Raw genomic sequence first — 222999 nt, forward strand, 5'->3', positions numbered from 1 at the left:
CCAGTGACGTTGGCCTTGGTGAAGAGGTCGCTCGCCGCCTTCTGCAACGCCTCGGGATAGGGAATGGGCGTCGGCGGCGGCACGGGCTGCGCCGATGCGGCGCCGGCCAGGGCGAGGGCGACGGACAGCGCCGCGCTACGCGCGAAGAGAGTTGAAAGCATGGATCGCCTGCCGGTCATCGCCTTCACTCCATCACCATAGGTCCGCTGCTTCGTCCTTCATTCGGATGAGACGCGACTCTCCCCGTCATTGCGAGCGTTAGCGCATCGGACCGAAAAGTGGAATCCGATTTTCGGAACAATCTGATGCAATAACAAAGGCTTAGATCGCCACTCTGCGTCCGATAGGACGCACGGCGATCTAGCGCAGCAATCCAGAAGGTCTCACTCACCCGGTCCCCCTGGGTTGCTTCGTCGCTGCGCTCCTCGCAATGACGGCCGCCCTGCCCGCTCAGCGGCACTGCTTGAGCTGCTCGCGGTTCGCCGCCGTGATCTCGCCGAGCTGGGCCCGCAGCAGGATCTCGGCGCAGAGGCCGGCACTCGGCTTGCTCTCCTGATTGACCAGGAGTTCGCTCGGCTTGCGCTCGGCGGCCGAGCGGTCTGTACGCTGCGGCGCGATCAGCGGCACGGGCGGCGCCTCCTGTACCGGCTGCGGCGCGATGATCAGCGTGCCGAGCCGCGCCGCCATGGCCTGCTCCTGCGCGCGGCGCTCTTCGCCGAGACGGGCCTTTTCCTTTTCGAGCGCCGCCAATTCGCTCTCGCGCTGAGACAACTGCTTGGCGAGGCGCTCGCGCTCGGCCTTGTCGTCCGCCGCGGTCTTGGGCACGGCGGGCGGCCTTGTCCCCGGCGCCTGCGGCCGGTCGACCGGCGTCGCCGGCGCTTCGCCGCTGTCGCGCTTCGCCAGATCGACCGCGGCCTGCTTGCGGTCCTTCTCGGCCTGTTCGAGCCGCTCCAGCAGCACGCGCTCGCGCTCGGCGAATTCGCGGCCGAGGCGCTCGCGCTCGCCGGATTCGAGCGAACGGCGCTCGATCAGGTCGAGCCGGGTGCGGGCATCGAGGACGAAGAAGCTCTGCGGGAAGCGCTGGACGAAGGCCTTCAACGCGGCGGAATCGTCGCTGGCGCGGATGCGGCGCCAGACATCGGCGTCGGTCTCCTCGCGGTTGAGGTAGAAGTCGCCGAGCAGGGAGAGCGAGAGCTCCGGCGTCTGGCGGCCGCCGGTGGTGTCGTAGACGATCTTCTGCACCCGGCGGAACAGGGTCGCGACTTCGAGGCCGGGCTGCTGGATCTCCTGCACCAGTGCGGCCGTGAAGGGGCTGTTGCGGCCGGCGCCATCGGCGGCAACGTCGTTCGCCTGCGTCGCATAGGCGATCACCATGCCCTGCGCCCGGGCCACGGGCGCCAGGCCGGAGCCGACCGAGAAACCGCGCGTCGCCTGCTTCTTGGCGAGCTGGCTGACGAAGGGATTGTTGCGGCAGGCGTCGAGCACCATGATCTTGACGCCCTTGGCGAAGTTCAGCGCCGTCACGACATCGGCGAGCCGCGTCGTCTCGTATTGCACGCTGACCTCGTCATCGACGCGCGCCTCGATCGGCACCAAGTAATTCTCGCCGTTGAACTGGAAGCCGTGGCCGGCGAAGAAGAACATCACCGCGTCGGCATCCTGCGCCAGACGGGCGAAGCGGGTCAGCACAGCGTCCATGCCGCGCTTGTCGAGATCGACGCCGTCGACCACCTCGAAGCCGACGCGGCGCAGCGACGCGGCCATGTCGCGGGCGTCGTTGACGGTATTGGGCAGGGCCGGCGCGTTCTTATAGGCCGAATTGCCGATCACGAGCGCGACGCGGCGTTCCTCCGCGAGCGCCGGGACGGCCAGCAGCTGCGTCAAGAGTCCGATCAAAGCGCAAAATCTTATGATCGCGGCCATCACACCATTCCTCACGCCAACCTAACAGAAGATATCAGGAAAAATCCAGAACAAACCGGCGTTTCGCCGCCGGCTTTCGGAAACTCTACTAAGCTGGTAACTGGCGTATTGCTTGCTCCCAAGACTATCGCCTGTTAACTTCCTCACAGTCCGGCGCGTGCGGGGGGAGTGCCCATGAAGCGGGTTCGATTAGGCCTGGTTCTGGGCGTCCTCACTTGCCTTGCGGGCTCGGCTCTCTCCAGCTTTGCGCAGGAGCGGCCGCGCCAGCGCAGCCCTTCCCCGGCCGACGCCAAGCTCTCCTTCGTCGGCCTGGCGAACAATGCCCGGGTGCCGAGCAAGCTCACCGTGCGCTTCGCGGTCTCCGGCATGGAGGTCGTCCCCGCCGGCACGGCCGGGCGCAACGCGGGCCACCACCACCTGCTGATCGACACCGAGCTGCCGGCGTTGAACCAGCCGATCCCGAGCGACTTCAACCACCTGCATTTCGGCAGCGGCCAGACCGAGACGGAAATCTCGCTGCCGCCGGGCCGGCACAGCCTGCAGCTCCTCTTCGCCGATCAGGACCACGTCCCGCACGACCCGCCGGTGATGTCGGAGAAGATCTTCGTCGAGGTCGTGGACGCACCCGAGGAGAAGGCGCGCTCGGCCGCAGCCCCCGGCGCGAAGGTGTTCTTCCTCGACCTGCAGGATGGCGCGACGATCCCGACGCGGGCGATCATCCGCTTCGGCGTAGAGGGCATCGCGCTCATCCCGGCCGGCACCAAGAACGAGAATGGCGGCCACCACCATCTGCTGGTCGACACCGAGCTGCCGCCGCTCGACCGCGAGATCCCCAGCGACTTCAACCACATCCATTTCGGCCGCGGCCAGACCGAGACCGAGCTCAACCTGCCGCCGGGCGAGCACACCCTGCAATTGCTGCTCGGCGACCACGAGCACGTGCCGCATGATCCGCCAGTGATGTCCCAGCGCATCAAGGTGCGGGTCGTGGCCGCGAGTTCGGACACCACGCGGGCCGTCATCGCCCCGCCCGCCGCAGACAAGCCGGCAGGACGGACGCCCGCGCCGAACGATGCCGCCGTCTATTTCGTCTACCCGCGCAACGGCGAGACGATCTACCCGAGCTCGACCATCCGCTTCGGCTTGCGCAACATGGGTGTGGCGCCGGCCGGCGTGGTGAAGCCCAACACCGGCCACCACCACCTGATCGTCGACGCGCCGACGCCGCCGCTCGACGTCGCCATCCCGGCCGACCTCAACCACATCCATCTCGGCGGCGGCCAGACCGAGCGGCGCATCACCTTGCCGCCGGGCAAGCACACGTTGCAGCTCATCCTCGCCGACGACCAGCACATCCCGCACGATCCGCCGGTGATGTCCGAGCGCATCGAGGTCATCGTCGCGACGCGCATCAAGAAGCCGGGCCGGCGCCGATGAGCCGCGTCGCTTTCAGCCGGAGCCGGACCATGCGAAAGCCCCTCGCCCTTGCCGCAACCTGGCTCGCCGCACTGCTGCTCGCCATGCCGGCCGTCGCGCAGGCGCCGCCGCGCAAGCCGTCGCCACGCGGCGCCCAGGTCTATTTCCACTATCCGCTCGACGGCCTGCGCGTGCCGGAGCGCTTCACGGTGCGGATGGGGCTGAAGGAGATGGGCGTCGCGCCGGCCGGCATCGAGCGGCCGCTGACCGGCCACCACCACCTGCTGATCGATGTCGATGCGCCGCCGAGCGACCAGCCGATCCCCTCCGACTACAACCACATCCATCTCGGCAACGGCCAGACCGAGGTCGTGGTCACCCTCCCGAAAGGCCCGCACACCCTGCAGCTCCTGCTCGGCGACTCCACCCACACACCGCATAATCCGCCGGTGATATCGAAGAAGATTACGGTGTATGTTCGCTAGGAGCGCGTTTGCGAATTCTCAAAGGGTTTTCGCTATTCTGGAGTCGGCTTTGGCTGCTCCGGTTCGCACTGCTTGGTGAGGATGATCGACTGCATGGCCTTGCATCGCTGCCTTTCGATCCTCGGCGCGGCGCTCGCGTATGCGCTCGCCTGGCTCGCGACGCCCGCCTACGCCCAGGGCAGCACGGCCGAGCCAGCCAAGATCGCGCTCGTCATCGGCAACTCCAACTATCGCCAGGCCGGGCTGGCCAACGCCGCCAGGGACGCGCAGGCCGTCGCGGAAGCTCTGCGCCAGGGCGGCTTCGACGTGGTGACGGCTGAGAATGCGGGCGGGGCCGAGATGGAGCAGGCGGCCGCCGACTTCGCCAGCAGGCTGAAGCGTGGCGCGCAAGTGGTGGTGTTCTATGCCGGCCATGCCGTGCAGTACCGCAACCGCAACTTCCTGCTTGCGGCCGAGACGCAGATCCGCACGACGCAGGACGTCTCGCGCGAGGCGCTCGACCTCGACAAGATCCTCGACCCGCTGATCGTGGCGCGCCCCGCGAGCGCCGTGGTCGTGCTCGATGCGAGCTTCGACAATCCCTGGCAGGACGGTATCACCAAGGGCGCCAAGGGCCTCACCGCCGTCGAGGACCTGGAGAACATCGCCATCGTCTTCGCCGCCCAGCCGGGGCGGAGCATCCCGGCCTCCGGCGCGCAGGCCAATGCGTTCTCCGACGAATGGCTGAAGGCGATCCGCACGCCCGGGCTCGACATGGCCGCAGCGCTGACCCGCACGCGCGACGCCGTCACGCGAGTAACGCGGCGCAGCCAGCAGGTCTGGATCTCGGCCGCGCCGCCGGCCGGGCTGATCGTCACGCCGCTCAGCCGGCCGGCCGTCGTCGCCTCGAATTCGCGCATGGTGATCTCGCCGGCGCCGCCGCAGAGCAGCGGCGACCAGACCGACGCGTTCGAGCTCTCGTTCTGGGAGACGATCCGCAACAGCGAGAACGCCGCCGAATACCGCGCCTATCTCGACGCCTATCCGAATGGCCGCTTCGCCGGGCTGGCGCGAGCGCGCGAGCAGCTCTACCGGCCGAAGCCGCCAGGCGGGCCGGCCCCCGCCGCACCAGCGCCGGTGCAGGCCCCCGCCCCGCCTCAGACGGCAACGCAGAACCAGGCGAAGACGCTGCGCGATTGCAGCTTCTGCCCCGAGCTCGCACTGATCCCGGCCGGCAGCTTCGAGATGGGCTCGAACGAGATGTTCGAGTTCGAGAAGCCGGTGCACCAGGTCGCAATCCGCGCGCCGTTCTATCTCGGCATGCGCGAGGTCACCTTCGAGGAATGGGATGCCTGCGTCGACCAGGGCGGCTGCAGCCAGCGCCCGAGCGACCGCAATCTCGGCCGCGGCAAGCGCCCGGTCACCGACATCCATTGGGACGACGCCAATGGCTATGCCGCCTGGCTCTCGGCCAAGACCGGGAAGAAGTACCGGCTGCCGACGGAGGCCGAATGGGAATACGCGGCGCGCGGCGGCGCGAACGCGACCTATCCCTGGGGCCGCAACCTCGACAAGGAGATGGCCAACTGCCTCGGCTGCAACGCCCAGCAGCGCCGCCAATCGGTCGAGGTCGGCCAGTTCCCGCCCAACGCCTACGGGCTCTACGACATGGCCGGCAACGCCGCCGAATGGGTCGCCGATTGCTGGAGCGAGAGCTACCGCACGACGCCGCGCGACGGCAGCGCCTATACGGCGCCGGGCTGCCGCGAGCGCGTGCTGCGCGGCGGCTCGTTCAACAACGACCCGCGCTACCTGCGCTCGGCCGCGCGCTTCAAATACGAGGCCGATGTCCGCTTCTACACCAACGGTTTTCGCGTGCTGCGCGAGCAGTGAGCCCGCGCCTCAATCCTTCGGCAGGTTGAGCCGCCCGCCGGACAAAGGTGCGGGCACGCCGGTCGTGCCGGGCAGGCTGAGCGGCAGGCCCTTGAGCGAGCGGATGGCGAGATAGCCAAAAGTCTGCGCCTCGATGACGTCGCCGGCCCAGCCGGCCGATTCGACTGTTTCGACGGGCACGCCGAGCCGCTCACGGAATCGTGTCATGAAATGCTGGTTGAGCCGGCCGCCGCCGGTGACGAGCCAGCGCTTCGGCTGTTTCGGCACATGGCGCAAGGCCGCGACCACGCTCTCGACCGTGAAGGCGGCGAGCGTCGCGGCGCCATCGGCATCCGACAATGCCTCGACCACCTTGGCTCGGCGGTGGAAATCGTTGCGGTCGAGCGATTTCGGTGCGGGGCGATCAAAGAACGGATTGGCCATGAAGGCCGAGACGAGCTCCTCATGGACGCGCCCGCTCGCCGCCAGCGCGCCGTCGGCATCGAAGGGCTTGCCCAGCCGGCGCAGCATGAAGTCGTCGAGGATGGCGCTGGCCGGGCCGGTGTCGAAGGCGATCACGGTTTCGCCGTCGATATAGGTGATGTTGCCGACGCCGCCGAGGTTGAGCACCATCAGCGGCTGCTCCAGCCCATGCGCCAGGGCGCGATGATAGAGCGGCGCCAGCGGCGCGCCCTCGCCGCCGGCGGCGATGTCGGCATGGCGGAAGCGGTCGATGGTCGGGATTCCCAAGGCCCTGGCGACGGCGGGCCCATCGATGAGCTGGCGGGTGAAGCGCAGGTCGGGCCGGTGATAGACCGTCTGGCCGTGCAGGCCGACCAGGTCGATCTCCTTGGGGTCGAGCCCCTGCTCGGCGATGAAGCGCCTGACGGCGTCGAGATGGGCGCCGGTCACCGCGACTTCGAGCTCGGCCAAGGGATCGTCGAGTGCGCGCTCGGGCTCGGCGATCAGGGCCTGGAGGTCGCTGCGGGTCTGGGCCGGATAGGGGTAGGAGGCGCCGGGGCCGAAGCGCAGCTCCTCGCGGCCGTCGCTCTCGACGACGGAGACGTCGATGCCGTCCATCGAGGTGCCGCTGATCACCCCGATTGCGGTCAGGACCGGCTTGGTCAGATCCGACATATTATTCTCCCCATTCCCCGTTTTGCTCCTGCGCCAGTTAGCCGCGTTCGGCAAGCTGCGGCGCTTTGCTGCACTGCCGCAATTTCGCCTGAGATGTATGTATATAATAAGCATGCTTATCAGATAGGAGCTCGCGTGAATCGCCCCTTGAAGCGGGAATTGGTCTTCCAGCTGGTCGACACGGCCCGGCTGCTGCGCACTCATATCGACCAGCAGGCCAGGCGCCATGGCACGACACGGGCGCAATGGAGCGTGCTGGCGCGGCTGCGCCGCGGCGACGGGCAGACGCAGGTCGGGCTCGCCGACGCGATGGAGATGCAGCCGATCTCGCTCGGCCGCCTGATCGACAAGCTGGAGGCGCAGGCCTTCGTCGAGCGCCGCCCCGACCCGAAGGATCGCCGGGCCTACCGCCTGCACATCACCCAAGCCGGCCGCAGCTTCGTGGACGGGCTCGACGCTTTGCGGCAGGATATAGCCGACGAAGTGGTCCCTGAGGAGCATGAGGCGGCGATTGCCGCGGCGCTCTCGGTGCTCACCGGCATCCGCGAGCGCGTTCACCTGGCAGCAACGGACCCGCGCGAGGATTTCGCCGGGCCCGCGCGTCCACCCGTCCTTCACGACGCCCTCCCAACCGCCTGAGATCCATCTATGCAGCGATCGAAGTTTCTTATGGTCTCGCTTCTCGCCGCCGCCGGCATCGCCTCCGGCTGGTGGTACCTGTCGCAGCACCAGGCCAAGGCGCCGGGTGCCGCGGGCGCGGCCAGCGAAGGCGCGGGCAGGCGCGGGCGAGGCGGAGGCGCAGACGGGCCGCCGGTCGCGGTGGTGACCGCGGTGGCCGAGAAGGGCGATTTCGCGGTGCGCAAGCGCGCGATCGGCTTCGTCGAGACCCCGGCCAGCGTCGTCGTGCGCTCGCGCATCGACAGCCAGATCATGGACCAGCACGTCACCGACGGCCAGTTCGTCAAGGCGGGCGACTTGCTCTTCACCCTCGACGACCGCGACACCAAGGCGCAGATCGCCAAGGACGAGGCGATGATCGCCCGCGACACGGCAACCCATCTGCGCACCGTGGCCGACCTGACCCGCTACAAGCAATTGCTGGCGAAGGATGCCGGCACGCAGCAGCAGGTCGACCAGGCGATCGCCGACGAGAAATCGGCGGCCGCGACCGTGCTCGGCGACCAGGCGACGCTCGAGGCCGACAAGATCAAGCTGGGCTACACCAAGATCACCGCGCCGATCGACGGGCGCATCGGCGCCATCCAGGTGACGCCGGGCAATCTCGTCGGCGCCAACAGCACGACCGTCACCGGGCTCGTCACCATCACCCAGATCAAGCCGATCCGTGTCACCTTCACCATGCCGGAGAGCGAGCTCGACAACCTGAAGGATTCGCTCGCCAAGGGCGAGGCGCCGAAGGTCAAGGCGCTGGTGCCGGGCGCGAAAAGCCCACCGCCGGTCGGCACCCTGAACTTCGTCGATTCCAGCGTCGACCAGGCCTCGGGCACGATCGCCGCCAAGGCCGCCTTCGCCAATGACGACCTCTCGCTCTGGCCCGGCCAGTATGTCGACATCGATCTCGAGGCCGGCACGCTGAAGGGCGTCACGATCGTGCCGACCGTCGCCGTGCAGGCCGGCCAGAAGGGCCCCTACGTCTATGTCGTCGGCGACGACAGCCGCGTCTCACTGAAGCAGGTCACGGTCGCGCTGACCGATGGCCAGCGCACCGCGATCAGCGCCGGCATCAATCCGGACGACCGGGTCGTCACCGACGGGCAGGTCAAGCTCAAGGAAGGCGTCAGGGTGACCGACACCAATGCGAGCGGCACCAAGCCTGGGCCGACCGCCTCGCCCGCCGCCGCGAACGAGACCCAGGCGACTGGAGACCGCTCATGAACGTCTCCGGCTTCTGCATCCGCCACCCGGTCGCGACCATCCTGATGTCGATGACCCTGATCCTGGGCGGCCTCTTCGCCTACAAGTTCCTGCCGGTCGCGGCGCTGCCGCGGGCGGAGTTCCCGGTGGTCAACGTCTCCGCGCAGCTGCCCGGCGCCTCGCCCGACACGATGGCGACCTCGGTGGCGACGCCGCTGATCAAGCAGTTCGCCACGATCGCCGGCATCGACTCGATCTCGACCACGAACTCGCAGGGCTCGACCTCGATCGCGATCCAGTTCGTGCTCACCCGCAACATCGACGCCGCCGCAGCCGACGTGCAGGCCGCCATCACCCGGGCGCAGAAGCAGCTCCCGGACGAGATGACCAACCCGCCGAGCTACCGCAAGGTCAACCCGGCCGACGCGCCGATCATCCTGCTCGCGCTCGCCAGCAACGTCGTGCCGCTGCCGCAGCTCGACGCCTTCGCCCAGCAGGTGATCTCGCCGGCGCTCTCGACCGTCGACGGCGTGGCGCAGGTGCAGATCTTCGGCAGCCAGAAATATGCCGTGCGCATCCAGATCGACCCGACCGCGCTGGCCGCGCGCGGCATCGGCGTCGACGAGCTCCAGGCCGCGATCACCGCCGCCAACGACAACGCCCCGGTCGGCACCGTCCAGAACACCGCGCAGCAGCTCACCATCCAGGCGCGCACCCAGCTCTTCGACGCCGCGCAGTTCGCCAAGGTCATCATCGCCACCCGCAACGGCAAGCCGGTCCGGCTCGGCGACGTCACCAAGGTGATCGACTCCGTCGAGAACAACCAGACCGCCAGCACCTATGACGGCACGCCGGCGATCGTGCTCGCCGTGCAGCGCCAGCCCGACGCCAACACGGTCGACGTGGTCGACCGGGTCAAGTCGATGCTGCCGAGCTTCCAGGAGCAATTGCCCGCCGCGGCGACGATCCAGCGCCTGAACGACCGCTCGACCTCGATCCGCGCCGCGGTCGAGGACGTCCAGTTCACGCTCGGGCTCACCATCATCCTCGTCGTCATGGTGATCTTCGTCTTCCTGCGCCGGCTCGCGGCGACGCTGATCCCGGCCGTCGCGGTGCCGATCTCGATCATGGCGACGCTCGGCGCGATGTACCTGTTCGGTTTCTCGATCGACAACATCTCGCTGCTCGGCCTGACGCTCTCGGTCGGCCTCGTCGTCGACGACGCCATCGTCATGCTGGAGAACATCGTCCGCCACATGGAGGAGGACGGGCTCTCGGCCTTCGACGCCGCCGTGAAGGGCTCGGGTGAGATCGGCTTCACCATCCTGTCGATCTCGATCTCGCTGGTCGCGGTGTTCATCCCGGTGCTGCTGATGGGCGGCGTGATCGGGCGCATCTTCAACGAGTTCGCCGTCGTCGTCGTGGTCGCGATCCTGGCTTCGGCCTTCGTCTCGCTGACGCTGACGCCGATGCTGTGCTCGCGCCTGCTGAGCTCGGCCGATGTCCACCATCACGGCAAGCCCGAGACCGGCATCAACGGCTGGCTCGAGCGCGGCTTCGACAAGCTGGTCGACTGGTACGATGCCGGGCTGAAGCTCTGCCTGCGCTTCCAGCCGGTCATCCTCCTCGTCTTCTTCGCGACGGTGGGCGGCACCATCTGGATGCTGAACACCACGCCGAAGGGCTTCTTTCCGCAGGAGGATATCGGCCAGCTCCAGGTCTCGACCGAGGCGCGCCAGGACATCTCCTTCCCGGCCATGCAGGTCCTGCAGAAGCAGGTCGCCGACACGTTCAGCAAGTCACCCTATGTCGCGCATGTCGCCTCGTCGACCGGCAACTCGAACGTCAGCGCCGGCGGCCTCAACGCCGGGCGGCTCTTCGTCGAGCTGAAGCCGCGCGACCAGCGGCCGGCGCTGCAGCCGATGCTCGCCGATCTGCGGCGCGAGCTCGCCCAGATCCCCGGCATCAACACCTACATGACGCCGGTGCAGAACCTGAACATCGGCGCGCGCTCCTCGAAGAGCCAGTACCAGCTCGTCGTCCAGGGCCTCGACCAGGGGCTGATGAACGACTGGGCGACCAGGCTCGCCGACGCGATGTCGCAAGACCGCGCGCATTTCGTCGACGTCACCACCGACCTGCAGAACAACGCGCTCGAAGCCACCCTGGTGATCGACCGCGACAAGGCCAACCAGCTCGGCATCTCCGCCGACGTGCTGCGCTCGACGCTCTATTCCGGCTTCGGCGCCAGGCAGGTCTCGACCATCTACAAGACCGGCGACAACTACGCCGTGATCGTCGAGTTCGACCCGAACCTCAACTGGTCGGCCGACAAGCTCGACAGCATGCGCGTCCGCTCCGGCAACGGCACGCTGATCCCGCTCAGCTCCGTCGCCCATGTCGAGCGCACCGCCGGCCAGCTCACCGTCAACCAGCTCGGCCAGCTCCCGGCCGTGACGATCTCCTACAACCTGCCGGCGGGCGTCGCGCTCGGCGACAGCGTCACGCGGATCAACGAACTGAAGCAGGAGATCAAGCTGCCGGCGACGCTCTCGACCACGCTGGCCGGCACCGCCAAGACCTTCCAGGATTCGCTCGCCAACCAGGGCCTGCTGATCCTGGGCGCGATCGTGACGATCTACATCGTGCTCGGCATCCTCTACGAGAGCTTCATCCACCCGCTGACCATCCTGACCGGCCTGCCGGCGGCGGCGATGGGCGCGCTCGGCGCGATCCGGCTGTTCGGGCTCGACCTCTCGGTGATCGCGATCATCGGCCTGCTCATGCTGATCGGCATCGTCAAGAAGAACGCGATCATGATGATCGACGTCGCGCTGGTATTGCAGCGCGACGGCAAGCCGCCGGAGGAGGCGATCCACGAGGCCTGCCTGATGCGGTTCAGGCCGATCCTGATGACGACGCTGGCGGCGATGATGGGCACCTTGCCGATCGCGATCGGCGCCGGCGCCAGCGCCGAGCTGCGCCAGCCGCTCGGCATCGCGGTGGTCGGCGGCCTGGTGATCTCCCAGGTGCTGACCCTGTTCATCACCCCGGTGCTCTACCTCTACATGGAGCGGCTGTCGCAGGCGCTGCTCGGGCTGGGCAAGCTGTTCAAGCGCAAGCCCCCGGCGGCGAATGACGACGACAAGGGCCACCAGCACGAACTGCCGCTGGCGGCGGAGTGATCCTCGACGTTCTCAATAAGAGCGCGGGAGCCCTCTCCTGTAAGGAGAGGGTTGGGTGAGGTGTAGGCCGTTGGACCAGAGAAGCGGCAAGGTTGCGGCGGGCAAGTCGAGGCCAGACGAGTTCTGGCCTACACCTCACCCTGCCCTCTCCTTACAGGAGAGGGTTCCCCGCGGTTCGTCCTCGAAGTGTCGCAACCAACTCAATCGCCCGGCTGTGCGCCGTCGTAGCCGCCGATGATCACGAGGTCGACCTGGCCGACCTGGGCCAGGTGCTTCACCGCCTCCTGATACTCAGGCGACTCGTAGCAGGCGCGCGCCGTCGCCTCGTCCTTGAACTCGATGACGACGTTGTGCTTGCGGCCCTCGCCGCGGGCGAGTTTGTACTCGCCGCCGCGGACCAGGAATTTGGCGCCGTACTTGGCGAAGGCGATGGCGTTCAGCGCACGGTACTTGGCATATTCGGCGTCGTTCTCGACATCGACGCGGGCGATCCAGTAGCCCTTCGCCATGGCTCAGACCCCTTCGACGATGATGATGTCGATCTCTCCCGCGCCCTCGCGCTCCTTGCGGGCGGCGGCGTATTCCTGCGAGAGGGCATAGGCCTTGGCCGCCTCGAAGCTCGCGAACTCGATGATGACGTTGCGGGCGCGGCCCTCGCCTTCCGCCACCGTCATCAGGCCGCCGCGCGCCAGCGGCGTGCCGCCATACTGCTTGATCGCTTCCGAGGCCTTGGCGGCATAGGCCGCCCACAGCGACGCGTTGGTGACCTTGGCGCGCGCCACGACATAACCCTTGGGCATTTTCGGCATCCGTTCTTGGGGACAGAAGCCGCGAGCTTAGAGTACGGCGCCGAAAAGGGGGACCCGGTTTTCGGGCGGCGCCATGCTCCGCTTTTTCATGACGCGGCGGCGATCTCGTCCATGATCGCGGCCGCCGCGGCGCGCGGGTCGGCGGCGCGAATGACGGGACGCCCGACGACGAGATGGTCGGCGCCGGCGCGGATCGCCTCGCCGGGCGTCAGCGTACGCTTCTGGTCGCCGGCGGCGCTGCCGGACGGCCGGATGCCCGGCGTGACGATGAGCATGTCCGGGCCGATGACGTCGCGGACGATCTCGGTCTCAGCGGCGGAGCAGACGATGCCGTCGATGCCGGTGGTGCGGGCCTGCTCGGCGCGCAGGCGCACGAGGTCGCGCACCGCAAGGCTGTAGCCGGCGTCGCGCAGGTCGGTGTCGTCATAGGAGGTCAGCGCGGTGACGGCGAGCAGCTTGAGCTTGGCGTCGCCCCGCCCTTCGACCGCGCCGCGCATGGTCTGCGGATAGGCGTGCACGGTGAGGAAGGTGACGCCGAGCTTGGTCAGCGATTCGACGCCCTCGGTGACGGTGTTGCCGATATCGTGGAGCTTGAGGTCAAGGAAGACCTGCTTGCCCTCGGTGACCAGCTGGCGGGCGAGGTCGAGCCCACCGGCGAAGGCGAGGCGATAGCCGATCTTGTAGAAGGTGGCGCCATCGCCAAGGTCCGAGACGATGCGGTAGGCGTCCCAGACCGTCGGCACGTCGAGGGCAACGATGAGGCGGTCGCGGATGTCGTTGATCTTCGCGTGGGTCATCGGCCGCCTCCTCTGCTCGCGAGCGTAGGGCCACGATTCTGAGGCGAGCGCAACTTTTCCCTTCTCCCCCTGCGGGAGAAGGTGGCTCCGCGAAGCGGAGACGGATGAGGGGTCGCGCCACGCTTCGAACTATCGGCGGATGGCATACACGCCCCTTGGAAAGGGCAGTGCGACCCCTCATCCGCCCCTTCGGGGCACCTTCTCCCGCAGGGGGAGAAGGAAAGGACCGCTACTCCGCGCCTTGCAGCACCTGCTGGAAGACCTGCGCCCAGACGTCCGGCGTCTGCGCACCGGAGACCGCGAGCTTGCCGTCGATGATGAAGAAGGGCACGCCGGTGACGCCGACCTTCTGGGCGTGGGCCTCGAGCCCGATGATGCTCTCGCGCAGCTCGTCATTGGTGAGCTCGTCGCGCGCGGCGGTCTCCTCGAAGCCGAGCTCGACCGCGATCGCGACCAGCGTCTCGATATCGCCGATATCGCGGCCATCCTGGAAATAGGCCTTGAACAGGGCAGCCGTCATCTCGCTGCCGCGCTGCACGGTCGAGGCGGCGGCGATCAGCATGTGGGCCATGCGCGTGTTGACGCTCCTCGTGACCTTGGACCAGTTGAAGGTGACGCCGCTTTCGAGCGCGGCTTCCGACAGGCGCGTCTCGATCTCCTTGCGCTTGCCGGGGCCGAACTTGGCGTTGAGATAGGTGGTGCGGTCCATGCCCTCTTCGGGCATCTCCGGATTCAGCTCGTAGGGCAGCCAGGTGATGGCGACGCGGTCGGTCAGGCCGTGAGTGGCCAGAGCCGCCTCCAGCCTCGCCTTGCCGATGAAGCACCAGGGGCAGACGACGTCCGAGACGATCGCGATGGGCATTTTCTCTTGCATGATCGCTCCTTCGCGATGCTTGCGTCCGAAACGCTCAGGCCGGCGGGTAAAGGTGCCGCGTGCCGAAACGGTCTTCGACGGTTTGCTCTCCAGGCGTCTCGCAGCTGGAGAGGAATGAGGGGCCGACCGGGATCTTGCCGGCGCCACCGGGGATGTCGAGGATATAGGTCGGCTGGCACAGGCCGGAAAGGTTTCCGCGCAAGCTTTTGACGAGGGCCTGCCCCTCCTCCAGCGAAAGCCGGAACTGCGCGGTGCCCGGCGCGAGGTCGGGATGATGAAGGTAATAGGGCTTGACCCGGTTCTCGACGAAAGCGCGCATCAGCGCTCCCAACGTCGCGACATCGGCATTGACGCCGCGCAGCAGCACGCTCTGGCTGAGCAGGACATGACCGGCATCAGCGAGGCGGGCGATTGCGGCGCAGGCCTCCGGCGTGAACTCGCGCGGATGGTTGGCGTGGATCGCGATGTAGCTCGCCTTGCCCTGGATGCGCAGCGCGCGGGCGTAGTCGGCCGTGACGCGGGCGGGATCGACCATCGGCACGCGGGTGTGCCAGCGCGTGACCTTGATGTGCGGGATCGCGGCGAGGCGCCTGGCGACCTCGCGGACGCGGCGGGCGGAGAGGATGAACGGGTCGCCGCCGGTCATGATCACCTCCCAGATCTCCGGCCGGGAGGCGAGGTAGGCGAGCGCGGCCTCAAACTTCTCGCCCGAGAGCGAGGCGCCGCCCGGCCCGACCATCTCTCGCCGGAAGCAGAAGCGGCAATAGACCGGGCAGGCATGCACCAGCTTCAGCAGCGCGCGGTCGGGGTAGCGATGCACGATGCCCTCGACCGGCGAATGGGCCTCGTCGCCAATCGGATCGGCCAGTTCCTCGGCCTGAGTCTCCAGTTCCGATGGATCGGGGATGAACTGGCGCGCGATCGGGTCGGCCGCGTCGGTCGGGTCGATCAGTGCGGCGAGCGCCGGCGTCACCGAGACGGCGTAGCGCGCGGCGACCGCTTCCAGCGCCTCGCGCTTTTCGGGCGCGACGAGCCCGCGCTCGACGAGCGCCGCGATGCTGCGCAGGGGTGTAACAGCGTTCATCGCTGCCTGTTGCCCGGTTCCGCGACCGGCGTCCAGAGCACGTCCTCGATCCGGCGCGCGCCGGTGCAGAGCATCACCAGCCGGTCGAAGCCGAGCGCGATGCCCGACGCCTGCGGCATTTGCCCGAGCGCGGCGAGGAAATCCTCGTCGATCGGGTAGCGCTCGCCATAGATGCGCGCCTTCTCGTCCATATCCGCCTCGAAGCGCCGGCGCTGCTCAGCCGCATCAGTCAATTCGCCGAAGGCATTGGCGAGCTCGACGCCGCAGGCATAGAGCTCGAAGCGCTCGGCCACGCGCGGATCGCCCGGCTTCGGCCGCGCCAGGGCCGCCTCCGAGATCGGGTATTCGCACAGGATGGTGGCGCGGCCGCGGCCGAGATGCGGCTCGATCTTTTCGGAGAGGATACGGCTGAAGATGTCCGACCAGGTGTCGTCGGCCGCGAGGCGGATGCCGACTCTTGTCGCCGCGGCCGCGAACGCAGCGCGGTCGGTCGCGCCATCCGCCGCCACAGTCGCCAGCAGGTCGATGCCGGCATGGCGCGCGAAGGCGTCGTGAAGGGTTAGGCGCTCGGGTTCGGCGAAGGGATCGACTGAGACGCCGCGCCATTGCAGCGTGGTCGCGCCAGCGGCCCGCGCGGCCTCAGCCAGCAAGGCGGTGCTATCCGCCATCAACACCTCATAGCCCTCCCCCGTCCGATACCATTCCAGCATCGTGAACTCGGGGTGGTGCAGCGCGGTGCGCTCGCGGTTGCGGAAGACGCGGGCGAAATCGAAGATACGCCGCTCACCGGCGGCCAGCAGCTTCTTGGCAGCGAATTCCGGCGAGGTGTGCAGGTAATAGTCATGGCCCGCGCCGGCATCGTCGATCAGCGTGGTACCGAAGCCGTGTAGATGGGTCTCGTTGCCGGGCGAGACCTGCAGGATCGCCGCCTCGACCTCGGTGAAGTCGCGCGCCTCGAACCAGCGCCTGAGCGCCGCCTTGATGCGCCCGCGTGCCAGCAAGGCGGGGCGGCGGTCGGCGTGGATGTCCGGCCGCCAGAAGGGTGATGCTTGCGTCATCAAAGGTGTCGTCAGCCCGTCCGCTTGAACAAGGCGTCGCGGAGAATATCGTTGATCCGCGTCTGCCAGCCGGCGCCGTCCTGCTTGACGCGCTCGATCACGTCCTGATCGAGTCTGATGCTGACGAGCTTCTTGGTCGGCGCCTTCTGCGCGCCGCGCTCGCCGCGATGGCGGCGCATGGCCTCCAAAAACTCCGGCGAGAGGAACTCGGACGCAGGCCGCATCTCGGCGAAATCCTTGGCCGTCAGTTCCCGGACCTCGCCTTCGGCATCGGTCAGCGGCTCACGGGGCTTTTTCGACATGTTGTCTGATCTCCCTGTCATTTGCTTTGCGAAAGCTGATGACGCGGATCCCGTCTGGCGTGGGGTGTATAACACAACACGTGCAGACGGAGTTCGACGAAGCCGGTCGCGATAAATCGTCTCTCCGGATAAGCGAAGCGCAGGTCTTCCTTGATAACCGCGGAATCGAAATCGAAATCGTAGGCGCGATCGAACGGCAGACCACGCTCCCGCTCATTGCGCTCGCTTTTCGCCGGATCGAAAGTGATCTCCACGATTTAATTGTATCTACACGACGACGAAGTCAAGCCGCCAGCGTACCGAATCCGTCGGACGGCTTCCGTTTCGAGCCCCGATGCGGTACTTGCGCGGCAACGAAATTCGCATAGCGCGCGCCAGGGCCGCGCCCCAGCAAGGAAGTCGTACCGTGGTCAAGGTCATCGCCAGCTCCGTCCGCAAGGGCAACGTCCTCGATCTCGACGGGCATCTCTGCTCCGTCATCTCGGCCGAAAGCTTCTTTCCCGGCAAGGGCACGCCGACGACGCAGATCGACATGCGCCGCATCTCCGACGGCGTGAAGATGACCCAGCGCTACAAGACGACCGAGCAGGTCGAGCGCGCCTATGTCGAGGACCGCGACTACACCTATCTCTACCAGGACGGCGAGCAGTACGTCTTCATGAACCCGGAGACCTTCGACCAGATCAACGTCGATGGCGACGTGGTCGGCGACATGTCGCCCTATCTCCAGGAAGGCATGAAGGTCACGCTCTCGGTGTTCGAGGAGAAGGCCGTCGCGATCGAGCTGCCGCAGCGCGTGACCTGCGAAGTCGCCGAGACCGAGCCGGTGACCAAGGGCCAGACCGCCTCCTCGTCCTACAAGCCGGCGATCCTGACCAACGGCGTGCGCACCGCCGTGCCGCCGCATATCGGCCCCGGCACCCGCATCGTGGTGATGACGGCCGACGGCGCCTATGTCGAGCGCGCGAAAGATTGATCTGATTTCGCACGCCTGAAGAGAAGGCGATGCTCTATAGCGATCCATAGCGGGCCCTTTCCGGGCCCGTTGTCGTTTCGATAGGACGTTCCGCCATGCCGCTTTCAGCTTACGCTGCCGCCTTCCCCGGCTTCATCCAGACGCTCACCGCACTCGACGCCATCCTCGACAAGGCCGTCGAGCAGGCCGAGGCCCGTAAGATCGCTCCCGAGGTGCTGCTGGGCTCGCGGCTGGCGCCGGACATGCTGCCCTTCAGCCGACAGATCCAGCTCGCCTGCGACTTCGTCAAGAACTCGGCGGCCCGCGTCAGCGGCGCGGAGAACCCGCGCAAGCCCGACGAGGAAAAGACCTTCGCCGAGTTGAAGGCCCGCATCGCCTGGACGCTCGCCTTCGCCGAGGGCATCGACAAGGCCGCGCTCGATGCCGGCCTGGCGAAGGACGTCACCTTCCCGCGCGGCAAGGGTGAGGCGGTGATGAAGGGCGAGGTCTACCTCACCCGCTTCGCGCTGCCGAACTTCTACTTCCACGCCGCGACCGCCTACGCGATCCTGCGCGAGAACGGCATCCAGGTCGGCAAGATGGATTTTCTGGGCGACGTGTTCGAAGCGTGATGCGGCAGCTCTTGTAATCCGCCGAGGTAACCCCATTTAGGGTTCACGACGATGTCGAGGGCGTTCCACTGTTCTCCATCTCGTTGAGACGGCCATGATTTCGAACGTGTGACGCCGGATGTACGCGCGCCCGTTTTGGACATGGCCGTTGGCTTTTCAGGGACCCGGTGATGCATCGCATCGCCGGGTTTTTCGTTGGAAAGCCGGGCCTGCCTTTTCCAGGTAGGGAAGCCCGCCGGAGAACCCCTCTCCTGTAAGGAGAGGGTTCCCCGCGCCTGCTGGACGCGGGTTCAATCCTGCAGGAACTGGTTGCTCCGACGCTCCTCGCCGAGCGTGCTGGCCGGGCCGTGGCCGGGCAGGAACTGCACCTCGTCGCCGAGCGGCAGCAGCTTCTCCTTGATGCCCGCGATCAGCGTGTCGTGGTCGCCATAGGGGAAGTCGGTCCGGCCGACAGAGCCGGCGAAGACGGTGTCGCCGGCCAGCAGGAACTGCGCCTCCTTGTTGAAGAAGGTGACATGGCCGGGCGTATGGCCAGGCACGTGCTGCACCGAGAAGTTCGACTGCCCAAGTTGCACCGTCTCGCCCTCGGTGAGCCAGCGCGTCGGCGTCACCGCGCGCATGCCGTGGATGTCGAAGCGCAGGCCTTGCGTCGGCAGGTCGTCGAGCAGGAACTTGTCGCCCTCGTGCGGGCCGACGATCGGCAGCGCCAGCACCTCCGAAAGCTCGGTCGCGGCGCCGGCATGGTCGAGATGGCCATGGGTCAGCCAAATCGCGACCGGCTTGACGCCGAGTTCCTTGAGCGCGCCCTGGATGCGGTCGGCATCGCCGCCGGGATCGACCACCGCCGCCTCCATGGTCAGCGTGCACCAGACGATCGAGCAGTTCTGCTGGAACGGCGTCACCGGCACGATGGCGACGTTGAGCGGGGCGGCAACCTGTTCGGACATCGTGCGAGCCTTTCAGAGCGTATTACCGGCGGCGTCTGGCCGCGACCTTGCCGTCATTGCGAGCGCAGCGAAGCAATCCAGGGGGGCGTAGAGCGAGACCCCTGGATTGCTTCGCTGCGCTCGCAATGACGGGGAGCGTGTCGTCCAATCTCAGCGAGCCTTGCAGCGATCGGCGAGCAGCACCCTATAATCGGCGAGCGACTCGTCCATCTGCGCGACGTTTTGCGCGCGCTCGGCGCCGCTCTGGCAGCTCGCGAAGACGGCCCGCGAGCTTTGCAGGAAGGCGACGTGGTCGCGCCAGGCCTTGCATTGTGTCGCCTGGTCGGCCGTGGCGACCTGCTGCATCTTGGTCTGGCGCAGGCGCATCGCCGCCTCGTTCTGGAAGAGGTCGCGCGAGCAGGTCGCGGGCCGTGCTTGCGCGAACGCTGCGCCGGCCGAGAGCAGGGTGAGAACGAGAGCGGCAGCGGGGCGCATCATCCGAGGTTCAGTTCCTTGAAGAAGTCGTTGCCCTTGTCGTCGATGACGATGAAGGCCGGGAAATCCTCGACCTCGATGCGCCAGACCGCCTCCATGCCGAGCTCCGGGTACTCCAGGACCTCGACCTTGCGGATGCAGTCCTGCGCCAGGCGCGCGGCCGGGCCGCCGATCGAGCCGAGATAGAAGCCGCCATGGCGGGCGCAGGCCTCGCGCACCGCCGCGGAGCGGTTGCCCTTGGCCAGCATCACCATCGAGCCACCGAAGGACTGGAACTGGTCGACGAAGGAATCCATCCGGCCGGCCGTGGTCGGGCCGAAGGAGCCCGAGGCCATGCCATCGGGCGTCTTGGCCGGGCCGGCATAATAGACCGGGTGGTTCTTGAGATAATCCGGCATGCCCTGGCCGTCCTCCAGCCGCTCGCGGATCTTGGCATGGGCCGAGTCGCGCGCGACGATGATCGTCCCGGTCAGCGAGAGCCGGGTCTTCACCGGATATTGGCTCAATGTGGCGAGAATCTCGCTCATCGGCCGGTTCAGGTCGACCTTGACCACATCGCCGCCGAGCGAGACGTCCTCGACCTCGGGCAGGTACTTGGCCGGGTTGGTCTCGAGCGCCTCGAGGTAGATGCCGTCCCTGGTGATCTTGCCCTTGGCCTGGCGGTCGGCCGAGCAGGAGACGCCAAGCCCGATCGGCAGCGAGGCGCCGTGGCGCGGCAGGCGGATGACGCGGACGTCATGGCAGAAATACTTGCCGCCGAATTGCGCGCCGACGCCGAGCGCCTGCGTCAGCTTGTGGACCTCCTCCTCCATCTCCAGGTCGCGGAAGGCGTGGCCGGAGGGGGACCCTTGAGTCGGCAGTTCGTCGAGGTACTTCGTCGATGCCAGCTTGACCGTCTTGAGGTTCTGCTCGGCCGAGGTGCCGCCGATGACGATGGCGAGGTGGTAGGGCGGGCAGGCCGCGGTGCCGAGCGTCAGGATCTTCTCCTTCAGGAACGCCATCATACGGTCCTTGGTCAGGAGCGAGGGCGTCGCCTGGAACAGGAAGGTCTTGTTGGCCGAGCCGCCGCCCTTGGCGACGAACAGGAACTTATACGCGGAATCGTTGGGACCTTGGCCCTCGGCGTAGATGTCGATCTGCGCCGGCAGGTTGGTCGCGGTGTTCTTCTCCTCGAACATCGAGAGGGCCGCGACCTGGGAATAGCGCAGGTTGCGCTTGAAATAGGCATCGGCGACGCCCTCGCCGAGCGCCGCCTCGTCGTCGCCATCGGTCCAGACCTTGCGGCCGCGCTTGCCCATGATGATCGCGGTGCCGGTGTCCTGGCACATGGGCAACACGCCGCCGGCGGCGATATTGGCGTTCTTGAGCAGGTCGTAGGCGACGAACTTGTCGTTCGAGGTCGCCTCGGGATCGTCGAGAATCTTGGAGAGCTGGGCGAGATGGCCGGGGCGCAGCAGGTGGTTGATGTCGATGAAGGCCTGCTCGCTGAGCCGGCGGATCGCCTCGCGCGTGACGGTCAGGATCTCGCGCCCGCCGATCGTCTCGACCGAGACGCCCTCGCTGCCGAGCTTTCGATAGGGCGTCTTGTCCTCGCCGAGGGGGAAGAGATCGACATGCTGATAGGCCATGGAACACGGCTCCGAGACTGGACTGGCCGGCGCCTGATCGCTGCAGCGCAGCGCCGGATTTCGCCCGGCGTCTTAGCGCCTCAGCGCGCGTGCTCCAAGTGCAGCCTTGGAATGCTTCCAGCCTCAGGCCGCCTTGGCGGCCGACTCGGCCAGGATCGCGTAGATCGCGGCGGGATCATAGGCGTGGCGCACCTGCTCGAGCACCGTCTGGTTGCGCAGCACGCGGGCGACGCGGGCGAGCGCCTTGAGATGGTCAGCGCCAGCGCCCTCAGGGGCGATCAGCACGAAGATGATGTCGACGGGCTGGCCGTCGAGCGCCTCGAAATCGATCGGCTTCTCCGCCCGGGCGAAGAGGCCGACCAGCCGTTCTATGCCCGGCATGCGGCCATGCGGGATGGCGATGCCGTCGCCGATGCCGGTCGAGCCCAGGCGCTCGCGCTGCAGCAGGGCCTCGAAGAGTTCGCGCTCGGGCAAACCGGTCAGCAGGGCGGCGTGCTGGGCCAGCTCCTGCAGCGCCTGCTTTTTGCCATTGGCCCGCAGCGGCGAGATCACCGCGGCGGGCGTGAGAAGGTCGGTGAGCGTCATGCGCCAGTCCATGCATGTCCCGTGCCGGAGCTATTGCCCCAGCCTCGGGTCAGGAGTGATAACCGGGGCTATCGCCGGCCGGGGCTCAAGACAGCGAGGCCGGCGGATCGATCCAGCCGATGTTGCCATCGCGGCGGCGGTATACGACGTTCATCCGGCCATTGCCAGCGTGACGGAAGATCACGACGGGGGCGCCGGTCATGTCCAGCTCCGCAACCGCGTCGCCGACGGTCATTTCATGCAGGGATTTGGTCGATTCCGCCACGATGACCGGGTGGTCGCCGGCATTTGCCAGCTCGTGCTCCTCGATATCGTCATCGGGCGCGGCGATCACATAGCTGGGGATTTCCATCACCGCCTCGCGCCCATTGGCTGTCCCCGAGCGGTCCTTCAGCCGGCGCTTGTAGCGGCGCAGCCGCTTCTCGATGCGCTCGGCCATCTTGTCGAGGCTGGCATAGGGATCATGCGCGATCGCCGAGGCTTCCAGCGTGATTCCGGAGGAGAGGTGGAGCACGCCGTCGGTGCGGAAGGCCGAGCCGTCCTTGTCGACGGTGACGTGGCCCTGATAGCCACCCTCGTAATATTTGCTGAGCGCCGCTGCGACGCGGGCTTCGGCTTGTCCCCGCAGGGCTTCGCCGACATCGAGATTCTTGCCGGAGATACGCAAGCTCATTGAGTGCTTCCCCATTATCGTAGCCATGACCTGTAGCCGGCCATCCTAGGGAGGTAAGGACGGGGACTCGGCCTTGTCAATGCGCGGCGCGGGATGCCGCAGGCGGATCAGGATTCGCCGAAGCTACTCCTGATGGGACGGAAGATTGCAGGTCGAAGCGACGAGCCCGCGCGCCAGCGCCCCCATCTTCCAGACGCCCGGCGAGGGCAATCTGTTCCGCCGAAAAGGCCTCCTCCTCGCGGAGGCACCGGGGGTAAAGCCTCAGCGCCCGCCGGCCGCCATCGCCACCTTCTCGCGGCGGCGCTCCATCGAGGAGGGAATGCGCAGCGATTCGCGGTACTTCGCGACGGTGCGCCGGGCGATGTCGATGCCGCCATCCTTGAGCTTGGAGACGATCGCGTCGTCCGAGAGCACCTCGGCCGGCTTCTCGTCGTCGATCATCTGCTTGATGCGGAAGCGCACAGCCTCGGCCGAATGCGCCTCGCCATAGCCGGTCGCGGCGATCGCTGCCGAGAAGAAGTACTTCATCTCGAAGACGCCGCGCGAGCAGGTCAGGTATTTGTTCGAGGTCACGCGCGAGACGGTCGATTCATGCATACCGATCGCATCAGCCACGGTCTTCAGGTTGAGCGGGCGCAGGTGCTCGACGCCATGGGCGAAGAAGCCGTCCTGCTGGCGCACGATCTCGCTGGCGACCTTCAGGATGGTGCGGGCGCGCTGCTCCAGGGAGCGGGTCAGCCAGTTCGCCGTCTGCAGGCATTCGGCGATGAAGGCCTTCTCCACGTCGTTGCGGGCCGCCCTGGAGACGCGGGCATGGTAGGTCTGGTTGATCAGCACGCGCGGCAAGGTGTCGGGGTTGAGGTCCACCAGCCAGGAGCCGTCCGGCGCTGCGCGGATGAAGACGTCCGGCACCACGGTCTCGGCCGTCGAGCCGCCGAAGGCGCGGCCGGGCTTGGGGTCGAGCCGCCGGATCTCGGCGACCATGTCGGCAATGTCCTCGTCGTCGACGCCGCAGATGCGCTTGAGGGCGGCGAAGTCGCGCTTGGCGACGAGGTGGAGGTTGGAGACCAGCGCCTGCATGGCCGGGTCGAAGCGGTTGCGGTCGCGCAGCTGGATCGACAGGCACTCGCAGACGTCGCGCGCCGCCACGCCCGAGGGGTCGAAGCCCTGGATGACGGCAAGCACACGCTCGACCCGGGCGGAGGTGATGCCGAGCCGCTCGGCGATCTCGCCCACCGGCTCGCCGAGATAGCCGGAATCGTCGACCGCATCGATGAGGTGCTGGCCGATGATGCGCTCGGCCAGATCGGTGATGGCAAGGTCGAGCTGGGCCCCGAGATGGTCATGCAGCGAGGCCTCGGCCGTCAGGCTCGATTCGAAGCCCTCGGGCCCCTCCTCGAAGGAGCCGCCCGAGCCGCCATAGGCGCCGCCGATGACCGGCAGGCTGTCGGCGCCATGGGTGTCGAGCCGCGCCACGGTCGGCTGCTCGCCCTGGAAGACGTTGTCGAGCGCGGTGCCGAGCCTGGTCTCCATGCCGTCCTGGCTGTTCAGGCTTTCGGCGCGGGCGAAGCTGTCGGCGTCGGCGGCGAGCGGGCCGTCGCCGCCATTGGCGTGGGGCGGAACATCGGCGGCGTCGTCGCGCTCCAGCAGCGGGTTCCGCTCCAGTTCGCCCTCGACGAAGTTCTGCAATTCGAGATGGGAGAGCTGAAGCAGCTTGATGGCCTGCAATAGCTGCGGCGTCATCACCAGGGACTGGCCCTGGCGCAGCTCCATGCGCGGCATCATCGCCATTACGCTAAAGACCCCACTCTGATCCCCACGATTTCGGCACGCTTCTTGCCTTAGCTGAGGAACGTAGCGTTAGCGATCTGACGCGTCAAAGCCCTTCCGACAAGTTTTAGCGAAGAAGTTAATGCGGTGCAGCATAATGTCGCGCCGCACCCTCGCTGACGCAACAAAACTGCGCCGCGACGCTCTTTCGAGCGTGCGAACAGAGGGAATTGTCGGGGAGCGGCGGGCTAGAGCCGGAAATCCTCACCGAGATAGACCCGGCGGACATCGGGATTGGCGATGATCTCGGCCGGCGAGCCCTCGGTCAGCACCCGTCCGGAGTGGATGATATAGGCGCGGTCGACGAGGCCGAGCGTCTCGCGGACATTGTGGTCGGTGATCAGCACGCCGATGCCGCGATCGGTCAATTGCCTGACGAGCGCCTGGATGTCGCCGACCGCGATCGGGTCGATGCCGGCGAAGGGCTCATCGAGCAGGATGAAGGAGGGGCGGCCTGCCAAAGCGCGCGCGATCTCGCAGCGCCGGCGCTCGCCGCCAGAGAGCGCGATCGAGGGCGCCTTGCGCAGGCGGGCGATGTTGAACTCCTCGAGCAGCGTGTCGAGCTGGCGCTCGCGGCTCTTGCGGTTGGGCTCGACCACTTCGAGCACCGAGCGGATGTTGTCCTCGACGCTCAGGCCGCGGAAGATCGAGGCCTCCTGCGGCAGGTAGCCGATGCCGAGCCGGGCGCGCTGGTACATCGGCAGGCCGGTGATGTCGTGGCCTTCGAGCGAGATCACGCCGAGATCGGCCGCGACCAGCCCGGTGATCATGTAGAAGATCGTGGTCTTGCCGGCGCCGTTGGGGCCGAGCAGGCCGACCGCCTCGCCCTGGCGCACGGAGAGGCTGGCCTCGCTGACGACGTTGCGGCCGCCATAGCTCTTGCGCAGGCCGCTGACGGCCAGGATGCCGGGGCCACCGACGCGGCTCGCCGGACCCGCGGCCTCGTCCTCACGCGCCCGCCCGCCGAACAACCGGCCGAAAAGCCCCCGCCTGGCGGTGGCCTGGATGGGCAGGGTCTCGGTTTCGGGCTGCGACGGGTAGGAAGCGGTCAAGGAGGAAGCTGCCGGCTGATGTGAGGGACGGGCCTGTCGGCCGGCTATCGCCGGCCTTCGATTGGATCGTTCAGTTGGTCGGCGCGCGGGCCGGGGCCGCCGGCGCGCCGGGCTTCGCCGCCTCGGTCGAGTTCGGCACGAAGAAGCCCTGCACACGCCCGCCGGCCTTCTTGTTCTCGACATTGGCGATGCCGGTCTGCGTATTGTAGACCAGCTTGTCGCCGCGGGTGATGTTGGGGCCGTCGTTCAACGCGACGTTGCCGGTCATGATGACCTGATTGTTGGCGCGGTCGAACACGGCGTTGTCGGAGGTCGCGGCCTGCGTCTTCGAGACGACCGTGACCGGGCCGGCGCACTCGATCTTCTTGATGCTGCTGTCGTTCGACTGGCCGGGGACAGCGGGAGCAGGAGCAGGCGTCGCTGCGGGCGCCGCGGCTGCAGGCCCGCCACGACCGCCGGGGCCGCCGCGACCCTCGTAGAACACGGTCATGATCGAGCAGCGCACGGTGGTGTCGCCCTGCACGGCGACGACATTGCCGGCGAAGACCGCCTTGTTGTCCTTGTCGAGCACGTCGAGCTTGTCGGCGTCGATCTTGATCGGCTCCTTGCTGTCGCCGCCGAGGCCGCCGAGCGCCGAGTTCGAGCCGCTGCTGCGGCTGCGCTGCTGAGGCGCGGCCTGGGCGGTGGCGGGGCGGGGCTGCTGCGCCTGCGCCGCCTCATAGGCGACCGCGGCAAGCGCGAACCCGGCGAGCAGCAAGGCTGCCGGCCTGCGGCCGGACAGGAGCGCGGTCTTGACGGAAAGGGGCTCGATGGCGGGGGTCATGTCACCGTCTCGTTCCAGTTTCGGGGGTCTTGCCAGGTTCAGGGGTCTTGCCAATTTCGGAGGCCTTGCCAATTTCGGAGGCCTTGGTCGATTCCGTTTGCTCTGCGGCGGCGGCTGGCGCAACCCCGGAGCGCAGCAATTCGGGCTGTGGCGTGCTGCCTTCGCGCTCCGGCCCGGCGAGCGCGCGGGCGGGAGCGTTCTCGATCACGACGTGGACGCGGCCCTCGAACGTGATCAGCTCGCCATTGTTCTTCACGTCGAGCGTATCGGCATCGACCGTCGTCTGGCCCATGTTGACCTTGACCGGCTCCCGCGAATTGACGGTGCCGGCCTTGAAGTTGATGTCCGCCGTGCGCATCCGCATGTCGTAGCCGGATTCGGTGTGCACCTTGACGTCGTCGATCAGCTTCAGCTTCTCGTTCTGCGAGTCGAACTGGCCGGTGCGGGCGTTGACCGTGACCCAGCCCTCCTGCTCCATCTGGATGCGGGCGGTCATGGTCTGCAGCTCGATCTGCGTCGGGTTGCGGATATCCTGCAGCGCCGACACGGCCGTGACCTCGTAGGGGCGATTATCCTTGCGATAGCCGGTGAGGCGCGGCGCCTCCATCTTGACCTTGCCGCCGACGATGCCGACCGAACCGATCGACAAGCCGCTGACGCCCTGCAGCGGGTGCAGGAACGGCGTCACGATCAGGCCGACGACGGCCACGACCGAGCCGACGGGAATGGCTTTCCGGAGAAAGCGCACGAGAAAGGTGTGCCGCCGCGCGGCCTTGAAAGCTGCACGGCTGCGGGTCGCACGCCTGGATTCAGGGGCGACCCAATCGCCCGATGTCATCGCCACAGTCATGCCCCGCGCAATGGCAGTCGCTAACGGCTTTTTCGTGTCGGAACCCAATGGTCATCCGCTTCCGGGGGGCCATAAGCCAGCCACCAGGCGCAATTTCACAAGGAATCCATGACCAACGGACGCTCTTACAGCCCCTCGCATCCGCAGGTAGAAGGACTGACGCAAGAATACTTAGAATTTGTCAAGTATGAGCGAAGATATCCGTCTCCGGCCAACCGGCAAGGTCGAGTTCGGCGCGGAACGGCAGGAACTCGAAGCAGGCCTTGGCCAGATGCGTGCGGTTCTCGCGCGCCAGCATCGCCTCCAGCTTCGCATGCAGCGCGTGGAGATGCAGCACGTCGGAGGCGGCGTAGCTCAACTGAGCATCGGAAAGCGTCTCGGCCGCCCAATCGGAGGATTGCTGCTGCTTCGAGAGCTCGACGCCGAGCAACTCGCGTACGAGATCCTTCAGCCCGTGCCGGTCGGTATAGGTGCGCACCAGCTTGGAGGCGATCTTGGTGCAATAGACCGGGCTGGTGACGACGCCGAAGGCATTGCGCAACACGGCTACGTCGAAACGGGCGAAATGAAACAGCTTCAGAACCGCAGGATCGGCGAGCAGGCGGATCAGGTTGGCCGGCGCGGGACCGTCGCGCAGGATCTGCACGACCTCGGCCGAGCCGTCGCCATTCGAGAGCTGCACGACGCAGAGCCGGTCGCGATGCGGGTTGAGGCCGAGCGTCTCGGTGTCGATCGCGACGATCGGAGCGGCCCGGAAATCGTCGGGCAGGTCGCCGCGATGCAGACGGATGGTCATGTCGAAAGCCTTTCTGGGCCGAGATCAAGCCGGCTCGTCCGCAGCTAGCGGGCGACCGGATGGGGTTCAAGCCTTTTCTGTCGCGAAAGGGGCGGAGCGTCGCTGCTGGCGTTAACCCTTTCTTCACCATAAGCTTCGATCGCGCCCGCCGGCATGCGACAAGAGCGGCGCAACCGGAACCGCCTTCGTGCCGCTGATCCACCTGCTGACAAGCTTCGAAGGCCGCATTGGCCGCATCGCCTTCTGGGGCGGCACCGCCCTCGTCGCGCTCGCCCTGCTCGGCGTCGAACGGGCCGCAGCGCATCTCGACCCGGACTACGCCACGCAGATCGTCACCTTCGCCGGCACCTTCGCGCTCTTCCCCTGGGCGGCCCTGGCAGCCAAGCGCGCGAGCGAGCGTGGCCGGCCGCCGCTCTACGGCGCGGTGCTCGTCGTCGCGATCGTGCTGCTCGGCCTCGCCTCGCGCTTCGCCGATGCCGGTGCGGGCCGGCTGCTCGACACGCTCTCGTTGACGCTCTGGCTGACGGCGCTGATCGATCTCGGCCTGCTGCCGGCCGGGGATGCGCGCAAGCCGGTTGCAGAGGCGGAGGCCGGTGCTAAACCGGCGCAATGACCCAGCCGACGCTCCCTCCCCTCGCCTTCGACCCGTTCGACCCCGTCGCCCTGACCCAGGCGCTGATCCGCTGCCCCTCGGTGACGCCGGCCGAGGGCGGCGCGCTCGCGCTGCTCGATGCAGTGCTCAGCACTGAGGGCTATGCCGTCCATCGCCCGGTCTTCTCCGAGCCCGGCATGCCGCCGATCGAGAACCTCTATGCCCGCATCGGCACGGACGGTCCGGTGCTGGTGATCGCCGGCCATACCGACGTGGTCCCACCCGGCGACGTGGCGCGCTGGACGCGCGATCCGTTCAGCGGCGAGATCGCGGACGGCGTCCTCTACGGCCGCGGCGCCTGCGACATGAAGGGCGGGCTCGCGGCGATGATCTCCGCCGCCCTGCGCTTCCGACGCGAAAACCCCGAGGCGCCCGGCTCGATCGCCTTCCTCGTCACCGGCGACGAGGAGGGGCCGGCGGTCAACGGCACCGTCAAGCTGCTGCACTGGGCGCATGAGCGCGGCGAGCGCTTCGACCATTGCCTGCTCGGCGAGCCGACCAACCCCGCGGCGATGAGCGACATGATCAAGATCGGCCGGCGCGGCTCGCTCACCGGCAAGCTCACCGTCAACGGCAAGCAAGGCCATGTCGGCTATCCGCATCTCGCCGACAACCCGATCCGCGGCATGGTCAGGCTGCTGGCCGCACTTGATGCCACGCCGCTCGATGCCGGCACCGAGCATTTCGACGCCAGCAATCTCGAAGTAACCACGCTCGACGTCGGCAACCCCGCGACCAACGTCATCCCGGCGCAGGCGCAGGCCGTGTTCAACATCCGCTTCAACGACATCTGGACGCCGGAGACACTCGCCGCCGAGATCGAGCGCCGCCTGCACGAGGCCGCCGGCAACACGGTGCGCTACGAGATCAGCTTCCAGCCGACCAACGCCGTCGCCTTCCTGACCAGGCCCGGCCCGTTCGTGACCATGGTGAGCGACGCGGTCGAGGCCGTGACGCGCAAGCGCCCGGCGCTCTCGACCACCGGCGGCACCTCGGATGCCCGCTTCATCAAGAGCTACTGCCCCGTGGTCGAATACGGCGTGGTCGGCCAGACCATGCACCAGGTCGACGAGTGCGTGGCGGTGGCCGACCTGCTGGCGCTGGAGCAGATCACGCACCGGCTGATGGCGGACTATTTTGCCGCAGTGCAGCATGCTTGACCGCAAGGGAACATCGGGCGCCTAATCCGGTTAGACGAAAGTCTAATACGGATCTTCAGCCATGTGGCTCGCCGCCGATGACGTGACGCGTTCCCTGCGCGGCTCCTGGCGTCTGATGACGCGAGGGGCGGAGGCGCTCAAGGAACTCGACCTTACTCCGCAAGGGTTTTGGCGCTCCTTCGCCGCGCTGATCCTGACGCTGCCGGCGATGGTGACGCTGCTGGCGGCAGAGCGTGTCGTCGACGGGCTGCCCAATGCCGGAAACCTGTTCGACTCTCCGCACCTCGTCGCCAGCGTGATCGGTGCGGAAGCGCTGGCCATCCTGCTCGTGCCGGCCATGCTGATCGGGCTTGCCCCGAAGCTCGTGCAGACCCCGCGCTTCACCAGCTTCGTCATCGCCTGGAACTGGGCCGGCATCGTCTCGGTCAGCCTGATGGCGGTCCCGGCGACGATCTTCGCGATCGGCTGGGCGCCGCCGACGCTTGCGGCAGTCCAGACGCTCGCCTTCGCCGCCGTCGTGCTGCGCCTGCGCTACTGCGTCGCCCAGGCCGCGTTCGGCCCCCGCGGCGGCGGCGGGATGATCGTGCTGGCAAGCGTGATCGCGGATTACTCGATCGTGCGGCTGTTCGGGTTGGTCGGGTTTTGATCCAGACTCAATAGTCGACGCCGGCGAGGTAAAGCCCGCAGGGCGGCGCCAAGGCGGCGCATTGCGAGCGGTCGCGCGCCGCCAGAACCTTGCCGAGCTTGTTCTCGGGCCAGCGGCCCATGCCGACCATCTTCAGACAGCCGACGATCGAACGGATCTGATGATGCAGGAAGGAGCGGGCATGGGCGTAGACGACGATCTCAGGCCCCTCGCGCCGGACATCGAGCCGGTCGAGCGTGCGCATCGGGCTGTTGGCCTGGCATTCGGCAGCGCGAAACGTCGTGAAGTCGTGGTGGCCGAGCAGCGCCTTGGCGGCGCGGTCCATCGCCTCGTGGTCGAGCTTCACCGAGACATGCCAGACGCGGTTGAAGTCGAGCGCGGGCTGCGCCCGCCGGTCGAGGATGCGGTAGACGTAATAGCGCCTGACAGCCGAGATGCGGGCGTCGAAGGTCTCAGGCACCGGCTCGGCGCTCAGCACCGCGACCGGCAAGCGCTTCAGGCGGGCGTTGCTGGCGTCGCGCACGACGTCGCTGCGCCAGTCCTTGTCGAGATCGACATGGGCGACCTGATGCGTCGCGTGCACGCCGGCATCGGTACGCCCCGCGCAGTGCAGCCGGACGGCATGGCCGCAAAAGGCCTCGACCGCCTCCTCGACGCTCTGCTGCACCGACGGCCCGTTGAGCTGGCGCTGCCAGCCCGAGAAGGGCGTGCCGTCATATTCGATGACGAGCTTGTAGCGGGGCATCAGAACCGATGGCCCGGCTCTAGCCTGGCACCGCGCAGAAATTCTGGCCCGCTCATCGGCCCCCGGCCGGCGCGCTGGACCTGGAGCAGCTTCACCGCGCCCTCGGCGCAGGCGATCGTGCCCTCGCCATCGAGCAGGGTCCCGGGCTCGGCCGCGCCGCCGGCCAGCGCCGTGCGCAAGATCTTGAGCCGCTCCGGCCCCTTGCCGAGATCGACCTCGGCGAAGGCGCCCGGGAAGGGCGAAAGGCCGCGCACGAGGTCGTGGACCTGCTGCGCCGGCCTGGCCCAGTTCAGCTTGGCCTCGGCATTGGTGATCTTGGCGGCATAGGTGACGCCCTCCTCCGGCTGCGGCGTGAAGCGCAGGCCGCCGCGGCCGAGCGCCGCGAGCGCGCGCACCATCAGGTCGGAGCCGAGCGAGGCGAGGCGATCGTGCAGCTCGCCGGCGGTCATGTCGCAGTCGATGGCAAGCTTCTCGACCATGCCGACCGGGCCGGTATCGAGCCCGGCCTCCATCTTCATCACGCAGATGCCGCTCTCGGCATCTCCCGCCATGATGGCGCGCTGGATCGGCGCGGCGCCGCGCCAGCGCGGCAGCAGCGAGGCGTGCAGGTTGAGGCAGCCGAGCTCGGGCAGGTCGAGGATGGACTGGGGCAGGATCATGCCATAGGCGACGACGACCGCGACATCGGCGTCGTGGGAGGCGATGGTCTCGGCCGCCTCCTCGCTCCTGAGCGTCTTCGGCGTGAAGACGGGAATGCCGAAGCGCTCGGCGGCGCGCTGCACCGGCGAGGGCTTCAGGTCGAGACCGCGGCCGGCCTGGGCCGGGGCGCGGGTGTAGCAGCTGACGACCTCATGACCCTGGCCGACGATCTCGGTCAGGGTGGGCACGGCGAAATCCGGCGTGCCCATGAAGATGACGCGCAAACTCATGCGTTAGGAGCTTCTCGTTCCGTCGTCATTCAGGCCACATTCTCGCGCCGCGCCGCCTTGGCGAAGCGCTTGGTGACGCGCTCGCGCTTCAGGCGCGAGAGGTGGTCGATGAAGAGCACGCCGTTGAGATGGTCGATCTCGTGCTGGATGCAGGTGGCGAGCAGGCCGTCGGCCTCGATCTCCTGCTGCTTGCCGTCGAGGTCGAGATAGCGGACCTTGACCCGCGCGGGACGGTCGACCTCCTCGTAATACTCGGGGATCGAGAGGCAGCCTTCCTCATGCGTGTTCATCTCCTCCGAGGACCAGGTGATCTCGGGATTGACGAAGACGATCGGCGTCTTCTCCTCCTCGTCGGTCTTGGCGAGGTCGATCGTCACGACGCGCTTGGGCACGCCGATCTGGATCGCGGCCAGGCCGATGCCGGGTGCGTCGTACATGGTCTCCAGCATGTCGGCGGCGAGCGCCTTGATCTCGGGCGTCACCGCCTCGACCGGAGCAGATACCTGACGCAGGACGGCATCAGGCAGGATTACTAATGGGCGGATCGCCATGACAGGGCTCGAACAGGGTTTTTCGTGCTGATTTGGCGGACATAAGCGCTTGTGCGCAAACGGTCAAACTGTTCCGCTTTCGTTCGGCATTTCGGTGCGAATCGTATAGGGTCGCGGCATGAAAGAGATCGCCTTCGTCCTGCTCGAGCGGCCCGTGACCTGGGCCGAGGCCGCGCTCGGCTTCGCCGGCATCAGCCTGTTCCTGCTCGCCCTCCTCACGATCTCGCTCTGGCGCGGCTCGCGCAAGCGCGAGATCGAGGCTGGCATTGCCGCCGAACGCTCGCGCGAGATGGACGACAAGGTCGCCGAGATGAACCGCCTGCAGTCCGAGCTGACCGGCCGGATGCAGAGCATGGCCGAGATTCTCTCGACGAGGCAGGGCGACCTCGCCCGCCTCGTCGCCGACCGCATGGACGGCCTGCGCCAGCAGGTCGGCAGCGGGCTCGAACAGAACGTCAAGCAGACCAGCGAGAGCCTCGGCAAGCTGCAGGAGCGGCTCGCCGTCATCGACGCCGCCCAGAAGAACCTCACCGACCTGACCTCCGAGGTGGTGACGCTCAAGGACGTGCTCTCCAACAAGCAGGCGCGCGGCGCCTATGGCCAGGGCCGGATGGAGGCGATCATCCGCGACGGGCTGCCCGCCGCCTTCTTCTCGTTCCAGCCGCAGCTCACCAACGGCAAGCGGCCGGACTGCCTCGTCACCTTACCGGGCGACGGGCGTGGGCTCGTCATCGACGCCAAATTCCCGCTGGAGAGCTTCACCATGCTGCGCGAGGCGCGCGGCGAGGAACAGAAGAAGCAGGCCTCGGCCCGGGTGCGCGGCGATGTCGGCCAGCACGTCAAGGACATCTCGGAGCGCTACTTCCTGCCGGGCGAGACGCAGGACATGGCCCTGCTCTTCGTGCCCTCGGAATCGATCTATGCCGACCTGCACGAGCATTTCGACGACGTGATCCAGAAGGCGCATCGCGCCCGGGTCATGGTGGTCTCGCCCTCGCTGCTGGCGCTGGCGATCCAGCTGATGCAGTCGCTGGTGCGCGACGCCCGCATGCGCGAGGAGGCGCAGGTGATCCAGAGCGAGGTCGGCAAGCTGCTCGACGACGTGCGCCGCCTCGGCGACCGCGTCGACAAGCTCGACACGCATTTCCGCCAGGCGCAGGACGATGTCGCTGGGATCAAAACCTCGGCCGGCAAAGTGACGAGCCGCGCCGAGAAGATCGGCGCGCTGGAGTTCGACGACGCCAAGGGCGAGCCGGCGCTGCCATTCGTGAAGGGGCTGCCGCTGAAGGCTGCGGCGGAGTGAGGCGCCCCTCCTGGCGAATAGTACTCAATCCTACTCTGCGCTATGATGGGAGCAGGATGGAGCCACGGCATGAGAACGACGCAGCAATTCAGCATCACCCTGCCCAATGAGATGGCGGAGATCGTCGAGGACAAGGTGAAATCGGGCGTCTACTCATCGGTGAGCGAGGTCATGCGCGACGGCATAAGAGCCTTGATCGAGCGGGACGCCGCGCTCGAACGGTGGCTGCGAGAGGAAGTCGTGGCCGGTCATGCCGAGTACCTTGCCGCCCCCTCGAAGGGCGTTCCGGCGGAGGAAGTCCTCGACCACATCAAGGCGCGCCGCATCTCACGCTCCGCCTGACGACGCCCGATGCAGGTCATCTTCACGCCCAGAGCCCTGCAGCACATCGAAAACCTGCACGCCTACCTGACCGATCAGGCAAGCGAACTGACCGCCGACCGCTATGTCGGCCGCATCGTTGCCTACTGCCAGCGGTTGGACGTCTTCCCGCTCAGAGGCACGCGGCGCGACGACATCATCCCGGGCCTGCGCATCATCGGCTTCGAACACCGCGTCAACATCGCCTTCATCGCGACGGCCGAAACCGTCCTCATCGAGGGCGTGTTCTATGGCGGGCAGGACTACGAGGCCTCGTTCCGCGAGCCCGAGTAGGGCCTCGTCTCTTCGCCTCAGCCCTGCGGCTGGCGCAGCAGCCGCTCGGCATAGGCGATAATCCGGTCCTGCCCATCGGTCGGGCCGCCATGCAGCGCCGCGATCTTGCGCAGCATGATGAAGAGCTCGTTGAGCTCGGCCTTCGACAGGTTCTTGCGCAGCAGGTCCTTGAGGTCGTCGACCGCGGTCTGGGCCAGGGGCACCGCGTCGACCGCATGCCGGGCGACGACGAGCCGGGCTTCGAGATCCCTGCCGAATTCGAGCACGCCGCGCATCTCGGCCTTGATCGCCTCGATCTGCTCGACGGTCGGCTCGCCGCGATCCTTGGCGACGAGCAACATGAGGGCGACCGCGCCCTCGCGGCTCTCGGTCATCGCCTTGAGCGGGGCCCGCTCGAGCTGGTCGCGGGCGGCGAGGCGGCGCTTGGCGTTGCGCTGGTCGTTCAGCCAGTGGTCGACCGTCTCCATGCCCTTGCCATAGATGAACCAGTACATGATACCGGACATCACCGCGCCGACGATGGCAACGAGGACAGGCATGGCAATTCTCCGCCCTGCCCCGACTCAGGGAATGTCGGGCCAATACCGGCCATCCCTAAAGCGATCTCCGGCTTCGAAGAAGGCGTAACGCTCCGGTTTTACAGTTCCATGATGGCTTGAAACGTAGGTTTCCGTGCTCAAAGCACCAGCGTCCGCTCGAAATCGGCCGCTCGGCTTCATCATGCGAGTAATTCGTATTATATGAATAACTCGAATTATGAGGAGAGGCGCGATGCGCGTTTCGACGGCCGATTTCATCAAGCACTACGGAGCCCTGGCAGACCGCGCCCTTGCCGAGCCGATCACTATCACGAAGAACGGCCGGGACCGGCTGGTCGTGATGTCGGCCGACGAATACAGCCGGCTCAAGCGACGCGAGCGGAAGGCCCTATTGGCGGAAGAGCTCAGCGACGAGGAGCTCAAGCTGATCGCCGAGTCGGAGCCGCCTGCCGGACTTGAGCATCTCGACAGCGAACTGGAGGGCTGGAAGCGGTGACATGGCCGGAGCCGACGCCCGGTCTCGTGATCCGCTATTCCTATCTTTGGCAGCGCGAGGCCCAGGCCGGGCAGGAAGAAGGTCTAAAGGACCGACCCTGCGCCATCGTCCTCGCGATCGAAAATACACCCGGCGAGATGCGGGTCTATGTCCTGCCCGTTACACATTCTCCGCCCGTGGCGGCGGAAGATGCCATCGAACTTCCGATGCAGACGAGGGCCCGCCTCGGCCTCGACGGCGAACGCTCCTGGATCGTCATCAGCGAGGCCAATGTCTTCGTCTGGCCGGGCCCCGACCTGCGCTTCCTGCCGGGACAGGGCCCGGCCAGCGCCGCCTATGGCGCGCTTCCGCCGGGACTGTTCCGGATCATCCGAGACCGCTTCGTCGCGCGAGCCCGGCAGCGGAAGGCCAGGCTCGTTCCACGCAGCGAGTGATCACGCCACCTTCAACGCCGCAGAGAGCTCCGGCTTGACGTTCAGGGTCTGGAACACGACGCAATAGCGCTCGGTCAGCTTGAGAAGCGTGTCGAGCTTCTCCTGCGGGGCGTCGGTCTCGACGTCGAAGGAGAGGCGGATCGCCTTGAAGCCGACGGGCGCGTCCTTGGCGACGCCGAGCGTGCCGCGGAAGTCGAGATCGCCCTCGGCGCGCACCGTGCCCTTCTTCAGATCGATCTCGAGCGCCGTCGCGACCGCCTTCAGCGTCACGCCGGCGCAGGCGACCAGCGCCTCCAGCAGCATGTCGCCGGAGCAAAGCTCGGCGCCGGTGCCGCCCGTCGCCGGGTGCAGGCCGGCGAGCGCGATGGCGCGGCCGGTCTCGACCTTGCAGGCGATGTGCTGGTCGTCGAGCTCGCCATGAGCCTTCAGCGTGATGACGGCGGCATCGGGCGCCTCGCGGTACTTGTCCTTGAGCGGAGCCTGGAGGGCGCGGAGAGCGGTGACGTCCATGTCTGTTACCTCGGCAGGAGATGTGGCGATGTCTGCCGGTGACTTAAGCGCCTACGCTGCGGCAGACCAGCCCTACCGGCGCATGGCTGGGCGCAAGACTACCACCACATCCCCGCCGTCTCGGCTGCCTTGCTCTGCTGCGGCTCCTCGTCCCGCAGCGAGCGATCGAGCGAGCGCAGGACCTCGCGCTTGGCGGCCTCGAAGGTGGGCGAGAGCCGGTCGCGCGGGCGGGCGAGCGGGTTGTCGAGCTCGTCGAAGATGCGGCCGGGGCGCGGCTGCATCACGATGATGCGGTCGGCCAGCGTCACCGCCTCCTCGACGTCATGGGTGACCATGACGACGGTCGGCCGGCTCTCCTCCCAGAGCGACAGCAGATGGCCGTGCAGGCTCGCGCGCGTCGTCGCGTCGAGCGCCGAGAAGGGCTCGTCCATCAGCAGCAGCTTCGGCCTGGTGATCAACGCGCGGGCGATGGCGACGCGCTGCTGCTGGCCGCCGGAGAGCTCGCGCGGCCAGCGCTTCTCGTAGCCGGCGAGACCGACGCGCACGAGAGCATTGGTCACCAGCCCCTCGCGCTCGAAGGCGCTGAGATGCGACAGGCCGAAGGCGACGTTCTCGGCGACGCTGAGCCAGGGGAAGAGCCGCGGCTCCTGGAAGATCACGCCGACATCGGCGCGCGGCTCCAGGATGACGTCGCCGTTGAGCGCGATCTTGCCGGCGCTGGGCTGGTCGAGCCCGGCGACGAGCCGCAGCAGCGTGGTCTTGCCGCAACCGGAGCCGCCGACCAGCGCCAGGATCTCGCCAGGCGCGACCTTGGTGGTGATGGCCGAGAGGGCGTGCGTGCCGTCGGCATAGGTTTTGGAGAGGCTGTCGAAGCTCAGCATCGACGTTCGGCTTTCAGAGCTTGTCGCGACCGAGATCCTGCCAGGCGAGGAAAGGCCGCGTGATGGCGATGAGCAGGCCGTCAGCCAGCTTGCCGAGCACGGCAAAGGCGATGATGGCCGCGATGATGGTGTCGGGACGGCCGAGCTGCTGGCCGTCCACCAAGAGATAGCCGAGGCCCTCGCTCGCCCCCATGATCTCGGCCGCGACCACGAACATGAAGCCGAGGCCGAGGCCCGAGCGCAGCGCGACGATCCAGGCCGGCAGGATCGCCGGGAGCAGCACCCGCCGGACCATGGCGAAGCGGCTGAGCCTGAAGACGCGGCCGACCTCGATGATCTTGCGGTCGATCGACAGGATCGCGGCGGCGACGCCGAGATAGACCGGGAAGAAGACGCCGACTGCGATCAGCGCGACCTTCGAGGCCTCGAAGATGCCGAACCAGAGGATGAAGAGCGGAACCCAGGCGATCGAGGGGATCGAGCGCAGGGCCTGCAAGGTCGGATCGAGCAGGCCGCGCGCCACGGGCAGAGCCCCCGTCAACGCACCCAGCACCGTGCCGACCGCAGCCCCGAGACCGAACCCCGCCGCGACCCGCCAAAGCGTGGCGGTGGCATGGGTCAGGAGGTCGCCCGAGACGGCCAGCCGCCACAGCGTCTTGCCGACCACGCTGGGCGGCGGCATCAGACGGCCATTGGCGAGACCGGCGCCGACCAGGAACTCCCAGAGCGCGGCGAGCGCGATCGGCAGCAGCAGCCCGGCAATGCCCAGACCCCGAGGCGTCCGGCTGGCGGCCGGCCGCTCCTTGGCCTCGGAACTCGTCTCGATCTCAAGCGCGCTCATCAGGCTCCGGTCAGATCCTCAGCAGCATGATCTTGTCCGAAAACCGGTAACCGCCTTTCGGGATCATGCTGGATCCTCAGTGCCCGGCAGCGGGGAAACGCTTGTCGAGCAGGTTGTCGACCACCGCCTTGACGTCGGTATCCGCCGGCAGGACGCCCGCGTCCTTGAGGGCGAGGCCGGCGGCGATAATCGTGTCGGCCTGCGGCTGGCCGATGGTCGAGTAGCTCAGATCGGTGCGGGTGAGCTGGCGCTCGATCACCGGCTCGGAGAGCTTGGTGTACTCGACCAGGATCTTCTTCAGCTCGGCCGGGTTGGCGAGCGCATAGGCGCGCGCCTCCTCATAGGCGGCGATCACCTTGCGCACGAGCTGCGGGTTCTCGTTGGCGAAGGCCTCGCGGACGTTGAGGATGCCCCAGGTGTTGTCCTGCGCCTTGCGGTAGAACAGCTTGGCGCCGCTCTCGACCTCGGCCGCGGCCATCAGGGGGTCGAGCCCGGCCCAGGCGTCGACATCGCCGCGCTCCAGCGCGAGGCGGCCATCGGCATGCTGGAGCAGGACGAGCTTGACGTCCTTCTCGGTCAGCTTGGCGTCGGCGAGCGCCCTGACGAGGAAGATATGCGGGTCGGTGCCGCGGGTGACGGCGATGCGCTTGCCCTTGAGGTCGGAGACCTTGGTGATCTCGCTCTTGGCGCCGGTGACGAGCGCGGTCCATTCCGGCCGCGAGAAGACGTAGATCGACTTGATCGGGTTGCCGTTGACCTTGCCGATCAGGGCGGCTGCGCCGGCGGCCGAGCCGAAGTCGATCGAGCCGGCATTGAGGAATTCGAGCGCCTTGTTCGAGCCGGCGGAGAGCACCCAGCGCACCGTGATGCCGTCAGCGGCAAGAGCCTTCTCGAGGAAGCCCTTCTCCTTCAGCACGAGGCCGACCGGATTATAGGTGGCGTAGTCGATGCGGATTTCCTTGGGCGCCTGGGCGGCGGCTCCGAAGGCAAGCGTCGTCGCCGCAAGGCCGGCGAGGACGAGGCGGCGGCTGAGAGAGGAGATGGCGGACATGGTCGATCCCTTTTCGAACGTGACGCGAAGGGATCGGTGGAGACGTCCCACCCTTACCCCCGCTTTAGCTGCACTTGTTTCGCGCCCGCAAGCTGCTGGCTCAAATCGGCGCGTATCCGTCTTTTAGGTCCACGCGTTCTGTATGTCAAACAATCCACGGCGGCGTGTTGAATGCGTTATTTCACATATATTCTACGTGAAAATCACGATTTCTGCGAATCCAATCAGCGTGCTAGGAGCGGCATGGGCAGAGTTCGCGCTGCCCGGGATCGAGAGTGCCGCCACCGTGTCCGCCATCGCTGATCAGCCCTATCTCGCGCTTGCCGAAGTTCTGGAGAGTCCGCCCCGCGCCGTCGCCCGGCTGGCGAAGGGAATGGGCAAGGCCTCGAACGGCGAGCTGCGGCAGGAACTGGTCGCCGGCCTGCGCCGCACGCTCGACGAGGGCCATGCCTCGGCCAAGGAAATCCTGACGCTGACGCGCAACGGCATCGCCTGCGCCAGGCAGCTCTCCGCTGCGATGGACGGCGTCGTCACCTGCCTGCACGTCGCGGCGAGCCAGCATTTCTACCCGGCGGTGAACCCATCGCAATCCGAGCGGATCGCGGTCGTCGCCGTCGGCGGCTATGGCCGCGGCACCTTGGCGCCGGGCTCCGACGTCGACCTGCTCTTCCTGTTCCCGCACAAGCAGACGGCCTGGGGCGAGAGCGTGGTCGAGGCGATGCTCTACCCGCTCTGGGACCTGAAGCTGAAGGTCGGCCATTCCGTCCGCTCGGTCGACGACTGCATCCGCGAGGCGCGGGCCGACATGACCATCCGCACCGCCTTGCTGGAGGCGCGGTTCCTGAGCGGCGACCGGCCGCTCTTCGAGGAGATGAAGCGGCGCTTCGGCGCCGAGGTGGTCGAGGGCACCGCGCAGGTCTTCACCGAGGCCAAGCTCGCCGAGCGCGAGACCCGCGTCACGCGGGCCGGCTCCTCGCGCTATCTGGTCGAGCCCAACGTGAAAGATGGCAAGGGCGGGCTGCGCGACCTCAACACGCTGTTCTGGATCGCCAAATACGCCTACCGCGTCGAGGATCCCGAGGACCTCGTCGCGGCCGGATTGTTCGACCGCAAGGAAATGCAGATGTTCCAGCGCTCGGAGGAGTTCCTCTGGCGCGTGCGCTGCTGGATGCACTTCATCACCGGGCGGGCCGAGGAGCGGCTCTCCTTCGACCTGCAGCGGCAGGTCACGGCGGCGATCGGCTATGCCGGCCGCAGTGGCCAGGCGCCGGTCGAGCGCTTCATGAAGGCCTATTTCCTCGTCGCCAAGGATGTTGGCGACCTCACCGCGATCGTCTGCGCGGCGCTGGAGGCGCGCCAGCAGAAGCCGCGCGCGACGCTGACCCGGCTGATCGGCAGCTTCACCAAGCGCAAGCGCGTGCGCGCGCTCGGCCATCCCGACTTCACGCTGCAAAGCCAGCGCCTCGCGGTGCTCGACGACGACGCCTTCGAGCGCGATCCGGTCAACCTGCTCCGGCTCTACGAGATCGCCAGCCGCGACGACCTCGCGATCCATCCCGACACGAGCCGGCTGGTGACGCAGTCGCTCAGGCTGGTCTCGACGCAGCTCCGCAACGATCCGGAAGCCAACAAGATCTTCCTCGAGATCCTGACGGCGCGGCGCTCGCCGGAGCCGGTGCTGCGGCGGATGAACGAATCCGGGCTGCTCGGCCGCTTCATCCCGGATTTCGGCCGCATCGTCGCGATGATGCAGTTCAACATGTACCACCACTATACGGTGGACGAGCACCTGATCCGCTCGATCGGCGTGCTCGCCGAGATCGACGCCGGCCAGCTCGAAACCGAGCACCCGCTCGCCAACTCGATCATCTCGACGATCAGCAACCGGCGCGCGCTCTATGTCGCGCTCTTCCTGCACGACATCGCCAAGGGGCGGCCGGAGGACCACTCGACCGCCGGCGCCAAGATCGCCCGCAAGCTCGGGCCGCGGCTCGGCCTCACCGACGCGCAGACCGAGACCGCCGCCTGGCTGGTCGAGCACCACCTCGACATGTCCACGGTGGCGCAGAGCCGCGACCTCGGCGACCCAAAGACGATCGAGAGCTTCGCCGCGACCGTGCAGACGCTGGAGCGGCTGAAGCTGCTGCTGATCCTGACCATCGCCGACATCAAGGCGGTCGGCCCGGGCGTCTGGAACGGCTGGAAGGGCCAGTTGCTGCGCACGCTCTACTACGAGACCGAGATCGTGCTCGCCGGCGGCCATTCGGCGATCGAGCGCCGGGCCCGGGTCGAGCGCAAGCAGGACGCGCTGAAGGAGCGGCTGGGCGACTGGGGCGAGGCCGAGCGCGACGCCTATCTCGCCAGGCACTATCCCGCCTACTGGATCAAGGTCGATCCGCCGCGGCAGGAGAAGCATGCGCGCTTCCTGCGCCAGGCCGAGAGCGAGGGCCGGACGACCGCGACCATGGTCGAGACCGACCAGTTCCGCGGCATCACAGAGCTCACCATCCTGGCGCCGGACCATCCGCGCCTGCTCGCCATCGTCACCGGCGCCTGCGCGGCGGCCGGCGGCAACATCGCCGACGCACAGATCTTCACCACCACGGACGGTCTCGTGCTCGACACGATCTCGATCTCGCGCGCCTTCGAGCGCGACGACGACGAGTTGCGCCGGGCCGAGCGGATCGCAGCCGCAATCGAGCGCGCGCTCAAGGGCGAGATCAAGATCGCCGACCTGGTGGCGCAGCGCCGCGCCCCGCCGCCGCGCGGCCAGACCTTCCAGGTCGCGCCCGAGGTCATCATCGACAACGTGCTCTCGGCCCGCCACACGGTGCTGGAGGTCACGGGGCTCGATCGGCCCGGCCTGCTCTACGACCTCACCACGGCGATCGGGAAGCTCAACCTCAACATCGCCTCGGCCCATATCGCGACCTTCGGCGAGAAAGCGGTCGACGTGTTCTACGTCACCGACCTGACCAATGCGAAGATAACCAGCACCGCGCGGCAGCTCTCGATCCGCAAGGCGCTGCTCGACGTCTTCACCTTCGACCACGAAAAGGCCCAGGCCTCGAAGGCGCGCACGCCGGCCCGCGCTTGATTTCACCGGCCATAAGCCCGATATCGGCCAGGAACGCGGCCGGAACGTAAGCGCCGGCCAGCCCTTTGAAAATATTGGATGAGGCAATGACGCAGAACCCTGCGACGGACGAACCGAACCCGGATGTCGACGCCGAGGCGACGAACGAGATGGCCCCGCGCGAGGCGGTCGAGGCGCTGATCGCCAATATCGAGAGCGAGCGCGACGACTTCAAGGACAAGCTGCTGCGCACGCTCGCCGACATGGAGAACCTGCGCCGGCGCACCGAGCGCGAGGTCGCCGATGCCAAGGCCTATGCGGTGACGAGCTTCGCGCGCGACATGCTCGGCTCGGCCGACAACCTGCGCCGGGCGCTGGAGAGCGTGCCGGACGCCGCGCGCGGCGAGGGCGAGGCGGCCCTGAAGGCGCTGATCGAGGGCGTCGAGCTGACCGAGCGCGACCTGCTCAAGACGCTGGAGCGCCATGGCGTGCGCCGCATCGACCCGCAGGGCGAGAAGTTCGATCCGAACCTGCATCAGGCGATGTTCGAGGCCCCCGATCCGGCTGTTGCCAAGGGCATGGTCTCGAAGGTCGTGCAGTCCGGCTACAAGATCGGCGAGCGCGTGCTGCGGCCGGCGCTGGTCGGCGTCTCCGCCGGCGCGCCGAAGGCCCCGGAAGCTCCCGCGAACGGCGCGTCCGAAGGCAAATAGGCCGTGCTCGAAGCCGCCGGCATCGCCGTCTTTGCTCTGACTGGCGCGCTGGTGGCGGCCCGCAAGGGCATGGACCCGTTCGGCTTCATCCTGCTCGCCACGGTCACCGGCGTCGGCGGCGGCACCTTGCGCGACCTGCTGCTCGGCCGCGGCGTGTTCTGGGTGCTCGCCCCTTGGGATGTCATGCTCTGCTCGGCGGTGGCGCTGCTGGCCTGGGCCATCGCCTATTGCCGGCCGGGCATGATCGAAGGCTGGGGCGGAGCCAAGCTGCTGATCTGGGCCGACGCCGCCGGCATGGCGCTCTTCGCCGTCATCGGCACGCAAAAGGCGCTGGCAGCCGGCGTGCCCATCCTCTCGGCCATCGCCTTCGGCGCTGTGACCGCCAGTTTCGGCGGCATCCTGCGCGACATCCTCGCCGGCGACCGGCCGATGGTGCTGTGGAGCCGGGATTTCTACGTCACGGCCGCAACGGCCGGGGCAGGCGTCACGGCGCTGCTCTCGCATTTCGACGTCAACGCCACGCTCGTGATGATCGCCGGGATCGCGGCCGGATTCGGCCTGCGCGCGGGCTCCATCCTGTGGGGCTGGTCGTTTCCGAGCCTGCCCGGCGGGGTGGACAAGGGCTGATCAGGCGTGCCCCTTCCCTTCTCCCCCTGCGGGAGAAGGTGGCAGCGCGAAGCGCTGACGGATGAGGGGTCGCGCGACGTTTCCCATGTTGCGGGTGGCAGACCCCGTCATCGGAAAGCGCAGCGCGACCCCTCATCCGCCCCTTCGGGGCACCTTCTCCCGCAGGGGGAGAAGGGGGCTCAGGCTGGCTTCGTCACCCGCCTCAACGTCAAATTGATCCGCCCGCCCTGCGGCAGCAGGCTCGACGAGCCCGCGAGGATGCGGTCGATGCCGTGATAGGCGAGGCGCGCCTCGCCGCCGAAGAGCAGGGCGTCGCCCGAAGCGAGCTTCAGCGATTGCGTCTTGCCGCCGCGCACGGTGCCGCCGATGCGGAAGAGCGCGGCGTCGCCGAGCGAGAGCGAGAGCACCGGCGCGTCGAAATCCTGCTCGTCGCGGTCCTGATGCAGGCTCATCTTGGCGCTCGCCTCGTAGAAGTTCACCAGGCAGGCCTGCGGCTCATGCGGGTAGCCGGCCAATTCGCGCCAGGCGTCGAGCAGCGCGGCCGGCATCGGCGGCCAGGGCGCGCCGGTCTCGGGGTGGAGCGGCTGGTAGCGATAGCCTGTTTCGTCCGAGACCCACCCGAGCGAACCGCAATTGGTCATCCTGACCGAGAAGGGCTTGCCGGTCTTCGGCATGCGCGGCTGGAAGAACGGCGCCTGCCGCGCGACCTCGCGCAGATCGGCCACGAGCGCGCCTTGCGCCTCAGCCGAGAGATAGCCCGGCCAATGGATAACGCCCGGTGCGACGGCGAGGCGCGTCATCGCCTCCCTCAGAGATTGTCGAGGCCGAGCACGTCGGTCATCGCGTAGAGGCCGGGCTTGCGGCCGCGGCCCCAGAGCGCCGCCTTGACCGCGCCCTGCGCGAACAGGCTGCGGTCCTCCGCGACATGCGAAAGCTCCAGCCGCTCGCCGGCGCCAGCGAAGATGACCTTGTGATCGCCGACGACGGTGCCGCCGCGCAGCGCCGCGAACCCGATCGCGCCGGGAGGACGGGCGCCGACCTGGCCGTCGCGCGAGGCGACGCGGTGCTCAGCCAGCGGGACCGCCCTGCCCTCAGCCGCCGCCTCACCGAGCAGCACGGCAGTGCCGGAGGGCGCATCGACCTTCATGCGGTGATGCATCTCGACGATCTCGATGTCCCAGTCGGTGCCGAGCGTGGCGGCAACCTTGCGGACGAGGCCGGCCAGCAGGTTGACGCCAAGGCTCATATTGCCGGAGCGGATGATCGCGGCATGGCGCGAGGCTGCCTCCAGCCTGGCGAGATGGCTCGGTTCCATGCCGGTGGTGCCGACGACATGGACGATGCGGGCCTGCGCGGCGAGGCCGGCGAAGGCGACGGTGGCATCCGGCGCGGTGAAATCGAGCACGCCCTCGGCCTCGACGAAGGCGGCCAGCGCATCGTCGCTGACGAGAACGCCATTGGCCGGCAGCCCGGCAAGCACGCCGGCATCCTGCCCGAGCGCCTCAGAGCCCGGCCGTTCGATCGCGGCAGACAGCGTGCAGCCCTCGGTCGCGGCGATAGCCTTGATCAGCATCCGCCCCATGCGCCCGGCGGCGCCGACGACAACGAGACGCATGTCGGTCATGGGATGGTCACTCCGGGCAAGGCAAGGATCGGACAGCGGCTATAGAGCATCGCGCCGGCCAACAAAACCACCCGTTAGCTGGGAGCACGCCCGATCAATGCACAGCGCGGGGAACCCTCTCCTGTAAGGAGAGGGCAGGGTGAGGTGTCGGCCAGAACACCAGTAAGGCTGAAACGGGGTCGCGGTTAGCTCACGGCTAAAGCATCAAAGGGCCAGCACCTCACCCCTGCCCCTCTCCTTACAGGCAGGGGGGTTCCCCGCGCCTCACTGTCTCCCTGAAAGCGCAACGAAAAACGGCCGGGTTGCCCCGGCCGTCGTTCATTCGCAATGCTCGTTGCCTCAGGCGGCCGGCTGGATCGCCGAGAGCTTCCAGTCGCCGCCGCGCGGGCGCACGAAGGTCCAGAGCTCGGTCGCCTCCTGGGCGATGCTGGCATGGCCCTCGACGATGCGGCCCGTAGTGCGCTCGGTCAGCGTGTTGATCAGGCTGAAGCGCATCGCGACGGTGGCGTATTCGCTCTCGCCCTCGCGCCAGGCCTCGGCCAGGTCGCCCTGGAGCAGCTTGACGTCGGAGACGCGGTCGATCAGGCCCTTCTTGGCGTTCTCGGCGAGATCATCGGCGAAGAAGCCGGCCATCTCGGGGGTCAGCCGCTCGCGCAGGGCCTGCTGGTCCTCCTTGGAGTAGGCGTCGTTGACCTCGGTGAGCAGGCGCTCGAAATGGCCGAAATCCTCGCTGGCGAGCGTGAGCTCGATCGGCTTGGGAGCGGGAGCCGCGCCACCGCCGAAACCGCCGAACATGCTCCGCGCGACCGGCTGCGGCTGCTCGGGCTGATAGGCCTCGCGCGCCATCGGGCCATTGGCCGTGGCGAGCTGCGGCTCGGAACGGCGGCGGAAGAAGCGCACGGCCAGGAAGATCGCGCCGGCGATCAGGCCGATCTGCAGCAGGAAGCCGAGCATGCCGGCGAACGAGGCCAGGCCGCTGAAGAAGCCGGCGCCCGAAAGCATGCCGAACAGGCCGGCGCCAAGCAGGCCGGCGCCGAGGCCCATCATCAGGTTGCGGGCCATGGACGGGCGGGCGGCCTGAGCCGCGGCGGCAGCGCCGGCGGCCGGAGCAGCCTGCGCCGGCGACGGCGTCGCGCTGCGCTGGAAGGTCTGGGCGCCGTTCGGCGCGGTATTGGTCGGAGCCGGAGCCGATTCAGAGCGGGCGCCGCGGCTGCCAGAGCTCCTGCCGCCGCCCGGACGTGCTTCTGCGAGCATCGGGACGAGCACAAGCGCACCAGCGATCAGGGCAATGACACGGCCACGACGGGCAAGCGAAATCAGTGACATGGTTCCTCCCGGAGCCCCCCTTGGGCTCTCTTCCGGGCAATATGGCCTCTACGCTGCGACAGAGCAAGGTCTATAGACTTAAGTAGAAGTTACAGTATAACAAAATGAACGACTGGACGATTCCTTTAGCCGTGCTACGCTCTCGCTTCGCCGTCGGCCAAATCGGCGAAGGGAGTGACCTATGATAAGGATCGCACCAAGGCCGCACCACGAGAGTCCACGCATCCTGCGCAGCCTGACTCTCGCAATATCGCTTTCCCTTACGTCACTTAGCGCAGGCCTTGCCCAGGATCGGCCTGTTGCGCTCGACCCTCCGCGGCTGGCGCAGGCACCGGAGCCGCTCTGCTTCTGCTGGACCGATGGCCTCAAGATCGCCGAAGGTGCGAGCGCCTGCATCAGGACGACGGTGGGGCGGCGGCTCGCCAAATGCGACCGGGTCACCAACGTGATGTCCTGGCAGGTGACCGAGAACCCTTGCCCGGAGAGCTGACGGCTCCTCAAGCATCCCTCAGCCCTCATCCTGAGGAGCGCGAAGCGCGTCTCCTCAGGATGAGGGCTGAAGTCCGACCGATCCTTGCGGCATATGCACCAACGACAAACGCCGCCGGACCCTGCCCGGCGGCGTTCTCATTAGAAATGCTCCTGCGGTCTTTTTTCGACTCGAGACTGACGTCTGTCAGAACGCTCCCAACACGATGGCAATCATGAACACGAAGGCCGCGCCCATCACCAACCGGTCGAGACTTAGCGTGAGGCTCATCGCATCCTCCTTTGTCATTGACCTGTCGCCGACGCTAGCAGAATTGGCGATGGCCGCAAGAGGGCATCCATGTGGCAGTGCAGCGGCGGAGCGATGAGTATCGCTAATTCTTGGTTAAACCATTGAGTTGATTTGGGGATAACGACAGTCAAACCTCTGCGGCGGCAAGCTTCTCCAGGCTCTTCGCTACCGCAATAACCTCGTCATCGGCGCCGAAGCGGCCGATGACCTGAAAGCTCACTGGCAGGCCCCGCGGCCCCTTGGTCAGGGGGATGGTGAGGCAGGGCGTGCCGAGCAAGGTCCAGAGCCGGTTGAACTTCGAATCCCCGGTCGAGGCGAGCGTCGCGGGCGCCTCGCCGGGCGCGGCGTAGCTGATGACGACGTCGATCTCGGTGAAGACATCATGGCAGGCAGCGCGGCCGCGGCGCGAGAGCCGCCGCGCCTCGTCATATTGCCTCGGCGTCACGTTGCGGGCGCTGTCGAGATAGGCGCGGAGCTTCGGCGGCAACGCCGCGCGGCGCTCGGCATATTCCCAGGCGAGCGCCTGCGTCGCCTCGAAATCCTGCAGCGGGCCATGGGCGTGGAAGGCCTCGGCGAGAGCCGGCGGGCTCGCCAGCTCGACGAGCTTCGCCCCCGCCCCGGCCGCCAGAGCGGTGATGCGCCGGAGCGCCTCGTCGGAAGCCGCATCAGCCGCCCCCGCGAAATCCTGCCGGGCCACGCCGATGCGCAGGCCCTTGAGCCCGGCTTCGGGCGCGTCGAGCTCCGCCCGGCCGGTCAGCGCCGCCAGCGCGAAGCCGAGATCGTCGGCGCTCGCAGCCATCAGCCCGGCCGTGTCGAGCGACCAGGAGAAGGTCTTGATGCCGACGGTCGGCAGCAGGCCGTAGGACGGCTTGATCGCGGCGACGCCGCAATAGGCGGCCGGGCGGATGACCGAGCCGCCGGTCTGGGTGCCGATCGCGAGCGGGACCATGCCGGCCGCGACCGCCGCCGCCGAGCCCGACGACGAGCCGCCGGGACTCGCATTCAGATCGTGCGGATTGCGCGTCGGCGCCGGATCGAGGAAGGCGAAGGCGGTGGTGTGCGTCTTGCCGGCGATTGTCGCACCCGCCGCCTTCAGTGCCGTGACGATGGGCGCATCGGCGCGCGGCTGCCAGCCATCGTAGATCGAGGAGCCCATGCCGGTCGGCAGATCGGCGGTGTCGACGATGTCCTTGACGCCGCAGGCGATGCCGGCGAGCGGGCCGGTCCCGGGTTCGAGCTGCGCCGGGCGGCTGGCGAAGGCGCGGATGTCGCCCTCGCGAGCGGAGATCAGCGCCTCACAGCGCTTCAGCTCGGCTGCGGCAGCGTCCTGGCCCGCGGCAGCAAGGCGGGCGATCTCACGCGCTCTCAGCATCGAGGTCTCCGATCCGCCAAGCGCTGCCGCCGGCCTTCCAATGGCTTCCGGCCTATCTCGCACGAGCAAACCGAGCTGGCCAAGCCAGATTAACGAATGGGGCGGCCGCATCGAAAAGCGTTGGTTTTACAATGGGTCGGCTGCCGCACGACTTAACGTCAGAAGCATCCCGTTAGCGCCGGATTAACCGCGTCGGCAAAGTTAATCCCGCTGTGGCGGCCGAGTCTCACCCGGTCAATAAACCGTTCATCTGCCCGTTCGCATTTGAATGGTCATGCGACGCTCACACCTCGTCCTCATCGCACTCGGCATCATCGGCGCCGGCCTCGCCGGCTGCGGCAAGTTCCAGAAGCCGCAGCGCGCGGCCTGGCGCGACCAGGCCGAAGCCGCCTGCATGGCTTCGCGCCAGGTGCAGATCTCCTCCTATGTCAGCCTGCGCGGCAAGCCGATCGACGGGCCCGGCACTTGCGGCATGACGCAGCCGCTGCGCGTCTCGGCCTTCTCCGGCGGCGGCATCCACCTCACCAGCAACGCCACCCTCGGCTGCCCGGTCGTCGCCACCACCGACAAGTGGCTGGCCGAGGTGGTGCAGCCGGCGGCGATGAACGTGCTCGGCGCCCAGGTCATCGAGCTGCGCGCCGGCTCCTATTCCTGCCGCGCCATGAACAACGGCACCGCGACGACCCGCACCTCCGAGCATGCCTTCGGCAACGCCCTCGACGTCTTCTCCTTCCGGCTGAACGACGGGCGCGTCGTCACGGTCAAGGACGGCTGGCGCGGCTCGCCGGAGGAGCAGAATTTTCTGCGCGAGGTCTTCGTCGGCGCCTGCCAGCACTTCTCGACGGTACTCGGGCCGGGCGCCGACCCGATGCACTACGACCACATCCATATCGACCTCGCCCGGCACTCGAAGGACCGGCACATCTGCAAGCCGATCATCAAATACGAGCCGAACTACAACCTGCAGCCGCCGGACATCGCGCGGCCCGACCGCATGGCGCTGCAACAGCAGCCTCCGGCGACGCGCCAGACCCTGCCGCCGCCGATGGTGGCCGACGCTTCGGGCGGGCTGCTGCGCCAGCCGAGCCCGGGCCTGCGCCCGCCGGGCTCGGTCAATGGCGGCTATCCGGTCGCGCACCAGAGCGTCCCGGGCGGGCTCGAGGGCCAGCGGCGCTATATCGAAGAGGCGCCGCAGCGGCCGCAGCAGATGACGCCGCGCTACCAGCCGGAGGCCTTGCCGAGCGAGGCGCGCGGGCCGCTGATGCTGCCGGGCTCGGTACCGCCGACCGAGGACCTCGTCGTCGGTGACGTCGAGGGCAACGGCATCATCGACGTGCCAGGACAGGAGCAGGGCGAGGAGATCACGCCGCAGAACGATCCGTTCGCGGTCGGGCGGCCGCAGCGGCGGTAGGGGCGGGCTGGGGATATGAGTCCCATCTTGTGAGCAGGATATTTCCGGTTATATTACTGGAAATATCCGGAGGCTAGCGTGGGCAATTCTCAGAAGCGCGCCATTCAGAATTATCGTTCCCGGCTCAGCGAGCGCGGCCTGGCGCGTTTCGAGGTGCTCGGGCTCGATGCCGACCGCGATTTGATCCGCAGCCTCGCCCGCCGTCTCGCGGAGGAAGGACCGGAAGCCACGCGGCTGCGAGCCAGCGTCAATCAGACGATGGCCGCCGAGCCACCAAAGAAGGGAGGCATTCTTGCAGCCCTTCGGCGCTCCCCCCTTGTTGGGGCCGATCTCGATCTGACTCGTTCTTTTGAGAAAGGGCGCAAGGTTGAGATTTGATGCGCTACCTCCTCGACACCAACATCATCAGTAACGTTACGAAGCCACTGCCCTCGGAGCCTCTGCTCAGCTGGATGGCCGAACAGGCCGATCAAGATCTTTTCATTGCTTCCCTCACGGTCGCGGAGATTCACCGCGGCATCTTCGAGAAGCCGGCGGGGAAGCGGCGCGATCAGCTTGAGAATTGGTTCGTTGGCCTCGAGGGACCGCAGGCACTGTTCGCAGGCCGCGTGCTACCCTTCGATGAGCAAGCGGGCCTCATTTGGGCGCGCCTCATGGCGGACGGAAAGATAAAAGGCCGGCCGCGTAGCGCACTCGACACCATTATCGCCGCCGTGGCGCTTGCCAATGAATGCGTGGTGGTTACCGACAATGAGCGCGATTTCGAGGGAATCGATATCTTCAATCCGCTCAGGAGCTGAGTAAGGAGACCTCGCTCGCAGCGGTCTCACCGCGCGTTCAGCACCTGCCGGCACTCCGGCGGCAGGGCCTCCAGCGACATCGGCGGCTTGGGTTTCGGCTTCGGGCCCGGCTTGGGCTTGGGCGGGTTGAAGATCGCCTCGTGCTGGCGCTGGATCCAGCCCGAGAGCTCCTCGCCGCAGCCATCGCCGAAATTCGGCGGCTCCTGGCCGGCGCAGCTGGCCATGCCGACAGGGCAGCTCAGCCGGATGTGGAAATGGTAGTTATGGCCCCAGATCGGCCGGACCTTCTTGAGCCAGTCGCGCTCCGAGCCCGACTCACGGCAGAGCGCCACCTTGAGCGCGGGATTGACGAAGATGCGCTCGACGCGGGGTTCGGCCGCCACGGCCCGGATCAACCTGGTATGGGCCGGCGTCCAGTTCTTCGGGTCGACGTCGCGCCAGTCGGAGCGGGCCATGTTGACCGCGGGCATATTCTCGCGCTCGTCGCGGCCGATCCTGTCGCGCGGCATCGGCGTCAGCCAGACATCGGCGTCGAGCCCGATCTGGTGCGAGGCGTGGCCGGTCAACATCGGGCCGCCGCGCGCCTGCGACATGTCGCCGACGAGCAGGCCGGGCCAGCCATTGATCTTCGGGACGTTGCGCGCCAGCCGCTCGAGGAAGGCGATCAGCTCGGGATGGCCCCAGTTGCGGTTGCGGTTGAGCCGCATCACCTGCCAAGCGTCGCCATCAACAGGCAGCGCCGCACCGCCGGCAAGGCAGCCGCGGGCATAGGAGCCGATCGATTCCGGCGGCATGTGCGCCGGTGTGGTCTTCTGGCCGAAGAGCGCGCGGGCTGCCTCGGGATAGGCGGCAAGGTTGGTGGCGCGACGCTTCGCCTCCTCCGACGCCGTATCCTGGGCGCGGGCGAGGCAGGGCGCGAACGCGGCCGCCAGCAGCGTGGCGGCAAGGACGAATCGGCGGTGCGAGCGAGGCATGACACAGGATCGCCATGGCCTGCGAGCCGGGTCAAGCGTGCTCGCGGCCGAGCCGGTCGGCAACACGCCAGCCGAACTCGAGGCGCTCCGGCAAGGCGAGCGCTTCACCATTCCCGCTTATGGCTTCGCTGCTTGAGGTGTGACCTTAAAGGAACAAACCCGATACCCGGGACGTTCTCCCCTTGCACCCGGTCGCCAGCGACAGCGCGGTGCGAATGGGAAAAGGGGCGTCTCATGTCCACCCTCGTGATCGTCTTGCTCGTGCTGCTGCTGATGGGCGGCGGTGGATATTATGGCCATCGCAGCTATGGCCCGACCGGCCTCGGCAGCGTCATCGGACTCGTGCTCGTCGTCGTGCTGGTGCTCTGGCTGCTCGGCGCCATCGGAGGCGTGCCGGTGAGGGTCTAGGCTCTCACCCTCTCTGGCTGTTCTCCCAGACCGCGGTCGCGGCGGCGAGGTCCTCGATGGAGACGCCGACCGACTTGAACAGCGTGATGCCGCCATCCTCGGCCGGGCCGGCAATCGTGCCGCGGCAGAGGTCGGTCAGCGTGCCCGCGACCTTGTCGGCGCTGTAGCTGCCTTCCTTGATCGCGACGGCGACGTCGCCGCCCTCGTCGATCGCCTTGGCGCTGTCGACCACGACGCGGGCGCGGTGCAGCGCGTCGGCATCGGTCTCGCGCATCTCCATGGTGAAGGCGCCGATCAGGTCGAGATGGGCGGTGCGCTTCAGCCAATGGCCGTGGATCAGCGGCTCCCTGGCGTTGGTGGCGCAGGAGATGATGTCGGCCGTGCGCGCCTCGCCCTCGAGATCGGTGGTGGCGCGCACCTCGATGCCCTCAAGCGCGAGCGCGTCGGCGACTTCGACCGCGGCCTCCGGCCGGCGCGCCCAGATCGCGATATCGGTCAGCGGACGGACGCTGCGATGCGCCTTGATCAGGAAGGGCGCCAGCGCACCGGCCCCGACCATCAGCATCTTCGAGGCGTCTTCATCAGCCATGTAGCGTGCGGCCAGCGCCGAGGCCGCCGCCGTGCGCCAGACGGTCAAGCGGTTGCCATCGAAGACCGCGAGCGGCCGGCCGGTGTCGCCATCCATCAGCAGATAGGCGCCCATGACGCCCGGCAGGTTGCGCTTGCCGTTCTCGAAGAAGACCGAGACGACCTTGGTGCCGATATAGCCCTTCTCGGCCGAGGGTGCGCTCCAGGCCGGCATGACCAGCAGCACGCCTTTCCCGGTGGGGCGCTCGACGGTGTAGTGGTTGCGCGGCGGCATGACGCCGTCGCTGCGGAAGGCCTCGGCCAGCGTGTCGATCAGGGCGGGGAAGCTGAGAGCCGCATCGATCTCGGCGGCGTCGAACAGCCGCATCAGCCGTTTCCGCGGGTCAAGGCCGGCAGGGCGGAATCGGGCACGGCGGCGCGCAGCGACTGCGCCTCGTTGCGCAGCGCATCAGCCTCGCGGCGGCTGCGGCGGGCGGCCTTGCGGTGCTTGCCCTGTGCGATCCAGGACGCAAGCCCGCCGATCAGCACGCCAGCGGCAATGGATATCAAGACCACCGCGAAGAGCGGCAACTCGAAAACGAATTGCGGCGCGTCGCGGCTGATCGGATCGAGCGAGATGGGCACGGACGCCCGGTTCGCCACCGAAAACAGCACGATCGCCAGGGCGATCGGCACGAGGATCAGCGCCTTGAAGAAGGTTTTCATCACTCTTCCCGAGTCCCTGCGGGCTGCAGCTCTTTATCGCCGCATCGGCTTTCCCGAAAACCGCATTCCACTTTTCGGGCCGATGCTCTGCCGCCGACAGGACTATCAGTGCTTGCCGTTGAGCCGCAAGCGAAGCTCCTTGCCGGTCTTGAAGACCGGAACGAACTTCTCCTCGACCTCGACCGCATCGCCGGTGCGCGGGTTGCGGCCGACGCGCGCGGCGCGGGCCTTGCGGGAGAATGCGCCGAAGCCGCGCAGCTCGACCCGGTCCCCGCGCGCCAGCGCCTTGACGACCTCGTCGAGGATCGCCGTGACGATGTTCTCAATATCGCGCTGGTAAAGATGAGTGTTACGCTCGGCGATGCGTTGAACGAGTTCGGATTTTATCATTTGTCCAGTATAACCGCTTGTATCAACATCACTTTTCGCCGACAGGCTGCCAGAGCGCCAGAGGCGCGTCAAGCCGCAAACCGATGGGCTGGTCGGCGGCGCGGGCAATGAGTGTCGCAAGGGCATCGAGCCCCGCCGCGCGGGCCATCGCCTCGCTGGCACTCCAGAGACCATAGGACGAGGATTCGCTGCGGCGGCGCCAGTCGCGCACCGGCAGATCCTTGGTGATTTTCTTCTCGCGCTCGAGCCAGGCGATCGCCTCCGGCTCGCTGCCGATCTCGTCGATCAGCTTGAGGGTGAGCGCGCGGTTGCCGGAATGGACGCGGCCATCGGAAACCACCGCAACCTCAGCGTCTTGCAGCTTGCGGCGCTCGCGCACCAGGCGCTTGAACCAGTCGTAATTGTCGTTGACGACCTCCTGCAGGGCGGCGCGGGCCTCCGGCGAGGTCGGCTCGAAGCCGTTGGGCGCCGCCTTGAGCGGGCTCGACTTGATCTCCTCGAGCTTGACGCCGGCCGTGTCGAGCAGGCGCGCGACATTGGGGATCTGGAAGAGCACGCCGATCGAGCCGACCAGCGAGGTCTGGCGCGCGACGATGCGGTCTGCGCCCATCGCGGCGATGAAGCCGCCGGAGGCGGCGAGCCCGTCGACGACGGTGACCATCGGCTTCTTGACGGCGAGCTTGCGCAGCGCGTCGTAGAGCGCCTCCGAGCCGGTCACGGTGCCCCCGGGGCTGTCGATCCTGACCAGCACCGCCTCGGCCTTGCTGTCCTCCAGCGACTTGATCAGGTCGAGCGTGCGCCTGTCGCCGGAGATGAAGCCGGAGATGGTGATGCGGGCGATATGGGCCGAGGAGAGCGAACCGGGCGTGCGGCCGCTCCAGGCGAGTCCGCCGATCACGGCGACGGCGATGACGGCGAGCACGGCCAGAAGCCGCCAGACCGTCAACTTGCGCCTCAGGCTGCGGCGATCGGCGAGCAGATCGGCATCGGATGACATGGTTTCGGGCTCCAGTGGACTGGGACGCTTCCGCGGTGCCGTGATGTAGCCCCGCCATTCCGGCCGGGCAAGGCGACAACTGCGCTCAGGCTGGCATGGCCGCGCGCTGCCGGTCCAGTGCCAGGAGCGCAAGCCCGCTCGCGACCGAACGGAAAGCGTCGCCGATATGGACGCGCTCGGCGCCGAAGCGGCGGTCGAACAGCGCCCTGACAGCCGGGACATGCGAGGTGCCGCCGGTCATGAACACGGCCTCGACTGCGCCGCCGGCAATGCCGGCCTCCGCCAAGGCGCGGTCGAGCGCGGCCTCGATCGCCCCGACATCCTCGGCGATCCAGCTTTCGAACTCGCTGCGCTTGATCGGGGTCTCGATCACCACGTCCATCTGGCGGAAGCTGAGCCTGGTCTCGTCGGCGCCCGAGAGCGCGATCTTGGCGGCCGAGACGGCGCGGTAGAGCTCGTAGCCGAGATCGTATTCGATCACGGTCAGCAGGTCCTCGAGCTTGCCGGGCTCGACCGCGTCGCGGATCAATGCCTTGAGCTCGGCCATGGTCTCGCGGCTCTTCATCAGCGAGAGCCGGTGCCATTGCGCGAAGGCGGCATGGTAATGCGCCGGGATCGGCAGCAGCTTCTCGAAGGAGCGGTACTGCGTGCCCTTGCCCAGCCGCGGCGAGACGGCGTGCTCGATGATGCGGTAGTCGAACGTGTCGCCGGCGACGCCGACGCCGGCATGCGAGAGCGGGATCGCCTCGAGCCGGCCGGTACCGCCGGGCTCGAAGCGCATCACCGAGAAGTCGCTGGTGCCGCCGCCGAAATCCGCGACCAGCATGGTCTGCGGCGTCTTCAGGTCGCGGGCATACCAATAGGCGGCGCCGAGCGGCTCGTAGGCGAAATCGACCTTGGCCATGCCGGCCTTGGCATAGGAGGAGGCCAGCCGGCCGACGGCCAGCTCCTCGTCCGGCCGCTCGCCGGCGAAGACGACCGGGCGGCCCGAGACCAGCGGCATCGCGCTGAGGCCATCGAGATCGGCGGTGAGGTCGCTCAGGAAGGTGCCGATCAGGTCGTCGAGCCGGTAGAGCTTGCCGAACAGGCGGGTCTCCTGGAAGGCGCGGCTGGAGAGGTGCGTCTTCAGCGATTGCAGGAAGCGGTGCTCGGTCGTCATGCCCAGCGCCATGTCGAGCGCGTCGGGCCCGCTGACATGGACGACCCTCGTCTCGGGCGGCCTGCCCTCGCGCCAGAACATCAGGGCGGAGCGGTAGGCGTCGACCGCGCCCTGCCTGGTCGGGAAGCTGCGCGTCGTCACCGAGCCGTCAGCCCGCGCCAACGCCACCACGCTGTTGGTGGTGCCGAAATCGATGCCGATCGCCGCGGTAGACATGGTCGCTTCCTTATCAAGGTGACGGCAGCCCTGGCCCAAACCTCCGCCGTCATCCCGGACAAGCCGCGTTTGCGGCGCAGATCCGGGATCCATCCTAGAGCGCCGAGCTCTACGATGGATCCCGGCGCTCCGCTTCGCTGCGGCCGGGATGACGGCGGAGGCTCGGGCCAGGGGCTCGAACCGAAACAAAAGCCCGCGCGGATTTCTCCGCGCGGGCCGATGGGATTGGCAGGCCGCGACACGCGGCCTGAAGATCACTTCTTGTCGGTGTTGGCCTTCTTGAGGGCCGCGCCGAGGATGTCGCCGAGCGAGGCGCCGGAGTCGGACGAACCGAACTGGGCGATCGCCTCCTTCTCTTCGGCCATTTCCAGCGCCTTGATCGACACCTGGATCTTGCGAGCCTTCTTGTCGAACAGGATGACGCGGGCATCGACCTTCTCGCCGGCCGCGAAGCGCTCGGGGCGCTGCTCGGAGCGTTCGCGCGCGATCTCGGCGCGCTTGATGAAGGTGGTCATGTCGGTGCCGGCGATCTTGACGTCGAGACCGGCTTCCTTGACCTCGATCACCTCACAGGTGACGACCTGGCCCTTCTTGAACTCGCCGGCATCCACGAAGGGATCGCCGCCGAGCTGCTTCAGGCCGAGCGAGATGCGCTCCTTCTCGACGTCCACATCGAGGACGACAGCCTGGAGCATGTCGCCCTTCTTGTATTCCTCGATGACCTGCTCGCCCGGACGGTTCCAGTCGAGATCCGAAAGATGGATCATGCCGTCGATATCGCCTTCGAGACCCAGGAAGAGACCGAACTCGGTCTTGTTCTTGACCTCGCCCTCGACCGTCGAACCGGACGGATGGTTCTCGGCGAAGACCTCCCACGGGTTGCGCAGGGTCTGCTTGAGGCCGAGCGAGATGCGGCGCTTGACCTGATCGACCTCGAGGATCGCGACGTCGACTTCCTGCGAGGTCGAGACGATCTTGCCGGGGTGGACGTTCTTCTTGGTCCAGGACATCTCGGAGACGTGGATGAGGCCTTCGATGCCCGGCTCCACTTCGACGAACGCGCCGTAGTCCGTGATGTTGGTGACGCGGCCCTTGAGGCGCGCACCGACGGGGTAGCGGGCGGCGATGCCATCCCACGGATCGGCCAGCAGCTGCTTGATGCCAAGCGAGATGCGGTGCGTCTCCTGGTTGATCTTGATGATCTTGACCTTGACCGTCTGGCCGATGGTCACGACCTCGGACGGATGGTTGACGCGGCGCCAGGCCATGTCGGTCACGTGCAGCAGGCCGTCAATGCCGCCGAGGTCGACGAACGCGCCGTACTCGGTGATGTTCTTGACGACGCCGTCGATGACCTGACCCTCTTCGAGGCTGGCGACCAGCTCGGAGCGGGCCTCGGCGCGGGTCTCTTCGAGAACCGTGCGGCGCGAGACGACGATGTTGCCGCGGCGGCGATCCATCTTGAGGATCTCGAACGGCTGCGGCTGGCCCATCAGCGGGCCGACGTCGCGGATCGGGCGGATGTCGACCTGCGAGCGCGGCAGGAAGGCCACGGCGCCGTCGAGATCGACGGTGTAGCCGCCCTTGACGGTGTTGAAGATCACGCCGGTGACCTTCTCGCGGGCCTCGAAGGCCTTCTCGAGCTTGACCCAGCTCTCTTCGCGGCGAGCCTTATCGCGCGAGATGACGGCTTCGCCGAGGGCGTTCTCGATCCGGTCGAGGTAGACTTCGACCTCGTCGCCGACCTTGAGGTCCTGGTCGCGGCCGGGGCCGGTGAATTCCTTGAGGGCAACGCGGCCTTCGGTCTTCAGGCCGACATCGATGATCGCCATGTCTTTTTCGATGGCGACGACGATGCCCTTGATAACGGAACCTTCGAGCGCATCATTGCTGGCGAAGGATTCCTCGAGCAGGGCGGCGAAATCCTCGCGACCCGCGTGATAGCTTTCAACTGCTGACATATGAGCTCCTGACGCCGGTCGCGTATCCCGCTGGACCGGCAAGCGCCGCTTGGGTTGGTGCTGCGATCCGGACCGTCTCCGACGGCGCCTCATCGAGGCTTGCCCCGTGCGGATGCCAGTGCATCCGGCGGGGACGGGCGGCGCTGAGCCGCCGGACATGATCCGCATCCGCAAGGCTCGCTGCCAACGCAAAACGGGAGCAGGCCATGAAGACCGCCCCCGGCTGTGATCGATCACGGCCCTTCGGACAGGGCCGATGTAGTCGATCAGGCCGGTCAGGGCAAGTGGCGTCCGCCCTCCCCGTCATTGCGAGCGCAACGAAGCAACCCAGGGGTCTCGCTCACCCGGTCCCCCTGGGTTGCTTCGCTGCGCTCGCAATGACGGCAGGCGTCACCTTTGACTTCCACGCAGCACCGGCAAATTATTCCTGATCTTTGATCAGGAGTGGACATGGCATTCGATGGGCGCCTGCTGGCCGGCGTCAGCGTTCTCGCCGCCGTCGTCGAGGGCGGCAGCTTCGTGCGGGCGGCCGAGGCGCTCGGCATGTCCGATTCCGGCGTCAGCCGCGCCATCGCCCGGCTGGAGAAGCGAGTCGGCATCCGGCTGATCGACCGCACGACACGCTCGATGACCCTGACCGACGAGGGCCGGCGCTTCCACGAGCGGGTGGCGCCGATGCTCGGCGGCATCGAGGAGGCGGCGATCGAGGCTTCCGGCTCGGCCGGCGCGGTGCGCGGGCGGCTGCGCGTCGACCTCGACCCGTTCTTCGCCCGGCTGCTGCTCGCCGACCGGCTCGGCGCCTTCCTCGAGGAGCATCCCGAGCTTTCGCTCGAACTCGTCACCCGCGCGCATGTCGGCGACCTGATCGCGGACGGGATCGACCTCGCCATGCGCTTCGGCGAGCCCTCGCCGTCATCGGCCGTGGCGCGCAAGCTGCTGGAAACCCGCATCCTGACCGTGGCTTCGCCCGGCTATCTCGCACGCCATGGCCGGCCCACCCACCCGAGCGAACTCGCCCGTCACGCCTGCATCCACTACCGCGACCCGGTGACCGGGCGGCCCTTCGACTGGGAGTTCCACCGCGACGGCGAAGTCTTGAGCGTCGAGGCGCCGGGCCGGCTTCTGCTCAGCGACGTCGGCACCATGCACGCGGCCTGCGTGGCAGGTGCGGGCGTGGCGCAGGTGATGGCGCTCGGCAGCCAGCACCTGCTCGACGAGGGCCGGCTGGTCGAACTCTTCCCGGACTGGCCAGGCGAGGTCTTCCCGCTCTATGCGCTGTATCCCTCCAGGCATCAGCCGGCGGCGAAGGTGCGCGCCTTCATCGAATTCGCCCTGGCGGAGACCCGGCGCGGTTGAAGCGCCCACGCTTGCATGGCGGCAGAGCGGCGCTTGCGCCTGGAGCCGGTGTCGGGATCGGGCAAAACCGACTAGAAGCGAGGCATGGTCCGCTCCGGCGGCGCCCGTCTTCAACGCGAGGAAGCCTGAATGTCCGATCTTTCCGCCTTTCCGATCACCAAGCGCTGGCCGGCCCAGCACCCCGACCGCATCCAGCTCTACTCGCTGCCGACGCCGAACGGCGTGAAGGTCTCGATCGCGCTGGAAGAGCTCGGCCTGCCCTACGAGCCGCATACGATCGACATCGGCAAGAACGAGACCTGGGGGCCGGAATTCCTGTCGCTGAACCCGAACGGCAAGATCCCGGCGATCATCGACCCCAACGGCCCCGGCGGAAAGCCCATCGGCCTGTTCGAGTCGGGCGCGATCCTGCTCTACCTCGCCGAGAAGACCGGCAAGCTGCTGCCGGCCGATGCCGCCAGGCGCTACGAGACCATCGCGTGGGTGTTCTTCCAGATGGCGGCGGTCGGCCCGATGTTCGGCCAGCTCGGCTTCTTCCACCGCTTCGCCGGGCGCGAATACGAGGACAAGCGCCCGCGCGACCGCTACGCCGCAGAGAGCAAGCGCCTGCTCGGCGTGCTGGAGACCCGGCTCGACGGCCGGCAATGGATCATGGGCGACGAGTACACCATCGCCGACATCGCCCTGCTCGGCTGGGTCCGCAACATCAACGGCTTCTACCAGGCCGGCGAGCTCGTCGACTATGCCAGCCTGAAGAACGTCCCGGCCTGGGTCGAGCGTGGCCTGGCGCGGCCGGCCGTGCAGCGCGGGCTGGAGATTCCGAAGCGGCCGTGAGCGCGGCCTAGCAACCACAGCTTCCCAAAGGGGCGCGGGAGCCCTCTCCTGTAAGGAGAGGGTTTGGGTGAGGTGTCGGCCGTTTGACACTGCAGCTGTGAGCTGACCGCGGCCGTTGTTCAGCCTCACTGGTGTTCTGGCCTACACCTCACCCTGCCCTCTCCTTACAGGAGAGGGTTCCCCGCGCGTCCTTCTCTGTCCGACTCCGCAAACCCGCTTCCCCGCCAGCGCGCTTCGTGCAACCTTGCGGCCGGGTTTCGTCGGGGGGAAGGAGCCAATGATGGGCTGGATCGTTTTCGGGCTGCTCGCAGTCGCCGCCGTCTATCTGATCATGACCTATAACGGCCTGGTCTCGATGCGGCAGCGCACCAACCAGGCCTTCGCCGATATCGACGTGCAGCTGAAGCAGCGCCACGACCTGATCCCCAACCTGGTGGAGACGGTGAAGGGCTATGCCACCCACGAGCGCGAGACCTTCGACGCCGTGATCAAGGCCCGCAACGACGCGCAGGCCGCCCATGGCCCGCAGGCGCAGGCCCAGGCCGAGCAGCAATTGTCGGGCGCCGTCGGCCGGCTGCTCGCGCTGGCCGAGGCCTATCCGGACCTGAAGGCCAGCGCCAATTTCCAGCAGCTGCAGGAGCAGCTCAGCAATGTCGAGGACAAGCTCGCGGCTGCCAGGCGCTTCTTCAACAATGCCGTCGGCGAGTTCAACGCGGCGATCCAGGCCTTTCCGGCCGTGTTCTTCGCCCCGCAGATGGGCTTCACCGCGCGCGAGTTCTTCGATGTCGGCGAGCAGGCCCGGGCGCAGCTCGACGTCGCGCCGAGCGTGAAGTTCTGACGCCCGCCTAACGCCAGTTGGGGAGCGGTCGCGATGGTCGGCCAGGCCTTCGGGCTCTATACCCACCAGCGCAACAACCGGATCAGGTCGGGCTTCCTGATCGCCGGCCTGTTCCTGCTGGTCTACATCACCAGCTACGGCCTGATCCTGATGGGCTACGGCTATGGCGGCGTCATGCGCGGGCGCAGCGTCTCGGGCGAGACTTGGCGGCTGTTCTGGTCCTGGTTCCCGTTCATCACCATCGCGGCCGGCGCCTGGGTCTTCATCGGCTTCAAGATCAATGTCGGGCTGATCAGCTCGGTGACCGGCGCGCAGGGCGTGACGCGCGAGGCCAACCCCAAGCTCTACCGGATGCTGGAGAACCTCTGCATCTCGCGCGGCCTGCCGATGCCCAAGCTCGCCATCATCGAGAACGAGGCGCTCAACGCCTTCGCCAGCGGCGTCAACGAGAAGCAGTTCACGGTGACCGTGACCACCGGCCTGCTCGGCGCGCTGAACGATGCCGAGGTCGAGGCCGTCCTCGCCCATGAGCTGACCCATATCCGCAATGGCGACGTCCGGCTGATGGTCATCGCGGTGGTCATCGCCGGCGTGATCTCCTTCGTCGGCGAGATGATCTTCCGCAATTTCGGCCGCGTGCGCATCTCCTCCGACAACGACAAGAAAGGCAGCGGCGTAGCGATCCTGATCGGCATCGTCGTGATCGCCATCGCCTGGCTGCTGGCCGTGCTGATCCGCCTGTCGCTGTCGCGCTCGCGCGAGTACCTCGCCGATGCCGGAGCAGTCGAGCTGACCAAGAACCCGGACGCGATGATCTCGGCGCTGCTCAAGATCGCCGGCCGCGCCGATATCGAGGGCGTGCCCTCCGGCGTGATGGACATGTGCTTCGAGAACGATCCCGACGATTTCGCCGACCTGTTCTCGACCCATCCCTCGATCACCAAGCGGGTGCAGGCGCTGGTGGAGACGGCCGGCGGGCGGATGCCGGCGATGCCGCCGCACCCGCCGAAGATGTCGGAGCGGCAGGCCCTGCCGACGATGGTCGAGGAATCCTCGACGCGCGGGCCATGGGCGCGGCCGGGCGGGTCGGCTTCGCCGTAGAGATCGCTCCAGCCCCATCGCAGCGAGAGAAACCAGACGTGACAGCCTTGCCCGACGCCCGGATCGAACTCATGCGGCCGTTCATTCCAGCTCGTGATTTCGGATTGAGCCAGGATTTCTACAGGGCGCTCGGCTTCGAGGTCGCTGTCGTTGCGCCACGGATCGCCACGGTGACGGCTTCGGACGGCAAGACGGGGTTTCTGCTGCAGGATTTCTATCAAAAGGATCTTGCCGAGAACCTGATGATGCAGATCATCGTGCCGAGCATCGACGTGTGGTGGGCGCATATCCAGTCGCAGTCATTGCCCGAGCACTTCGGCGTCAAGGAGCCCAAGCCTCCGGTTGTCGAGCCCTGGGGCCTGCGCGTGGCCTATGTGTGGGACCCATCCGGCATACTTTGGCATGTCGCGGCGAGGAACTGAGCGCTCCACCCGCATCATTCGATCACAAAGCGGAATTCGTCGCTCGCAGCCGATCGACGACTTCTCCCAGCACATACCAGACGAAATTCGGCGTAGTTTCGACCATGTATCGAAACTGCTTTGAATCGACCAAGGCAATCTCGGATACTTCGATGGCTTTGGCCGTGGCGGAGCGCGGCTTCTTGTCGATGAGCGAAACAATACCGAAAGCTCGCCCCTCGCTAACCTGCTCGATCAGCTTTCCGTGACTGCTGACTTCAACTTCACCGGTCAAAACGATATAGGCATAGGCAGGTTGGTCTCCCTCCCGAAAGACTATATCTCCGGCAGCATAGTTGATCACAGTTCCCAGACCGCGAGCGAGCTGACGAAAATCGATAAACTGAGCGGCAGGCCTAGGCGTTTGAGAAAGGTCGTTCATTGGACACCTCACGCAATCTAGGAACCGTCATCATATCGTAATAATCGGGCTACTCCAATTAAAAACGGGTCTGGGAGAACCCATTGCCGGGTCTCCCGTCGACACGCCACGCCGTCCGGATATCTGCGGCATGCCGGACGCATTTGTATGCGTGACTTTTCGGAAGGATCGAGAAGGGTCGGAAGCCGTCACTCGCGTTTACGAAGGTTCTCAGCCATTGCTGGCTCAGCGCCCGTCCGCCGCCCAGCCGAGCGCCTCTTCCAGCCGATCATCCCCCCAGAACAGCTCGCCGTCGCCGGTGACGAAGGTCGGGGCGCCGAAGATGCCGAGCGATTTGGCGAGTTCGGTCTCGGCCTTGAGCCGGCCCTTGACCTCTTCGCTGCGCGCGGCGGGAAGCGCCTGGCCGGGATCGGCGCCGGCCTGCCGCAACGCCGCGACCAGCACCGCCTCCTCGGCGATGTTGCGGCCCTCGCTGAAGGCCGCGGTGAACAGCGCCCTGGAGAAGGCCGGCGTCCAGCCGGCCTCGCGCCCGGCCAGCGCGACGCGGGCGGCGACGAGCGAGTTCTGCGGAAACGGGTTCGGCCGCATCAGCCTGATGCCGTTGCGCGTGGTCTGGCGCTCGAGATCGCGCCACATGTAGCGGCCCTTGTTCGGGAACAGGTTGAAGGGCGAGGTCGTCCAGCCCTGGCCGGCGAAGATCGGTCCGAGCAGGAAGGGGCGCCAGCGCAGGGTCACCCCGGCCTCGTCAGCCAGTGCTTCCGCCCGCAACGCACTCAGGAAGGAATAAGGGGAGGCGAACTCGTACCAGAAGTCGAGGACGGGACGATTCGGCATTCAGCCTCCAGGTCAGTCGTCGGATTTAAGTCGCAGACCCAGCTTCGCCCTGTCGCAACGTGACCGCAAGCGCTATGCGGCTTCGCTCCCCAGGACCTGTGCCCGCGACACGATCCATCACAGGGAGACGTCAGATCGATCAGAAGGTTCCGATTGCGTCGCCCCAAGGCCTGCGATAGTGCGCCATTGAGCCGAAAACACGGCACGCGAATTGATTATCCCCTCGGCATATCCATGCCGCCGCAGCAGGAAGACCATCGATGGCCGACAAGCACGTGAAGAAGGTCGTGCTCGCCTATTCGGGCGGGCTGGACACCTCGATCATCCTGAAGTGGCTGCAGACGACCTATCAATGCGAGGTCGTGACCTTCACTGCCGATCTCGGCCAGGGCGAGGAACTGGAGCCGGCCCGCCAGAAGGCGCTGCTGCTCGGCATCAAGCCCGAGAACATCCATATCGAGGACTTGCGCGAGGAGTTCGTGCGCGACTACGTCTTCCCGATGTTCCGCGCCAACGCCGCCTATGAGGGCGTCTACCTGCTGGGCACCTCGATCGCCCGGCCGCTGATCGGCAAGAAGCTGATCGAGATCGCCGAGAAGGTCGGCGCCGACGCCGTCTCGCACGGTGCCACCGGCAAGGGCAACGACCAGGTCCGCTTCGAGCTCACGGCCTATGCGCTGAAGCCCGACGTCGTGGTGATCGCGCCCTGGCGCGAATGGGACCTGCGCTCGCGCGAGCAGCTGCTCGCCTTCGCCGAGCAGCACCAGATCCCGATCGCCAAGGACAAGCGCGGCGAAGCGCCGTTCTCGGTCGACGCCAACCTGCTGCACGCCTCCTCGGAAGGAAAAGTGCTGGAGGACCCGGCGCAGGAAGTGCCGGATTACGTCTATTCGCGCACGATCTCGCCCGAGGACGCGCCGGACAAGCCGACCTACATCACCATCGACTTCGCCAAAGGCGACGCGGTCGCGATCGACGGCGCCTCGCTCTCGCCCGCCAACCTGCTGGCCAAGCTCAACCAGCTCGGCCGCGACAACGGCATCGGCCGGCTCGACCTGGTCGAGAACCGCTATGTCGGCATGAAGTCGCGCGGCATGTACGAGACGCCCGGCGGCACGATCCTGCACGTGGCGCATCGCGCCATCGAGTCGATCACGCTCGACCGCGGCGCGGCCCATCTCAAGGACCAGATCATGCCGCAATATGCCGAGCTGATCTATAACGGCTTCTGGTTCTCGCCGGAGCGCGAGATGCTGCAGGCGCTGATCGACAAGAGCCAGGAATTCGTCGCCGGCCAGGTCCGCCTGAAGCTCTACAAGGGCGGCGCCTACGTCGTCGGCCGCTCCAGTCCCTACTCGCTCTACGATCAGGACCTGGTGACCTTCGAGGAAGGCGCCGTCGCCTACGACCACCGCGACGCGGCCGGGTTCATCCGCCTGAACGCGCTGCGCCTGCGCACGCTCGGCCAGCGCAAGAAGAAGCTGGGGCTGTAAAAAAGCGCTGATGAAGCGTGTCATCCCGTGCGCGCTGCGGCATGCAATGCCGCCGCGCAGACACGGGACCGCATGACGAGTGAGGCTCCCTTACCCGGCTGCCTCACTCCCCCACCCGGACAAATCATTCCATTCGGGATTGTCGCGCTCGATCAGCGCGACCTTCCAGGCCCGCCGCCATTTCTTGAGCACCTTCTCGCGCTCGATCGCCTGGGTGGGATCGTCGAACCATTCGACGTAGACCAGCCGCTCGATATTGTACTTGGCGGTGTGCCTCTTGATCTCATGGCTCTTGTGCTCGGCGACGCGCCTGTCGAGGTCATTGGTGAAGCCGATATAGAGCGGTCCGTCCTTGCGCGTGGCGAGGATGTAAATGGCGTAGATGCGTGCGGACATCGGCGCTCCCCTGCACAAGGCGTCGGGAGCTTTATCCTGAGGACGGTCCCCGTGTCTGCGCAGCGGCACTTCGCGCCGCAGCGCGCACGGGATGACACCAAGCTGAACCGAAGCGCGTATCAAGCGTTGAGCTTCCACCCCACAGAGGCTCAACGATGTCCTTCAGAACCGCCCTCGCCGTCTCGCTCGCCCTGCTCGCCGCGCCGGCTTTCGCCCAAACGCCGGTAGCGCCGAGCGAAAAACCGGCTTCCCCTGAGGTAGCCTCCTGCAAGTCGACGGCGCTGACCACGATCGCGGCCAAGGAGCCGGAGATCAAGGACATCTTTATCGACGAGGACGGGCTGACGATCGCGATCTCCGAGACCAAGGTCGAGGATACGCCGATCACGCGCATCATCATGGGCGAGGCCTATCTGCGCACCGACCGCTCGGACAAGCCGCGGCGCTTCCTCTGCCTGCTCGGCGAGAAGGGCAAGGTGCTGCTGACCTTCTTCACGCAGCGCTGACGGCGCTGAGCAGAGCCTCAGCTCTCGTCGACGACGCGGGTCGCCGGCCGGTCCTTGCCGTCGGCGAGCTCCTCGTGCCACGCGCCATCCTTGTCCTGATAGACGATGCCGTCGGTCGTGCCCGACAGGGTCTGCCGCGCCGCGGCGGAGGTCGCCGCCTTCAGCGCGGCCGCATGCGAGGGGAAGGTCTCCGAGATGGCGTCGCCGACCTTGTAGGCCCAGCCACCATCATGCTCGACGACTTCGTACCTGACCGTGACCATCGCGTGTCTCCTGTTGTCAGGACAGAACCGCGGGGGCCGGTTCCTGTTCCTATTCGCCGTTGCCGCTATCGGCCGCGCGCAGGCCTTCGAGCACCGGCATCGAGGTGATGTGATAGCCGGCGTCGATATGATGGATGTCGCCGGTGACGCCGCCGGAGAGGTCCGAGAGATAATACAGCGCCGAACCGCCGATCTCCTCAAGCGTCACCGATTTGCGCAGCGGCGAGTTGGCGCGCTGCCAGGAGTACATGGCGCGGGCGTCGGAGATGCCGGCGCCGGCGAGCGTGCGTACCGGCCCGGGCGAGAGCGCGTTGACGCGGATGCCCTTCGGCCCGTAATCGGCGGCGAGATAGCGCATGCTGGCTTCGAGCGCCGCCTTGGCCACGCCCATCACGTTGTAGTTCGGCATCACGCGGGTCGAGCCGCTATAGGTCAGCGTGATCATGCTGCCGCCCTTGGGCATGCGCGCCGCGGCGCGCTTGGCAACCTCGGTGAAGGAGAAGCAGGAGATCACCATGGTGCGCGAGAAATTCTCGCGCGTGGTGTCGGCATAGAGGCCCTTCAGCTCGTTCTTGTCGGAGAAGCCAATGGCATGGATGAGGAAGTCGAGCGTGTTGCGCTCGGGATCGCCGCCCCAGGCCTCGTCGATCGCCGCGAAGGCGGCATCGACCGTGGCGATGTCCTCGACATCGCAAGGCAGGACGAGCTTGGAGCCGATGCTCTCGGCCAGCGGCTTGACGCGTTTGCCGAGCGCATCGCCTTGATAGGTGAAGGCCATCTCGGCGCCGTGCTCGTGCAAGGTGCGCGCGATGCCCCAGGCGATGGAGTTCTGGTTGGCGACGCCCATCACGAGGCCGCGCTTGTTTTGCATCAGGGGGGGCATGGGCCTGTCTCGGAAACGGATTCAGGAGCTTAGGAGGAGGGACTCGGGTTCGGCAACGCTGCTTGCAATGCTATCCCGGCAATAATTCTGCTGCCGCAACGTCGCTAGAGATGCTTCTTCACCGCCGCGGCGGTCGCCTTGGAGGTCGCCAGCGGCACGATCTCGAAGCGGGCGAGATCGCCCCAGGCCAGCACCCATTCCTGCAGCAAGGTGACGTCGTCGCATTCCATGATCTGGAAGCAGCGGGCGAAATCGGCAGAGATCCAGCTGTCGACATAGCGCAGGCCGTCCGGCGCCATGCGGCCGCGCTCGTGGAAGCGGGCGTAGATCTCCTTCACCCGCGCCTGGTCGAAATGCTCGATCACCATGAAGAGCATGGAGGAGAGGCCTTCCGAGAATTCGCCAGCGTTAAGTCGGCTGGCGTGGTTGCCGAGAACCGGAGCGGAGTGGACTTTTGGTCCGTCAGCACCGGAAGCGCAGGCAGCCGCGTAAGACGGCCGCGCCAGTAGAATTATCGGAAGCCTCTCAGGCTTCCAGGCGCTTCATCACGATCGTGGCGTTGGTGCCGCCGAAGCCGAAGGAGTTCGAAAGCACGCAGCCCAGCCCGGCATTGTCGATGCGCTTGCGCACGATCGGCATGTCGGCGAAGGCCGGGTCGAGCTCCTCGATATGGGCGCTCTCGCAGACGAAGTCGTTGTTGAGCATCAGCAGCGAGTAGATCGCCTCCTGCACGCCGGTCGCGCCGAGCGAGTGGCCGGTCAGCGACTTCGTGGCGGAGATCGGCGGGCTCTTCTCGCCGGCGCCGAAGACCTCGCGGATCGCCTCGATCTCCTTGGCGTCGCCGACCGGGGTCGAGGTGCCGTGCGGGTTGATGTAGTCGACCTTGGCCTTCACGGTCTCCAGCGCCATGCGCATGCAGCGCACCGCGCCCTCGCCCGAAGGGGCGACCATGTCGTAGCCGTCCGAGGTCGCGCCATAGCCGACGATCTCGCCATAGATGCGGGCGCCGCGGGCCTTGGCGTGCTCCAGCTCCTCCAGCACGACGACGCCGGCGCCGCCGGCGATGACGAAGCCGTCGCGCTTGACGTCATAGGCGCGCGAGGCGCGCGCGGGGGTCTCGTTGAAGTCGGAGGACATCGCGCCCATCGCGTCGAACAGGACCGACAGCGTCCAATCCAGCTCCTCGCAGCCGCCGGCGAAGATGACGTCCTGCTTGCCCCACTGGATCAGCTCATAGGCGTTGCCGATGCAATGGTTCGAAGTCGCGCAGGCCGAGGAGATCGAATAGTTCACGCCCTTGATCTTGAACCAGGTCGCGAGCGTGGCCGAGGCGGTCGAGGACATGCCCTTGGGCACGGCGAAGGGGCCGACCTTCTTGGAGGAGCCACTCTCGCGCGCCTTGTCGTAGGCGTCGATCAGGGCGCGGGTCGAGGGGCCGCCGGAGCCCATGACGATGCCGGTGCGCTCATGGCTGATCTCGCCGGCCTCGAGCCCGGCATCCGCGATGGCCTGCTCCATCGCGACCTGGTTCCAGGCCGAGCCGCCGCCATGGAAGCGCATGGCGCGGCGGTCGAGCACGGTGGCCGGATCCAGGCTCGGCACGCCGCCGACGCGGCTGCGGAAGCCATGCTCGGCGAATTCCGGCACGAAGGAGATGCCGGACTTGGCCTCATGCAGCGAGGCCAGAACTTCCTGCGTATTGTTGCCGATGGACGAGACGATGCCCATCCCGGTGACCACTACGCGCCTCATACCGTTCACTCCGCTCCGCCGGGTTGCTTGCGCGCCCGATCCTCATCACTCTGCGCCCCGCAGATGGACCGGGAATGACGCAGACGCAAGGGCACGGCGGCTTTTCACAACAATGAACCACGCCCGCCCGCAACTCAAACCTTGGCAAAGGCCCGCCTGACGACGCTCTCATTCGCCCCGGCCGAGCGGATCATCAGGAAGCGGCCGGAAGCCTCCCGCCTGATCGTCCAGCGGCCCTCGATCTCGGTCGCGTCCGCGCTCAGCGCCCCGTCATAGACGACGCTGTGGGACCAGCCGCCGGTGCCGTCATAGGTCTTCGTGAAGCGGACCGACGCTTCGTCGCGCGTGCCCTCCAGCATGGCGAAGAGCGTCAGCGGCGCGCCGCTGAGCCCGACCTCCGATTCGTGGGTCGACCCGGTCAGCCATGCGCCCGATTCGATCAGCGTCGCCATGAAGTAGATCGGCTCGCGCGCCGCCTGATAGGTGTAGAGGCCATGCCAGACGCCGGTCAGGTTGGACGAACGGGCCATCGCCTCTCCAGATTTGCGACCGGAACAAGCCTATTGCGGCACGAAGAGGCCGACGCGCATGTCCGATACGGTATAAATCCGCTTGCCGTCGGCCTCGAGCCAGCCATCGGCGATGCCGAGCACGAGCTTGGACTTGAAGACGCGCTTGAACTCGACGCCGTAGACCACGTGCTTGACTGATGGCAGCACCTGGTCGGCGAACTTGACCTCGCCGACGCCGAGCGCCCGGCCACGGCCGGGCAGGCCGAGCCAGCCGAGGAAGAAGCCGGTGAGCTGCCAGAGCGCGTCCAGGCCCAGGCAGCCCGGCATCACCGGATCGCCCTTGAAATGGCAATCGAAGAACCAGAGGTCGGGCCGGACGTCGAGCTCGGCGCGGACGAAGCCCTTGCCGTGCGGGCCGCCGGCCTCGGCGATCTCGCTGATCCGATCGAACATCAGCATCGGCGGCAGCGGCAATTGCGCATTGCCCGGCCCGAAAAGCTCCCCGCGACCGCATGCGAGGATCTCCTCGTAGCTGAATGACGACTGCCGCTCCATACCGCCTCGCTCCATATCGGCCGCTCGCGCTGCTCTCACGCGGCAGCCAAGGCGGTCATATCCGGGACCGTGCGTAACACGGCGCTGCGCCGAAACGAAAGAGCGCAGCCGCGCCATTCGGCGAAGCCGGGGAAATCCTGTGGGCGGCGCCCGCCCCTTCTCCCGCGGATGCAGGGCGGAGAATTGCGCGCGAGGTTCAGAAGCCCTTAAGCCGCGATCCCGCAGGCTGGAGACGTTACAAGGTAGGAGCCCGCCGATGCTTGCGAGCGCCGGGCCAAAGCCTTACATCTCACCTATGACGACGCGCCGCCGATGCGGCGTCGAGCCCTCGATGGAAAGGCTGATCCTGAGCATGACCGACCTGATCTCCCCCGAACAGGGCTACGGATCGAGCGGACGCCAGGGTTGCCCGTTCCATGACGTGCGCCAGCGGCTGCGCCGCGTCGGCCTGCGCCCGACGCGCCAGCGCGTCTCGCTCGGCTGGCTGCTCTTCGCCAAGGGCGACCGCCACGTCAGCGCCGAGATGCTCTATGAAGAGGCGATGAAAGCCCGCGTGCCGGTCTCGCTCGCGACCGTCTACAACACGCTGCACCAGTTCACCGAAGCCGGCCTGCTGCGCGAGCTCGCGATCGACGGCGCCAAGACCTATTTCGACACCGATAACAGCGAGCACCACCATTTCATCGTCGATGGCGAGAACACGGTGATCGACATCCCCGCCTCCGCCGTGGATGTCGCCGAGTTGCCGAAGCCGCCCGAGGGCTACGAGATCGCCCGCGTCGACGTCGTCGTGCGCCTGCGCAAGATCGGCGCCTGAGCCACCCCAGCCGTCATTGCGAGCGCAGCGAAGCAATCCAGGGGGTCTCGCGCGCCCAGTCCCCCTGGATTGCTTCGCTACGCTCGCAATGACGATGTGGCGGGCATCTCTATTCCACCTTCTCGTTCGGATAGACCCCCCAAAGCCGCTCTTGCTTGATGTAGCCGTCCATCTTGGCGATGGTGATGCGGCACCAGGCGTTGGCGCAGGAGGCGACGCTGGCGATGACGCCGGGCTGCAGCCGGGCGACCACCGAGGCGCTCTCATTGGCGCTCTGATAGAGCGGAAAATTCTCGTCCTTGACCTTGGACCAGGGCGCGACCAGCGCGGTGCGCCGGCCCGAGAGCAGGCTGTGCAGCACCCAGCCCTCCGAGCCATCGGCGTCGCGCACGCGGCGCCAGGTCTCGAACTCGGCGGTGATCTCGACCGGCAGGCCGGCGCGCTGGAAGACCCAGCGCGTGCGGTGCTCCTTGGAGGGACCCTCGCGCAGGTTCACGCGGTCGGACTTCAGGCTGACATAGCGCGGGATCGGCAGGCCGGTCACCGTGCCCGTCGTCATGTCCTGGGCCGAGGCGGCGGAATAGGAACTGGAGGCCGCCAGGATCGCCGTCGCAAGCAGAACACCACGCATCGCAAGGCCACCCATTCGCTCGATCCTTGTTTCCGTCCGCCGCGCCAAGGCTTGAAGCAGTTGGCGAAGGGTCATGTTGTCATCCGCCGCGTCGCCACTTAGACAACAAGCCAGCGCGCGATCACGCCGCCATCCATTCCTGAAGCGCCTCGGTTAATGAGGGGTTGAGGCGAAATGGCGGCATTGTCGCAGAAGCTGCGGGAGAGGAGCCGCCCATGTCGAAGAAGAAGCCGCTGGTCGTGGTCACGCGCAAGCTGCCGGCCGTGGTCGAAACGCGCATGCGCGAGCTGTTCGACGCCCAGCTCAACATCGACGACACGCCGATGAGCCAGGCCGCGCTGGTCGAGGCGGTGAAGACCGCCGACGTGCTGGTGCCGACGGTGACGGACAAGATCGACGCCGGCATCATCGCCCAGGCCGGCGACCAGCTCCGGCTCATCGCCAATTTCGGCAATGGCGTCGACAATATCGACGTCGCCAGCGCGGTGCAGCGCGGCATCACCGTGACCAACACGCCGGGCGTGCTGACCAACGACACGGCCGACATGACGATCGCGCTGATCCTCGCCGTGGCCCGCCGCATCTCGGAGGGCGCCCGCGTCATCACCGACGACGAGTGGAGCGGCTGGTCGCCGACCTGGATGCTGGGACGCCGCATCACCGGCAAGCGCCTCGGCATCGTCGGCATGGGCCGCATCGGCCAGGCCGTGGCGCGCCGCGCCGCCGCCTTCGGCCTGTCGATCCACTACCATAACCGCCGCCGCGTCGAGGCCCGCACCGAGGAGGCGCTCAACGCCACCTATTGGGATTCGCTCGACCAGATGCTGGCGCGCATGGACATCGTCTCGATCAACTGCCCGCACACGCCGGCGACCTACCACCTGCTCTCGGCGCGCCGGCTCAAGCTGATGAAGCCCGACGCCATCCTGGTGAACACGGCCCGCGGCGAGATCGTCGACGAGACGGCGCTGTCGCGCATGCTGGAGGCCGGCGAGCTCGCCGGCGCCGGGCTCGACGTGTTCGAGCACGAGCCGGCGGTGAACCCGCGCCTGCTCAAGCTCGCCCGCAGCCACAAGGTCGTGGTTCTCCCGCATATGGGCTCGGCCACGCATGAGGGCCGCGCCGACATGGGCGAGAAGGTCATCGTCAACATCAAGACCTTCATGGACGGGCACAAGCCGCCGGACCGCGTCCTGCCCAGCATGTTGTAAACGAAGGAGAACCTCAGCCCTCATCCTGAGGAGCCGCGCAGCGGCGTCTCGAAGGATGAGGGCTGAGAGTACAACGGCGGCATTCGCGCGAGCATTCGGCTCACGCCATCTCAGCCGCCCGAACGTCCACCGGCGGCAGCCGACATTCCGACAGCGTGTCGAGTTCGTCGAGATCGGCCGCGTGCTTGCGGCCCCAGTCGCAGAGCGAGCGGATGACCGGCTCCAGACTCAAGCCCAAAGCCGTCGTGGAATAGTCGACGCGCGGCGGCACCTGCCTGAAGATCTCGCGATGGACGAGCCCGTGCTCCTCCATCTCGCGCAATTGCTGGATCAGCACCTTCTGGCTGATGCGCGGCAGCAGGGTCTTCAGCTCCGAGAGGCGCTTCGGCCCGTCGAAGAGCTGGTAGAGGATGATCGCCTTCCAGCGCCCGGAGATCACCTTGAGCGCGCGCTCGACCGGCTGCATCGGCAGGCGCTTCATCGGATCGGCCATGGTTACCTTCTGGTCAGTATGGAACAAATCGGTGTGTAGAGAGCGATCGGGATCATAGCCCAGAACACGCGGCACGATCACTCCCCTGCCGCGAGGTCCCATGAAAGCCATCCAGATCAGCCGCTTCGGTGGTCCCGAGGTGCTCGAGCCCATCGACATTCCCAAGCCTGCTCCCGGCCCCGGCGAGGTGCTGATCCGGGTCGGAGCGGTCGGCGTCAATTTCTTCGAGACGCTGCAGCGGCAGGATCGCTACGGATCGACGCCGAGCTTGCCGATGATCCCCGGCGTCGAGGTCGCCGGCACGGTCGAGGCGCTTGGCACTGGCGCGAGTGGCGTCGGGATCGGCGCGCGCGTCGCGGCACCCCTGTTCGCGGCCGGCATCTTTTCCGGCGGCTATGCCGAGCATGTCGCGGCCGATGCGGGCTGGACCGTTCCCCTGCCCGCCTCCGTCTCCTTCGCCACGGCGACGGCGCTGATGGTGCAGGGCCTGACCGCGCTCCACCTCACCCGGCAGGCGCCGCCTGCGGGCAAGACAGTGCTGGTCAACGCCGCCGCCGGCGGCGTCGGCAGCCTGCTCGTGCAATTGGCTCGGCGCGCCGGGGCCAGGCGCGTGATCGCGGCGGCAAGTTCGCCGGAGAAACTCGCCGCGGCGCGGGAACTGGGCGCCGATGCTGGCATCGACTATTCGCGCCCCGATTGGACGGCGGAGGTCCAGGCAGCGGCGGGCGGCGCGGGCGTCGAGGTCATCTACGAATCAATCGGCGGAGCCATCACCACGACGAGCTTCGGGTTGCTCGCGCCACTCGGCCGCATCGTTCTCTTCGGCGCTTTGAACCTTGAGGATTTCGGGTTCGGCGTACCGGAGCTGGCATCCCTGGTCGCCGGCAACCAGTCGCTCGCAGGCTTCTCGCTGCTGCCGCTGCTGAGCCAGGCAAACGTCAAAGCCGATCTCGCCGCGCTATTCTCTCTGGCCGAGCGCGGTGAACTCACCGTCCTGCCCGGCAGCAGCTTCCCGCTGGAGCAGGCCGCCGCCGCGCATCACGCGCTGGAAAGCCGGCGCTCGACCGGCAAGCTCGTGCTGGTGCCTTAACGCTCAACCGCCGGCGCGGGCGGTGTCGAACTGGCCGGTCTTGCGGAAGCGCCAGAGATAGGACGGCACGACCGCCTCGATCGACACAGGCGAAATGCCGATGCCCTCGAAGCCGCGGCCCTCCGCCTTGGCCGCGGCGGAGACGACGTTGTCGCTCTCGAGCATCGCGACCTGGTCGCGGGTCAGGCGCAGCTCCGCCGGCAGCAGGCCGAGCGTCAGCGCGTTGACGATCTCCAGCACGCGGGCCTGGAGCCGCGCCAGCGGGAAAGGCAGCTTGGCGAGGACGCGGCTGCGGTCGGTGATCTCGCAGACATAGCTGACGAGCTCATGCAGCGTCTTCACCTCGGGGCCGCCGAGTTCATAGATGCGGCCGCCCTGAATGCTGCCTTCCACCGCGCGCGCCACCACTTCGGCGACATCGCCGACGAAGGCGGGCTGGAACCTGGTCTCGGCCCCGACCAGCGGCAGCACCGGCAGCATGCGGGCGAGCGAAGCGAAGCGGTTGAAGAAGGTGTCCTCGGGGCCGAACATGATCGAGGGGCGCAGGACGACCGCGCAGGGCACGAGGTCGAGCGCCGCCGTCTCGCCCTCGGCCTTGCTGCGGCCATAGGCCGAGGCCGATTCGCGGTCGGCGCCGATCGCCGAGATCTGCACGAGCTTTGTGACGCCATGGGCGGCGCAAGCCTGGGCGACGGCGCGGGCGCCGTTGGCCTGCACGCTGGCGAAGCTCTGGCGGCCGCTCTCCTGCAGGATGCCGGCGAGGTTGACCACCGCGTCGGCGCCCTTGACCGCGGCCATGACCGAATCGGGATAGCGCAGGTTGGCCTGGACGCCATGGATCTGGCCGACGACGCCGAGCGGCTGGAGGAAGCCGGCGAGATCGGGCCGGCGCACCGCGACGCGAACGCGATAGCCGCGCTTGACCAGGGCGCGCACGACATGGCGGCCAAGGAAGCCGGAACCGCCGAAGACCGTGATCAGCTGCGAGGACGGGGATTGGGTGGCCATGATGCTCAAAGCTCCGCCTTGGGTCGTGCCGCTGTCCTAGAATGCGATCGTTCTAAATGGAAGCGGAACCGCTCTGATTTGGCCGCGGAATCGCATTCCCGCTTGTCGCAGGCCGCAGCGCGGCCATGCTGGAATGGCGGCCATCCACAAATCGATGACGTTCCTCTGACAACGCCGTTGACAGCCCCCTCCGGCCCCCGTACATGGACCGCCGTTGCCCAGGTGGCGGAATTGGTAGACGCACCAGCTTCAGGTGCTGGCGCCTGCAAGGGCGTGGAGGTTCGAGTCCTCTCCTGGGCACCACCGTTTTTTAGCGCATTGAAAGCGCTGCATTTTCAGGCGGAATCCCGCACCTGACCCATCAGGTGCGGGATTTTTCGTTTCGAACCGGTTTGGAAGCGGCCCGTCCGGGTGGCACTGCCGCATTCCCTCGCAGGCAAGCGATGGCGCCGAACCGAGCGCCTCGTTCCGCTCATTCGCTGTGCTCTGGCGCGAGCCGGACACCTCTGGTGCCAGCGACCAGCTGACTCGCCTGCGAAAGCCAGACCCGGAGAACAATGGCCGAGGCAACGTCCCAGCGCTTGTCGGCAATCGTGGATTTCTTCGCTGGATCATGTATTTGACGATGCCGAGCCTGGCGGCCCACCAGCGGCGCAAGATGACCTATGGGCAGCCTCTACGCGCCTCAAGCCCGCTCATTGACTTTGACGGCCGAGCATGGGCAGTGGCAACCTTTCGATCGCCCTCTTTAGGGACAAGACAAAGCGGAGCTTATTCGCAGCATGACAACCAAACGAGCGCTCATCACCGGCGTCACCGGCCAAGACGGCGCCTATCTCTCCCAACTTCTGCTCGCGAAGGGCTACGAGGTGCATGGACTGCTGCGCCGCAGCGCCTCGGCCGACGTGGTCAACAGCCGCCTGACCTGGCTCGGCATCGCCGACAAGGTGATCCTGCACGATGGCAACCTGACCGACCTTTCCGGCCTGATCCGGACGCTCACCGAGGTGCGCCCCGCCGAAATCTACAATCTGGCGGCGCAGTCCTTCGTCAAGTCGTCCTGGCAGCAGCCGCTGCTGACCGGGACCGTCACGGGCCTGGGCGCCGGCAACGTGCTGGAGGCGACCCGCATCGCCGCTCCCGAGGCGCGGTTCTACCAGGCGTCGTCCTCGGAGATGTACGGGCTCATCCAGGAGCCGGTCCAGTCGGAGAAGACCCCGTTCTACCCGCGCTCGCCCTATGCCGTGGCCAAGCTCTACGCGCACTGGATGACGGTGAACTACCGCGAGAGCTTCGGCCTGCACGCCTCTAGTGGCATCCTGTTCAATCACGAATCGCCGCTGCGCGGCATCGAGTTCGTGACGCGCAAGATCACCGATGGCGTCGCCCGCATCAAGCTCGGCCTGCAAAAGGAGATCGCGCTGGGCAACATGGACGCCAAGCGCGACTGGGGCCATGCCCGCGACTACGTCAAGGCGATGTGGCTGATGCTGCAGCAGGACAAGCCCGACGATTACGTCGTCGCCACCGGGCGCACCGTCTCGGTGCGCGATTTCTGCACGTTGGCCTTCGGCCATGTCGGGCTGAAGATGGAAGACCATGTCGTGATCGACCCGCGCTACATGCGCCCGGCCGAGGTCGAGGTCCTGCTCGGCAATCCGGCCAAGGCGCAAAAGGCGCTGGGCTGGGTGGCCGAGACCACGCTCGAGCAGCTCGTCGCCGAAATGGTCGAGGCCGACCTCGCGCGGCTGAAGCAACACACGCATCTCTGACATCGCGCCATAGATGACGATGCGGATCCTGATAACCGGTGCGAGTGGGTTCGTCGGCTCGCATCTGCCGCAAGCGCTGGCACGCGCCTGCGGCCCGGATATCCAGATCATCGCCACGTCGAAGACGGCGGGACACCACCCCGCCTATGGCGCCGTCGATGCGCTCGACGTGCTGGACAAAGCCTCGGTCGCACAGGCGATCGCACGCCATGACCCGACGCATGTGGTCCATCTCGCCGGCATCGCCGCGCCATCGGCCGCGAATGCAAACCCTCGCCTCGCCTGGGACGCGCATCTCGGAAGCGCGCTCAACCTCGCCGAGGCCATCCGGGCGCATGCGCCCGGATGCTGGCTGCTGCATGTCGGCACCGGGATGGTCTACGGCGACAGCGCCAAATCGGGGCAGGCGCTCGACGAAGAGACCTTGCTGGCGCCGGTCGACGATTATGCGGCGAGCAAGGCGGCCGCCGACCTGGCGCTCGGCGCCATGGCGCATCGCGGCCTCAACTGCGCGCGGTTTCGCCCGTTCAACCATTGCGGGCCGGGACAGGCCGACGCGTTCGCCATTCCAGCCTTCGCCATGCAGATCGCGCGAATAGAGGCTGGGCTTGCCCCGCCGCTCCTTCACGTCGGGAACCTCGATGCCGAGCGCGATTTCCTCGACGTGCGGGACGTCACCGACGCCTATGCCCTGGCGATCCGGCAGACGGCTACGCTCGCGCCCGGCACGATCTTCAACATCGCGTCGGGCGTGCCCAGGCGCATCGGCGACGTGCTCGAAAGCCTCCTGGCGCTCAGCACCGTCAAGATTGGCGTCGTCCGGGATCCCGCGCGGATGCGCCCCAGCGATCTCCCGCGCATCGTCGGCAATGCCGACCGGGCGCGCGAAACGCTGGGATGGTCGCCGTTCCGCCGCTTCGAAAGCACGATTTCGGAGGTGCTGGACGAGTGGCGCGCGCAGGTCGCCCGTTCCTGACCGCGGCAGAGTCGGTTATGGTCCCCGCTGTGCGGCGGCAGCAGCATGTCATCACCGCGGCGAGCCGGGCTGAGCTCGCGGATCGGCATACGCTCCCGCCGCGCATTGCCGTGGTCGATCCTCGGCCCGCCGGCAGAGATCGTGATCGTCGCATTCAAACGCGAAAGCCCGGGTCACGCTGCCGACGTCATGCCAGACCCGCTCGATACGGTAACGTCGAACAACCCAGCGGGCAGCTACGTTGAACGCCCAAGAGACTGTCCATAAGACGGATCCAACAGCTTCGATGGAAAATCCGCGTGAAAATACCGTGCCGATGACCTCCCATGCGCCCGCGCCGCGCCTGGCGTTGGACATGTACGTTCTCGCGCAAGGCGTGAAGACGGGCGTCTATCGGGTGTGCGACGAATTGTTTCCCCGCCTCGCGGCGTCGCCGCGGCTGGACGCGCGGCTCTTCTACAGGGATGGCGACGAAGCGAAGGCCGCGCCCTATGTCGCCGAGAAGGGCCTCACGGCAGCGCGCCACGACGCGGATGACGCCTCGCCTTCCGACGATGCCGACATTCTCCTGTCGCCCTTCGGCGTCGCCCCGTCGAACTGGCTGCTGGATGAGAAACTGCTGCACGCTCATATCATCTACGACCTGATCGCGATCAACCGCCCGGATTTCTTCAGCGCCGAGGCGGCGGCCGAAGTCCGGCGCATCATCGACAGCCTCGACGCGCACACCGTCATATTCGTCATTTCGGAAACCACGAAGACGGACCTGCTGGCGCATCGACCGGACCTGAGCCCGCAGCAGATAACCGTGATCCCATTGGCTGCGGGCCCCGCGTTCCAACCTTGCGCCGACGCGGCCCGGAAGGCCGCGGTTCGCAGCAGGTACGGCATCCCCGCCGACGTACCCTACGTCCTGAGCCTGGCGACGCTGGAGATCCGCAAGAACCTCGACCAGGTCGTCAAGGCGTTCGTTCTCTATCTCGAGCAGAACCCGACGAGCCAGATGCACCTCGTGCTCTCCGGCATGTCCGGGTGGAAGCTGGAACAGCTCGAAAGCGCCCTGGCAGCGGCTCACGATTGGCGGCACCGAGTCGTTCTGACCGGCTTCGTCGAGGACCCCGACCTTTCGGCGCTCTACAGCGATGCGCTGTGCTTCATCTACCTGTCGCGCTATGAGGGATTCGGCCTGCCTCCCCTGGAAGCGATGGCCTGCGGAACGCCCGTGATCTGCGCCGACAACTCCTCCCTTCCGGAAGTCGTGGGGGAGGCCGCCCTTTTGCTGGACCCGGACGACCTCCCGGGAGCGGCCGCGGCCCTGCGCAAGATCGAAGCATCGGAGGCGTTTCGGCGTCAGCTCGCCGAGGCCGGGCTTGAGCGGGCCGGGTTGTTCAACTGGGAACGCTGCGCCGAGATCGTGACCGATACGCTCTGCGACGCCTACATGCGCCATGCCGCGCGGCCGGCCAATCGCCCCAAGCGGCCGCTGGCTCCGGGCAGCCTGATCGGCCGCGCGAGGCGAGCGGATGGGAGCCTCGAAGCCAACCTCGTCGCATACCTGGACGGAAGCCACGGGCCGCGCTTTTCCGGGGAGGCGCCGCTACCATCGACGCGCCGACCGGAGGCAGGCTGGCCGCATTGGCAGGACCGCCTGCAAAAGCAGCCGGGCGAGGAACTGACCGAGGGTGGACTGCGCACACGCGGCATCCTCAAGACGGGCAGCGAGGAGCAGCCGCTCGTCACCTATGTCACCGTCGTGAGGAACAACACGGCCACCCTCGCCCGCACGATCGAAAGCGTGCAGCGGCAGACCTATCCCTATGTCGAGCACGTCGTGCTGGACGGCGCCTCGACCGACGGAACGCTCGATCTGATCCGCACCTATGCGGACAAGCTCGACTATTTCGCCTCAGAGCCTGATGGCGGTCTCTACGACGCGGTGAACAAGGCCATTCCACTCGCGCGGGGCCAGCTGATCTGCGTGCTGAATTCCGACGATTGGCTCGAGCCGCGCGCGGCGGAAATAGCCGTCGACCGCATGAGGCAGGCCAAAGGCGCCGCCCTTCTCCTGACGGCCGCCAGGGTGGAAACGGAGCATGGCGACATGCAATGGGATCCCGCCTTCGTGCATCCCGGCTGCTACTTCAAATGCGCCAATGATTGCCATAACGGCATTTACGCAACTCCTGAAGCCTACGAGGCGTCCGGCTGCTACGATACATCGTACAAGATCGCGGCGGACTTCAAATGGATCATGGCCTGCCTCGATGCGGGAGTGGAATTTGTCTATACGAAGGAAATAACCATCAACTACTCACTGGGCGGAGTCTCGGGCGACGCCAGGGGCCATGGCATCGAAAGCATGCGCGTCGCTGCCGAACGGTTTCCAACACTGACCCCAGCGGATGTTTCCGGCCTCCACGTCTCTTTCTTTGTACTTGGGAAACAACCCGATTTGCCGGAGCCTCCAGCCGATCTCACGGAATTCCTGAAGGACCTCTTTGCGCGCCACGCATCCCAGCCGGACCTCCTGCAGGCGATCGCCTGGGCGTCAGTTGAAAAGCTCGAACTTCGCATGCCGCCGGAGGCGAATGTGACGCCCGTCAAGTGGTATGACATGACCGTAAAGGATCTGCTGAGCGACACCCTCCGCAAGTATCCAGCGGCCCATAACGCGGCCAGGCGCCTGTATTCATCCATCCGCGCGAGGCACTGAGTGGCAACCGTCGCCTACGTCGATCATTCGTTCCACCGAACCACGAAATCCACCGGCTTCCTGCCGGAGATTTTGCGCAGGCACGGGCATGTCGTCGACGAGTTCTGGGACGAGGCCTGGCAGGGCGGCGCGCCTGTCGCATGGGAGGCCGTTCGCTCCTACGACGTGGTGATCATGTTCCAGTCGTATTGCCCGCCGCCGGGCATGAACTTCCGACGCGCGCATCCCAACGTCATCTACATCCCCATGCTCGATCAGTTCGGCCTGTGGCAGGGACCGCTTCTCAACCTGTCCGCGTTCTGGGAGCCGTTTCAGGGCTCCAAGGTCCTGAATTTCTCAAACGCAGTGCATGCGATGACGACCGGCTTCGGCATCGCCAGCCATTTCGCGCGCTACTATCAACCTGCCGCCGATTATCCGCCGCCGCCCGGCCAGGGGCTGCATGGGTTCTTCTGGCTCCGCAGGGAGCGGGAGTTGCCGTGGCGGGTCATTCGCCGCCTCATCGCGAAAACCAGGTTCGACAGCCTTCACGTTCACCTGGCGACAGATCCGGGGACGCCGCCGGCCACCCCTCCCTCTGCGGAGGAGCTGGCGCGGCACAACATCACCACATCGACCTGGTTCGACGACAAGGCGGAACTCAACGCGATCATCGCGCGGGCGAACATCTACTTCGCGCCGCGGCTCGAGGAAGGCATCGGCCAATCTTTCCTGGAGGCGATGGCGCGGGGACAATGCGTCGTAGCGCCCAATCACGGGACGATGAACGAGTACATCCTGCCGGGCGTGAACGGCCTGCTCTATGACAGCGGGAATCCGGCTGCGCTCGACTTCTCCAACATCGCCGAGCTCGGACGCCAGGCGAGACAGGGAGCGCTGTTCGGCCGAGCCTTGTGGGAGCAGGCGGAGCAGGCGCTCGTGGACTTCATCCTCACCCCGAGCGCGACGCTCTACCAGGACCGCTATCAGCACCCCGCGCTGAGCGCCCCGGAGGCAGACGGGCGCGCAGAGACGTCGACGGCACCATCCTCGGCGCCGGGCAACTCGCTGGCATGGGCGCTTCGGCGGGCCGCCGGCCGGTATGCGGTCCTTCGTCCGGCCCTATTTTTCTGGCGACGTGCACGCAATCTGATATCCAAACCGGCAAAACTCTCTGAGCTGCGCAAGCATGCCGCGCGGAAGGACTAAAATGAAGAAAGTCTTCGTTGCCGGGCATAGCGGCCTCGTCGGATCCGCTACCGTCGCCGCACTTGCAGGCCTGAAAGAATACGATCTTATAACGCGCGCGCATAGCGATCTTGATCTTTCCGACCGGACTGCGACGCGTGATTTCTTTATGACTTATCGCCCGGACCACGTCGTCATGTGCGCCGCAAAAGTCGGCGGCATCTTGGCAAATTCAAATTTTCCGGTCGAATTCCTTCATAATAACCTTGCGATCCAGTTGAGCGTCTTCGATGCAGCCCATGCATCGGGCGTCGACAGAATGATCTTTCTTGGCTCCTCGTGCATCTACCCGCGCGACTGCGCCCAGCCGATAAGCGAGGACTACCTCCTTACCGGGCCGCTCGAGGAAACGAACCGCCCTTACGCGCTGGCGAAGATCGCCGGCGTCGAGGCGTGCTGGTCCTTCAACAGGCAGCATCAAAGGCGCTACCTCGCGCTGATGCCGACCAACCTCTATGGGCCCGGAGACAACTACCACCCCGATCATTCGCACGTGCTGCCCGCCTTGATCCGCCGTTTCCATGAGGCGAAGGTCAAGGGCGCGCCCTCCGTGACGGTTTGGGGGTCCGGCAGGCCGCGCCGGGAGTTCATGTTCTCGTCGGATGTGGGGGATGCCATCGCCTTCCTCCTCGGCCTCCCGGACGGTGACTTCGACGCCCTGACGAGCCCGGACAAGGCGCCGCTGCTGAATGTCGGCGTCGGGCACGACATCACGATCCGCGAGTTGGCGGAGCGGGTTAAGGAGACGGTCGGCTATGCCGGCGAATTGGTGCTCGATCCGAGCAAGCCCGACGGAACGCCGCGAAAGCTGATGGACGTCACGCGTTTCCACAAGCTCGGCTGGAGAGCCAAAACGCCTCTCGATATCGGGTTGCGGGCCTCCTATCAGGATTTCCTCAGCAAGTACGCTACGGCCTCGCGCCTCGCGCCATAGATGTCTTGTGGCGCCAGCCCTGCCGGCTGTGTATCTCTGGCGGATCAGCAGGGCAGACCGGGCGTCGCGCCCCAATCAAGGTTCAAATAGCTTTCCGTGCGAAATCCCGTTCTCCGGTTTATTCACCAACATGTCTGGCGTCGGCTCCCCGTGGCGGCGCGCCGGTTCGCATTCGCCCGCATCTCCGCGTGGCAGGCCCCGTCCATTACGCCGCGCGCCAAGGCGAAGCAGCCGATCGTCATCGTCGGCATGCTGCGGCAGGCCTCCGGGCTGGGGGATGCGGCGCGCAAATCCCATGACGCCCTGAAGGCGGCGGGCCTGAAGGTCTACGGCATCGACATCACCAGCCTGCTCCTGCACGAGGCCAACTATTCCGGCTTCGACTTCGAGGATGGCAGCGAACTCCTCGGCGAGGGAACCGTCATCCTCCATGTCAGCGGGCCGGTCGTTCCGCGCGTGATCGCGGTTCTCGGCAAGCGCTTCGTTCGCAACAAGCGGATCCTGGCGCATTGGTTCTGGGAATTGCCGGCTCTCCCGGAGGATTGGCGCCCCGCGCTCCCCTTCCTGCACGGCGTATGCGCCAGCACCCGCTTCGTCGCCGACGCGGTCCGGCCGATGGTCGGGGACAGGCCGGTCCATCTGGTGTCCTATCCGCTGGAGCCGCACGCGGTTCACCACGCGAAAGACGCTGGCGGCGGACCGTTCACCGTTCTCGTCGCCTTCAACATCGCCTCGAATTTTGCGCGCAAGAACCCCTGCGCCTCGATCGCGGCCTTCCGCCAGGCCTTCGGCGACGATCCTGGGGCGCTGCTCATCGTCAAGTACCTCAACGGCGCGGCCTGGCCCGAAGGCGTTCGCCAGATGCAGCTTGCCGCCGCTGGCGCGTCCAACATCGTGATGAACAGCGACGTGCTCGACGATGCCGGCGTCGACGCACTCTACCAGCGGGCCGACGTCGTGATGTCGCTCCACCGCGCCGAGGGGCTCGGCCTCACGATCGCCGAAGCGATGATGCGGGAGATTCCGGTCATTGCCACCAACTGGTCCGGGAACACCGATTTCTTCACCTCGGATGCGGGAATCCCGATCGGCTTCAAGCTGATCCCGATCGAAGACCCGCAAAGGAACTATGGCGGCGCCGGCATCCGCTGGAAGAACCCGGCAGACGCGGCCTGGGCCGATCCCGCTGTCGAGGAGGCAGCGGCCGCACTGCGGGCCTTGCGCGCCGATGCAGGGCTGCGTCGGCGGCTGGGCGCAGCCGGCATCGAGAAGGCGCGCAACTTCTTCGATCCGGCGCGCCACGTCGAACGGATCAAGGCGATCCTCGATCGGAACTAGCCTCCGCCCTCGAACCAGCGTCCCTTCGCCGTTCCAAAGGGGGCCGGCGGGCGGGGACTTGGCGATGAGGCGACAACGCGCTACGACCGAATGGCGCCATCGGCATCAAGCCACCGATATCGCTGAACAGCGGCCACCGGCAACATGCCCCGCGGTGACCCGCTTCAAACAAGAAACGGCGAGCAAGTCGGTCCAACACCTTCGGGGCCAAGCCAGATGGGCGCACACAAGAGCAAGCTGGAATTGCGCGATGACCCTTCCGGGCAGTCGGAAGCGCGGATTCTGCTGCTCTACCTCGGACGGCGCGGCGCGATGTCCCGCTTCACGCTCGAAGCGATGCAGGCCGCGGCCGGCGTACCGGGCCTGCGGGCCAGCGTCTGCATCTCCAGGCAGAACGAGAACTTCGACCTCTATTCCGCATTCGGCGCCGAACTCGTCGGCATCGACACGTTCCGCAACCATAGCGGGGCGCTGCTCTCGGCCTGGCGCATCCCGCTCATCGGCCGGCGTCTTGCCGCCGAGATCAAGGCGCGCCGCATCTCTGCGGTCATCGACCTGATGCCGCATGTCTGGTCTGCCGCCCTGGCGCGCTATGTCCACAAGGCCGGGGCGAAGTACCTGGCCGTCGCGCATGACGCGGAAGCGCACCCGGGGGATTCGACAAGCCTCGTCAAGGGCGTGACCGACCTGGCGCTGGGCCAGGCCGACACCGTCATCACGCTCAGCACGTCGGTCGCGACCCATCTCAAGACCTTGCGCAAGCTCGATCAGCGCCGGCTCGTCACGTTGTTCCACCCCATCCTGTCCTACCATAATGCACGCAAGCGCGGCGCGAGAGGGGCGGGCCAGCCGCTGCGCCTGCTCTTTCTCGGCCGCATCATGCCCTATAAGGGCCTGCCGCTCTTCCTCGACATGGTGGAAACCCTGCGCGCGAAGGGGTACGCCGTCGAGGCGGGCGTATTCGGCGAGGGGGAGATCGGGCCCAGGGGCCGGCACGTGACGGCGCTCGGCGTCGAGGTCGTGAACCGCTGGCTGACCGACGAGGAAATCGGCTCGGCGCTCGAACGATACGATCTGATGATCGTATCGCATGTCGAGGCGAGCCAATCCGGCGTCATCGCGGCTGCTTTCGGCGCCGGCCTACCGGTGGTTACGACCCCGGTCGGCGGTTTGCCCGAGCAGGTCACGCACGGGGTCGACGGCCTCGTTGCCACGGAAACCTCGGCGCAGGCATTGGCTGCGGCCGTAGAGCGAATTATCCTTGAACCCGGGCTCTATGACGCTCTATGCGCCGGGGTCAGGCAGCAGCTCGACGAACGTTCCATGCGACGTTTCGTCGACGAATGCGTGAGGTTGGTACGTGACTGATTTGATTGTCCCGGTCGTTCTCTGCGGCGGCGCCGGTTCCCGGCTGTGGCCCGCCTCGCGCGAGACCTATCCGAAGCAGCTTTTCGCCTTCGGCGGCGGGCGGTCGCTCCTGCAGGAAACGCTCGCCCGCGTCACCGGGGACGGCTTTGCGCCGCCGGTCATCGTCACCGGCAACGACTACCGCTTCCTGGTGGCCGAGCAGGTGCGCGCGCTCGGCTCGAAGGGCGAGATCATCCTGGAGCCGATGCGCCGCGACAGCTGCGCGGCGATCGCCGCGGCAGCAGCCTATGTCGCCGCGCAGAACCCGAACGCGCTGATGCTGGTCCTGGCCGCCGACCATGCGATCCCGGACGTCGCCAAGTTCATGACCGACGTGCAGGCGGGCCAGGTCGCCGCTGCGGCCGGCAGGATCGTCACCTTCGGCGTCAAGCCGACCGGCCCTGCGACCGGCTACGGTTATATTCGCCCCGGCCCGGCGCTCGACGGCGTCGCGCGCGCCCATGCGATCGCGGCCTTCGTCGAGAAGCCGGATGCCGCGACGGCGGAGCGCTACGTGGCCGAGGGCTATCTCTGGAACTCCGGCAACTTCCTGTTCTCGGCGCGGGTGTTCCTCGATGAGCTCGCCGGGCTGGAGCCTGAGCTTCACGCCAACGTCACCGCCTCGGTCGGCAGCGCCAAGCGCGATCTCGACTTTCTGCGCCTCGACCCGGAGGCCTTCGCCAAGGCGCGCGCGACCTCGGTCGACTACGCGGTGATGGAGAAGACCACGCTCGCGGCCGTCATCCCGTCCGACTTCGCCTGGTCGGATATCGGCTCCTGGGCGGCGGTCTGGGAATTGGCGGACAAGGATGGCGACGGCAACGCCGCGCAGGGCGACGCCGTGTTCGAGGGCTCGCGCGATTCCTATATCTACTCGCCGCACCTGCTGACGGCGGTCGTCGGCCTCGACGACGTCGTCGTCGTCACCACGCGCGATTCCGTGCTCGTCGTGAACAAGTCGAAATCGGAGGACGTGAAGAAGCTCGTCGCCCGGCTGACCGCGGCGGGGCGCAAGGAAACCATCGAGCACCTGCGCAACTACCGGCCCTGGGGCGATTACGAGCAGATCGACCGCGGCACGCGCTACCAGGTCAAGCGCATCACGGTGCAGCCGGGTGGCAAGCTCTCGCTGCAGAGCCATTTCCACCGGGCCGAGCACTGGGTCGTGGTATCAGGTACGGCGCGCATCACCGTCGATGAGAAGGTGCACCTGATCGGCGAGAACCAGTCGGTCTACATTCCGCTCGGCGCCGTGCACCGGATGGAGAATCCCGGGCAGATTCCGCTCGAGCTGATCGAGGTCCAGTCGGGCTCCTATCTCGGCGAGGACGACATCGTCCGCTACGAGGACGTCTACAACCGGACCTGAGCCCTGAGCGGCCGGCCATCTCGCCATCGAAATGGGCTTCGAGCGCTGATCGAAACGAAAACAGCGGCCGGAACACCGGCCGCTGCTTGTCTCGTCATGGCCCTGGCGATCAGGGCTTGAAGGTGAAGCCAGGCCCGATCGCGACATCGGCCGGGATCGGCGGCAGGTCGCTGAACAGGGCGGGATTGTCGGCCATCACCTTGAGCATGTGCTTCGGCTCGAAGTGCTTGTTGACGTCGAACGTGTCCTTGATGAAGCCGAGGCGGTTGAGCCGGTCCTCCGCCGCCCAGAGCGCCCGGTAGTTATTGGCCGAGAGGCGGCGGTCGGCCTGCTGGATGTTGAACTCCATCGAGGCTTCGGCGACGTCCTGCTTCAGGCCCGGAATCCAGCGCGTCGCCACCTGGGCGGCCCGCTTCGGATCCTTGCGCATCCACTGGTCGCCCTCGGACAGCGCGGCGAGGAACTTTTCGATGATCGGGCCGTTGGCCGCCACCCAGGGGCGCAGGCCGACATTGTAGCCGACATAGGAGATGACGCCGCCGCCGCGGATGACCTCGATCGCGCCGGGAACGTCCTTCAGCGCCACGACCGGCCAGGGGTCCCAGCCGACGAAGGCGTCGATGCCCTTGGCGAGCAGCGCCACCGTCATGTCCGGCGGCGGGGTGTTGACCAGCGTCACGTCGGCCGGCGTCAGCCCGCCCTTCTCGATCAGAGCGAGGATGTAGAGGTGGTTGATCGTGCCGAAGGAGGCGGCGATCTTCTTGCCCTTCAGGGCGGCGAGGTCGCCCTTGGCGATGCCGGCATCCGAGCGCGCGATCAGCGCCATGGTGGCGTCCGAGCCGCGGGTCGTGGCGTTGCCGGAGTAGTTGGCGAGCGCGACGAGGTCCATGCCGCGCAGCACGGCGCCGATCATGGGAACGCCGACCTGCACGATGTTGCTCTCGCCGGCCTGGAGCGCGTTCAGCGCGTCGACGCCGGTCGCGTACGGGCGGGCAATGTCGACGTCGAGGCCCCATTTCTCGAAGAAGCCGCGCTCGAGCGCGATCGGCAGGCCGATCTGGTCGATGCCGGTGACCATGCCGGCCTTCATCTTCACGAGCGTCTGCGCCCGGGCGATGTGAGGCGCCGCAAGCACCGCGCCTGCTGCGAGTACCGTTCTGCGTGTGATCATTCCTAGCCTCCCTGCTGCAAAGGTTCGATCCGCTGGACCCAATAATACCGGGCGATTGCCCCAAGCTGGCCCTTGTCGATGTTGCGCAACTCGACGCTGTTGCCGTCCGTGCCGGAGACGCGGCCGTAGCGCTGGAAAACCAGGATGTGGAAGCGCTCGGGCGTGAAGGGCAGCGTGATCAGCGCGTTGACGCGCTGGCGATCCGGAAAGCCCTCGGCGATCTTTCCGGGCGCGGCAATGAACAGGAAGGCCTGCCAGGCGAGCCAGGCGATGAGGCAGACCAGCAGGATCAGGCCCCGCCGGTTGCCCAGCGCGGCGCGCAGCACGTTCATGCCGACCTCACCAGCGCCAGGACCTTGTTCGAGAGGTCCTTGAACTCCTCGTCCTCGACCAGCTTGTCCCAGACGCGCGGGCGCGCCAGCGGCACCGGGACATCGGCCAGGACATGGCCCTTGGAGAGCACGACGACGCGGTTGGCCAGGAACACGGCCTCGGGCACGTCATGGGTGATGAAGAGCACGGTCGGCCGGCGCTCTTCCCAGATCCGGGTCAGCTCTTCCTGCAGGGTCATGCGCGTCTGCGCGTCGACGCTGGCGAAGGGCTCGTCCATCAGAAGCACGTCGGGCTTGTTGGCGAGCGCGCGGACGACGCCGACGCGCTGCTGCATGCCGCCCGACAGCTCGTTCGGATAGCGGTCGGCCGCGTGCGAGAGGCCCGCCATGGCGAGGTATTCGCGGGCGATCTCGTCGCGCTCGGCCTTGGGCACGCCGCGCATCTTCGGGCCGAAGCCGACATTCTCCAGCACCGTCTTCCAAGGGAAGAGCGCGAAGGACTGGAAGACGACGCCGCGATCCGGGCCGGGGCCCTTGACCGGCTGGCCGCCGACCAGGATCTCGCCGCCGGAATGCGGGATGAAGCCGGCGACCATGTTCAGGATGGTCGACTTGCCGCAGCCCGACGGGCCGACGACGGAGACGAACTCGCCGGCGGGAACGTCGAGCGTGATGTCGTGCAGCGCCGTGTAGTGGCTGCCGGCATAGGGGTCGAAATAGGTCTTCGACAGCGATTTCAGGCTGAGATTCTTCACTGTGTCACCAGTCCCCAGCGCCGGCCGGTGGCGCGCTCGATCGGCGCGAGCACCCAGGCATCGACGATGTACCAGAGGATGCCGAGCACGATCATGCCCAGCACGATTTCAGTCACGGAGCCGGCCCGGCGCGCATCGAACATCATGAAGCCGATGCCGCTGGTGCCGACGATCATCTCGGCCGCGATCAGGGCGCGCCAGCCATAGCCGAGCCCGTTGCGCAGGCCGGTGATGATGTTGGGCAGCGCGCCGGGAATGACGACCTCGAACAGGATGCGCCATGGCGGGGCGCCGAGGCTCTGCGCGGCGCGGTAGAGGTCGGTCTTGACCGAGCGCACGCCGAGCACCGTGTTGAAGATCACCGGGAAGACCACGGTGTAGACGATGACGAAGGCCATCGTGGTCAGGCCGAAGCCGAACCAGATGATCAGGATCGGCAGCCAGGCGATGTCGCCGATGGCCTGGAAGAACAGCACGATCGGCCAGAGCGCGGCATAGGCGCGCTTGCTGAGGCCGATCAGCAGGCCGAGCGGGATGCCGATCGCCATGCCCACAGCCGCGCCGGCCGCGAGGCGCGCGACGCTGTCGCCGAGATATTCCGGCAGGATGCCCTTGTACATCAGCATCTGGAAATTGCGGACGACGTCCATCGGCGAAGGGAAGAAGGCCGGCGGAAACGGCCCCCAGCTCGCGACGGCCTGCCAGAGCAGGACGACCGGCACGAACGGCGCCAGCGTCTGCAGCACCGGAAACTGCTTGGTGGCGCGGGCCCAGAAGGCCCAGAGCGGGAGAAGAGCGTTCATCAGCGCACCAGGCCCCAGCGTTCGACGGTGGCGCGTTCGAGCGGGGCGAGCACGAGCCGGTCGATCAGCAGCCAGAGCACGCCGATGACGATCATGCCGAAGACGATGACCTCGGTCTGGTAGAAGTCGCGGGCGACGAAGAGCATGTAGCCGAGGCCTACGTTGGTGGCGATCATCTCGGCCGCGATCAGCCCGCGCCAGGCGAAGCCGAGGCCGGTACGGATGCCAGTGACGATGTTGGGCAGCGCGCCCGGCAGCAGCACCTCGGTGAACAGCGCCCAGGGCCCGGCCCCGAGCGAGGCGGCGGCGTTGCGCAGCGACAGCGGGATCGTCGAGACGCCGAGCAGCGTGTTGTAGACGACGATGAAGAAGACGCCGTTGAAGATGACGAAGATGATGGCGCCGAAGCCATAGCCGAACCAGAGCGTCGCCAGCGGGATCCAGGCGATGCCGGCGAGCACCGAGAAGAAGCGCAGCAGCGGGGTCAGGAAGTCCGAGACGCCCTTGCTGATGCCCATCAGGATGCCGAGCGGCACGGCGACGAGGACGGCGAGCACGGTGCCGAGGATGACGCGGCCCATGCTGGCGCCGACATGGACGATCAGGGTGCCGTTGAGGATGCTGTCGAGGCCGGCGCGGAAGACGGCCGGGACGCTCGGGAAGATCTGCGGGTTGACCTGGAAAACGGGAACGACGATCGCCCAGACGACGACCAGAAACGCCAGCGGAGCGATGAACTTCATCGTCTCGAGAATGCGACTGCTACGCCCCATCGAACTCCCCACTCGGATCCGCCCGGCATGGGCGAACCTCTCCGCCGGCAAACGCGGCGGCCTCCTCGAACGCGTCTCTTGAAGGCTGACCCGAGCGAGCGGGTCCGCGGACGTCGCGTTACGGCGCCGCAACGACTATCGCCCGGAGCCCGTTACGGCAAGGGAAGATGTATACAAGATGCGTCGGTTACGCGGGTTTGTGATATTTTTCCGTTAATCGCTGCCGTGGAGGGATTTGCCGCAGCGCAGGCGGCCCGGCGGGCTCCGAGATATCCAGTATGCAGGGGCGCCCGCGCGCGAATCACGTTGCGTCAGCCACGTCGCCGAGGCGGCCCTCCAGCCCCACGCAAGCCTCAGCCCTCGCCTCCTTTCGGGAGCGAGGGCCGGATCGTCCGCGGCGCCGCGATGAAGGGCGCTCAGGGCTTCATGTAGTCGTGGATCTTGCGGCCGAAGGGCAAGGTCAGGTCGGCGATGAAGTGGTGCGCGCCGATGACCTTGCGCACCGGCAGGTCGGCTACGGGCGCGTTGACATGCGGCACCAGATGGAGCCGGCCGGGGCCGATCCAGGAGCCCTTCACCGTGATGTCGGTCAGGTTGAGCGCGACGAGCTGGCAGATCTCCGGCTCGCCATCGACGCCCGGGATGATCTTCAGGTTGACCTGGGTCTTGGTCAGGATCGCGGTGGTCTTGACGCCGTTGCCGGCCAGGCTCTCGTGCTTGTAGCCCATCGTGCCCATGGCGACCTGCTGGCCGGCATATTCAAGCGTGCCGGTCAGGGTGTCCTTGACCAGTTCGAGCTTGGGATGGGCGTATTTCTTCGGAAAGCCCCAGATTTCGCGGCCGGCCGAGATCGGCGGCTCGATGTCCAGGTACATCTGCGAGACGAAGCTGACCTCCTCGTCGCCGAACTTGCAGGGGATGACGATGCCGGTCTCGGTGTAGTTCCCGAAGCCAGAGGAATCCGGCATCTTGATCCATTCGTAGTGGACGATCGGCTGGTCGAGCGGCATCAGCGGCTCGGGCAGGTGGTGGCGGATCAGCTCCGGATCGGTCTCGTAGCTGATGATCATGTATTCGCGGTTGACGAAGCGGTACGGGCCGGCCGGGTAGCTCGGGCCGGCAAGCGGCATCGAGGGCAGGTCGAGGATCTGCTGGCGGTTCATGGTCGGATCCTCAGTGCGCGGTCCAGCCACCGTCGATCGGCAGGATGACGCCGGTGATCGACTTGGCCGAGTCGGAGGCGAGGAAGACGGCGAGATCGGCCACTTCCTCGCTGGTGACGAATTGCTTGGTCGGCTGGGCCTCGAGCAGCACGTCGTTGATGACCTGCTCGCGGGTCAGGCCGCGCGCCGCCATCGTGTCCGGGATCTGCTTCTCGACCAGGGGGGTCCAGACATAGCCGGGGCAGATCGCGTTGACGGTGACGCCGAAGGTGGCGGCCTCGAGCGCGACCGTCTTGGTCAGGCCGGCGATGCCATGCTTGGCGGCGACATAGGCCGACTTGAACGGCGAGGCGACCAGCGCGTGGGCCGAGGCCGTGTTGATGATGCGGCCCCATTTGCGCTGCTTCATGCCTGGCAGCGCGGCGCGGGTGGCATGGAAGGCGGCCGAGAGGTTGATCGCGATGATCGCGTCCCACTTCTCGATCGGGAACTCCTCGATCGGCGAGACGAACTGGATGCCGGCATTGTTGACGAGAACGTCGACGGAGCCGAACTCGGCCTCGGCCTCGGCGATCATCACCGCGATGGCGCCGCCATGGGCCATGTCGGCGGCGGAGTAGCGGGCCTGCACGCCGAATTCGGCCTCGATGCCGGCGCGCTCCTTCTCGATGTCATCGGGCGCGCCGAAGCCGTTGATGACGATGTTGGCGCCCTGCGCCGCATAGGCGCGGGCGATGGCGAGCCCTATGCCCGAAGTCGAGCCCGTGACGACGGCCGTCTTGCCCTTCAGCATGCTGCTCTCCTTCATGTGGCGCGGCGCCACTTGTGTGCGCCGCAAAAACCATGCCTTCTGGCGTGGAAGAGCAAGCTGACGCAGCGATGAAGCTTGTCTGACGTTAAGATGACAGTCGCAGCGCCTACTACTTGCGTCACACGGGTGTCACCTCGCAGTCCTCAGCAATGTTCTTTGTTGCAGCGCGTCAACTCAGGGATACTTGCGTCATGAATGCTCCCTCCACCGCCTCCCTGTCCGGCAGCCGCTATCTCGGCTGGCGCCCCGACCGCTGCGACCGCGTCGCCCTGGTGCTGCAAGGCGGCGGCGCGCTCGGCGCCTACCAGGCCGGGGTGTATCAGGCGCTGCACGAGGCCGACATCGAGCCGGACTGGGTCTCGGGCGTCTCGATCGGCGCGATCAACTCCGCCATCATCGCCGGCAACCCGCGCGAGCGCCGGCTGGAGCGGCTGCAGGCGTTCTGGGACCGCATCACCGACCGCAAGGTCTGGTGGTTCACGCCGGAGGGCGACATCTTCCGCCAGGCGCGCAACGCGACCAGCGCGATGGCGACGATGATGCTCGGCCAGCCCGGCTTCTTCGAGCCGCGCCGCACCAATCCCTGGGTCGCCTTCGCCGGCTCCAACGACGCGACCAGCTTCTACGACACCGCGGCGCTGCGCGACACCTTGCTGGAGCTGTGCGACTTCGACCTGATCAACACCAAGGCGGTGCATTTCTCAGTCGGCGCGGTCAACGCGATCTCGGGCAACTTCGTCTACTTCGACAACATGCACGAGACCATCCTGCCCGAGCACGTCATGGCGTCGGGCGCCCTGCCGCCGGCCTTCCCGACCGTGCAGATCGGCACCGACCATTACTGGGATGGCGGCATCGTCTCCAACACGCCGCTGCAGCATCTGCTGGCGCAGGAGGACACGCTGAACTCGCTGATCTTCCAGGTCGACCTGTTCTCGGCGCGCGGGCCGCTGCCGCGCACGCTCCAGGACGTGATGGGCCGGCACAAGGACATCATGTACTCCTCGCGCACCCGCCTCACCACCGACCTGTTCCAGCTGCTGCAGAACTGGAAGAAGAAGACGCACCAGGCCCTGACCAAGATCCCCGACGGCGACCTGACCGAGGACGAGCGCAAGCTGCGCGACGATCTCGCGCGCATGCCGGAGCACACCATCCTCCAGCTGATCTACCAGCAGAAATCCTACGAGGGCCACGCCAAGGACTACGAGTTCTCGCGGACGTCGATGACCGAGCACTGGCATTCCGGCTACGAGGACACCAGGCAGACGCTGACCCGCAAGGACTGGCTGACGATCCCGCCGGACGGCGCCGGCATCGTCGCCCACGACGTGCACCGCGACTTCGAGCGCCGCTGAGGGCTGGCGAGCGCGCGCCTCCCCTTCTCCCCCTTGCGGGAGAAGGTGGCGCGCAGCGCCGGATGAGGGGTCGCGCTGCGCTTTCCGATGACAGAGAATGCCACACGCGATGTTGCAGTCGTCGCGCGACCCCTCATCCGTCTCGGCTTCGCCGAGCCACCTTCTCCCGCAGGGGGAGAAGGAAGAACGCGGCTCAGTTCGTGAGCTTGCTCTCAGCCTCGGAGCCCCGCGACAGCCGCTCGCGCAAACCCGCGATCACGCCAGACCAGTCGCCCGGCCGGGCCTGCGCCAGGACATCCACGCTCGGATACCAGAGCGAGCGCCCGGCCCGCGCCGCCCAGTACCAGGGATAGCCGGTCGGCACCGCGACCAGTCCGGCGCGCCCGAGCGCACCGGCAAGGTGCAGCGCCAGCACGTCCGGCCCGACGACGATGTCGAGATTGGCGATCGCGGCGATCATCTGGCCGAAATCGTCCATGTGGCGGCCCGCGTCGATCGCCTCCGGCCAAGCGGCGAGGTCGTGGCGCGACTGGCCGGTCATCAGGCTGATCGCCGTGCCCGAAGCCGGCATGGCGGCGCGTAGCTGCGCCATCGAAAGGCCGGCGGCCTGGCCCTCCCAGATCACGCCGATCCAGGGGCGCGGATACTCCTCGAACGCCTGGCGCCAGCGCCGGTCGAGCGCCGGATCCGGCTGCATGTAGGGAACGCCCGCCCCGATAGTGGCCGCGTCGAGGTCGAAGCAGCGCATCAGCGCCGGCAGCGCGATGGCGAGTTCGTCGGGCGCGGGCGCAGCGCGCGCGATCGGCGCGGAGAGATGGCCGGCCAGCGGCAGGAAGCGCTCGTCGGCGATCAGTTCGACAGGCCGTCCTTCTCGCGCCAGCCGCGGCAGGAAGCGGGCGAAGAGGACGAATTCGGACGCCATCAGCATCGGCGGCACGAAGACGCGCGGCGAAACCGGCTGCTCGGCTACGGCGCGCGGCGGAAACCTGCCGAGCGCCAGCGCGATCTCGGATTCGAGGCGGAGCGCATTCGCATTGCCCGGATCGACCTTCAAGGCATGTGTAAGGAAGGGCAGCGCCTGCTCGGCGCGTCCGGCGAAGCGCAGCGTCGCCGCCAGCACGAGCAGGCTCTCGGCCGAGCCCGGATTGGCCTTCACCACGCGGCTCATCTCGGCGATGCCAGCATCGGTCTCGCCGGTCAGGATCAGGATGCGGGCCAGGGTCTCGCGAATGCCGAGATGGTTCGGCGCGAAGGCGAGCAGCTTGCGGCAGGTCGCCGCCGCCTGCCGATAGTCGCCGATGCCCGCCTGGCAGCGCGCCAGGTGTTCGAGCACGTCGACATCGAGCGGCGCCACCAGGCGCGCGCGCTCGGCCAGGCTGAGCGCCTCCTCGAAGCCGCCGCGCTCGAAGCAGCAGAGCGAGAGCGCGCGCAGGCTGGCGGCATCGCCGGGCTTGAGCACTAGTGCCCGGCGCAGCAGGCGCTCGGCCTCCTCCCCGTCGCTATTGGCCAGCGCGAGCAGGCCGAGCAGGCCGATCGCATCGGCCGCATCGGGCGTCCGCGCGAGGATGCGGGCCGCCGCTTCGCCGGCGCCAGCGAAGTCCTTGCTCAGGAAGCGGGCGGTGGCCAGCGCTTGCAGCGGGGCGTCGAGCTCGGGAGCCAGCGCAGCCGCGCGCTCGAAGCAGAGGATCGCGTCGTCGAGCCTGCCGGCCATCTGGTGGGCGATGCCGAGATTGTTGACGAGGCCGAAATGGTCGGGGAAGGCGGTGGCCGCCGCCGCCAGAACCGCATGGGCGCGCTGGAGGTCCTTGCGGGCGAGCGCGGCGCCGCCGAGCGCGTTCAGCCCGTCGGCATGGTTCGGATGCCGCTGCAGCAGGTCCGTCAGCAGCGCCTCGGCCTCGTCGAAGCGCCCGGCGGCGACGAAGCCCTGGGCCGTGGCGACCTGGTCGGCGACGGTGACCGCCGGGAAGGATGGAGACGGGTTCAAGTGCGATCCTGCCGCTGTTCGATGACTCATGCGAGCCCTCAGAGACCATTTGAGACTTCGCTGGCGTGTGTCGGCTGGCGTGGCTGTCGAGAACCGGAGCGGAGCGGACTAATGTCCGCAAGCACCGCAGGCGCAGACAGCCACGTCAGACGGCCGCGCCAGTCAAATTCGCAAATGGTCTCTCAGCCCATGGTGATGCGCTTGCCGTCCATGCGCAGATCGTCGGCGACTGCGATGACCTTGCTCTGCGCCGTCTCGCTGGCGACGCCGGTGATCTTGACCGAGCGGGTCTCGGCCCGCAGCGTGTCGATCTGGTCGACGATGGCGATGCGGTTGAGCGACTTCTCGGTCAGGATGTCGGCGCTGGTCTCGTGCGATTTGGCCGAAATGCGCCAGCGCTCGGCGATGGTCGTCACGGCCTTGCTCAGCCAGGTCGTCTTCTCGGCGATGAGGTTCAGCGCCTTGGCCTGGAGGTCGAGCCGCTCGCCCTTCAGCGCCAGGCGTTGACGGGCCGTCAGCGAGAGCGTTTCGCCTTCGATGGCGAGGTTGCCATGGCCGGGCAAGGCCAGCGTCGCATAGTTCGGCCCGGTGCGCTCGAGCACGCTGAGGACGAAGGCGCCGGCCGGGCCATCGACCACGAGCACGCGGTCGTCCTCGATCGGCCGGACGAGGCAGCCGACCGCGACCTGCGCCGGAAGCGCCCGGCCGTCGATCTCGACCGTCAGGCCGGCATGGTCCTCGTCGCAACGCTGGACACGGCCGACCGCCAGGGAGCAAGGCTGCTGCGCGCCGGCGGCAAGCGCCGCCAGGGTTGCCAGAGCCGCCGGCTCGCTTTCGCCCGCGCGCATCATCCGTAGATGTTGATCGTCTTGGTGGTGAAGTAGGCCGAGCCGAACTCGGTCGCGAGGGTCGTGACGGTCGACTGCATCGTCTTCTTCTGCGCCGCCATCTCGCCGCCCTTGATCGCCGCCATCTCGACCTTGAGGTCGAACTCGCAGACCGTGAGGTTGACGCCGACCTTCTTCAGGTCGCCCACCGGCGCCATCTTGATGTCGGTCGCCGTCAGGATCTTGGTGTCGTTGGTCGCCATCTTGGTGTCGGGGCCCATGACGATCTTCACCGAGGTGCCGATCACCCCCTTCAGATCGCCGCCGACGATGATGTCCATCTTCTCGCCGACGAAGATGTTCAGCACGCCGCCGAGCGAGATGTTCAGGTCCTTGGACACGGTCAGGGAGAAGCGCGTCGACAGCCTGAAGGACGCCTCGGCGCTCATGATGATCGAGATCATCCCGGCGAGCTTCACCGAGGTCTCCAGGCCGAAGAAGAAGTTGTTCTTCAGGCCCATGAAGAAGTCGTTGGCGATGCCGTGGAAGCGCTTCGTCGTGATGCCGTAGGTCACCTCGTCGAGGTCGCCATAAGCGGTCTGCTTGATGTAGCCGCCAGCGGTCAGCTCGATATTGGCCGGCGCGTCCTTGGTGCCGCCCTTGATGAAGACGCCGTTGGCCGCCGAAAGGTCGTATTTGCCGGCCTTGACGTTGTAGGCCGCGTCCGCCGTCGTGACCTCGACATTGTTGCCCTTGCCGTATTTCTGCAGCGCCGCGCCGAGGACGTTCATCTGCAGGTCGCTGTCGGTGTAGATCAGCGCGCCGTTGTTGCTGGATAGGATCGGGGCGCTCGGCGTGGTGGTGTAGACTTTCGTCGACTGGCTGGTCGCGTTGAAGTCCTTGGCCGGGTCGCCCTTCTCATTCTTGATCGCATCACCGGCCTGGTCGATGGCCGACTTGTTGGTCTCCGACACGGTGCTCGTCGTCGTCTTCAGCCCTGTGAGCAGGCTGTCCTCTTCGGCCGCGCCGACGATGTAGCTGCCGAGCCGGAGATAGGACGATTCGCTGAATGCCGCCGTCGAGGTCTTGGGCTGCACCACCCGGAAATAGGGCAAGCCGATTGATATGATCTCATCTTCCGTCGCGGACATCGGGGCGCTCCAGTCGGCAATTAAAAGCCGGTTAACGTAAGGCCATGACCTTGATCTGCGACGGGGCAATGGTCATCCCCACCGTATTCGGGCTGAGGCCGTTCTGCTTGGCCGGCATTGCCAGCTTGGCGACCGGCGGCCCGCCGATCAGCACGTTCGTCGAACCCATCGCCGCCGTCGCCGGGCCCATCACCATGCCCGACGCGACGCCCATCGCGACGCCGGGATTGTCGCCGTTCGAGAGCGGCGTGACGGTCATGACGTTATGGGTCGGCATGCACATCGCCAGGACCTTGACCTGATTGGGGATCGCGGTCGGCGTCAGCGCGATGTTAGGAAACGGCGTCGGGATCGGCCCGGCCGGCGTCGGCACCAGGCAGACGTCAGGAAAGGCGAAGTTCATGCCCGGCATCGGGCCATTACCATTCCAGAACATGACTCACCTACGTAACTCGAAAGGTTTGACCACGCGCGGATCGTAGAGTTCGCCGACCGCGCGCGCCATGTCGGTTTCGAGCGCGCTGCCGCTTTGTCCCACGAAAATCGCGCCCTCGGTCGTGGCGCAGTGGAAGTCCGTGCGCAGGAAGCGCGCGCCGCTGAAGTCGCTGCTGGTCACGTCGGCATGATGGAACAGGGCGTAGTCGAGCCTGGCGCGGCGAAACGAGACGGCGCGCGCGTCGGCGCTGCTGAAGACGCTCATGTCGAGCTGGGCGCCGTCGAAATTGGCGCCGGCCAGCACCGCCTCCTGGAAGACGGCATTGCTCAAACTCGCCTGCGACAGGTTGGCGCCGCGCAGATCCGCCTTCACGAAGATCGCGCTGGGCGCGACCACGCGGGAGAGATCGGCCCCCACCAGGCTCGCCTCCAGCAGCAGCGCCCCGCTGAGATCGACGCCGGAGAGATTGGCCTGGTTGAGGATCGCCTTGGACAGGTTCGCGCGCGCCAGCGTCAGCGAGCGCAGATCGCGCCCGGTCAGGTCGCAATCGGTCAGGAGGATCGTGTCGCAGGCGAGCCCGTCGAGCAGGGCGCGGCGCAGATCGGCCTTGATGATGGCCGTGTTGCGCAGGCTCGCCTGCGTGAGGTCGATCTGATCGAGGCCGCATTCCATCAGGCCGCAGGTCTCGAACCCCGCCTGCGCGAAGACCGCCTGGGCCAGGCCGCAGCGCATCAGCGTCGACCTGGCGAGCTGAGCGCCGCTGAAATTGGCGCGGTCCAGCGCGCAGGCCATGAGGACGACCGTCTCGAACTGCGCCTCGCGCCACAGCGTCTCGCCGGCGATGCAGTTCATGAAGGTGCTGCCGGCGACCTGCGCGCCGTCGAAGCTGGCGCCGGTGAAGTCGCAGTCCACGAAGTTCATGTCGCGGATCTGCGCGCCCGCGAAGGAGCTGCCGCGGAACGAGGTCTTCAGCACCGTGCCCTTGGCGAGCGTCGCGCCGGAGAGGTCCTGGCCGTCCAGGACGCCGTCGCGATAGGGCCAGTCATGGCTCAGATGCTCGAACAGGCTTTCAACCATCGCTCGCCACCGCAAGAAGGGTCCGGCCGAGATTGGCGCGGCTGAAATCCGCGCCCAGCAGCGCGGCATCGGCGAGGTCGGCCCCGAACAGGTTGGCCGCGCGCAGCGATGCGCCCCTGAGGTCGGCGCGGTTCAGCTGCGCCTCGAGCAGGTTGGCGGCGAAGAAGTCGATGCCGGTCAGGTCGTTGCGCGAGAGCAGCGCCCGCTTCAGCGAGCCCTCGCGGAAGTTGGCGCGGGCGAGGACCGTCTCGACGAAGCAGGCGCCGTCGAGACGGCCCTTGCCGAAGTCGCTGTCGCTCAGGTCGGCTTTCTGGAAGGCGAGCTTCTCGGTTCGGACCCGGGCGAAGCTGGCCTGGCGCAGGTCGGCCTCGCCGGCGAAGAGCACGCTCGTGAGGGTGGCATCGCTGAAATCGGCCCCGGCCGCCCGGGCCATGACGAAGCCGACCTCGAAGAGCTGCGCTCCGGCCATCACGATGCGGGGGCAGTCGACATCCATGAAATGCACGCGCTCGAGCGCCGCGCCCTGCCAGTTCGTCCCGGAGAGATCGGTCCGCATGAAGACGCTGTCACTGAGGCGCGCGCCCCGGAACGAAGCGGCGGTGAAGGGCACCGTCATCAGCGTCAGGTTGCGCAGTTCGGCCTGGTCGAACACGGCCTGCGCGAATTGCGCGCCGAACAGGCTGGCCTCGATGATGCGGCTGCCCTCGAAGCGCGCGCCGCGGGCGTCGACCTGGCAGAGATTGGCCTCGCTCAGGTCGCAGCCGCTGAGATCGGCCTGGACTAGCGAGGCGCCGCACAAGGTGGCGCGGGCAAGGTTCGCCCCGGTGAGGCGCGCGCCGTCGAGCCGGGCGTTCTCCAGCAGGGCGCCGGAGAGGTCGGCGCCGGAGAGGTCGATGCCTGAGAGGTCGGCCCCGGCGAGGTCGCGGCCGGCCAGCACGATGCCGGCGCGGTACTGCTCGGCAACGAGCGCGCCGAAGGCCTGGGCGACCGCGGGCGTCAGCGGCGTGTCGGGCTTCAGCGGCTGGGGCGAAAGCCGCCGCATCTCCAGCACCGGTCCCGCCATCTGGGCCTCGGCCTGGTCGAGCCCCGCCTCGACCTCCGCCCTGCCCTGCGCGACCTGCGCGGCCGCGTCGTCGAGCGCGGCCCGGGTGGTGGCGGGCCTGGGAGCGGAAGAAGCAGGGACCGCGGCCAGGATCGCCAGCGGCGAACCGCCTTCGCCGGCGAGGTTCGGCAGCGCGGCGCCAAGCTTGGCGTCGACCTCGTCCATGGCAGCGCGGAGCTGCTCGGCGGCCTCGACCGGCGCGTAGGGCGTCGTCTCAAGGATGCGCAGGGCCTCTTCGAGAGAGGATTCACTGGCGGTTTCGGCCTGCGGCGGAATGGCCGTGTCCGGCAGGTCGGGCAAGTCGGGCAGCGCCAGCCTGTCGCCGCTCAGCTCGCGGCGGACGTGCTCCAGCGGCCGCCCCTCCGGCAGGCCGAGGAAGCGGGCGCGCGCCAGCGCCAGTTGCGCTGCCTCATCGACCTCCGGATCGGCCGCGTCCAGCATGGCCTTGCGCCAGTTCCCGAGGCTGTCGAGCTTCGCCTCCATCTCGGGCGCGCTCGCCTCGGCCACGGCCGGGAGCTCGCCCGGCCCGGGCAGCTTGGCGATCTCGGCATCGATCTGCCCGGCAACCTCCGGCATGTCGAGCATGGCCAGCAACTGGTCGATCGCGCCGGGCTCGGCCTGGCCCGAGGCGATCTCCTGCATCGCCGCCAGCGCCGGATGCTGCTGCCGGGCGACTTCGTCGAGCTTGGCCTCGGCCTTGGCCTGGAGCGCTTCGAGCGCATCGAGCATCTCGGCGAAATCGACCTCGCCCCCCGCGATCTCCTCGGGCAAGGGCATCGGCACGTCGTCGTCCTCGAACTCGGGGATCTCGATCGCCGGCCAGAGCTCCTTCGGCACCCCGGAGCGCGCCAGCTCCTGCCGCGCCATCCATTCGGCGTCGTCGCGGCGCTTGCTGCGGCGCTCCTGCGCCAGCGCCCGCCGCTTGGCGTTGCGGGCGTCCAGGACGTCCTGCGGCAGGGCAGGCGCGAGCTGATGCTCGGCGAAGGCGTATTTATAGGCGGTCTCGGGATTGGTGCGCAGCGCCCGGACCTGGAGGTAATGGCTGAGCGGGCGCGGCTCATCCGTCATCCGCTCATAGGCCAGCATGACATCGGCGACATCGGCCGCCTCGATATCCTCGACCGGCGTCGCGCTGCGATAGACCATGACGCCGCGGCGGGCGCCGGCGAAGAGCCAGAGCGTGTCGATCCGCATCGGCAATTCGACCATCGGCTTCTGCGGATCGGTCCAGCCGATGAAGCAGCGCACGCGGAAGCCGGGCAGATGACGCTGCACCTCCGGCGCGTCGGCGGCGAAATTGCGCAGGCCGTAGCCCTCGTCGCCGGCGAGATAGCCCGGCAGGCGCTGGTCCGGCGGCGCGAACAGGAAGAGCCGCGGATCGGCGTCATCGGCGAGTGCCGGCGCCAGGTTCTTGATCCAGTGGTCGTCATAGGTGCCGGCATATTGCAGGCGTTCCCTGGCATCGACCGCCACCGGGCCGAAGCGCGGCGGCGCGGGCGCATCGCCGATCGAGCGGACGGCGAGTTCCGGCACCTCGATATTGGGCAGCGCGACCGTCTCGCGCGCCATCAGGCGCTCCTGCGCCCGGAAGCCGGTGCCTGTGGGGTTGGCGGCATGGCCCTCGCCGCCGAAGCAGCGGGCGGGCGTCAGCGGCATCTGCACGAAGGGCACCGGCTCGGTCGGCAGCGCCGTCGCGCCAGCCATCCGCCAGACGCGGTCGCCGGTGACGAGCAGCTGCTTCTGGAGATTGCCGATCGCCCAGGCGAGGCCCATGCGCTGCACCGGCGCGCCGCCCGGGGCGGCAGCGTGGCCGGCGACCAGCACCTCCGCCGTCGGCTTGGGCATGCCGAGATCGAAGACCGCGCCCGGCGGCAGCTCCTTCGCCGCCATCATCCACATCGCCTGGTCGCCCTGGAGCCGGTCGGGATCGGGGTCGGCGAGGTCGAACAGGCCGAAGGCCGAGACGATGAAGCTCGCGCCGACGGCTCGACGCTCCGTCTTGGTCAACAAGCCGAGACTGCGCGGTTTGATGATCAGGGCCATGAGCGAGGCGAAACCCGGAGCGGCAACGGAAATCGAGAGATTTCGACCGTCTCGTCCGCGCATGACATGGACGTGACGAAAGGGCAGCTTGACCGCGAATTCGGACGATCACCGGGCCGCGGCAGCGCCCGCCCGAAGGGCCTATTCGCCGAGCTTGGCCATCGCCGCGTCGCGGTCCTCGCAGACGGTGAGGATCTGCAGGAAGCCGCTGATGGCGAAGACCTCGTGGACCGAAGGCGTCAGGCCGATGAGTACGAGCTTGCCGCCGACCTCCTTCAGCCGCTTCGCCACCACGAGCACGACGCGCAGGCCGGCGCTCGAGACGTAGGGCACCTCGGAGAAGTCCAGCACGAGCCGGTTGGCGCCCCGCTTGATCTCGTCGGTGATCTGCAGCTCGACGGCGCCCGCGTTGACGCTGTCGAGCCGGCCCTTCAGGGCCAGCACCAGCACTTCCTCAACCCAATCCGACTCGATCATGAGCGGACGATCTCCATCTTGAGTGCGCGGGACGCCGCCGCCTTGGTCGCGAGAACCGGCATGTCAGGCATCCACGGCGGTGGCGAGCTGGGGCGGGAACAGCAAGGTCAAGGTGATGACGTTGCGGTCGTCGTCGCGGGTATAGCTCACCTCGTCGATGAGCGTGCGGACAAAATGGATGCCGAGCCCGCCGACCGCGCGCTCCTCCAGCGCGGAGGTGGTGTCGGCGACGTCGACCTCGAACGGGTCGAAGGCGATGGCGCGGTCGATGAGCTTGACCACGACGCGGTCGTCATGGCGGCGCATCTCGATGTCGATCTCGCCATCCTTCCGCTCGGCATAGCCGTAGGCGATGGTGTTGGTGATCAGCTCATCAAGCGCCAGATTGAGGCGGAAGACCATGGGCGGCGGCAATTGCAGGGAATCGGCGAGATACTCGATCGCATCCGCCAGCTTGCGGATTTCGTGAGTGTCGCTGCGCAGCACGACATGAATTCCGCGAGCCAACATGCCGGCGCCCCGAGCCCAAAACTCTTATTCGAATAACGAGACTAGAGTCCTATTGCGAAGGTTCGATTACGATGACGTAACAACCCACAGCCTCTGACGCAGCGGCCCGGGCGCGTGCGCCCTGCGCGCATCCCGCCATGACTGCCGGGAGGGGCCGGAATTCGCTGGGGATAGCCAGGCTTGAGTCGATCTTGCCGGAAAGTTTTTTCGTTCTGTCATGATCGGTCCTCTAAGGTGCGCGGCCAGAGCATGGTGCCAAGCAATCGAACCGGCTTTCGGGCGAGATCGTGCACTTAACTCCTGGTCGAGAGAACGGCGTGAGCGACGACACGAGTGAATTCCAGAGGCGGCTGCGCGAGCTTTGCGGCGAGCTGGCGCGCGGGGACTACGACAATATCGACAGCCTGTTCGCGATGACGATCGACGAGGGCGCCCCCGTCGTGGTGCAGGAGCTGGCCGAGGCCTTCGCCAGCATGGCGGTGCAGATCGAGGCGCGCGAATACCGGCTCGGCGAGATGCTGGCCGAGCTCAAGGAGGCCAACCGCCGGCTCGAAGAGGCCAACCGCTCGGTCACGACCGAGAACGTCACCCTGCGCAGCCAGGTCCAGCGCCTGACCATCGAGATCGACCAGACCCGCAAGGAGCGCGAGGTCTCGGAGATCGTCGAGACCGACTATTTCCGCGGCCTGCAGGAACGGGCCCAGGCGATGCGCCAGCGCCAGCGTCCGACCCCGACAAGCGAGGCCGCCGATTCATGACCGTGATCGTTTCGACCCATTCCTACCGGGGCGGCACCGGCAAATCGAACACCACCGCCAACATCGCGGCGAACCTGGCGCATAAGGGCCGGCGCGTCGCCATCGTCGACACCGACATCCAGTCGCCTGGCATCCACGTGCTGTTCAACGTCGATCCCGACCAGCTGCGCTACACGCTGAACGACTTCCTCTGGGGCCGCTGCAAGGTCGAGGAGGCCGCGCATGACGTCACCGACCGGCTCGTCAGCAATGCCGGAATCCACCCGGCTTCGGTCGGCGGCTCGGTGATGCTGGTGCCCTCCAGCATCCGGCCGGGCGAGATCGCCCGGGTGATCAAGGAGGGCTACGACGTCAACCTGCTCAATGATGGCTTCCAGGAGCTGTCGCGGCGCCTCCAGCTCGACTACCTGCTGATCGACACCCATCCCGGCGTCAACGAGGAGACGCTGCTCTCGATCGCGATCTCCGACACGCTGCTGCTGATCCTGCGGCCCGACCATCAGGACTACCAGGGCACGGCTGTGACGCTCGACCTGGCCCGGCGGCTCGGCGTGCCGCAATTGCTGCTGATCGTGAACAAGGTGCTGCCCTCGCTCGACTTCCGGCAATTGTCGGATCGCATCGCCAGCACCTATCGGGTGCCGGTGGCGGCGGTGCTGCCGCTGACCGAGGAGATGGTGCGGCTCGGCAGCGGCGGGCTCTACTCGCTGCTGGCGCCGGAGACGGCCTATGCCGAGGGCATCGCCGCGATCGGCGCGCTGGTGGACCTGCCCTTCGAGATGCCGGCGCAGAGCGTCGGCTGAGCCTCCTACTCTTCAGAAGAGGGCTCCCCGCGCCTATCCGGCGAAGAAGGCGCGCTGAAAAGCGCTCGCATCGGCCGGCCGCGGCCCCGCATCGAAGCTCAACGCCGCAGCGATCGCACCCCAGGCCTGCTCCGACACCCCGCCTGGCCTGACGGGCACAAGCCCCTTCTCCCGCGCCTCCAACGACGGCGCCATCTCGAACGGGTGCCGGCCGCTCAGCAGCAGGTAGGCGACGCAACCCAGCGCATAGACGTCGTCGCGGGCATTGCGTGGGGCGCCCTCCAGCATGCCCGGGCTGGCATAGGGCAAGGTCATGCCGCCGAGCGCCGCCGGATCGAAGCCGGAATCGCGCGTCGCGCTGGCGATGCCGAAATCCAGCAGCTTCACCTCGCGGTTCGCGGCGACAAAAATATTAGCTGGCTTCAAATCCGCATGAATGACGCCGCGCGCATGGGCATGGCCGAGGCCGGCGCAGAGCTCGTGCAGGACGGCCTGCGCCTGCGCCGGCGGCAAGCCGACGCCACCGGCCTGCGCCAGCAGATTGTCGAGCGGCTCGCCTTCGAGCAGTTCCATGACGATGAAGAGATGGCTGCCGTCGCGCTCGAAATCATGCACCGTGACAATGTTGGGATGCGACAATTCCTGCGCCTTGCGCGCCTCGGCCTCGAGCGTGCGCAGCGCCTCGGGATGATGGCGGAAATCGCCGGAGAGCAGCTTGATCGCGACATAGGGCTGGCGGTGCATCGCCTCGAGCCGGCGCCGGTCGACGGCGCGGTAGACCACGCCCATGCCGCCGCGGCCGATCTCGCTGTCGAGGATGAAGCGGTCCTTCAGCATCGCGCCGGTGCCGATGGCGCGGCTCTCCTGGCGCGGGTCGAGCTCGAAGCGCCGGGCGCGGCCGGCCTCGGCATTGCTGGCGTCGCGGCGGAAGCGCAGGCTGCGGAAATCGGCGAGGCTGGCGTCGAGCGCCGCATCCTGGCGCGGCGCCGTCTCGCCGCCACGGCCGCGCAGGCCGGTAAAGCCGCCGATCAGCGCGTTGACGACGACCTCGTCGACCTTGTCGCGCATCGTCTCGGCCTTGGGCAGCGCCATCTCCGGCGCCGGCTGCGCCCCGGCCGGACGGGCGAGCGGCACGGTCGGCTGGTCGAGATAGGCCTGCGGCGCGGCGGCGGCGCCCGCTTGCAGCTCGGCGATGAGATGCGCCTTGAGATCGGCCGGCAGGCGACCGAGATCGACCCAATATTGCAGCCGCTCGGGGATGGCGCCATGCGGATCGCCCTGCGCCCGCAGGCTCTTCAGGGCGATGACGAGCTTGTCGAAGGGCAGACGGCCGGCGAAGAACGATTGCAGGCAGCGATCGAGCTCCGCGACGCTATCCATGTGGTCCCGCCTCACTGCGATCGAACGTTCCCAGAGACCGTTTGAGAATTCGCTGGCGTGAGCTGGCCGGCGTGGCTGTCGAGAACCGGAGCGGAGCGTACGTTTGTACGTGAGCACCGGGAGCGCAGACAGCCGCGTCGGACGGCCTCGCCAGTAGAATTTGCAAGCGGTCTCTCATATCAGCTTGGCGGCCTGATCGCATAGCGCTGGAGCTTCTCGACCAGGCTGCGCCGCGAAATCTGCAGCAATTCGGCGGCGCGGCTCTGGTTCCAGCCGGTCTCGCGCAGCCGGTTCTCGATCACGATCGCCTCGTAATGGCGCACGGCGGCGCGCAGGCTGGCGTGGTTCGCGGCCGTCGTCGACGACGGCACGACGATGTCGGGCGCCTGCGTCGCCGATAGATTTGCCGGCAAATGTTTTAGGTCGATCCGCTCGTCGCCGTCGACCAGCAGCGCGGCGCGCTCGGCGATGTTCTTGAGCTCGCGGACATTGCCGGGATAGCGCCAGCGGCAGAGCGCATCGAGCGCGCGCGGCGTCAGCGCGAACGAGGAGCGGCCATGCGTCTTGGCGATGCGGGTCAGGAAGAAATCGATCAGCTTGGGGATGTCGGAGGGGCGCTGGCGCAGCGGCGGGATCTGCACCGGGAAGACGCTGAGGCGGTAGTAGAGGTCCTCGCGGAAGCTGCCCTGGGCGATCTTCTGCGGCAGATCGGCATTGGTCGCCGCGACGATGCGGACATCGACCTTCTCGAGCTTGGTGTCGCCGAGGCGGCGGACCGAGCCCTCTTCGAGCAGGCGCAGGATCTTGGCCTGGAGCGCGAGCGGCATGTCGCCGATCTCGTCGAGGAAGAGCGTGCCGCCATCGGCCTCGTGCACCAGCCCCTTCTTGTCGGCGACGGCGCCGGAGAAGGCGCCCTTGCGATGGCCGAAGAGCTCGCTTTCGAGCAAGGTCTCGGGCAAGGCCGCGCAGTTCTGGGCGATGAAGGGGCGGCCGCGGCGCTTGCCGAAGCGGTGGATCGCCTGGGCGAAGACCTCCTTGCCGGTGCCAGTCTCGCCCAGCAGCAAGACTGCGACCGGGGCGGAGGCGGCGCGGCGCGCGAGGTCGAGCGCCGCCTGGAAGACCGGGCTCTCGCCGACGACCTGGTCGTCGCTGACCGTCGCCATCACCTTGAGCCTGGTATTCTCCTGGGCGAGGTCGGCGTTCTTGCGGTCGAGCTGGCGGATGAGCTGGCGGTTCTCCTCGAACAGCCGGGCATTGGCCATGGCGACTGCGGCATGCGCCGCAAACGAGGCGACGATGCGCTCGAACGCCTTGGGCAGCGCGCCGATCTCGCCATCCGGCGTCAGCCGGATGTTGATCAGCTGGAGGACGCCGAGCGTGACGCCCTCGACGTTCCAGAGCGGGGCGACGACGAAGGAGCGGGTGCGATAGCCCGTCCTGGCGTCATGGGCGTAGAGCGCCGAAACATCGAAATTGGTGTAGTCGTAGAGGTCGGCGAGATTGACGATCTGCCCGGTCACGGCGCTGAAGACGTTGGCGTCGCGCATGTTGAAGGCGTTGCCCTCGGAATAGACCGAGACCGTGTCCGGAAAGGCCGCGGCCTCCGGCGCGCACTCGTTCTGGCCGATCAGCCCGTGCAGGTGCCGGCCGGTGCGATCCAGCACCAGGACGCGGCCGCCCTCGGCGCGCGTCAGCCGGCGCGCCGACGAGACCACCGCGCCAAGCAGCGCCTCAAGCCGCCGCTCGGTCGCAAGCGTGGTGGTCAGTTCGATCAGTTCTTCAGCGACCGCGAGCGGGTCCTGCATGGTCGGCCCCGATATCCGGCGCTAAACCTTATTCGGCCGCCTCCGCCACCGGCTCCGGCACGTCCCCGCCGAAGCTGTAGGTGAAATTACCCTCGGCATCGATGTCGACGAAGAGCGAGTCGGGCGCGGCCTCGTCGCCCATCCGGCTGATGATCTCGGTCGCGATCTCCGGCAGCAGCGTGCGGTTGACGATGTGGTCGATATTGCGCGCGCCGGTGTCGACGTCGGTGCAGCGCGCCGTGATCGCCTCCACCACCACGTCGGAATAGGCGAAGCTCATCTTCTGGCTCTCGCGCAGGCGCTTGCCGACCTTGTTGAGCTTGAGCCGGACGATCTCGCCCATCACGTCGGGCATCAGCGGGTAGAACGGCACGATCTGCATGCGGGCCAGCAGCGCCGGCTTGAAATGCCGGTTCAGCGTCGGGCGGATCGCCTCGGTCAGCTCGGCGGTCGAGGGCTTCTCCTCCTGCGTCCCCAGCGCCGTGATGATGTCGGTGGCGAGGTTCGAAGTCAGGATGATGACCGTGTTCTTGAAGTCGATGACGCGGCCCTCGCCATCGGCGAGCGTGCCCTTGTCGAAGACCTGGTAGAACAGGTTGAGCACCTCCGGATCGGCCTTCTCGCACTCGTCGAGCAGCACGACCGAATAGGGCCGCTGGCGCACGGCCTCGGTGAGCAGGCCGCCCTCGCCATAGCCGACATAGCCGGCCGGCGCGCCGACGAGCTTGGAGACGGTGTGCTTCTCCTGGAACTCCGACATGTTGATGGTGATCAGGAAGCGCTCGCCGCCAAAAAGGAGATCGGCGAGCTGCGTCGCGAGCTCGGTCTTGCCGACGCCCGACGTGCCGACGAAGAGGAAGACGCCCATGGGCTGGCCGGGATTGTTGACGCCGGCCTTGGCGGCGCGCATGCCCTCGTCCAACGCGGCGACGGCGTGGTCCTGGCCCTTGATGCGCTGGCGCAGGTTCGTGGCCATGCCGAGGATGGCGGCGGCCTCGTCCTTGACCATGCTGCCGACCGGAATGCCGGTCCAGTCCGAGATGACCTGGCCGACGGCGTCGGCTGTGACCTCGTAATGGATCATCGCCGTCTTGCCGCGGGTCTTCTCCAGCTCGGCGACGGCCTCCTGCAGCTCCAGCTCGGCGGCGCTGCGAGCGGCATCGGCGTCCGAAGCCTCGTCCTCGGCGCCATCCTCATCATCGTCTTCGTCGTCATTGGCAGCTTCGGCTTCGGCCTTGGCCATGCCCTCCGGCCCGATGCCGAGCTCACGGCGCAAGCTCACAATGCGGTCGACCAGCGCCTTCTCGCGCTCCCATTGCGCGGTTGCCTCGACCTTCTCAGCCTCGATCCTGACGATCTCGGCCTCGATCTCGGCAATGCGCGGGTTGTCGCGGCCGAGCGTGGTGCGGTCGCGCTCCAGCGCGGCAAGCTCGCGCTGCAAGGTCGCGATCCGGCGCTCCTGGTCGTCGATCGTGGCCGGCTTGGTCGAGAGCGAGAGCTTGACGCGGGCGCAGGCGGTGTCGAGCACGTCGACCGCCTTGTCGGGCAGCTGGCGGCCGGAAATGTAGCGGGCCGAGAGCTGGGCGGCGGCGGCGACGGCATCGTCGCGCACGTAGACTCCGTGGCTCTTCTCATAGGCGGCGCGCAGGCCGCGCACGATGGTGATCGCCTCCGCCGGCGAGGGCTCGTCCAGCTTGACGAGCTGGAAGCGGCGGGCGAGCGCCGGGTCCTTCTCGAAGTACTTCTTGTATTCCGCCCAGGTCGTTGCGGCGACGGTCTTGAGCTCGCCACGGGCGAGTGCGGGCTTCAGCAGGTTGGCGGCATCGCCGCCGCCGGCCGAGGCGCCGGCGCCGACCAGCATGTGGGCCTCGTCGATGAAGAGGATGATCGGCTTCGGCGAGGCCTTGACCTCGTCGATGATGCCTTTGAGCCGGTTCTCGAACTCGCCCTTCACGCCGGCGCCGGCCTGGAGCATGCCGAGGTCGAGGCTGACCAGCTCGACGTTCTTGAGGAAGTCGGGAACGTCGCCCTCGGCGATCTTGAGCGCCAGGCCCTCGACCACGGCAGTCTTGCCGACGCCGGGATCGCCGACGCAGATCGGGTTGTTCTTGCGGCGGCGACCGAGGATGTCGATCATCTGGCGGATTTCGCGGTCGCGGCCGAAGACCGGGTCGATCTTGCCGGCGCGGGCCTGCTCGGTGAAGTTCACGGTGAAGCGCGCGAGCGCGCCGTCGGCCGGCATGACATCGCCGCCCTTGGCCGCAGTGCCGGCCTCGCCCGGCTTGGCTCCAGTCGGCTCTTCGGCCGAGGAGGCGACGATGTCGCGGAATTTCGATTTGAGCTCGCTGAGCGGGATGGCGCGCAGCTCCTCGAACCAGTCGGCCATCGCATAGCGGCTCGGGCTGGAGAGCAGCGCGGCGAGGACGGCGCCGGAGCGGATCTGCTGCTGGCCGAGCTCGACCGAGGCGACGAGCCAAGCGTCCGTGAGTAATTCGATCAGGCCGGGCGCGAAGACGGGGCGGCCGGCATTGCCGGTCTTGAAGGCTTCGGTCGCGCGGGTCAGGCCGCGCTTCAGGCCGGAGGCGTCTAGCCCGTGATGGCGCAGGATGACGCCGAGGTCGCGCTGCTCGTCATCGGCCAGGACCAGCAGCAGGTGCTCGACCGCGACCTCGTAGTGGCTGCGCCCGACGCTGAGCCCGGCAGCCGTTTCCAGCGCGCGCTTCACATAGGGGTTGAGGCGCCCGAGAAGCTGCTTGAGATCGACCTGAACCATGAAAACGCCCCCGCTGTCGCAATGCCGGCGACCGATCGACTCAATACTGATCAAGCCGGCAACCGACCTGCCCGCAACCTCACAAGGACTGAATGACCCTGCGATGACACCAGCGGCTTCCCGTAGGGAAATCGCGGAAAAAAGTGTCGGCCGAAAAGAGGTCGCCGCCCCGCAAGCGGGGCGGCGACCGGTATCGAACGATCAGGCCGACTGCCAGGAATCGGTGCCTTCGGTCGAAGCCTTGGTGTGCTTCCAGGTCACCTTCTCATAGGTGAACGACCAGTCTTCCATCGGGCGCATGTGATCGTTGCCCTGGGCGACGGTCAGCGGCAGATAGGACTTGCCCTCGCAGAGCTTGGCGTTTTCCCACTTGTACTCGAAGAACTCTTCCGGCTCGCCGAGGCCGCTGGTGTCCGGACGGAAGAACTTGCAGACGATCTCGGTCAGCGTCTCGCCGGTGGCGAGAGCCTGCCAGAGCAGCGGCGAGGAGCGGTCGAACACCTTGGTGAAGGTGACCGGCTGATGGATGCGGGCGCCGGTGGTGGTGCCGGACTTCGGGTCGCGCGGGTTGATCACGCCGCTGGTGAAGGCGAGGATGGTGATCTCGTTGCCGTGCTTGTCGTACTTGGCGCCGGCGCCGGCGCTCTTGATGGTGCTCGCCTCGGACGAGATGTCGGCCTGCTTCTGGCCCTTGATGGTCATGTAGGCGTCGAGTGCCATGGTCTTAACTCCTGATAGGTCAGCCGGCGCTCGCCGGTGCCACTATCACCGCAAGCGCCGTACCAAAGGTCATCGACGAACCAAACCATTGAAATCGCTTCATTATCACCGAAGATGTCAGGCCTGTGACTGCGCAGATTCCTGCGCGATACCGCGCTCTTGCGCAGGCCCGTTCTCAGCGTCGGAAGAGCTCGGCTGACGTAGGGGACTGGAGAAGGTTAACCGCCTGCCCGGCATTGTCCGGAACTGTGGCGCGAAGGCGTCGCCGCGCCTGGTTTTGGCGGATTCCGATCATTGTCCAGGAAGCGGTCTGAAGCCTGCGTTCCGGACTGAGAACGAATATGTCGAGCAGTTGGAGCACGCTGCGATTTGCCGGAATCAAGCGCCTTCATCCCGGACGGAGCGAAGCGCAGCTCCGGCATGACGCGGAGAGGTTTCCGCATTACCGCACGATTATCCTAGCGCGCGCCGATGCGGCCGAGGCTTTCCAGCCGGCAATCGCAGGAGAGGATGGCGCGGGTCTTCAGGTCGACGATGACTTCGGAGGCGACGCGATAGCCGTGGTCGTCGACTGCGACCTCGCCGGAGACGCGCATGTTGGCGCAGGCCCGCAGCCCGAAGCGGGCCTGCTCGCCGGGCGCGACGGTGAGCGCAATGCGGACGGAGCGGCCGTCCTTCAGCATGGCCTCGCGCCAGGCGGCACCGGGCACGGCCTGGAGGTTGACGCCGACCGGCGCGATCGGGAATATCTGGCTGCGAATGGCCTCGAGCACCAGCTCGGTCAGCGGGTCGATCTCCTGCGTCGGAGCTTGCCAGATCGTCGTCATGTCGCAGCTTTCCCGCCGTGCTTCAGGGGACGAGTAGGAACACCCTCATCCCCTCATCCTGAGGAGCCGCGAAGCGGCGTCTCGAAGGATGGTTCAGGAGGCTCCGGAACCATCTGGAGCATCCTTCGAGACGCGCTCTGCGAGCGCTCCTCAGGATGAGGGCTCAACCACCCCTACGCCTTACGAAGACGGGCCGTCGTTCATCTCGAACAGCGTGCCCGAGGGCGAGCGGAAGCGGTTCAGCGTCTGGTTGCGGCTGGCGACGACGTTCGGCGTCAGCGGGTTCGGCACGGCGCCGACGATGATGGGACGGTCGATGTCGCCGTTGACGCAGCAGAGCACGACCTCGGTGCCCTTCAGCAGCGGGAAGTGCATGCCGGTATCGGAGGGGCCGGCATAGGGCTCGGCCTTGCGGATGTACTCGCTCGCCTTGCCGTCGCTGCTGTCGCCCTCGTCATAGCGCAGCTTGATCTTGTAGCGGCCGTGATCGTCGACCTCGGCGCGCGAGCCGTCGGTCTCGCCATCGACATGGGCGGTGAACAGGCCGGCCGCGAGCGGGCGCGGCGTCTTGCGCTCCGGGCGGAAGGGCGTGGCGAAGGGGATCGCCTCGAAATGGTTGACATAGGGCTGGCCGGCGACGGCCTCGGCCGTGCCGAAGCCGGACGGGGCGGGCGTCGCGACCGCATGCTCGACGGCGATGATCAGGTAGCGGTTGTCGAGCGAGGGGTGGCCGTCGAGATCGAAGAACAGGCCGGGGCGAAGCTGCGGCGCGTTGCTGGTGCCGCGGAAGACCTGGCGTCGGCAGGCGATCTCCTCGGCGCGCACCTGCGCGAGATAGTCGCCCTCGTCCGGCTCGAGGAAATATTGGCCGTATTCGACCACGGTGCCGGTCTTGCCCTTCTCGACCTCGTAGCTGGAGCGCAGCGGCAGCGTCGGCTTGTCGGGGTTGTACTCGCGCAGGATCACCGACTTGGTGACCGGCTTGGCCGAGAAGCGGAACGAGGTCACCGCGGCCTGGGTCGTGACCAGCGCGCTGTGGCCGTTGCGATAGGGCAGCCGGCCGGTCTCCGCCTCGGCGAAGGCGACGTTGGAATCGCCGAAGACCACGGTCTCGCCGCTGTCGCCCTGCTTGAAGAAGTAGAAGATGCCGTTGGCCTCGCACCAGCGCGACAGGAAGGCGAGGTCGGTCTCGTTGTACTGGACGATGAACTCGCGCTCGCGGTAGGTCGCGTCGAGATTGAGCTCGGCCTCGACCTTCTGCGAGTGGCTGGCATTGGTCAGCGTGCCGTCGACCTCGCCCTTGATGATGTCCTTGACCGTGACCTTGCTGTTGGTGCCGTAGACCTGGTTCTGGCGGCTGAGGTCGAGCAGCTTGAGGCGCGGCGCGATCTCGACCGCGTAGAGGAAGCCCTGGTCGCCCAGCGCGTCATCGGCCGAGAACTCGGTCACGACGCCGTTGACGACGAGTTCGCCGGCCTCGCTCGTCACGGTGACCTTCGCGACCTCGCCGACCACGTCGTCGACCTTGATCTCGTCCTTCGAGCGGAAGGTGACGCGGTGGCTGAACGGGTGCGAGATCTCCTCGCGGCCCTTCAACGACTCGACATGGATGCCGTCCTTGATGCTGCCCGACGCCAGCTCGAGGGCGATCGTCAAATCATGGGAAGTGTCAGCCATGGTGGCGCAGCCTCGGGAAGCAGGTTGATGCGAGCATGAAACACGCCGCCCGGCGCCTGTCCCGGGCGCGCAGGCGGAGAGAGGGGACGTAGCGTAAGCTAGGCGGCGCGGTTGACAGGTTTACGACGCTGGCGGAGGCGGCTCTGGTTCCGCGGCGGTTTCTTTCGCGGCCGGCGCGGCGCGGCGCATCTGCGGCCGCAGCGCCTGCCAATAATCCGCCAGCGCCGGCCGCGCGAGCCGGCCGGAGAAGGCGGCGATGGTCGCGATCCGGTCGTCCCGCATCAGCGCCAGCGCCTCGCGCAGCACGACCCAGCGCGCCGCCGCGAGCTTGTGCGGGCGGGCGGCCGAGAGCCCCTCCTTCAGCGCCTGCTCGGCCGTCCGGCCGCCGAACGGGTGGGCGCCCGACAGGATCAGGTGGGCGATGATGGCGAAGGAGAAGACGTCGTCGCGCGCGTCGGGCAGCTCGCCGGCGAGCATCTCCAGCGAGGCATAGGCCGGGGTGACCGCGCGCATCCGGTCGACATAATGCGAGGTCGCGTCCTCGTCGGGGTCGAGTTCGTGGTCGCGCCGGGCCATGCCCTGGGCGGTGCCGAAATCGATCAGCTTCACCATGCCCTCGCGGGTGATGAAGACGTTGCCCGGCTTGACGTCGCCATGGATCATGCCCTGCGCATGCGCTGCCGCGAGCCCCTCCCCGACGCCGCGGATGACGCGCATGGCGAGCGCGGGCTCGAGCGGCCTGCCGTCGCGCTCCTCCATCACCTTGGCCAGCGTCTTGCCGCGCAGCAGCTCCATGACGAGGAAGTGCAGCGAGCCGTCCTCGTCGGAATCGTAGACGCGGACGATGTTCGGATGCTGCAGTTCGAGCAGCCGCCTGCCCTCGCGGTGCAGCAGCGCGATCGCGTCGGGTCGATAGCCCTCGTCGACGTCGATGACCTTGAGCGCCACATCGGTATCGGCAGCGCGCGCCCTGACGCGGACGAGGTCGATGGCGCGGTAGACCGTGCTCATGCCGCCGCGGCCGATGACGTCGATGATCTTGAAGCGTCCGCGCACCTTGGTGCCGAGCGGAACGGGGAGCGCTCGCTCGACGGTCCGATGCGGTATCTTGCCCCGAACGCTCTTCATGGCCTTGCTACGGGGCCCGGCAGCGGGCGACGATGGCGGTGGTGTCGTCGCGGCCGCCGCTGACGACGGCCCGCGCCACCAACCGCTCTGCCAGCCCCGGCAGCGGCTCGGCCATGAAGCTGGCGATCTCCTCCTCGCTCAGCGCCTTGGTCAGGCCGTCGCTGCAGACCAGCAAGGTATCGCCCGGCGCGACCTCGGTGACGGCGCGCTCGATCTCGACATGCCGGGTCGAGCCGACGGCGCGGGTCAGCACGCTGAGATTGCCCTCGGTGACGTCGCTATCCTCGGCCAGCGTATGGTCGCGGGTCAGGCGGCGCAGGACGCCCTTGCTGTAGTGATAGATGCGGGAATCGCCGACCCAGAGCGAGACGGCGAGATCGTCGCCGACCAGCAGCGCCACCACGGTCGAGCCGATGATGTCGCGGCTCGGCAGCGTGTCGGCCTTCTCGCGCAGGGCGGTGTTGACCGCCTCGATCGCCTCCTCGGCCAGCGCGACGCGGACAGTGAGCTCGACGCCCGGCTCCAGCACGGTCTGGAGGATCTCGACGATGGAGCGACTGGCGAGGCCGCCATCGGTATGGCCGCCCATGCCGTCGGCGACGACGAAGAGCCCGGCCTCCGGCCAGGACGCGAAGGCGTCCTGGTTCTCGTCGTGCTTCGGCCCCTGCATCGTGGCGGAGGAGGAATCCCAGATCAGCGGCGTGGCGGCGCTCATCGGCCAGCCTCGACGGCAACCGCATTCCAGCCATGGCGCGGCCAGTCGCCATCGAGGAAGCCGGCGAAGCCGATGGGCGGCGGCAGGCCTTCGCAGCGAAGCGCGACCGGCACGTGCCCGCTCCAGCGATCATGCCACCAGCCGCTCTCGGCCTCGCCCGCAGCCGAGCCGGCGAGCGCGGTCAGCGGCGCGTCGTCCCCCGCCGGCGCGACCACAACAGAGGCTCCCGCGGCCGCCGGGCTCCCGGTGAAGGGCAGCGGGGGACGCATCACGATCAATGCGGCCTCAGCGCGCAGCGCCGTCTGCTCCAGAACGAGATCGAGCGATTGATCGGCGTCGATCAGCGAGAGCGCCGTCTCTTCAAGGATGGTGCAAAGCGGCCCGAGCGATACCGCGCCCTCGACCGCCGCCAACCCGGCCGGCAGCTCCAGCGCCAGCGTCAGCGGGAAGAAGCGCCTGACGCGGTCGACCGAGGAGACGAGCACGCCGGCCCAGCCCGACGGCCCGAGGATGCCGGGCTCGATGACGAAGCGCCAGGCCGGGCTCAGCAGATAGGCGTCGGCCCAACTCGGGCCGAGCGCCTCGCGGCTCGCCGCCATGGCCCGCGACAGCCAGTCGTCCCAGGGCCGGACGAAGCGCGCGGGCAGGCCGCGCTGGATGAAATCGCCCTCCCAGGGCAGCTTCCCGAACAGGCCGGCGACGGGCCGCGCATTCATAGCGAATCGGGGCAGCGGAAGGCGCGCAGCACCCCCAGGCTGAACGGGTTGTTGATGCTGGAGGCGCGCAGTTGATAGGAGACGCGCGTGCCGCCCTCGCCATTGACGGTGATGCTGAACTGGTCGGCGCCGCCGCGCGCCGCGATGTTGGAGGCGTCAACCAGTCGGAACAGCGCCCAGGCGCCGGTCTTCTCGATCCTGGTGTCCTTGCCGTTGAGGTCGGTCAGGGTCACCGAGACCGAGCTCGCCTCGCTGCGCGTCGGCCATTCCAGGTCGTAGGCGCGCGTCGCCTCATGGCGATAGACCAGATCGCGGCCGTCGATCGACATCGTCGCGCGCAGCAGCCGCGGATCGAGGAAGGAGGGCCGCAGGCTGAACTTCACCGAAGGCGCCGCGCCGGTGCCGGAGAAGAAGGCGGTGCGGATGGCGCGGGCCCGGGCGAATTGCTGCAGGGCCTCCGTCCGCAGCGGCAGGGCGGCGCCGTCGACGACGGCTGGCGCAAAACCGGTGCGCTGGTCGACGACGAAGGGCGAGAGGTACTTTTGGAAGAAATCGTCCATCAGCCCGCCGGGCCGGAAGAAATCGCCGAAATCGCGCAGCGAGACCTCGTCCCGGCCATCCCCGAACATCGGATAGCGCTGGTCGAGCGCGCCCTGGCAGACCGGCAGCACGTCGCGCCGCCAGGATTCGTTGACGTAGCCGAGCCCGCCGCCAAGCACCGAGGCCCAGCTCGCATTGGCGACGTCGCGCATGACGCCGCGCACCGGATCGGGCCTGAGCGCCGAATCGGCGCGCAGTTGCGCCAGCGGGTCCGGTCCCGAGCTCTTGCGGCTGACCACGAGCTGATAGGCGGCCTGGCGCGGATCAGGCGCATTGGCGACGTTGCTGAGCGCGCCGTAGACGCCGCTGAACAGCTCGCGCACGCGGGCCATTTGCGGCTGGGCGCCACCGGGCGGCGCGACCAGCTCGACCAGCGGCTTGAACGGCGCACCGATGGCGATGCCCGGCCAGGGCGCATCGCCGAGCGCGGCGGCGACGCCGGCATTGGCGGCGCCGCTCGCCGCCTGCGCGATCAGCCCGCCGCCGAGCGCGGCCGGGATCGGCGAGGCCGCCGTCGCGGCAGCCGCCGCCTGATCGCCCGGCAAAGGCAGGTCGGTATTGGTCTTGACCACGCCGACGAGGCGCTCGAGCGGCGAGTTGCCGCCGGCCAGCGCCTGCACGGCGGTGAGGCCGCGCTGCATGTCGCCGAACGGCACCAGCGAGACGTTGGCGAGCGCCGCCTGCCAGGAGCGGGTGTAGTCGGCGACGTAGCGCTCCATCACCTCCTTGGCGATGGTCTGGACGACGCCGTCGCTGGCCTTGTCGCCGCCGGTGACCCAGTCGACGCCGAGCTCCTCGCGGATCAGGACGGGCAGGCGCGGCAGCAGGAACTCGTAGAAGCCCTCGCGGGTAAAGGCCGCGGGGATGACCGAGACCGCGTCGCTCGAGCGCGTCGAGGCGATCTGGAGGCTGCCGGGGCCGATGACCGAGGCGAGGTTGACCGGGCGCAGTCGCTGGTTCTGCGCGGCCTCGCGCAGCAGGCGGGCATAGACCTGCTCGGTGCGCGGCGTCCGGGTCAGGCGCGAACGGACATAGTCGACCAGCCGGGCATCGAGGATCATCGGCCGCGGCAGCAGGCCCATCAGATGCTCGATATGGCCGTTCATCTCAGCGAGCTTGCTGCGGTCGATCGGGAAGGCGAGCTGCGCCTCCTCCCGCAAGGTCTTCAGCACCGCGGCGCGGTCGTAGCGCGAGGAATCGCCGAGCATGAGGTAGCTGCGCAAGAGGTCGCGGATTGCCTCGGCGTCGCCGCCGACCTGGATCAGGCCGTTGAGGCGCTCGCTGACGCGGCTGCCGACGCCCGGCAGCAGCCGGTCGGTCAGGAGCTTGTCGCGCAGATCGTCGGCGAGCGGCGCCAGCGTCGGCGTCGCGGCGAGGCCGAGCCCGTCGAGCCAGGCGAAGAAATCGGCATGGCCGGTGGCGTCGCGCACGGTCTCGACCGCATTCAGCGCCGGCAGGATGGTGGCGAGCGTCGGGCGCTGGCCCATCTCGGCGATGCGCGACTGCGCCATCGTCGCGGCCTGGGCGGTGGCGCCGATGCGGGCCTCGCTGCGGCTCGCCGCCCCCCACCAGAGCGCGCAGAAACCGAGGAAGAGCGCGGCCGCGACCGCATAGCCAGCGCTCTGGGCGACAACCAGCCGGCGCTCGAGCTTGCGGTCGACGCCGACCAGCCCCTGCTCCTCGAAGACGACGTCGGTCAGCAGGCGGTTGACGAAGAAGGCCTTGCCCTGCCCCGAGAAGGGCGCGCGCTGGCTGCCTGAGAGGCCGAAGCTGCGGCCGAAGGCGGCGAGCACGCGGTCGATCGGCGTGCCTTCCTGCGTGCCGGAGGTGAAGTAGACGCCGCGCAGCTTGGAATGCGCCTCGAAGCGACTCGGCTTGAAGACCTCGTGGACGAAGCTGCCGATGTCGCGGCGAAGGCTGGCGAATTCCTTGGGGAAGACGAAGATGCGGCCGCGCCGGGCCAGGCCGCGCTCGGAATGGGCCCGCTCCGGCATCAGCGCTTCCAGCCGCTCGCACAGGCCGCGGAAGCCCTGGTCGAAGGTCTCGGCGAGCTTGGTGTTGAGGTTCTGGTCGTGCGGCAGGGTCATGCCCCAGACCTGGGCGCGCTGTGGCTCGCCGAGCCCGTCGAAGAACTCGGTGAAGCCGGCGATCAGGTCGCATTTGGTGATCAGCAGGTAGGTCGGCAGCTCCATGCCGAAGGTCTGCGTCAGCTCCTGCAGGCGCGAGCGCAGGGCGGCGATGTGGCGTTTCCGCTCGGCCTCGCTCTGGAGCAGGATGTCGGAGAGGCTGATCGCGATGATGATGCCGTTCAGCGGGCGGCGGCGGCGATGCGCCTTGAGCAGGTCGAGGAAGCCGCGCCAGGCGGCGCGGTCGACGGCGCTGCCATTGTCCTGCGTGGTGTAGCGCCCGGCCGTGTCGATCATCACCGCCTGCTCGGTGAACCACCAGTCGCAATGGCGGGTGCCGCCGAGGCCGGCGACCGGATCGGAGCCGAACTTGCGCGCCAGCGGGAAGTCGAGCCCGGAATTCTTCAGGATGGTGGTCTTGCCGGCGCCGGGCGGGCCGATGATGACGTACCAGGGCAGCTCGAAGAGGTAGCCATTGCCCTTCTTGCCCTCGAAGACCGTGTCGCGCAGCGTGGTCAGCGCCTCCTCGAAGCGCTCGCGGATGATCGCGACCTCCTCGACGCCGCCGCTATCGGCCATCGAGGCCAGGCCCTCGGTGTCGAGCAGCGACTTGATCATGCGGGCATTGGCGCGCCGCGCCAGGAAGAGCCGGATCAGGGCATAGGCCAAGAGGCCGGCGAGCAGCACGACGATGGTGGTGACGCGGTTCTCGACCGGTGCCAGCGGCTGCATGTCGCCGAAGACGAGGAAGGGGCCGGCGAACCAGATCACGGCGCAAAGCGCGGCGAGGCCGAGCAGCGTGACGATGCCGCGCCAGCTCAGGAAGCCCATCAGGAAGGAGCGGATCATGGCGCCGTGCCCCCGAGCGGGCCGATCGAGGCGTTCAGGCCGCGCAGCTGCTCGACCACGGGCGAGAGGTTGGCCGTCAGCTTGTAGCGCTGGTAGCCGTAGATGCAGACCAGCAGCACGCCGGTGACGGCGAAGACGACCCAGAGCGGCAGGAAGGTGCGCAGAGTCCGCTGGCCGCTGAAGCCACGCCATTCGGCCGAGAGCTCGGAGGGCGGCGGCGGCGAGTGCTGCGCCACCAGCGAACCGACCTCGTCGCGCAGGTCGGCGAGGCGCTCGCGGCCGCCGTCGAGGACGCGGAACATGCCCTCGAAGCCGAGCACGAGCACCATGTCGATCAGCTTGAGCAGGACGAGGTTCTTCTTCGCGTCGCCCTTGATCCTGTCGAGGATGGCGAAGACCTTCTCGCCGCCCCAGGTCTCGTTGTGGAAGCGGTTGAGCAACGAGCTCGTGCTCCAAGTGCTGGCGCTGCCCCAGGGCGTGGTCATCACCGTCTCGTCGATCAGCGAGCAGAGGATGTAGCGCGCCGCAGTGACGTCCCCGGCCGAGGCGCCGAACTTGACCGCGAGCTCCTCGAATTTCTGGATCTGGTTGACGACCTCGTTGCGCAACGTCGTGACGTCGGCGAACTCGACCGCGTCGCGCAGCTGCGCCACCAGCACGAGCAGCGGCCCGGCGGCGGCGATGATCGCGTCGGCGGGGCCGGTCGGCTCGCTGGCGAGCTGCATGCTGACGCTGCGGCCCGGCCCGCTCGCCGCCGGCTCGCGCGGCTGGAGCGCGGCGACGTCGGTGCCGCCGAAGCCGGGCATGGTCGGCGCGCGCATGGCGGCGCCGGGCATCGGCCCAGCCCCGCGCGGCGGCGGCGGCATGATCGGGGTGGTCGGGATGTCGAGCACGGAGGGCGAGGGCGCGCGCGGCTGCAGCAGCCCCGTCGGCTTGTGGCCGACGACGGTGGGAGCGTCCAGGCTCGGGTCCGGCACCTGCTTCACGAACGCTTCCCGCGGATCGCCCAGAATTCGAGATGCAGGTCGGGATAGTCGCCGCTGACATGGAAGGCGACGGCGGCGGAGCGGGTCAGGTTGCGCCAGAGCTCGACGCTCTGGTCGAGCTCGAAATAGACGCCGCTTTGCAGGAAGGGCAGCTCGCGCGGCACCACCGGCAGCGCCCGCAGCGGGATGCCGGGCAATTGCAGGTTGACGAGGTCGCGGATCTGCTCGACCGAGCCGATCTTCATCGAGATCGGCAGCTGGCTGCGCAGGCTCTCGGTCGGCACGCTGGCGACCGCGATCAGGACGAAGCGGCAATCCTGGAACAGCGTGCGGTCGGAGATGGTCGAGAGCCGGATGCCATAGCCGCGATCCTGCAGCGGCAGCGCGACGGCGTTGCGCTCGACCAGGGTGGCGAGCAGCTGCCTGAGCTGGTCCAGCACCGGCGCGAAGGCGGCGTCGAGGTCGGGATGGCGATAGGCCGGAAAGTCGGCGCTACGCCGACGCTTCTGGGTGAAGGTCGAGAGATGGCCGGCGAGCGCCAGCGCGGCGCGGTAGACCGTCTCGGGATGCAGGCCGGGCGTCGCGGCGAAATGGTCGAAGACCGCTTCCTGGCCGTTGACGATCGAGAGGATGATCAGGTCGACGAGGCCGCCGCTCTCGGCCGTCGCCTGCGCCGGATCGGCCTGGCCGGCGAGCGCCTCGGCGCGGCTGCGCAGCAGCGAGCGGATCTCGTTGACGATGCGGATCAGCCGCTGCGAGACGTGGAAGTCGAGGCAGGGCGGGATGTAGTTCTCGTCGAGGATGATCGCGCCGGCCGCATCGAGCTCCTTGATGCGGGCGATCGGCATGGTGACGAGGTCGTCCTCGGATTCGCCCTCGATCAGGAGGCGCGGCACCAGCCTGGCGACGCGCAGCGAGACCGCGCCCTTGCCCGGCGCCGTGGTGTCGCGCATCGGCTGCTCGACCGCCTCGTAGCGGCGCTGGCGGCCGTCGCCGCCGATCTCGGCGCCGTCGAGGCCGCGCACGGAGACCGCGACCTTGATCAACGCGTTCTTGGTGTTGGGCGGGATGGCGCGGGCCTCGAAGCCGGCATGGGAGGCGTTGCCCAGCACGGTGCCGTCGGGCATGACGCCGCTGATGCCGGCGATGCCGAAGCGGCCGAGCGGCAGCAGCTCGCTGGACAGCGAGAGCGAGCGCAGGCCCCAGCCGAAGGCGTCGAGCCCGGCCGTGCGACCCTCGACGACGTGCTCGATCCAGCGGTCATATTGCTGGAAATGCTGCGGCCGGATCAGCATGCCTTCCGACCAGAGCGGTTTGCTCATCAGCGTCATCAGCGGGAATCCTCGCGCCTGTTCATGGTCGTCGCCCGTATCAATGCTGTGCCCCGCCTGCCCTGCCGCAATGTCAGAACAGGCCGGGCATCGAACGCGTGGCGCCAGCGAGTTCGATCTTCACCGCGAGTGCTGTCACTGATATTACAAAGCTGTTGTTTCGGTCCTGGACGATGTCCACGACCGAGCGCCAGGTCGCCGCCTCGATCTGCCGGAAGCCGGCGATGACGCCGATATGCTTGGCGTCACTTGGGGAATCGCGGGTGAAGGTGCTCTTGTCGCCCGGCTTCACCTCGAACTCGCGCTTGGCCACGAGATCGGCGCCGAGCTTGGTCGTGTCGCCGTCGAGCAGCTCGAAGAAGCTCGCCTGCTCGAAGGCCGATTTGGTCTTGAGCTCGTAGACCCTGATCACGATCGGCGAGGGCTCGTTGTTCTCGTTGAGGTTGATCTCCTGATCAGCCTGGATGGTGAACTCGAGCGCATTCGTCTTGACGCTGGCCGCGCCGCCGCCGCAGCCGCCGAGTGCGGCGAGGCCGGGCAGGACCAGCAGGTTTCGGCAGAAGAGCCGCCGCGTCGGCAGCGACAGGCGGCCAGGGCCTTGAATCATCGTCCGGTCTCCGCCGCGGCGCCTTTTGTCTGCTCGGCGTAGGCGCGGGCGAATTCCTCAGCCAGCATCTCGCGCGTGGTCCGGTCGAGATCGCTGGCGAGGCCACCATGGGCCTCGACATAGCGGTCCCAGAGCTTGCCCTTGTCGGGCCTGCGGCCGAGCAGGCCGGGCTCCGTGCCGCTCTCGATCGCGGCCGGGGCCATGCGTGCCAGCAGCTTGCGCAGCGCGCTCTGCATCGCGACCACGGTCGCGACCTCATGCGCCTGGATGTCGGAGAAGCCCTGCTTCACCGCCCGGTCGAGCGGCAGGTAGCCGGGCTTGCCTTCGGCGATGACGCGGCGCAGCGCATCGTCGCCGCTGCGGAAGAACTTGAACGGGTTGTTCTCCAGCGCCGCCAGCCGGGTCTGGTCGATGCGGAACTCGTCCTTCAGCGATTTGCGCGCCGAAAGGATGGCGACGAGGCCCGACGCCGTCTCGCGCATGGCGCGGCCGAGCTCGGCCAGCATGTCCTGCCGCGAGGCAGCGGGGATGGCGTCGGCATCAAGCCCGAGCGCCTGCCAGAAGATGGCGGCGTCCGAGGCCGCATCGACATTCATGCCGCCGGGCATCGCGACCGCCCCGATGGCCGGGCGCGGCGCGGCCTGAGGAGCGGGCTCGGCCCCACGCGGGGCGGCCTCGCCATTCGGGCGGGACAGGTCGATCGAGGCCGCGCGCGCGATGGCGCGGTGGCGCAGCATCGCGAGCGGGTCCATCGGCGCGGCCGGCCCTGTCTCGGGAGGCGCGGCGGGAGCTGGTACCGGCGGCAGCACTGGGCCTGGCTGCGGCGGCAGGTTCGGCAGTGCGAAGCCGTCGAGGGCGGGCGGGACCGCAGGCGGCGTGGTGGGAAGCGCGGCAGCCAGGCCGAAATCGGCCGGGATGCCCTGCATGGGCATCGGCGCCGCCGGCGGGGGCAGCGGTGAGTTGAAGCTCGTCACGGCAGCGGGCGGCGGCACGGGCAGAGCCATTGGCGGCAGCGCTGCCGGAGCCGCGCCGCCCGGCGCCATCAGATCGCTGAAATCGAAATCGTCGGGGATGACCGGGGCCGGGCGCGCCTGGGCCAGCACGGCAGCCGGAGCGAGCGGCGGCAGGGCGAGCGGCAGCGCGGCCGGAGGCGGGGCGAATTGCGGCTGCGGCAGGACGGTGCGGGCCGGGCCGAGCAGATCGTCCATCGAGAGGCCGAGCCTGTCAGCCGGGCGCGGCGCGAAGCCGCCCGGCACGGTGCCCGCCGGCGTCGGCAGCGGCGAGAACACCGGCGGCATCGGCGCACCGGCCGGGAACGGCGCGGGCGGCGGCGCGTAGAGCGGCGAGGCCGCCGGCTGGGCCGGCTCCTTCAGCAGCGCGACCGAGATGATGTAGTCGGAGATGTAGAGCGTGTCGCCATTGCTGAGCGGGGCCGACTGGCCGCGGCCGATCGGCGCGTCGACGCTGTTGAGGTAGACGCCGTTGGTGCTGGTGTCGGTGACGACGAAGCCGTGGCCGTTATGCGAGACCGCCGCGTGCCGCGAAGACAGCGTGTTGCTGGCGTCGGGCAGGCTCCACTCGCAGCCGGCATTGCGGCCGATGATGCCGCCGGCCATGTCGAAAGCGTGGGTGGAGCGCTCGCCGAGGTTACTGCGCTGCGCGCTGAGCACGGTCAGCAACAGTCTCATTCCGCCCCCCGCCAAGCTATCGTCGCGCATCGAGCTATCGTCGCGCATGCGGGTTCGTTCGCGTTGCCGCGCTGGAATCCGCATCCCAGCGGTTCTTGCGTCAGCTGGAAGACAGTGATGTGACGATAGGGCAGGTTATACGACAAATTCGATATCCTGCGTCGGGTCCGGATCGAGCCAGCCGGACCAGCCGAGCCGGGATTCGCCGAGCTTCGCCGGGGCCGCCTCGCCCTTGGCCAGGACATAGGCGTGGTCCCAGGCATAGGGCTCGCGGATCGAGAGCCGGATCAGGTCCTGCAAGGTGCGGAAGGCGTCGCCATCCGGCAGCAGGTCGTTGCACTGCGCCGCGGTGAGCGGTCCCAGCCTGATGCGGAACTTGCCCATGACGTCGCGCATGCTCTCGCCGCAGATCGTGCCGATGCCGAGCTCGCCATTGGGCCCGCCGAGCTCGAAGCGATCCTCCGGCGGGATGACGATCTCGCGCGGCACGAACTCCTCGATGGTGCAGGCAATGCCGAAATAATGCCGGACCACGCCGGCGACGATCGGCGCCGAATGGCTGTAGAGCGCCAGGATGCCGGCATAGGGCAGCAGCAGCGTGCGCGCCGGCAGCTCGTCGTCGGCCTCGGTGCCGTGCATGCCGAACAGGGCCGCGACCGCGCCCGAGATCGGGTCGGTGGCGCCGCTGACATAGCGATGATGATGGCGATAGTGCTTCCAGACGCGGAAGAGCAGCGCCAGCAGGCGGTGGTTGAAGAAGTCGGAGAAGTCGCGCAGCGCCCCGCCATCCTCGGCGAAGATGATGCGCTCGGTGAAGGCGGGCGGCAGCGGCGAGGACGGGCCGTGCAGGCCGAGCAGGTTGGCGACGACCTGCACCGCCTCGCCCGGCCTTTGCGGCAGCGTGACGGAGGCGAGTTCCTCCGCCGGGAAGCCCAGCGTCGGATTGGCGCGAAAGCGCACCCTCTCCTGGCCGGGCGCGGCGGTGCCGCCGATGCCGCCGGCTTGCGGAAACATCTCCTCCAGTCGCACGCAGAGCTCGAAGAACTGGATCGCCGCCGCGTCGAGCGGTTCGATCCCGCTCAGATCGCGCTCGTCGTCCCCGTCCTCAGCGGCCATAGGTAGTCGACCTTGCTTTCCGAGCCCCTGATCGCGAAGCGATGCAGGCTGTTGATGCTGGCATAGACCGAGAAGAAGCGCTCGAGCACGGAGCCGAGCAGGAAGAGCTCCGCCTCGCCGCCGATCTTGCTCTCGGCGGCGCTCAGCACGATGCGGCGCACCCTGACCGGCATGCCGCGCATCAACCCGTCCTCGACGCTGGATTCGAAGCTCTCCAGCCCCTCCAGCAGCAATTCGAGCCGGCGGCGGGCCTGCGCGTCGTGCACCGCGCGAAAATCGTAGCTGGCGATGATGGTTCTGAGCGCGCCGACATCGACGAGTGAGCCGAAATTGCGCGAGAGGTTGGAGACGAGGCGCCAGAGCAGGTTCTCGCCGATCGGCGGCGGCGCCTGCGGCGTCACCGACATGATGTTGGCGAAGGTCACCGTGGCCGGCGTCTCCGAGGTCGGCTGGTCGATGGCGCCGATGGCGAGCCGCTCGGCGAGCGCGCCGTTGGTGCAGGTCAGCGCCACCGAGACGATCTCGGCCGGCGGATTGACCGACTTGTCGGCGCGCGAGACGAAGGAGAGGTAATGGTCGACGCCGCGCCCGACCGTCGCCGGCCGCAGGCGCTCGCGGTAGAACAGCTTCTGGTCGGCAAGGCCCGGCGCGTCGTGGCGGAAGGCCTCGAAGGGCTCGTATTCGATGCGCTCGGCCCGGCCCTGGACATAGCCGACGACCTTGTCGACGCTGTAGATCGCGGCCCCCTGCTGGCCGCCCGGCGCGACGCGGTACTCGCTGCGCGAGCGGTCGATGCGGAGCGGATGCGCGTCATGGCCGAAGAGGTTGACCACGGGCGTGCAGTTCAGCCGGATATGCCCGTCGCCGATGCGGATCTGGTCCGGGAACGGCCGCGAGAACTCGAAGCTCAACGTCACCTGCCGCCCGGTGAACTGGGCCAGCCCGGCCAGGTTCTCGATGTCGACGAAGAGGAACTTGGCCGGGAAGGCGAGGTATTCCTGGATGTGGCGGAAGCCGATGAAGGCGTTCGCCGGATAGGGCAGCACGCCCTCGTCATCCTCGAAGCCGACGGCGCGCACCGAGTTCGCCGGCAGGGTCAGGCTCTCGCCGCCATCCGTGACCGCCGTGATGCTGCGGGCCGAGCGCTGCAGCCAGAGCAGCAGCGAGCGGCCGATCTGCGGCTCGCGCTCGGTGTTGAAGAACAGGCGGATGCGCCCGCCCGCGAGCGCGTGCAAGGTGCCGCGCCCGACCGCCTGCAAGGTCAGCGAGAGCCGCGCCGTGGTCGGCCGGTTCTCGGTCTCGACCTTGGCGATGGCGAAGGGCAGGACGTCGACGGGATAGCAGGTCCGGAAGCGGCAGGAGACGCCGTCGATCGGGCGCGAGGCCAGGGTCGTGCCGGAGGCGACGCGGACGGCCTGGGCGGCGCTCGCGGCGGCGTCGAAGGCGACCACGCTCATCGGCGGCAGCGGCCTGAGGTAATGCGGCCAGAGCAGCCGGATCAGGCCGTGGACCAGCTCCGGCATCTCGTCTTCGAGCTTCTGGCGCAGGCGCGCGACGAGGAAGGCGAAGCCCTCCAGCAGCCGCTCGACATCGGGGTCGTTGGCCTCGCGCGACAGGAAGCCGGCGAGCTTGGGATTGGCCTGGGAGAATTCCTGGCCAAGCTCGCGCAGATAGGAGAGTTCGTCTTCGTAATAGGCGTTGAGCGACATCGTTCGGGGCGCCTTCAGGTCCGCAGCCGCATTTGCCGGTCGCTGCCGAGCACGGTGTCGAACTTCATCGCCTCGCCCTCGTCGCCGACCTTGAGCACGGCGCTGACGCCGAAGGCGAAATCGCCGGGACGGTCGCTCTCGGGCAGCACCCGGACCTGGACCTGCGAGAGGCGCGGCTCGAAGGTCTCGAGCTGGTACCTCACGGCACGCGCGATCGCCGGAACGGTCTCGGAGGCTTCCTTCGAGATGTCGTTGAGGTCGGGCATGCCGAAATCGATGCGGATCTCGCAGCAGCCCTGCCTGGCATTCAGGATGCGCCGCACGCTGGCGAAGACGCTGTCGGCCAGCTCCCAGCGGTCGACCGCGCCGGGCTGGGCGGCCTGCCCCTCCACGGCGGTCTCAAGGCGTTCGAACAGGCTCTTGGAAAACATGATCTCGCCCAAGGCAGGAGAAGGCCCGCCGGGACGGCGGGCCTAAGGTGCGAGCGGGGCCAAGGCGCGCTTTCAGGCGCGCCCCGGCGCGGGGCTCACTGCTTGTCGAGCTTGCCCTTGAGCGAGAGCGTGAAGTCGGCGCCCATGTACTTGAAGTGCGGCACGACCGACATGCCGACCCGGTACCAGCCCGGCTCGCCTTCGACGTCCTCGACCATGATCTCGGCCTTGCGCAGCGGCCGGCGGGAGCGCACGTCCGCGGACGGGTTCTCCTGGTCGGCGACGTATTGGCTGATCCACTTGCTGAGCTCGTCCTGGAGCTCCTCGCGGCTCTTCCACGACCCGATGTTCTCGCGCTGCAGCACCTTGATGTAATGGGCCAGGCGGTTGATCATCATCATGTAGGGTAGCTGCGTGCCGAGCTTGTAGTTCAGCTCCGCCTGCTTGCCCTCGGCGGTGTTGCCGAAGTTCTTCGGCTTCTGCACCGAGTTCGCCGAGAAGAAGGCGGCGTTGTCGCTGCCCTTGCGCATGGTCAGGGCGATGAAGCCCTGCTCGGCCAGCTCGTATTCGCGCCGGTCGGTGACGAGCACCTCGGTCGGCACCTTCGACTGGACTTGGCCCATCGATTCATAGGTGTGGACCGGCAGGTTCTCGACCGCGCCGCCCGATTGCGGGCCGATGATGTTCGGGCACCAGCGGTACTGCGCGAAGGAGTCGGTCAGGCGCGTCGCGAAGGTGTAGGCGGCGTTGCCCCAGAGATAGCGGTCGGTGTCGCCGGCCGTGGTCTCCTGGTAGTTGAAGGACTTCACCGGGGTGGTCTCCGGCCCGTAGGGCAGGCGCAGCAGGAAGCGCGGCACGGTCAGGCCGAGATAGCGCGCGTCCTCCGTCTCGCGGAAGGCGTTCCACTTGGCGTATTTCGGACCCTCGAAGATCGACTCGAGGTCCTTGAGGTTGGCGACGTCCTCGTATTTCTCGACGCCGAACATCTGCGGGCCGGCCGAGGCGATGACCGGCGCATGCGAGATCGCGCCGACGCTCGACATGAACTGCATCAGCTTGACGTCCTGGTTGCCCGCGGACATCTCGTAGTTGGCGATGACCGCGCCGTAGGGCTTGCCGCCGAACTGGCCGAACTCGGCCGAGTAGATGTGCTTGTACAGGCCGGACTTGACGACCTCCGGGCTGTCCTCGAAATCGGCCAGCAATTCGTCCTTGGAGACGTTGAGCATCTCCAGGCGGATGTTCTGGCGGAAATCGGTGCGGTCGACGACGAACTTCAGGCCGCGCCAGGCCGATTCCAGCTTCTGGAACGATTCCTCGTGCAGGATCGCGTCGAGCTGCGCCGACATCTTCTGGTCGATGGTGGCGATCATCTGGTCGATGACCGCGTTGTTGATCTTCTCGTCCTTGCGCGCCGGCTGCATCAGCTCGGCGATGAAGGCTGCGACGCCGCGGCGGGCGACGTCATAGCCCTCGTCGCTCGGCTGCAGCTTGGTCTCGCCGAGGATCTGGTCGAGGATCGAGTCCTCGGTCTGGACGAGCGTCGCGCCCTCAGACTGGAGTTGCGGATTGTTCATGGCGATGTCCTGTCGATCAGCAAATCAGGGCGTCTTGTCCGGCGCCGGGCCGGTCAGTTCCTTGAGCAGGCGCTCGCGGGCGCCCTCGTCCTCGAGCACGCTCTGGATCGCCTTGCGGAAGGCGGGAACGTTGCCGAGCGGGCCCTTCATGGCGACCAGCGCCTCGCGCAGCTCGAGCAGCTTGCGCAGTTCCGGCACCTGGCGGGCGACCTGCTCCGGCTCGAAATCCTTCAGCTTGCCGAAGGAGAGGCTGGCCTTGACCTCCGGCGCGTCGGTGCCCTCTTCGAGCTTGTTCTCGACGGCGAGGTCGAGCTTGAGCTCGTGGCCCTTGAGGACGTCGTCGAAATTGTCCTTGTTGACGTCGACCAGCGCGCGCTCCTCGACCGTGCGGTCGTCGGGACGGCCGGTGAAGTCGCCGACCATCATCAGCTTGAGCGGCAGCTCGACCTCTTCCTTGGCGTTGCCCGTGCCGGGCTTGAACTTGATGTTGATGCGCTCTTTCGGAGCCACCGATACTTCCTTCGACATCACACTCTCCCCAGCTTCAATGGTGAATCAGTCAGCGGAACAGTCTTGCGGCCGTCGCGAGATCGAGCCGGACGAGGCGGAGCCGCGTCTCTTCCAGAGCGGTCCTGCGGCGATCCTCGAGGATCAGCCGCGGGGCGTCGGAATGGGTCAGCGCCCGGAAGCGCAGTTCGGCGACCTGGACCGCGAGCGCGGGCTCCCAGGCTTCGAGGTCATGGGCCTTCAGCATCGCCTCGAGATGGTCGAGCAGCGGCAGGGCCGCGCCGATCAGCCCGACGTCGAGGCAGAAGCGCGCCTGGGCGATCTGGCGCACGAGCCGGGTGCGGCCGCCGATCTCGCCGCGCGTCAGCTCGGCCAGCAGTTCGAGCGCGTCGGGCGCCTTGCCTTCTGCGACGAGCGAGCGCGCCGCACTGACGGCGCGGTCGACGCCGTCGCTGGGGCCGGCGGAGCCGCTGCCGCCGCCGCCCGCGCCGCTCTGCTCGATCCAGCTGCGCGTCGCCGAGTCGGCGAAGGGCCGGCCATCGTTGAAGGAAAGGTCGAGCAGCTCCGGGAGGCGCGTCAGCAGCAGCGACATGGCGCCGGCAACAGTCGCGCGCGCCGCCGCATGCTCGGGACCGAGCGAAGCGAGGATCTCCGCGGTCAGGCGGTGGCCTTCGAGCCAGAACGGCGCGGTCCAGACCAGCTCGTTCAGCGCGCGCAGCGCCTCGGCATTCTGGCCGGCGCCGCGCAGGGCCGTGACCGCGGCAAGCTCCTCCACCGGCGGCATGGCGCCGGTCTTGCCGCCCTCGTTCGGCGGCAGCTGCCGGATGCGCCACCAGGAGCCGATGCGCGACAGGAGATAGGCGCCGGGATCGGCGATGCTGCGCGCGATCAGCGCGGCGGAAAGCCCGCGCAGCGTGTCGGGCAGCTGATCGATCGAGGCAAGGTCGAGACTGGCGGGGACTGCCGCCGGCGCGGGCTGGGCCGGCGCGGCGGCGGGTGCCGGGGTGGGCACGGCCTCAGCCGGCGCGGGCGACGACGGAGCGGCAGCAGGCTGCGACGCCTGCTCCTCGCGCGCCTTGGCCTCCGCTTCGGCCCGGGCCTGCTTCTGCGCGATCTCTTCGAGGCCGCGGCGGGCCGCGTCGCGATGGGGCCGCAGCGCGCGCAGGAGATCGCCGTAGCCGACCTGCTCCTTGCGCAGCTTCGCGCTGGTCAGCGTGTCGATTTCGCCGAGCTGGTCGTAGGCGTAGAGCACGGCCGGCCAATCGCCCTCCGCGACCTCGCCCTCCAGCAGCGGCGCGACGCGGCCGACCAGCCATTCGAGCGCACCGACGCGGGCGCGCTCGCGTGCCACCGGCGGCTGCATGCCGTCCCAGTGCTCGGCGACGATGCCCTTGATGATGCCGAGGCCGACGGCGAGCCCGCGATAGCGCTCCTCGCGCGCCAGCGCATAGGCGAGCCAGACGCCGACCAGCAGGTCCTTGCCGCGCGTGCCGAGGATGGCGCTGGCGTGCTCGATGACCTGGCGCCAGTTCACGGCGGCGGGGCCATCGGTCTCCATCCGGCGCAGCTGGGCTTCGAGCTCCTCGAACTCAGGACCACCGCGCGAATCAGCCCCGGCAGGCGCGTCCTCGGACACGGCCGCCGCGCCGATCAGGATGCGTTGATCGAACGGAGTTTCGGTTTCTGACATCGACGCCCACAGCGGCCGCAAGACGCGCAAGCTCGGCCGCGCCGGACAGTGATGACCTCGGTTCTTGAAGCTTCGATGACTGTTGGATGACTTTACGACACCCTCCCCTCATTTGAGGCAGGGCGGTAAACAGAGCTTTATGAAACAGGTCAGGCCGGCTCGGCGAGCTCAGCGTTTTCCCGGGCGCCATTGAACGTCGCCAGTTCGCCCGGCGGGCCTTTGTAGCGCACCACGAGATAGGTCATGTCGTCGTGCTGGGGCGCATCGCCGACGAAGTCGCTGACCGCGTCGGTGACGCTGGAGACGACGATGTCGAGCGACTGGCGATGGCTCTCGGAGAGCGAGGCGAGCAGGCGGTCGACGGTGAACTCGTGGCCGTCCCCGTCCATCGCCTCGGAGATGCCGTCGGTATAGAGGAAGAGCGTGTCGCCGGCCGAGAGCGTGACCGCGCCCTCCTGGTAGACCAGCCCGGCCATGATGCCCATCGCCATGCCGCCGGTCTGCGGCAGCTGGGTGACTTCGCCATCCTCGCGGACCACGACCGGCGGGTTATGGCCGCCATTGGCGTAGTTCAGCACGCCGGTGCGCAGGTTGAGGATGCCGTAGAAGACGGTGACGAACATCTCCAGCGGGTTCTGCTCGCACAGGATGCTGTTGGTCTCGGCCAGGCACTCGCCGGCCGAGCGGCGCTCGCGGGCACTCGCCTGCAGCACGGTGCGCGAGATCGCCATGAAGAAGGCGGCCGGCACGCCCTTGCCCGAGACGTCGGCGATGACGAGGCCGATCTCGTCCTCGCCGATGATGAAGAAGTCGTAGAAATCGCCGCCGAGCTCGCGGGCCGGGCGCATGATGGCGCGGCCGGAATAGCTCGGGTGCTTCGGCATGCGCTGCGGCAGCATCGCGCCCTGCAGGGAGCGGGCGATGTCGAGCTCGGTCTCCATGCGGTGCTGCGACTTCTCCAGCAGGATGTTCTTGGCGGCGAGGTCGTGGGTGCGGGCCTCGACCTCGGCCTCGAGCTCCTCCTCCCGGCGCTGCACGTCGACCGCCATCTTCTGGAAGACGCGGGCGAGCGAGCCGAGCTCGTTGCGCTGGGCGGCGACATTCTCGATCGAATCCGGCTTGAACTTGCGGCGCTCGACATCGCGCGCCGCGAAAGTGAGTGAGGCGATCGGCACCGCGATCTGACGGGCGACGAGGAAGGCGAGGTAGATCAGGAAGGGCATCACCGCCGCGACCGCCACCGCGACCCAGATCGTGATCCGCTGGGTGCGCTCCAGCGCGGCGAGATCGTCGGCCGCCAGCCGGTCGACGAAGGCGGTCAGCGTTCCCAGCGCATCGCGCATCGCCTGCTCGTTGCTGGCGCCGTGAACGCTGAGCAGGGTCGCGGCGCTGGCCTTGTCGCCATGGAGCCAGGCCCTGAAAATATCCTGCGAGACCTGGCGCGAACGGTCGAGGCTGTCGATGAAGGAGGTCACGACCTCGCGCACGCCCTCGTTGGTGATCGAGCGGAAGGCGTCGATCGAGGTGTCGGCGAGCTTCTGGTCGATGGCGTCGAAGGCGGCGGCGGCCTTGGCCACGGTCTCCTGGCTCGAATCCGAGGAGATGCTGCGCACCAGCGAGCGGCTCTGCTCGAACAGCACGACCAGCGTCGAGACGTTCTTGTTGACCAGCAGCGCGTTGTCGAAGATCGAATGGCTGGCGCGCGACATCGAGGCGACGCCATAGACGGCCACGGACGCGACCAGCGCCGCGATGAAGATCCCGAGCGCGACCAGGCCGTAGAGTTTGCGCTTGACCGTCATTTTCACCGATGATCCTCGCGGCGCCCGTCCAGCCGTGCACAGGACCGCACCAATATGACAGTTGCACGCATGGTCAGGCGCGCTCCGCTGGGTAAGCTGAAGTTTTGGCTGATGCCGCGGCCTACTCGACCGTGACCGAGAGGCGCATGGTCGGGTGGATGGCGCAGCGCACGTCGACCTGGCCGGCGCTCGAGAAGGTGACGTTGGTGCGCGTGCCCGGGCGCTGCGCCTTCAGGTCGAAGGCGTTGCCGGGGCTCTCGGAGAAGACGTTGTGCGTGCCGGTGTCGTCGTTGAGGAAGACGATCTCGTCGCCGACCTTCAGCGTCAGCGTGCGCGGGTTGAACTGCTGGCCCTTCTGCGTGACGGTGACCTCCTTCGCCCAGGCGGGCGAGAGGCCGGCGAGCAGGGCCGCGACGAAAGCTCCGGTTCTGATCATGGCTGTTGCGCCTCCTCCGTGGGTGCCGTGCTGGCTGTTCTGGCATCGCCCGGGCCGGGCGAAAGCGTGCGCATGAAGGCGACGAGGTCGGCCTTCTCCTGTGCGCTCAGGCCGAGCGGGAACATGTCGGGCGACAGGCTGGGACGGCGCAGGCCGCCGCGATCGTAATGCTCGATCACGGCCTCCAGGCTGCGCACCGAGCCGTCATGCATGTAGGGCGGGCGATCGGCGACGCCGCGCAGGGTCGGCGTCTTGAAGGCGAAGGCGAGGCTCTCGATCTGCGGCTTGATCTTGCCGCGGCCGCGGTCGCTCGTCGCCGGCAGGCCGATGTCGCGAAAGCCCTCGTCGGTGAAGCGCCAGCCGGAATGGCAGGCGAAGCAGTTGGCCTTGCCGTTGAAGAGCTGGAAGCCGCGCAGCTCGGCCGGGCTCAGCGCCTTGTCGTCGCCGCCGACCCAGCGGTCGAAGCGGGTGGCGGGCGAACGCAGCGTGCGCATGAAGGCGGAGAGCGCGTGCGAGACCGTCTCGGGCGTGATGCCGAATTCCGGATAGGCCTTCTGGAAGTCGGCGACGAAGTCGGGCAGGCCCTGCAGGCGCGCCACCATGTCGTCGAGCGGCAGGCCCATGATGTCGGGCGAGGCGATCGGCCCGTTGACCATGCTTTCGAGCGAATCCTGGCGGCCGTCCCAGAGGAAGCTGCTCTGCCAGGCCATGTCGTAGAGCGTCTGCGAGCGCCGCGTCATCGCCACGCCGTTATCCGCCACCGGCCGGGCGCGCAGGTCCGACCAGGCGGCGCGCGGCTCATGGCAGCTCAGGCAGGAAATGCTGCGCTGGCGCGACAATTCGCGGGAGCGGAACAGCTTGTCACCGAGGCTGACGATTTCAAGCGAAGCGGCCGCCTCGGCCGGCAGGCTGGCCGGGCGGCGATAGGCGGCGCGCAAGGCGGCGGTGCCGGGGCGGTGGGCGAGCGCACGCGCCCGCTGCTGCTGCGCCTCCGGCGAGAGCGCCAGGCTCGCCTGCGCCAGCTCGGGCTCGCCTGCATCGACCATCTCGTCCAGGGTCGAGCAGCCGGCAGCGAGCGAGACCAGCAGCGCGCCCAGCAGCATGGCGACGCGCGGGCGCCGACGCGCCCTGCCCTGTCTCATGCCCTGTTCCTTGCCCGGAGCCTGGATCACCATCCCCTGCCCGCCCCTAGCCCAGGCTGCCATAGATGAGGCCGTGCAGGCCGTAATACATCGTGAAGAACAGCAGCAGGTAGCCGAGATAGGTCACGACAGCTTCCGAGCCGCCGATCATGAAGGACGGGATGTGGTTCTGCAGCACGCGATTGATGATCGTGTTGCCGTTGATGATCGTGACGGCCAGCGTGGCGATGATCATGCTGTGACCGACTGCGTCGATCTTGCCGAAATCGATGACCGCGGCCAGGAAGATCACCAGAAGCGTGAAAGCGACCAGCCTTTGACTGGTGCGGCCGTATAAAAGCAGGAAGGAGGCGACGAATTCTACGAAGCCGGCTAATATAAGATAGATGCGATGGTCGATGCCGAGGGTGATGCGCTCATGTTGCGCGAGCAACGGCATGGTCCACGCCCCAAAGGCCCATTTCTCGACGGAGGCCCAGAGCAGCGTCTGGGCCATGGCGACGTAAAGGATCGACAGCGCATAAGGCCGCAGCCGCTCGATCTTCAGCGAACGGATGATGAGATAGGCCGCTATTCCAAGAAAGAGCGGATAATCCATCAGGTGGAACAGGCCATAATCTGCGATGGCGATCCCGTAAAGGACGAAAATACCTAAGCCGGCTATCCAAACCGTCCGCCAGGACAGGGTCGTCAGCGCGAATAACAGCTGGAACCATGAGATCGCCTCGCTGCTCGTCTTCAGCTCCGGCGTCAGGATGATGCCGCCGATCGTCCAGAGGCACAGGAAGAACGCGCCAAGGCTGATCCGCAGGATGTCGCCCGAGAGCGGCTTCGCCGCCGCGAAGAGGTTCTCGACGATATCGGCCGGAATGACCGCCTCGATCGTCCGGTCGCAGAGATAGACCATCAGGATCAACAGGGCCGAGAGCGCGGCGATGATCACGAAGGAACCGGAGAAGACCTCCGGCAGCGCCGTCGGAGCGGCGGCGACGTTATAGGCCGCGAACCATTTGACATGGGCCTCGGCGCGCCCGCCGAGGCAGACGGCGAGCGGGACGGCCAGGAGCAGAGGCAGGACAGGCAGGGCCGCGAAATCGACGCGGCCACTCGACTTGGCAGGCAGCATCAGCTTCGACCTGCCCTATCCGGGGTTTCCGGCGCCGCGCCGGGAGAACAGGTCGCGGGGAAGACCCAATCCGGCCCGCTGCGCCGCAGCCGCTCCTGCTCCGGCCACCAGGCCGCGATGTAGGAGAGCACGGTCACGATCTCGTCATCGCCGAGCACGCCGCGGAAGGCGGGCATGCTGATGCGGCCGCCGGGCGCGCGCGCGCCGGCCGCGACCCGCTGGAACAGGTCGAGGTCGCTATGGTTGAAGGCGTGGCCGGTCTCGTTCAGCGCCGGAGGGAGGCTGGCATCGGCTTGCCAGCCGGGCGCGCCGGCGAGGAAGGCTCCGTGGCAGGAGGCGCAATGCTGGCGATAGAGGGCAAAGCCCGCCTCCAGCCGCTCATGCGAGAGCGGTTCGATGAAGCTGGCGCGCTCGACGCGACCGCGCTGCGCCAGCACGAGCCCACCGGCCGCGATCAGACAGACCAGCGCTGCGAAGGCCAGAATTCCGCCCAGCAGCAATGGCTGCTCGACCCGTACTTGCCGGGATTCGACCGAACCTCCCACTCTGGGCTCCAACACACCGGCGCTGTGCGGAGTTTCGGGTGAGTGGCGACGTGTTTCGACGTGCTTCGGCCCGGATGCGTCACCAGCAGCACATGACGCATGGAAAGCTGGCTTAGCAGCGGTTTTTAACTGTTATGTTGCAATGCCGCCGGACGCAGGTCTTCATCCTGCGACATATCGTTCCGTTACGACAGGTTTCTGACCGGGCACGCCTATGCCATAGGCGGCAGGTAGCGTGGGACGACGACCGAATCGGCGCCGGCTTCGAGACCCGCCGATCGACTTGGAACCTCAGCCCTCACCCTTCGAAACGCGATCCTACGGATCGCTCCTCGGAGCCTGATCGATAAAGAAAGCGATGATTTCAACGTTGTGAGAATTGAGCGCTCCGGCGCCGTCATCCCGGGCAAGCGCAGCGCAGTCCCGGTATCCATCGTAGAGCGCCGAGCCCTACGATGGATCCCGGAGCTCCGCTTCGCTCCGTCCGGGATGACGGCGCGTTGGGACCAGAGGAGAACCCCTTGAAATCGCGCAAGACGTTTCAAGCCCGCCTCTCAGGATGAGGGCTCTGGTTTCCAAGCTCTCTCTCAGAGCTTCTTGCCGTCCTTGTCGAACTGCTTGAGATAGGCCGTCAGGTCCTTGATCTCCTGCTCGTTCTTGATGCCGGCGAAGATCATCTTGGTGCCGGGGACCTTGGCGCGCGGGTCCTTGATGTAGTCGGCGAAGGTGGCATCGTCCCAGGTGATGTCGGCGTTCTTGTTGGCCGCGGAATAGCTGTAGCCCTCGACCGAGCCGGTGTGCCGGCCGAACAGCCCGTTCAGGATCGGGCCGACCGTGTTCTTGGCGGTCTCGCCGAGCTGGTGGCAGGCGCGGCACTTGTTGAAGGAGCGCTCGCCGGCGGCGACGTCCTGGGCGCTGGCGGAGGTCCCGAGCAGCATGGCGGCGGTCAGGAGCGTGGCGCCGGCAAGAGCGGCTTTGGCAAGAGCGGCTTGGGCAAGAATGGCTTTCATCATCTGTCCTTCGGTCGACGGGTAGAGCCGCACGAAACGTGCGGGAATCGGATAGGTTCGAAACGCTCTAAGCGGAGAATAAGGCCATCACGTAAACATGTCCGCGCAGATGGCGGCGTACCAGGCGAGGTTCTCGGCCTGGGTCTGGCGGCGGATCTCGTCGCTCTCGCCCGGCTGCGAGATGAAGGTGTCGGTCGCGGCGATGCGCCCCTCCTTCGGCTCGTAGCGGCCGCCGACCTTGATGGCGTCGTCGGTGTCGACCAGGCTCCAGCAGGTGTTGACGTAGCGCGCCGGGAAGGTGCGGCCATTGGCCAGTTCGCCGCGCACGATCATCGCCGCGACCTTGGCCTGGCTATTGGCCGAGAAGGCCGATTTCGGCATGTCGCCGGCATTGCAGGCATCGCCGAGCACGAAGATGCTGGCGTCCGCCGTCGACTTCATCGTCGCCGGATCGATGGCGCAATAGCCGCCGGCCGGAGCCAGCCCCGCATCGCGCGCGATCGCGCCCGCCATCTGGGCCGGGATGACGTTGACGAAGGCGCAGTTCTCGTAGCTCTCGAAGCCGGTGACGACCGTGCCGGTCCTGGGATCGACCGACTTGATGCCGTCATGGACCTTGGGTCCGAGCCATTCGATCATCGCGCCATAGCGCCTCTCCCAGTCGGGCTGGAAGACGCCCTGCTTGGAGAAGCTCTCCTTCGGATCGAGGATGATGATCTTGGCCTGCTTGCGGCCGGTCTGCGTCAGCACATGCGCGAACATCGAGGCGCGCTCATAGGGGCCGGGCGGGCAGCGATAGGGGTTGGGCGGGGCGATCATCACGATCACGCCGCCATCGGGCACCGCGTCGAGCTTCTGCTTGATGAGCTGCGTCTGGCGGCCGGGCTTCCAGCCATGCGGCATCAGCTCTTCGGCGTCCTTCGACCAGCCGGGCACCGAATCGTATTTCAGGTCGATGCCGGGCGAAAGCACGAGCCGGTCGTAAGCCAGGCGCTGGCCATCGGCGAGCACGACCTCGCGCTTGTCGCGGTCGATCTGCGTGGCGCGGGCGCGGACGAGCGCGATGCCGTAGGCCGAGGCCAGCGCATCATAGCGATGGACGATCTCGTCATAGCTCTTGAAGCCGCCGATATAGAGGTTGGAGTGGAAGCAGGTCTGGTAGGTCTCGTTCTCCTCGACCAGCGTCACCGTGATCGCGTCGTTGCCCTCCTTGGCGATGTACTTCGCCGCCGTGGCCCCGCCCGGGCCACCGCCGACCACGACGACGCGCGGCTTGGCCTGGCCGAGCACGGCGGGGGCGGCGAGCGTGCTCGCGGCCAATAGGGCGCCGGAGCCGGCGGCCAGATCACGACGCGTGAGTTTCATCGGCACATCCTCCGCATGTCGGGTTCAGGGCTTCGGCTTGAGCGCGCCGAAATAGGCGGCGAGCGCGGCCATGTCGTCGTGGCTGAGGCGCGCGACGATGGCCTGCATCACCTGGTTGTCGCGCTCCTTGCGGCCATAGGATTCGAGCACGGCGACGAATTGCGGCTCCGGCCAGCCGATGATCGCGGGGATGCCGCCAGTGGAGCGGCCGGAGAGCTGGTGGCAGGAGGTGCATTCGGAGGCGAGGTATTCGCCCAGCGCCTTGTCTGCCGCAGCCCGGGCCGGCGCCGCAATGGCGAACAGCGCCGCACAGAGGGCCAGGCCCGCCGCCGCCCGCAAATATCGCTCCTGCCTGCCGCTTCTGCTCAAGCCTGGCTCCCGTCGGCGCGGCCCATCGGCGGCGCCCGGGCAGGAGCTAACCTTCTTTTTGGACAAACTCGTAGGTCCGGGCTTTCACGATCCTGTCAGGCTGTCGCGAGCGAAGCGGCGAATCGCCTCTTCAACCAGCGCCCGCGACGGCGTATGAGAGCGCCATGACCTCAGCGCCGCCGCCAGATCAGGGACGTTTCGGCCTGCGCCGGGCCCTGATGCTCGTCCTGCAGGGCGTGCTTTCAGTCCTGATCCTGATCGACGAGGTCGTCCGCCCGCTCTATCGCCCGATCGCGGGCTGGGTCTCGCAGCGACGCTTGGTCGCGCAGGCGGAGGCCTTCATCGCGCGCCAGCCGCGCCTCGCCATCCTGGCGCTGCTGGCGATCCCCTTCGCCATCGCCGAGCCGCTGAAGCTGGTCGGCCTCGTCCTGATCGCGCGCGAGCAGGTCGGATTGGGCGCCACCGTGCTGGTCCTCGCCCATCTCGCCAGCTTCCTGATCGTCGAGCGCATCTACCATGCCGGCCGCGAGAAGCTGCTGACCTATCGCTGGCTCAACTGGATCATGACGCTGCTCGACGGCCTGCGCTCGCAGATGCTGGCCTGGCTCAAGGCGAGCCCGGTCTACGCGGTGGCGATGCAGACGCGCGACGCGATCCGGCGCTGGTGGGGCGCGCGCAGCGCCTGAACGACGATCAACCTGGAGCAAGCCGCGTGAAGCACGACCCCGCCACAACCGACATCGTGATCTACCACAACCCCGATTGCGGCACCTCGCGCAACACGCTGGCGCTGATCCGCAATGCCGGAGTCGAGCCGCATGTCGTCGAGTACCTCAAGACGCCGCCGAACCGGGCGCTGCTGACCCGGCTGCTCCAGCGCATGAACCTGAAGCTGCGCGCCATCCTGCGCGAGAAGGGCACGCCCTTCACTGAGCTCGGCCTCGGCGATCCCGCCATCGGCGACGAGGCGATCTGGGACGCCATCGCCGCACACCCGATCCTGATCAACCGGCCGATCGTGGTGACGCCGTGGGGCGTCGCGCTGTGCCGGCCCTCGGAAGCGGTGCTCGACATCCTGCCGCTGCCGCAGCTTGGACCGCTGAACAAGGAAGACGGCGAGCCGCTGATCGATGCGCAGGGCCGGCGCGTTGCCATAGCCTGACATGGCCCGCCCCCTCCCCACCCGCCTGCTGGCGGAAGCGCTCGGCACCGGCATCCTGGTCGCCACGGTCGTCGGCTCCGGCATCATGGCGACCAGGCTGTCGCAGGACGTCGCGATCCAGCTGCTCGGCAACACGATCCCGACCGGGGCGATCCTGGTCGTGCTGATCACGATCCTTGGGCCGGTCTCGGGCGCGCATCTCAATCCGGCGGTGAGCCTCGTCTTCGCTGTCAGGCGCGAACTGCCCTGGCGGGAGCTCGGGCCCTATGCGCTGGCGCAATGCCTCGGCGGCCTCGCCGGCACCGCCATCGCACACCTGATGTTCGGGCTGGCGCCGCTGATGATCGGCACGACGGCGCGGACCGGCGCCCCGCTCTGGCTGGCGGAGGCGGTCGCGACCTTCACGCTGGTCATCGCCATTCTCGGCTCGCTCAAGGCGCGGCCGGAGAGCGTGCCCGTCATCGTCGGGCTGACCATCACCGCGACCTACTGGTTCACGGCCTCGACCTCCTTCGCCAACCCGGCGGTGACGCTGGCGCGCGGCTTCACCACGAGCTTCGCCGGCATCGCGCTGGAGCATGTGCCGATGTTCGTGCTGGCGCAGATCGCGGGGGCGCTGGTCGGGTTGGCGGTCGCAGGCGCCTTGTCGTTCAATCGCAGCTAGATCGCCGTGCGTCCTATCGGACGCAATGTGGCGATCTAGGCTTTTGTTATTGCATCGGATCTTTCCGAAAACCGGATTCCACTTTTCGGTCCGATGCTCTAGGCAGCTTGCCGCGCCGGTCAAACAGTCCGGTGCTGATGCGCGGTGGCGATGGCGGACAGGTCCGCCGCCGGATCGACGACGATCTGTTTCTGCTTGCGCTCGGAATAGCGCTCGACCAGCGCCGCCGCATGCGGCCGCAGCAGGATGGTGAAGCGGACCAGTTCCTCCATCACGTCGACGATGCGGTCATAGTAGGATGACGGCCTCATCCGCCCGGCCTCGTCGAACTCCTTGTAGGCCATGGCGATGCTCGACTGGTTGGGGATGGTGACCATGCGCATCCAACGCCCGAGCAGGCGCAGCGTATTGACCGCGTTGAAGGATTGCGAGCCGCCTGAGACCTGCATCACCGCGAGCGTACGCCCCTGCGTCGGGCGGATGCCGCCCATCTCGAGCGGCAGATGGTCGATCTGCGCCTTCATCAGGCCGGTGATCTGGCCATGGCGCTCGGGGCTGCACCAGACCTGCCCCTCAGACCAGATCGAGAGCTCGCGCAATTCCCTGACGGCCGGATGGTCGTCGCCCTTGACCTGGTCGGGCAGCGGCAGGTCGGAGGGGTCGAAGATGCGCGCCTCGGCGCCGAACAGCGTGAGCAGCCGCGCCGCCTCCTCGGTGGCGAACCGCGAGAAGGAGCGCTCGCGCAGGGAGCCGTAGAGCAGCAGGATGCGCGGGGGATGGCCGGGTGGATCGGGCAGGTTCCCAGCCGGGCGCAACATGAGGTGCTCCGGCTTCAACGCCGGAAAAGTCGCTGGATCGGGCAGGTCGCGCAGCCGCATGACGGAACTCGCTTGATGATGACGGAGCCGGCGCCGGCTCAGCGGACCTTGCGCGCCAGCAGGAACAGGGCGGAGGCGGCCAGCGCCGAGAGCGCGACCATGAGTGCGTTGCCCGGCATCAGCCCGGCGCGCTCGATCAGCATGGCGAAGGCGAGCGGGGCGGCTGCCTTGATGACGAGCCCCGGCGCCGAGAGCTTGCCGAGCATGGCGCCGTAGCCGACCGGGCCGAAGAGCTGGAGCGGCACGGTGCCGCGCACGATCGAGCCCAGCCCCATGCTGATGCCATAGGCGATGGCGAAGAGACCGGCGAGCGTCGCCGTCGTGCTGCCGAGCATCAGCAGGAGGAAGCCGAGCGGCATCAGCAGGGCCGAGAGCCAGGCGGTGGTGACCGGCGAGACGTTCTTGCCGAACAGCATCTCGACCAGCCGCCCGGCGACCTGCGACGGGCCGACCATGGCGCCGATCGTGACCGCGACCGCCGCGCTCAGGCCGAGCCCCTGCAACATCGTCAGCAGGTGGATCGACATCGCCGAGACGACGAAGCCCTGCAGCGAGAAGGCGAAGGCGAGCAGGATGAAGGCGCTGCGGCGCGCCTCGCCTTCGAGATAGGTGGCGGCCAGGACTGGGGCGGCGCCGTCCGGCTTCGGCATCTCGGGCGCGCGGTTGACCCGGCCCGGCAGCAGGACAAGATGCAAGGGCACGCAGAGCACGAGTTGCAGCACCCCGTAGGCGCGATAGATGCCGCGCCAATCCAGCCAGGCGAGCAGCGTCGTGGTCAGCGGCCAGAACAGGGTCGAAGCGAAGCCGCCGATCAGGGTGAGCTGGCTGATGGCGCGCCGCGCGCCGGCTCCACGCGCCTGGGTCAGGGCAGCGAAGGCGGCGTCGTAGAACACCATGGTCGAGACGATCTCGACCGCGATCATCGCGACGAAGTAGCTCACCGGGCCGCGCGCCTCGGCCAGGGCCAGCAATGACAGCCCGGCCAGCGCGGAGCCGAGCGTCATCACCAGCCGCGTGCCGTAGCGGTCGATCATCCGGCCGGTGAAGGGGGCAACCGCGCCGCCGATCAGGAGCCCCGCCGCGAAGCCGCCATAGGTCCATTCCGGCGCCCAGCCGAAGCTCGCGGTCAGGCGGGGAGCCAGCACGGCGAAGGCATAGTAGAGTGTGCCGTAGCCGATGACCTGGGTGATGCCGAGGGCGAGGATGAGGGACCACCCGCGTCCGCCTGCGGGCGCGGGAAAAGACACGTCGGGCATCAGGCTTGGAGAACCTCTCTCGCTGCGGGGCCGTTCGCGGCGCAGGCGCCATCCATGCAGCATTCCGCCACGAGGAAGTCGACGAGTTCGCCCATCATCCCGAAATTCGCCCTGCAGATCAGCGTGGTGCCATCGCGCTCCTGGCTCACCAGCCCGACAATGATCAGCGTCTTCAGGTGATGCGACAGGGTCGAGGCAGCGATGCCGAGGCGCTGCTGGCATCGGCCGACCGGGAGACCGGGGTGCCCGGCCCGCACCAGCAGGCGGTAGAGCGCGAGCCGGGTCGGGTTGCCCAGGGCTTCGAGCTTCGCGGCGGCGTCATCGGTTTGCATGCGCTCAGGATTCCTGGCCTGTCGCCGCCAGTCAATCGATATTTCCGGAATATTGGAAATATTAATCGACCACGCCGGCGCCGGATCGCCTGTCCGGGTTCGGCCGCCAAGCTCATACCGGGGTCACACCGCATGCATCTCTTGCAGGGAAACAATAGCGTCACGTCATCGCGAGAGCGATGTTTCGCTTTGACAACCGCCCCTCGACTCGCCAGTAACGCGAAGATGGGATTTGATCAGTTTAGATTTTTTCTAAAGAAAGACTAATCTGTTCGAATGCTTGGCAAATCCAGATCTCATCTGACTACGCGGGACAGAGAGCTCACCGGAATGACTGACAGGGACAATGCTCATCGCGACCGTGCTTCGGTCAGAGCCGAAGCGAGCCGCCTCGCCTTGCGGCTGCTGGTGCCGGCCATCGCGCTGATCCTCTCGTCGGCCTCGGTCATCGCCCAGCCGGCGCCGCAGCCGAGCGCGCAACCTGCCCCGGCGCTGACCGCACCGCCGGCGCCCAGCGCTCCCGTTTCGCCGCCCGCCGCTGCCGCGCCCGCACCCGATGTCGGCCTCGCCGCCGCAGCGCCGGGGCCAGTTCCAGCCGCCGGCCCCGCGCCCGCCATCACCACCGGCCTGCCGCATGACCTGTCGCCCTGGGGCATGTTCATGGCGGCCGACATCGTCGTGAAGGCGGTGATGCTCGGCCTCGCCTTCGCCTCGCTGGTGACCTGGACGATCTGGCTCGCCAAGGCGATCGAGCTGATGTCGGCGAAGTCGCGGGCCACGCAATCGGCGCGCTGGCTCGAAAAATCCGAGAGCCTGGAGGCCGCGGCGGAGCTGATCACGGTCCACCGCACCAGGCGCGGCCCGGTCGCGGACCTGGTCGAAGCCGCCCGGCGCGAGACCGCGCGCTCGGCCGACCTCTCGGAGGACGGCATCAAGGAGCGCGTCGCGATCGCCCTGTCGCGCATCGAGGCGCGGGCCGGCCGCAGCATGGCGCGCGGCACCGGCCTGCTCGCCACGATCGGCTCGACCGCGCCCTTCGTCGGCCTGTTCGGCACGGTCTGGGGCATCATGAACTCGTTCATCGGCATCTCGCAGTCGAAGACCACGAACCTCGCCGTCGTCGCGCCCGGCATCGCCGAGGCGCTGCTGGCGACCGCGATCGGGCTCATTGCCGCCATCCCGGCCGTGATCATCTACAACGTCTTCGCCCGCGCCATCACCGGCTATCGCGCCGTGCTCTCGGATGCCTCCGGCGAGGTGCTGCGCCATCTCTCGCGCGACCTGGAGCGGGCCCATCGCACCGCCACGCAACGTCCCGCGCAGCCGGTCGCCATGCCGCGGCTGATGCCGGCGGAGTGAGCCATGGCCGTCTCGCTCAAGGACCCGCAGGATGGCGATCTCAGCGAAGTCGCCGACATCAACGTCACCCCCTTCATCGACGTCATCCTGGTGCTGCTGATTATCTTCATGGTCGCGGCGCCGCTCTCGACGGTGGATGTCGCAGTCGACCTGCCGGTCTCGAACGCGCGGCCGCAGCCGCGACCCGACAAGCCGGTGTTCCTGACCGTGAAGGGCGACCTCTCGCTCGCGCTCGGCAATGACGGCGTGCCGCGCGAGGCGCTGCAGGCGGTGCTCGACCGGCAGACCGCCAACGACCGCGAGCAGCGCGTCTTCCTGCGCGCCGACGGCGCTGTGGCCTATCGCGACCTGATGGAGGTGATGAACCTCCTGCGCAATGCCGGCTACCTCAAGATCGCGCTGGTCGGCATCGAGGATACCGGCCAGGGCAATGCTGCTCCCGCCCCTGCCGCCGGGGCGCGGCCATGAGCTTTGGACCCCTCGACGCGGAACCGGCGCCCCGGCGCCTCTGGCCGGCGCTGCTGCGCTGGGCCATGGCCGCGCTGGTCGTGATCTCTGCCCATGGCAGCCTGGCCTGGTTTGCGCTGAGCTGGCGCCCGAACGAGGCTGCCGCCGGAGCGCCCGAGCCCGCCGTGATGATCGAGCTCGCCGCCGTCTCGGTCGCGCCCGAATCGGCGCCGAGCGAGCTGCCGCCGGCGCCGCAGCCGACCGAGACCGAGCCGGAGCCGACTCCCCCGGAGCCCGAGCCCGAACCGGTCAAGGAGCCGGAACCGCCGCCGCCCGAGCCTGTGCCGGAACCCGAGCCCGAGCCGGTGAAGTTGCCAGAGCCCGAGATCAAGCTGCCGGAACTGCCGCAGCTGCCAGAGCCCGCCGCCGTGCTGGCGCCGCCCCCGCCGCCCAAGATCGAGAAGCCGAAGGTGGTCGAGCGTAAGCCGGTGCCGCCCAAGCCGAAGCCCAAGCTGGTCGAGCGCCGCAAGCCGGTCGAGCGGCAGAAGCCGAAGATGGAGCAGGCCGCCGCGCCGCCGCCTTCGGCGGCCGCGGCCGCAGCACCGTCCTCCGCCATCGCCTCGCTCGGACGGGCCGAGGCGACGCCCGACGAAATGGCGGCCTGGCGCGGCAGGGTCAGCGCCCATATCAGCCGCTTCGCCAGGCAGGTTCAGCGGCGGGTCCCATCCGTGGTCATCGTCCCCATCGCCTTCAGCGTCGACCGCGGCGGCCAGATGCTCGTCGCGCGCCTGGCCAGGAGTTCCGGGGATGCGGAGCTCGATGCGGCGGCGCTGGCGATCCTTCAGCGCGCGAACCCCGTCCCGGCGCCGCCGGCCGGCCGCGGCACGATCGCCCTGACGATCCCCGTGCGCTTCACACCCTGAGCAACCTAGGCCCGGCTTCGGCCAACGCGTCGTTGCGGGCGCAGCGCCGCCGTTAAGCCACACCAGCCGGTAGAATGCCGGGCCATGCGCGCAAGGGCATTTCGCGCGGGCGTCGCCCTGCCTATAGAAGGCTGAAACGCCGTTCGTGCCGGCCGCGCCGGACGAGACGAGACATCGGACCCATGCTTCGCCGCTTCTTCGCCTATTACGCGCCGCATCGCGGGCTGTTCGCGCTGGATTTCTCCTGCGCGGTGCTGTCGGGCCTGCTCGAGCTCGCCTTCCCGATCGCGGTCAAGCTGTTCATCGACCAGCTGCTGCCCAGCCAGAACTGGGGGCTGATCCTCGCCTGCGCCGCCGGGCTGGTCGTGATCTACCTGACCAATGGCGGGCTGATGGCGATCGTGACCTATTGGGGCCACATGCTCGGCATCAACATCGAGACCGAGATGCGCCGCAAGGCCTTCGACCACCTGCAGAAGCTCTCCTTCAGCTATTTCGACAACCAGAAGACCGGCCATCTCGTCGCCCGGCTGACCAAGGACCTGGAGGAGATCGGCGAGGTCGCGCATCACGGGCCGGAAGACCTCTTCATCGCGATCATGACCCTGCTCGGCGCCTTCGCGCTGATGTTCACGGTCAGCGTCGAGCTCGCCCTGATCACCGCCGCGATCGTGCCGCTGACCGGCTGGCTGACCAGCCGCTATGGCGGCCGCATGACGCAGAACTGGCAGCAGCTCTTCGGCCGCGTCGGCAGCTTCAATGCCAGGATCGAGGAGAATGTCGGCGGCATCCGCGTCGTGCAGGCCTTCGCCAACGAGGAGCACGAGCGCCGGCTCTTCGCCGACGACAACCAGAACTACCGCCGGACCAAGCTCGACGCCTACCGGATCATGGCCGCCACGACCTCGCTGAGCTATCTCAGCATGCGCCTGACCCAGATGGTGGTGATGGTCGCCGGCAGCTATTTCGTCATCGCGGGCTCCCTGAGCCAGGGCGGTTTCGTCGGCTTCCTGCTGCTGATCACCGTGTTCTTCCGGCCGATCGAGAAGATCAACTCGGTGATCGAGACCTATCCGAAGGGCATTGCCGGCTTCCGCCGCTATACCGAGTTCCTCGACACCGAGCCGGATATCGCCGACCGGCCGGGCGCGCAGTCCGTGCCGCGGCTGCGGGGCGAGATCGCCTATGAGAAGGTCGCCTTCTCCTACCAGACCGGCCGGCCGGTGCTGGCCGGCATCGACCTGACGATCAAGCCGGGCGAGACCATCGCCTTCGTCGGCCCGTCAGGCGCCGGCAAGACCACGATCTGCTCGCTGCTGCCGCGCTTCTACGAGGTGACGGGCGGGCGCATCACCATCGACGGCATCGACATCCGCGAGATGACGCTGGCGTCGCTGCGCGGGCAGATCGGCATCGTGCAGCAGGACGTCTTCCTCTTCGCGGGCACGATGCGCGAGAACATCGCCTATGGCCGGCTGGAGGCTGATGAAGACGAGATCGTTGAGGCGGCCCGGCGCGCCCGGCTCGACGAGGTCATCGCGGCGCTGCCCGACGGGCTCGACACGATCATCGGCGAGCGCGGCGTCAAGCTCTCCGGCGGCCAGAAGCAGCGCCTCGCCATCGCCCGCATCTTCCTGAAGAACCCGCCGATCCTGATCCTCGACGAGGCGACCTCGGCGCTGGACACGCAGACCGAGCGCGCCATCCAGCAATCGCTCTCGGAGCTGTCGCAGGGCCGCACCACGCTGATGATCGCGCACCGCCTCGCAACGATCCGCGACGCCGACCGCATCGTCGTGGTCGACACCACCGGCATCGCCGAGCAGGGCAGCCATGCCGAGCTGGTCAAGGCGGACGGAATCTATCGGCGGCTGCACGAGGCGTAGGACGGGGCGAGCTTCCCTTCTCCCCGATGGGAGAAGGTGCCCCGGCAGAGGCGGATGAGGGCCTGCCGTCAATCCAGTTACCGCCGTCATGCTCGGCCTTGTGCCGAGCATCCACGCCTTGCAACGGCAACGCTGCCGCAACGTGGCAAAGACGTGGATGGTCGGGATGATCCTCGGGTCAAGCCCGAGGACGACCATGACGGGAAGGGTACAGCAGCAGCGTCTGGCGTCCGGCCCTCACCCTGCCCCCTCACTGATCTCGGGCTTGCCCAAGATCAGAACTCCGAGTGTCGAAGTCGGGTAGACCCGACTTCGAAGCGGGAGAGGGTTCCCCGCGGATCCTTCGGGATGATCTGAGGCTTGGCGTTCAGAAGGCGATGTCGATCCGGCCCCTGAGCGCCTGATCGCGCGCCTTGTCGCTGATCGCGGCGCTGTAGCTGACGCCCAGCGTCGCCGCGTTCGAGACCTTCCAGGCCAGCCCCGCCTCGGCCAGCAGCGCGTTGCGCGCGATCGGCGTGGCGTAGCTGCGGAACGGCAGGCCGCCGCTGACGAAGGCGAGATCGGCCGCCGGCGTCGTATCGCCGAAAGCGTAGCGCCAGCCGAGCATGCCGCGCGCCACCAGCGGCAGCGCCCCGAGCTGCATCTCGGCGCGCAGGCCGAGCGTGGTGAAGCCGAGGCTCTGGTCGCGGGCGAGCACCGTAAGCGCCGCCGCCCCACCCTGCTCGGCCTCGCGCTCGGTGCGAATGGTGACCGCCGCGATCTGCGCGAAGGGCTCGAGCGCCACCGGGCCAAGCGTCATGCCATAGCCGATCTCGGCGAAGGCCTGCGCGGTCGCGCTGCGGCCGTCGAGGCGCAGGTAGTCCGCGAAGCCGGGGAAGCCGACGCTGCGCTTCACGTCGACATCGTTCCAGGCATAGGCGGCGCCGGCCCGGAGCGCGATCGCGCCGAAGCGCGCCCCACCGTAGAGCGCGCCATGGACGCTCGACACGTCGCCATCCGAGCGACGCGCATCGAGGTCGAAATCGGTCTTGGTATAGCCGCCGGCAACGCCGAGGCGCCATTGCCCCTGCTCCAGCTCGGCGCCGAGCAGCATGCCGCCACCGCGCCGGCTCATCGAGGCAGCGTTGCCGTCGCGGTCGGTCGAGCCCTGCGCGCCAATGGCCTCGCCCCAAATCGTGAAGCGCCGCGTCTCGAAGGCCGGCGCCGGCATGGCCGTGACCGCGGCGTGCCCAGGCAGGTCGGCCGTGAAGGAGCCCTGGACGCTGCCGCCGGACGCTGCCGCGCCGAATGGTGCGCGCGCCCGGTTGAGGATGGTCTCGCGCACCAGATGGCTGTCCTCGATCGCGACCGAGACGGCCTGCGCATGCGCCTCGCCGGAGAGCAGATCGAAGCCGGCGCGGGCCTGTTCGGCGGTGGTGCCGAGCAAGGCGTCGTAGAGCCGGTTGCCGGTCCCGAGCGATTGCGCGGCATTGGCCGCGCCGGCCTGGTTGCGGGTGGCGGCGACGAAGGCGCGCGGCCCCGGCTGCGGCCCGAAATCGGTGTCGTTGCGCGTCATGGTCAGCACGACGGCGTTGGGATCGTAGCTCAGCAACGGCGTCAGGAAGGCGAGGTCGGAGGTGACGCTGGCGAACTGACCGCTGACCCCGCCCTGCGCGGTCAGGATGCTGTAGCGCGTCGAGTCCGCGTAGGCCCCGGTTGCCGCCAGGACCTGGACCTGGCCGCCGCTCAGCGTGGCGGCGCCGGTCGCCGCGATCCGGTCGCTCGCGCCGGTCCCGTCGAGCTCGACCCGATAGACCGTGCCGGCTCCGAAGCCGACATTGCCGGCGACGTTCAGCGTGCCGATCGAGTTGCCGGGAGCGACCGTGCCGCTCTGGACATTGATGCCGCCGACCGTGCCGCTGCCGCCGAGCGTGCCGCCGCTCAGCGTCACCACCGAATTGGCGAGCGAGCCGTTCACAGCGAGAAGGCCGGCCGAGACGGTGGTCGGGCCGCTCAGCGTGCTGGTGCCGGTGAGGTTCAGGCTGCCAGCCCCCTGCTTGACCAGCGTGCCCGTGCCCGAGATCGCGCCCGAGAAGGTCCCGGCCGCAGCCTGATCGAAGACCAGCGCCGCATTGTTGAGGATGGCGCCCTGGAGGCTCGTGCTGTTGCCGACCAGCGTGCCGGCGCTGATCGTGGTGCCGCCGGAGTAGCTGTTCCCGCCGGTCAGGGTCAGCGAGCCGGCTCCCGCCTTCGAGAGGCCGCCGGTGCCGGTGATGGACTGGGTCAGCGTGAAGTTGTTGGCCGAGTTGGCGACGTCGAGAGTGCCGCCGGCTGCGCCGAGGGCGATCGCCCGATTGGCCCGGTTGTAGCCGATCCCGTCGATGCGCAGCGTGCCGCCGTCGAAGGCCAGGGCGCCCGAGGCGGCGCCGAGATTGGCATCTGATGCGACCCGGAGGACGCCGCCATTGAGGACGGTCGCCCCGGCATAGAGGTTCGTTCCGGTCAGCGTCAGCGTGCCCGCGCCCTGCTTGGCCAACGAGCCGGTGCCGGAGATGACGCCGGCGAAGGTGCCGTCCGTCGCTTGATCGAAGGCAAGAGCAGCGTTGTTCTCGATCGGCCCCTGCAGGCTGGCCGTGTTGCCAATCAAGGTGCCATCAGCGATCACCGTGCCGCCCGAATAGGTGTTGGCGCCGGTCAGGGTCAGCGCGCCGGCGCCCTGCTTGGTCAGCGAGCCGGTGCCGGAGATCACGCCGACGAATGTCCCGGCCCCGGCCTGGTCGAAGGCCAGCGCGGCGTTGTTCACGATCGGCCCCTGGAGGCTCGCCGTGTTGCCAATCAAGGTGCCATCAGCGATCACCGTGCCGCCCGAATAGGTGTTGGCGTCGGTCAGGGTCAGCGCGCCGGCGCCCTGCTTGGTCAGCGAGCCGGTACCGGAGATCACGCCGACGAATGTCCCGGCCCCGGCCTGGTCGAAGGCCAGCGCGGCGTTGTTCACGATCGGCCCCTGGAGGCTCGCCGCATTGCCGACCAAGGTGCCGCCGGAAATCCTCGTGCCGCCAGAATAGGTATTTGCGCCAGTCAGCGTCAGCGTGCCCGTGCCCTGCTTGGTCAGCGAGCCGGTGCCGCCGATCACGCCCGAGAAGCTCGTCGAGGCGTTGTTACCGCCGACGCTCAGGCTGGCGGCGCCGAGATCGACCGAACCGGCGCCGGCGAGCGAGGCGAGGGTCTGGTCCAGGCCCGCCAGGTCGAGCCGCGCGCCGGCCGCGATATCGAAGGCGGAGCTGGACGAGAAGACGTTGGCCGCGCCGGCGCGCAGGATGCCGCCGGTGACGCTGGTCGCGCCGGAATAGCTCTGAGGCCCCGTCATCACCAGCGTGCCCGCGCCGGCCTTGCTCAACCCGCCGGCTCCCGAGAGCGACTGGGTCAGCGTGAAGGTATTGCCGGCATCGGCGATGTCGAAGCCGCCGCCGGCCGCGCCGAAGCTGAACGGGCGGGCGCCGAGGGAGGTGAGGCCCGTGCCGGTGACGCGCAGCACGCCGCCGTTCATGGCGAGCGTGCTCGACGGATCGCCGAGATTGGCGTCGGAGGCGACGCTGAGGATGCCGCCGTTGAGGAAGGTCGTGCCAGTATAGCTGTTGGCGCCGCTGAGGACGAGCGTGCCGGCGCCCTGCTTGGTCAGCGTTCCCACGCCGCTGATATCGGCGGCCAGCGTCGCGCTGTCGGTGAAGTCGGCGACGATGCCGCCGTCATTGGTGATCGTCGGCGTGACGATCGAGCCGGCAAGCCCGCCGGTGCCGAGGTTGAGCGTGCCGAGCGTGCCGATCTCGATGCCAGCCGCGGCGTTCACCGTGCCGCCATCGGCGACGGTGAGCACGCCCGCATAGTCGCCGCAGCCGCAGCCGGGGTAGCCGACCAGAAGGCCGTTATCCGCGTTCAATATGGACCCTGCCCCGGTCACCGTGACGCTCGCGGTAAGGCCGAGCGCGGGATCGGGATCGGCGCCGATCGAGGTGAACGCTGTCGAGTTGACGACGCCTCCGGCGGAGATCACGACAGCGCCGCTGCCGCCGAAGGAAAAGCCGCCGACGAACAGGCCGTTATCGACAGTCCAGGTCGAGCCTGCCCCGGTCACGGTCACGGTCGGCGCGGGGCCGGCCCCCTCGAGCGCCGCTCCCGACTTGCTGTGGATCGCGCCGCCCGCGCTGATCGTCACGGTGCTCGGATCGAACGCGCCGATCGCGGTGAAGCCCTCCACGATCAGGGCCGAATTCGCTCCGGAGACCTCCACCGCGGACTCGACGATCAGGAATCCGGCCGGGTCCACCATGTTCAGCGTGCCGCCGTTGACGACGCGCAGCGTCCCGCCCTGCACGACGATGCCGCCGCTTCCGCCCGACGGATCGCCGACGCTGAGCGAGCCGCCGTCGACCTCCAGCGTCGGGCTCGAACAGCCGCAGAGGATGAGCAGGCCCCCGATGCTGCTCGTGCCCGTCAGGGTGAGCTTCCCCGGCCCATCCATGGACAGGGAGCCCTCGCCCGAGATCTCGCCGGAGAAAACGGTCGCGACGGGGTTGGCGCCGACGGTCAAGGTGGCGTCGATGCCGATCACGACCTTGCCGGTCCCCGACAGCGACCCAATCCAGGGATTGATCGGCCCGTCTTCGATTTGCAGGGTTCCGCTGGCGTTCACCGTCACGTCGGTCGCCTGCGGCAAGGCGCCGTCCGCCTGGATCAGCAAGGTTCCGGCCTCGACGATGGTGGCGCCCGAATAGTTGTTGGCACCGCTCAGCGCGAGCGTGCCGACGCCGGTCTTGACGATACCGAACGAGCCGCCGGAACTTTCCAGGATGTCGCCGGCATAGCGGGCGGCGAGGCCGGGGCCCACATTGATGGTGAAGTCGGACTCCAGGACGGCGGTGTTGCCGATGCTGAGGTTAGGCGCAATCTCGAGCGTGCCGCTCTTGACCAGCAGCAGGCCGGTTCCGAGCGCGCTGCTCTTCCCGGCGCGAACAGTGCCGCCGTCGAGCGTGAAATCGCCGGTGAAGGTGTTGGCCGCGTTGAGCGCGAGCAGGCCGCTGCCCCGCTTGGTGAGGCCGCCATCGCCGCTGATCGTGCCGGCATAGGTCAGGCCGGATGGCGAGACCGCGGCGTCGACCGAGATCGTCGCCGTCGTCCCGCGCAGGTAGATCGCCTGCCCCGCGGCCGAGCCGGCGCTGCCCAAAAAGGCCCCACCACCCGCACCGCCCGCCACGGCATGCGCGAAATCGCTTGAGCTCACTCCCGTGTCACGCAGCGTCAGCGAGCCGCCCTGATCGACGAAGATCGCGCCACCGAAGCCGGCCCCGCCACCGCCGCCGCCCGCGTAGGAAAAGGCTCCGGCATCGCCTCCGTTTCCACCTCCGGTGCCGCCGGCGCCGCGAACGCCGTTCGGCGCACCACCGCCCGCACCGCCGCCACCAGCGCCAAAGCCGCCACTGCCTCCGTTTCCGGCGGCGCCACTGTTACCGCCGCCGCCGCCGCCGCCAGCGCCGAAGCCGCCGGAACCACCCGCGCCGCCATTGGCCAGGCCGCCTGAGGCACCTGAAGCACCATTCAAGCCACCGCCGGCACCGCCGACATTGAGAGTCGTGGACACCGTGGCCCCGCCACTTCCGCCAACCGCGCGGTTATCCGCAAAGCTCACGCCCGCGACGTCGACGCTCGCGCCGGCTGCAACGAACAGCCCGCCGCCCGCGCCGAGGCCGCCGCCGCCGCCACCACCGCCGTTGATGCCGGCGTCCTGCCCAATCGCACCATTGGCGCCCCGCGCCAGGCCGTTGGCGAGCGTGAGGTTCTCGAAGGAAGCCGTGCCGCCATTGACCGTGAAGATCTGGAAGGCGTTGTTGCCGTTGATGGTGAAGGCGCTGCCGTCAGCGCTCTTGACGGTGATGGGGGCGCCCGAGGCGTTGTTGATCGCCGCCAGCGCCGAGGTCAGCGTGATGTCGTTCTGGATGGTGATCGTGTAGGCGCTCGCCGAGGCATTGGCCGCCGCGATCTGCGCGTTCAGCGAGGCGGTGTCCGTGGCGAAGCCGTCGGCCAAGGCGGCGGCCGGCGCGAGCGCGATCATCAGGGCGAGCAGGCTCGCGCGCATCGACAGCAGCGGGCGGCGCCCGCGCTGACCGGCCGAAAGGCGCGGCGCCTCGTTCAGTCGCCCGACTGCCAACGTCCCGCTATGATGCATACCTGCCCCCAAACGCCCCTGCGGACCGGCGCTCGACGGGGCAGGCAGATCACGAGCGCCAGACCCAATGACGAATCAACACGCCACGCCGGCTCGTTATCCCAGCCCAAAGCGAATGATGTCGTAAGGTCAGGCGCGCGCCAATTGATGGCCGTTCGCAATCCGCCGAAAGGCTGGCAACGTGACCTTTCGGCAACTTGCGGCAGGTGGGCGCGATTTACTCAGACGATCTGGTTGCGCAGCACTACCTCGCCGCGCGAGAGGCGGCTGAGATTGTCGAGGAGGATGTCGACCACGTTGGTCTCGTAAGCGCGGGTCTCGCCGGCGCTGTGCGGGGTGGCGATCACGTTGGGCAGCGTCCAGAAGGGCGATTCCGGCGGCAGCGGCTCGTCGTGGAAGCAGTCGAGCCCTGCTCCCGCGAGATGGCCCGAGGCCAGAGCCGCCAGCAGCGCCTGTTCGTCGACGACGCGGCCGCGGGCGACGTTGATCAGGAAGGAGCCGGGACGCATGGCGGCGAGCGCGTCCTTGCCGATCAGCCCTTCCGTCTCGGGCGTCAGCGGGCAGGTCAGCGCCACCAGGTCGGCCTCGGCCAGGACCTCGTGCAAATGGTCGGGCGTGACGACGACGTCGACATTCGGCTCGCGCCGCGGCTGGCGGCGCACGCCAATGACGCGCAGGCCGAAGGCCGAGGCGAGCGCGGCGAGCCTGAGCCCGATGCGGCCGAGGCCGACGATGACCAAGGTCTTGCCGCCGAGCTCGTCCTCGCGCCTGCCGCGCTCGCCGATCATCGGCCGCCAGAATTTTGCGACCTGATTGTCGCGGGCGAGGTGGATCTGTCTGTTAAGGCCGAGGATCAGCGCCATGGCGTGCTCGGCGACGGCGCGCTCGTTGCCGCCCTGGGCGCTGGCGAGGCGGATGCCGGCCTCGGCGAAGGCCGGCTTGTCGAACTGGTCGGTGCCGGCGCTGATCGACTGGACGAAGCGTAGCTTCGGGCAGGTCGCGATCAGCTCGTTGCGCCAGAGCCCGGAGACGACGATGACATCGGCCTCGGGCGCGCGGGCCTTAAGCTCGTCGAGCGTGCGGACCTCGAAGCTCGCGGCGGCCCGGCCGCGCGTCGCGAATTCGGCGCCGAGCTGATAGGCGGCATGGGCGAAGCCGATCGTCAGATCGCGCTCGTTAGGCCAAGACTTCATTCCGTCGTCCCCTGATTGTCGTTGATCGCGAGCTTATCGGCGGAAATCCGTCCCGTCTCCGCGTCCGATGCATGCAGCCTCTACGCGACGCCGCCCGGCACAGGCACGAATGAGGCCAGGGCAGCGGCAAGCCGTTGCCACGCCGATTCATCGCCCGGCAGGCCGAAGCGCAGCCAACTCGCATCGTTCTGGAAGCGGCGGACATAGAGGCCATTGCAGCCGAGATGGGCGAAGAGCGCGGGGGCAGCGGGGGTGGCGAGCAGGCGGTAGAGCGCGGTGCCGCCGACGATCCGGCCGTGAGGCACGAGCAGCGCGTCGAGGCGGGCGGCGTCGCGGGTGCGGGCCTGTGCCGTCTCCGCCAGCCAACCGGAATCAGCGAGCGCGAGCGCGCCGACATGCAGCGCCGGCCCCGCCACCGCCCAAGGTCCGAGCGCGGCGCGCAGGGCCTCCGTCAGGCGGAGCTCGCCGATCGCGAAGCCGAGCCTGAGACCCGCGAGCCCATAAGTCTTGCCGAAGGAGCGCAGCACCAGCGTCGCCGGCGGCAGCTCCGGGATCAGGCTGGCCTGCGGCGTGAAGTCGATGAAGGCCTCGTCGATGACGAGCAGGCCGCCTTTTGCGGCAAGCTCATGCGCCAGCGTGGCGAGGCGGACGCGCTCGATCAGCAGGCCATCGGGGTTGTTCGGGTTGACCAGCACGACAGTTTTGGCGTCGCCGATCTCTTCGAGGCCCGCGATCTCTCGCACCGGAGCGCCGGCCTTGCGCCAGGCCAGGGCGTGCTCCGCATAGGTCGGGCCAAGCACGGCCACCGGCCCCTCTGCAAGGCGCGGCAGCAATTCGATCAGGATCTGCGTGCCCGGCGCCGCGACGAGGCCCGCCGCATCCGGCACGCGATAGGCCTTTCGCGCCGCCGCCAGCAGCGCCGCCTCGTCGGCCTTGCCCGGCAGGCGCTGCCAGAGGCTTAACGGCAGCGCGGGAACCGGGTACGGGATGGGGTTGATCCCGGTCGAGAGATCGATCCAGGGCTCGGGCGCCTCCGGAAACAGCGCTTTCGCCGTCGCCAGATCGCCGCCATGCCAGACCTCACCCTCAACCAAGTTCTTTCCTCCAGCCAAGACCGTTTTCCACCCGCATGAGCCCGTCCGAAACCCTGCCGCTCCTGTTAGCCGCGCTCGTGATCGAGGCGGCCTGCGGCTATCCGCAGGGCTTGTACGCATGGATCGGCCATCCCGTCACCTGGATCGGCGCGCTGATTTCGCGGTTGGATCGGGGGCTGAACCGGGAGGGCGACAGCCTCGCGCGGCGCAAGGCGGCGGGCGTTCTGGCGCTGATCCTGCTGTTGGCGATCACGCTGGCCATCTCGCTCGCACTGACCACTCTGTGCCGGATGCTGGGGCCGTTCGGTCTGCTGCCGCTGGCGCTGGTCGCCTCCAGCCTGCTGGCGCAGCGCAGCCTGCACGAGCATGTCGCCCGTGTCGCCGAGGGGCTGGAGAGCAGTGGGCTCGCGGAGGGGCGCAAGGCGGTCTCGATGATCGTCGGCCGCAATCCCGAGAGCCTCGACGAGGCCGGCGTCGCGCGCGCCGCAATCGAGAGCCTGGCCGAGAATTTTTCGGATGGCATCGTCGCGCCGGCCTTCTGGCTGGGCATCGGCGGGCTGCCGGGCGGGGCGCTCTACAAGGCGGTCAACACCGCGGATTCGATGATAGGCCACAAGACCCCGCGCCACCTCGCCTTCGGCTGGGCGGCGGCGCGGCTCGACGACCTCGTCAACCTGCCGGCCTCGCGGCTGACGGCACTGCTGCTGGTCGCGGCCGCCGCGCTCGACCGGGATGCGAACCCCGCCGATGCCTGGCGCGCGGTGAGGCGCGACGCCAGCTATCACCGCTCGCCCAATGCCGGCTGGCCGGAGGCGGCGATGGCGGGAGCGCTGGGGCTGCGGCTGGCAGGGCCGCGCATCTACGGCGAGACCCGCGTCGAGGACGGCTGGATGGGCGATGGGCGGGCGGAGGCCGGCGCGGCCGATATCAGAAGGGCGCTACGGCTTTATCGGCGGGCGTGTGGGCTGTTGTGGGGATTGGCCGGGCTGGGCGCGGGGACAGCCATTGTGATCGCCTTGTAGCAGGGTCGAACGATCACCTTACGCCGCGCCATCTAAGACGTTATATTGCTCGCTGAACGGGAAGTGAGCCTATTATGGGAACGCATGTCACAATCGATGAGGATGTCGTGCGCGCAGCCGAGAAATTGGCGCGTGAGCAGCACCGCTCGGTCGGCGAGGTGATTTCCGAGCTGGCGAGACGTTCCCTGCCCGCCGCACAGCAGATCGAGTACCGCAACGGCATCCCATTGCTGCCGCGGCGCCCCGGTGGCACCCCGATAACGCTGGAACTCGTCAACGCGCTTCGCGACGAGGACCCGTGACGTTCCTGCTCGACGTCAGCGTAGTCATCGCATTGATCGATCCAGAGCACGTCCACCACGACGTTGCGCATGATTGGTTTGGGCGCGTCGGCGCCACGGCCTGGGCCACCTGCCCAATCGTCGAGAACGGCGTCATCCGCATTCTCGGCCATTCGAGCTATCCGCTGGAAAGCGTCAGCGGCTCTCCCGCGCGAATAGCCACCATCCTCAGTGATCTGCGCAATGTCCCGGGACACGTCTTCTGGCCAGACGATGTCAGCCTGCTCGACTCTGACCTGATCGATCTGAACGCTCTGCTCAGCTCGCGGCACGTGACCGACAGCTATCTCCTCGCGCTCGCCGTCAAGCACGGTGGCCAACTCGCGACATTAGATCGCCGACTGGCCACAGGAGCCGTCAAATCGGGAGCGCAGGCGCTGCACGTCATCGCCCGCGACTGAACCATCAAAACTCGATCCCCTCCTGCGCCTTCACCCCCGCTGCGAAATGATGCTTCACCAGCGTCATCTCGGTCACCAGATCAGCAGCCTCGATCAGCTCCGGCTTGGCGTTGCGGCCGGTGACGACGATGTGCAGGTCGGGCCGGCGGCCAGCCAGCGTCTCCACCACCTCGGCCAGCGGCAGGTAGTCGTAGCGCAGGGCGATGTTGAGCTCGTCGAGCACCAGCAGGCGGATCTCCGGGTCGGCCATCAGCTCCCTCGCCTTGGCGAAGGCCCGCTCGGCGGCGGCGATGTCGCGGGCCTTGTCCTGCGTCTCCCAGGTAAACCCCTCGCCCATGCTGTACCAGGCGACCTGATCGCCGAAGGCTTCCAGCGCCTTGCGCTCTCCGGTCGACCAGGCGCCCTTGATGAACTGGACCACGCCGATGCGCCAGCCATGGCCGAGCGCGCGCAGGATCAGACCGAAGGCGGCGGTCGACTTGCCCTTGCCGGGGCCGGTGTTGACGATGAGCAGGCCCTTCTCGCGCGTCTTTCCGGCGATCTCGGCATCCTGCACCGCCTTGCGCTTCACCATCTTGGCCTTGTGGCGGGCGGCCTCCTCGGCGTCGATCGTCATCACAGACCTCACTTCACTTGCATCGGCAGGCCGGCGACCATGAAGACCACGCGGTCGGCCTTCGCCGCAAGGCTCTGGTGCAGCCGCCCGGCCTCGTCGCGGAAGCGCCGCGCCAGCGCGTTCTCCGGCACGATGCCGAGCCCGACCTCGTTGGAGACCAGCACGATCGGGCCAGAGGCCACGGCGCAGGCCGCGATCAGATCCGCGCTCGCGGCGGCGACATCGCGCTCGGCCAGGATCAGGTTGGTCAGCCAGAGCGTCAGGCAATCGACCAGGACCGCCCGGCCAGCCGGAACCTGCCGAATCGCATCAGGCAAGGCCAGCGGGGCATCGATGGTCGTCCAGCTTTCCGAGCGGCGGGCGCGATGCTCGGCGATGCGCTCCCGCATCTCGTCGTCATAGGCCTGCGCGGTGGCGATATAGCTCCAAGGCGGCGGCAGTGCCTCGACCAGCGCCTCGGCATGCCTGCTCTTGCCGGAGCGCGCGCCGCCGAGAACGAGGGTGAGCGGAGGAAGGATCGTCGCCACAGCCGGAGCCTCTGTCGGAAAAACCGTCATTGCGAGCGCAGCGAAGCAATCCAGAGGGACTGCGCGAGACGCTGGATTGCTTCGCTGCGCTCGCAATGACGATCGGTGCATTGCACAGCCTCGTCCACATGGCTAATGATCGTAACCGACGGTGCCTCGGCAACGAGGTGAAAAGGGAACGCGGTGCGATACCGCGGCTGCCCCCGCAACTGTAAGCGGCGAGTTTCGCGCCATCGGCCACTGGGGCAACCCGGGAAGGCGGCACGGAATTTGGACCCGCGAGCCAGGAGACCTGCCGTCCTAGTCGCTGCAATCCAATCGGCCGCCGGTGGGGTGGCCAAGGAGACCAAGATGAACACGAACACGGCTTCGATCTCGAGCCAGGCCAGCGTCTCCGAACGGGCGAAGGCTGCTGTCGCCGCCCTCGTGCTCGGCTCGGTGCTGGTCTTCACGGTCGGCTTCGCGCATTCGACCAGCATCCACAACGCCGCTCACGACACGCGCCACACCCTCGCCTTTCCCTGCCACTGAGGGAAGAGCATCATGGTCAATCGCGTTCTCACGGTCAGCCTGCTGGCCGGGCTTCTGGCTGGGCTGCTGATCGCCGCGCTCCAGCACGTCACCACCACCCCGCTGATCCTCAAGGCAGAGACCTACGAGACCGCCATGCGCGCTTTCGAAGCGCAGCAGGCCGCCTTCTCGGGCGAGGCCAAGCTCATCCTTGCCCATAGCGGCCACGAGGGCGCCGAGCATGCCGAGTGGAAGCCGGAGGACGGGCTGCAGCGCACCGCCTTCACCACGCTCGTCACCATCGCGACCTCGATCGGCTTCGCCGCCCTGCTGCTCGGCGGCATGATCGCGGCGGGCGACGCCATCGACGAGCGCCGCGCCCTGATCTGGGCCGCCTGCGGCTTCCTCGCCTTCGGCCTCGTGCCTGCCGCCGGTTTGGCGCCAGAGCTGCCCGGCAGCGCCGCCGCCGAGCTGGTGCACCGGCAGATCTGGTGGATCGCGACCGCGCTCGCCACGGCCGGCGGGCTCTTCGTCTTCCTGCGCATGGAGGCGCCCTGGCTGCGCGCGCTCGCCGTGCTGGTGATGCTCGCCCCGCACGTCATCGGTGCGCCGCATCCGGCCGCGCCCGAGAGCAAGGTCCCGGCCGAGATCGCGGCGCATTTCACCGCGCTCTCGCTCGGCATCCAGGCCGCGCTCTGGCTGGTCACCGGTTTCGCCGTCGGCGTGATCTGGCCCTGGGTCAGCCGTCGCGCCACTGCGGCGCCCGCCACGGCCTGAGGGCCGCGCGATCCTCTGGGATCGCGCCAGAAGGAGCCGGACATGTCGGAGGGCGACCTCACGATCTTCGTCTGCGTTGCCTGCCAGCGCTCCCGGGCCGACCTGCCCGAGGGCTTTGACCGGCCGGGCCTGGCGCTCGCCGAGGCCTTGCGCGAGCGCATCGCCTTGGCGGGGAGCACCATCCCGGTCGAGCCGGTCGATTGCCTCGCCGTCTGCGACCGGCCCTGCACCGTCGCCTTCGCGGCCGGCGGCAAATGGACCTACCTGATCGGCGACCTCGACACAGACACTCACACCGACGAGATCGTCAGCGCCGCCACGCATTACGCCGCGAGCGCCAACGGCATCGTCGCCTGGAAAGACAGGCCCGCCTCCTTCCGCAAGGGCGTGGTCGCGCGCGTGCCGCCTCTGCCGGCACCGCCACAGCAAGGATAAGCCATGAACGCTCCTACCCCGTCGCTCGGCCAGCCCACTTCACTCGGCAAGGTGCCCTGCACGATCATCACCGGCTTCCTCGGCGCCGGAAAGACCACGCTCGTCCGCCACCTGCTCGAAAATGCCGGCGGCAAGCGCCTCGCCGTGCTGGTCAACGAGTTCGGCGATCTCGGCTTCGACGGCTCCTTCATCGCCGGCTGCGGCATCTCCGGCTGCACCGCCGAGGACATCGTCGAGCTGCCGAACGGCTGCATCTGCTGCACCGTCGCCGACGATTTCGTGCCGGCGCTGGAGAAGCTGCTGAACCGCCCGAACCCGCCCGAGCACATCCTGATCGAGACCTCCGGCCTCGCGTTGCCGAAGCCGCTGGTCTCGGCCTTCAACTGGCCGGCGATCCGCTCGCGCGTCACGGTCGACGGCGTCATCGCCGTGGTCGACGGGCCGGCGGTGGCGGAAGGGCAGTTTGCCGACGATCCGGAGGCCCTCGCCACGCAGCGCGCGCAGGACGCCTCGGTCGATCACGACAACCCGCTGGAGGAGGTGTTTGAGGACCAGATCCTCTGCGCCGACCTGATCCTGCTCAACAAGAGCGACCTCGTCGATGCCGCCGGCCGCGAGCGGGTCAAGGCCGAGATCGCCGCCCACCTGCCCAAGGCGATCAAGATCGTCGAGACCTCCCACGGCAAGGTCGAGCCGGCGCTGATCATCGGCCTCGGCGCCGCCGCCGAGGGCGACCTCGCTGGGCGCCCCTCGCATCACGGCGAGGGCGAGGACCATGACCACGACGATTTCGACAGCGTCTCGCTGCCGCTGCCTGATGTCGCGACGCCGGAGGAGCTGACCGCCCGCGTCGCCAAGGCGGCCGAGGCCGAGGGCGTGCTGCGGCTGAAGGGTTTTGCCGGCATTCCCGGCAAGCCGATGCGGCTCGTCGTGCAGGGCGTCGGCCGGCGCGTCGGCCATCATTATGACCGGGCCTGGGGCGCGGACGAGGCGCGCGACGGGCGGCTCGTGGTCATCGGCCTAAAGGGCTTCGACCGTGCTGCCGTGGAGGCCGCGCTCGCGGGCTGACCATCGATGCACCTCCTCCCCTCCAGCGAGATCAGGCTCGACGACGGCGAAGACGCCGTCGATCTCGCCCTGCCGCCGGGGGATGTGCTGGTGCTGTCGTTCTCGGACAGCGACCTCTCGGCGCTGGCGGCTGCGGTTCGGTGCGAGGTGACTCCATCCCCGTCATGGTCGGGCTTGTCCCGACCATCCACGTCTTTGCCGGGCTCGTCCGTCATCGACGTTCAAGACGTGGATGCTCGGGACAAGCCCGAGCATGACGGCGGAGGGCGTGGCGGGCTGAACCTCCGCCTCGCCTCGCTGCGGCGGCTGAAGCATCCGCTCTCGATCGATTTGCTGATCGAGAAGACGGCGGCGCGAAGCGGCTTCGTGCTGGTGCGCTGCCTCGGCGGGCTCGATTATTGGCGTTATGGCATCGAGCAGTTGGCGCAAGCCTGCCGACGCGAGGACGTGGCGCTGGCGGTGTTGCCGGGAGATGACCGGCCGGATGCGCGGCTGGCGGAATATGGGACGGTCGCGCCGGAATTCGCCGAGGCGCTGCTGGGCTATTTCCTGGCGGGCGGCGGCGCTGAGAACATGCGGCGACTGCTGAGCCTGATCGCCGCCTATGGGAACGGTCGCGCGACCCCTCATCCGCCTGCCGGCACCTTCTCCCGCAAGGGGAGAAGGGAGCAATGGCCGCCGGGGTATCCTTCTCCCCTTGCGGGAGAAGGTGGCCCGGCGCAGCCGGGACGGATGAGGGGTCGCGCCGACCTTTCCGTAGAGAGAGACGAGCCTCCCGTCATCCTGCCAGCGCTCTTCGCGCTCGATGCCAACGGCACTCCGAGCGCGTGGCCGGAAGCGCTCGCACACCTCCCCGCCGCCCACCTGCTCGTCCCGATCCTGGTCTACCGCTCCGCCGTCTCGGCCGGCGACACGGCCATGGGCGAAGCGATCGCGGAGGCCTTGCGCGCACGCGGCCAAGCCCCGCTCATCCTCGCGCTGACCAGCCTGAAAGACCCCGCCGTCACCGCCGAGCTCACCGCTCTGATTGCGCAACGCAAACCAGCGGCCATCGTCACCACCACCGCCTTCTCCGCCCGCGACGGCGCCGGTTTCGTCCTCGACGCCGCCGATTGCCCGATCCTGCAGGCCGTGCCGGTCGGCAGTCCGCGCGAAGCCTGGGCGGCATCGCCGCGCGGGCTCTCCGGCGTCGACATCGCCATGCAGGTGGCGCTGCCGGAATTCGACGGGCGGCTGGGGGCGATCCCGGTCGCGTTCAAGGCGGAGGAGGTCGATCCGGCGACCGGGTTGACGATCCGCCGGCTGGTGCCGGATGCGGACGGGGTCGCGGCACTGGCCGATCTTGCGACGAGCTGGATCGCGCTGGCTCGCAAGCCTGTCGGCGAACGCAGGCTCGCGTTGGTGATGTCGGACTATCCGGCGCGCGGGGGACGGGCCGGCTTTGCGGTCGGGCTCGATACGCCGGCGAGCGTGACGGCGATCCACGAGTTGCTGGTGGAAGCGGGCTATGATGTCGGCCGTCATTGCGAGCAAAGCGAAGCAATCCAGGAGGTCTCCCGCACCCAGTCCCCCTGGATTGCTTCGTCGGCTGCGCCTCCTCGCAACGACGGTGAGAGGCGACCAAACGGCAGCCTGATGCAGGCCCTGACAAGCGGTCCGTCCGATTTCGCCGTCCCGCTATCAACCTACCGCGCCTGGCTCACCGCCATTCCAGAAGTGGCCCGTGACGCGCTCCTCGCCGCCCATGGTGACCCCGCCACCGACCCAGCCCGCGACGGCACCGCCTTCCGCTTCCGCGCGCTCACCACCGGCAAGCTCACCATCGCCCTCCAACCGCCGCGCGATTCATCGCCCGACCGCAAGGCGCGCTATCACGACCCCGACGCGCCGCCAGGCCATGCCTATCTCGCCTTCTATCTCGGCCTGCGCGAGACCGCCGGCATCGACGTGCTGATCCATCTCGGCACCCATGGCACGACCGAGTGGCTGCCGGGCAAGGCTGTCGCGCTCTCCCCCGCCTGCTGGCCACGCCTCGCTATCGGCGCTCTGCCGGTGATCTACCCGTACGTGGTCGACGATCCCGGCGAGGCCGCCCCGGCCAAGCGCCGGCTCTCGGCCGTCACGCTCGGCCACCTGCCGCCGCAGGTCATGAATGCCGAGGCCGCCGGCGAGGTCGGGCTGCTGCGCGACCTGGTCGAGGAGTTCTCGCAGGCGCAGGTGCTCGATCCGCGCCGGGCCGAGCTGGTGGCGCGCGAGATCCGCGAGCGCGCCGAGGCGAGCGGATTGGCCGAGGCCTGCGGCGTCACGCCCGACCTCGACATGGCCGGCGCGCTCACCGCCCTCGACGCGCATCTCTGCGACATCACCGAACTGCCCTTCCGCGACGGGCTGCACGTCTTCGGGCAGGCGGCGCATGATCCCGCCTCCTCGCAGAGCGAGCGCGACAACCTGCTGCGCGCGCTCGACGGCCGCTTCATTCCGCCCGGCCCGGCCGGCTCGCCGCATCGCGGCCAGGCCGATGTGCTGCCGACCGGGCGCAACCTCTCGACGCTCGACCCGCGCGCGATCCCGACCCGCTCCGCCGCAAAGCTCGGCGCGCTCGCGGCAAGGGCCGTGGTCGAACGCCATCTCCAGGACCATGGCGACTATCCCCGTCGCATCGCCATGGACCTCTGGGCCTCGCCGACGCTCCGCTCCGGCGGCGAGGACATCGCCCATGCGCTGGCGCTGATGGGCGTCGAGCCGCTCTGGGACCTCGCTTCGACCCGGGTGACCGGCTTCACGGTCATTCCGCAGCCGAAACTGTTATCCCCACGCGCCGACGTCACCGTGCGCATCTCCGGCGCCTTCCGCGACACCTTTCCGAGCCAGATCGCGCTGATCGACGCCGCCGCGCGCGCCGTCGCCGCGCTCGACGAACCGGATGAGTGGAACGAGCCCGCCGCCGCTCGCCGCCGCGGCGAGGCTGGCGCCCGCATCTTCGGCGCCGCGCCCGGCCGCTATGGCGCGGCCATGGCCGACCGCGCGCTCGATGGCGACTGGGCCGGGCGAAGCGATCTCGCCAACGCCTATCTCGCCGCCAGCAGCCATGCCTATGGCGGCGCGGAGGGAACGGCCGAGGCCGATGCCGGCTTCGCCCAGCGCATCAAAGGGGCCAACGCTTTCGTCCATGTCAGCGACACGGCCGGCCGCGACATCCTGGAGGCCACCAGCGCCGCCGATGTCATCGGCGGCTTCGCCGCGGCGGCCGAGAGCCTGGGTGCGGCCCCCGCGCTCTACAGCCTCGACAGCTCGAAACCGGAAACGCCGAAGGCGCGCACGCTGGCGGAGGACATCTCGCGCATCGTCCATGGCCGGCTCTGCCATCCGCGCTGGATCGCGGGCCAGCTCAAGCATGGCTGGCGCGGCGCGGCCGAGCTGGCCGAGACCGTCGACACGCTGTTCGTCTATGCGGCCAGTACGGATGCGGTGCCACCGGCGCTGTTCGACGCCGTGTTCCAGGCCTATTGCGCCAACCCGGCCGTGTGGAACGCGCTGGAAGCCGCCAACGCCCCGGCCGCCGCCTCGATCCGCGCCCGCCTCGGCGAGGCCGAGCGGCACGGCTTCTGGACGAGCCGGCGCAACTCGGTCGGAGCCTTCCTCGCCAGCAAGGATGCGGCGGAATGAGCCCGCTGCCCAAAAATCTGACCGACAGTTCGAGCCCTCATCCTGAGGAGGCCTGCAGGGCCGTCTCGAAGGATGCTCCAGCTGGTTCCGGAGCCTCCTGGAGCATCCTTCGAGACGCCGCTGACGCGGCTCCTCAGGATGAGGGCTCAGGGGCATCCGAGCCGGATTCCAGGGAGGCGCTGCGGCGCGGCTGGTGCCCGAGCACGCTGCGGCCAATGGAGACCGGCGACGGCTGGCTGGTGCGCCTGCACCCGCCGGGCAATGCGCTGACGCCCGGCCAGTTGCGACGCGTTGCCGAACTGGCCGAGATGCATGGCAATGGCCTGATCGAGATCTCGGCACGTGCCAATCTCCAGCTTCGCGGGGTGAGCGCGCAAACGCATCCGGCGCTGGTCGAGGCACTGCTGGCGGAGCATCTGGTCGACGAGACCGAACATGACGGCCCGCAGAAGCTGGTGCTGACCTCGCCGCTCGCGGGGCATGATCCGTCCGAGCTGATCGACGCCGCCGCACTGGCGCGTGAGATCGGGCAGCATGCGCGCATGGTCGCTGGGCTGCCGGCAAAAGCCGGCGTGATCGTCGATGGCGGCGGGCTGTCGCTGGACGATTTTGCCGCCGATCTGCGCGTCGTCGCGGCGGAGGAAGGCAAGATCGCCATCGGCTTGCCGGATGACACATGGCTCGGGCCCGTGACTCCGTCCGACGCCGCCGATGCCGTCATCGGCCTGCTGCATGGCTTGGCAGCGGGCCGTCGCGCCGAGCCATCGGCGATCCGGCGCCTGCGCGACCTCCCGCCGGCCGGCCTCGCGAAGCTGATCGAAGCGAGCGGCCTGCCTATGGCCAGCGCACCGCAGAGATGCCCCGCCCCGGCCCGCGCCGGCCTCTTCGCCCTGCGCGATGGTCGTTTCGCCGCCATCATCGGCCTGCCCTTCGGCCGTTCAGATGCAGGGACGCTCGCAGAGATCGCTGACATCGCGGGTAGAAACGGCAGTAACGAAATCCGCTGCTCGCCCTGGCGCGGCCTGGCGTTCCTAGGGCTCGACCAGAAGCGAGCCGAGGCCGTTCTTGCCGCAGCCGATGCGCTCGGCCTGATCACCCAAGACATGGACCCTCGCCTTTCCGTCCAGGCCTGCGCCGGCGCGCCGGCCTGCTCGCGCGGCGAGACGCCGGCGAGCGGCGATGCGGCTGTTCTGGCCGAGGCTGCTGCACCACTGCTGGCAAGCGGCCTCACGCTGCACGTCTCCGGCTGCGTAAAATCCTGCGCTCATCCGGCCGCCGCCGACCTGACGCTGGTCGGGCATGACGGCCGCTACGATTTGGTTTTCAACGGCACGACGCGGGACACGCCCACCCAACGGCTTGACCTTTCGCAGATTGTGCAGCGTCTGCAGCCGGGACAGGATTTTCACACCCGCCTCATCACAGGCCGGGCTTCGGGACCAAAAGTTTGAGCGAGCGTTACGACTATATCCGCGACGGAGCCGCGATCTACGAGCGCTCCTTCGCCATCATCCGGGCCGAGGCCGATCTCTCGCGCTTTTCCGGCACGGCGGCGCGCGTCGTGGTCAGGATGATCCATGCCTGCGGCATGACCGACCTGCCTGATGATGTCGCGATGTCCGATGATTTCGCGGAGGCCGCCGAGGCGGCGCTGAAAGCCGGCGCGCCGATCCTGTGCGACGCCAAGATGGTCGCCAACGGCGTCACCCGCGCCCGCCTGCCGGCCGAGAACGCCGTGATCTGCACGCTCGACGATGCGCGGGTGCCGGGCCTCGCCAAGGAGATGGGCCTGACCCGCTCGGCCGCGGCGATGGAGCTGTGGCGCCCTCACCTTGCCGGCGCGCTCGTGGTCATCGGCAACGCGCCGACTTCTCTGTTCCGGCTGCTCGAGATGCTCGATGCCGGCGCGCCGAAACCCGCCGCGGTGATCGGCATTCCCGTCGGCTTCGTCGGCGCGGCTGAGTCGAAGCTGGCGCTGGCCGGGGACGGGCGCGTGCCCTTCCTCGCCGTGCAGGGCCGGCGCGGCGGCTCGGCGATGGCGGCGGCGGCCGTCAATGCGCTCGCGCAAGAGCGGGAGTGAGAAGGTGAGCGCGGATCGCTCGGGAATCCTGCTGTTCGGCGTCGGGCTCGGCCCCGGCGACCCCGACTACATGACGGTCAGGGCGCGCGACATCATCGCCAGCGCCGACAAGCTGGTGCATTTCTGCAAGAAAGGCAGCCGCGGCAATGCCCGCGCCACCGCGGACGCGGTGCTGCCGCCCGATCCCGAGCGCGAGATCGTGCTCGCCTTCCCGGTGACGGTCGAGGCCAATGTCGGCGACGCCGCCTATGACGGGCCGATCTCCGCCTTCTACGACGCAGCGGCCGAGCAGCTCGCCGGCGAGATGGCGGCGGGACGCAGCGTCGCCGTGCTCTGCGACGGCGATCCGTTCTTCTACGGCTCGTTCATGCATCTCTGGCGCCGGCTGGCGCATCGCTTCCCGACCGAGGTGGTGCCCGGCGTCACCGGCATGGCGGGAGCGTGGGCCAGGGCCGAGGCGCCGATCACCTGGGGCGACGACGTCATGACCGTGCTGCCCGGCACGCTGGCCGAGGCGGAGCTGACCCGCCGGCTGAAGGACACCGACGCGGCCGTGATCATGAAGCTCGGCCGCAACCTGCCGAAGGTGCGCCGGGCGCTCGACGCCGCCGGGCTGATCGGCCGCGCCATTTACGTGGAGCGCGCCACCATGGCCGGTCAGGTGGTAACGCGGCTCGCCGACAAGGCCGACGATATCGCACCTTATTTCTCGATGGTGCTGGTGCCCGGCGAAGGGCGGCGGCTATGAGCGAGCGTCCGATCTATTTCGATCTGCCCGAGGTTGGGCCCTCCCGGCTCAGTGCCGGCCTGGGCTCGCTGACAATCGTCGGGCTCGGCCCCGGCGAGGCGCAGTGGCTGACGCCGGCGGCGCAGCACGCGCTCGATACCGCCAGCGACCTCGTCGGCTACGGCCCCTATCTCGACCGCATTTCGGCGCGCGAGGATTGCATCAAGCACGGCTCCGACAACCGGGTCGAACTCGACCGTGCCCGGCATGCGCTCGAGCTCGCCGCCGGGGGGGGCAAGGTCGCGGTGGTCTCGGGCGGCGACCCCGGCGTCTTCGCCATGGCCGCTGCCGTGTTCGAGGCGCTCGAAGCCGGCGATCCGGCCTGGCTTGCGCTGCCGATCACGGTCGAGCCCGGCATCACCGCGATGCTGGCGGCGGCAGCCAGGGCCGGCGCGCCGCTCGGCGGCGATTTCTGCGCGATCTCGCTCTCGGACAACCTCAAGCCCTGGGAGGTGATCACCGCCCGGCTGGAGGCGGCTCTCTCAGCCGATTTCGTGATCTCGCTCTATAACCCGATCTCGAAGGCCCGGCCCTGGCAGCTCGGCGAGGCGCTCACGCTGGCGGCGAAGCATCGCCCGGCGGAGACGCCGGTCATCTTCGCCCGCGCCGTCGGACGGCGCGACGAGGCTTTGCGGATACTCTCGATGGCCGAGGCCGTTGCGGCGGCGGAGACGGCCGACATGGCGACGCTGGTGATGATCGGAGCATCGTCCACACGGCTGATCGCGCGGCCGGGCCAGAAACCGATCGTCTACACGCCGCGCTCGGTGACGAAGAGCCCCTGGGCCACCAGCCAGGGCAGGACCTGATCGATATGGTCGACATAGCCGACATCGGGCTTGGGCGGCCGCTCGACCATGACAACGGGCAGGCCGAGCCTTCGCGCCGCGATCAGCTTGCCGACCGTGGCGGGGCCCCCGGAATTCTTGCTGACCAGCACCTCGACGCCCTCGCGGCGCATCAGGTCCTCCTCGTCCTCGGCATCGAACGGGCCACGCTGCTGGATGACGGTGACGCCATGCAGCGGCAGGCGGTCGCCGATCGGCTCGATGGCGCGCACGAGGTAGCGGTGCTGCGGCGCATCGGCGAAGACAGGCAGGTCGAGCCGGCCGATCGTCAGGAAGACGCGGCGCGGCTCCTTGCCGAGCGCCCGGACGGCCGCGGAGATGTCCGACACCGATTTCCAGCGGTCGCCCTTCTGGGGCTTCCAGGAATCGCGGCGGATCGCCAGCAGCGGCACATTCTCCGCCTTGCAGGCCGCCTCGGCATGGAAGGGCATGATCGCCGCGAAGGGATGGGTGGCATCGACCACCGCGACGATGCCCTGCTCGACGAGATAGGCTCTGAGCCCGTCGATGCCGCCGAAGCCGCCAACGCGCACCGGCAGGTTCATCGGCCTGGGATCGACCGTATGCCCGGCCAGAGAGATGATCGCGCGAATCTCCGGCGCCTGCTCAGCGAGAAGCTGATCGAGCGCAGCAGCTTCGCTGGTACCGCCTAGGATCAGAACCGTCATGTCAGTGTTGTCGCCCGAAATGGATGAACTGTCGAGAACCGCCCCCGAAGCGGCGCAGCCCTGGCTCTCGCTGGTGGGCCTTGGCGAAGATGGCCGCGCCGGGCTTTCGCCCGAGGCCCTGGCCGCGCTGGACGGCGCCGAGCTGGTCTATGGCGGCGCCCGCCACATCGCGCTGATCGGCGACGTGCCGGGCGAGGCGGCGGAATGGCCGCAGCCCTTCCGCAACGCGCTGCCGATGATCCTGACCAAGCGCGGCCGCAAGGTCTGCGTCGTCGCGACCGGCGATCCCTTCCATTACGGCATCGGCGCCGGCCTCGCGAAGGCGATCCCGGCCGAGGAGATGCAGATATTCCCGCAGCTCTCCTGCTTCGCGCTGGCCTGCAACCGGCTGCGCTGGCCTCAAGAAGAGAGCGGCCGCGTCTCGCTGCATGGCCGCGCGCTCCAGCGCATCATTCCCTTCCTGCAGCCGGGCCGGCGCGTGCTGGCCTTGGCCTGGGACGGCACGACGCCGCAGCGCGTCGCCGAGGTGATGCGCGCGCGGGGCTTCGGCGCCTCGCGCATGGTGGTGATGGAGGCACTCGGCGGCCCGCGCGAGCAGATCCGCGAATGCACGGCCGACAGCTTCGATTTCGGCACGGTCGATCCGCTCAACCTGATCGCGCTCGACCTCGTCGCCGCTCCCGATGCGCAGGTGTTGCCGCTGGCGACCGGGCTCGACGAGGACTGGTTCGAGCATGACGGCCAGATCACCAAGTCGGAGATCCGCGCCATTACGCTGAGCGCGCTGCGGCCGCGTGCCGGCGAGCTGCTCTGGGATATCGGCGCCGGTTCGGGCTCGATCGGGCTGGAATGGTGCCTGCGCAATCCCGGCAACCGCACCATCGCCTTCGAGCAGAAGCCGGAGCGGGCCGAGCGCATCGGCCGCAACCGCATGAGCTTGGGCGCGCTCTCGGTCGAGGTGGTCACCGGCGCGGCGCCTGCTTCACTCACCGGTAAGGCTCCCCCGGACGCGATCTTCATCGGCGGCGGCATCACCGACGCGACCGTGTTCGAGGCGGCCTGGGCGGCGCTGAAGCCGGGCGGGCGGCTCGTTGCGAACGTCGTGACGCTGGAGGGCGAAGCGCGCCTGGCCGCGCTCTACGCCGAGCATGGCGGCTCGCTGCGCCGCATCGGCATCAGCCATCTCGACGCCGTCGGCACGATGCATGGCTGGCGCGCGGCGCTGCCGGTGACGCAATGGCGGGTGGTGAAGCGGTGACGGATTGCCCCACCAACCTCTCCGCCGTCATCCCGGACGGATTGAACCGTCATTGCGAGCGTAGCGAAGCAATCCAGGGGGATTGCGCTCTACGTCCCCCTGGATTGCTTCGCTACGCTCGCAATGACGCGAACGGGTGGTTGGCATGACCGGCGCTTCGGTCGTCGCCGGCATCGGCCTGCGCCCCGGCACGAGCGAGGCGGATATCCTCGCCTGCCTGGACGGTGCATTGGCGGCGGCAAATATCTCTGCTGAGACTGTGCGCCGTTTCGCCACGCTCGCCAGCCGCCTCCGTGAGCCCGGCATCGTCGCCGCCGCGCAAGCCCGCAATGCAGAGCTCGTCGCCATTCCCGACGAGGCGCTGAAGGGTTTTGAGGCCTCCTGCGCCACGCGCTCGACCCGGATCGCCGCGCTCTATGGCGTCGGCTCGGTAGCGGAAGCGGCCGCGCTGGCGGCAGCCGGGCCGGGCGCCGAGTTGATCCAGCCGCGCATCGCCACCGCCCGCGTCACCTGCGCTCTGGCCAGAAGCGCGGAGCGGAGCGCGCCATGACAGTGCATTTCATCGGCGCCGGCCCCGGCGCCGCCGACCTGATCACCTTGCGCGGGCGCGACCTGATCGCCGCCTGCCCGGTCTGCCTCTATGCGGGGTCGCTGATCCCAAAGGCGATGCTGGACTGGTGCCCGCCGGGTGCGCGCATCGTGGACACCGCCCCGCTCGATCTCGACGCGATCATCGCCGAAATCCAGACGGCGCATGCGAGCGGCCAGGACGTGGCCCGGCTGCATTCGGGCGACCTCTCGATCTGGAGCGCCACGGCTGAGCAGATGCGCCGGTTGGACGCCCTCGGCATCCCCTATTCGGTGACGCCCGGCGTACCGGCCTTCGCCGCCGCCGCGGCAGTTCTGAAGCGCGAGCTGACCTTGCCCGGCGTGGCGCAATCTCTGGTGCTGACCCGCACCTCGGGCCGGGCATCCTCGATGCCGGAGAAGGAAAAACTCGCGACCTTCGCCGCCTCGGGCGCGACGCTGGCGATCCATCTTTCGATCCATGTGATCGCGCAGGTCGTGGCTGAGCTGACGCCGTTCTACGGCGCCGATTGTCCCGTCGCGATCGTCTTCCGCGCCTCCTGGCCGGACGAGCGCGTGCTGCGCGGCACACTCGCAACCATCGCCACGCAGGTGCAGGAATCCGGCGTCGAGCGCACCGCGCTGATCCTGGTCGGCCCGGCGCTCGGCTCCGAGGATTTCGGCGAGAGCGCGCTCTACTCCGCCGGCTATGACCGCCGCTTCCGGCCGGGCGGCGGCGTATGAACGCGCGCGGATTGCTGGTCGCCGCGCCGCGCTCCGGCTCGGGCAAGACCACGATCACGCTCGGCCTCCAGCGCGCGCTGGTGAAGCGCGGCCTCACCGTGCGCGGGCTGAAATGCGGGCCCGACTATATCGACCCGGCCTTCCACGCCGCCGCGACCGGCGCGCCGAGCGCCAATCTCGATTCCTATGCGATGCCGGACACACTGCTTCGGCAGATCGCGGGCGCGGCGACGCAAGGCGCCGATATCGTCATCGCGGAGGGCTCGATGGGCCTATTCGACGGCGTGCCCGGACCCGAAGGCCATACCGGCGCCAGCGCCGATATCGCCGCCTTCTTCGGCTGGCCCGTCCTGCTCGTCATCGATGTCTCCGGTCAGGCGCAATCGGCGGCGGCAGTTGCACTCGGCTGCATGCGCTATGACGAGCGCATCAAGGTCGCAGGCGTGATCCTCAACAAGGTCGCGAGCGAGCGGCACCGCCGCCTCGCCTGCGCCGGCATGGCGCGGATCGGCCTGCCCGTGCTCGGCGCCCTGCCGCGCGAGGCCAGCCTGATCCTGCCCGAGCGCCATCTCGGGCTGGTGCAGGCCGGCGAAACCGAGGATCTGCACGCGCGGCTCGATGCTCTGGCGGAAGCCGTGTCGGCGGCGGTCGATCTCGATGCGGTGATTGCAGCGGCAGGGCCAACCATGCTGCCAGCCGGCTCAAACGCTGCGCCCGCCCTGCCCGCCCCCGGCCAGCGCATAGCCATCGCGCGCGATGCCGCCTTCAGCTTCGTCTATCCGCATGTCGAGGCCGGCTGGCGCGCGGCGGGCGCGACGCTGGTGGCGTTCTCGCCGCTGGCGGACGAGGCACCGCCTGAGGATTGCGATGCCTGCTGGCTGCCCGGCGGTTATCCCGAGCTGCATGCAGGACGTCTTGCGGCCGCGAGCACGTTCCTGTCGGGACTGCGCAGCTTCGCCGAGACACGGCCTGTCCATGGCGAATGCGGCGGCTACATGGTGTTGGGCAAGAGCCTGATCGATGCCGATGGCGTTTCGCATGTGATGGCCGGACTGCTCTCGGTTGAGACCAGCTTCGCCAAGCGCAAGATGAACCTCGGCTATCGCCGCGCCGTGATCGAGGCGAATGGTCCGCTCGGCAAGGCCGGACAAGCGCTGACCGGCCACGAATTCCACTACGCAACCATCGTCTCGCAGGGCGATGATGCCTCCTTTGCCGCGGTGACCGACCCACATGGCTCGGCGCCCGCTCCCGCCGGCAGCCGGCGCGGCAACGTCACCGGCTCGTTCTTCCACGCCATCGCCAGCCTCCCGGCGCAGGTATGAGCGCCTCGCCGGCCTTCGACGAGGCCTTTGCCGCTCGTCTCGACGAACTTCTGGCATGGCGGCGCGATGTCCGCCGCTTCCGGCCGGAGCCCTTGCCGGAGGCGCTGGTCGCACATCTCCTGCACCTCACCGACCTCTCGCCCTCGGTCGGCCATTCGCAGCCCTGGCGCTGGGTCCGGGTGAGCGATGCGGAGCAGCGACAGGCGGTGCGGGAGAGTTTTGCGCGCTGCAATGCCGAGGCGCTGGGCGACTACGAGGGCGAGCAGGCGGCGCTCTATGCGCGGCTCAAGCTCGAAGGCCTGCGCGAGGCGCCCGAGCAGTTCGCCGTGTTTTGCGACCACGCGACCGAGCAGGGCCACGGCCTCGGCCGGCGCAGCATGCCGGAGATGCTGGATTACTCGGTCGTCGCCGCGATCACGCAGTTCTGGCTCGCGGCGCGGGCGCGCGGCGTCGGCGTGGGCTGGGTGTCGATCCTGGAGCCGGAGGCGGTCAGCGCCGCGCTCGGCACGCCGCCTGAGTGGAAGCTGATCGCCTGGCTCTGCGTCGGCTACCCGCAGGAGGAGCATGCCGATCCGGAGCTGGTCCGGCATGGCTGGGAGGTTGGGCGCGGGCGCCCCTCACCCTAAGCAAGCAGGCGTGGGGAACCCTCTCCTGTAAGGAGAGGGCAGGGTGAGGTGTAGGCCAGAACACCAGTAAGGTGGGCGGTCCTACACCGTCATTGCGAGCGTAGCGAAGCAATCCAGGGGGCTCGCTCGCCCGGTCCCCTGGATTGCTTCGCTACGCTCGCAATGACGGTTAGCTCACGGCAGCAGCGTCCAACGGCCAGCACCTCACCCCTGCCCCTCTCCTTACAGGAGAGGGGTTCCCCGCGGGTTTTCCGCGACCTGCGTCAGGCCATCAAACCGCGACCTTGAACTCGGCTTCCGTCTTCGCCTTGATCTCGTCGAGCGAAACGCCCTCTGCCAGTTCGATCAGCGTAAGCCCGCCGCCATTGGCCTTGTCGAGGCTGAAGACGCCGAGATCGGTGATCACCATGTCGACGACGCGCGAGCCGGTCAGCGGCAGGTCGCAGGCCTTCAACAGCTTCGGCGATTCCGAGCCGTCCTTGTTCTTGGCGACGTGCTCCATCACCACGACGACGTTCTTGACGCCGGCGACGAGGTCCATGGCGCCGCCCATGCCCTTCACCATCTTGCCGGGGATCATCCAGTTGGCGAGGTCGCCATTCTCTGCGACCTGCATGGCCCCTAAGATGGAGAGGTCGATATGGCCGCCGCGGATCATGCCGAAGGAATCCGCCGAGGAGAAATAGCTCGTCGTCTTCAGCTCGGTGATGGTCTGCTTGCCGGCGTTGATCAGGTCCGGGTCCTCCTCGCCCTCATAGGGGAAGGGGCCCATGCCGAGCATGCCGTTCTCCGACTGGAGCTGCACGTTCATGCCGTCGGGGATGAAGTTCGGCACCAGCGTCGGGATGCCGATGCCGAGATTGACGTAGTAACCGTCCTTGAGTTCCTTGGCCGCGCGGGCGGCCATCTGGTCACGGGTCCAGGCCATGGTCGTTGCTCCTCAGGCGGTTGCGCGCGGGCGGGTGGTGCGCTGCTCGATGCGCTTCACCGGGTCGGCGAGGTGGACGATGCGCTTCACGAAGATGCCGGGCGTGTGCATGTGGTCGGGGTCGATCTCGCCGGCCTCGACCAGGTTCTCGACCTGCGCCACGGTGAAGCGCGAGGCGGTCGCCATCATCGGGTTGAAGTTGCGCGCCGTCTTCCGGTAGACGAGGTTGCCCTCGGTATCGGCCTTCCAGGCATGGACGATGGAGATGTCGGCGAAGATGCCGCGCTCCATGATGTAGCGCTCGCCGTCGAACTCGCGCTCCTCCTTGCCCTCGGCGATCAGCGTGCCGACGCCGGTCTTGGTGAAGAAGGCCGGGATGCCGGCGCCGCCGGCGCGGATGCGCTCGGCCAAGGTGCCCTGCGGGGTGAATTCGAGCTCGAGCTCGCCGGCGAGGTATTGCTGGGCGAAGAGCTTGTTCTCGCCGACATAGGACGAGATCATTTTGCTGATCTGGCGGGTCTCGAGCAGGATGCCGAGGCCAGCGCCGTCGACGCCGGCATTGTTGGAGACGAAGGTCAGGTTCTTCGCGCCGGAATCGCGAATGGCCTCGATCAGCTTGTCGGGAATGCCGCAAAGGCCGAAGCCGCCGGCCATGATGGTCATGCCATCCTTGACGACGCCGGCAAGCGCCGCCGCCGCATCGGGGAAAACCTTCTTCATCGCTGTGCCTTTGCCGCTGGGATCAGGAGAGCTTCCTCCCCACAGCACTAGCCGAGCGCATGGTGCGGTTCAACATGGACTAGACGAAAGGCGCGGGCAGCGCGGGGAACCCTCTCCTGTAAGGAGAGGGCAGGGTGAGGTGTAGGCCGTTAGCAGATTGAAGCTCGACTGGGGGACTACACCATGACGACCGAACAGCAGGAATTCGCGCGACGCCTGAGGAAGCAGTCCACGAAACCCGAGGACGTCATCTGGAACACGCTCCGCAGCCGCCGCCTCGACGGAATGAAGTTCAGGCGGCAGGCTCCATTGCTGAACTACACGGTCGATTTCATGTGTCTCGAACGCAAGCTGATCGTCGAGATCGATGGAAAGCAGCATGGTTGGGAGCGGAACTACGATGCGGCGCGGACGCACGAGATCGAGCAGCACGGCTTCGTCGTCGTCAGATTGACGAATGACGAAGTGCTGAACGATTTCGATGTAGCAATTGCGAAGATCAGGGCTGCCGCCAGTCCGTAAGCTTCCGCCGTTGTTAGGCGAGCACCCTACCTTCCAGCGGCCTACACCTCACCCTGCCCTCTCCTTACAGGAGAGGGTTCCCCGCGGTGCCCGCGCCAATTCTTCTACGACGCCGCACTCTACGAAGCCGGGCAGGCCGCGCCGGTATCCGCCCAGGCCTGCATCAGCGCGCCGAACTGCTCCGGCGTGCCCGGCGCGGGCTCGCGGCCCGCTCCCGGCTTCCAGCCCCAGAGCACCAGCGTGTCGGTGGTGACGTGCTTGACCAGGCCTGCGAGGTCGCGGCTGCCGTTGCGGTTCTGGTCCTTGAGCTGCTCGCAGATCTGGGCGAGCGACTTGCCCTCCCAGGCCATCGAGGCCGGCGCCAGCGCCCAGTGGCCATCGCCGGGAATGCGGGCGGGATCGTAGTTCTGCTTGCCGTGGCAGGTGGTGCAGGCCATGGCCGGGGCGCCGTGCCCGTCCTTGCCGCGCACCACCAGCGGCTGATGCAGGCGCCTGGCATCGGTCTGACGCGGGCGCTCGGTCGCCGGGTGGCAGTTCATGCAGCGCGGATGCTGGATGACCTTGCCCATCTCGGCGAAGAGCGCGACCGAGCGGTCGCGCTGGTTGGCGATGGTGCCAAAACTCTCGACCGGCCGCAGCGAGGCGGCCGTCGGAGGCGCTTGGGCCAGCGTCAGCGCGCTGCCGGCAAGGCAGAGGCCAAAGCCCGCCGCTGCGGAGAGAAGCAACCCGCTCCGCATCACACCGTCCTCCCGACCATCGGCAGCTGCCGCGGGCGCTGCTGGCCGAGCGCGGCCAGAGCATTCGCCACGGCCGGACCGATCGGCGGCACGCCGGGCTCGCCGACGCCGGTCGGCGCCACCGTCGAGGCGATGATCTTGACCTCGACCTCGGGCATCTCCTGGATGCGCAGCGAGCGGTAGCTGTCGAAGTTGGCCTGGACCGGCTTGCCCTGGTCGAGCGTGAGCTCGCCATAGAGCGCGTGGCCAAGGCCGAAGCCGATGCCGCCCTCCATCTGGGCGCGGATCACGTCCGGATTGACGGCGACGCCGCAATCGACCGCGCACCAGACCTTGTGCACCTTCGGCTCGCCGTCGACGAAGGAGACCTCGGCGATCTGGGCGACGAAAGAGCCGAAGCTCTCGACCACCGCGACGCCGCGCGCCCTGTCGCCGACCGGGCCGGGGCCCTTCCAGTTCGCCATCTCGCCGACCGCCTTGAGCACGGCGATGGCGCGGGCATGCTTGTCGCCCATCAGCGCGATGCGGCCGCTGAGCGGGTCCTGCCCCGCCGCCTGCAGCAGCTCGTCGATGAAGCACTCGACCGCATAGCCGGTATGGGTGTGGCCGACCGAGCGCCACCAGAGCGTGGGAACGCCGACCTTGGGGTTGGCGACCTCGCAGTTGAAGTCGGCGATCTCGTAGAAGAGCTCGTTGGCGCCTTCGACCGAGGTGGCGTCGATGCCGTCCTTCACCACCATCGCCTCCAAGGGCGTGCCGAGGAAGAAGGACTGGCCGACGATGTTGTCGGCCCAGGCGGTGATCTTGCCGTCCTTCACCGCGCCGCGCATGCGGTGGACGAAGAGCGGGCGGTAATAGCCGCCGGCGAGGTCGTCCTCGCGGGTCCAGACCAGCTTGACCGGGCGGTTGGGGCCGATCGCCTTGGCAGCCATGGCGAGTTCGGCCGCCAGATGCTGGCTGACCTGCGCGCGCCGGCCGAAGCTGCCGCCGGCGAGCATGGTCTCGAGCTTCACCTTCTCCGGCGGCAGGCCGAGGATGGCAGCGATGGTCTGGTGCTCGGTGGTCTGGAACTGGCTGCCGAAGCGGGCGAGCGCTTCCGTGCCGTCCCATTGCAGGTAGCCGTCGAGCGGCTCCATCGGCGCATGCGCCAGATAGGGGAAGACGAACTCGGCCTCGACGACCTTGTCGGCCTTGGCGAGCACGGCCTCGGCATCGCCATGCTTGCCGGCGGTGGTGCCCTTCTGCCGGGCGAGCGCGCGGTATTCGGCGATCAGCTCGCGGCTGCCGCGCTTCTCGGCGGCGCTCTCGTCCCAGCTGACCTTCAGCGCCTCGCGGCCCTTCAGCGCCGGCCACATGCCGGTGGCGTAGACGGCGACGCCGGAGCCGATCTGCTTGACGTCGACGACGCCCTTGACCTTGAGCGTCGCAGCCGCGTCGAAGCTCGCGACCTTGCCGCCGAAGCGCGGCGGCCGAGCCACGACCACGGTCAGCATGTTGGGCGCGTGGATGTCGATGGTGAACTGCGCCTTGCCACGCGACTTGTCGTAGCTGTCGAGGCGCTTCACCGCGCCCTCCTTGCCGATCAGCTTATAGGCCGAGGCCGGCTTCAGCGGCGCGTTCTCCGGCACCGGCAGCTTGGAGGCTGCCTCGGCGAACTCGCCGAAGCGGCCCTGCTTGCCCGAGGCGTGGCTGATCACGCCCGATACGACCGTGATCTCGGCGGCCGGGACCTTCCAGGCATCGGCGGCGGCCTGGACCAGCATGGCGCGGGCGGTGGCGCCGGCCTTGCGCATCTGCTCCCAGCTATTGGCGATGGCGGTCGAGCCGCCGGTGCCCTGCACGCCGAAGGCGAGGTTGGCGTAGAGCTTGACGTCGGCCGGCGCGTGCTCGCTGCGCATCTGGCTCCAGTCGGCATCCATCTCCTCGGCGGCGAGCGTGGCGAGGCCGGTGAAAGGCCCTTGGCCGAACTCGATATGCTTGACCAGCACGGTCACGCTGTTGTCGGGCGCGACGCGGATGAAGGCGTTGGGCGCGAAGGTGGCGTTGCCGCCGGGCCTAAAGGCTGCGCCGGCCCCGGAGGACTGGGCGCGGGCGGTTCCGGGCAGGTGCAGGCCGATGACGAGGGCGCCGGCGCCCTTCAGCCAGGTGCGGCGGGAGAGGTTGCGGCGGGAGAGGTTGGGGTCATGTGCGGTCATGGTCAGATCTCCAGCGCGCGGGCCGCATCGTGGATCGCGGCGCGGATGCGGACGTAAGTGGCGCAGCGGCAGAGATTGCCGTTCATCGCGAGGTCGATGTCGCGATCGGTCGGCTTCTTGTTTTCCTTGAGCAGGGCGACGGCGCTCATCACCTGGCCGGACTGGCAATAGCCGCATTGCGGCACGTCGCGCGCCGTCCAGGCGGCCTGCACGGCCTCGGCTTCCTTGCCGGTGATGGCCTCGATCGTGGTGATTTCGCTGTCGCCGACCGCCGAGACCGGGGTGACGCAGGAACGGACGGGCTGGCCGTCGACGTAGACGGTGCAGGCGCCGCATTGGGCGACGCCGCAGCCGAACTTGGTGCCGGTGAGGCCAATATTGTCGCGGATCGCCCAGAGCAGGGGCGTATCGTCGTCGACATCGACGCTATGCGTCGTTCCGTTGACCTTGAGTGAGACCATGGTTGCCTCCGAGCTGGGCATGACACAGCGCGGCACCATGGTGCGGATCGAGAGGCTCGCTCTCGGCGGCCCGATCTGACATATCAGATGCGAGCGATTGATCCGTAGTCCTGGGTCGCGCGACTGGACTAGTTAGACGTTTTGAGTCTAACTAGGATAGTGGCGCCCAGTTTGGATTTTGTCAAGACTGCAATGGCCGACCGCAGCGAAAGTTCCGGCGCTCTCGCCGATGAAACGACGAACCGCATCGCGCAGGTGGCCGATGCGGCGCTGCGCCTGTTTGCCCGCTACGGCTACAAGCGCACCTCGATGGACGACATCGCCAAGGAGGCTGGGCTCGCCAAGGCGACGCTCTACCTGCACTTCAAAGGCAAGGACGACGTCTTCCGTGCCATGTTCACGCTGATCGGCCATCGTGTCGAAGCACGTTGCCGTGAAGTGATGGCGCTGGAGGCGCCCTTCCCGGCCCGGCTCACGGCGCTGCTGCAGGCTCACTACGCCACGGCCTATGCCAGCTTCGGCACTGGCGAGCATCTGGCCGAGCTGAAGGCGGTGATGGCTGATATCGCCGTGCAGGAGATGCAGGCCTTCGAGCAGATCTTCATCGGCTTCGCCAGGCGCCTGTTCACCGAGACGGATGCGGCTGGCGAAATCGCGCTGGCCAAGGTCGGAATCGAGCTGGAGGTGCTGATCGCCAGCCTGATGTTCGCGGCGGCCGGCGCCAAGCTGGGGGTCTCGCTCTCCTGCGAGGGCTATGCCGGGCGGCTGGAGGATATCGCGAAGGTCTTTGCCGCCGCGGTGGGGCGGTAGCCCTCGCCGTCATTGCGAGCGCAGCGAAGCAACCCAGGGGGTCTTGCTCACCCGGTCCCCCTGGGTTGCTTCGCTGCGCTCGCAATGACGATGGAGCTAAGCGGCGCTTCAACGCCGCCGAAAACCGCCACCGAAGCCGCCGAGCACGGCGCCGCCGATGAACTGGCCTATCGCGCCCGCTGCGGCCGAATTGTCCTGGGAGCGCTGGTAGCGATCGGGCTCGTAGCTGCGGTCGCGCCCGACATATTCGCGCTCGCGAGCCGTGTAGCGCCTGGTCGGCACGTACTCGTCCTGCGCCGGGGCCGCGTTGCGGGTCTTGCGCTGGCCCTGCGGCTTGGCCGCCGCCTTGGGAGCCGGCTTCTCGGCCTCGAGCACGGCCTGATAGGCGGCTTCGGTCTGCAGACGCAGCGCCTGCACCTGGGAGGCGGTGAAGAAGCCCGTCGGCGGGACGCTGCGCGACTTCTGCCATTCGGTGATGGCCTTGCGCTGGGCGGCGCCAAAGGTGCCGCTGGCCGCCGACTTGAAGCCGCTGACGCGCAGGCGGGTCAGGAGCTCGCGCCGGTCCTTGGCGGCGAACTTGAGCGCGGTCTCGGTCTGCTGGTTGCCGGCCTCGGCCTTCAGGGCCTCGTCCGTCGCGACGGCAAGGCGCGAAGCGCCTGCGGCATTAGCCGCGCCGCCGGTCGGAGCAGCCGCCGGCTCCTCGAGCTTGGCGAGGCGGTTCTTGGCGAAGACCGCGAACTGGCCGGTCGGGAAGCTCTCGAGATAGGCCCTGTAGTCGGCCGTGGAATTGCCGCGCTCGGCCGATTCCCACATCTTGACGTCGATCTGGCTGCGGTCGAGCCCCTGCACGGCCGGGACGGCGGCAATGGCGGCGGCTCCGGCGGCGCCGATCGCAGCCGCACCTGCGCCCCCTTGCGACGCCATCTGCACGGAGGGGTCGACCGCCGCGAGCTTGAGCGTCGGGTTCATCTTGAACTCGCCGATGATCGACGAATTGGTCCAGGGCTTCTGCTTCTTGTTGGTCGATTCCCAGACGTCGGCGCGCACCCGGTCCATGACCGTGGTGATCGAGACGTCCGGCGTCTCGATATGGCGCAGCAGCGCGGAGGTGAAGGGGCTGTTGCCGTCCTTGTCGCCGTCGAGCGCGACGGCGCGCGGGTCGGTCGCGAACGCGATCAGGATGCCGGAGGCCGACTGGGTTTCGATCGAGCTGAGGCCGCGCGAGACGGAGCGCGACTTGCCGGCGAGCTGGGCGACGAAGGGATTGTCGCGGCAGGCGTCGAGGATGACGATGTTGACGCGCTCGTCGCGCTGCATCTGGCGCAGGATGAGCTGGACGTTGACCGCCTTGAAGTCGAGGTCGGCCTCGGACTTCAGCGAGATGTCGACGGGCAGGAGGTAGTTCTCGTCGCCGACGGCGATGCCGTGGCCGGCATAGTAGACGAGGCCGGCCTTGGAGCCGTCGAGCTTCTGGGCGAAGTCGCGGACGACGGCGGTCATCTCGTCCATCTTCAGGTCGTAGCCCTCGACGACCTCGAAGCCGAGCCGCTTCAGCGAGGCGGACACCGCCTTCGCGTCGCGCAGCGGGTTGGGGAGCTGGGTCACGCTGGTGTAGGCGCCGTTGCCGATGACCAGGGCCACGCGGCGGTCGGGCGCCGCGGCGGCCGGGAGGGCAAAGCCTGCCAGGCAGAGCAAGGCGCCGAGAATGACGACGATCCCGGCACGGAATGCGGAAAGCCAGAACGCGACGACGGTCTTCACGGCCATTCCCCCTTGTTTCAAGTCCGCGTCGCAGGGCTGGCCGGGGGCTCCTCAGGATGAGACTGTTCGGGCCGGGGCAGCAGAACGACACATAAGGAACTTGGTAGCTACACTACACGCCAACATGGCGCTAAAGTAAAGAAACATGACATCAGCCAATAGAATGTTCTGTGATATGCGTCACCCTTCATATGAATGATGCCGACGCGATTTGCGGCGCGCGGCAAATCGATTCGCGTGGCGGGACGGGACCGCGGCCTTGCTGAGCCGGCTGATTTCCCGCTAGGCTGCAGTGGCGCCGGGGATCGCGAAAGAGCGGCGGCGCCCAGCTTGTCGCGCGCCTAGACATTAGGCTTACGCCTTTGGTCGCAATTGGCTTTTTTGCCATTGCCGGTGCGGAAGAGCGCCGCCTCCGCGCCGTTGACATGGGCGATATGCGCGGTGCAGCATGGCGGCAAGGGGAAACGAACAACTCAAGAATGGACCAAGATGACGGCCATGGATACGTGGTATGTCTGAGGATATTATTCTTTCAACCTCAGGTCTCACGAAAGAATTCGGCGGCTTTACCGCCGTCAACGGCGTCGACCTGAAGGTCAGGCGCGGCAGCATCCATGCGTTGATCGGCCCGAACGGGGCGGGAAAGACGACCTGCTTCAATCTCTTGACCAAATTCCTGCCTCCGACCCGGGGCGCGATCGTCTATAACGGCAAGGACATCACCCGCCGGAGGCCGGCCGAGATCGCCCGGCTCGGGCTTGTCCGCTCCTTCCAGATCTCGGCGGTGTTCCCGCAGCTCTCGGTGCTGAAGAACGTCCGCATCGCCCTGCAGCGCAAGCGCGGCGACTCGTTCGACTTCTGGCGCTCCGAGGACGTGCTGTCATCGCTCGACGGCGAGGCGATGCGGCTGGTCGAGGCTGTCGGCCTGGCGCAGTTTGCCGAACTGCCGGCGGTCGAGCTCTCCTACGGCCGCAAGCGCGCGCTGGAGATCGCCACCACGCTGGCGCTCGACCCCGAGATGATGCTGCTCGACGAGCCGATGGCCGGCATGGGCCGCGAGGATGTCGAGCGCATCGAGGCGCTGATCCGCAAGGTCTCGCAGAACCGCACCATCCTGATGGTCGAGCACAACCTGTCGGTCGTCGCCTCGCTGTCGGACCGCATCACTGTGCTGGCGCGCGGGCAGATCCTGGCCGAGGGCGACTACGCCACCGTCTCGAAGGACCCTCGCGTGATCGAGGCCTATATCGGCTCGGGAGTCGGCAATGCTCACTGAGGCGACCCAGGCCAAGGTGCCGGCCGCGGCTGCCGCGCCGCTGCTCTCCGTGCGCGGGCTCGAGGCCTGGTACGGCGAGAGCCATGTGCTGCACGGCATCGACTTCGACGTCGCGCCGGGCGAGGTCGTGACCCTGCTCGGGCGCAACGGCGCCGGCAAGACGACGACGCTGAAGTCGATCATCGGCATCATGGCCAAGCGCAAGGGCTCGGTGAAGCTCGCAGGCACCGAGACGATCGCGCTGCCCTCGCGGACCATCGCCCGGCTCGGCATCGGCTACGTGCCGGAGGAGCGCGGCATCTACGCCTCGCTCAGCGTGCACGAGAACCTGCTGCTGCCGCCGGTGGTGAAGCCGGGCGGGCTCTCGCTCGAGCAGATCTTCACGCTGTTCCCGAACCTGAAGGAGCGGATCAACAGCCAGGGCACCAAGCTCTCCGGCGGCGAGCAGCAGATGCTGGCGATCGGCCGCATCCTGCGCACCGGCGCGAACCTGCTGCTCTTCGACGAGCCGACCGAGGGGCTCGCCCCGGTCATCATCGACCAGATCGGCCGGACCATCGCGAAACTGAAGCAGGACGGGTTCACCATCATCCTGGTGGAGCAGAATTTCCGCTTCGCCGCGACGGTCGCCGACCGGCACTACGTGGTCGAGCAGGGCAAGGTCGTCGACATGATCCCGAATGCCGAGCTCGACCAGAACATCGACAAGCTCCACGGCTATCTCGGGGTTTGAACCAAGTCTTCGCAGTTGAAGCCAAGTCGAAAACGACATGACCATTCAGGGAGAGACACCATGAAACTCAAGTCACTGCTTCTGGCCGGCGCCTTCGCCGCGCTGATGAGCGGCACCGCCTTCGCGCAGGTCAGCGTCAAGGTCGGCGTGCTCAACGACCGCTCCGGCCTCTACGCCGACCTTTCGGGCGAAGGCTCGGTCATCGCCGCGCGCATGGCGGTCGAGGACTTCAAGGCCGCCGACAAGGGCATCAAGGTCGACATCGTCTCGGCCGACCACCAGAACAAGCCCGACGTCGGCTCGACCATCGCCCGGCAATGGTACGACCAGGACGGCGTCGACGTGATCATGGACGTGCCGACCTCCTCGGTCGCGCTCGCGGTCAACCAGATCACCAAGGAAAAGAACAAGATCTTCATCAACTCGGGCGCCGCCGCCTCCGACCTCACCGGCTCGGCCTGCTCGCCCAACACGATCCACTGGACCTACGACACCTACGCGCTGGCGCAGGGCACCGGCGGCGCCATGGTCAAGGCCGGCGGCGACACCTGGTTCTTCCTGACCGCGGACTACGCCTTCGGCCACGCTCTGGAGCGCGACACCACGGCGATCATCACCAAGAACGGCGGCAAGGTGCTGGGCGCGGTCAAGACGCCGTTCCCGGGCACGGACTTCTCGTCCTTCCTGCTCCAGGCCCAGGCCTCCAAGGCCAAGGTGATCGGGCTCGCCAATGCCGGCGGCGACACGATCAACTCGATCAAGCAGGCGGGCGAGTTCGGCATCGTCGCGGGCGGGCAGAAGCTCGCCGGCCTGCTCGTCTTCATCACCGACGTCAACGCGCTCGGCCTGCAGACGGCGCAGGGCCTGGTCCTGACCGAGTCCTTCTACTGGGACACGAACGACCAGACCCGCGCCTGGTCCGACCGCTTCGCCAAGCTGAACGGCGGCAAGAAGCCGAGCATGGTCCAGGCCGGCGTCTATTCGGGCCTGCTGCACTATCTCAAGGCGGTCGAGGCGACAAAGAGCAAGGACTCCGCCACCGTCATGGCCAAGATGAAGGAGCTGCCGACCGACGACCCGCTCTTCGGCAAGGGCAAGGTCCGCGAGGACGGCCGCAAGCTGCACGACATGTACCTGTTCGAGGTCAAGAAGCCGTCGGAATCGAAGGGCCCGTGGGACTACTACAAGCAGATCGCGGTGCTGCCGGCCGAGCAGGCCTTCCGCCCGCTCAGCGAGGGCGGCTGCTCGTTCATCAAGAAGTGAGCTAGCCGTCCCCTCCGCTGTCATCCCGGGTCTGCGCTGCGCTTGCCCGGGATGACGCCGCGAAATTTCGAGGCGACCACCCGACTTTCAGGATGAGTTGAACTTCGCATGTTCGAGCTTCTCGGAATCCCGCCACAGGCGCTGTTCGGCCAGGTCCTGCTCGGCCTGATCAACGGCTCGTTCTACGCCATCCTCAGCCTCGGGCTGGCGGTGATCTTCGGGCTGCTCAACATCATCAACTTCAGCCATGGCGCGCAGTACATGATGGGCGCCTTCGTCGCCTGGATGTGCCTGAACTATCTCGGGATGAACTACTGGGTCGCGCTCTTGCTGGCGCCGCTGATCGTCGGCGCGACGGGCGTGCTGATCGAACGCAATTTCATCGCCCAGCTCAACAGCTCCGACAAAACGCGAAGCGTCATCTTCGTGGCGGTGGCACTCGTCGCCTTTGTGGCGCTGACCCGCGGCCTCAGCGAGATGAGCGTCGCGGTGAAATTCGTAATCGCCATTGGAATCGGGCTTGCCGCCTCGAGCGCCTATTCCTGGCGCCGGCCCTTCGCGCCGAGCGAAACTCAGACCGACCATCTCTACGGATTACTGCTGACGTTCGGCATAGCACTGATCATCCAGGGCCTGTTCCGCAACGAGTACGGCTCGTCCGGCCTGCCCTACCAGATCCCGCCGCAGCTCGCGGGCGGCCAGAATCTCGGCTTCATGTTCCTGCCGAACTATCGCGGCTGGGTGGTCGTCGCCTCGCTGGTCGTCTGCCTGACGACCTGGTTCATGATCGAGAAGACCCGGCTCGGCGCCTATCTGCGCGCCGCGACCGAAAACCCGACCCTGACCCAGGCCTTCGGCATCAACGTGCCGCTGCTGGTGACGCTGACCTACGGCTTCGGCGTGGCGCTCGCCGCCTTCGCCGGCGTGCTGGCGGCGCCGATCTACTCGGTCAACCCCAACATGGGCGCCGACCTGATCATCACCGTCTTCGCCGTCGTCGTGATCGGCGGCATGGGCTCGATCATGGGCGCGATCGTCACCGGCTTCACGCTCGGGCTGATCGAGGGCCTGACCAAGGTGTTCTACCCGGAGGCCTCGGCCACGGTGATCTTCATCATCATGGTGCTGGTGCTGCTGGTGAAGCCGGCCGGATTGTTCGGGAGGACGGCATGAGCGCGGTGTCCTTCGAGATTGCGAGGATCTGACCATGGCAGACGTCATTTCGACCGACGCTCCGGCAGCCGGCCTCGCCGTCACCGAGACCAGCAAGGGCACCGAGCGGCTGCACCGCGCGATCTTCATCGGGCTCGCCGTCGCGCTCGCGGTCGCGCCCTTCGTGGCCTATCCCGTCTTCGTGATGAAGGTTTTGTGCTTCGCGCTGTTCGCGCTCGCCTTCAATCTTCTGCTTGGGTACGGAGGCCTGCTCTCCTTCGGCCACGCCGCCTATTTCGGCATGGCGAGCTATGTCTCGGCCTACACCGCCAAGAACTGGGGCCTGACGCCCGAACTCGCGATCCTGTCGGGCACCGCGATCGCGGCCGTGCTCGGCGCCGTCTTCGGCTCGCTGGCGATCCGCCGGCAGGGCATCTACTTCGCCATGATCACGCTGGCGCTGGCCCAGATGGTCTATTTCTTCTCGCTGCAGGCACCGCGCTTCACCGGCGGCGAGGACGGCATCCAGGCGGTGCCGCGCGGCAAGCTCTTCGGCTTGATCGACCTCACCGACGACCGGGCGCTGTACTGGCTGGTCGCGGTCATCTTCATGGCCGGGCTGCTCCTGATCTACCGCATCATCCACTCGCCCTTCGGCCAGGTCTGCAAGGCGATCCGGGACAACGAGCCGCGCGCGATCTCGCTCGGCTATCGCGCCAACCAGTACAAGCTCGCGGTCTTCGTGCTCTCTGCGACGTTGGCCGGGCTGGCCGGCGCGACCAAGGCGATCGTCTTCCAGCTGGCCTCGCTGACCGACGTGCACTGGTCGATGTCGGGCGAGGTCGTGCTGATGACGCTGGTCGGGGGGCTCGGCACCGTGTTCGGGCCGATCGCCGGCGCGCTCGTCATCGTCTCCATGCAGAACTACCTCGCCAGCCTCGGCGCCTGGGTCACGGTCGTGCAGGGCTGCATCTTCGTGGTCTGCGTGCTGCTGTTCCGCGAAGGCATCGTCGGCGTCATCGCCAAGGCGATCAAGCGGCCGCTCTAGTCAACGGGGCTGCATCAGGAACGCCGCCAGCGCGGCCCGGTCGGCTGGGTCGCCGAGCCCCGGCGCGCTCATCCAGCTGCCGCGGAACATCGCCTCGGGATCGGCGAGGTAGGCCGCGAGCCGCTCAGCGTCCCAGCGCACGCCCTGCGCTCCGGCTGCCTTCAGTGCCGGCGAATAGTCGAAGCCGGCAGCCGAGCCGACGGTGCGCCCATTCAGTCCGGCGAGATGCGGGCCGGCCATGCCAGCCTTGCCCGAATCGAGGCTGTGGCAGGAGCGGCAGGTCTCGAACAGTCTTTCGCCGCGCGCCACATCCTGCGCCATGGCGGGCTGGCTCAGCAGCAGCGCGACGCCAACGGCGAAGCCTGGTCTCACGCCTGCTTCACCGTCTGGATGCGGACGAGCCGGTCGTTGCCGCTCTCGCCGCCCCAGGCCTCGCCGGTGCGGCCATCCATCTGGCGGACATTGGCGCCGGGCTTGTCGCTCGCGAAGCCGGTAAAGGCCTCGGTGACCGGATCGAAATGCACGATCGCGTTGGCGGAAAAATCGGTCAGCCAGATTTTGTCGGCATCGTCGACATAGACCGAATAGGGGCGCGGCTTGTCGCCCGGCAGCTTCCAGGTCTTCCAGGTGCCGCTCAGCGTATCGTAGGCCGAGACATTGCCGGAGTTCCATTCGCTGACCCAGACCCGGTTCTTCGAATCCGACCAGACCCGGCGCGCGCCCTGCCCCGGCGTCGGCGGCTCGACCATGGTGATCTCGAAGGTCCCGGTGTTGATCTGGGCGATGTGGTTGCCGGCGAGCGAGGCGTACCAGGCCTCGCCCGAGGGCGTCAGCGTGATGCCATAGGCGCCCGGCCCGCGCGGCGCGTCCTTGATCTCCAGCTTCGCCGTTCCTGGGTCGAAGCGGCCGATGATGCCGTTCTGGCCGGTGAACCAGAGGATGCCGTTCTTGTCGAAGATCGCGGTGTTGAGATTGGCGCGGCCGCGCTCGGCCGGCAGCTTGAAGAGGTCGACCTTGTGAGTCCTGTCGTCGACGCGGGCGATGGCGTTCTGGCCGCCCTCGGTGACCCAGGCCGCGCCGTCAGGACCGCGAATGACGCCATGGGGGGCGGCGTCGTGGCCGAGCTCGACGATTTTGAGCTGGCCCGAGCGCGGATCGAAACGGCCGAGCGTGCCGTTGCGCTGGCCGCAGACCCAGATCGTGCCGTCGCCGGCATCGGTGACGTCGCGCGCGCCCTTGATCGCCGGCACGTCGAAATAGGTGACATTGAACTTCGTGCCGGTGGCGTCCGGCGCGGTCGCGGTGGCCCGGCCGATCAGGGCCGGGGCAGCAAGGCCGGCAAGGCCAAACTGGAGAAAGGAACGGCGCAGCATCGAGCGTCTCCTTCTGTCGGCCGGGCGCGGGAAGCCCAGTGCGGGCAAGCTAGGCCGACATGATGTTGAAACTGGGCCGCCCCGTCACTTGATCAGGTTCAGAACCGCCCGGAACTGCGGATGTTCCGCGCTGCGCAGCCATTCGAAGGCGACCATCTCGGTGGTGACGATCTCGGCGCCGTGCCGCTCCAGCCGCCGCAGCGCCACCGCCTTGCTCTCCGGGCTGCGCGAGCCGACGGCGTCCTGCACCACGATGACGCGCCGGCCGAGCGACATCAGCCCGAGCGCGGTCTGTCCGAGGCAGACATGCGCCTCGCAGCCGCAGAGCACGAGCTCCTCGTCGTCATCCGGCAGGGCCGCGACGAAGTCGGGATCGCCGCAGGCATCGAAGCTCATCTTGGCGATGACCGGGCCGCTATCGGCGAGTTCGGGCACGGTGCCGCCCAATCCGGCCGGGTTGTGCTCGGTCAGCAGGACGGGAATGTCGAGCAGCCCGGCGATCGCGACCAGCCGGCGGGCGTTGGCAAGCACGCGCGCCCCATCGAAGATCGCCGGCATCAGCCGCGCCTGGACGTCGATGACGACGAGATGGGTTCTGGCGGGGTCAAGCAGCAGCATGGAGGCCACCTTGCAGCTTAAGGCGCGGGGAACCCTCTCCTGTAAGGAGAGGGCAGGGTGAGGTGTCGGCCAGAACACCAGTGAAGCTGAACGAGAGCCGCGGCTTTGCCAACCACGGCCTTCGAACAAAATCTGTATGTTGCCGCTGCGGTCAGGTCACAGCAAAAGCGTCCAACGGCCTACACCTCACCCCACCCTCTCCTTACAGGAGAGGGCTCCCGCGTTTATCCTTCCAGGCGCTGCTCACCCCTCAAGCGCAGCAGGCATGCGCCTTCGGCGCCTGCTCGTACTCGTCATGCCGCTTGACGAAGTTCATGGTCGAGCTCTCGTTGCGGCCGAGCGGGGCGCGGTCGAGGAGCATCAGCGTGCCGATCACGTCCTCGGAGCCGCGCGCATAGCCGGAATAGGTATGGAAGACCTCGCCCTCGTCGTTGCGGATGAAGGCGCTCAGGCCCGGCAACTCGTCATGGGCGTCGCCCGACGGCGTCCTGCGGAAATTGTAGTCCACCGCGCCGCTCGCCAGCTCTTCCGGCGTGAACGAGACGTGGAAGTCGGAGTTGAAGTCGCTGCCGAAGGACGAGACCCAGGGGAAGCCCCAGCCCATGCGGCGCTTATAGGCCTCGATCTTGGCGAGCGGCGCGCGCGAGACCGCGACCAGCGTGACGTCGTGGTTGTTGAGATGCGGCAAGGTGCCGTCGAGATGGTCGGCGAGGAAGGAGCAGCCGGGGCAGCCGGCCTCCCAGTCCGGGCCGAACATGAAATGGTAGATCATGAGCTGGCTGCGGCCGTCGAAGAGGTCGGCGAGCTTGCGCGTCCCGGTCGGCGTCTCGAAGGCATAGTCCTTGCCGAGCTTGACCCAGGGCAGCGCCTGGCGCGCGGCCCTGACCTTGTCGCGCAGCCGCGTCTCCTCCTTTTCATGGGCCAGCAGCGCCTGGCGGGCCGCGAGCCATTCCTCACGCGAGACGATGGGATGTTGTTGCATGACGCGTCCTCCTTCTTGCGGATCCAGCCGCGTGGCCGGCGTATTTAACCACTTGACTAAATACGTTGATATCAACATAAAACTCCGATGTCAAAGCCCCTTTCCGTTCCCTTCGAGACGACCCTGCATGTGCGCGATTATTGCCTGTGCCTGCATGTGCAGCGCGCGGCGCGGGCGCTGGCGCGGCGTTTCGACGAGGCTTTGCGGCCGCTCGCCCTGACCAACGGCCAGTTCTCTCTGCTGATGTCGCTGAACCGGCCGGAGCCGCCGCCGCTCGGCCCGGTCGCCAACCTGCTCGCCATGGACCGCACCACGCTGACCGCGGCGCTGAAGCCGCTGGAGCGCCGCGGGCTTGTCATCGTGACGCCCGATCCGCGGGATAAGCGCAGCCGCCGGCTCAAGCTTACCCCGGAGGGAATTGCGCTGCTCGCGAGCGCCGTGCCGATCTGGCAGCGCACGCATGATGCAGTCGAGGCCGGGCTACCCGGTTCCGATCCTGACCGATTGCGGCAGGACCTGATGGCACTTTCCTAGTTTCACCACCCTGCCGCAGGGCCCCCTCCCCTCCAGCCCCCCAAGAAAGCCCAAGGAGCGACCATGCCCCAAATGATCTTCGTCAACCTGCCGGTGAAGGACCTCGACAAGTCGATGGCCTTCTTCAAGGCGCTCGGATTCAGCTTCAACGCGCAGTTCACCGACGAGACCGCCGCCTGCATGGTGATCAGCGACACGATCTTCGCGATGCTGCTGACCCATGCCAAGTTCAAGGACTTCACGCCCAAGGCCATCGCCGACGCCACCCAGACCAGCGAGGTGCTGATCGCGCTCTCGCGCGAGAACCGCGAGGCGGTCGACAAGATCGTCGCGGATGCGGTCGCGGCCGGCGGCTCGACCTACAACAAGCCGCAGGATCACGGCTTCATGTACGCCCATGGTTTCCAGGATCTGGACGGCCATATCTGGGAGGTGATGTGGATGGATCCGGCGGCGGTCCAGCAGCAGGGCTGATGCCGGCTGTGACCAAACAGCAACGCATCGCCAACCACGCATTAAAAAAGGGCAGCGCTGCTGCCCTTTTCCTCTTGCCGAACGAACGGCCACACCCTACTTCAAGTGCACCGCAGCAGAGATGCTGCGTCGCCCTCCTTGGGCGTTTCCTCCCTAGACTTGGGCTGCGCTTCGGCGTGGCCCTTTTTTCTTTGGCCAAATGATGGCTGGGCGCAGAGAGTAGCGCGGTTTCGCTTTCGCGCAATCGCAATCTGACGCTGCGTCGCAGCGTTTTTTCGCGCACCCTGCCCCGCTCAGTCCCCGCTCGCCGCGCGCTTCGGTACGCCTGCCAGCCAGGCGGCCATGTCCTTGCCCCAGAATTTGGCGTTTCCGGTGGTGCCGTGGCCGCGCGTCTCCGCGCTGGCGGGGATCAGCAGGAGCTTGCCATTGGCCAGCCGCTTCAGCTCGCGTTCCAGGGTGCCGGTCTCGGGCGGGTTGCGCTCGTCATCGGCTGAGTTGATCGCCAGGAGCGGCGCCTTGATCCGCTCCAGGCCGGGCGCGGGGTTGTAGTCGCGCGAGGAATCCCACTGGTAGAGGAAGTCGTTGGCATCGGCGGTGAAGGCCGCGTTCAGGCGCTCGTCGAGCAGCTTGTCGGCCGCCTCGCGGGTCGGCGCCTGCTGCTGGTAGGCGAGCGTGCCGCCGCTGGTGGCGATGCCGAAGAAGACGTTTGCGGTCCTGAAGGCGGGCGGCTGCACGGTGTATTCGCCCCCCTTCCAGTCCGGGTCGTTGCGGACGGCGTCGATAATCATGCGCCGCATCATCCAGTTCCGGCTCGACATCTCCGTCGGCTGCGAGGCCATCGGCACCAGAGCGTCCATGAAGTCTGGATGCTTCACGCCCCACATCCAGGTCTGCATGCCGCCCATCGAGTTGCCGAGTACGAGGCGCAGGCGCTTGAGGCCGAGCCCCTCGCTGATCAGCCGATACTGGGCGTCGACCATGTCGTCGTAATTGTAGCGCGGGAACTTCGCCCTGAGCCCATCCGAGGGTTTCGTCGAGGTTCCGGTGCCGATCGCGTCGGGCAGGATGATGAAATATTTGGCAGCGTCGAGCGGCTGGCCGGCCCCGAACAGCTCGCCGGCAAAGGCCGGGTTCAGCATGCTCGCAGCCGAGCCCGCCGTGCCGTGCAGGATCACCACCGGCTCGCCCGAGGGATCGCCGATCGTGGCGTAGCCGAGCTTGAGCTCGGGCATCACCTCGCCGGTGTGGAAGCGGAAATCCTTGGCGACCCAGGTGCCGCGCTTGGGCGCGGGATAGTCCGCCGCCGAGGCGGCGAAGGTGGCGAACGACAGAATCGCGGCCACGGCTGCGCGCCCGGCCCAATCTCGCATGCTCATCGGTGACGTCCTTGCTTTGCGCCGCCGCGGCTTGCTGCCGGGCAATCCTCCCTGACCGAACGAGGTTCGCGCCGATGGCTGGGCGGAGCAAGCGGAGACGCCGACCGCGCAATCACGATCGCTGGAGGATCGTGCAAGCATCGCGCAGGAACGATCTACCGCTCGGATCCGCGCCGGCCTCATCGTCGCTCCTGTCCGAACGAAGGAGGAGGAACTCGATGGCTCTCGGAACAATCGTTTCATTCAAGGCTCTGCTCGCCGTGGTGGCGCTCGGTGCCGGGCCGGCGCTCGCCGAAGCATCGGCCGACGAACGGCGCCGGCGCGGCGAGGCGGTGATCCGCGACCTCAACAGGGGCCAGGCGCAGCCGACGCTCGAAGGGTTGCGGCGGGACTTTCCCGATCTCGCCGACGCGATCACCGACTACGCGCTCGGGGATGTCTGGGGCCGGCCCGGCCTCGACCATCGCACCCGCCAGCTTGCGGCCGTCTCGGCCTTCGCCGCGCTCGGCAACCAGCCCTTCCTCAAGGTTCATGCCGGCTACGCGCTCAATCTCGGCGTAGCCGAGGCCGAGCTCAAGGAGATCGTGCATCTGACTACGGTCCATGCCGGCTTCCCGCGCGCCATCGAGGCGGCGCAGACGCTGAGCGCGCTCTTCGCCGAGCGCCGCGCTGCCGCGGGAACCAAGCCGTGAGGCGCTCCTTGCTGCAGCCACCCCTTCTTGCCGCGCTCGCGCTGCTTGCTGCCGGGCCGGCCATCGCCCAGGAGAAGACCATGACCGAGACAGCCCGGGCCGAGCGGAGCGCGCCGCACCCTTATGTCGGGATGTGGGTGACCGAAAACGGCCATATCCGCCATGAATTGCTGCCGAACGGGCGCTATGACGAGCAGCGCGGCAATCGCAGGAGCGCCTATCAGGGCCGCTATAGCGTCACCGGCAGCCATATCGACTATGTCGACGATACCGGCTTCAGCGCCGATGGCGAGTTCGTCTCGCTGGACGTGCTGCACCATGGCGGCATGGTCTTCCGGCGCGAGCGCTGAGCGGTCCGGAATCCGTACCGCCCTCACGGCACGGGCATGCTAGGCTCGCGCCATGACGGCTCATGGTCAATATTGTTCGGTGGCGCGGGCGCATGAGGTTCTCGGCGGCCGCTGGACGCTCCTCGTGGTGCGCGAGCTGCTCTGCGGCAGCCGGCGCTTCAACGATATCCGGCGCGGCATCCCGCGCATCTCGCGCACCATGCTTTCCGAGCGGTTGCAGGAACTGGTCCTCGTCGGCGCGATCACGCGCAGCGAGGGCGCGCATGGCCCCGAATACGTGCTGACCGAAGCCGGCCAGGAGCTGGCGGCGCTGGTCAGCGCCTTCGGCACCTGGGGCCAGCGCTGGCTGCGGCGCCAGGCCGAGGACGAGACGGTCGATATCGAGCCGCTGCTGCTCGACATGCAAAGGCGGGTGCGCTTCGACGCCGTGCCGAAGCAGCCGATCGTCATCCGCTTCGAGATCGAGGGCAGCCGGACCCGCTTCATGCTGCTGAAGCCGACGGAGGCCTCCTTCTGCACGCAGAACCCCGGCTTTCCCGAGCCGCTCTGCGTCCGGGCCAGGCTTCCCGCGCTGGTGGCGTGGTGGCGGGGCGATGTCGGCTTCGTCGAGGCGCAGCGGCTGGGCTTGAGCGTCGAGGGGCCGCGCGCGCTGGCGAAGGCCTTCCCAAACTGGTTCGAGCGCTATCTCTTCGCCCATATCGCATCTGCGCGAACGAACGAGGTTTCCGCATGACGCTCCGCATCGTCCGCCTCGGCACGCCCCGGCTCCACGACGAGGGCACGCGGATCGGCACCGTCAGGCGGCTGCCGCGCGGGGTGCGCAAGGAGCGCTATGCCACAGATGACTGGTTCGACGTCTGGTACCCGGACCTCTCGCCCAGCGCCGAGCTGGTGAAGCAGGCGCAAACCGCCACCACCGAGAAGGAATGGAACACCTTCACCCGCGCCTTCAAGGCCGAGATGGCGGAGCCCTCGCCGCGCCGGACGCTCGACCTGATCGCGACGCTCTCGCATAAGAGCGACCTCTCGGTCGGCTGCTATTGCGAGGACGAGACGCGCTGCCATCGCTCGATCCTGCGCGAGCTGCTGGCCGAGCGCGGCGCCAGGATGGAATGAAGCGGTCCTGATTCCGTACCCCACGAAGCCCCCTGCCCGGCCCATAAGCCCTGCACCGAAACCGGGACAGGCCAGCATGACCGAGACGCTTCCAACCATCCTCGACCGCATCGGCAACACAGCGCTCCTGCCGCTGCGCAAGATCGTGCCCGCCAATGGCGCGCGCATCCTGCTCAAGCTCGAAAGCGCGAACCCGACCGGCAGCATGAAGGACCGCCAGGCACTCGCGATGATCGAGGCGGCCGAGGCCGACGGCAGGCTGAAGCCCGGCGGCGCGGTGGTCGAATATACCGGCGGCAGCACCGGCGTCTCGCTCGCGCTGGTCTGCGCGGTGAAGGGCCATCCGCTCCACATCGTCTCCTCCGACGCCTTCGCGAAGGAGAAGCTCGACCATATGCGGCTGCTCGGAGCGACTCTTCAGGTCATCAAGAGCGAGAGTGGGGGGCAGACCGAAAAGCTGACGCGCGACATGATCGAGGCCGCCCGCGTCATCGCCGAGGAGACCGGAGCCTTCTGGACCGACCAGCTCAAGAACCACGACCAGCTCGCCGCCTATCACCGGCTCGGCGACGAGATCCGGCGGCAGACCGAGGGCAAGGTCGACGCCTTCGTCCAGAGCGTCGGCACCGCCGCCTCCTTGCGCGGCACGGGCGAGAGGCTGCGCCAGCATGACGGCCAGATCCGCATCGTCGCGGTCGAGCCGGCGGAATCGGCCGTGCTCTCGGGCGGCTCGTCAGGCGCGCATAAGATCGACGGGATCGGGGCGGGCTTCGTCGTGCCGCTCTGGCAGACGGGCGTGGCCGACCGGATCGAAAGGGTCTCGACCGAGGAGGCGCGGGCGATGGCGCTCCGGCTCGCCCGCGAGGAGGGCCTGTTCTGCGGCACCTCGACCGGGGCGAACGTCGTCGCGGCGCTGCGGCTTGCGGGCGAAATGGGAGCGGGAGCGACCATCGTGACGGTGATGTGCGATACCGGGATGAAGTATCTGAAGGGCTTTGGGGAGTTCATTTGAGGAAGGGCACCGCCCCCGCCGTCATGGTCGCCCTTGTGGCGACCATCCACGTCTTGGGACGTTCATCGCAGGCGAAGACGTGGGTGCTCGGGACAAGCCCGAGCATGACGGGAGAGGCCAGTCGGGGTGACGAGGCGGGCGCGCACCGAAGCCCCCGCCGGCTTTCGCCGCGGGGCTTCGGGCTTGGGCGTATCCAGGGGGATGCGCGGGGCCGGATGCGGCAGCGCGCCTCGACGGTGCGCGCGCCTTGTCGATGTCGATGGAAGTGTCGATGTCACCGCCAAGTACGGCCACACCGACCCCGCGCGCGCGGCTGTTTGATGCGCTGGCGGCCTTCTTTATCCCGACTCAGGGACCAAGCAGCTTGAGCCACCTGCCCGGCGGCCCTCCAGCACCTCCGCCGTCCATGCCCGCAACGGCACGACCTTGCGAAAACCGCACCCCGCCCGGCCGCACGATGCCTCGCGACAGCCCCCTTGGTCGGGCGGAGCGAGGGGAGAATACGGGCGGTTTGGGTGGCGGGGATAAGTCGGAAGGTTGTCCCCGTAGAGAAGCGACGCCTTAGCCCCTAATGCCGAATCCAGGGCGCGTGGACAAGCCAACTTCGGGCGCCGTCCTGAGCCGACATCATTTCGCCAACCATTCCGACTGGGTGTGCAGAAGGCGAAGACCGGAACGTTCCATGTTCCGGTGGCTCGTTGAAGCGAAATCCGCTTGGCCGCACAGCAACCCAGCACCTAACCGCACAGCCTCATTCTGGCGATGCGCCAGCAGGGCGGCGTGCAGGCGGCGACCGCGGTAAGCCGGATGAACGCATGCATCAGCGAGATAGCCGACCTCCCCATCCAGGAAGAGGATTGCCGTCGCTGCCGGCCGGCCATCGATCTGGGCCAGATAAAGGTGCCAACCGGGAAGGCCGAGCCAGCCACGCATATTGCCTTTCGCGCCTTCATGAATTGCGGACGGGAAGCCCCAACCGGCAAGATAAGTGTCGAGGAACTCGTCCATTATTGCCGGCGTCTCGACGGGACGGATAACGTCATCTAGCGCTGGCGTCGCCGTGGTTTGCGCGACCAGCGAGGCATGGAACCCTGTCTGCCGGAAGCCGGCGCGAGCCAAGGCATCGGCCAGGGCCGCGTCCAGACTGCCCGGCCTGATCTCGATGCGCGGCGAGACGCCTTGGGCTGCGAACCAGGCGAGGATATCGGGCAGCAGGAGCGCCTCGTCCGGTGTCAGTCCAACCAGCCGGTTGAAGCGCGGCGATGGCAGTTGCGAAGCGGCCAGCGCGGTCGCCTGCCCGAAGTCCTGAATGGCGATCCCAAAAGGATTGCCCGGCCGCGCCGCGATCAGCCCCATGCGCTGTATGGCATAGGCGAGGTCCAGCTGCATGGCCCGCTCCACCAGGGCCTTTGTCGTTACCAGCATGGGTTAGCCCTTTCTACGCAGCCGGGAATACACCCGCGGAGACAGCGTAGAGACGCCTGGTGCTCGAAGCCGATCGTCACTTCACCCACAGCCGCAGCGGGATCTGCCCCTGCGCGCCGCAGCGGGCGAAGGCGACCTCGTCCTGCGACAGCGTGCCGGAGACGCTGCACTCCTCGCCGCCGAGCGTGAGGCTCGCGGAATAGCGGGTACGGCCGAGGCGGCTCAGCTTGAGCGCGCCGGATTTCTCCGAGACCTCGCCCGGCCCGCACATCGCCAGGTGCTTCATGCGGAGCGGGCCTGAGAAATCGCGCGAGCGCCAGGAGCCGGGGGCGGCCTCGATGAGCGTGGCGCTGACCTCCCACTCCCCGGCGAAGCCATAGCGGCCGGCGAGGTCGAGCGCCCCGGCCTGCGTGGGAAGCATGAGGAAACCGAGCAGCAGAAACCGGTGCATTCCCGCCCCCTCGCCCGTCCCTCGCGCGGCGTCAGGCGGCCAGCTTAGCACGCTGGCAGCAAAGCAAAAGGGCGGCGTTGTGGCGGCATGCTGCACCTGCTCACTCATCCACCGCAGTTCCGCCCTGCACCCCTGACGCTGGTGCATGGCTCGGCCTGATTATAGACTAGTATCATTCCCCTCACACAGGACGGGTTGCGGTACCGATGGACAAGCGGGTCGAAGCGGATGAGCTCCACGCGGCGCATGCTCATGCGCAACCGGCGCTGACCGAGGCGGATATCCGCGACATCCTGATCGGCATCGTGCTCGCCATGTTCCTGGCGGCGCTCGACCAGACCATCGTCGCCACCGCGATGCCGACGATCGGGCGCGAGCTCGGCGACGTCGCGCACCTGCCCTGGATCGTGACCTCCTACCTGCTCGCCTCGACCGCGGTGACGCCGCTCTACGGCAAGCTCGCCGACATCCACGGCCGGCGCGTGACCATGCTGACCGCGATCGTGGTCTTCATCATCGGCTCGATCGCCTGCGCGATGGCGCCGAGCCTATGGCTGCTGGTGCTGGCGCGCTTCGTCCAGGGGCTCGGCGGCGGCGGGCTGATCTCGCTGGCGCAGACCATCATCGCCGACATGGTGCCGCCGAAGCGGCGCGGCAAATACCAGGTCTACATCGCCGGCGTCTTCGTCTCGGCCTCGCTGCTCGGGCCGGTGCTGGGCGGCGTGATCTCGGAGGCGTTGCACTGGTCGATGATCTTCTGGATCAACCTGCCGATCGGCCTCTTCGCCTACTACATGACCAACTCGGCGCTGAAGCGCCTGCCGCGGCACGAGCGGCCGCACAAGCTCGACCTGCTCGGCGCGGCTCTGATGACCAGCGCGACGATGACGCTGCTGCTGGCGCTGAGTTGGGGCGGGGTGCGCTACCCCTGGGCCTCAGTGCAGATCTACGGTCTGATCGGCCTGTCTGTGCTGTTCTGGATCGGCTTCGCGGCCCGGCTGCGGATGGCCGACGAGCCGCTGATCCCGCCCGACATCCTGGCCAATCCGGTGGTGCGGGCCGGCACGATCGCGGCCGGCTTCGGCATGGGCACCTTCATCGGCCTAACCATCTACCTGCCGCTCTATTTCGAGACCGTGGCCGGCCTCTCCGCCGCCAATTCCGGCATGGGGCTGATCCCGCTCAGCTGCGGCACGGTGATTGGAGCGACCATGTCCGGCCGGGCGATGACCAAGCTGACGCACTACAAGCGCGTGCCGATGGTCGGCCTGACCATCGCGCTGATCGGCACCGCGCTGATCGTGGTCTATGCCGGGCGGATGCCGCTGATCCCCTTCGTCTGCGTGCTGGCCGTGATCAGCCTCGGGCTCGGCACCCTGCTGCCGGTCGCGACCGTCTCGATCCAGAACGCCGTGCAACTGCACCAGCTCGGCACCGCGACGGCGACGGCGAACTTCTTCCGCCAGATCGGCGGGGCGCTGATCGTCGCGGTGTTCGGCGCGATCGTGCTCGGCGGCATGGGCACGAGCGGGGCCGGGCTCTCGGCCGAGACGCTGCGCGCGGGAACCGTCGACCGCGACACGATGGTGACGCTGTTCCAGTACGTCTTCGCGGCGACCTTCGCCGGCTTCGCGATGGCGCTGCTCTTCCTGCTGATGATGAAGGAGATGCCGCTGCGCGGCAGCGCCATCGAGGCGGCGAAGGAAGTGGCGGGGGATTGAGGGCAGACGCGGGGAGCAAGGGCGCGGGAACAAGGCTCCCGCTCATACGTTCAAGCGTGTTGCCCGCCGCAAGCCTGTCACACCCCTCCTACAAGCTCGCGCGATCGTCGCAACAGGAGCGTTCCCCATGTCCGATCTCGTCGTCATCGTCTACCCGACCGAGGCCAAGGCCGAGGAGATGCGCCAGAAGATCATCGGTCTCCAGAAGGAGTACTTGATCGAGATCGGCGACGCCGCCATCGCCGTCATGCACGAGGGCGGCAAGGTCAAGCTCAACCAGCTGCTCAACACCACGGCGCTCGGCGCGGTCTCGGGCAGCTTCTGGGGCCTGCTGATCGGCGCGATCTTCCTGATGCCGGTGTTCGGCGCCGCGATCGGCGCGGCCTCGGGCGCGCTCGGCGGGGCGCTGACCGATTACGGCGTCGATGACGGCTTCATGAAGGAGCTCTCGGGCAGCCTGCAGCCGGGCAACGCCGCGCTCTTCCTGCTGATCCGCAAGATGACCGCCGACAAGGTGCTCGAGGCGATCAAGGGTTCGGGCGGCGTGGTGCTGAAGACCTCGCTCGACCACACCCGCGAACAGGCGCTGCGCGACGCGATCTCGGCCTCGCCAGGAGCGGTCGAGCATCCCTCGGCGACGCCGGCGCCGGTCGGCAGCGGCGCGCCGTCGCCCGTGGGCTGACAGCTGGCACCACCCACTCGCCGTCATGCTCGGGCTTGTCCCGAGCATCCACGCCTTGAACGGTGCCCGCGACAGGCGAAGACGTGGATGGTCGGCACAAGGCCGACCATGACGGGGGAGGCCGAGTAGGGAGGCTCAGTCGCGCAGCAGCTCGTTGATGCCGGTCTTGGCGCGGGTCTGGGCGTCGACCGTCTTGACGATCACGGCGCAGTAGAGTGAGGGGCCGGGCGTGCCGTCGTTCAGCGGCTTGCCCGGCAGCGAGCCGGAGACCACCACCGAATAGGGCGGCACCTTGCCGATATGGACCTGGCCGGTGGCGCGGTCGACGATCTTGGTCGAGGCCGAGATGAACACGCCCATCGAGATCACCGAGCCCTCGCCGACGATGACGCCCTCGACCACCTCGGAGCGGGCGCCGACGAAGCAGTTATCCTCGATGATGGTCGGGTTGGCCTGGAGCGGCTCGAGCACGCCGCCAATGCCGACGCCGCCGGAGAGATGCACGTTCTTGCCGATCTGGGCGCAGGAGCCGACCGTCGCCCAGGTGTCGACCATGGTGCCTGAGTCCACATAGGCGCCGATATTGGTGTAGGACGGCATCAGCACGACATTCGGCGCGATGTAGGCGCCGCGGCGGGCGGCGGCCGGCGGCACGACGCGGAAGCCGGCGGCGCGGAAGCGGTTCTCGCCCCAGCCCTCGAACTTGGACGGGACCTTGTCCCAGAACACGCCCTCGCCCGGGCCGTTCGCCACGATCTTGTTGTCGCTCAAGCGGAAGGAGAGCAGCACCGCCTTCTTCAGCCATTGATGCGTGACCCATTCGCCGTCGATCTTCTCGGCGACGCGGGCCTGGCCGGCATCGAGCATCTCGATGACCTGCTCGACCGCCTCGCGCACCGGCCCTTGCGTGTTGACGCCGATCTCGGCCCGGTTCTCCCAGGCGGCGTCGATGGTGGCGGCGAGATCGGTCAGGGACATGGGGCGGCTCCGGCGTTCGAAATTGCGCCGCGAGCGATGGCGGATGGAGGTCGTGGCGTCAAGGAAAAGCGCGGGAGCCCACTTCTGTAAGGAGAGGGGGTGGGGGTGAGGTGTAGGCCAGATGTCATTGGCCTGAACCCCGGGAGCGGTTAGCTTTTCACCCAACTGGTCAAACGGCCTACACCTCACCCTGCCCTCTCCTTACAGGAGAGGGTTCCCCGAGCGCTTTCCGGCGCCGTCGAGAACCCGCTCATGCGCCTCTGGATCAAGAACCCACTCGGCATCGTCGCAGAACAGGCCGCCGGTGGGGTGGTCGCCGATGGCTCCGTCATCGTCGAGCTGGTGCCGGCCGGAGGCGCGCCCTCTCTCCCTGTCGACGAAGTCTTCGACGCCTCGCAGCACGTCGTGCTGCCCGGCCTGATCAACACGCATCACCATTTCTACCAGACGCTGACCCGCGCCCATCCGGCCGCGATCGACCGCGAGCTGTTTCCCTGGCTGAAGGCGCTCTATCCGCTCTGGGCCAGGCTCAACCCCGACGATCTCAGACTCGCCGTGCGGGTGGCGCTGACCGAGCTGCTGCTGTCAGGCTGCACCACGGCGGCCGACCACCACTACCTGTTCCCGAAGGGGCTGGAGAGCGCGGTCGACATCGCGGTGGACGAGGCGCGGGCGCTGGGCATCCGCATGACCGTATCGCGCGGCTCGATGAACCTGTCGCAGAAGGATGGCGGGCTGCCGCCGGACGAGGTGGTGCAGGACGAGGACACCATCCTCGCCGATAGCGAGCGGGTGCTGTCGCTGTTCCATGATCCCAGGCCGGGCAGCATGATCCAGATCGCGCTGGCGCCCTGCTCGCCCTTCTCGGTGACGCCTTCGCTGATGGCGAAAAGTGCCGAGCTGGCAGGCAGGTTCGACGCGCCGCTGCACACCCATCTCGCCGAGACGCAGGATGAGGACGCCTATTGCCTGGAGGTCTATGGCAAGAGGCCGCTCGACCTGCTGGAGGAGACCGGCTGGATGCGGCCGAAAACCTGGCTGGCGCATGGCATCCACTTCTCCTGCGAGGAGTGCGAGCGGCTCGGCAAGGCGGGCGTCGGTGTCTGCCATTGCCCGAGTTCGAACGGCGTGCTGGCGTCCGGCTTCTGCAAGACGCGCGAGCTGGAGGCGGCGGGTTCGCCGCTGGGCTTGGGCGTCGACGGCTCGGCCTCGAATGATGGCTCCAACCTGATGGAGGAGCTGCGTCATGCGCTGCTGATCAACCGGCTACACTACAGGAGCGCGGCCGCAGTGACCGCGCGCGACGTGATCCGCTGGGCGACGGAGGGCTCGGCCCGCTGCCTCGGGCGCTCCGATATCGGGACGATCGCGCCGGGGATGCAGGCGGATTTCGCACTCTACAAACTCGACGAACTGCGTTTCTCCGGCGCGCATGACCCGGTCGCGGCGCTCGTGCTGTGCGGCGCGAACCGCGCCGACCGGGTGATGGTCGGCGGGCGCTGGCGGGTGGTCGACGGGGCGGTGCCGGGGCTCGACGTCGCGGCGCTCAGGCGGGCGCATGGGCTGGCGGCGCGGCGCTACGCCTGATGCTCAAGCTTGCCGAACGAGGCGCGGGGAACCCTCTCCTGTAAGGAGAGGGCAGGGTGAGGTGTCGGCCAGAACACCAGTGAGGTTGAACCCTGCGGTCCCCTCCCCGTCATTGCGAGCGCAGCGAAGCAACCCAGGAGGACTGGGTGAGCGAGACCCCCTGGATTGCTTCGCTGCGCTCGCAATGACGGGCAGGCCACGGCAGCAGCGTCAAACGGCCTACACCTCACCCCTGCCCCTCTCCTTACAGGAGAGGGGTTCCCCGCCCTTGATGGATGGCGTCGCCCAATTTCACCGCGTCGCGACGATGAATAGCCTCGGGAAAGGCAGCAGCACCGTGCCGTCGGGCATCGCCGGGTAGGCTTTCGCCACCTCAGCCTGATAGCGCGCGAGGTAGGCTTCGCGTTCGTTGTCATCGAGCGGGGCGAGGAAGGGGCGCAGGCCGCTGCCCTTGAACCATTCGACGATCGCGCCGGCCCCGCCGGCAAGCGCATGGTGATAGGTGGTGCGCCAGACATCGATGCCGGCTGAGCTGTCGCGCAGGACGCGGTAGTACCAGTCGGCGTCGTGGCGCGGCGCGCGCAGGCCGGCGGCGCCGGCGAGCTTGCCGGCCCAGGGGCCGTCGGCGGCGATCTCGCGCATCAGGACATGGGCGGGCTCGTCGAGATTATCCGGCATCTGCACGGCGAGGCTGCCGCCGGGCGCGAGCCGGGCGACGAGCGACGGCATCAGGGTCTCGTGCCTGGGCAGCCATTGCAACACGGCGTTGGAGAGGATGACGTCATAGGACTGCTGCGGCTGCCAGCTTGCGATGTCGGCAAGCTCGAACTGGATCGCCGGCAGGCGCTTGCGGGCGGCGGCGATCATGTCGGCGTCGCTGTCCATGCCGGCGACGCCGGCCTGCGGGAAGCGGGCCTGGAGCAGCTCGGTCGAGTTGCCGGGGCCGCAGCCGATATCGACGGCGCTCGCGACGGGCAGGCTGTGGATCTGGGCGAGGAGATCGCGGATCGGGCGGTTCCGCTCGTCCTCGAACTTGGTGTATTGCCGGGCCGACCAGCTCATCGAACTCTCTCCTGTAGCTCCGCGGCCTGTCAGCGGCGTTTGGCGGGCTTGTCTGGCGCGGGGGCGAACTCGCGCAGCTCCGGCAGTCGCGCGTGGATGCGGCGCAGCAGCGCGAGGAGCCGGTCCACCTCTTCCTGGGTGAAATCGGCGAGAACGAGGCGCTCGCGCTCGATCGCCAGTGCGATCAGGCGATCGTGCAGGGCGTAGCCGTCCGGCGTCAGTTCCAGAACCTGGCGGCGGGCGTCGCGGCCATCGGCGCTCTCGCCAACATGGCCGGCCGCGACGAGCGCGGCGACGCCACGGCTGACCGCGCCCTTGTCGAGGCCGATGATCTCGCAGATGCGCTGCGCGCCGATCCGCGGCTCGATCGCGAGTTGCGAGATGATGCGCCATTCCGTGACGCCGACGCCGAAGCGTTCGAGATAGAGCCGCGAGGAGCTGCGCGACCAGGTGTTGGAGATCGCCGTCAGGAAATAGGGGACATAGCCGGTGAGATCGAGCACCTCGCGGTCCCCGTCCACCCCGTTGGCCTTGCGGCGCTTGGTCGAAGCCATGGATTGCCCGTCAGCGTGCCCTGCTGATATCTGGCATGGCGCGGAACGAGAGGGCAAGCCGGCCCCCTCCCCGTCATGGTCGGGCTTGTCCCGACCATCCACGTCTTCGCTTCTCCTTGGTGACGTTCAAGACGTGGATGCTCGCCACAAGGGCGAGCATGACGGCATGAGGCAGAGCGCTACGATGAGCCGGTGCTCAGCACTCCCCGCCCAAGCGGCCGAAGGCGGCGAGCTCGGACCAGATCGCGGCGAAGATATCGCGCGCGAAGCCCTCGACGTCCTCGGGCACGCCGTCCTCGTGCCAGCACTCGCCGCCGACGCGCATGCCGCCGACGACGATCATGGCGAGCAGGCGGGTGCGCAGGCGGTTCGCCTCGTCAGGCGTGCGCGCGGCCAGCGCCTCGGCCAGCTTCTGCTCGAGCTTGACGTATTTGAGCTGCTCGCGGCCGCGCAGCGCCGGAGTCTCGCGAATGAGCTTTCCCAGCGCCAGCGCCTGCGGATCGGCCGCCGAGACGAGAACCGAGCCGATCAGCGCCTCCTCGACCACCTTGATCAGGGATTCACCCGGCGGGCGGGCGAGGACGGCCTCGGCCATCACCTCGCCGAACCTGTCCTGCCAGGCGGAGATGACGTCTTCCTTGCTCGGGAAATAATCGAAGAAGGTGCGCTTCGAGACATCGGCCGCGGCCGCGATCTCCTCGATCGTGGTCGCATCGAAGCCGCGCTCCAGGAACAGCGTCTTGGCGGCGTCGGCGATGCGCTCGCGCGTCTGCCGGCGCTTGCGCTCGCGCAGGCCCTCGTTCGCCTTGATCGTGTCTTCCGGAACGCGCATCGAATTCGTCAGCCTGGTATTCCCCCTCGACAGGCCTATCCCCCTGGGCCTGCCGAGGCAATGTTGCGCCGGTTACGCCGGCATCGGCTCGAAGCGCCGGCGGCCCGAGCCGAGCGGCTGGCGCCGGGTGATCTTGTAGACCGCCGCCGGCGGGATGTTGCGCAGGGCGCGGCCGACGCGGGTGGCCTTGAGGCCGAGCCGATCGAGGATCGGCCGCGGGACCGGGCAGCGCGGGCCATAGGTGAACTGATAGAAGGCGCCGCCCGGCCGCATGTAGGTGAAGGCGCCCGAAAGGATCGCGATGGTCTTGCGCGGCGACATCGAGAGCAGCGGCAGACCGCTGACCACGGCGCCGACCGGCGCCCCAGTGAAGAGCTCGAAGCGGGTGAGCTGCGAGGCATCCATCCAGAGCACGCGGGCCTCCGGGAAGCGGAATTCCAGCATGCGGGCGAAATCCGAGCCGTATTCGACCAGGGTCAGGTCGGTCTCGCTGACGCCGCGCGCCAGCAGCGCCCGGGTGAAGACGCCGGTGCCGGGGCCAAGCTCGAGCACCGGGCCATCCTCCGGCCCGATTTCCTGCGTCATCACTTTGGCGAGCGCCTCGCCCGAGGGAGCGACGGCGGCGACCTGCAAGGGATTGGCGGCCCAAAGGCGGAAGAACTGAACGAAATCGGAGCAGGTGGTGGCTGCGGCTGAGGTCATGGGGTCCGTCTGTCGATGAAAATGAGTGATGGGCGGCGTCGCACAGATTGCAATTTCTTATCTATTGCAAATTTGCACTTGATGCAGATATAGGTTGCAGCAGACGCCAAGGCAATGGCCTTGTGCGTCGGCCGGGCGGCGTGGTTGCGCTGCTTCGTCCCCCCAAACGGAGAGCGCCGATCATGTCAGGCTGGAGCGTCGAACAGATTCCGGCCCAGGCCGGACGAACCGCCGTCGTCACCGGGGCGACGAGCGGCATCGGCTTTGAGGCGGCGCTGGCCCTCGCCGGGGCAGGAGCGCGGGTCGTGCTGGCCTCGCGCAACGAAGCCAAGGGAGCCGAGATGCTGGCCCGCATCCGGGCGGCCCATCCCGGCGCCGAGGTCAGCTTCGAGCCGCTCGACCTCGCCAGCCTCGCCTCCGTGGAAGCCTGCGCCGAGCGGATCGCGCAGACGACGCCGCGGCTCGACCTGCTCGTCAACAATGCCGGCGTGATGGCGATCCCGACCCGGCACGAGACGGTGGATGGCTTCGAGATGCAGCTGGGGGCCAATTATCTCGGGCATTTTGCGCTGACGCTGAGGCTGCTGCCGCGACTGCTGGCCGGCACCGCGCCGCGCGTGGTGACGCTGAGCAGCCTCGCCCATCGCTCCGGGCGGATCAACTTCGACGATCTGCAATCCAGGCAGCGCTATGGCTACTGGGCGGCCTATTGCCAGTCCAAGCTGGCGACGCTGATGTTCAGCCTGGAGCTGGAGCGCCGGGCCCGCGCCGCGCGCTGGCCGCTCATGAGCAACGCGGCCCATCCCGGCTATGCCCTGACCGGGCTGCAGAGCGCCGGCCCGCGGATGGGCCGGAGCAGGCCCAGCCTGATGGAGCTTTTCAGCAAGCTGATCGCGCCCTTCGCCTCGCAATCGGCCGCAGCCGGCGCGCTGCCGACGCTCTATGCGGCGACGTCGCCGGAGGCCGAGGGCGGCATGCTCTACGGTCCCGACGGGTTCTACGAGCTGAAGGGCTCGCCCAGGCGGGCGAAGATCGTCGAGGCGGCGCTCGACCGCGAGATCTGGCTGCGGCTCTGGGAGGCCTCGGAGCGGCTGACAGGTGTGACGCTCGCTCAGACGGCGGCGTGAGCGAGGGCGACAGGCGTTCGCTGTCCCCTCGTTGGAAAAGCGCGGCGTCATCCCGGCCGGAGCGCAGCGTAGCGCCGGGATCCATCATGGGACTCAGCGCTCTACGATGGATCCCGGAGCTGCGCGGCTGAAGCCGCTTGTCCGGGATGACGTCGCGGGTGTGGCTGAAGGCTGATCAATCCAGCCGGCCGAAGCCGTCGATGATGTTGCCGCGCAGGAAGTCCATGTCCATGGCGATGCCGAGGCCGGGCTTCGTCGTCAGCTTCAGGCTGCCGCCGGTATTGTCGAGCGGGGTCTCGATGAAGCGGTTGTAGCAGGAGAGGTCGTGCATCGAGGTCTCGATGCGGTAGAAGTTCGGCACGGTGATCATGACATGGCCGCCGGCGACGACGTTGATCGGGCCCGAGGCGTCATGCGGCGAGACCGGGATGTAATAGGCCTCGGCCATGGTCGAGATCTTCTTCAGCTCGCTGATGCCGCCGGTCCAGGTGACGTCGGGCATGATGTAGTCGGCGAGGCGGTTCTCCAGGATCGGCACGAACTCCCAGCGCGTGTGCAGGCGCTCGCCGACCGAGATCGGCACGTTGATCTTCTCCCGCACCTGCTTCAGCGCGTGATAGCTCTCCGGCGGCACCGGCTCCTCGAACCAGTCGATCTTGCCGGCATCCTCCAGCGTGTTGCACAGGCGGATCGCGGTCGGCACGTTGAAGCGGCCATGGGCGTCGATGAGCAGTTCGATGTCGGGGCCGGTGGTCTCGCGGATCAGCGCGGTGAGCTCGGCCGCGATGCGCTCGGCCTTGCGGGAGAGCTCGCCGTCGAGATAGCCGTTGCGGCGGATCTGCAGGCCGTTGAGATGCGGGAAGGGATCGAACTTCAGCGCGGTATGGCCGGAGTTGACGATGCCCATGATCTCCTCGACCACGCCCTCCTTGGTGGTGAACTTGCCCTGGTCGGGATGGGTGTAGAGCAGCACGTCCTCGCGGACCTTGCCGCCGAGCAGCTCGTAGATCGGCTGGCCCAGCACCTTGCCCTTGATGTCCCAGAGCGCGATGTCGACGCCGCTGAGGCAGAGCGCGGCGGCGCCGCGGCTGCCCATATAGGTGAAGTTGCGATAGGTGCGGTTCCAGATGCTCTCGATGTCGAGCGGGTTGGCGCCGACGAGCAGGTCGTTCAGGTGCCTGAGCGCGGAGGCGACGGTGCGGTTGGCGAGGCGGGTCGAGGTGGTGATCTCGCCCCAGCCGGTGACGCCCTCGTCGGTCTGGACCTCGACGAAGAGGAACTCGCCGAAGAAGGTGCCTTCGGCTTTGACGATCCAGGGGGTGATCGACGAGATCTTCATGTGACGCTGCTCCGAACGGCCATCCGCTTGGCGGCGGCCCATAGTCCTTGAGTGGTAAGGTGGGAGCGGGGCGCGGCAAGCGCCCCGCGAGAGATCAACCCTTCATCGCGCCCGACATCATGCCGCCGACGAAGACCTTCTGCAGGCCGAGGAAGATCGCCGCGATCGGCAGGCTCATGATCACCGAGGCGGCCATGATCGCGCCCCAGTCCGTGTCGTACTCGGTCGAGAATTCGGCCAGCCCGATCGGCAGGGTCTTCACCGTCGAGTCGTTCGCGAAGGAGAGCGCGAAGATGAACTCGTTCCAGGTCGCGACGAAGGAATAGAGGAAGATCACGACGATGCCGGGCAGCGAGAGCGGCAGCATGATGCGGAACAGCACGCCCCAGCGCGAGGCGCCGTCGATGATCGCGGCCTCCTCGAGCTCGACCGGGATGCTCTTGAAGTAGCCGGTGAGCATCCAGATGCTGAGCGGCAGGGTCAGCACGAGATAGACCAGGATCAGCCCGACCAGCGTGTTCAGCAGGTTGAGGTAGCCGAGGAAGATGTAGAGCGGCACGATCAGCGCCGCCGAGGGCAGCAGGTGCGACATCAGGATCAGCGTCTGCCAGACGCCGCGGCCCTTGAACTCGAAGCGCGAGAAGCCGTAGGCGGCCGGCGTCGCGAAGATCAGCGCGATGATGGTCGAGCCGAGCGAGACGACCGTGCTGTTCCAGAAATAGCGCGGGATGTTCGAGTCGAAGAGCACCTTCTTGTAGTTCGCCCAGGTAGTGACCTTGGGCAGCCAGGTGATCGGCATGCTGTAGAGCTCGGCCAGGCTCTTGAAGGACGAGACGATCATCCAGAAGAACGGCACGACCGTGATCGCGAGCAGGATCAGGACGGGCAGGTAGACCCAGGGGCTGCGGGCACCAGTCTTCATGTCACTGCCCCTTCCGGCGGCCGTCGAGCCAGATATGCGCGACGATGAACACGGTCGAGACGATGAAGAACATCACCGAGAGCGCGCTGGCCTGGTTGAAATTGAAGTACTGGAACGCCTCGACGAAGATCTGGATCGAGGTGATCAACGACCGGTCGGCCGGGCCGCCCTTGGTCATGGCGTAGATGATCGTGATCGAGTTCACGCCGGCGATGATCAAGAGCAGCGTGATCGAGGCCAGGATCGGCCTAAGCTGCGGCAAGGTGATGTGCAGCACCTCGTCGCGGAAGGTGGCGCCGTCGACGCGGGCGGCCTCGTAGAGCGAGACCGGGATCGACTGCAGGCCGGCCAGCACCATGATCGAGACGAAGGGGAACATCTTCCAGACGTTCACCGCCGTCAGCGCCGGCAGCACGATGCTCGGGTTGGTGAGCCAGCGCACCGGGTCCTCGACCAAGCCATTCGACATCAGGATGTAGTTGATGACGCCGTAATCGGTATGGAACATCCAGGCCCAGGTCATGGCGCCGACGATGCCAGGGATGACCCAGGGGATCAGCGTCAAGGCGCGGACGATCGCCTGGCCGCGGAACTGCTCGTTCAGCACGATGCCGGCGGCGGTGCCGAGGATGAGCTGCAGGATGATCGAGGCCGTGACGAAGTAGATCGTGTTGACCGTGGCGCGCGCGGTGCGGTCGGATTCGATGATGTTGACGTAGTTGGCGGCGCCGACGAAGGCGCCGTTGGCGTCGGTGACGCTCATGATGAGCGTCGAGATGATCGGGTAGACGATGAAGGTCGCCAGCAGCGCGATCGCCGGCAGGATGAAGAAGGTCGGCCCATCCTTATGCGCGGCGATGTAGCGCCCGATGCGCCCGCGCGGCGCAGGCGCGCTGCGCTCCGGCTGGCGCGGCGGGGATTGGACAGGTGTCTGGGCCATGGATTGTGCTGCGTTCTGCATCGTTCTTCTCGCGGAAGCCGCGTGAGTTGAAAGCCGCCCGGAACCGCAGCCCTCATCCTGAGGAGCGCGAAGCGCGTCTCGAAGGATGATCCAGCACCCTCTGGAGCATCCTTCGAGACGCGGGCCGAAGCCCGCTCCTCAGGATGAGGGCTGTGGTTCCAGGCAGGTATCGAACCGCCCCCGCCCATGCGCTCAGGCACGGGCGGGGCGGATGACGGCGTTTACTTCTTGAGGATGGCGTCGATGGCCTTGTCGGCGGCGGCCATCGCGTCCTTCGGCGAGGCGCCGCCGATCAGGACTTCCTGGATGTTCTTGTAGTAGGCGCTGGAGATCTCAAGCCAGGAGCCGATCGGCGGCTGCGGCCGGGCATGGGTCATCATCACCTTGAACGCGTCCAGCTTCGGATCGGCGAAGCGCGGCAGGTTCATCGAAGTGGTCGTGGTCGGGAAGGTGCGGGTGTAGAGCGCGAGCCGCTCGGGCTTGGCCAGGAACTGCAGCAGCTTCAGCGCCTCGGCCTTGTTCTTGCCGGCCTTGGGCACGATGAAGCCCCAGCCGCCGAGCAGCGCGGAGGTCTCCTTGCCAGTCGGATGCGGCATGATCGCGACGCCGTAGTCGAGGTTCGGCGCATCCTGGGCGAAGCGCTCCAGCTCGGTCGGCGTGCCCTGGTACATGGCGATGGTGCCGGCCATGAACAGGCGGCGCAGCTCGAGGCCGCCATTCTCCAGCGTCGACGGCGGCGAGACCTTCAGCGAGGTCAGCATGTCCGTGTAGAACTTCACGCCGGCAATGGCCTCGGGCGTGTTCAGCGTCGACTTCTTCATGTCGGCGGAGAGGATGTCGCCGCCATTCATCCAGATATAGGGCAGCGAGCGGTAGAGCGTGTTGCCCTGGCCCTCGGCGCCGCCGCCGGCGATGCCGTAGCCATAGCGGCGCTGGCCGTTCGGCGCGGTGTAGGTCAGCTTCTTCGAGACCTCGATCATCTCGTCCCAGGTCTGGGGCGGCTTCTCGGGATCGAGCTTGGCGTCGCGGAAGAGGTCCTTGCGATAGAGCATCGCCAGCGCCTCGGCCTGGAAGGGCAGGCCGTAGATCTTGCCGTCGACCGAGCAGGCGGCGAGCGTCGCCGGGACGAAGTCGGTGAGCGGCACGCTCTGGTTGATGGCGGCGCCGACATCCTCAAGCGCGTTGGTCGCCTGATAGGACGGGATCCAGGAGTTCTGGACCTCGATCAGATCCGGCGGGATGCCGGACTTGACCGCGATCATCACCTTGCCCTCGAGGCCGCCATAGGGGTTGGCCTGGAGCTTGACGGTGATGCCGGGATTCTCCTTCTCGAACTCGGTGGCGAGCTGCTGGGCCTTGACCTTGCCCGGCTCGGAGACCCACCAGCTGACCTCGCCCGCATGGGCGGAGGCGCTCAGCATGAGCGCTGCGGCAGCCGTCGCGAGACGGACCTTGAACGTCGATATCGTCACTTACTCATCCTCCCTGTCTGATCATTTCTTATTTGCTGGTTGCGGGTCTCGCCCCGTTCGGGCCGGTTTGCTCCGGCCCGGATGGCCTGCGGCGCAGCGGCCGATCCGCGTCAATCCGCGCCCGCCCGCCAGTCTTGATTGTTCCCATTTGAATAATACGTGTTCTGTCTTGATCGTGGCGAGTTGCATCGGCTCTGTCAAGATTTTCGTTTCAAAAGCGACTGTCGGGAGCGCAAAAGCTTGTCATTTCGGGCTCCACGGCGGGTCGTCACGGCATTTCGAAGAAGATGCGGGTGCGCTTGTCCTTGTAGGCCTTGAAGCCCTCGCCCGCTTCGAGCTTCGCGCGCAGGTCGGCGTCGAGAGCCGAGGCCCCGGCTTCGAGCGTCGCGGCGTTGGCACGGAGCTGCTCGGCGTTGTCGACGCCGAGGATGATGAGGTCGGCATCCTGCTGGCCGAGCCAGGCCAGGGCGGTGCGGGCGACGGCGCCGCGATCGCTCAGGCCGACCTCGTCGGCGATGGTGAAGAGCTCGCCCTTGAAGAAGACCTCGCGGGTGATGATGCCGAGGCCGAGCTCGCGGGCGCGCGGCACGACCTGCTCCAGCCCGTCGAACTCGCCGAGGCTCAAGTCGAGATTGACCGCGTCGAAGCCGCCGGAGTTGAGCTCGGCGAGGTAGAGGCGCTGGCCGGCATGGGAATCGGCGACGGCGAAGCGGATCAGGCCGTCCTGCTTGAGGCGGCCGAGATTGTCGGCGAGGCGGGCCATGTAGTCCGGCGTGCCGTCGATCGACCAGTTGATCAGGCCGATGTTGAGGAAGTCGACGGTCTCGCGCCGGATCAGCTTGAGGCCGCGCTCGATCTCGGCCTTGAGCAGGCCGTAGTCGAGCATCTTGCGGTTGCCCTCGTCGTAGCCGTAGCACATGCCCTCCGGCCGGGTCTGGACATAGACCGGATAGGGCGGCGGCAGCTCGGCGAAGTTGCGGCCGAGCGCCTCCTTCTCCGAGTCGATGGTGACGTCGAAGATGTTGATGCCGAGATCGTAGGCGGTTTTCAGGATATCCAGCCGCTTCGGCCCGCCGAAATCGGGCGCGATGAAGCCGGGCGTCACCGCCTTGGCGAAATCCTCGTTGAAGCCGCGCGACAGGCCGCTCCTGAGGAACTCATGGCCGCCGAGCGCGATCTGCGAGAGTTCGAGGCCGGTCTTGCCGAAGGGGATGTAGCGCATGTGCTTCAAGCTCTCTTCAGTAGCCGCGCGCCAGATCGACTTCGTTCGGCAGGGGCCGCCCGGCGCGATGCGCGTCGATATTGTCGAGGAAGATGTCGAGGCTGCGCGGGATGTAGGTCAGCGGATCGCCCGAGGACATGTGCGGGGTCAGGATCAGGTTGCGCGTCTTCCAGAGCCGATGGCCGGGCGGGACAGGCTCCGGCGTGGTGACGTCGAGCACCGCGCCGCCGAGCGCGCCGGAATCGAGGGCGTCCAGCAGCGCATCCTGCTCGACCAGCTCGCCGCGGCCGATATTGACGACACCGGCGCCCGCAGGCAGCAGGCCGATGCGATGGCGGTTGAGCATCTCGAAGGTCTGCGGCGTCAGCGGTGCGACCAGGACGAGGAACTCGGTCTCCGGCAGCGCCTTGTCGAGATCGCTGGTCGCGACGACGCGGTCGCAATGCGGGTGCGGCTCCGTGCTGGTCCTGACGCCGGTGACGTGCATGCCGAGGCCCTTGAGCAGCTGCGCGATGGCGCCGCCGATCGAACCGATGCCGATGATGGTGACGCGCCGGCCCGCGACCGAGGAGGCGAGCTTGCGCTGCCAGAGCTCCTGGCGCTGCTGGTCGCCGAAGAGGGGCAGGTGATTGGCCAGCATCAGCACGGCCATGAGCGCGAACTCGGCCGCCTTGGCGCCATGGGCGCCGCTATTGTTGAGCAGCGTCACGCCCGGCGGGATGAAGCTGCCCTTGGCCAGCGAGTCGACGCCGGCATGGGTCAGGAAGACCAGCTTCAGGCTCGGCGCCGTCACCGCCGGCAGGAAGTTCTGCACCACGCGCGAGGAGGTGATCAGCGCATTCATGGCGCCGGCCGCAGCGGAAAACTCGTCTTCCGTGTGGCCGATACTGATCTCCAGCCCCCTGCCCTTGTCGCCGGCGCGCGCGACCGCCTCGTGCCACTGCTCGAGGGTGGCGCGCGGATTGCCGTCGTTAGGATGGTTCTGGATGTGAATGCGCATGGTTTGCTCCGGCGGATCTGCGTTCACCTAGACCCTCAGCCCTCATCCTGAGGAGCGCAAAGCGCGTCTCGAAGGATGCTCCAGGAGGCTCCCGTGTCTGCTGGAGCATCCTTCGAGACGGCCCTTCGGGCCTCCTCAGGATGAGGGCTGTGGATTCCAGGCGACATATTGCTAGCCCTGCGCCGCCTTCCAGGCCTTGAACTTCGCGAGGTTGGCCTCGTTCGGCGGGTAGAGGCCGAGAATGTCGCCGCCCTCTGCGACACGCTCGCGAACCCAGCCGTCGAGCGCCTCCTTCTCGATGGCCTGCGTCGCCACCTCCGCCGCCAAATGGACCGGGATGACGGCGACGCCATCCTCGTCGGCGACGATGATGTCGCCGGGATAGATCAGCACGCCGCCGCAGCCGATCGGCTCCTGGATCGCGATCGGGATCAGGGCCGAGGGGCTCGCCGGCGCGGCCGGGCCCTTGCAATAGGTCGGCATGCCCAGCGAGCGGATCTCGGCGACGTCGCGCATGCCGCCATCGGAGACGACGCCGACGACGCCGCGCACCAGCATGCGCGTGACCAGCACGTCGCCGAGGCCGCCGACCGCGCCGTTACCGCACATGTCCATGACGAAGACGCTGCCTGCCGGGATCTGCTGAGTCGCCTGCAGCATGGCGTTGGCCGGGTTGCCGATGTCGACGGCGAGCGCGATGTCCTCGCGCATCGGCACGTAGCGCAGGGTGAAGGCCGGGCCGACGAAGCGGCACTTGGCCCCGTCGATCGGCACGAGGCCGGGGATGGCGCGCATCCTGAGCCCGTACTTCTTGAGCAGGAGGCCGGTGATCGCCGCCGTCGGCACCTGCTTCAGCAACGCAATGGTTTCTGGGCTGCAAGCCGTCATGGTCGTATCCTCGAAAATGGCCCGGCTTGGCGCCGGCCTCGTTGAACCCGCGGGCGGAAGGCTCCGCCCAGGCGGGGAGCGTTCAATTGATCCGCGCGCCGTAGTCGTTGGCAGGGTCGAAGAGGTGGATGTTGGCCGGATCGGCGAGCAGGCTGATCTGGTCGCCGGCCTTGAAGTCGTGGCGGTGGCGGAAGACCGCGGTGATCTGGCTGCCGGCGGCGCGCGCCGAGACCAAGGTCTCCGAGCCGGTCGGCTCGACGACCTGGATCTGGGCCGAAATCGCGCCCTCGGTGCCGGCCGGCACCAGTTCGAGGTGCTCGGGCCTGATGCCCAGGATGACCTCGCGGTTGTCGGCGCTGCGCGGCATCTGCGGCAGCTTCAGGCGCGTGCCGTCCCTGGCGACGAAGTTCGCGTCATCGGCGGCGGCGATGCGGCCATCGACGAAGTTCATCGCGGGCGAGCCGATGAAGCCGGCGACGAACTTGCTCGCCGGGCGGTCATAGAGATCGAGCGGCGCGCCGATCTGCTCGACCCGGCCATCAAGCATGACGACGATCTTGTCGGCCATGGTCATGGCCTCGATCTGGTCATGCGTCACGTAGATCGTCGTGGTCTTCAGGCGCTGGTGCAGCGACTTGATCTCGGCGCGCATCTGCACGCGCAGCTTGGCGTCGAGGTTGGAGAGCGGCTCGTCGAACAGGAAGACCTGCGGATCGCGCACGATGGCGCGGCCCATGGCGACGCGCTGGCGCTGGCCGCCGGAAAGCTGCTTGGGATAACGTTCCAGCAGCTTGTCGAGGCCGAGGATGGCGGCGGCCTCGCCGACCTTGCGGTCGATCTCGGGCTTGGGCGAGCGGCGGAGCTTGAGCGAGAAGCCCATGTTCTGCGCCACGGTCATGTGCGGGTAGAGCGCGTAGTTCTGGAAGACCATCGCGATGTCGCGCTCTTTCGGCGGCAGGTCGTTGACGGTCTTGTCGTCGATGCGGATATGGCCGCCGCTGATCTGCTCGAGCCCGGCGATCATGCGCAGCAAGGTCGACTTGCCGCAGCCGGAGGGGCCGACCAGCACGACGAACTCGCCATCGGCGATCTCGATGTCGACGCCATGCATGACGTCGACATTGCCATAGGATTTCTTGACGCCGTCGATCCTGACGAAGGCCATAGTCGGTCTCCTCCGGAACGGCCGCCCGGCGGCCGTTGCCTGGCCCGTTTCGGGCTTGTTCTTGTGATGAAGCGATGGGTGATCCGGGCCGGCGCAATGCCGGCCCGGGATAAGCGGATGCCTCAGGCCTTGGCCTGGCCGTAATCGCCGGTATCGACGTCGATCAGCTCGATGCGGTAGCCGTCGGGATCGTCGATGAAGGCGATGTGGACGGTGCCGAACTTCAGCGGGCCGGGCTCGCGGACGATCTTGACGCCCGCAGTGCGGAGCTTCTCGCAGACGCCGTAGATGTCCTGCACGCCGATGGCGAGATGGCCGAAGCCGCTGCCGAGATCATAGCTCGGCACACCGTAGTTATAGGTGAGCTCGATCATCGGATCGTCGTTCTCGTTGCCGTAGCCGATGAAGACGTTGGTGTACTTGGCCTCGGGAACGTCGACCTTCTTCACGACGCTCATGCCGAAATGGCCGGAATAGAACGCAACCGAGCGATCCAGGTCTCCGACCCGGATCATCGTGTGCATGAACCTGAACTTGCCCGACATCTCGTCTCCCTGGAGGACGATCGGCTTGCCGGTCCCGATTGCCGCGGCTCGCCCCTCGCGAGGTTCCGCTTGCAATCGGCATCGATCCGATCTATTCCTATTTGAACAACTCTTGTTCCGACATAACTTCGGAGCATTTCGCCGCGCTGTCAATCCGGGAATTCGTGCCGAGGAAAAATTCTGCCCGGTCTGGTGCCGCGGCCTCGTCGGGCCAGCAATTGCGGGCTGGTCAGCGCAATATCGATGCGATACCGCGGGGAATTCCGGCGGAATTTGGACAGGTGCCAATGACGATCGATTCAGACGAGGCGGTCTCGAAGCGCCGCGAGGGCAATCAGGTCCCGGTGATCGAGCGCATGCTCGACATGCTCGAGATCATCGAGCGCCGGCCGGCCGGGACCAGCATCCGCGAGCTCAGCGACTTCCTGAACATGGCGCGCTCGACGGTCTATCGCGTCCTCAACACGCTGGAGGCGCGCAACGTCGTCAAGCGCAGCCTGTCGGGCTCCTATGTGCTCGGGCCGCGGCTGCTGTCCTTTGCCGCCAACGTGGTCAACGCCCGCGATTCCGACCTGGTCGAGATCGCCAACAACCATCTCGAGCGCCTGTCGCAGACCACTGGCGAGGCGAGCAAGCTCTCGGTGCGCGACGGCGACGCGGTGCTGGTGATCGCGGTGGCGCATAGCTCCGGCGAATACGGGCTGACGGTCCGGCCTGGCCGGCAGCTGCCGCTGCATGCCGGCGCAGCCAGCCGCGTGCTGCTCGCCTACATGGATGGCGACGACATCGCCCGCATCCTGAACGGGCCGCTGCCGCGCTATACCGACAAGACGCTGTGCGACCCCGAGGAGATCGGCAAGAGCCTGGCCCAGATCCGGCGCCAGGGCTCGGCCGTCGACAATGGCGAATATTCGGCCGGCGTGATGGCGGTGGCGGCGCCGGTGCGGGACCGCAGCAGCGCGATCGTGGCGGCGGTGAGCATCCCCTTCCTCAACACCGAGGCCGAGGAGCGCATCGAGAGGCTCAGGGCCGCCGTGCTGGCCACGGCCAAGGCGATCTCCCACGAGCTGATGACGCGGGTGTCGTAGGCGGCCGTTCGAAATCTTGACGCAATTCTGTCGGTTCATGGCCGCACCCGTTCAGCGAGCGAAGTGAGGGGCCATGAAGATCCAAACCGTTGCAGTGCTCGCCCTGGCGCTCGCCGGCAGCGGCTGCGTCACCGCCGAGCAGCAGCGCGCCGCCGATGAGGGTCGCTGCGGCGGCTACGGCTTCCGGCCCGGCACCGACGCCTATTCGCGCTGCCTGCTCGACGTCGACCTCGACCGCTCCGCCGCCCGGCGCTACCAGTTCGACACCGCCTTCGGGCCGCGCTGGTATGGCGGCTACGGGTACGGACGCTGGTAGGAGCGCTCAGCGCGGCGTCGGGGCCTTATGGCCGGGGACGCCGCCAAGGCGGTTCCGGCTTGTTCAGCTCCTCCGGATTCGCGGCGCGAATGCGCTCGTGCCAGGCATCGCGCAGGCGATAGCCCATCTTCCAGCCGATATTCTCCGGCCTCTCGGCGCCCTTGGCCTCCGCCTCCCGGCCGATCACCGGATCGCGCCAGCGGCTGACCATGGACTGGAAATAGCTCCGGTTGCCGTCCCGCATCGGCCGGCCGACCGCCAGTTGCAGCTTGTCGAGCAGGTCGAGCACCGGCTTGTCGAAGCGCGGCCCGCTCGATATCGGCTGGTCCGACAGTTTTGCCAGTTGCGCCTTGACGGCGAGCAGGATCGGCCGCGGCAGCTTCGGCTCCGGCTTAAGCAGCAGGGCCTTCGCCTCGGGCGCGCCATTGGCGAGCGCGCAGAGGTAGCTCTCGGCCGCCGCGCGAACCGGGTCCTCGCCGGAGGACGTTTCGACGGGGCCGATCTTGTCGGTGACCTTGGCCTTGGCCTTGTCGGCGAAATCCCGGGCGTAGAACTCGGCCAAGGGCAGGCAGGCGCGCATATCCGCCAGCTTGTCGGCGACGAAGCGAAGCTCGCCCAGAGCGGCCTGCGGATCGGGCTTGACGCCCTCACCCTTGCCCAGCATCGCCGCGGCCCTGAGCCGCGCCTCGGCATTGTCCTCTCCCGAGCGCAGCAAGGTCAGCGCCATCTCGGGATCGCGCTCGCCGCCCTCGCCGTTCAGCACCATCTCGGCCAGCGGGACGCGGGCCGGCTCATAGCTGCCGAAGACCGCGAAGGTGAGCAGGGTCCGGGCCTGGGCGGGATCGGGCGACACGCCCTGGTCGCCCTTGCGCAGGATCCCGGCCAGCATGACGTTGGCCCGCTTGGCGCCCTCGTCGGAGAGGCGCTTGAGCAGCGCGACGGCCGCCGGCGCATCGCGCGGCCCGCCCTCGCCGGCCAGCAGCATGTCGACCGCCGCGAAGCCGGCATCGCGATCGTCCTCGGCGCGTTTGAGGTAGAGCTTGCGCGCCTCGGCCTGGTTCTGCTTCAGCCCATCGCCCGCGCGCAGGCGACGGGCGTAGGTGAGCGCGATCTCGGAATCGGGATCGGCGGCCATGGCGAGCTTGTAGAGCCGGTCGGCCTCCACCGGGTCGGGCAGACCGCCCTCGCCTTCTGCCGTCATCTCCGCCAGCCGCTCGATGCCCTGCCTGTCGCCGGCCGCGACGGCCTTGCCGAGCCAGGCGCGCACCACCTCCTCGCACTCGTCGGCGACGGTATCGTCATCGTCGGAGAGGCGCATGTCGGCCTCATGGCAGCCGTCATCGTCCAGCCGGTGGGCATAGGCGTAGAGTGCCTTGGGTTCGCCGGTCGCGGCGAGCTCGCGGTAGAGCTTGTTGGCGCGGGCGGCGTCGTCGGAATCGCTCGGGGAACGCGCCAGGAAGCGCGCCAGGTTGCGCTTGGCAGGCAGCGAGCCGCGCTCGATGGCCTGCTCGTAATAGCGCATGGCCAGCGCCTTGTCGGTGCGCTCGTAGAAATAGCCGAGGTTGTTCATCGCATTCAGCTCGAACTCGTCGGCGGCGCGGCGCAGGAGCGCGAGCGCCTTCGCCTGATCCTTGGCGACGCCGTCGCCCTCCAGGTACATCATGCCGAGATTGTTCATCGCCGTGGAATTGCCGGCCTTGACGGCGCGCTCGTAATAGTCGCGGGCCTTGGCGCGATCCCGGGCGAGGCCCATCAGGCCATTCTTGTAGGCATAGCCGAGATTGCTCAGCGCCGAGCCGTTGCCGAGGCTGGCGGAGCGCTCGTAAAAGCCCAGCGCCTTCTTGCTGTCGGCGGGCACGGCGCGGCCATATTGATAGGCGTAGCCGAGATTGCTAAGCGCGCTGGAGCAATTGACGGCGGCGCTCTTCTGGAACCAGCGCAGCGCCTCGGCCATGTCCAACTTCACGCCGCGGCCGTGGTCATGCAGCATGCCGATGCTGTTGCCGGAGCAGGCATCGCCGCGCTCGAAGGCCTTCAGGTACCATTCCCGCGCCTTGGCATAGTCGATCGGCCGGCCGGCGCCGTTCTGGTACATGTAGCCGATATTGGACATCGAGGCGGTGTAGCCGCGCGCCGCGGCTTCCGAATAGCGGCGGAAGGCGCGGTCGTAATCCTGGATGCCCGCCTCGCCGTTCTCGGCGATCTGGCCGAGCCGGTTCATCGCCGCGGCATAGCCGAGATCGGCGGCGCGCGTGTAGAACAGCATCGCCCGGGGCACGCTGCGGATTTCGGCCGGGCCGTCGCGATAGAGCTCGCCGGCGCGGTAGGCGCCATAGGCGCTGCCTTGGATATCGGCCGTCTCGTAGAGCTG

At 67.8% G+C, this 222999-nt stretch carries 221 protein-coding genes, 1 tRNA gene and 1 riboswitch (2 of these 223 running past the window's edge); of the genes, 90 read left to right on the top strand and 132 right to left on the bottom strand.

Annotated elements, in window-relative coordinates:
* Positions 1-161, bottom strand: partial view of an OmpA family protein gene (locus tag DWF00_RS17375; RefSeq protein WP_114829302.1) — the start only. 1015 nt of this gene lie to the left of the window's left edge; the window shows 161 of its 1176 coding nt (coding positions 1-161); it begins with the start codon at positions 159-161; the stop codon falls past the left edge of the window.
* A 289-nt stretch (positions 162-450) separates the two neighbouring features.
* Positions 451-1884 (bottom strand): caspase family protein, encoded by a 1434-nt coding sequence (locus tag DWF00_RS17380; protein ID WP_181832604.1) that lies wholly within the window; start codon positions 1882-1884, stop codon positions 451-453.
* A 213-nt stretch (positions 1885-2097) separates the two neighbouring features.
* Here DWF00_RS17380 and DWF00_RS17385 point away from each other — a divergent pair, with 213 nt between their 5' ends.
* The 3 genes from DWF00_RS17385 (at position 2098) to DWF00_RS17395 (ending at position 5696) form a co-directional block, all read left to right on the top strand.
* Positions 2098-3360 carry a DUF4399 domain-containing protein gene (locus DWF00_RS17385; RefSeq protein WP_114828981.1) on the top strand — a complete coding sequence of 421 codons (1263 nt, stop codon included), beginning with the start codon at positions 2098-2100 and terminating at the stop codon, positions 3358-3360.
* Between the two features lie 29 nt (positions 3361-3389).
* The gene (locus tag DWF00_RS17390) at positions 3390-3824 is read left to right on the top strand and encodes a DUF4399 domain-containing protein (protein WP_114828982.1); all 435 of its coding nucleotides are present in this window, start codon (positions 3390-3392) and stop codon (positions 3822-3824) included.
* A gap of 93 nt (positions 3825-3917) precedes the next feature.
* Positions 3918-5696, top strand: coding sequence for an SUMF1/EgtB/PvdO family nonheme iron enzyme (locus DWF00_RS17395; protein ID WP_181832605.1), 1779 nt, complete (start codon positions 3918-3920; stop codon positions 5694-5696).
* A gap of 9 nt (positions 5697-5705) precedes the next feature.
* On the opposite strand, the gene DWF00_RS17400 is transcribed toward DWF00_RS17395, so the two are convergent.
* A complete protein-coding gene (locus tag DWF00_RS17400) occupies positions 5706-6812 on the bottom strand; it encodes an anhydro-N-acetylmuramic acid kinase (RefSeq protein ID WP_114828984.1) in 1107 nt (368 codons plus the stop codon).
* A 135-nt stretch (positions 6813-6947) separates the two neighbouring features.
* Here DWF00_RS17400 and DWF00_RS17405 point away from each other — a divergent pair, with 135 nt between their 5' ends.
* From DWF00_RS17405 to DWF00_RS17415, 3 genes are read left to right on the top strand one after another with little or no spacing between them, the layout of a single operon-like run.
* The gene (locus DWF00_RS17405; protein ID WP_114828985.1) at positions 6948-7451 is read left to right on the top strand and encodes a MarR family winged helix-turn-helix transcriptional regulator; all 504 of its coding nucleotides are present in this window, start codon (positions 6948-6950) and stop codon (positions 7449-7451) included.
* A 30-nt stretch (positions 7452-7481) separates the two neighbouring features.
* Positions 7482-8708: an efflux RND transporter periplasmic adaptor subunit gene (locus DWF00_RS17410; protein WP_181832606.1), complete on the top strand. Its 1227-nt coding sequence runs from the start codon at positions 7482-7484 to the stop codon at positions 8706-8708.
* Complete coding sequence (locus DWF00_RS17415; protein ID WP_114828987.1) at positions 8705-11872, top strand: efflux RND transporter permease subunit; 3168 nt, start codon at positions 8705-8707, stop codon at positions 11870-11872. Before DWF00_RS17410 ends, DWF00_RS17415 begins: the two co-directional genes overlap by 4 nt.
* A 200-nt stretch (positions 11873-12072) precedes the next feature.
* Here the strand turns inward: DWF00_RS17415 and DWF00_RS17420 are convergent, their stop codons facing one another.
* The 8 genes from DWF00_RS17420 to DWF00_RS17455 all read right to left on the bottom strand — a co-directional run bounded on the left by DWF00_RS17420 (position 12073) and on the right by DWF00_RS17455 (position 17050).
* Positions 12073-12381 (bottom strand): DUF1330 domain-containing protein, encoded by a 309-nt coding sequence (locus DWF00_RS17420; protein ID WP_114828988.1) that lies wholly within the window; start codon positions 12379-12381, stop codon positions 12073-12075.
* A 3-nt stretch (positions 12382-12384) separates the two neighbouring features.
* Positions 12385-12672: a DUF1330 domain-containing protein gene (locus DWF00_RS17425; RefSeq protein ID WP_114828989.1), complete on the bottom strand. Its 288-nt coding sequence runs from the start codon at positions 12670-12672 to the stop codon at positions 12385-12387.
* A gap of 95 nt (positions 12673-12767) precedes the next feature.
* Positions 12768-13478, bottom strand: coding sequence for an orotidine-5'-phosphate decarboxylase (pyrF, locus tag DWF00_RS17430; RefSeq protein WP_114828990.1), 711 nt, complete (start codon positions 13476-13478; stop codon positions 12768-12770).
* A gap of 229 nt (positions 13479-13707) precedes the next feature.
* Complete coding sequence (locus DWF00_RS17435) at positions 13708-14352, bottom strand: DsbA family oxidoreductase (protein WP_114828991.1); 645 nt, start codon at positions 14350-14352, stop codon at positions 13708-13710.
* Between the two features lie 34 nt (positions 14353-14386).
* Positions 14387-15436, bottom strand: coding sequence for a lysine-2,3-aminomutase-like protein (locus DWF00_RS17440; protein WP_114828992.1), 1050 nt, complete (start codon positions 15434-15436; stop codon positions 14387-14389).
* Positions 15433-16494 carry an EF-P lysine aminoacylase EpmA gene (epmA, locus tag DWF00_RS17445; protein WP_114828993.1) on the bottom strand — a complete coding sequence of 354 codons (1062 nt, stop codon included), beginning with the start codon at positions 16492-16494 and terminating at the stop codon, positions 15433-15435. The genes DWF00_RS17440 and epmA overlap by 4 nt, the downstream gene beginning before the upstream one ends.
* A gap of 11 nt (positions 16495-16505) precedes the next feature.
* A complete protein-coding gene (locus DWF00_RS17450) occupies positions 16506-16796 on the bottom strand; it encodes a BrnA antitoxin family protein (RefSeq protein WP_114828994.1) in 291 nt (96 codons plus the stop codon).
* Between the two features lie 17 nt (positions 16797-16813).
* A complete protein-coding gene (locus DWF00_RS17455) occupies positions 16814-17050 on the bottom strand; it encodes a BrnT family toxin (RefSeq protein ID WP_245974030.1) in 237 nt (78 codons plus the stop codon).
* Between the two features lie 152 nt (positions 17051-17202).
* On the opposite strand from DWF00_RS17455, the gene efp reads away from it, so the two are divergent.
* Both efp and DWF00_RS17465 read left to right on the top strand, forming a co-directional pair.
* Entirely contained in the window at positions 17203-17772 is a 570-nt protein-coding gene (gene efp, locus DWF00_RS17460; RefSeq protein ID WP_114828995.1) for an elongation factor P, read from the top strand.
* 95 nt (positions 17773-17867) lie between these two features.
* Entirely contained in the window at positions 17868-18383 is a 516-nt protein-coding gene (locus DWF00_RS17465) for a DUF1993 domain-containing protein (RefSeq protein WP_114828996.1), read from the top strand.
* Positions 18384-18673: 290 nt separating this feature from the next.
* On the opposite strand, the gene DWF00_RS17470 is transcribed toward DWF00_RS17465, so the two are convergent.
* The 10 genes from DWF00_RS17470 to DWF00_RS17515 form a co-directional block, all read right to left on the bottom strand.
* Positions 18674-19330, bottom strand: coding sequence for an MBL fold metallo-hydrolase (locus DWF00_RS17470; protein ID WP_114828997.1), 657 nt, complete (start codon positions 19328-19330; stop codon positions 18674-18676).
* A gap of 150 nt (positions 19331-19480) precedes the next feature.
* Positions 19481-19807, bottom strand: a complete 327-nt coding sequence (locus tag DWF00_RS17475; RefSeq protein WP_114828998.1) for a hypothetical protein — start codon at positions 19805-19807, stop codon at positions 19481-19483.
* Positions 19804-21432 (bottom strand): fumarate hydratase, encoded by a 1629-nt coding sequence (locus DWF00_RS17480; RefSeq protein ID WP_114828999.1) that lies wholly within the window; start codon positions 21430-21432, stop codon positions 19804-19806. Before DWF00_RS17480 ends, DWF00_RS17475 begins: the two co-directional genes overlap by 4 nt.
* Positions 21433-21555: 123 nt before the next feature.
* The gene (ptsN, locus tag DWF00_RS17485) at positions 21556-22017 is read right to left on the bottom strand and encodes a PTS IIA-like nitrogen regulatory protein PtsN (protein WP_114829303.1); all 462 of its coding nucleotides are present in this window, start codon (positions 22015-22017) and stop codon (positions 21556-21558) included.
* An 85-nt stretch (positions 22018-22102) separates the two neighbouring features.
* Positions 22103-22690: a ribosome hibernation-promoting factor, HPF/YfiA family gene (gene hpf / locus DWF00_RS17490; RefSeq protein WP_114829000.1), complete on the bottom strand. Its 588-nt coding sequence runs from the start codon at positions 22688-22690 to the stop codon at positions 22103-22105.
* Positions 22691-22951: 261 nt separating this feature from the next.
* Positions 22952-24481 carry an RNA polymerase factor sigma-54 gene (gene rpoN / locus DWF00_RS17495; protein WP_114829001.1) on the bottom strand — a complete coding sequence of 510 codons (1530 nt, stop codon included), beginning with the start codon at positions 24479-24481 and terminating at the stop codon, positions 22952-22954.
* Between the two features lie 227 nt (positions 24482-24708).
* A complete protein-coding gene (gene lptB / locus DWF00_RS17500; protein ID WP_425453140.1) occupies positions 24709-25491 on the bottom strand; it encodes an LPS export ABC transporter ATP-binding protein in 783 nt (260 codons plus the stop codon).
* A 151-nt stretch (positions 25492-25642) separates the two neighbouring features.
* Positions 25643-26395 carry an LptA/OstA family protein gene (locus tag DWF00_RS17505; protein WP_114829003.1) on the bottom strand — a complete coding sequence of 251 codons (753 nt, stop codon included), beginning with the start codon at positions 26393-26395 and terminating at the stop codon, positions 25643-25645.
* A 1-nt stretch (position 26396) separates the two neighbouring features.
* On the bottom strand, positions 26397-27233 hold the full coding sequence (gene lptC / locus DWF00_RS17510; RefSeq protein WP_181832608.1) for an LPS export ABC transporter periplasmic protein LptC: 837 nt from the start codon (positions 27231-27233) through the stop codon (positions 26397-26399).
* 193 nt (positions 27234-27426) lie between these two features.
* The gene (locus DWF00_RS17515) at positions 27427-28041 is read right to left on the bottom strand and encodes a ribonuclease D (RefSeq protein ID WP_114829005.1); all 615 of its coding nucleotides are present in this window, start codon (positions 28039-28041) and stop codon (positions 27427-27429) included.
* A gap of 187 nt (positions 28042-28228) precedes the next feature.
* Between DWF00_RS17515 and DWF00_RS17520 the strand changes: the two genes are divergently transcribed.
* The 3 genes from DWF00_RS17520 (at position 28229) to DWF00_RS29485 (ending at position 30499) form a co-directional block, all read left to right on the top strand.
* Positions 28229-28654, top strand: a complete 426-nt coding sequence (locus DWF00_RS17520; RefSeq protein ID WP_114829006.1) for a DUF805 domain-containing protein — start codon at positions 28229-28231, stop codon at positions 28652-28654.
* Positions 28651-29853 (top strand): succinyl-diaminopimelate desuccinylase, encoded by a 1203-nt coding sequence (gene dapE, locus DWF00_RS17525; protein WP_114829007.1) that lies wholly within the window; start codon positions 28651-28653, stop codon positions 29851-29853. Before DWF00_RS17520 ends, dapE begins: the two co-directional genes overlap by 4 nt.
* Positions 29854-29914: 61 nt before the next feature.
* Positions 29915-30499 carry a hypothetical protein gene (locus DWF00_RS29485; RefSeq protein ID WP_181832609.1) on the top strand — a complete coding sequence of 195 codons (585 nt, stop codon included), beginning with the start codon at positions 29915-29917 and terminating at the stop codon, positions 30497-30499.
* Positions 30500-30506: 7 nt separating this feature from the next.
* Here DWF00_RS29485 and truA read toward each other — a convergent pair whose 3' ends face one another.
* From truA to DWF00_RS17545, 3 genes are read right to left on the bottom strand one after another with little or no spacing between them, the layout of a single operon-like run.
* Positions 30507-31244, bottom strand: a complete 738-nt coding sequence (gene truA, locus DWF00_RS17535; RefSeq protein ID WP_114829008.1) for a tRNA pseudouridine(38-40) synthase TruA — start codon at positions 31242-31244, stop codon at positions 30507-30509.
* Positions 31244-32173, bottom strand: a complete 930-nt coding sequence (fmt, locus tag DWF00_RS17540) for a methionyl-tRNA formyltransferase (protein ID WP_114829009.1) — start codon at positions 32171-32173, stop codon at positions 31244-31246. The genes truA and fmt overlap by 1 nt, the downstream gene beginning before the upstream one ends.
* A 29-nt stretch (positions 32174-32202) precedes the next feature.
* Positions 32203-32724, bottom strand: a complete 522-nt coding sequence (locus DWF00_RS17545; protein WP_114829010.1) for a peptide deformylase — start codon at positions 32722-32724, stop codon at positions 32203-32205.
* 118 nt (positions 32725-32842) lie between these two features.
* Here DWF00_RS17545 and DWF00_RS17550 point away from each other — a divergent pair, with 118 nt between their 5' ends.
* The 3 genes from DWF00_RS17550 to DWF00_RS17560 all read left to right on the top strand — a co-directional run bounded on the left by DWF00_RS17550 (position 32843) and on the right by DWF00_RS17560 (position 34681).
* On the top strand, positions 32843-34027 hold the full coding sequence (locus DWF00_RS17550; protein ID WP_114829011.1) for a DNA recombination protein RmuC: 1185 nt from the start codon (positions 32843-32845) through the stop codon (positions 34025-34027).
* A gap of 69 nt (positions 34028-34096) precedes the next feature.
* Positions 34097-34369 (top strand): type II toxin-antitoxin system ParD family antitoxin, encoded by a 273-nt coding sequence (locus DWF00_RS17555; RefSeq protein ID WP_114829012.1) that lies wholly within the window; start codon positions 34097-34099, stop codon positions 34367-34369.
* A gap of 9 nt (positions 34370-34378) precedes the next feature.
* The gene (locus DWF00_RS17560; protein WP_114829013.1) at positions 34379-34681 is read left to right on the top strand and encodes a type II toxin-antitoxin system RelE/ParE family toxin; all 303 of its coding nucleotides are present in this window, start codon (positions 34379-34381) and stop codon (positions 34679-34681) included.
* 17 nt (positions 34682-34698) lie between these two features.
* Here the strand turns inward: DWF00_RS17560 and DWF00_RS17565 are convergent, their stop codons facing one another.
* Positions 34699-35220 (bottom strand): hypothetical protein, encoded by a 522-nt coding sequence (locus DWF00_RS17565; RefSeq protein ID WP_114829014.1) that lies wholly within the window; start codon positions 35218-35220, stop codon positions 34699-34701.
* Between the two features lie 232 nt (positions 35221-35452).
* On the opposite strand from DWF00_RS17565, the gene DWF00_RS17570 reads away from it, so the two are divergent.
* On the top strand, positions 35453-35716 hold the full coding sequence (locus DWF00_RS17570) for a type II toxin-antitoxin system prevent-host-death family antitoxin (RefSeq protein ID WP_114829015.1): 264 nt from the start codon (positions 35453-35455) through the stop codon (positions 35714-35716).
* Positions 35713-36150, top strand: coding sequence for a hypothetical protein (locus tag DWF00_RS17575; protein WP_114829016.1), 438 nt, complete (start codon positions 35713-35715; stop codon positions 36148-36150). Before DWF00_RS17570 ends, DWF00_RS17575 begins: the two co-directional genes overlap by 4 nt.
* Here the strand turns inward: DWF00_RS17575 and DWF00_RS17580 are convergent, their stop codons facing one another.
* The 4 genes from DWF00_RS17580 to DWF00_RS17595 form a co-directional block, all read right to left on the bottom strand.
* Positions 36151-36660 (bottom strand): OsmC family protein, encoded by a 510-nt coding sequence (locus tag DWF00_RS17580; RefSeq protein ID WP_114829017.1) that lies wholly within the window; start codon positions 36658-36660, stop codon positions 36151-36153. It abuts the gene before it with no gap.
* Between the two features lie 98 nt (positions 36661-36758).
* Positions 36759-37541: an ABC transporter ATP-binding protein gene (locus DWF00_RS17585; RefSeq protein WP_114829018.1), complete on the bottom strand. Its 783-nt coding sequence runs from the start codon at positions 37539-37541 to the stop codon at positions 36759-36761.
* Between the two features lie 13 nt (positions 37542-37554).
* Entirely contained in the window at positions 37555-38382 is an 828-nt protein-coding gene (locus DWF00_RS17590; RefSeq protein WP_114829019.1) for an ABC transporter permease, read from the bottom strand.
* A 76-nt stretch (positions 38383-38458) separates the two neighbouring features.
* Entirely contained in the window at positions 38459-39424 is a 966-nt protein-coding gene (locus tag DWF00_RS17595; RefSeq protein WP_245974062.1) for an aliphatic sulfonate ABC transporter substrate-binding protein, read from the bottom strand.
* Positions 39425-39794: 370 nt separating this feature from the next.
* On the opposite strand from DWF00_RS17595, the gene DWF00_RS17600 reads away from it, so the two are divergent.
* From DWF00_RS17600 to DWF00_RS17610, 3 genes are all read left to right on the top strand, one after another.
* Positions 39795-42530 (top strand): [protein-PII] uridylyltransferase, encoded by a 2736-nt coding sequence (locus tag DWF00_RS17600; protein WP_281270166.1) that lies wholly within the window; start codon positions 39795-39797, stop codon positions 42528-42530.
* An 86-nt stretch (positions 42531-42616) separates the two neighbouring features.
* On the top strand, positions 42617-43219 hold the full coding sequence (gene grpE, locus DWF00_RS17605; RefSeq protein ID WP_114829021.1) for a nucleotide exchange factor GrpE: 603 nt from the start codon (positions 42617-42619) through the stop codon (positions 43217-43219).
* 3 nt (positions 43220-43222) lie between these two features.
* Positions 43223-43846: a trimeric intracellular cation channel family protein gene (locus tag DWF00_RS17610; protein ID WP_245974035.1), complete on the top strand. Its 624-nt coding sequence runs from the start codon at positions 43223-43225 to the stop codon at positions 43844-43846.
* A gap of 179 nt (positions 43847-44025) precedes the next feature.
* Here DWF00_RS17610 and DWF00_RS17615 read toward each other — a convergent pair whose 3' ends face one another.
* The 4 genes from DWF00_RS17615 to DWF00_RS17635 all read right to left on the bottom strand — a co-directional run bounded on the left by DWF00_RS17615 (position 44026) and on the right by DWF00_RS17635 (position 48949).
* Positions 44026-44646: an alpha-ketoglutarate-dependent dioxygenase AlkB family protein gene (locus DWF00_RS17615; protein WP_114829022.1), complete on the bottom strand. Its 621-nt coding sequence runs from the start codon at positions 44644-44646 to the stop codon at positions 44026-44028.
* Positions 44647-44654: 8 nt separating this feature from the next.
* A complete protein-coding gene (gene dapB, locus DWF00_RS17620) occupies positions 44655-45461 on the bottom strand; it encodes a 4-hydroxy-tetrahydrodipicolinate reductase (protein WP_114829305.1) in 807 nt (268 codons plus the stop codon).
* 348 nt (positions 45462-45809) lie between these two features.
* Positions 45810-46796, bottom strand: coding sequence for a TIM44-like domain-containing protein (locus DWF00_RS17625; protein ID WP_114829023.1), 987 nt, complete (start codon positions 46794-46796; stop codon positions 45810-45812).
* 908 nt (positions 46797-47704) lie between these two features.
* Positions 47705-48949: an amidase gene (locus DWF00_RS17635; protein ID WP_114829025.1), complete on the bottom strand. Its 1245-nt coding sequence runs from the start codon at positions 48947-48949 to the stop codon at positions 47705-47707.
* A 274-nt stretch (positions 48950-49223) separates the two neighbouring features.
* On the opposite strand from DWF00_RS17635, the gene DWF00_RS29490 reads away from it, so the two are divergent.
* The 3 genes from DWF00_RS29490 (at position 49224) to DWF00_RS17650 (ending at position 51160) form a co-directional block, all read left to right on the top strand.
* Positions 49224-50360 carry an extensin-like domain-containing protein gene (locus tag DWF00_RS29490; protein ID WP_181832610.1) on the top strand — a complete coding sequence of 379 codons (1137 nt, stop codon included), beginning with the start codon at positions 49224-49226 and terminating at the stop codon, positions 50358-50360.
* A gap of 78 nt (positions 50361-50438) precedes the next feature.
* Positions 50439-50738, top strand: coding sequence for a hypothetical protein (locus tag DWF00_RS17645; protein WP_114829026.1), 300 nt, complete (start codon positions 50439-50441; stop codon positions 50736-50738).
* A complete protein-coding gene (locus DWF00_RS17650; RefSeq protein WP_114829027.1) occupies positions 50738-51160 on the top strand; it encodes a PIN domain-containing protein in 423 nt (140 codons plus the stop codon). The genes DWF00_RS17645 and DWF00_RS17650 overlap by 1 nt, the downstream gene beginning before the upstream one ends.
* A gap of 26 nt (positions 51161-51186) precedes the next feature.
* On the opposite strand, the gene mepA is transcribed toward DWF00_RS17650, so the two are convergent.
* Positions 51187-52134 carry a penicillin-insensitive murein endopeptidase gene (mepA, locus tag DWF00_RS17655; RefSeq protein WP_114829028.1) on the bottom strand — a complete coding sequence of 316 codons (948 nt, stop codon included), beginning with the start codon at positions 52132-52134 and terminating at the stop codon, positions 51187-51189.
* Here mepA and DWF00_RS29495 point away from each other — a divergent pair.
* Positions 52133-52270: a hypothetical protein gene (locus DWF00_RS29495; protein WP_181832611.1), complete on the top strand. Its 138-nt coding sequence runs from the start codon at positions 52133-52135 to the stop codon at positions 52268-52270. The genes mepA and DWF00_RS29495 overlap by 2 nt on opposite strands.
* Before the next feature lie 98 nt (positions 52271-52368).
* Complete coding sequence (locus DWF00_RS17660) at positions 52369-52542, top strand: DUF3309 family protein (RefSeq protein WP_114829029.1); 174 nt, start codon at positions 52369-52371, stop codon at positions 52540-52542.
* A gap of 4 nt (positions 52543-52546) precedes the next feature.
* On the opposite strand, the gene lhpI is transcribed toward DWF00_RS17660, so the two are convergent.
* The 6 genes from lhpI to rpsA all read right to left on the bottom strand — a co-directional run bounded on the left by lhpI (position 52547) and on the right by rpsA (position 58558).
* On the bottom strand, positions 52547-53497 hold the full coding sequence (gene lhpI, locus DWF00_RS17665) for a bifunctional Delta(1)-pyrroline-2-carboxylate/Delta(1)-piperideine-2-carboxylate reductase (protein WP_114829030.1): 951 nt from the start codon (positions 53495-53497) through the stop codon (positions 52547-52549).
* Positions 53497-53835, bottom strand: a complete 339-nt coding sequence (locus tag DWF00_RS17670) for a LapA family protein (RefSeq protein ID WP_114829031.1) — start codon at positions 53833-53835, stop codon at positions 53497-53499. The genes lhpI and DWF00_RS17670 overlap by 1 nt, the downstream gene beginning before the upstream one ends.
* A gap of 105 nt (positions 53836-53940) precedes the next feature.
* Positions 53941-54225, bottom strand: coding sequence for an integration host factor subunit beta (gene ihfB / locus DWF00_RS17675; protein WP_114829032.1), 285 nt, complete (start codon positions 54223-54225; stop codon positions 53941-53943).
* A 28-nt stretch (positions 54226-54253) separates the two neighbouring features.
* On the bottom strand, positions 54254-55222 hold the full coding sequence (gene sppA, locus DWF00_RS17680; protein ID WP_114829033.1) for a signal peptide peptidase SppA: 969 nt from the start codon (positions 55220-55222) through the stop codon (positions 54254-54256).
* A gap of 85 nt (positions 55223-55307) precedes the next feature.
* Positions 55308-56597 (bottom strand): Hsp70 family protein, encoded by a 1290-nt coding sequence (locus tag DWF00_RS17685; protein ID WP_114829034.1) that lies wholly within the window; start codon positions 56595-56597, stop codon positions 55308-55310.
* A gap of 254 nt (positions 56598-56851) precedes the next feature.
* Positions 56852-58558: a 30S ribosomal protein S1 gene (rpsA, locus tag DWF00_RS17690; RefSeq protein WP_114829035.1), complete on the bottom strand. Its 1707-nt coding sequence runs from the start codon at positions 58556-58558 to the stop codon at positions 56852-56854.
* 450 nt (positions 58559-59008) lie between these two features.
* Here rpsA and DWF00_RS17695 point away from each other — a divergent pair, with 450 nt between their 5' ends.
* From DWF00_RS17695 to DWF00_RS17715, 5 genes are all read left to right on the top strand, one after another.
* Positions 59009-59914: a LysR family transcriptional regulator gene (locus DWF00_RS17695; RefSeq protein WP_114829036.1), complete on the top strand. Its 906-nt coding sequence runs from the start codon at positions 59009-59011 to the stop codon at positions 59912-59914.
* Between the two features lie 129 nt (positions 59915-60043).
* A complete protein-coding gene (locus DWF00_RS17700; protein ID WP_114829037.1) occupies positions 60044-60748 on the top strand; it encodes a glutathione S-transferase N-terminal domain-containing protein in 705 nt (234 codons plus the stop codon).
* Positions 60749-61025: 277 nt separating this feature from the next.
* Entirely contained in the window at positions 61026-61586 is a 561-nt protein-coding gene (locus DWF00_RS17705) for a LemA family protein (protein ID WP_181832612.1), read from the top strand.
* A gap of 33 nt (positions 61587-61619) precedes the next feature.
* Positions 61620-62687: a M48 family metallopeptidase gene (locus tag DWF00_RS17710; protein WP_114829038.1), complete on the top strand. Its 1068-nt coding sequence runs from the start codon at positions 61620-61622 to the stop codon at positions 62685-62687.
* Between the two features lie 38 nt (positions 62688-62725).
* Entirely contained in the window at positions 62726-63109 is a 384-nt protein-coding gene (locus DWF00_RS17715; RefSeq protein WP_147283682.1) for a VOC family protein, read from the top strand.
* A 22-nt stretch (positions 63110-63131) separates the two neighbouring features.
* On the opposite strand, the gene DWF00_RS17720 is transcribed toward DWF00_RS17715, so the two are convergent.
* Positions 63132-63530 (bottom strand): Crp/Fnr family transcriptional regulator, encoded by a 399-nt coding sequence (locus tag DWF00_RS17720; protein WP_114829040.1) that lies wholly within the window; start codon positions 63528-63530, stop codon positions 63132-63134.
* Between the two features lie 225 nt (positions 63531-63755).
* Positions 63756-64364, bottom strand: a complete 609-nt coding sequence (locus tag DWF00_RS17725) for a 2-hydroxychromene-2-carboxylate isomerase (protein ID WP_114829041.1) — start codon at positions 64362-64364, stop codon at positions 63756-63758.
* 260 nt (positions 64365-64624) lie between these two features.
* On the opposite strand from DWF00_RS17725, the gene DWF00_RS17730 reads away from it, so the two are divergent.
* Positions 64625-65857, top strand: a complete 1233-nt coding sequence (locus tag DWF00_RS17730) for an argininosuccinate synthase (RefSeq protein ID WP_114829042.1) — start codon at positions 64625-64627, stop codon at positions 65855-65857.
* A gap of 90 nt (positions 65858-65947) precedes the next feature.
* On the opposite strand, the gene DWF00_RS17735 is transcribed toward DWF00_RS17730, so the two are convergent.
* The gene (locus DWF00_RS17735) at positions 65948-66253 is read right to left on the bottom strand and encodes a GIY-YIG nuclease family protein (protein WP_114829043.1); all 306 of its coding nucleotides are present in this window, start codon (positions 66251-66253) and stop codon (positions 65948-65950) included.
* Positions 66254-66408: 155 nt separating this feature from the next.
* Between DWF00_RS17735 and DWF00_RS17740 the strand changes: the two genes are divergently transcribed.
* Entirely contained in the window at positions 66409-66759 is a 351-nt protein-coding gene (locus DWF00_RS17740) for a hypothetical protein (protein ID WP_245974036.1), read from the top strand.
* A 17-nt stretch (positions 66760-66776) separates the two neighbouring features.
* Here DWF00_RS17740 and DWF00_RS17745 read toward each other — a convergent pair whose 3' ends face one another.
* The 6 genes from DWF00_RS17745 to fabA all read right to left on the bottom strand — a co-directional run bounded on the left by DWF00_RS17745 (position 66777) and on the right by fabA (position 70724).
* Positions 66777-67022 carry a DUF2188 domain-containing protein gene (locus tag DWF00_RS17745; protein WP_114829044.1) on the bottom strand — a complete coding sequence of 82 codons (246 nt, stop codon included), beginning with the start codon at positions 67020-67022 and terminating at the stop codon, positions 66777-66779.
* Between the two features lie 49 nt (positions 67023-67071).
* A complete protein-coding gene (fabI, locus tag DWF00_RS17750) occupies positions 67072-67905 on the bottom strand; it encodes an enoyl-ACP reductase FabI (RefSeq protein ID WP_114829045.1) in 834 nt (277 codons plus the stop codon).
* 104 nt (positions 67906-68009) lie between these two features.
* Positions 68010-68282, bottom strand: a complete 273-nt coding sequence (locus tag DWF00_RS17755; RefSeq protein WP_114829046.1) for a DUF3303 domain-containing protein — start codon at positions 68280-68282, stop codon at positions 68010-68012.
* 148 nt (positions 68283-68430) lie between these two features.
* On the bottom strand, positions 68431-69657 hold the full coding sequence (gene fabB / locus DWF00_RS17760) for a beta-ketoacyl-ACP synthase I (protein ID WP_114829047.1): 1227 nt from the start codon (positions 69655-69657) through the stop codon (positions 68431-68433).
* A gap of 134 nt (positions 69658-69791) precedes the next feature.
* Positions 69792-70187, bottom strand: a complete 396-nt coding sequence (locus DWF00_RS17765) for a hypothetical protein (RefSeq protein ID WP_114829048.1) — start codon at positions 70185-70187, stop codon at positions 69792-69794.
* Positions 70188-70217: 30 nt separating this feature from the next.
* Positions 70218-70724, bottom strand: coding sequence for a 3-hydroxyacyl-[acyl-carrier-protein] dehydratase FabA (gene fabA, locus DWF00_RS17770; RefSeq protein ID WP_114829049.1), 507 nt, complete (start codon positions 70722-70724; stop codon positions 70218-70220).
* 331 nt (positions 70725-71055) lie between these two features.
* Between fabA and irrA the strand changes: the two genes are divergently transcribed.
* The gene (irrA, locus tag DWF00_RS17775; protein WP_114829308.1) at positions 71056-71541 is read left to right on the top strand and encodes an iron response transcriptional regulator IrrA; all 486 of its coding nucleotides are present in this window, start codon (positions 71056-71058) and stop codon (positions 71539-71541) included.
* Between the two features lie 109 nt (positions 71542-71650).
* On the opposite strand, the gene DWF00_RS17780 is transcribed toward irrA, so the two are convergent.
* On the bottom strand, positions 71651-72172 hold the full coding sequence (locus DWF00_RS17780; RefSeq protein WP_114829309.1) for an SH3 domain-containing protein: 522 nt from the start codon (positions 72170-72172) through the stop codon (positions 71651-71653).
* Positions 72173-72387: 215 nt separating this feature from the next.
* Between DWF00_RS17780 and DWF00_RS17785 the strand changes: the two genes are divergently transcribed.
* The gene (locus DWF00_RS17785; protein ID WP_114829050.1) at positions 72388-73383 is read left to right on the top strand and encodes a 2-hydroxyacid dehydrogenase; all 996 of its coding nucleotides are present in this window, start codon (positions 72388-72390) and stop codon (positions 73381-73383) included.
* 100 nt (positions 73384-73483) lie between these two features.
* Here the strand turns inward: DWF00_RS17785 and DWF00_RS17790 are convergent, their stop codons facing one another.
* On the bottom strand, positions 73484-73876 hold the full coding sequence (locus DWF00_RS17790; protein WP_114829051.1) for a winged helix-turn-helix transcriptional regulator: 393 nt from the start codon (positions 73874-73876) through the stop codon (positions 73484-73486).
* A 100-nt stretch (positions 73877-73976) separates the two neighbouring features.
* On the opposite strand from DWF00_RS17790, the gene DWF00_RS17795 reads away from it, so the two are divergent.
* The gene (locus tag DWF00_RS17795; RefSeq protein WP_114829052.1) at positions 73977-74966 is read left to right on the top strand and encodes a quinone oxidoreductase family protein; all 990 of its coding nucleotides are present in this window, start codon (positions 73977-73979) and stop codon (positions 74964-74966) included.
* Between the two features lie 3 nt (positions 74967-74969).
* Here the strand turns inward: DWF00_RS17795 and DWF00_RS17800 are convergent, their stop codons facing one another.
* Positions 74970-75974, bottom strand: a complete 1005-nt coding sequence (locus tag DWF00_RS17800; RefSeq protein WP_114829053.1) for a complex I NDUFA9 subunit family protein — start codon at positions 75972-75974, stop codon at positions 74970-74972.
* Positions 75975-76190: 216 nt separating this feature from the next.
* Here DWF00_RS17800 and DWF00_RS17805 point away from each other — a divergent pair.
* The 9 genes from DWF00_RS17805 (at position 76191) to DWF00_RS17845 (ending at position 87710) form a co-directional block, all read left to right on the top strand.
* Positions 76191-76277 (top strand) — tRNA-Leu (locus tag DWF00_RS17805).
* A 479-nt stretch (positions 76278-76756) separates the two neighbouring features.
* The gene (gene gmd, locus DWF00_RS17810; protein WP_114829054.1) at positions 76757-77746 is read left to right on the top strand and encodes a GDP-mannose 4,6-dehydratase; all 990 of its coding nucleotides are present in this window, start codon (positions 76757-76759) and stop codon (positions 77744-77746) included.
* Between the two features lie 13 nt (positions 77747-77759).
* The gene (locus DWF00_RS17815; RefSeq protein ID WP_114829055.1) at positions 77760-78722 is read left to right on the top strand and encodes an NAD-dependent epimerase/dehydratase family protein; all 963 of its coding nucleotides are present in this window, start codon (positions 77760-77762) and stop codon (positions 78720-78722) included.
* A gap of 286 nt (positions 78723-79008) precedes the next feature.
* Positions 79009-81435 carry a glycosyltransferase gene (locus DWF00_RS17820; protein ID WP_114829056.1) on the top strand — a complete coding sequence of 809 codons (2427 nt, stop codon included), beginning with the start codon at positions 79009-79011 and terminating at the stop codon, positions 81433-81435.
* Entirely contained in the window at positions 81436-82623 is a 1188-nt protein-coding gene (locus DWF00_RS17825) for a glycosyltransferase (protein WP_114829057.1), read from the top strand.
* 1 nt (position 82624) lies between these two features.
* Positions 82625-83596, top strand: coding sequence for a GDP-L-fucose synthase family protein (locus tag DWF00_RS17830; protein WP_114829058.1), 972 nt, complete (start codon positions 82625-82627; stop codon positions 83594-83596).
* Positions 83597-83746: 150 nt separating this feature from the next.
* Entirely contained in the window at positions 83747-84934 is a 1188-nt protein-coding gene (locus DWF00_RS17835; RefSeq protein WP_114829059.1) for a glycosyltransferase, read from the top strand.
* A 216-nt stretch (positions 84935-85150) separates the two neighbouring features.
* Positions 85151-86302, top strand: a complete 1152-nt coding sequence (locus tag DWF00_RS17840) for a glycosyltransferase (protein WP_181832613.1) — start codon at positions 85151-85153, stop codon at positions 86300-86302.
* Complete coding sequence (locus tag DWF00_RS17845) at positions 86295-87710, top strand: mannose-1-phosphate guanylyltransferase/mannose-6-phosphate isomerase (RefSeq protein ID WP_114829061.1); 1416 nt, start codon at positions 86295-86297, stop codon at positions 87708-87710. Before DWF00_RS17840 ends, DWF00_RS17845 begins: the two co-directional genes overlap by 8 nt.
* Before the next feature lie 109 nt (positions 87711-87819).
* Here DWF00_RS17845 and DWF00_RS17850 read toward each other — a convergent pair whose 3' ends face one another.
* From DWF00_RS17850 to DWF00_RS17880, 7 genes are all read right to left on the bottom strand, one after another.
* Entirely contained in the window at positions 87820-88881 is a 1062-nt protein-coding gene (locus tag DWF00_RS17850; RefSeq protein WP_114829062.1) for an ABC transporter substrate-binding protein, read from the bottom strand.
* Between the two features lie 2 nt (positions 88882-88883).
* Positions 88884-89213 (bottom strand): hypothetical protein, encoded by a 330-nt coding sequence (locus DWF00_RS17855; protein ID WP_245974039.1) that lies wholly within the window; start codon positions 89211-89213, stop codon positions 88884-88886.
* Positions 89210-89968 carry an ABC transporter ATP-binding protein gene (locus tag DWF00_RS17860; protein WP_114829063.1) on the bottom strand — a complete coding sequence of 253 codons (759 nt, stop codon included), beginning with the start codon at positions 89966-89968 and terminating at the stop codon, positions 89210-89212. Before DWF00_RS17860 ends, DWF00_RS17855 begins: the two co-directional genes overlap by 4 nt.
* Complete coding sequence (locus DWF00_RS17865; protein ID WP_114829064.1) at positions 89965-90771, bottom strand: ABC transporter permease; 807 nt, start codon at positions 90769-90771, stop codon at positions 89965-89967. Before DWF00_RS17865 ends, DWF00_RS17860 begins: the two co-directional genes overlap by 4 nt.
* On the bottom strand, positions 90771-91544 hold the full coding sequence (locus tag DWF00_RS17870) for an ABC transporter permease (RefSeq protein ID WP_114829065.1): 774 nt from the start codon (positions 91542-91544) through the stop codon (positions 90771-90773). Before DWF00_RS17870 ends, DWF00_RS17865 begins: the two co-directional genes overlap by 1 nt.
* Positions 91545-91960: 416 nt before the next feature.
* Positions 91961-92707, bottom strand: coding sequence for an acetoacetate decarboxylase (locus DWF00_RS17875; RefSeq protein WP_114829066.1), 747 nt, complete (start codon positions 92705-92707; stop codon positions 91961-91963).
* 10 nt (positions 92708-92717) lie between these two features.
* Complete coding sequence (locus tag DWF00_RS17880) at positions 92718-93500, bottom strand: 3-hydroxybutyrate dehydrogenase (protein WP_114829067.1); 783 nt, start codon at positions 93498-93500, stop codon at positions 92718-92720.
* 209 nt (positions 93501-93709) lie between these two features.
* Between DWF00_RS17880 and DWF00_RS17885 the strand changes: the two genes are divergently transcribed.
* Entirely contained in the window at positions 93710-94876 is a 1167-nt protein-coding gene (locus DWF00_RS17885) for a patatin-like phospholipase family protein (RefSeq protein ID WP_114829068.1), read from the top strand.
* Between the two features lie 193 nt (positions 94877-95069).
* On the opposite strand, the gene DWF00_RS17890 is transcribed toward DWF00_RS17885, so the two are convergent.
* The 8 genes from DWF00_RS17890 to DWF00_RS17925 all read right to left on the bottom strand — a co-directional run bounded on the left by DWF00_RS17890 (position 95070) and on the right by DWF00_RS17925 (position 104483).
* A complete protein-coding gene (locus tag DWF00_RS17890) occupies positions 95070-96860 on the bottom strand; it encodes a tetratricopeptide repeat protein (RefSeq protein WP_181832614.1) in 1791 nt (596 codons plus the stop codon).
* A gap of 182 nt (positions 96861-97042) precedes the next feature.
* Entirely contained in the window at positions 97043-97711 is a 669-nt protein-coding gene (locus DWF00_RS17895; RefSeq protein ID WP_114829070.1) for a DUF3540 domain-containing protein, read from the bottom strand.
* Entirely contained in the window at positions 97708-98838 is a 1131-nt protein-coding gene (locus DWF00_RS17900; protein ID WP_114829071.1) for a hypothetical protein, read from the bottom strand. Before DWF00_RS17900 ends, DWF00_RS17895 begins: the two co-directional genes overlap by 4 nt.
* Before the next feature lie 31 nt (positions 98839-98869).
* Complete coding sequence (locus DWF00_RS17905; RefSeq protein ID WP_210207881.1) at positions 98870-99241, bottom strand: DUF4150 domain-containing protein; 372 nt, start codon at positions 99239-99241, stop codon at positions 98870-98872.
* A gap of 36 nt (positions 99242-99277) precedes the next feature.
* A complete protein-coding gene (locus DWF00_RS17910) occupies positions 99278-100351 on the bottom strand; it encodes a pentapeptide repeat-containing protein (RefSeq protein ID WP_181832615.1) in 1074 nt (357 codons plus the stop codon).
* Positions 100344-103463, bottom strand: coding sequence for a DUF2169 family type VI secretion system accessory protein (locus DWF00_RS17915; protein WP_181832616.1), 3120 nt, complete (start codon positions 103461-103463; stop codon positions 100344-100346). Before DWF00_RS17915 ends, DWF00_RS17910 begins: the two co-directional genes overlap by 8 nt.
* Positions 103464-103637: 174 nt before the next feature.
* The gene (locus DWF00_RS17920) at positions 103638-103973 is read right to left on the bottom strand and encodes an STAS domain-containing protein (protein WP_114829075.1); all 336 of its coding nucleotides are present in this window, start codon (positions 103971-103973) and stop codon (positions 103638-103640) included.
* Between the two features lie 63 nt (positions 103974-104036).
* Complete coding sequence (locus DWF00_RS17925; RefSeq protein WP_114829076.1) at positions 104037-104483, bottom strand: ATP-binding protein; 447 nt, start codon at positions 104481-104483, stop codon at positions 104037-104039.
* 317 nt (positions 104484-104800) lie between these two features.
* Between DWF00_RS17925 and DWF00_RS17930 the strand changes: the two genes are divergently transcribed.
* Together DWF00_RS17930 and DWF00_RS17935 are read left to right on the top strand one after the other, a co-directional pair.
* A complete protein-coding gene (locus DWF00_RS17930; RefSeq protein ID WP_114829077.1) occupies positions 104801-105241 on the top strand; it encodes a hypothetical protein in 441 nt (146 codons plus the stop codon).
* Positions 105238-106044, top strand: a complete 807-nt coding sequence (locus DWF00_RS17935) for a MinD/ParA family ATP-binding protein (RefSeq protein ID WP_114829079.1) — start codon at positions 105238-105240, stop codon at positions 106042-106044. Before DWF00_RS17930 ends, DWF00_RS17935 begins: the two co-directional genes overlap by 4 nt.
* Before the next feature lie 33 nt (positions 106045-106077).
* Here the strand turns inward: DWF00_RS17935 and DWF00_RS17940 are convergent, their stop codons facing one another.
* The 28 genes from DWF00_RS17940 to DWF00_RS18075 all read right to left on the bottom strand — a co-directional run bounded on the left by DWF00_RS17940 (position 106078) and on the right by DWF00_RS18075 (position 140797).
* Complete coding sequence (locus DWF00_RS17940) at positions 106078-107424, bottom strand: serine/threonine-protein kinase (RefSeq protein WP_114829080.1); 1347 nt, start codon at positions 107422-107424, stop codon at positions 106078-106080.
* A 179-nt stretch (positions 107425-107603) separates the two neighbouring features.
* Complete coding sequence (locus tag DWF00_RS17945) at positions 107604-109229, bottom strand: sigma-54 interaction domain-containing protein (RefSeq protein ID WP_114829082.1); 1626 nt, start codon at positions 109227-109229, stop codon at positions 107604-107606.
* A gap of 28 nt (positions 109230-109257) precedes the next feature.
* On the bottom strand, positions 109258-112002 hold the full coding sequence (gene tssH, locus DWF00_RS17950; RefSeq protein WP_114829084.1) for a type VI secretion system ATPase TssH: 2745 nt from the start codon (positions 112000-112002) through the stop codon (positions 109258-109260).
* A 201-nt stretch (positions 112003-112203) separates the two neighbouring features.
* On the bottom strand, positions 112204-112722 hold the full coding sequence (locus DWF00_RS17955) for an Hcp family type VI secretion system effector (RefSeq protein WP_114829086.1): 519 nt from the start codon (positions 112720-112722) through the stop codon (positions 112204-112206).
* 458 nt (positions 112723-113180) lie between these two features.
* Entirely contained in the window at positions 113181-113549 is a 369-nt protein-coding gene (locus tag DWF00_RS17960) for a hypothetical protein (protein ID WP_114829088.1), read from the bottom strand.
* Between the two features lie 180 nt (positions 113550-113729).
* The gene (locus tag DWF00_RS17965; RefSeq protein ID WP_114829089.1) at positions 113730-115226 is read right to left on the bottom strand and encodes a type VI secretion system Vgr family protein; all 1497 of its coding nucleotides are present in this window, start codon (positions 115224-115226) and stop codon (positions 113730-113732) included.
* A 120-nt stretch (positions 115227-115346) separates the two neighbouring features.
* Entirely contained in the window at positions 115347-116354 is a 1008-nt protein-coding gene (locus DWF00_RS17970) for a serine/threonine-protein kinase (protein WP_114829090.1), read from the bottom strand.
* A gap of 7 nt (positions 116355-116361) precedes the next feature.
* Positions 116362-117069: a PP2C family protein-serine/threonine phosphatase gene (locus DWF00_RS17975; protein ID WP_114829091.1), complete on the bottom strand. Its 708-nt coding sequence runs from the start codon at positions 117067-117069 to the stop codon at positions 116362-116364.
* Positions 117066-117785 (bottom strand): type VI secretion system-associated protein TagF, encoded by a 720-nt coding sequence (tagF, locus tag DWF00_RS17980; RefSeq protein ID WP_114829093.1) that lies wholly within the window; start codon positions 117783-117785, stop codon positions 117066-117068. Before tagF ends, DWF00_RS17975 begins: the two co-directional genes overlap by 4 nt.
* Positions 117782-121360 carry a type VI secretion system membrane subunit TssM gene (gene tssM, locus DWF00_RS17985; protein WP_114829095.1) on the bottom strand — a complete coding sequence of 1193 codons (3579 nt, stop codon included), beginning with the start codon at positions 121358-121360 and terminating at the stop codon, positions 117782-117784. Before tssM ends, tagF begins: the two co-directional genes overlap by 4 nt.
* A complete protein-coding gene (gene icmH, locus DWF00_RS17990; RefSeq protein WP_114829097.1) occupies positions 121357-122346 on the bottom strand; it encodes a type IVB secretion system protein IcmH/DotU in 990 nt (329 codons plus the stop codon). The genes tssM and icmH overlap by 4 nt, the downstream gene beginning before the upstream one ends.
* Positions 122343-123677, bottom strand: coding sequence for a type VI secretion system baseplate subunit TssK (tssK, locus tag DWF00_RS17995; protein WP_114829099.1), 1335 nt, complete (start codon positions 123675-123677; stop codon positions 122343-122345). The genes icmH and tssK overlap by 4 nt, the downstream gene beginning before the upstream one ends.
* 73 nt (positions 123678-123750) lie before the next feature.
* Positions 123751-124284: a type VI secretion system lipoprotein TssJ gene (gene tssJ, locus DWF00_RS18000; protein ID WP_114829100.1), complete on the bottom strand. Its 534-nt coding sequence runs from the start codon at positions 124282-124284 to the stop codon at positions 123751-123753.
* Complete coding sequence (gene tagH / locus DWF00_RS18005; protein WP_181832617.1) at positions 124281-125972, bottom strand: type VI secretion system-associated FHA domain protein TagH; 1692 nt, start codon at positions 125970-125972, stop codon at positions 124281-124283. The genes tssJ and tagH overlap by 4 nt, the downstream gene beginning before the upstream one ends.
* Positions 125973-126107: 135 nt before the next feature.
* Positions 126108-127088, bottom strand: a complete 981-nt coding sequence (gene tssG / locus DWF00_RS18010; RefSeq protein WP_114829103.1) for a type VI secretion system baseplate subunit TssG — start codon at positions 127086-127088, stop codon at positions 126108-126110.
* Positions 127052-128797, bottom strand: a complete 1746-nt coding sequence (gene tssF / locus DWF00_RS18015; RefSeq protein WP_114829105.1) for a type VI secretion system baseplate subunit TssF — start codon at positions 128795-128797, stop codon at positions 127052-127054. Before tssF ends, tssG begins: the two co-directional genes overlap by 37 nt.
* A 14-nt stretch (positions 128798-128811) precedes the next feature.
* Positions 128812-129228 carry a type VI secretion system baseplate subunit TssE gene (gene tssE / locus DWF00_RS18020; protein WP_114829107.1) on the bottom strand — a complete coding sequence of 139 codons (417 nt, stop codon included), beginning with the start codon at positions 129226-129228 and terminating at the stop codon, positions 128812-128814.
* A 95-nt stretch (positions 129229-129323) separates the two neighbouring features.
* On the bottom strand, positions 129324-130805 hold the full coding sequence (tssC, locus tag DWF00_RS18025; RefSeq protein WP_114829110.1) for a type VI secretion system contractile sheath large subunit: 1482 nt from the start codon (positions 130803-130805) through the stop codon (positions 129324-129326).
* Positions 130806-130829: 24 nt separating this feature from the next.
* A complete protein-coding gene (gene tssB / locus DWF00_RS18030; RefSeq protein WP_114829112.1) occupies positions 130830-131333 on the bottom strand; it encodes a type VI secretion system contractile sheath small subunit in 504 nt (167 codons plus the stop codon).
* Positions 131334-131364: 31 nt separating this feature from the next.
* Entirely contained in the window at positions 131365-133002 is a 1638-nt protein-coding gene (tssA, locus tag DWF00_RS18035) for a type VI secretion system protein TssA (RefSeq protein WP_114829114.1), read from the bottom strand.
* A 149-nt stretch (positions 133003-133151) separates the two neighbouring features.
* On the bottom strand, positions 133152-134804 hold the full coding sequence (locus DWF00_RS18040) for a SpoIIE family protein phosphatase (protein WP_114829116.1): 1653 nt from the start codon (positions 134802-134804) through the stop codon (positions 133152-133154).
* 121 nt (positions 134805-134925) lie between these two features.
* The gene (locus tag DWF00_RS18045) at positions 134926-135240 is read right to left on the bottom strand and encodes a cupredoxin domain-containing protein (protein WP_114829117.1); all 315 of its coding nucleotides are present in this window, start codon (positions 135238-135240) and stop codon (positions 134926-134928) included.
* Entirely contained in the window at positions 135237-136382 is a 1146-nt protein-coding gene (locus DWF00_RS18050; RefSeq protein WP_147283684.1) for a cytochrome-c peroxidase, read from the bottom strand. The genes DWF00_RS18045 and DWF00_RS18050 overlap by 4 nt, the downstream gene beginning before the upstream one ends.
* Before the next feature lie 46 nt (positions 136383-136428).
* On the bottom strand, positions 136429-137508 hold the full coding sequence (locus DWF00_RS18055) for a hypothetical protein (RefSeq protein WP_114829121.1): 1080 nt from the start codon (positions 137506-137508) through the stop codon (positions 136429-136431).
* Complete coding sequence (locus DWF00_RS18060) at positions 137508-138053, bottom strand: c-type cytochrome (protein ID WP_181832618.1); 546 nt, start codon at positions 138051-138053, stop codon at positions 137508-137510. The genes DWF00_RS18055 and DWF00_RS18060 overlap by 1 nt, the downstream gene beginning before the upstream one ends.
* A 587-nt stretch (positions 138054-138640) precedes the next feature.
* Complete coding sequence (locus DWF00_RS18065; RefSeq protein WP_114829124.1) at positions 138641-139066, bottom strand: c-type cytochrome; 426 nt, start codon at positions 139064-139066, stop codon at positions 138641-138643.
* Positions 139067-139150: 84 nt separating this feature from the next.
* Positions 139151-140428: an NAD(P)/FAD-dependent oxidoreductase gene (locus tag DWF00_RS18070; protein ID WP_114829125.1), complete on the bottom strand. Its 1278-nt coding sequence runs from the start codon at positions 140426-140428 to the stop codon at positions 139151-139153.
* A gap of 24 nt (positions 140429-140452) precedes the next feature.
* A complete protein-coding gene (locus DWF00_RS18075; RefSeq protein ID WP_147283685.1) occupies positions 140453-140797 on the bottom strand; it encodes a c-type cytochrome in 345 nt (114 codons plus the stop codon).
* A gap of 164 nt (positions 140798-140961) precedes the next feature.
* Between DWF00_RS18075 and DWF00_RS18080 the strand changes: the two genes are divergently transcribed.
* The 3 genes from DWF00_RS18080 to DWF00_RS18090 are packed head-to-tail and all read left to right on the top strand — an operon-like array spanning position 140962 to position 142623.
* Complete coding sequence (locus DWF00_RS18080; protein ID WP_114829135.1) at positions 140962-141483, top strand: hypothetical protein; 522 nt, start codon at positions 140962-140964, stop codon at positions 141481-141483.
* Between the two features lie 26 nt (positions 141484-141509).
* Positions 141510-141959, top strand: a complete 450-nt coding sequence (gene arsC, locus DWF00_RS18085) for an arsenate reductase (glutaredoxin) (protein WP_114829138.1) — start codon at positions 141510-141512, stop codon at positions 141957-141959.
* 1 nt (position 141960) lies between these two features.
* The gene (locus tag DWF00_RS18090; protein ID WP_114829141.1) at positions 141961-142623 is read left to right on the top strand and encodes an MIP/aquaporin family protein; all 663 of its coding nucleotides are present in this window, start codon (positions 141961-141963) and stop codon (positions 142621-142623) included.
* Positions 142624-142742: 119 nt separating this feature from the next.
* Here DWF00_RS18090 and arsH read toward each other — a convergent pair whose 3' ends face one another.
* Genes arsH through DWF00_RS18105 form a run of 3 tightly spaced genes read right to left on the bottom strand, consistent with a single transcriptional unit; the run spans position 142743 to position 145089 of the window.
* A complete protein-coding gene (arsH, locus tag DWF00_RS18095; RefSeq protein ID WP_114829144.1) occupies positions 142743-143501 on the bottom strand; it encodes an arsenical resistance protein ArsH in 759 nt (252 codons plus the stop codon).
* 38 nt (positions 143502-143539) lie between these two features.
* A complete protein-coding gene (locus DWF00_RS18100; protein WP_210208763.1) occupies positions 143540-144757 on the bottom strand; it encodes an MFS transporter in 1218 nt (405 codons plus the stop codon).
* Complete coding sequence (locus tag DWF00_RS18105; protein WP_114829150.1) at positions 144757-145089, bottom strand: ArsR/SmtB family transcription factor; 333 nt, start codon at positions 145087-145089, stop codon at positions 144757-144759. Before DWF00_RS18105 ends, DWF00_RS18100 begins: the two co-directional genes overlap by 1 nt.
* A 330-nt stretch (positions 145090-145419) precedes the next feature.
* On the opposite strand from DWF00_RS18105, the gene exbB reads away from it, so the two are divergent.
* The 4 genes from exbB to DWF00_RS18125 all read left to right on the top strand — a co-directional run bounded on the left by exbB (position 145420) and on the right by DWF00_RS18125 (position 149704).
* Entirely contained in the window at positions 145420-146448 is a 1029-nt protein-coding gene (gene exbB, locus DWF00_RS18110) for a tonB-system energizer ExbB (protein ID WP_114829153.1), read from the top strand.
* A 3-nt stretch (positions 146449-146451) separates the two neighbouring features.
* The gene (exbD, locus tag DWF00_RS18115) at positions 146452-146916 is read left to right on the top strand and encodes a TonB system transport protein ExbD (protein WP_114829155.1); all 465 of its coding nucleotides are present in this window, start codon (positions 146452-146454) and stop codon (positions 146914-146916) included.
* Positions 146913-147818: a TonB family protein gene (locus tag DWF00_RS18120; protein ID WP_114829157.1), complete on the top strand. Its 906-nt coding sequence runs from the start codon at positions 146913-146915 to the stop codon at positions 147816-147818. The genes exbD and DWF00_RS18120 overlap by 4 nt, the downstream gene beginning before the upstream one ends.
* Before the next feature lie 182 nt (positions 147819-148000).
* Positions 148001-149704, top strand: a complete 1704-nt coding sequence (locus tag DWF00_RS18125) for an ABC transporter ATP-binding protein (RefSeq protein ID WP_114829159.1) — start codon at positions 148001-148003, stop codon at positions 149702-149704.
* A 367-nt stretch (positions 149705-150071) separates the two neighbouring features.
* Here DWF00_RS18125 and DWF00_RS29500 read toward each other — a convergent pair whose 3' ends face one another.
* The 3 genes from DWF00_RS29500 to cobD form a co-directional block, all read right to left on the bottom strand.
* Positions 150072-155903 (bottom strand): autotransporter-associated beta strand repeat-containing protein, encoded by a 5832-nt coding sequence (locus DWF00_RS29500; protein WP_181832620.1) that lies wholly within the window; start codon positions 155901-155903, stop codon positions 150072-150074.
* 221 nt (positions 155904-156124) lie between these two features.
* Positions 156125-157096 carry a D-2-hydroxyacid dehydrogenase gene (locus tag DWF00_RS18170; protein WP_114829163.1) on the bottom strand — a complete coding sequence of 324 codons (972 nt, stop codon included), beginning with the start codon at positions 157094-157096 and terminating at the stop codon, positions 156125-156127.
* Positions 157097-157176: 80 nt separating this feature from the next.
* Positions 157177-158190, bottom strand: coding sequence for a threonine-phosphate decarboxylase CobD (cobD, locus tag DWF00_RS18175; protein WP_245974041.1), 1014 nt, complete (start codon positions 158188-158190; stop codon positions 157177-157179).
* 35 nt (positions 158191-158225) lie between these two features.
* Between cobD and cbiB the strand changes: the two genes are divergently transcribed.
* From cbiB to DWF00_RS18190, 3 genes are all read left to right on the top strand, one after another.
* Entirely contained in the window at positions 158226-159212 is a 987-nt protein-coding gene (gene cbiB, locus DWF00_RS18180) for an adenosylcobinamide-phosphate synthase CbiB (protein WP_114829167.1), read from the top strand.
* A 74-nt stretch (positions 159213-159286) separates the two neighbouring features.
* The gene (locus tag DWF00_RS18185; RefSeq protein ID WP_114829169.1) at positions 159287-159514 is read left to right on the top strand and encodes a CopG family transcriptional regulator; all 228 of its coding nucleotides are present in this window, start codon (positions 159287-159289) and stop codon (positions 159512-159514) included.
* Positions 159511-159954, top strand: a complete 444-nt coding sequence (locus DWF00_RS18190) for a TA system VapC family ribonuclease toxin (RefSeq protein ID WP_114829171.1) — start codon at positions 159511-159513, stop codon at positions 159952-159954. Before DWF00_RS18185 ends, DWF00_RS18190 begins: the two co-directional genes overlap by 4 nt.
* A gap of 4 nt (positions 159955-159958) precedes the next feature.
* Here the strand turns inward: DWF00_RS18190 and cobO are convergent, their stop codons facing one another.
* Positions 159959-160570: a cob(I)yrinic acid a,c-diamide adenosyltransferase gene (cobO, locus tag DWF00_RS18195; RefSeq protein ID WP_114829173.1), complete on the bottom strand. Its 612-nt coding sequence runs from the start codon at positions 160568-160570 to the stop codon at positions 159959-159961.
* Positions 160571-160578: 8 nt separating this feature from the next.
* Positions 160579-161097: a bifunctional adenosylcobinamide kinase/adenosylcobinamide-phosphate guanylyltransferase gene (gene cobU / locus DWF00_RS18200; RefSeq protein WP_425453134.1), complete on the bottom strand. Its 519-nt coding sequence runs from the start codon at positions 161095-161097 to the stop codon at positions 160579-160581.
* 132 nt (positions 161098-161229) lie between these two features.
* Positions 161230-161411: riboswitch (cobalamin riboswitch) on the top strand.
* Positions 161412-161448: 37 nt separating this feature from the next.
* On the opposite strand from cobU, the gene DWF00_RS18205 reads away from it, so the two are divergent.
* From DWF00_RS18205 to cobJ, 9 genes are read left to right on the top strand one after another with little or no spacing between them, the layout of a single operon-like run.
* Positions 161449-161628 carry a CbtB domain-containing protein gene (locus DWF00_RS18205; protein WP_114829312.1) on the top strand — a complete coding sequence of 60 codons (180 nt, stop codon included), beginning with the start codon at positions 161449-161451 and terminating at the stop codon, positions 161626-161628.
* Between the two features lie 12 nt (positions 161629-161640).
* A complete protein-coding gene (locus DWF00_RS18210) occupies positions 161641-162384 on the top strand; it encodes a CbtA family protein (RefSeq protein WP_114829177.1) in 744 nt (247 codons plus the stop codon).
* Between the two features lie 42 nt (positions 162385-162426).
* Positions 162427-162819, top strand: coding sequence for a DUF1636 family protein (locus tag DWF00_RS18215; RefSeq protein WP_114829178.1), 393 nt, complete (start codon positions 162427-162429; stop codon positions 162817-162819).
* Positions 162820-162822: 3 nt separating this feature from the next.
* Positions 162823-163887, top strand: coding sequence for a cobalamin biosynthesis protein CobW (gene cobW, locus DWF00_RS18220; RefSeq protein WP_114829179.1), 1065 nt, complete (start codon positions 162823-162825; stop codon positions 163885-163887).
* 6 nt (positions 163888-163893) lie between these two features.
* The gene (cobN, locus tag DWF00_RS18225; RefSeq protein WP_114829180.1) at positions 163894-167553 is read left to right on the top strand and encodes a cobaltochelatase subunit CobN; all 3660 of its coding nucleotides are present in this window, start codon (positions 163894-163896) and stop codon (positions 167551-167553) included.
* Complete coding sequence (cobG, locus tag DWF00_RS18230; protein WP_114829181.1) at positions 167550-169004, top strand: precorrin-3B synthase; 1455 nt, start codon at positions 167550-167552, stop codon at positions 169002-169004. The genes cobN and cobG overlap by 4 nt, the downstream gene beginning before the upstream one ends.
* Entirely contained in the window at positions 169001-169633 is a 633-nt protein-coding gene (locus DWF00_RS18235) for a precorrin-8X methylmutase (protein WP_114829182.1), read from the top strand. The genes cobG and DWF00_RS18235 overlap by 4 nt, the downstream gene beginning before the upstream one ends.
* Entirely contained in the window at positions 169608-170381 is a 774-nt protein-coding gene (locus tag DWF00_RS18240; RefSeq protein ID WP_114829183.1) for a precorrin-2 C(20)-methyltransferase, read from the top strand. The genes DWF00_RS18235 and DWF00_RS18240 overlap by 26 nt, the downstream gene beginning before the upstream one ends.
* Positions 170378-171229 (top strand): precorrin-3B C(17)-methyltransferase, encoded by an 852-nt coding sequence (gene cobJ, locus DWF00_RS18245; protein ID WP_114829184.1) that lies wholly within the window; start codon positions 170378-170380, stop codon positions 171227-171229. Before DWF00_RS18240 ends, cobJ begins: the two co-directional genes overlap by 4 nt.
* Here cobJ and DWF00_RS18250 read toward each other — a convergent pair.
* Positions 171172-171936 carry a cobalt-precorrin-6A reductase gene (locus DWF00_RS18250; protein WP_114829185.1) on the bottom strand — a complete coding sequence of 255 codons (765 nt, stop codon included), beginning with the start codon at positions 171934-171936 and terminating at the stop codon, positions 171172-171174. The two genes, cobJ and DWF00_RS18250, sit on opposite strands and share 58 nt — an antisense overlap.
* Between DWF00_RS18250 and cbiE the strand changes: the two genes are divergently transcribed.
* The 5 genes from cbiE to bluB all read left to right on the top strand — a co-directional run bounded on the left by cbiE (position 171935) and on the right by bluB (position 176456).
* Positions 171935-173194 (top strand): precorrin-6y C5,15-methyltransferase (decarboxylating) subunit CbiE, encoded by a 1260-nt coding sequence (gene cbiE / locus DWF00_RS18255; RefSeq protein WP_245974042.1) that lies wholly within the window; start codon positions 171935-171937, stop codon positions 173192-173194. The two genes, DWF00_RS18250 and cbiE, sit on opposite strands and share 2 nt — an antisense overlap.
* Before the next feature lie 145 nt (positions 173195-173339).
* Positions 173340-173744: a cobalamin biosynthesis protein gene (locus DWF00_RS18260; RefSeq protein WP_114829187.1), complete on the top strand. Its 405-nt coding sequence runs from the start codon at positions 173340-173342 to the stop codon at positions 173742-173744.
* A complete protein-coding gene (cobM, locus tag DWF00_RS18265; protein WP_114829188.1) occupies positions 173741-174505 on the top strand; it encodes a precorrin-4 C(11)-methyltransferase in 765 nt (254 codons plus the stop codon). Before DWF00_RS18260 ends, cobM begins: the two co-directional genes overlap by 4 nt.
* Positions 174502-175830, top strand: coding sequence for a cobyrinate a,c-diamide synthase (locus tag DWF00_RS18270; protein ID WP_114829189.1), 1329 nt, complete (start codon positions 174502-174504; stop codon positions 175828-175830). Before cobM ends, DWF00_RS18270 begins: the two co-directional genes overlap by 4 nt.
* Complete coding sequence (gene bluB, locus DWF00_RS18275) at positions 175827-176456, top strand: 5,6-dimethylbenzimidazole synthase (protein WP_114829190.1); 630 nt, start codon at positions 175827-175829, stop codon at positions 176454-176456. The genes DWF00_RS18270 and bluB overlap by 4 nt, the downstream gene beginning before the upstream one ends.
* Before the next feature lie 271 nt (positions 176457-176727).
* Here the strand turns inward: bluB and DWF00_RS18280 are convergent, their stop codons facing one another.
* Together DWF00_RS18280 and DWF00_RS18285 are read right to left on the bottom strand one after the other, a co-directional pair.
* Positions 176728-177384 carry a 3-oxoacid CoA-transferase subunit B gene (locus DWF00_RS18280; protein WP_114829191.1) on the bottom strand — a complete coding sequence of 219 codons (657 nt, stop codon included), beginning with the start codon at positions 177382-177384 and terminating at the stop codon, positions 176728-176730.
* A gap of 12 nt (positions 177385-177396) precedes the next feature.
* On the bottom strand, positions 177397-178104 hold the full coding sequence (locus tag DWF00_RS18285) for a CoA transferase subunit A (protein ID WP_114829192.1): 708 nt from the start codon (positions 178102-178104) through the stop codon (positions 177397-177399).
* Positions 178105-178287: 183 nt separating this feature from the next.
* Here DWF00_RS18285 and DWF00_RS18290 point away from each other — a divergent pair, with 183 nt between their 5' ends.
* Positions 178288-178626 carry an endonuclease domain-containing protein gene (locus tag DWF00_RS18290; RefSeq protein ID WP_114829193.1) on the top strand — a complete coding sequence of 113 codons (339 nt, stop codon included), beginning with the start codon at positions 178288-178290 and terminating at the stop codon, positions 178624-178626.
* A 119-nt stretch (positions 178627-178745) separates the two neighbouring features.
* Here the strand turns inward: DWF00_RS18290 and DWF00_RS29505 are convergent, their stop codons facing one another.
* The 3 genes from DWF00_RS29505 to DWF00_RS18300 are packed head-to-tail and all read right to left on the bottom strand — an operon-like array spanning position 178746 to position 182019.
* Complete coding sequence (locus DWF00_RS29505) at positions 178746-179363, bottom strand: Isoquinoline 1-oxidoreductase subunit (RefSeq protein ID WP_181832622.1); 618 nt, start codon at positions 179361-179363, stop codon at positions 178746-178748.
* Positions 179363-181558, bottom strand: a complete 2196-nt coding sequence (locus tag DWF00_RS18295; RefSeq protein WP_114829194.1) for a xanthine dehydrogenase family protein molybdopterin-binding subunit — start codon at positions 181556-181558, stop codon at positions 179363-179365. Before DWF00_RS18295 ends, DWF00_RS29505 begins: the two co-directional genes overlap by 1 nt.
* A 2-nt stretch (positions 181559-181560) precedes the next feature.
* A complete protein-coding gene (locus tag DWF00_RS18300) occupies positions 181561-182019 on the bottom strand; it encodes a (2Fe-2S)-binding protein (protein WP_114829195.1) in 459 nt (152 codons plus the stop codon).
* 192 nt (positions 182020-182211) lie between these two features.
* Here DWF00_RS18300 and DWF00_RS18305 point away from each other — a divergent pair, with 192 nt between their 5' ends.
* Entirely contained in the window at positions 182212-182829 is a 618-nt protein-coding gene (locus DWF00_RS18305) for a TetR/AcrR family transcriptional regulator (protein WP_114829196.1), read from the top strand.
* A gap of 108 nt (positions 182830-182937) precedes the next feature.
* Here DWF00_RS18305 and DWF00_RS18310 read toward each other — a convergent pair whose 3' ends face one another.
* Entirely contained in the window at positions 182938-184596 is a 1659-nt protein-coding gene (locus tag DWF00_RS18310; protein WP_114829197.1) for a caspase family protein, read from the bottom strand.
* A 505-nt stretch (positions 184597-185101) separates the two neighbouring features.
* Here DWF00_RS18310 and DWF00_RS18315 point away from each other — a divergent pair.
* The 5 genes from DWF00_RS18315 (at position 185102) to DWF00_RS18340 (ending at position 190062) form a co-directional block, all read left to right on the top strand.
* Entirely contained in the window at positions 185102-185866 is a 765-nt protein-coding gene (locus DWF00_RS18315; protein ID WP_114829198.1) for an ABC transporter ATP-binding protein, read from the top strand.
* On the top strand, positions 185856-186599 hold the full coding sequence (locus DWF00_RS18320; protein WP_114829199.1) for an ABC transporter ATP-binding protein: 744 nt from the start codon (positions 185856-185858) through the stop codon (positions 186597-186599). The genes DWF00_RS18315 and DWF00_RS18320 overlap by 11 nt, the downstream gene beginning before the upstream one ends.
* Before the next feature lie 60 nt (positions 186600-186659).
* On the top strand, positions 186660-187862 hold the full coding sequence (locus DWF00_RS18325) for an ABC transporter substrate-binding protein (protein ID WP_114829200.1): 1203 nt from the start codon (positions 186660-186662) through the stop codon (positions 187860-187862).
* 108 nt (positions 187863-187970) lie between these two features.
* On the top strand, positions 187971-189035 hold the full coding sequence (locus DWF00_RS29725; protein WP_210207882.1) for a branched-chain amino acid ABC transporter permease: 1065 nt from the start codon (positions 187971-187973) through the stop codon (positions 189033-189035).
* Between the two features lie 34 nt (positions 189036-189069).
* A complete protein-coding gene (locus DWF00_RS18340) occupies positions 189070-190062 on the top strand; it encodes a branched-chain amino acid ABC transporter permease (protein WP_114829201.1) in 993 nt (330 codons plus the stop codon).
* Here the strand turns inward: DWF00_RS18340 and DWF00_RS18345 are convergent, their stop codons facing one another.
* The 4 genes from DWF00_RS18345 to DWF00_RS18360 form a co-directional block, all read right to left on the bottom strand.
* Positions 190063-190434 carry a c-type cytochrome gene (locus tag DWF00_RS18345; protein WP_210207883.1) on the bottom strand — a complete coding sequence of 124 codons (372 nt, stop codon included), beginning with the start codon at positions 190432-190434 and terminating at the stop codon, positions 190063-190065.
* On the bottom strand, positions 190431-191435 hold the full coding sequence (locus tag DWF00_RS18350; protein ID WP_114829202.1) for a Vgb family protein: 1005 nt from the start codon (positions 191433-191435) through the stop codon (positions 190431-190433). Before DWF00_RS18350 ends, DWF00_RS18345 begins: the two co-directional genes overlap by 4 nt.
* Positions 191436-191519: 84 nt before the next feature.
* Positions 191520-192053 (bottom strand): isochorismatase family protein, encoded by a 534-nt coding sequence (locus DWF00_RS18355; protein ID WP_114829314.1) that lies wholly within the window; start codon positions 192051-192053, stop codon positions 191520-191522.
* Between the two features lie 250 nt (positions 192054-192303).
* Entirely contained in the window at positions 192304-193035 is a 732-nt protein-coding gene (locus DWF00_RS18360; protein WP_114829203.1) for a DUF899 domain-containing protein, read from the bottom strand.
* A gap of 87 nt (positions 193036-193122) precedes the next feature.
* Between DWF00_RS18360 and DWF00_RS18365 the strand changes: the two genes are divergently transcribed.
* Together DWF00_RS18365 and DWF00_RS18370 are read left to right on the top strand one after the other, a co-directional pair.
* Positions 193123-193569, top strand: coding sequence for a MarR family winged helix-turn-helix transcriptional regulator (locus tag DWF00_RS18365; RefSeq protein WP_114829204.1), 447 nt, complete (start codon positions 193123-193125; stop codon positions 193567-193569).
* A gap of 63 nt (positions 193570-193632) precedes the next feature.
* A complete protein-coding gene (locus tag DWF00_RS18370) occupies positions 193633-194043 on the top strand; it encodes a VOC family protein (RefSeq protein ID WP_114829205.1) in 411 nt (136 codons plus the stop codon).
* A gap of 293 nt (positions 194044-194336) precedes the next feature.
* Here the strand turns inward: DWF00_RS18370 and DWF00_RS18375 are convergent, their stop codons facing one another.
* Complete coding sequence (locus DWF00_RS18375; protein ID WP_425453135.1) at positions 194337-195419, bottom strand: alpha/beta fold hydrolase; 1083 nt, start codon at positions 195417-195419, stop codon at positions 194337-194339.
* A 218-nt stretch (positions 195420-195637) separates the two neighbouring features.
* Between DWF00_RS18375 and DWF00_RS18380 the strand changes: the two genes are divergently transcribed.
* The 5 genes from DWF00_RS18380 to DWF00_RS18400 all read left to right on the top strand — a co-directional run bounded on the left by DWF00_RS18380 (position 195638) and on the right by DWF00_RS18400 (position 198589).
* Entirely contained in the window at positions 195638-196111 is a 474-nt protein-coding gene (locus DWF00_RS18380) for a carboxymuconolactone decarboxylase family protein (RefSeq protein ID WP_114829206.1), read from the top strand.
* Between the two features lie 8 nt (positions 196112-196119).
* On the top strand, positions 196120-196461 hold the full coding sequence (locus DWF00_RS18385) for an Atu4866 domain-containing protein (RefSeq protein ID WP_425453141.1): 342 nt from the start codon (positions 196120-196122) through the stop codon (positions 196459-196461).
* A 52-nt stretch (positions 196462-196513) separates the two neighbouring features.
* Positions 196514-197194 (top strand): winged helix-turn-helix transcriptional regulator, encoded by a 681-nt coding sequence (locus DWF00_RS18390; protein ID WP_114829207.1) that lies wholly within the window; start codon positions 196514-196516, stop codon positions 197192-197194.
* A complete protein-coding gene (locus DWF00_RS18395) occupies positions 197191-197577 on the top strand; it encodes a DUF488 domain-containing protein (RefSeq protein ID WP_114829208.1) in 387 nt (128 codons plus the stop codon). Before DWF00_RS18390 ends, DWF00_RS18395 begins: the two co-directional genes overlap by 4 nt.
* A 76-nt stretch (positions 197578-197653) precedes the next feature.
* Positions 197654-198589: a PLP-dependent cysteine synthase family protein gene (locus DWF00_RS18400; RefSeq protein ID WP_114829209.1), complete on the top strand. Its 936-nt coding sequence runs from the start codon at positions 197654-197656 to the stop codon at positions 198587-198589.
* A 627-nt stretch (positions 198590-199216) separates the two neighbouring features.
* Here the strand turns inward: DWF00_RS18400 and DWF00_RS18405 are convergent.
* Positions 199217-199978, bottom strand: a complete 762-nt coding sequence (locus tag DWF00_RS18405) for a GNAT family N-acetyltransferase (protein WP_147283686.1) — start codon at positions 199976-199978, stop codon at positions 199217-199219.
* A 112-nt stretch (positions 199979-200090) separates the two neighbouring features.
* Positions 200091-200465 (bottom strand): hypothetical protein, encoded by a 375-nt coding sequence (locus DWF00_RS18410; RefSeq protein ID WP_114829211.1) that lies wholly within the window; start codon positions 200463-200465, stop codon positions 200091-200093.
* Positions 200466-200671: 206 nt separating this feature from the next.
* Here DWF00_RS18410 and DWF00_RS18415 point away from each other — a divergent pair, with 206 nt between their 5' ends.
* Positions 200672-202186 carry an MDR family MFS transporter gene (locus tag DWF00_RS18415; RefSeq protein ID WP_114829212.1) on the top strand — a complete coding sequence of 505 codons (1515 nt, stop codon included), beginning with the start codon at positions 200672-200674 and terminating at the stop codon, positions 202184-202186.
* 127 nt (positions 202187-202313) lie between these two features.
* Positions 202314-202868 (top strand): DUF1269 domain-containing protein, encoded by a 555-nt coding sequence (locus tag DWF00_RS18420; protein WP_114829213.1) that lies wholly within the window; start codon positions 202314-202316, stop codon positions 202866-202868.
* A 135-nt stretch (positions 202869-203003) separates the two neighbouring features.
* Here DWF00_RS18420 and dapD read toward each other — a convergent pair whose 3' ends face one another.
* A complete protein-coding gene (gene dapD / locus DWF00_RS18425) occupies positions 203004-203846 on the bottom strand; it encodes a 2,3,4,5-tetrahydropyridine-2,6-dicarboxylate N-succinyltransferase (protein WP_114829214.1) in 843 nt (280 codons plus the stop codon).
* 252 nt (positions 203847-204098) lie between these two features.
* On the opposite strand from dapD, the gene DWF00_RS18430 reads away from it, so the two are divergent.
* Entirely contained in the window at positions 204099-205433 is a 1335-nt protein-coding gene (locus DWF00_RS18430; protein WP_114829215.1) for an 8-oxoguanine deaminase, read from the top strand.
* Positions 205434-205724: 291 nt separating this feature from the next.
* Here DWF00_RS18430 and tam read toward each other — a convergent pair whose 3' ends face one another.
* The 4 genes from tam to DWF00_RS18450 form a co-directional block, all read right to left on the bottom strand.
* Positions 205725-206495: a trans-aconitate 2-methyltransferase gene (gene tam, locus DWF00_RS18435; protein WP_114829216.1), complete on the bottom strand. Its 771-nt coding sequence runs from the start codon at positions 206493-206495 to the stop codon at positions 205725-205727.
* 29 nt (positions 206496-206524) lie between these two features.
* A complete protein-coding gene (locus tag DWF00_RS18440; protein WP_114829217.1) occupies positions 206525-207049 on the bottom strand; it encodes a MarR family winged helix-turn-helix transcriptional regulator in 525 nt (174 codons plus the stop codon).
* 196 nt (positions 207050-207245) lie between these two features.
* On the bottom strand, positions 207246-207881 hold the full coding sequence (locus tag DWF00_RS18445) for a TetR family transcriptional regulator (protein ID WP_114829218.1): 636 nt from the start codon (positions 207879-207881) through the stop codon (positions 207246-207248).
* Positions 207882-207953: 72 nt separating this feature from the next.
* Complete coding sequence (locus DWF00_RS18450; RefSeq protein ID WP_114829219.1) at positions 207954-208583, bottom strand: class I SAM-dependent methyltransferase; 630 nt, start codon at positions 208581-208583, stop codon at positions 207954-207956.
* Positions 208584-208765: 182 nt separating this feature from the next.
* Between DWF00_RS18450 and DWF00_RS18455 the strand changes: the two genes are divergently transcribed.
* Complete coding sequence (locus DWF00_RS18455; RefSeq protein WP_114829220.1) at positions 208766-209710, top strand: SDR family oxidoreductase; 945 nt, start codon at positions 208766-208768, stop codon at positions 209708-209710.
* Between the two features lie 175 nt (positions 209711-209885).
* Here DWF00_RS18455 and DWF00_RS18460 read toward each other — a convergent pair whose 3' ends face one another.
* The 9 genes from DWF00_RS18460 to gloA all read right to left on the bottom strand — a co-directional run bounded on the left by DWF00_RS18460 (position 209886) and on the right by gloA (position 219224).
* Positions 209886-211049, bottom strand: a complete 1164-nt coding sequence (locus DWF00_RS18460; protein ID WP_114829221.1) for a mandelate racemase/muconate lactonizing enzyme family protein — start codon at positions 211047-211049, stop codon at positions 209886-209888.
* Positions 211050-211143: 94 nt separating this feature from the next.
* Complete coding sequence (locus DWF00_RS18465) at positions 211144-211971, bottom strand: carbohydrate ABC transporter permease (RefSeq protein ID WP_114829222.1); 828 nt, start codon at positions 211969-211971, stop codon at positions 211144-211146.
* Position 211972: 1 nt separating this feature from the next.
* The gene (locus tag DWF00_RS18470; RefSeq protein ID WP_114829223.1) at positions 211973-212911 is read right to left on the bottom strand and encodes a carbohydrate ABC transporter permease; all 939 of its coding nucleotides are present in this window, start codon (positions 212909-212911) and stop codon (positions 211973-211975) included.
* A 242-nt stretch (positions 212912-213153) separates the two neighbouring features.
* Positions 213154-214404 carry an ABC transporter substrate-binding protein gene (locus DWF00_RS18475; protein WP_114829224.1) on the bottom strand — a complete coding sequence of 417 codons (1251 nt, stop codon included), beginning with the start codon at positions 214402-214404 and terminating at the stop codon, positions 213154-213156.
* A 268-nt stretch (positions 214405-214672) separates the two neighbouring features.
* Positions 214673-215626 (bottom strand): aldo-keto reductase family protein, encoded by a 954-nt coding sequence (locus DWF00_RS18480; RefSeq protein ID WP_114829225.1) that lies wholly within the window; start codon positions 215624-215626, stop codon positions 214673-214675.
* Between the two features lie 16 nt (positions 215627-215642).
* On the bottom strand, positions 215643-216626 hold the full coding sequence (locus DWF00_RS18485; RefSeq protein ID WP_114829226.1) for a D-2-hydroxyacid dehydrogenase: 984 nt from the start codon (positions 216624-216626) through the stop codon (positions 215643-215645).
* 171 nt (positions 216627-216797) lie between these two features.
* Entirely contained in the window at positions 216798-217514 is a 717-nt protein-coding gene (locus tag DWF00_RS18490; protein ID WP_114829227.1) for an RraA family protein, read from the bottom strand.
* 82 nt (positions 217515-217596) lie between these two features.
* Positions 217597-218679: an ABC transporter ATP-binding protein gene (locus DWF00_RS18495; protein ID WP_114829228.1), complete on the bottom strand. Its 1083-nt coding sequence runs from the start codon at positions 218677-218679 to the stop codon at positions 217597-217599.
* Positions 218680-218801: 122 nt separating this feature from the next.
* Positions 218802-219224 (bottom strand): lactoylglutathione lyase, encoded by a 423-nt coding sequence (gloA, locus tag DWF00_RS18500; RefSeq protein ID WP_114829229.1) that lies wholly within the window; start codon positions 219222-219224, stop codon positions 218802-218804.
* Between the two features lie 287 nt (positions 219225-219511).
* On the opposite strand from gloA, the gene DWF00_RS18505 reads away from it, so the two are divergent.
* Positions 219512-220312 (top strand): IclR family transcriptional regulator, encoded by an 801-nt coding sequence (locus DWF00_RS18505; protein WP_114829230.1) that lies wholly within the window; start codon positions 219512-219514, stop codon positions 220310-220312.
* A gap of 73 nt (positions 220313-220385) precedes the next feature.
* Positions 220386-220628, top strand: a complete 243-nt coding sequence (locus DWF00_RS18510; protein ID WP_114829231.1) for a hypothetical protein — start codon at positions 220386-220388, stop codon at positions 220626-220628.
* Between the two features lie 25 nt (positions 220629-220653).
* Here the strand turns inward: DWF00_RS18510 and DWF00_RS18515 are convergent, their stop codons facing one another.
* Positions 220654-222999, bottom strand: the 3' portion of a protein-coding gene (locus DWF00_RS18515; protein ID WP_114829232.1) for a tetratricopeptide repeat protein. 666 nt of this gene lie beyond the right edge of the window; only the last 2346 of its 3012 coding nucleotides appear in the window; its start codon lies off the right edge, out of view — the gene reads right to left on this strand; the stop codon is at positions 220654-220656.

The organism is Allobosea caraganae (assembly GCF_003351345.1).
Classification (GTDB): domain Bacteria; phylum Pseudomonadota; class Alphaproteobacteria; order Rhizobiales; family Beijerinckiaceae; genus Allobosea; species Allobosea caraganae.

Bases quoted from the DNA above. Each gene is read 5' to 3' on its own strand.
- DWF00_RS18310 (WP_114829197.1), bottom strand. From the start codon at position 184,596: ATGGCCGTGAAGACCGTCGTCGCGTTCTGGCTTTCCGCATTCCGTGCC.
- DWF00_RS17960 (WP_114829088.1), bottom strand. From the start codon at position 113,549: ATGACGACGATCTGGCAAGCTCCGACGCAGGAGATCGACCCGCTGACC.
- DWF00_RS17885 (WP_114829068.1), top strand. From the start codon at position 93,710: ATGAATGCTCCCTCCACCGCCTCCCTGTCCGGCAGCCGCTATCTCGGC.
- DWF00_RS17920 (WP_114829075.1), bottom strand. From the start codon at position 103,973: ATGATCGAGTCGGATTGGGTTGAGGAAGTGCTGGTGCTGGCCCTGAAG.
- DWF00_RS18445 (WP_114829218.1), bottom strand. From the start codon at position 207,881: ATGCGCGTTCCGGAAGACACGATCAAGGCGAACGAGGGCCTGCGCGAG.
- exbB (WP_114829153.1), top strand. From the start codon at position 145,420: ATGACTGACAGGGACAATGCTCATCGCGACCGTGCTTCGGTCAGAGCC.
- cobJ (WP_114829184.1), top strand. From the start codon at position 170,378: ATGAGCGAGCGTCCGATCTATTTCGATCTGCCCGAGGTTGGGCCCTCC.
- DWF00_RS18210 (WP_114829177.1), top strand. From the start codon at position 161,641: ATGGTCAATCGCGTTCTCACGGTCAGCCTGCTGGCCGGGCTTCTGGCT.
- DWF00_RS17410 (WP_181832606.1), top strand. From the start codon at position 7,482: ATGGTCTCGCTTCTCGCCGCCGCCGGCATCGCCTCCGGCTGGTGGTAC.
- truA (WP_114829008.1), bottom strand. From the start codon at position 31,244: ATGCCCCGCTACAAGCTCGTCATCGAATATGACGGCACGCCCTTCTCG.
- DWF00_RS17555 (WP_114829012.1), top strand. From the start codon at position 34,097: ATGAGAACGACGCAGCAATTCAGCATCACCCTGCCCAATGAGATGGCG.
- DWF00_RS18045 (WP_114829117.1), bottom strand. From the start codon at position 135,240: ATGATCAGAACCGGAGCTTTCGTCGCGGCCCTGCTCGCCGGCCTCTCG.
- DWF00_RS18315 (WP_114829198.1), top strand. From the start codon at position 185,102: ATGTCTGAGGATATTATTCTTTCAACCTCAGGTCTCACGAAAGAATTC.
- DWF00_RS18395 (WP_114829208.1), top strand. From the start codon at position 197,191: ATGACGCTCCGCATCGTCCGCCTCGGCACGCCCCGGCTCCACGACGAG.
- DWF00_RS17650 (WP_114829027.1), top strand. From the start codon at position 50,738: ATGCGCTACCTCCTCGACACCAACATCATCAGTAACGTTACGAAGCCA.
- tssM (WP_114829095.1), bottom strand. From the start codon at position 121,360: ATGATCCGCTCCTTCCTGATGGGCTTCCTGAGCTGGCGCGGCATCGTC.
- DWF00_RS18215 (WP_114829178.1), top strand. From the start codon at position 162,427: ATGTCGGAGGGCGACCTCACGATCTTCGTCTGCGTTGCCTGCCAGCGC.
- tssJ (WP_114829100.1), bottom strand. From the start codon at position 124,284: ATGATTCAAGGCCCTGGCCGCCTGTCGCTGCCGACGCGGCGGCTCTTC.
- arsH (WP_114829144.1), bottom strand. From the start codon at position 143,501: ATGCGGCTGCGCGACCTGCCCGATCCAGCGACTTTTCCGGCGTTGAAG.
- tagF (WP_114829093.1), bottom strand. From the start codon at position 117,785: ATGAATGCGCGGCCCGTCGCCGGCCTGTTCGGGAAGCTGCCCTGGGAG.
- DWF00_RS17975 (WP_114829091.1), bottom strand. From the start codon at position 117,069: ATGAGCGCCGCCACGCCGCTGATCTGGGATTCCTCCTCCGCCACGATG.
- DWF00_RS17720 (WP_114829040.1), bottom strand. From the start codon at position 63,530: ATGAACGACCTTTCTCAAACGCCTAGGCCTGCCGCTCAGTTTATCGAT.
- fmt (WP_114829009.1), bottom strand. From the start codon at position 32,173: ATGAGTTTGCGCGTCATCTTCATGGGCACGCCGGATTTCGCCGTGCCC.
- DWF00_RS17800 (WP_114829053.1), bottom strand. From the start codon at position 75,974: ATGGCCACCCAATCCCCGTCCTCGCAGCTGATCACGGTCTTCGGCGGT.
- DWF00_RS29500 (WP_181832620.1), bottom strand. From the start codon at position 155,903: ATGCATCATAGCGGGACGTTGGCAGTCGGGCGACTGAACGAGGCGCCG.
- rpsA (WP_114829035.1), bottom strand. From the start codon at position 58,558: ATGTCAGCAGTTGAAAGCTATCACGCGGGTCGCGAGGATTTCGCCGCC.
- DWF00_RS17590 (WP_114829019.1), bottom strand. From the start codon at position 38,382: ATGAGCGCGCTTGAGATCGAGACGAGTTCCGAGGCCAAGGAGCGGCCG.
- DWF00_RS17515 (WP_114829005.1), bottom strand. From the start codon at position 28,041: ATGACCATCCGTCTGCATCGCGGCGACCTGCCCGACGATTTCCGGGCC.
- mepA (WP_114829028.1), bottom strand. From the start codon at position 52,134: ATGCCTCGCTCGCACCGCCGATTCGTCCTTGCCGCCACGCTGCTGGCG.
- DWF00_RS18070 (WP_114829125.1), bottom strand. From the start codon at position 140,428: ATGAAACTCACGCGTCGTGATCTGGCCGCCGGCTCCGGCGCCCTATTG.
- DWF00_RS17425 (WP_114828989.1), bottom strand. From the start codon at position 12,672: ATGCCCAAGGGTTATGTCGTGGCGCGCGCCAAGGTCACCAACGCGTCG.
- DWF00_RS17615 (WP_114829022.1), bottom strand. From the start codon at position 44,646: ATGACGCGCCTCGCCGTCGCACCGGGCGTTATCCATTGGCCGGGCTAT.
- DWF00_RS18250 (WP_114829185.1), bottom strand. From the start codon at position 171,936: ATGACGGTTCTGATCCTAGGCGGTACCAGCGAAGCTGCTGCGCTCGAT.
- tssE (WP_114829107.1), bottom strand. From the start codon at position 129,228: ATGTTTTCCAAGAGCCTGTTCGAACGCCTTGAGACCGCCGTGGAGGGG.
- cobO (WP_114829173.1), bottom strand. From the start codon at position 160,570: ATGACGATCGACGCCGAGGAGGCCGCCCGCCACAAGGCCAAGATGGTG.
- DWF00_RS18240 (WP_114829183.1), top strand. From the start codon at position 169,608: ATGCGCTCGCGCAAGAGCGGGAGTGAGAAGGTGAGCGCGGATCGCTCG.
- tssB (WP_114829112.1), bottom strand. From the start codon at position 131,333: ATGTCGAAGGAAGTATCGGTGGCTCCGAAAGAGCGCATCAACATCAAG.
- dapE (WP_114829007.1), top strand. From the start codon at position 28,651: ATGACCCAGCCGACGCTCCCTCCCCTCGCCTTCGACCCGTTCGACCCC.
- DWF00_RS18415 (WP_114829212.1), top strand. From the start codon at position 200,672: ATGGACAAGCGGGTCGAAGCGGATGAGCTCCACGCGGCGCATGCTCAT.
- DWF00_RS18390 (WP_114829207.1), top strand. From the start codon at position 196,514: ATGACGGCTCATGGTCAATATTGTTCGGTGGCGCGGGCGCATGAGGTT.
- DWF00_RS17755 (WP_114829046.1), bottom strand. From the start codon at position 68,282: ATGCTCTTCATGGTGATCGAGCATTTCGACCAGGCGCGGGTGAAGGAG.
- DWF00_RS18410 (WP_114829211.1), bottom strand. From the start codon at position 200,465: ATGCACCGGTTTCTGCTGCTCGGTTTCCTCATGCTTCCCACGCAGGCC.
- DWF00_RS17725 (WP_114829041.1), bottom strand. From the start codon at position 64,364: ATGCCGAATCGTCCCGTCCTCGACTTCTGGTACGAGTTCGCCTCCCCT.
- DWF00_RS17900 (WP_114829071.1), bottom strand. From the start codon at position 98,838: ATGTCCGCGACGGAAGATGAGATCATATCAATCGGCTTGCCCTATTTC.
- fabI (WP_114829045.1), bottom strand. From the start codon at position 67,905: ATGCCCCCCCTGATGCAAAACAAGCGCGGCCTCGTGATGGGCGTCGCC.
- cbiE (WP_245974042.1), top strand. From the start codon at position 171,935: ATGTCAGTGTTGTCGCCCGAAATGGATGAACTGTCGAGAACCGCCCCC.
- bluB (WP_114829190.1), top strand. From the start codon at position 175,827: ATGAGCGCCTCGCCGGCCTTCGACGAGGCCTTTGCCGCTCGTCTCGAC.
- DWF00_RS17420 (WP_114828988.1), bottom strand. From the start codon at position 12,381: ATGGCGAAGGGCTACTGGATCGCCCGCGTCGATGTCGAGAACGACGCC.
- DWF00_RS18280 (WP_114829191.1), bottom strand. From the start codon at position 177,384: ATGGCCTGGACCCGTGACCAGATGGCCGCCCGCGCGGCCAAGGAACTC.
- DWF00_RS17570 (WP_114829015.1), top strand. From the start codon at position 35,453: ATGCGCGTTTCGACGGCCGATTTCATCAAGCACTACGGAGCCCTGGCA.
- epmA (WP_114828993.1), bottom strand. From the start codon at position 16,494: ATGACGCAAGCATCACCCTTCTGGCGGCCGGACATCCACGCCGACCGC.
- DWF00_RS17965 (WP_114829089.1), bottom strand. From the start codon at position 115,226: ATGGCTGACACTTCCCATGATTTGACGATCGCCCTCGAGCTGGCGTCG.
- DWF00_RS17865 (WP_114829064.1), bottom strand. From the start codon at position 90,771: ATGAACGCTCTTCTCCCGCTCTGGGCCTTCTGGGCCCGCGCCACCAAG.
- DWF00_RS17560 (WP_114829013.1), top strand. From the start codon at position 34,379: ATGCAGGTCATCTTCACGCCCAGAGCCCTGCAGCACATCGAAAACCTG.
- DWF00_RS17940 (WP_114829080.1), bottom strand. From the start codon at position 107,424: ATGGATAGCGTCGCGGAGCTCGATCGCTGCCTGCAATCGTTCTTCGCC.
- DWF00_RS29725 (WP_210207882.1), top strand. From the start codon at position 187,971: ATGTTCGAGCTTCTCGGAATCCCGCCACAGGCGCTGTTCGGCCAGGTC.
- DWF00_RS17905 (WP_210207881.1), bottom strand. From the start codon at position 99,241: ATGAACTTCGCCTTTCCTGACGTCTGCCTGGTGCCGACGCCGGCCGGG.
- sppA (WP_114829033.1), bottom strand. From the start codon at position 55,222: ATGTCATCCGATGCCGATCTGCTCGCCGATCGCCGCAGCCTGAGGCGC.
- DWF00_RS18100 (WP_210208763.1), bottom strand. From the start codon at position 144,757: ATGCCCGACGTGTCTTTTCCCGCGCCCGCAGGCGGACGCGGGTGGTCC.
- DWF00_RS17625 (WP_114829023.1), bottom strand. From the start codon at position 46,796: ATGTCACTGATTTCGCTTGCCCGTCGTGGCCGTGTCATTGCCCTGATC.
- DWF00_RS18285 (WP_114829192.1), bottom strand. From the start codon at position 178,104: ATGAAGAAGGTTTTCCCCGATGCGGCGGCGGCGCTTGCCGGCGTCGTC.
- DWF00_RS17790 (WP_114829051.1), bottom strand. From the start codon at position 73,876: ATGGCCGATCCGATGAAGCGCCTGCCGATGCAGCCGGTCGAGCGCGCG.
- irrA (WP_114829308.1), top strand. From the start codon at position 71,056: ATGGAAAGGCTGATCCTGAGCATGACCGACCTGATCTCCCCCGAACAG.
- DWF00_RS17400 (WP_114828984.1), bottom strand. From the start codon at position 6,812: ATGTCGGATCTGACCAAGCCGGTCCTGACCGCAATCGGGGTGATCAGC.
- DWF00_RS18320 (WP_114829199.1), top strand. From the start codon at position 185,856: ATGCTCACTGAGGCGACCCAGGCCAAGGTGCCGGCCGCGGCTGCCGCG.
- DWF00_RS17910 (WP_181832615.1), bottom strand. From the start codon at position 100,351: ATGGTTGAAAGCCTGTTCGAGCATCTGAGCCATGACTGGCCCTATCGC.
- tagH (WP_181832617.1), bottom strand. From the start codon at position 125,972: ATGAGACTGTTGCTGACCGTGCTCAGCGCGCAGCGCAGTAACCTCGGC.
- DWF00_RS18490 (WP_114829227.1), bottom strand. From the start codon at position 217,514: ATGACGGCTTGCAGCCCAGAAACCATTGCGTTGCTGAAGCAGGTGCCG.
- lptC (WP_181832608.1), bottom strand. From the start codon at position 27,233: ATGACATCGGGCGATTGGGTCGCCCCTGAATCCAGGCGTGCGACCCGC.
- DWF00_RS17580 (WP_114829017.1), bottom strand. From the start codon at position 36,660: ATGGACGTCACCGCTCTCCGCGCCCTCCAGGCTCCGCTCAAGGACAAG.
- DWF00_RS18450 (WP_114829219.1), bottom strand. From the start codon at position 208,583: ATGACCTCAGCCGCAGCCACCACCTGCTCCGATTTCGTTCAGTTCTTC.
- dapB (WP_114829305.1), bottom strand. From the start codon at position 45,461: ATGCGTCTCGTTGTCGTCGGCGCCGCCGGGCGCATGGGGCGGATGCTG.
- DWF00_RS18205 (WP_114829312.1), top strand. From the start codon at position 161,449: ATGAACACGAACACGGCTTCGATCTCGAGCCAGGCCAGCGTCTCCGAA.
- DWF00_RS17895 (WP_114829070.1), bottom strand. From the start codon at position 97,711: ATGATGCGCGCGGGCGAAAGCGAGCCGGCGGCTCTGGCAACCCTGGCG.
- gloA (WP_114829229.1), bottom strand. From the start codon at position 219,224: ATGTCGGGCAAGTTCAGGTTCATGCACACGATGATCCGGGTCGGAGAC.
- rpoN (WP_114829001.1), bottom strand. From the start codon at position 24,481: ATGGCGATGATGCCGCGCATGGAGCTGCGCCAGGGCCAGTCCCTGGTG.
- DWF00_RS17955 (WP_114829086.1), bottom strand. From the start codon at position 112,722: ATGGCACTCGACGCCTACATGACCATCAAGGGCCAGAAGCAGGCCGAC.
- DWF00_RS17435 (WP_114828991.1), bottom strand. From the start codon at position 14,352: ATGCAAGAGAAAATGCCCATCGCGATCGTCTCGGACGTCGTCTGCCCC.
- DWF00_RS17830 (WP_114829058.1), top strand. From the start codon at position 82,625: ATGAAGAAAGTCTTCGTTGCCGGGCATAGCGGCCTCGTCGGATCCGCT.
- DWF00_RS18485 (WP_114829226.1), bottom strand. From the start codon at position 216,626: ATGCGCATTCACATCCAGAACCATCCTAACGACGGCAATCCGCGCGCC.
- DWF00_RS17870 (WP_114829065.1), bottom strand. From the start codon at position 91,544: ATGGGGCGTAGCAGTCGCATTCTCGAGACGATGAAGTTCATCGCTCCG.
- DWF00_RS18375 (WP_425453135.1), bottom strand. From the start codon at position 195,419: ATGAGCATGCGAGATTGGGCCGGGCGCGCAGCCGTGGCCGCGATTCTG.
- DWF00_RS18270 (WP_114829189.1), top strand. From the start codon at position 174,502: ATGAACGCGCGCGGATTGCTGGTCGCCGCGCCGCGCTCCGGCTCGGGC.
- DWF00_RS18350 (WP_114829202.1), bottom strand. From the start codon at position 191,435: ATGCTGCGCCGTTCCTTTCTCCAGTTTGGCCTTGCCGGCCTTGCTGCC.
- tssA (WP_114829114.1), bottom strand. From the start codon at position 133,002: ATGTCAGAAACCGAAACTCCGTTCGATCAACGCATCCTGATCGGCGCG.
- DWF00_RS17875 (WP_114829066.1), bottom strand. From the start codon at position 92,707: ATGAACCGCCAGCAGATCCTCGACCTGCCCTCGATGCCGCTTGCCGGC.
- DWF00_RS18065 (WP_114829124.1), bottom strand. From the start codon at position 139,066: ATGATGAAAGCCATTCTTGCCCAAGCCGCTCTTGCCAAAGCCGCTCTT.
- DWF00_RS18300 (WP_114829195.1), bottom strand. From the start codon at position 182,019: ATGGTCTCACTCAAGGTCAACGGAACGACGCATAGCGTCGATGTCGAC.
- DWF00_RS18495 (WP_114829228.1), bottom strand. From the start codon at position 218,679: ATGGCCTTCGTCAGGATCGACGGCGTCAAGAAATCCTATGGCAATGTC.
- DWF00_RS17660 (WP_114829029.1), top strand. From the start codon at position 52,369: ATGTCCACCCTCGTGATCGTCTTGCTCGTGCTGCTGCTGATGGGCGGC.
- DWF00_RS18430 (WP_114829215.1), top strand. From the start codon at position 204,099: ATGCGCCTCTGGATCAAGAACCCACTCGGCATCGTCGCAGAACAGGCC.
- DWF00_RS18460 (WP_114829221.1), bottom strand. From the start codon at position 211,049: ATGAAGATCTCGTCGATCACCCCCTGGATCGTCAAAGCCGAAGGCACC.
- DWF00_RS18405 (WP_147283686.1), bottom strand. From the start codon at position 199,978: ATGCAGCTGGACCTCGCCTATGCCATACAGCGCATGGGGCTGATCGCG.
- DWF00_RS18125 (WP_114829159.1), top strand. From the start codon at position 148,001: ATGCTTCGCCGCTTCTTCGCCTATTACGCGCCGCATCGCGGGCTGTTC.
- DWF00_RS18170 (WP_114829163.1), bottom strand. From the start codon at position 157,096: ATGAAGTCTTGGCCTAACGAGCGCGATCTGACGATCGGCTTCGCCCAT.
- DWF00_RS18380 (WP_114829206.1), top strand. From the start codon at position 195,638: ATGGCTCTCGGAACAATCGTTTCATTCAAGGCTCTGCTCGCCGTGGTG.
- gmd (WP_114829054.1), top strand. From the start codon at position 76,757: ATGACAACCAAACGAGCGCTCATCACCGGCGTCACCGGCCAAGACGGC.
- DWF00_RS17385 (WP_114828981.1), top strand. From the start codon at position 2,098: ATGAAGCGGGTTCGATTAGGCCTGGTTCTGGGCGTCCTCACTTGCCTT.
- DWF00_RS18505 (WP_114829230.1), top strand. From the start codon at position 219,512: ATGACGATCGATTCAGACGAGGCGGTCTCGAAGCGCCGCGAGGGCAAT.
- DWF00_RS29490 (WP_181832610.1), top strand. From the start codon at position 49,224: ATGCGACGCTCACACCTCGTCCTCATCGCACTCGGCATCATCGGCGCC.
- DWF00_RS18040 (WP_114829116.1), bottom strand. From the start codon at position 134,804: ATGACGGTCAAGCGCAAACTCTACGGCCTGGTCGCGCTCGGGATCTTC.
- tssF (WP_114829105.1), bottom strand. From the start codon at position 128,797: ATGTCGCTCAACGCCTATTACGAAGACGAACTCTCCTATCTGCGCGAG.
- cbiB (WP_114829167.1), top strand. From the start codon at position 158,226: ATGAGCCCGTCCGAAACCCTGCCGCTCCTGTTAGCCGCGCTCGTGATC.
- DWF00_RS17840 (WP_181832613.1), top strand. From the start codon at position 85,151: ATGGGCGCACACAAGAGCAAGCTGGAATTGCGCGATGACCCTTCCGGG.
- DWF00_RS17880 (WP_114829067.1), bottom strand. From the start codon at position 93,500: ATGCTGAAGGGCAAGACGGCCGTCGTCACGGGCTCGACTTCGGGCATA.
- DWF00_RS17695 (WP_114829036.1), top strand. From the start codon at position 59,009: ATGGCATTCGATGGGCGCCTGCTGGCCGGCGTCAGCGTTCTCGCCGCC.
- DWF00_RS17585 (WP_114829018.1), bottom strand. From the start codon at position 37,541: ATGCTGAGCTTCGACAGCCTCTCCAAAACCTATGCCGACGGCACGCAC.
- DWF00_RS18055 (WP_114829121.1), bottom strand. From the start codon at position 137,508: ATGCTGCCTGCCAAGTCGAGTGGCCGCGTCGATTTCGCGGCCCTGCCT.
- cobN (WP_114829180.1), top strand. From the start codon at position 163,894: ATGCACCTCCTCCCCTCCAGCGAGATCAGGCTCGACGACGGCGAAGAC.
- DWF00_RS18305 (WP_114829196.1), top strand. From the start codon at position 182,212: ATGGCCGACCGCAGCGAAAGTTCCGGCGCTCTCGCCGATGAAACGACG.
- DWF00_RS17785 (WP_114829050.1), top strand. From the start codon at position 72,388: ATGTCGAAGAAGAAGCCGCTGGTCGTGGTCACGCGCAAGCTGCCGGCC.
- DWF00_RS17735 (WP_114829043.1), bottom strand. From the start codon at position 66,253: ATGTCCGCACGCATCTACGCCATTTACATCCTCGCCACGCGCAAGGAC.
- DWF00_RS18465 (WP_114829222.1), bottom strand. From the start codon at position 211,971: ATGAAGACTGGTGCCCGCAGCCCCTGGGTCTACCTGCCCGTCCTGATC.
- DWF00_RS17635 (WP_114829025.1), bottom strand. From the start codon at position 48,949: ATGCTGAGAGCGCGTGAGATCGCCCGCCTTGCTGCCGCGGGCCAGGAC.
- DWF00_RS17970 (WP_114829090.1), bottom strand. From the start codon at position 116,354: ATGAAGAGCGTTCGGGGCAAGATACCGCATCGGACCGTCGAGCGAGCG.
- DWF00_RS17475 (WP_114828998.1), bottom strand. From the start codon at position 19,807: ATGATGCGCCCCGCTGCCGCTCTCGTTCTCACCCTGCTCTCGGCCGGC.
- DWF00_RS17670 (WP_114829031.1), bottom strand. From the start codon at position 53,835: ATGAAAACCTTCTTCAAGGCGCTGATCCTCGTGCCGATCGCCCTGGCG.
- DWF00_RS17545 (WP_114829010.1), bottom strand. From the start codon at position 32,724: ATGGCGATCCGCCCATTAGTAATCCTGCCTGATGCCGTCCTGCGTCAG.
- DWF00_RS18340 (WP_114829201.1), top strand. From the start codon at position 189,070: ATGGCAGACGTCATTTCGACCGACGCTCCGGCAGCCGGCCTCGCCGTC.
- DWF00_RS18370 (WP_114829205.1), top strand. From the start codon at position 193,633: ATGCCCCAAATGATCTTCGTCAACCTGCCGGTGAAGGACCTCGACAAG.
- fabB (WP_114829047.1), bottom strand. From the start codon at position 69,657: ATGAGGCGCGTAGTGGTCACCGGGATGGGCATCGTCTCGTCCATCGGC.
- DWF00_RS18185 (WP_114829169.1), top strand. From the start codon at position 159,287: ATGGGAACGCATGTCACAATCGATGAGGATGTCGTGCGCGCAGCCGAG.
- DWF00_RS17740 (WP_245974036.1), top strand. From the start codon at position 66,409: ATGTCCTTCAGAACCGCCCTCGCCGTCTCGCTCGCCCTGCTCGCCGCG.
- DWF00_RS17765 (WP_114829048.1), bottom strand. From the start codon at position 70,187: ATGGCCCGTTCGTCCAACCTGACCGGCGTCTGGCATGGCCTCTACACC.
- DWF00_RS18080 (WP_114829135.1), top strand. From the start codon at position 140,962: ATGACCTCAGCGCCGCCGCCAGATCAGGGACGTTTCGGCCTGCGCCGG.
- DWF00_RS17850 (WP_114829062.1), bottom strand. From the start codon at position 88,881: ATGATCACACGCAGAACGGTACTCGCAGCAGGCGCGGTGCTTGCGGCG.
- DWF00_RS17820 (WP_114829056.1), top strand. From the start codon at position 79,009: ATGGAAAATCCGCGTGAAAATACCGTGCCGATGACCTCCCATGCGCCC.
- DWF00_RS18365 (WP_114829204.1), top strand. From the start codon at position 193,123: ATGTCAAAGCCCCTTTCCGTTCCCTTCGAGACGACCCTGCATGTGCGC.
- ptsN (WP_114829303.1), bottom strand. From the start codon at position 22,017: ATGACGCTCACCGACCTTCTCACGCCCGCCGCGGTGATCTCGCCGCTG.
- pyrF (WP_114828990.1), bottom strand. From the start codon at position 13,478: ATGACCCACGCGAAGATCAACGACATCCGCGACCGCCTCATCGTTGCC.
- DWF00_RS18355 (WP_114829314.1), bottom strand. From the start codon at position 192,053: ATGCTGCTGCTTGACCCCGCCAGAACCCATCTCGTCGTCATCGACGTC.
- DWF00_RS18090 (WP_114829141.1), top strand. From the start codon at position 141,961: ATGGCCCGCCCCCTCCCCACCCGCCTGCTGGCGGAAGCGCTCGGCACC.
- DWF00_RS17730 (WP_114829042.1), top strand. From the start codon at position 64,625: ATGGCCGACAAGCACGTGAAGAAGGTCGTGCTCGCCTATTCGGGCGGG.
- tssC (WP_114829110.1), bottom strand. From the start codon at position 130,805: ATGAACAATCCGCAACTCCAGTCTGAGGGCGCGACGCTCGTCCAGACC.
- DWF00_RS18470 (WP_114829223.1), bottom strand. From the start codon at position 212,911: ATGGCCCAGACACCTGTCCAATCCCCGCCGCGCCAGCCGGAGCGCAGC.
- tssG (WP_114829103.1), bottom strand. From the start codon at position 127,088: ATGGCCGCTGAGGACGGGGACGACGAGCGCGATCTGAGCGGGATCGAA.
- hpf (WP_114829000.1), bottom strand. From the start codon at position 22,690: ATGAGCTTGCGTATCTCCGGCAAGAATCTCGATGTCGGCGAAGCCCTG.
- DWF00_RS17705 (WP_181832612.1), top strand. From the start codon at position 61,026: ATGATGGGCTGGATCGTTTTCGGGCTGCTCGCAGTCGCCGCCGTCTAT.
- DWF00_RS18260 (WP_114829187.1), top strand. From the start codon at position 173,340: ATGACCGGCGCTTCGGTCGTCGCCGGCATCGGCCTGCGCCCCGGCACG.
- DWF00_RS18050 (WP_147283684.1), bottom strand. From the start codon at position 136,382: ATGAGACAGGGCAGGGCGCGTCGGCGCCCGCGCGTCGCCATGCTGCTG.
- cobG (WP_114829181.1), top strand. From the start codon at position 167,550: ATGAGCCCGCTGCCCAAAAATCTGACCGACAGTTCGAGCCCTCATCCT.
- DWF00_RS18295 (WP_114829194.1), bottom strand. From the start codon at position 181,558: ATGACCGCACATGACCCCAACCTCTCCCGCCGCAACCTCTCCCGCCGC.
- DWF00_RS17710 (WP_114829038.1), top strand. From the start codon at position 61,620: ATGGTCGGCCAGGCCTTCGGGCTCTATACCCACCAGCGCAACAACCGG.
- tssH (WP_114829084.1), bottom strand. From the start codon at position 112,002: ATGGTTCAGGTCGATCTCAAGCAGCTTCTCGGGCGCCTCAACCCCTAT.
- cobW (WP_114829179.1), top strand. From the start codon at position 162,823: ATGAACGCTCCTACCCCGTCGCTCGGCCAGCCCACTTCACTCGGCAAG.
- DWF00_RS17480 (WP_114828999.1), bottom strand. From the start codon at position 21,432: ATGGCCTATCAGCATGTCGATCTCTTCCCCCTCGGCGAGGACAAGACG.
- DWF00_RS17855 (WP_245974039.1), bottom strand. From the start codon at position 89,213: ATGAACGTGCTGCGCGCCGCGCTGGGCAACCGGCGGGGCCTGATCCTG.
- DWF00_RS17745 (WP_114829044.1), bottom strand. From the start codon at position 67,022: ATGGTCACGGTCAGGTACGAAGTCGTCGAGCATGATGGTGGCTGGGCC.
- dapD (WP_114829214.1), bottom strand. From the start codon at position 203,846: ATGTCCCTGACCGATCTCGCCGCCACCATCGACGCCGCCTGGGAGAAC.
- DWF00_RS17550 (WP_114829011.1), top strand. From the start codon at position 32,843: ATGAAAGAGATCGCCTTCGTCCTGCTCGAGCGGCCCGTGACCTGGGCC.
- DWF00_RS18290 (WP_114829193.1), top strand. From the start codon at position 178,288: ATGACGACCGAACAGCAGGAATTCGCGCGACGCCTGAGGAAGCAGTCC.
- DWF00_RS18510 (WP_114829231.1), top strand. From the start codon at position 220,386: ATGAAGATCCAAACCGTTGCAGTGCTCGCCCTGGCGCTCGCCGGCAGC.
- DWF00_RS18105 (WP_114829150.1), bottom strand. From the start codon at position 145,089: ATGCAAACCGATGACGCCGCCGCGAAGCTCGAAGCCCTGGGCAACCCG.
- DWF00_RS29495 (WP_181832611.1), top strand. From the start codon at position 52,133: ATGACACAGGATCGCCATGGCCTGCGAGCCGGGTCAAGCGTGCTCGCG.
- DWF00_RS17815 (WP_114829055.1), top strand. From the start codon at position 77,760: ATGACGATGCGGATCCTGATAACCGGTGCGAGTGGGTTCGTCGGCTCG.
- DWF00_RS17700 (WP_114829037.1), top strand. From the start codon at position 60,044: ATGTCCGATCTTTCCGCCTTTCCGATCACCAAGCGCTGGCCGGCCCAG.
- DWF00_RS17465 (WP_114828996.1), top strand. From the start codon at position 17,868: ATGCCGCTTTCAGCTTACGCTGCCGCCTTCCCCGGCTTCATCCAGACG.
- grpE (WP_114829021.1), top strand. From the start codon at position 42,617: ATGACGCAGAACCCTGCGACGGACGAACCGAACCCGGATGTCGACGCC.
- DWF00_RS17935 (WP_114829079.1), top strand. From the start codon at position 105,238: ATGACCGTGATCGTTTCGACCCATTCCTACCGGGGCGGCACCGGCAAA.
- DWF00_RS17395 (WP_181832605.1), top strand. From the start codon at position 3,918: ATGGCCTTGCATCGCTGCCTTTCGATCCTCGGCGCGGCGCTCGCGTAT.
- tssK (WP_114829099.1), bottom strand. From the start codon at position 123,677: ATGACGCTGATGAGCAAACCGCTCTGGTCGGAAGGCATGCTGATCCGG.
- ihfB (WP_114829032.1), bottom strand. From the start codon at position 54,225: ATGATAAAATCCGAACTCGTTCAACGCATCGCCGAGCGTAACACTCAT.
- DWF00_RS17945 (WP_114829082.1), bottom strand. From the start codon at position 109,229: ATGCAGGACCCGCTCGCGGTCGCTGAAGAACTGATCGAACTGACCACC.
- DWF00_RS18400 (WP_114829209.1), top strand. From the start codon at position 197,654: ATGACCGAGACGCTTCCAACCATCCTCGACCGCATCGGCAACACAGCG.
- DWF00_RS17505 (WP_114829003.1), bottom strand. From the start codon at position 26,395: ATGACCCCCGCCATCGAGCCCCTTTCCGTCAAGACCGCGCTCCTGTCC.
- DWF00_RS18120 (WP_114829157.1), top strand. From the start codon at position 146,913: ATGAGCTTTGGACCCCTCGACGCGGAACCGGCGCCCCGGCGCCTCTGG.
- DWF00_RS18360 (WP_114829203.1), bottom strand. From the start codon at position 193,035: ATGCAACAACATCCCATCGTCTCGCGTGAGGAATGGCTCGCGGCCCGC.
- tam (WP_114829216.1), bottom strand. From the start codon at position 206,495: ATGAGCTGGTCGGCCCGGCAATACACCAAGTTCGAGGACGAGCGGAAC.
- DWF00_RS18325 (WP_114829200.1), top strand. From the start codon at position 186,660: ATGAAACTCAAGTCACTGCTTCTGGCCGGCGCCTTCGCCGCGCTGATG.
- DWF00_RS18440 (WP_114829217.1), bottom strand. From the start codon at position 207,049: ATGGCTTCGACCAAGCGCCGCAAGGCCAACGGGGTGGACGGGGACCGC.
- cobM (WP_114829188.1), top strand. From the start codon at position 173,741: ATGACAGTGCATTTCATCGGCGCCGGCCCCGGCGCCGCCGACCTGATC.
- DWF00_RS17450 (WP_114828994.1), bottom strand. From the start codon at position 16,796: ATGTCGAAAAAGCCCCGTGAGCCGCTGACCGATGCCGAAGGCGAGGTC.
- DWF00_RS17925 (WP_114829076.1), bottom strand. From the start codon at position 104,483: ATGTTGGCTCGCGGAATTCATGTCGTGCTGCGCAGCGACACTCACGAA.
- DWF00_RS17390 (WP_114828982.1), top strand. From the start codon at position 3,390: ATGCGAAAGCCCCTCGCCCTTGCCGCAACCTGGCTCGCCGCACTGCTG.
- fabA (WP_114829049.1), bottom strand. From the start codon at position 70,724: ATGGAGCGGCAGTCGTCATTCAGCTACGAGGAGATCCTCGCATGCGGT.
- DWF00_RS29505 (WP_181832622.1), bottom strand. From the start codon at position 179,363: ATGCGGAGCGGGTTGCTTCTCTCCGCAGCGGCGGGCTTTGGCCTCTGC.
- DWF00_RS18480 (WP_114829225.1), bottom strand. From the start codon at position 215,626: ATGCGCTACATCCCCTTCGGCAAGACCGGCCTCGAACTCTCGCAGATC.
- DWF00_RS18420 (WP_114829213.1), top strand. From the start codon at position 202,314: ATGTCCGATCTCGTCGTCATCGTCTACCCGACCGAGGCCAAGGCCGAG.
- DWF00_RS18455 (WP_114829220.1), top strand. From the start codon at position 208,766: ATGTCAGGCTGGAGCGTCGAACAGATTCCGGCCCAGGCCGGACGAACC.
- DWF00_RS17470 (WP_114828997.1), bottom strand. From the start codon at position 19,330: ATGTCCGAACAGGTTGCCGCCCCGCTCAACGTCGCCATCGTGCCGGTG.
- exbD (WP_114829155.1), top strand. From the start codon at position 146,452: ATGGCCGTCTCGCTCAAGGACCCGCAGGATGGCGATCTCAGCGAAGTC.
- DWF00_RS17685 (WP_114829034.1), bottom strand. From the start codon at position 56,597: ATGTCTACCGCGGCGATCGGCATCGATTTCGGCACCACCAACAGCGTG.
- DWF00_RS17565 (WP_114829014.1), bottom strand. From the start codon at position 35,220: ATGCCTGTCCTCGTTGCCATCGTCGGCGCGGTGATGTCCGGTATCATG.
- DWF00_RS17780 (WP_114829309.1), bottom strand. From the start codon at position 72,172: ATGCGTGGTGTTCTGCTTGCGACGGCGATCCTGGCGGCCTCCAGTTCC.
- DWF00_RS17440 (WP_114828992.1), bottom strand. From the start codon at position 15,436: ATGAACGCTGTTACACCCCTGCGCAGCATCGCGGCGCTCGTCGAGCGC.
- lhpI (WP_114829030.1), bottom strand. From the start codon at position 53,497: ATGCGGCTGTTCGACGCCGCCGAGATCGATGCGGCTCTCAGCTTCCCC.
- DWF00_RS17795 (WP_114829052.1), top strand. From the start codon at position 73,977: ATGAAAGCCATCCAGATCAGCCGCTTCGGTGGTCCCGAGGTGCTCGAG.
- DWF00_RS29485 (WP_181832609.1), top strand. From the start codon at position 29,915: ATGTGGCTCGCCGCCGATGACGTGACGCGTTCCCTGCGCGGCTCCTGG.
- DWF00_RS17415 (WP_114828987.1), top strand. From the start codon at position 8,705: ATGAACGTCTCCGGCTTCTGCATCCGCCACCCGGTCGCGACCATCCTG.